Raw genomic sequence first — 229,307 nt, forward strand, 5'->3', positions numbered from 1 at the left:
AACATGTCAGCCCCTCAAAGCCCTGGCCATCTGCGCGGCCTCTTCAATGACGTCGATATCCAGCCCGGTTTCGTATCCCAGCCGCTGCAAATGTGCCGCAACGTCCTCGGTGGCCACGTTTCCGGCCGCACCCGGTGCGTAGGGGCAACCGCCCAACCCGCCCACGGCCGCGTCGAACACCCGCACGCCCAGCGCCAATGCCGCATCGATGTTGTCGATCGCGCGCCCGTTGGTGTCATGGAAATGCCCCGCCAGCCGCGTCACCGGAACCCTTTCGCGCACCGCCAGAAGCATATGCGCGACCTTGTCCGGAGTTCCCTGCCCAATCGTGTCGCCCAGCGAAACCTCGTAACAGCCCAGCGCAAAAAGCCGATCAGCAACCTCAGCCACTTTTTCCGGCGGCGTCGGACCGTCGTATGGGCAATCCGTCACGCATGAGACATAGCCACGAACCGGCAGGTCGATATGGCGCGCCGCCTCCAGAATCGGCGTGAACCGCTCGATCGACTCGGCGATGGAGGCATTGATATTGGCTTTCGAGAATCCTTCGGAGGCCGAGGCGAACACGGCAATCTCGTCCGCCTTGGCCGCCAGCGCGTCACCATAGCCATGCATGTTCGGCGTCAGCGCGGCATAGCGCACCCCATCCACTCGGGTGATTCCGCCCAGCACCTGAGCCGATCCCGCCATCTGCGGCACCCATTTCGGGGACACGAAGCTTGCAACTTCGATCCGGCGAAACCCCGCACGGCTGAGACAGTCGATCAAGGCGATCTTGTCCGCGACCGGTATTTCGCGCTTTTCGTTTTGCAGCCCGTCGCGCGGCCCGACCTCGTAGATTTCGACCAGCTCACCCATGTCCGCCCCTCTTCTGGATTGTTGTCGTTTCAAGCAAAGATCGTCTGACCTTGGCACGCCGCGTTGCGCGGGTACAGGTCAAGCTTCTTCCTCCAACCTCACCAGGGCAGCCCCGGCTTCGACCTGCGAACCATCCTCGACCAGCACTTCGGCAACGATCCCGTCCCGCGCCGCAAGCAGCGAATGCTCCATCTTCATCGCTTCCAAAATGGCCAGACGATCGCCTTTCTGCACGGTTTGTCCCGCTGTGGCAAAGACGGCCTTGACCAGACCGGGCATAGGCGCCTCGATCACATTGGTGTCGCCGGTCGCGCTGGCATCCCGGTCCAGCGGGTCGATGACGTCGAAGCTCTGACCGTAATCGGTGAAAACCGTCAGGGTCCCGTTATGTGCGGCAACGCGAGGCATCGGCGCGCCGTTCAACTTCCAGCGCCCGGCGGTGCGTTCCGCAACGACGCAGTTTTTGCCAATCTGCCAGACTTGGCGATCCGGCCCGTCGACCTGCACGTCCAGATCCAGCACGTCGTCACGACGGGACAATTGCACGGCGCGATGCAGCGGCGCCCACAGCGAAAACCCGGTTTCCGGATCGACATCCACCAGGTCCAGTGCCGTCATCGCCGCCGCAACCGCGGTAACATCCGACGGCTCGGCTTCCTGTACCAACGTTTCAAGGTCCCGCCCGATCAGACCCGTATCGACATCGCCCGAGGCAAATCCTTTGTGACGCGTCAACGCACCGAGAAAAGCCAGATTGGTAACGGTACCCGCAACTTCAGTCTGTTGCAGCACCCGGTTCAACGTCTCAAGTGCAACGGCACGTGTCGAACCATGCACCACCACCTTGGCGATCATGGGGTCGTACCACGGGCTGATCGTGTCCCCGGCGCGAACGCCGCTATCGGCGCGACAATTGGCTGGGAAAACCAGATGAGTCAGCGTTCCCGTCGCGGGCAGGAACCCTTTCGGAACGTCCTCGGCGTAAAGCCGGGCCTCAAACGCATGGCCCGAGATCGCAAGATCATCCTGCTTCTTGGGAAGGCTCTCGCCTGCGGCCACGCGAAGCTGCCACTCGACCAGATCGATCCCCGTGATGGCCTCTGTCACCGGGTGCTCCACCTGAAGGCGCGTGTTCATTTCCATGAACCAGAACCTGTCGGGGCGCAGCCCGTCAGAGGCATCGACGATGAACTCGACCGTGCCCGCGCCCTTATAGCCGATCGCCTCGGCGGCGCGCACGCCGGCCTGACCCATGGCCTCGCGCATCTCAGACGTCATGCCCGGGGCGGGGGCTTCTTCGATCACCTTCTGATGGCGGCGCTGCAACGAGCAGTCGCGTTCGAACAGATGCACGGCATGAGTACCATCGCCGAACACCTGCACTTCGATATGGCGGGGTTTGGCCACGAATTTTTCGACCAGTACGGCATCATTGCCGAAGGCGGTCCGGGCCTCGCCCCGCGCGCTGTCGAGCGCGGTCGCGAAATCCTCAGGGCGTTCAACAAGGCGCATCCCCTTGCCGCCGCCGCCCGCAACGGCCTTGATCAGAACCGGATAGCCGATCGCATCCGCCGCACCGGCCAGATGCTCGGGGTCCTGATTGTCGCCGTGATAGCCGGGTACGACCGGAACGCCGGCCTTCTCCATCAGAACCTTGGCCGCGTCCTTGAGGCCCATCTTGCGGATCGCATCCGCCGAAGGGCCGATGAACGTGAGCCCCGCCGCCTGCACGGCATCCACGAAATCGGGGTTCTCGGACAGAAAGCCATACCCCGGATGGATCGCCTGTGCACCGGTATCCAGCGCGGCCTGAATGATGACGTCGCCCTTCAGATAACTGTCCGCCGGGGCGGGGCCGCCAATATGAACCGCCTCGTCCGCCATTTGTACATGCTTTGCCGCCGCGTCCGCATCGGAATAGACAGCAACGCAGGACACGCCCATCTTCTGAGCTGTCTCCATCACCCGGCAGGCGATCTCGCCCCGGTTGGCAATCAGGATTTTGTTGAACATGTCTTTCACCCTTCCACTGCCAGATCTTCGACGAGACGGAACCGTTCGCACACGAGTTTCATCTCAGGATCAAAGCCGCCGTTTCGTTGGAAATAACGGCGATGATCTTCCCGCCATCCTTCAAGCGTTTCATTCTCACCTTCAGCCAAAGCGAATTCCTCGGTCACATCACAATAGCGCTGGATCGAGACACCGACGGTTTCAATGACCAAAGCCGGTGTGTCATCCCAGTTCAGCGCAATATCGCGTCGACCGGGCTTCGGCATTTCAGGGCTGCCGTCCGGATAGTTGCCGAGCGCATCGCAGGTCGCTGTTTTACGGCCAGAACGGACCAAAGCCAGAAGCTCTGCACTCAGCACCGGGTTGTCGCCGAATTTGAAGGTTTGCGCACCTGGATAGCGGGCCATAAGGTCTTTCAAAGTCACGCTCATTTTACATCCTGAACACGCCGAAGCGTGTCTCCTCGATCGGAGCGTTCAGCGCGGCGTTCAACGACAGCGCCAGCACGTCGCGGCTTTTGCGCGGGTCGATGATGCCGTCATCCCACAGTCGCGCCGAGGCATAGAGCGGATGCGACTGTTCCTCGAACATTTCCAGCGTCGGGCGTTTGAACTCGGCCTCTTCTTCGGCGGACCACGTGCCGCCCTGCCGTTCTATCCCGTCGCGTTTGACGGTGGCCAGAACGCCAGCGGCCTGCTCTCCACCCATCACCGAAATCCGCGAGTTCGGCCAGGTCCACAGGAATCGCGGCTGATAGGCGCGACCGGCCATGCCATAGTTTCCGGCCCCGAACGAGCCGCCGACCAGCATGGTGATCTTGGGCACCGAGGTCGTCGCCACCGCCGTCACCATCTTGGCCCCGTGCCGCGCAATACCTTCGTTTTCGTATTTCCTGCCGACCATGAACCCGGTGATGTTTTGCAGGAACACAAGCGGGATTTTGCGTTGCGAACACAGCTCGACGAAATGGGCACCCTTCTGCGCCGCCTCGGAAAACAGCACGCCGTTGTTGGCGATGATCCCAACCGGGCAGCCTTTGACATGGGCAAACCCCGTGACCAGCGTTTCGCCGAAGCGCGGTTTGAATTCGTCGAACCGAGACCCATCGACCAGACGCGCAATCACTTCACGGATGTCATAGGGCGTGCGCAGATCAGCAGGGACAACGCCCAGGATTTCCTCGGGGTCATAGGCCGGATCTTCGGGGCTGGCCCAGTCCACCGTCTGCGGCTTGCGGCGATTGAGTGACCCAACCGCCCGACGGGCCAGAGCCAGCGCGTGCGCATCATCCTCGGCCAGATAGTCGGCGACGCCGGACAGGCGCGTGTGCACATCGCCGCCGCCCAGATCTTCGGCGCTGACGACCTCGCCCGTCGCGGCCTTGACCAGAGGCGGGCCGGCCAGAAAGATCGTGCCCTGTTCCTTGACGATGATCGTCACATCGGACATCGCGGGCACATAAGCCCCACCGGCCGTGCAAGAGCCCATGACCACAGCGATCTGAGGGATACCCTTCGCGCTCATCCGCGCTTGGTTATAGAAGATGCGGCCAAAGTGATCGCGGTCGGGAAAGACCTCATCCTGATTGGGCAGGTTCGCGCCACCGCTGTCGACCAGATAGATGCAGGGCAGATGGTTTTCCTCGGCGATCTCCTGCGCGCGGAGGTGTTTCTTGACCGTCATCGGATAGTAGGTGCCGCCCTTCACGGTGGCGTCGTTACACACCACCATGACCTCACGCCCCTGCACCCGGCCAATCCCCGCGATGACGCCGGCACAAGGCGCGGCATCGCCATACATCCCATGCGCCGCCGTCGCCCCGACTTCGAGGAACGGAGACCCCGGATCCAGCAGGTTCGCCACCCGCCGCCGGGGCAACATCTTGCCACGGGATTCATGCCGCGCGCGGGATTTCTCGCCACCGCCCATGCGGGCGGCTTCGGCAGCCGCAGAGATTTGCGCCAGCGCGTCGAGATGGGCGGTGCGGTTTTGTTTGAAGCCCTCGGAGGCGGGCAAAGCTTTGGATGTGAGTTTCATTCTTCGTCTGATCCTCTAGGCGCATTTGACAATCGTTCAAGATCTCTGGCGGCGCTCCATCGCACTATGATATTGAAAGTTTCACACATAAATTCTGTCATTTGAGAACAGTCTGGATCGAATTCGTCATTTCTGAATTTCTCCAAACGACGCGGGTAAGACCATTTCTCAAAGCCGCTCAAACCTGCCACTTGATCAGGCAAGCCCTCTGCGATTTCTTTGGTTTTTGCCAGAAGATGAGCGTTCAATTTCTCAATACAAACGCGCCTTTCCACGGGCGGATGTCCAAGTTCGCAGTAGTCATATGCCGAAGACATACATCGAGTATCCATTTCGTTAGCTATGAGGGTGCCGGACAGCGCTGTGCAACCGTCAAACCAAGTAGGGACATCCAGCGTTTCTATCGTTTCCTCAGCAGCTAGCGGAGCGGTAGCACCAAAGGTCAATACACACAGTGTCAGCAGTCGCTTCATTCATGTACCTCCCCCGCCGCCCGCACCTTCAATTCCTTCCGGATCACCTTCCCCGTCACCGTCATCGGCAGCTCCTCCAGAAACGCCACCTCGCGCGGATAGGAATACTGCGCCAGACGGTCCTTGACCCACTCCTGCAACTCGGCACCCGTGGCCTCGGCCCCCGGTTTCAACACCACATAAGCTTTCACGATCTCGGTCCGCAGCTTGTCAGGCTTGCCGACCACGCCAACCGTCGCCACCGCCGGATGGGTCAGCAGGCAGTCCTCAATCTCGGCCGGGCCGATCCGGTATCCGGCGGAGGTAATCACGTCATCATCCCGACCGACAAAGCGCAGATAGTCGCCCTCCCACACGCCGCGGTCTCCGGTGATCAGCCAGTCGCCCCGGAACTTCTCGGCCGTCGCTTGCGGATTGTTCCAGTATTCCAGCAGCATCGAAGCCGAACCGCGCCGGATGGCGACATCGCCTTCCTCGCTGGTCGGGTTGCCGTTGTCGTCGATCACTGCAACCTCATGCCCCGGCACCGGTTTCCCAATGCATCCGGGTTGAACGGGGAAATCCTCGGCGCAGGAGGATACGACCATGTTGCATTCGGTCTGACCGTAGAATTCGTTGATCGTCAGACCAAACGCACATTGGCCCCAGGCCAGCATCTCGGCCCCCAGCGGCTCGCCGCCGGACGCCACCGAGCGCAGCCCGGGGATCGCCTGATCCGAAGCCTTGAGCATCCGCAGCGCTGTTGGTGGGAAGAAGACATTCCGCACCCCGCCCCGCGCAATGATCTCGGCGCAGGCTTCGGGAGAGAACTTCTCAAGCCGTGCCGCGACAACCGGGATGCCCAGCGCAAGGCCAGGCATCAGCACATCGAACAACCCACCGATCCACGCCCAATCCGCCGGGGTCCACAGGCAGTCTCCGTCGCGCAGGTGATTGTGGCTGATCGAGACGCCCGGAAAATGCCCGGTCAGAACCCGGTGCCCGTGCAGTGCGCCTTTCGGGCTGCCGGTTGTACCAGAGGTGTAGATCAATACGGCAGGATCCTCGGGCCCGGTCGCGGCATAGGGCAGCGCAGGACCCGCCACGCCAATTTCGGATGCGATCAGAGGTTCAGCCAGATCGCCCAGCAAATCCACCCCTTCGGCATCGGTCAGCACAATCTGAACGCCTGCATCGCCCGCCCGCGATCGCAGCGCATCCTGCTTGAACAACTTGAACAAGGGCACCGAAATCGCGCCGATCTTCCAGATCGCCAAATGAGCTGCCGCACACCAGGGAGACTGGCTCAGCAGCACTCCGACCCGATCACCGGGCTGGACGCGGGCCAGCAGGGCGCGGGCGATCCCATCAGCCATCTGTGCCAGTTGCCCATAGGTTATCAGCCGCCGCCCTGATCCGGTCAGATCAACAAGCGCCACCTGTTCACCCGGATGGTTCAGACATTGCTGCGCCATGTTCAGCCGGTCCGGTATGTCCCAGCCTCGTCCTGAGCGCAAACCCGGTATGCGCTCAGCGTGCAGCAACGCGAATTCCCCTTGTTTTTCTGATGCTTCGCGACCTGACCTTGGGCGGACACATCACGCAAACTTGATGCAGATCAGAGTGGCCGGACACCGCCTTTGCAAAACCAAGAGCATCAACATAACCAAAGGCAAGAATATGACAAAGAAACTCGCCGCTTTGACACTGTCTACCGCGTTGGTCGCACTGGCGGCTCCGGCTTTGGCCCAGTCGCAAGGGGATTGGACGCTGGGTATCGGTGTTGGCTATCTGGATCCGAAATCCGACAACGGTACGCTGGCCGGTGCGGCAGCGACGATCGACGCGGACACCCGCCCGATCTTCACTGCTGAATACTTTATTCGCGACAACCTGGGTATCGAGCTTCTGGCAGCGACCCCGTTCAAACACACCGTTTCCCTTGGCGGTACGGACGCGGCCACGGTCAAGCACCTGCCGCCCACCCTGTCGCTGAACTATCACTTCCCGACCAACAGCGCCTGGAAACCCTATGTCGGCGCCGGTCTCAACTATACGATCTTCTTCGACGAGCAATCGCCCCTGGGCAATATCAAGGTCGATGACTCCTTCGGCGTCTCGTTGCAGGCCGGTCTGGATTACATGGTCACCGACAACGGGGCGATCCGCCTGAACGTGCGCTGGTTCGACATTGACTCGGACGTCTCGCTCAACGGCGCCCCCATCGGCACCGCGGAAATCGATCCCTGGCTGGTCGGTGTTTCCTACGTCCATCGGTTCTGATCCCGTTTCCAAAACGCCCTGCGGTTTCCTCGTCCGCAGGGCGTTCTTTCTTTCAGAGCATTTCATTCATCATTTCGCGGCCGATCAGCATCCGGCGAATCTCGCTGGTGCCTGCGCCGATTTCCATCAACTTGGCATCCCGGAAAATCCGGCTGACCGGCGCATCCGACAGGAAGCCCGCCCCGCCCAGCGCCTGAACCGCCTGATGGGCCTGAACCATCGCCTGTTCCGACGCGTAAAGGCAGCACGCCGCCGCATCCTGCCGGGTCACGTCACCGCGGTCACAGGCTTTGGCGACTTCATAGACATAGGCCCGCGCCGAGTTCATCGCGGTGTACATGTCGGCAATCTTGCCCTGCATCAACTGAAAGCTACCGATGGGTTTGCCGAACTGCTTGCGCTCGGCCACATAAGGCATCACTTCGTCCAGACAGGCGGCCATGATGCCGGTCCCGATGCCTGCCAGTACGACACGTTCATAATCCAGCCCGGACATGAGCACGGCAACACCCTTGCCCTCTTCGCCCAACACGTTCTCGAACGGCACCTCGACGTCTTCAAAGATAAGCTCAGCCGTGTTCGACCCGCGCATACCCAACTTGTCGAAATGGGGCGAGGTCGAAAAACCCTTCATCTCTTTTTCGATCAGGAATGCGGTAATGCCCTTCGATCCGGCATCGGGGTCCGTCTTGGCATAAACCACCAGAGTATCCGCGTCCGGCCCGTTGGTGATCCAGTATTTATTGCCGTTCAAGCGGTAATGATCGTTCCGCTTTTCGGCGCGCAGTTTCATCGACACCACATCCGAGCCGGCCGAGGGCTCTGACATGGCCAGCGCCCCTACATGCTCACCGGAAACCAGGCGCGGCAGGTATTTCTGCTTCTGCTCTTCATTGCCGTTCAACTTGATCTGGTTCACGCACAGGTTGGAATGCGCCCCGTATGACAAGGAAACCGAGGCCGACGCACGCGCAACCTCTTCCACGGCGATCGTATGCGCCAGATAAGACATGCCTGCACCGCCGTACTCTTCCGGCACGGTGACACCCAACAGACCAAGCTCTCCCATTTCTTTCCACAGCTCGTTCGGAAAGGCATTCGTGGCGTCGATCTCGGCCGCCATCGGCTTGACACGCTCCTGCGCCCAGCGATGCACCATCTCGCGCAGGGCATTCACATCCTCACCCAGATCAAACTTCATCGTGGCCATGAACATCTGCGTCTTCCCTCCGCTTTAATGAACAAGTGTTCAATAAATCTCTAGCAGCGAATCTGCTGCCGGTCAATCTTTGTGACAGCGCGTCCGAAACGGAAAACGCCGCCCGAAAAGGGCGGCGTTTCAAAAGATCGAGCGTGCGCCGCAGGCGCACTCCGCTTGGTCAAGACTGATAAACCGCGCTCACTTCGGCCCGGATGATCCGTGCGATCAATCGACAATCCTCCAGGGAAAACGTCAAAGGCACGCGCATATCCATCACGCCGGCCAGAACGCGGTCACTTTCCGGCATCCGCTCGCTGTCGAAATACCGCCAACTGTCATAGCGCGACGTGAAACCTGTCGGTTCGGCACCGCCGAACCACTTCAGCTCAACCCCACGCGCCGCGCAACGGCTGATGACTTCGGCTATCCGTTCAGGCGACCAATCCAGCAGCAGGAACTGGATCGAAGACCCAACATAGGTTTCCGCCTCGGGCCGCTCGACAATCGTCAGACCCGGAGTGCCGCGCAACCCGGTTTCGATCTCGCGATAACGTTCGTTCCACCGGGCCACCTGTCGGTCAAGATCCCGCAATTGCGGGCGCAGGATCGCCGCGCGCAAATTGTCCATCCGGCCCGAGACGTTGGGCGTGGTATATTTGATCCGTTCGAACACGTCCGGCCCCGGCGCCGCAAGATGGCGTTCATACAACATGTAGGATCCCGACAACATCGTGGCCTTGGCCGCCAGTTCCTCGTCATCGGTGACCAGCAAGCCCCCTTCGCCGGAATTGACATGCTTGTAGGTCTGACAGGAATAACACCCGATCGCGCCCTGCCGCCCCGACAACTGACCGCGCCAGGCTGCACCCATCGTGTGTGCGCAATCCTCGATCACGATCACCCCGGCTGCGTCACACATCTGCATCAGCCGGTCCATGTCACACAGATGTCCGCGCATATGGCTGAGCATCAACACACGCGCCTGATCCAGCTTGGCCTCAAGATCATCCAGATCAATGGTCAGGTCTTCCGTCACTCCGACAAAAATTGCCCGCCCTCCGACCGAGGCAATCGACCCCGGGACCGGCGCCAGCGTAAACGCATTTGTCAAAACCGGGTCACCGGGCTGCACGCCAACCGCACGCAGGGCCGTGGCCAGAGCGTAACCGCCAGACGAAACCGCCAGACAGTATTTTGCCCCCATCTGCGCCGCAAATTCCTGCTCCAGCAGGGCTGTTTCCCCCAACTCTCCGGGGACGACATTGTAACGATGCAGACGCCCATGGCGCAGAACGGCCAATGCCGCTTCGATTGCATCTTCCGGAAGGGGTTCCTGCTGCGTAAAGCTGCCAGAGAATATGTCGGTCATGATCTTGTTCTGAGGCTCCGAAAGGGTCCGGTCAAGGTTTCAGGCTGCCGCACCGATCAGATCAGGCACGAGGCCGGGCAAATCATCAAAATGGTGCAGCAGGGCGTCGGGTTCCAAAGCCGCCATGTCATCCCCCGATGGCCCGAAGGTAACCAGCACGGAAGGAACGCCCGCCGCCCTGGCGGTGTTGCGGTCGGTATCCGAATCTCCGACCAGCACGCACCAGTCCGGATCGCCCCCGGCTCGACGCGCAGCTTCCCGCAGCGGCGCCGGGTCCGGTTTGCGTACCGGCAGCGTATCGGCCCCGACCAAAGATGCAAAACGGTCCCGCACCCCCATGCGCGTCAGCAACAATTCGGCCAGATGTTCCGGTTTGTTCGTGCAAATGCCCACACCGTAACCCGCGTCACTCAGCATCTCGACCGCCTGTAGTGCACCGGGGTAGAAACTGGTGTGGGTGTCGATGTCCCGAGCATAAGCTTCAAGCAGAACCGGATAGTAGGCCTGGACCGTATCCTCGTCATAGGCCCCGACACGTTTCAACCCGTGGGTCAGCATCATGCGTCCGCCTCGCAGCGCTATACCTGAATCTGCACCGTGGACCAGGACATCCCCGTGCCCCATCTCGCGGAAACAATGGTTCGCGGCAGCCAGCAAATCGCCGGATGTATCCGCCAAAGTACCATCCAGATCGAAGATGACGGTGCGCATTTCGCCCCCTTGCTCGGCAGGTTTTCGCCGTGTCCTGTTTCAATCGGCAATCTTGTTTGATGGCCGAACGGCTTGCGCCTTTGACCTCAGCGGATAAAACGGACGGCAACAAAACACAAAGAGAAAACGATTTCATGAGCAATGCCCTTGTCATCCTTGCCGCCGGAAAAGGCACCAGGATGAATTCGGATCTTCCCAAAGTCCTGCATCCCATCGCTCAGGTTCCGATGCTGATCCATGCGATGCGCGCCGGATCTGTCCTGTCGCCCGAACGTACTGTGATCGTTACCGGCCACGGGTCCGAAGCTGTGGCAAAGGCCGCAATGGCCGAGGATGAAGATGTGCAAATCGCCGTTCAGGAAGACCAGTTGGGTACGGCCCATGCGGTCGCCCAGGCCCGGAACGCATTGAACGGCTTCGATGGCGATGTGGTTGTTCTTTACGGCGACACCCCGTTCTTGCAGCCCGACACGCTGGAAAGGATGATCGAGGCGCGGTCCGGGAATGACTTGGTCATTCTTGGCTTTGAAGCGGTCGACCCTGCCCGTTATGGCCGGCTGGTCATGAATGGCGATGTGCTGGAACGCATTGTCGAGTTCAAAGATGCGTCAGATGAAGAACGATCCATAACTTTCTGCAATTCAGGGCTTTTGGCCTGCAATGCGCAGTTGCTGTTTTCGTTGATCGACGAGGTCGGAAACGACAACGCTGCGGGCGAGTACTATCTGACCGACGTGGTTGAAATTGCGCGCCGCCGTGGGCTGAACGTGACCGCTGTCGCGTGCGACGAGGCGCAGACGCTGGGCGTGAACTCTCGCGCTGATCTGGCCGCCGCAGATGCCGTGTTTCAGGCGCGCGCGCGAGCTGAGCTTCTTGACCTGGGCGTCACATTGATGGCCCCAGAGACGGTGTACCTGGCTGCGGATACGGTGGTCGGGCGCGATACGGTGATCGAACCGAATGTGGTGTTCGGACCGGGCGTCACGGTTGAAAGCGGCTCGATGATCCGGGCCTTTTCGCATCTTGAGGGCTGCCATGTCAGCCGGGGCGCTGTCGTCGGCCCCTACGCGCGCCTGCGCCCCGGCGCCGAACTCGCTGAAAACACGCGGGTCGGCAATTTCGTCGAGATCAAGAATGCCGAAATCGCCGAAGGCGCGAAGGTCAATCACCTCAGCTATATCGGAGACGCTTCGGTTGGCGCTGCGACCAACATCGGCGCAGGGACGATCACCTGCAACTATGACGGCGTGATGAAGCATAAAACCACGATTGGTGCGAACGTCTTTGTCGGCTCGAACACCATGCTGGTGGCCCCGGTCACTGTGGGCGACGGCGCGATGACCGCGACGGGCACCGTCGTGACCAGGGATGTGGACCCCGAGGCATTGGCCGTGGCCCGCGCCAAGCAGGAAAACAAGCCCGGATATGCGCGTAAATTGTTTGACATGTTGAAGGCGAAGAAGGCTCGCCGCGATAAAAAGGCCTGAGATATGTGTGGAATAGTAGGTGTTTTGGGGCAGCACGAGGCCGCCCCCATTCTGGTAGAAGCCCTGAAACGGCTGGAATATCGCGGCTATGACAGCGCCGGGATTGCAACCGTCAACGACGGCGCATTGGGCCGGCGGCGCGCGGTTGGCAAGCTGGTCAATCTCAGCGACCTTCTGGTGCATGATCCTCTTCCCGGAAAATCCGGCATTGGCCACACCCGCTGGGCCACACATGGTGCCCCATCGGTCAACAATGCACATCCGCACAAGGCGGGTCCTGTGGCCGTCGTTCATAACGGCATCGTCGAAAACTATCGCGACCTGAGGGCCGAACTGGCCGAACATGGTGTTGATTTCCAGACCGAAACCGACACGGAAACGGTTGCCCTCATGACGGAACACCACCTGAACTCGGGCCTGTCCCCGGTTGAGGCCGCGTTCAGGACGATCGACCAGTTGGAAGGCGCGTTTGCACTGGCCTTTCTGTTCGACGGAGAGGACGACCTGATCGTGGCGGCCCGCAAGGGATCACCACTGGCCATCGGCCATGGGGATGGTGAGATGTATGTGGGCTCTGACGCCATCGCCCTGGCCCCGCTGACCAACCAGATCACATATCTGGAAGAAGGCGACCGCGCGGTTCTGACCCGGACGTCACTTGAAATCCGCAACGAGGCCGGTGAGTTGGCAAACCGGGAAAAGCGCAAGATCAAACTGGATCACGCACGCGCGGACAAGGGCGAGCACAAGCATTTCATGGCCAAGGAAATCGCTGAACAGCCCATTGTCGTGGCAGAGGCGATCCGGTCCTACCTGCCCACGGGCGGCGACCGCGTGGTCCTGCCGGACACGGATCTGGATTTCAGCAAACTGGACCGTCTGACCATGGTGGCCTGCGGCACCGCGTTTTACGCTTGCCTGACCGCGAAATACTGGTTCGAGCAACTGGCGAAGATGCCCGTTGAAGTCGATATCGCCAGCGAGTTCCGCTATCGCGAACCGCCGATCACCGACCGAACACTGGCGCTGTTCGTCAGCCAGTCGGGCGAAACCGCCGACACGCTGGCCGCGTTGCGCTATTGCGAGGGCAAGGCAGACAAGATCGTTTCGGTCGTCAACGTGCCCGAAAGCTCGATTGCACGGGAAAGCGATATCGCCTTGCCGATCCATGCCGGTGTCGAAATCGGTGTCGCCTCGACCAAGGCCTTCACCTGCCAGTTGAGCGTGCTGCTGATGCTGGCGCTCAAGGCTGCCGCAGACCGGGGCACGCTGACGGATGAGGACATCGCCGATCATGCCGCCGCGCTGCGTGGGTTGCCGACCGTGCTGAACGCGGCACTCGATCAGAACCGGGCGATCCGCAAGGCCGCCCAACGCCTGTCCGAGGCGCGCGACGTCCTGTTTCTGGGCCGTGGTCTGATGTATCCGCTGGCAATGGAAGGCGCGCTGAAGCTGAAGGAAATCAGCTATATCCACGCTGAAGGATACGCGTCGGGAGAGTTGAAACACGGCCCCATCGCCCTGATCGACAAGCATATGCCTGTGGTCGTCATGGCCCCGCGTGACACGGTTTTCGACAAGACCGTCTCGAACATGCAGGAAGTGATGGCGCGCAAGGGCAAAGTGATCCTTGTCTCTGATGATGATGGCATTGACGAGGCCGGCGACGGTGTCTGGAGCAGCATCCGCATGCCACATGTTCACACCAGCCTTGCACCGATCCTCTACTCGATTCCCGCGCAATTGCTGGCCTATCACACGGCTGTTGCCAAGGGCACGGATGTGGATCAGCCGCGCAATCTGGCAAAGTCGGTCACGGTGGAGTGATTTATGGCCAAGCAGTTCCCGCAGCTTAATGAAGCGCATCAAAGGTTCATCGAAGACCAGCATATGTTCTTCGTCGGCACCGCCGGGGCCGAAGGTCGGGTCAATATTTCCCCCAAGGGAATGGATTCGCTGCGGGTACTGGGGCCGAACCGCATCGTCTGGATGAACCTGACCGGCAGTGGCAATGAAACGGCGGGGCATCTTTTGCAGGTCAACAGGATGACGCTGATGTGGTGTTCCTTCACCACACGTCCGATGATCCTGCGCACCTATGGCACGGCACGTTGCCTGCATGTCGGGGATGATGGATGGAACGACCTTGCCGGCCTGTTCCCAAATCACCGAAGCGCACGGCAAATCTATGACCAGTCGATCGACATGGTGCAGACCTCTTGCGGCTATGCCGTGCCTTTCATGGAATTCCAATCCGACCGCGACACGATGCAGAAATGGGTGGATGGAAAATCAGACGAGGAAATCCGTACCTACTGGGTGGAAAGGAACGGCCAAACGATTGATGGAAAGCCAACCGGCGTACCAAAGTGAGCCCGATGCTGAGTGGATATCTCGATCAAATCAAAGCGCATGGTGACCCCGAGCGGGCGACCCAGATGGCCAGTTACCACAAGGCGGATCGCATCTATCTGGGCGTCGCGAACCCGGTTCTCAACGACCTGACCAAGGCGTGGCGGAAAGAACTGGACGTGCCGGCGCGGGTCGAATTGGCGGACGGGCTATGGCAAAGCAACATCCACGAGGGGCGACTTGCTGCATCCAAACTCTTGACTCAGGCACGCATCCGACCGGATGCGGCGGTTTGGAATTTGCTTCAAAGCTGGCTGCCGGAATTCGATGCCTGGGCCGTTGCGGATCACGCGTGCATGGCGATGCAAAAGCGACTTTCAGCAGATCCTGACCGACTGGATCAGGTAGAGCATTGGACCCGGTCCGATCACATGTGGACCCGGCGCGCAGCCTTGGTCGCAACCCTGCCCTGGACCAAACAGAACCACCCCAAGCCTGACGACCTGCGCCGCCGTGACCGCATCCTTGGCTGGGCTGCCGGATATGTTCCGGACCGCAACTGGTTCATTCAGAAATCCATCGCCTGGTGGCTCCGCGAACTGTCCAAACATGACCCGGAACGCGTGATCGCCTTTCTGAAACAGCACGGTGATGCCATGAAGCCATTTGCCCGCCGCGAGGCAGGCAAATACCTGAAAAATCAGTCCATATAGACCTCAAGCTCGACAAGTTCGTCGAGGGGCACCAGCAGGGCCCTCATGGCGTCCAGAGACAAGCGACTGCCGCTGCTGTCCGGACCGGAAACCGGGACCAATGTGATATAGGCCTGCGCCCCGGTTCGCGGCACGACGACACGCGCCGTAACTTCGCTGTCCACCAGCGGAGTCTGCATCCAGCGCCCCGGAGAGGTCGGATCCCCGAGCCCGGCGATGGTGGTTTTCGCCCCAACCCAGTTCGGGCGCGCGGAAACCGGTTCGGGTTGCAGAACCTCTTCGGCAACTGCGGTGCCAGTTTCCGCGTCAGGCACCGTCTGGACGGGCGTGTCGCCCCCGCCGAACACTCGGTCAGTCGTTGACTGCACGGCGTCGCATCCGGCCGTCATTGCGCATGTCAAAACAAGTATTTTCTTCATGCCGGAAACCTACAGCCCCGCGCCCACCTGTTCCAGCGCAAAGCACAGTTCGCCCTTGTCGCGGCCATGTTCCAGCTTTACCTATTACATCATGACAGCTCCGCTTATCGACCCGTTTGCCCGCGCCATCACGTATCTCCGCGTCTCCGTCACGGACCGCTGCGACTTCCGCTGCGTGTATTGCATGTCCGAGAACATGACCTTTCTGCCCAAAAAAGACCTGCTGACATTGGAGGAACTGGACCGGATGTGTTCGACCTTCGTCAGGATGGGGGTCGAAAAGCTGCGCATTACGGGTGGTGAGCCGTTGGTGCGTCGCAACATCATGACTTTCTTCAACTCGATGACACGCCACCTGGACAGCGGTGCATTGAAGGAACTGACGCTGACAACCAATGGGTCGCAACTGCACCGATTTTCCGATGATCTGTATGCGGCCGGTGTGCGCCGGGTGAATGTCTCGCTGGACACTCTGGATGATGACAAGTTCGCCAAGGTCACACGCTGGGGGCGCCTGAAACAGGTTTTGAACGGAATTGACGCCGCGCAAAAGGCTGGACTGCGGATCAAGATCAACGCCGTCGCCCTGAAAGGGTTCAATGAACCCGAACTTCCGAAAATCACGGAATGGTGCGCCCAGCGGGATATGGATCTGACCTGGATCGAAGTCATGCCGATGGGTGATATCGGCAACGAAGACCGCCTGGATCAGTACTGGTCGCTCAAAGACGTGCGGAAAGAATACGAAAACCACTATTCGGTCACCGATCTCGCCGAACGCAGCGGTGGCCCGGCCCGTTACGTGCGGCTCGAGGAAACCGGCCAGAAAATAGGCTTCATAACGCCGCTGTCGCACAATTTCTGTGAAAGCTGCAACAGGGTCCGGCTGACCTGCACGGGCGAACTTTACATGTGCCTGGGTCAGGAAGACATGGCCGACCTGCGCGGCGCCCTGCGCGATCATCCCGATACCGAACAGCCGCTTGAAGACGCGATCCGGTCCGCCATAAATCTCAAGCCCAAAGGGCATGACTTCGACTATTCCCGCCAAGCCGTCGATGGCCGGATGAGCCGTCACATGAGTCACACAGGCGGCTGATATGCCGGATCACGACAGCCGCCCCACGGCGTTGTACCATGCGTACTGCGCCCTCACGTCTCTTGCCGCGCCCCTGGTATGGCGGGTCGTGCGGAACAAGCTGCGGGCAGCAAACGTACCTGTCAAGCGACAACAAGAACGCCTTGGCCATGCCAGCCTGCCCAGGCCAAATGGGCGTTTGATCTGGTTCCATGCCGCCAGCGTCGGCGAAAGCCTTTCGGTCCTCAGCCTGATCAGACGGCTCGCAGACCGCCTGCCCGAAGCCGAGTTTCTGATCACCTCCGGCACCCCGACCTCAGCGGCTTTGATCGAAAAACGCCTGCCGCCCCGCACACGGCATCAATACCCGCCGCTTGACACGGCAGGTCCGGTCCGACGCTTTCTGAACCATTGGCAACCAGAAGGCGGGGTTTTCGTCGAAAGCGAAATCTGGCCCCGATTGATCGTCGAAAGCGCCAAACGGGGCATTCAGCTGGCCCTTCTGAATGCACGACTGTCGGACAAGTCTGTTGCCGGTTGGAAAAAACGCCCCGAAACGGCGCGGTTCATTCTGAACAAATTCAACTTGTTCCTGACGCAGAACGACAAAACCGCAGCCAACCTGACAGCCATGGGTGCCCCTGCCGGCCGCGTCCGGCCCGGCACCAATCTCAAGGCCATGTCAGACCCCCTTCCCATAGACCACGGCACGCTGGATGACATCGGTTCTCAGATTTCTGGCAGACCTGTGTGGATCGCCAGTTCAACCCATGCCGGTGAAGAGGAAACCGTTCTGGCCGCGCACCAATCACTTCTGGAACGCTGGCCCGATCTGCTGCTGTTGCTGATCCCGCGCCACCCCGAGCGACGCGGCGATATCGCCAAACTACTGGAAGCCTCCGATCTCAACGCCGCGTTCCGATCCGAAACTTCCCCTATCAAAACCGAAACCCAGGTATATGTCGCAGATACATTGGGCGAGACCGGCACATGGTACGCGCTGTGTCCCATCGTGTTCCTGGGCGGCTCCCTGAAAGACATCGGCGGTCACAACCCATTCGAACCGGCACAGGCCGGAGCCGCCGTGATTACCGGCCCCGGATACTTCAATTTTGCAGAAACATTCGCACCGCTGATCAAAACCGGTGGCGCCATCGAGGTTCGAACCGAAAAGGATCTCTCTGCGGCGGTCGAGCATTGGCTTTCAGACGACCAAGCCCTGACCCAGGCCCGCAACGCCGCCCAATCCTGCGTCAAGACCCAAAGCAACGCGCTGGACTCCGTCGTGGAAACACTGTGCAGCTCGCTCAACCTGACTTGAAAGTGCAGGATCCCTCTTCATCTGGCCGAAAATACCCCGGGGGTGTGGGGGCAGAGCCCCCACTCGTCCGATCAGGCCGCCGGCATCCGCTGCTCAACGATCTCTGCCCACCAGCTGCAACCGGCGGGAATCGCCTCATCGTTGAAGTTGTACTCCGGGTGGTGAACCATGGCCGTATCGCCGTTACCCACTAGAATATAGGCCCCGGGACGTTCCTCCAGCATGAAGGCAAAGTCCTCGCCTCCCATGACCAAAGGCGCATCGTCGCAATCGCCGGATACCGACCGGGCAACAGCTGCGGCGAACTCGGTCTGTTCTTCACTGTTCACCATCACCGGGTACCCGCGGATGTAGGTCACGTTTGCCGTGCCTCCGAACGTGGCCGCGATTCCATTGCAGATCTCATTGATCCGCTTTTCGGCCAGATCCCGCATGTCCTTGCTCATGGTGCGTACGGTTCCTTTGATCTGAACGGTTTGCGGGATCACGTTGAACGCTTTCGACGAGGTCTCGAACGACGTCACCGACACCACGACCTGATCGATCGGATCGGCATTGCGCGAGGAAATGGTCTGAAGCGCCAACACCGCCTGCGCAGCCAGAACCGTGGTATCCACTGTTTCATGCGGCTTGGCCGCATGACCACCTCGCCCTTCAAAAGTGATGTCGAACTGATCGGTTGCGGCAAAGAAGGAACCGGGACGGATGGCGAACTTGCCCACAGGTTGTCCCGGCCAGTTGTGCATGCCGTAGACTTCCTGAATATTCCAGCGGTCCATCATGCCATCTTCACACATTTCACGACCACCGCCGCCGCCCTCTTCGGCAGGCTGGAAGATCACAACGACCGTGCCATCGAAGTTTCGGGTTTCCGACAGGTATTTCGCAGCACCCAAAAGCATCGCCGTGTGGCCATCATGGCCGCAGGCATGCATCGCGCCCGGTGTTTTCGAGGCATAGTCCAATCCCGTCGCCTCATGAATCGGCAACGCGTCCATATCCGCCCGCAGACCGATCACCTTGCCGCTGCTGTCCGATTTGCCCTTGATCACGCCAACAACGCCGGTGCGCCCGATGCCGGTGACGACCTCATCGCAACCGAACTCCTGCAATTTCTCGGCCACCATTGCGCTGGTGCGGTGCGTTTCGAACAGGATTTCCGGGTTTTCGTGCAGATCCCGTCGCCAGGCGGTGATCTCATCCTGCAACTCGGCAAAGCGGTTTTTGACTGGCATGTCTTCTCTCTCCTAATTCAGTTCAAGCCGCCGGCATTCGGCGCTCGACCATTTCTGCAAACCATGAGCATCCGATCGGGATGATCTCGTCGTTGAAGTTGTATTCAGGGTGGTGCAACCCGGCGCTGTCACCGTTGCCCAGAACGATGAAGGCTCCGGGCCGTTCCTCCAGCATGAACGAGAAATCCTCACCCCCCATGACCATCGGCGCCTCGATGCAGCTGCCCCCGACCGAAACCGCGGCTTCTGCCGCATATCCCGTTTGAGTTTCGGCGTTGATCGTCACCGGAACGCCACGCGTGTAATTGACGTTCACGGAACCACCGAATGTTCCAGCAATCCCTTCGGCGACCTCTTTGAGGCGCTGTTCGATCAGATCACGCATCTGGTTGGAATGGGTCCGGACCGTGCCGCGTATCCGCGCCGATTGCGGGATCACGTTGAACGCTGTCGAAGACGTCTCAACGGACGTCACCGACAGCACGGCTTGCAGGATCGGATCCGCATTGCGCGACACGATCGTTTGAAATGCCACGATCATTTGCGACAGCATCACCGTCGTATCGACCGTCTCATGGGGTTTCGCAGCGTGACCTCCGCGCCCTTCAAGATGGATGTCAAATTCGTCCGCCGCAGCCAGCAATGGGCCCGAACGGATCGCGAACTGCCCGGTGGGCAGGCCCGGTACGTTGTGCATCGCATAGACTTCCTGAATGCCGAACCGATCCATCAGACCGTCCTTGCACATGGCCTCGGCACCATTCCCGCCCTCTTCGGCGGGCTGAAAGATAACGATTGCGGTGCCATCGAAATTGCGCGTCTCAGACAGGTATTTTGCCGCTCCCAAAACCATGGCGGTATGCCCGTCATGCCCGCAGGCATGCATCGCGCCAGGTGTCTTCGAGGCATAGTCCAGCCCGGTCTGTTCCTGCATCGGCAGGGCATCCATGTCGGCACGCAGGCCAATCACGCGGCCCTGCGTGTCGCTTTTGCCGCGAATGACCCCGACCACTCCGGTGCGACCGATGCCTGTCACGACCTCATCACAGCCGAATTCCTTCAGCTTTTCCGCCACCAGCGCGCTGGTGCGGTGCGTGTCGTACAGAATTTCCGGGTGTTGGTGAATGTCACGCCGCCAGCCTGTGATCTCTTCGTGCATCTCTGCAAGGCGGTTCTTGATCGGCATGGCACTCTCCCTGATTTATGCGACCGGCAATCGTCGTTCCACAATCTCGGCAAACCAACTGCAACCGGCGGGAATCGCGTCGTCGTCAAAGTTGTATTCCGGGTGATGGCACATGGCCGTGTCCCCGTTCCCGATAAAGATGTAAGCTCCGGGCCGTTCTTCAAGCATGTAGGCAAAATCTTCCGAGGGCATGATCGGATCAGTGCCGTCGTTGACCCTGCCCGCCACAGCCTCGGCCGCCTCGGCAGCGTACGCCGTCTCAGCCTCGGAGTTGACCGTAACCGGATAGCCGGGCGTCCAGACGACATCCGCCTTTGCGCCGAAGGCCGAGGCCGTATCCTCGGCGATCCTGCGCACGCGCTCTTCTGCAATCGCGCGGTATTCTGGGTCGAGTGTCCGGACGGTCCCCTGCAAACGGACGGTATGCGCGATCACGTTCGACGCGACGCTGTCCGTTTCGAACGTGCCCACAGTCAGCACCACGCGTTTGATCGGATCGACGTTGCGCGACACGACGGATTGCAACGACACAACGATATGCGAGGCTACCAGCGTGGTGTCTACCGCGTCATGCGGTGCAGCCGCGTGTCCGCCCTTGCCGGTGATCGTGATCTCGAATTCATCAGATGAGGCCAGCAATGCGCCGGGTCGGATCGCGAATTCGCCCACCGGCAAGCCCGGCATGTTGTGCATGCCATAGACCTCATCAATGCCCCAGCGGTCCATCAGACCATCCTGACACATGGCCAAGCCACCCGCGCCGCCTTCTTCTGCCGGCTGGAAAATCAGAACCACGGTGCCATCGAAGTTTCGCGTTTCGGCCAAGTACTGGGCGGCCCCAAGCAGCATCGAGGTATGCCCGTCATGCCCGCAGGCGTGCATCTTGCCCGAAACGGTCGACGCATAATCCAACCCCGTCGCCTCTTCGATCGGCAATGCGTCCATATCTGCACGAAGTCCGATCACGCGCCCGGTCGTATCCTGCCGCCCCCGGATAACGGCCACGACACCGGTCTTGCCAATTCCCGGAGTGATCTCATCAACACCAAACTCCTTGAGGCGCTCGACAACGAAAGCAGCGGTTTCGTGCACGTCATACATCAATTCAGGATGCGCATGCAGATGGCGGCGCCACGCGGCAATATCGCCGTGCATTTCCGCAAGTCTGTTTTTGACAGGCATCTCAAGACCTTCCTCTGAACAATTGATGCTGTGTTGAATGCTACTCTGCGCCGAGCTTTTCAACCAGTCGTTGCATAAACTTGTGCCCCGCATCGAACTGCGCGATTGATATAAACTCGTTCGGCTGATGCGCCTGCGCGATATCGCCGGGACCGCAGATCACGGCTGAATACCCGGCCTCCTGAAACTGCCCCGCCTCGGTCCCGTAGCTGACAACGTGGCTTGCGTTGTCCCCGGTCAGGGCGCGCACCAAAGCTTCGGCTTCTCCGTCCTGTTCAGGCACCAGCCCCGGGATCGCGAAATGCTCAGACAGTTCGATACGCGCATCGGGGTGAACGGCCTGCATACGTGCTTCGACCTGGCGAACCTGTTCGATATAGGCCTCGCGCCATTCAGCCTGCGTTTCGTCCGGCACCGTGCGGAAATCCATCATGAACTTGCAGTCTTTGGCAGTGATGTTGTGGGCTGTCCCGCCTTCGATCATGCCGACATGACAGGTGGTCCACGGCGGGTCAAAAACAGCCGCGATTTCGCTCGGCTCAGCGGCCATGCTCTCGGCATTTCTATGATTTGCCCAATCGATCAAAGGCGCCGCCGCCATGATCGCATTCACGCCGGTATGCATGATCGAGCTGTGCACTTCGAACCCGACAATATGTGTATCAATGCCGAACCCGCCCTTGTGCCCCGTCACCGCCTGCATCATCGACGGCTCACCCACGATCACTGCCGATCCCTTGGGCAAAACCTGTTGAATTGCCTCAATCATGGGCGGCGCACCGGTGCATCCGACCTCTTCGTCAAAACTGAGCGCAAGTTGCAGCGGCCGCTTTATTTCAGCGTAATGCGCTTCGACCAGGGCCCAGATCGCCAGGGCGTCAAACCCCTTCATGTCGCAGGTGCCGCGACCGAAGTATTTGCCGTCCTTCTCGGTCACCGTGAAAGGATCGGTATCCCACGGCTGACCGTCCACCGGCACGACATCCGTGTGGCCAGATAAAACCACCGCGCCTTCTTCCAGCGGACCCACATGCGCAAAGATCGCGGCCTTGTGCGGTTGATCCGGGTCCGGCCACCGATGGGGCGCGATTCCATGACCTTGCAGGTATTCCTCGACCCAATCCACCAGCGGCAGATTGGTGTCGCGGCTTACGGTCGGAAATGAGATCAGCTTTGTCATGATCTCAAGCGGCGTCAGGCGTTTCGCCATTGGGGTCAATACCCGCTGTCGGTGGTCAGGATGAAGTGCCCTGCCTCAACCTCTCGATATTGCGAAGGTTCCGGCGTGTAGTCAGTGGGATGAATCGGAGATGGGATCGGTTTGAAATTCAGATCCTTTTCCGATTTCCGCTTGTTCGGGTCCGCGATCGGAACCGCCTTCATCAGCGCCTGTGTATAGGGATGCTGCGGGTTCTCGAACACCCGCGCCCGGGGCCCAAGTTCGACAATACGACCCAGATACATGACCCCGACATAATGGCTGACCCTTTCAACCACGGCCATATCGTGACTGATGAACAGATAAGACAGGCCCAGTTCGGACTGCAATTCCATCATCAGGTTCAGAACCTGCGCTTGCACCGACACGTCGAGGGCCGAGACCGCCTCATCCGCGATGATCAGCTTGGGGTTCAGGGCCAGAGCCCGCGCGATGGCAATCCGTTGCCGCTGACCGCCCGACATTTCATGCGGGAACCGACGCATGAAGCTGCGCGGCAATTGCACCTTGTCGAACAATTGTGCCACGCGGTCCTGAAGCTCGGATCCCGACGCCACGCCATAGTTGCGCATCGGCTCGGCCACCTGATCGACCAGCTGCATCTGCGGGTTCAGCGATGCGAACGGGTCCTGGAAAATCATCTGCATGTCCAGCCGCGCCTTGCGCAAACCAGATGGGTCAAGCTTCATGATGTCGACACCGTCCAGATCAATCTCGCCCGCCAGAGGCTCAACCAGCCGCAGGATCGAACGCCCCGCCGAAGACTTGCCGCACCCGGATTCGCCGACAAGGCTGAGCGTCTGACCTTTGTTCAGTGTGAACGAGACATCCTCGACCGCATGAACGTTCGAGATCGTGCGCCGCAAAAGCCCGCCCTTGACCGGGAACCGGGTCGTCAGGTTCTTGACGGTCAGCAGAACCTCTTCCGTACCCGGAATTGGTGCAATATTCTGCCCTTCGACCCCCAGCAGCTTCATCGGCTCGGGCGCAGATTTCCCCTGCATCTCGCCCAGTTTCGGCACTGCGGCCAGCAACGCCTTGGTATAGTCGTGCTGCGGGTTTTCAAAGATTTCCTTGACGGTGCCTTCTTCGACCTTGTTGCCGCGGTACATGACAACCACACGGTCAGCCATCTGTGCAACCACGGCCATATCGTGGGTGATGAACATCACCGCAGTTCCGGTTTCCCGCTTGAGGCGGTCCATCAAGGCCAGGATCTCGGCCTGAATGGTCACGTCCAGCGCTGTGGTGGGTTCGTCGGCGATCAACAGGCGCGGCTCGCAGGCCATCGCCATCGCAATGACGACGCGTTGGCGCATCCCGCCCGACAACTCGTGAGGATATTGTTTCAGACGCCGCTCAGGTTCAGGTATGCGAACCTGGCGCAACAATTCAAGCGCCCGCGCTTCTGCCTGCGCTTTCGTCATGTCCTTGTGGATACGCAGACCTTCGGTCAACTGGCGACCCACGGTGAAAACGGGGTTCAGCGCGGTCATCGGCTCTTGAAAGATCATCCCGATCTCGTTGCCGCGAATCTGCTTCATCAGATCCTGATCGGCCTTGGCCAGGTCCATTTTTTCGCCATCGCGACGATCAAACAGCAGTTCGCCGCCCGCGATTTCGCCGCCACCGAACTCGACCAGGCGCATCAAGGACAACGATGAAACCGACTTCCCCGAGCCCGATTCGCCAACGATACAAACGGTTTCGCCTGGCTTGACCTCGAACGAGACGTCCTCAACACCAACAACGGGACCGTCCTTTGTCTGAAACTCCACCCGCAGTTTTTTGATTTGAGCAATAGGCTGATCCAGCACGTGCGCGCTCCCTTGACGACGTTGTTCTTGTTCTGAATGCCGAACGCTACGGCGGGCCACCGGGAAAAGTCAAACCCATTACACATTTTCGCGACGGCACCACTTGCATTTTTCTCAAGTTCTGTTTCGATACCCAACGTAACCGCCTTGGGGAGGCAGCGCCGACGGAAACCGTTAGCGCTATTATCACGAATGATCAAAACCTTACCCCGAAGCGGCAACGCCAAACCCGCAGGCCTTGCGGAGATAATCGAGACACGAACGTGTCCAATTCGGGAGTGACTTATGAAAATCAAAACCCTTTTGCTAGGTGCGATCGCAAGCACGGCAATGGCCCCGATGGCCTTTGCCGAGCGCGGTTCGGACGGCAATGTCAGCATCATCTATTGGCAGGCCCCGTCGATCCTGAACCCGTTCCTGTCCGGCGGCACGAAAGACGTGGAATCAGCCTCGCTGGTGATCGAGCCGCTTGCCCGCTACGACCAGGACGGCAACATGGTGCCATATCTGGCGTCTGAAATCCCGACCGTGGAAAATGGCGGTGTCAGCGAAGATCTGACGTCGATCACATGGAAAATCGCGCCGGGAATCAAATGGTCGGACGGCACTCCGTTCACCGCTGCTGACGTGAAGTTCACCGCCGATTACTGCATGCACCCGGAAGGTGGCTGCGCGCAGGTGACCAAGTTCGAAGGCGTCACCTCGGTCGAGGCTGTTGATGACCTGACCGTCAAAGTCACTTTCGACGCACCGACCCCCTTCCCCTATGGTCCGTTCGTCGGCGGTGAAAGCCCGATCATTCAGGCCGCACAGTTCGCCGATTGCCTTGGTGCGAAAGCACCTGAATGCACCGACCAGAACTTCAACCCGATCGGCACCGGCCCCTTTGTCGTCACCGAGTTCAAACCGAACGACGTGATTACATTCAAAGCCAACGACAATTATCGTGACCCGGCCAAACCGGCCTTTGCGACCGTGACCTTCAAGGGCGGCGGTGACGCGACAGCTGCTGGTCGTGCCGTCATGGAAACCGGTGAGTTTGATTATGCCTGGAACCTGCAACTGGCTCCGGAAGTGATCGCACAGATGCAGGAAGGCGGCAAAGGTACGCCGGTTGCAGGCTTCGGCCCGCTGGTCGAGCGCATCATGCTGAACCAGACCAACCCGTCGCCCGAGCTGCCGGAAGGCGAGCGTTCGACGGCCAAGCACCCGCACCCGTTCCTGAAGGATCCGGCCGTTTACAAAGCCATGTCGATGGCCATCGACCGTCCGCTGCTGGTGGAAATCGGCTATGGTCAGGCTGGTAAAGTGACCTGCAACTGGGTTCCGGCCCCTGCCGCATTCAACTCGACCTCGATGACCTGCGACACGCAAGATATCGAAGGCGCCAAGAAACTGCTGGATGATGCCGGCATCGTCGACACCGATGGCGACGGCGTCCGCGAGAAGGACGGCGTTCCGCTGAAGATCGTCTATCAGACCTCGACCAACGCCGTCCGCCAGGACTTCCAGGCGCTGATCAAGGAATGGTGGAGCCAGATCGGCATTGAAACCGAACTGCGCAACATCAACGCATCGGTCTTCTTCGGTGGTGACCCGGGCTCGCCCGATACGTTCCAGAAGTTCTATGCCGACGTTGAAATGTACGCCAACACCTTCAACGGCACCGACCCGCAATCCTATCTGGGCAACGGCCTGTGCGACAAGGCACCGCGCCCCGAGACGCAGTGGCAGGGCGAGAACATCAGCCGCTTCTGCAACGAAGAGTTCGACAAGCTGCACGCTCAGCTGGCTGAAACCGCGGGTCTTGAGCAACGTGCCGAGATCGCGAAAAAGCTGAACGACATCATGGTTGAAAACGGTGGCATGATCCCGCTGGTTCACCGTGGTCGTCTGTCGGCGCACGCAAACACCCTGGGTGGCGTTGTCCTGAACGTTTGGGACAGCGAGCTGTGGAACATTGCGGACTGGTACCGCAAGACCGGTTCCTAAGCACTGACCTTGCAAAACCGCGCCCCGATCGTTATCGGGGCGCGGTCATTTGCATCCCACCCCAACAAGAAGACGCATATAAAGGCGCCTCTTAATGCTTAATTTCACAATCAGACGACTGGTGCTGGCCGTTCCAACGCTGCTGTTCATCAGCCTCGTCATCTTCCTGCTCCTCGAACTCGCACCCGGCGATCCGATGGCGCAGGTTCCGCTCACCGTTCCCCCCGAAGTCAAGGAAAAGATGCGCGAGGCGCTTGGCCTTGGCCAGCCGATGCATATCCGGTTCTGGAAGTGGATCGTGCAGTTCTTCTGGATCGAACCGCAGGTCCTGATCGACTCGATGTTCGGTACAACCTTTTCCGAAGGCGACCTGCGCGTGATATCCTGGCAGACCCGCTCGCCCGTCATGGACATCGTTGTTCAGCGTATCCCGCAGACTCTGTGGGTTGTCGGCACCGCCTATGTGGTCGCCATCCTGATCGCCCTGCCCATCGGCATCTATTCGGCCTATCGTCAGTATTCCTGGTTCGACCAGATGGGCACCTTCGTGTCGATGGTCGGCTTCTCGGTCCCTCCGTTTTTCTCGGGCGTTCTGGTGATCGTGATTTTCTCGGTCCAACTGGGCTGGTTCCCGTCGATCTATGACACCACGCATGTGGTCAACAGCTGGGACAGCTTCGTCGTGCAGCTGAAGCAGATGATCATGCCGGTCATGGTGCTGGCGTTGCAGATCACTGCGCAGCTCAGCCGATTCATGCGCGCCTCGATGCTGGACAATCTCAATCAGGATTACGTCCGCACCGCCCGCGCCAAGGGGCTCAGCGAATACACCGTGGTCATGGTCCACGTCCTGAGGAACTCGATGATCCCGGTGGTCACGGTCATTGCACTGGGTATCCCGGCCATCTTCGGCGGCGCCATCATCACCGAGCAGGTTTTCAAGGTGAATGGTATCGGTCAGTTGCTGATCGGGGCCATCCAGGCCAATGACCTGCCGATGGTGCAAACCCTGACCTTCATCTTTGCCGTGCTGATCGTGCTGTTCAACCTGATCGCCGACGTCCTGTATGGCATTCTGGACCCGAGGATTCGCTATGACTGATCACGACAAATCAGACACGCTGATCCCCGACGAAGGTCTGGCCCCGGCATCCACCGCGCTGCCAACCGCTGATGTGATGGAGGAACTCACGACCCCGCCACGCAGCCAATGGCGCGATGTGTGGGATCAGTTCAAGACGCACAAGGGCGCAATGATCGGGGCGATCCTGTTCATCTTCATCGTAGCGGGCGTGTATCTGGGCCCCTATCTCTGGGGCATTGATCCGACGCAGATCGATATCCGGGCCCGCAATCAGGGGCCAAGCTGGGCGCATCCGTTCGGCACCGACCAACTGGGCCGGGATATTCTGGCCCGCATGATGTCGGGCGGTCAAACCTCGGTATCGGTGGGCATCACCGCGATGCTGCTGGCACTGTTTCTGGGATCGTTCATCGGCGTTCTGGCCGGGTTCTTCAAACGGCTGGATGGTCCGCTTATGCGTCTGACAGACCTGTTTCTGGCCCTGCCTCTGCTGCCCTTGTTGCTGGTCATGATGCTGCTGTTCCGCGAGCCCCTGTCGGCCGCGTTCGGGCTGGAGCGCGGGATCTTCATCCTGATCGTCTGCGCCATCGGCATCACCTCGTGGATGCCCACGGCGCGGATCGTACGGGGTGACGTGCTGGCCATCAAAGAGCGTGAATTCGTATTGGCAGCCCGGTCCATCGGCACCAGCAACACTCAGATCATCACGCGGCATATCCTGCCGAACGTGTTGTCTCCGATCATGGTATCGGCGACGCTGGGCATTGCCACGGCCATCATCACCGAAAGCGCGTTGTCGTTCCTGGGTCTGGGCTTTCCGCCCGACTTCCCGACATGGGGTCGCCTGCTGTTCGACGGTGTCGATTACCTACAGCAATACCCCGAGCGTGTGTTCTGGCCGGGTCTGGCAATCTCGCTGACCGTTCTCAGCGTCAACTATCTGGGTGACGGTCTGCGCGACGCGCTGGATCCGCGCATCCGCGGTCGTTGAACTAAACCGAGCCGGCGCGCTTCAGCGCGCCGGCCAACAGCACGATCAGAACGGCCAATGGCAGCAGTACGGCAAAAGCCAGACGCAGGCCGAACAACTCCGCCAGAAGACCGATCAACGGCGGACCGATCAACAGCCCCCCATACCCCAATGTCGCTACACTTGCGATGGCTTGCCCCGGTGGCACATTCGGATCGCTGGCCGCCCGGCTGAATGCCAGCGGCATGATCACGGCATAGCCAATTCCCATCAAGGCAAACCCAAGCAACGCTGTCAAAGGCGTCGCCGCAGAAACCACCGTAAAAACACCAAACGCGGCGCAAATACCGCCGAACCGGGCCGTAACAACCGGGCCGAACCGGGTGATAACAACGGCACCGGCAAGTCGAAACGCCACCATGGTCACTGAAAATACCGCATAGCCCAGGGCAGCGACGCTTTCGGTCGCCCCCGTGATGTCACGCAGATATATCGCGCTCCAGTCCGCGACGGCCCCTTCGCCCAATGCTCCGCACAAGGCGGCTATGCCAACCAGTATCAGCGCGCCGGATGGCAAGGCGAAAACCGTACCCTGAGGCCCTTTGGATCGGCGCGAGCTCCAGCTTACCCAGGATGACGCAAGCGCAAGGCCGACAACCACGCCGCCCGCCAGCAGGAAATGCACAAGAACCGTCAGCCCCATCTGAACCGCAACATACCCGCTGAGCGCGCCAAGACCGGCGCCAAGGCTCCACATTGCGTGGAACGAGGACATTACGGGTTTGTCATATGCCTGCTCTACCTCGGCGGCCCATGCATTCATCGCAACATCCATCGATCCGTGGAAGGCGCCAAAGACAAACAGGAACACTGCCAACCCCCAAAGCCCATCAGCCAGGGCAAGCAAGATCAGCGACCCAGTGTACAGAACTGCAATGATCCGGGTGATTGCAACAGCACCGAAACGATCCGTCAGCCGCCCGGTTATCGGGAAAGAGCAGACAGCCCCCGCAGCCATGAACAACAGGCCGAATCCAAGCGCCTCATGGGACAGTTCCAACCTGTCACGTATGGCGGGAATGCGTGACGCCCAGATTCCGAACAGGGCGCCATTTAGAATGAACATGGCAGCGACAGCGCGCCATGCTGCAACTACGCTTATCATATGACTCCCTCGCTCTGCGTGCCAAGTGCCCGTGTTCTACAGGCCAGACGAAACCTGGCAATTGCCGCTCAACCGAGCCGTTTGCGGATGCGTCGGACCGCGTACCACACCGCGACGACAACCGGGATCGTAACCGCCGCCGTCAGCATGCCCTTGCTGATGCCAGAGGCCGTCAACGGATACAAAAGATAGCTGACCAGCGAAACCGCATAATAGCTGATGGCAACCACGGAAAGCCCCTCGACCGTGTGTTGCAACCGCAATGCCAGATCGGCCCGACGATCCATGCTTTCCAGCAACGCCTGGTTTTGCGCGCTGCGTTCCACATCCACCCTTGTCCGCAGCAACTCACCGGCGCGGATCGCCCGGTCCGACAAGGCCTGAAGGCGGCGTTCCGTGGATTTCACGGTGCGGATTGCAGGGTCATAGCGGCGCATCATGAAATCGGCGAAATTCTGTCCGCCTTCGAAACGTTCTTCTCGCAACACTTCGATTCGCTGGTTGACGATGGCCTCATACGCCCCGGTGGCACCGAACCGGAAAGAACATCGGGCCGACAGTGTTTCGAGCTCGATCGACGTTGCCAGCAAATCCTGCAACAGCACGTCAGGTTGCGCCGAGTTGTCGGTCATCTGCCCCATCAACCGGGTGAGTTGCCCATCCAGTTCCCCGATACGCGGCATCAGTTGCTTGACACGCGCGAAACCCAGCATCGACATCGCCTTGTACGTTTCGATTTCGCACAGGCGCTGAATAATGCGTCCCGTCCGGCGCCGTCCGGTGCCCTCGGCCACGAACAAGGCAAAGCGCATGTGACCTGCCGGATCGATACGAAAATCACTGGCACAAATGGCGGCATCGTCCAATACTCTGGCCACGGCCAGGCTTTCCGGCTCGAACCAATCCAGCAGCTTTGACTTTACCACATCGTCACTTTCGCGTTCAACGACGCGCACCATCGCCGACGTTACCCTTTGCCCCGGGCTGGCCATCAGCCAATCAGGCGGAAAGACTTCAAAGTCGGCCGGGTTGAACGCACGATCACTCACGTTCTGAGCGATCGCGGTGTAGGTCACGAATTCGGTATGCTGCTCCCACTTCAACCAGTGGCGACCAATCTGACCCGCGTAATGTGTTGCATCAGGCTGAGGATGCTGCGCGCCGTGGCGGTCCAGCAGGTCGATCAAATGAGCCAAATCCTCACGACGATCACGAGCGACCGCAGCCTCTGGTTTCTTGATCGCCAGAAAGACCACAGTACAGGGCATTGACGCGACCGGGAACGGTCGAGCATGCAATTCATTGGCCAGCGCATAGCGAAGGGGATGGTCATCTATCGGTGTCATTCAGGGCTCCGCCTCGTCACGCGCACTATACGCCACATGGACGATACATCAATTCTCTTTTTATTTCATATACTTACAGGGATACAGCGGTATACAACACCGCTATCTCATTGATTTGGCTGCCACAGCTCGATGGGGTTGCCTTCGGGGTCAAGGATGCGGGCAAATTTTCCAACTTCGCTGTCCCAGTCAGGATTGGTTTCCACCTTGATTCCAGCCTGCTCAAGCTGCGCCGTCAGCGCGGCCAGATCATCGACACGAAAATTGATCATCCACTGCTGATCGGCCCGTCCGAAATACTCGGTGTCCTCAGCGAATGGCGCAAAGACCGTATAGCCTTCACGCTGCTTCCAGGGCACGGGGTCATAGTGATTGACGCCCAAGTGCTTCTCATACCAGGCGCTCAACGCCTTTGGGTCGCGGGCGCGAAAGAACACACCGCCGATACCGTTCACCTTCTCCATCTTCGACCTCCTGCCATCTTTGTCGGCACCCCAGACTACCACACTCCGCCTGCTTCATCTGGCTGGAAATATCCTGGGGGTTTGGGGGCAACGCCCCCATGCACATTCACAAAGAAAAGGGCGCCCAAAGGCGCCCTTTGCAATCTGATCCAACGCGACGATCAATCGATCATCGGCAGCAGCTTGTCCAGTGACTCCTTGGCGTCGCCGTAGAACATCCGGGTGTTCTCTTTGAAGAACAAAGGATTCTCGATACCCGAGTACCCGGTGCCCTGACCACGTTTCGAGACGAACACCTGCTTGGCTTTCCAGCATTCCAGAACCGGCATGCCGGCGATGGGGCTGTTGGGGTCTTCCTGCGCCGCAGGGTTCACGATGTCGTTTGAACCGATGACGATGGCCACATCGGTGTCCGGAAAGTCATCGTTGATCTCATCCATTTCCAGAACGATATCATACGGCACCTTCGCTTCGGCCAGCAAAACGTTCATATGGCCCGGCAAGCGGCCCGCAACGGGGTGAATAGCGAAACGAACATTCTTGCCCTTGGCCCGCAGCTTGCGCACCAGTTCGGAAACCGATTGCTGCGCCTGTGCCACGGCCATGCCATAGCCCGGGATGATGATCACGCTGTCCGCGTCGTTCAGGGCCGCGGCCACACCGTCGGCCTCGATGGCGATCTGCTCGCCTTCAACGGCCATCTGTTCACCCTGAGGTCCGCCAAAGCCGCCCAGGATCACGCTGACAAAGTGGCGGTTCATCGCCTTGCACATGATGTAGGACAGGATCGCACCCGACGAGCCCACCAGCGCACCAACCACGATCAGCAGGTCGTTGCCCAGCGAAAAACCGATCGCCGCGGCTGCCCAACCCGAGTAGCTGTTCAGCATCGACACAACCACCGGCATGTCGGCGCCTCCGATGCCCATGATCAGGTGATAGCCGATGAACAAAGCCGCCAGCGTCATCAGGATCAGCGGAAACAGGCCCCCTGTCGAAGTGTACCAGATCAGGCAGATCAGCGAGAGACCCGCCGCCGCCGCATTCAGTGCGTGGCCACCGGGCAGCTTTGTCGCTGCCGAGGTCACCTTGCCCGCCAGCTTACCGTAGGCGACGACCGACCCGGTAAAGGTGATCGCACCGATGAAGATGCCCAGGAACAGTTCCACGTGCAGGATAGCCAGCTCAGCCGGGGTTTTCTTGGCAATCAGCTTGGCAAAAGACCCCAGATCGGACAGGTCCGCCTGGCTGGCGCTGTCAGCAATGGCCATGACCTGCGCCACGTTGCCGATCTCGAAATGCGCGTTGAAACCGACGAACACGGCCGCAAGACCGACCAGCGAGTGCATCGCCGCAACAAGCTGCGGCATCTCGGTCATCTGCACGCGCTGTGCAACATACTGGCCGATGAAACCACCGCCCGCGATCAGCAGCAGTGACAGCAACCACAGGCCCGAACCCGGGCCGACCAGCGTGGCGAAAACCGCCAGCGCCATGCCGACGATGCCATACCAGACCGCGCGCTTGGCACTTTCCTGGTTCGACAGACCGCCGAGCGAAAGGATGAAAAGGACAGCCGCAACAACATAGGCGGCAGTGGTGAAGCCATAATCCATGTGCCCGGCCTCCTTAAGATTTCTGGAACATGGCGAGCATGCGCCGGGTTACGAGGAAACCGCCGAAGATATTGATCCCGGCCATGAAGACGGACAGTGCCGCCAGCAGAATGACCAGGAACGACCCCGACCCGATCTGCATCAAAGCCCCGACGATGATGATCGACGAGATCGCGTTGGTGATCGCCATCAGCGGAGTGTGCAGGCTGTGCGCGACGTTCCAGATCACCTGGAAGCCCACAAAGATGGCCAGCACGAAGACGATGAAGTGCTGCATGAAACTGGCCGGAGCGATCAGCCCCACCAGCAGCATGAGCGCGCCACCGACACCCAGCAGGGTGAACTGCTGCTTGGTCTGCGCCTTAAAGGCCGCAATCTCCTGCGCCTTCTTCTCTTCCGGGGTCAGTTCCTTGACCTCGGGCTTCTTCTGCGCCGCGATCGCCTGCACCTTGGGTGGCGGCGGCGGGAAGGTGATCTCACCCTCATAGGTCACGGTCGCGCCACGGATCACGTCATCTTCCATGTCGTGATTGATCTGGCCGTCCTTGTTGGGTGTCAGGTCCGTCATCATGTGACGAATGTTGGTGGCGTACAAAGACGAAGACTGCGCCGCCATCCGGCTGGGGAAGTCGGTATAGCCGATGATGGTCACGCCATTGGGCGTCACGACCTTTTCGTCCGGCACGGTACCTTCGACGTTCCCGCCGCGCTCTGCCGCAAGATCAACGATGACCGAGCCCGGCTTCATTGCCTTGACCATATCTTCCAGCCACAGCTTTGGCGCCGGGCGGTTGGGGATCAGGGCCGTGGTGATGACGATGTCCATTTCCGGGGCCAGTTCGCGGAACTTGGCCAACTGCGCATTGCGGAACTCTTCTGACTGGACCGACGCATACCCACCGGTGGCCGCTCCATCCTGCTGTTCTTCTTCGAAATCCAGATAGACGAACTCCGCCCCCATCGATTCGACCTGCTCGGCCACCTCGGGGCGCACGTCGAACGCATAGGTGATTGCACCCAGCGAGGTCGACGTCCCGATCGCGGCAAGTCCGGCAACACCGGCCCCGACGATCAGAACCTTTGCAGGCGGCACTTTACCGGCCGCAGTCACCTGACCGGTGAAGAATCGGCCAAAGTTGTTGCCGGCTTCGATCACCGCGCGATAGCCGGCAATATTGGCCATCGACGACAATGCGTCCATCTTCTGCGCGCGTGAAATACGCGGCACCATTTCCATGGCGATCACGTTTGCGCCCTTGGACTTGGCAAGTTCCATTCCTTCTTCGTTTCCGGCAGGATTGAAGAAGGAAATCAACGTCTTGCCCTTGGTCAGACGTTTCAGCTCAGTCTCGGTCGGGATACGAACCTTGGCGATGATATCTGCGGTCTTCCACAGCGATGCTGCGGTCTTGACAACCTCAACGCCCACAGCCTCATACGCCGCGTCCGAAAAACCGGCAGCAGCACCTGCGCCTTTTTCGATCAGGCACTCATAGCCCAGTTTTTGCAGTTGCACGGCCGAATCCGGAGTCATCGCGACCCGGTTTTCGCCGTCCAATATTTCCTTTGGCGTGCCTATCTTCACTGGCAGTCCCCCTAATTCTTAATCTGTCTGAGCGGGTGATCGGTATTCTTTGTTAAGCAAAGATGTATCCTGCGCAACATTATTTCGCAAGCGCAGCATTCCTGACGTGATGTCATTGCAGAATTCACCCTAGATCCAGCGCCGTGTCTTGCGTTCATAACGCGCGAAGTCGGCGCGAAAGGTTCGACGCAGGCGATCTTCTTCCGGCAGGATGAACCGACGCTCCAACACCCAGACGAAGACTGGCACAAGAACCAGGGACAATACGGCGTCAAAACGAAGAATAAGACCTGCAAGGATCAGAACGTCGCCCACATAGATCGGATTGCGACTGCGCTTGTAGATGCCGGATTGCACCATCGACGATGGTGTTTCATGAGGAACAACAGTTGTCTTGTGACGGCGGAATTCGACCACCGCCAGGACAGCCATCAGGATTCCACCTCCGATCAACAGCCCGCTCAGAAGGTCCGTCAAACCGCCCTCAAGCGACAGGCCGAATTTCAGATACTTGCCCTGCAACCAGGCAAGCGCAGCAAAAGCAATCAGCCAAACCGGCGGCACGTCTATCCAGCGCATGCAGAGCCCTCATTGAGTGACGACAAGATCGAGTACATGTCGCATCTGAGCGATGTCCTACCGCTTTTGGGTCAAAATGGCAAAAGACCAGTATGTCGCATCGCATGGACTCACATTTGAGGATCGACTACCTCAAAAGCAATCACCGACGTTCACACAAGTTAGCGAGCCCTCATGACTGATTTTGCAGCAACCAAAGCCATGTTCGACCTGCCCGAGGGCGTCATCTATCTGGATGGCAATTCTCTGGGCCCGCTGCCGAAATCGGCAGGCGCGCGAGTACAAAGGATGCTGACCGAAGAATGGGGCCAGATGCTGATCACCGGATGGAACAAGGCAGGTTGGATGGGCCTGCCCACCGGGCTTGGTGACCGGATTGGCCGCCTGATCGGAGCAGAGCCCGGCAGCGTGGTGACCGGCGACACCTTGTCGATCAAGGTCTATCAGGCCCTGGCCTCGGCCCTTGAACTGAATCCGGATCGCAAAGTGGTTCTGTCGGATAACGGCAACTTTCCTTCGGACCTGTACATGGCGGATGGCCTTTTGCGGTCACTCGGCGACGACTACGAATTGCGGATTGTCGATCCCGAAGCCGTGGCCGACGCAATCACCGAAGAGGTCGCCGTTCTTATGCTGACCGAGGTGGATTACCGCTCGGGCCGGATGCACGACATGAGGGCGCTGACCGAACTGGCGCATGCCGCCGGTGTAGTGACGGTATGGGATCTGGCCCATTCCGCAGGGGCCATCCCCGTAGACCTTTCAGGGTGCAACGCCGATTTCGCGGTCGGGTGTACGTACAAATACCTCAACGGGGGACCCGGCGCACCGGCCTTCATCTATGTCGCACCCAGATTGGCAGACAATACACGCCCTGCCCTGTCCGGTTGGCTGGGGCACGAAGCACCCTTTGCCTTCGATCTCGACTACCGCCCCGGCAGCGGCATTGAGCGGATGCGGGTGGGAACGCCGCCCATCATCCAGATGACGGCCTTGTCGGCCGCCATGGACATCTGGGATTTGGCGGACATGACCGACGTCCGCGCCAAATCTGTTGAACTGACCGAGCTTTTCATAGAACGCGTCGAGGCAACCTGCCCGGATCTGCAACTGGCCAGCCCCCGTGATCCGCGGCAGCGTGGCAGTCAGATCTCGTTCCGTTTCAAGGAAGGCTATGCCGCCATGCAGGCCCTGATCGCCCGCGGCGTGATCGGAGATTTTCGTGCACCCGACATCATGCGGTTCGGCTTTACACCTTTGTATATCGACGAAGGCGATGTTGAACGCGCGGTCGGGATTATGGCCGATATCATGCAGAACCGCCTGTGGGACGCGCCCGAATACAAGATCCGTCAGCGCGTTACCTGACTTCGAGTCCGGCGCCGAAAAGGGCTGCGACCTGTGCGACCTGCCGTTCATAGACCTCGGCGCCGGCACCAATCAGCTTCAGCCCCTTGAGCGTGGCCGTGATCGTCCGACCGGTCTCTGCCGCGTCAGCCAGCAGGCGAACCCGGCCCGCCTTTTCCTGTTGCACCAGCCAGTCCGCATAAAGCGCGGCCAGCTTGGCCTCGCCCGCCGCGATGATTTCCGCAGACAGGGACTTTGTGTTGTCGAGTATCTCAAGCCCGTGGGGCGAGGCCAGAATTTTTGCCATCCCCTCGGTCTGCGCCTGAATCGCGCGGCTCAGAACCTCGGGCACCGAACCCTGGGTGGCCAGCGCTTCGGCCACCGCAACGCTCTTTTCGGCATAGTACAGCTCGGTCAGTTTGCTGACGATCGCCTCTTTGTTCTTGTAATGCAGATACACCGCCGGCCGAGACATCCCCGCGCCGCGCGCGATGTCGTCCATCGAGGTCTTTCGGTATCCATAAGTGGAAAACGCCTGAAACGCCGAGTTCAGGATCGCCTGTTGCCGTGAGCCGTCACCATTGTCTTTCATATCCGAAGCCCTGACATTTTTTGTCCAATTTGTCAATTGACACCCTGACACTCTTACGCAATTATGTCAGAAACCAGCCACAGCAACAAGAGGTGCGCCATGGCGACGACCTTGAAGATCAACGGCAAGCAATACCAGGTGGACTTGCCAGATGACGTCCCCCTGCTTTGGGCTCTGCGGGATGAGGTCGGCCTGACCGGCACCAAGTTCGGCTGCGGCGTGGCCGCATGCGGGGCCTGCACCGTGCACATCGATGGTGAGGCCGTGCGCTCGTGCCAGGTGACGCTGTCGGATGTCTGGGGTGACGTGACCACGATCGAAGGGCTCGGCTCACCGGACGCGCTGGCCACGATCCAACAGGCCTGGATCGAACATCAGGTCGCGCAGTGCGGATACTGCCAGTCGGGCCAGATCATGCAGGCCGCTGCATTGCTGGCGGAAAACCCGGACCCCACTGACGCAGACATCGACGAAGCGATGCAGGGCAACCTGTGCCGCTGCGGCACCTATCCTCTTATCCGCGCAGCAATCCATGACGCGGCATCCAAGTTGAAGGAGGCGTAAGCAATGGCTTCCGTTGGAAAAATCCTCCGCCGTACGTTCCTGATCGGCTCTGCCGCGATCGTTGGCGGCGTGGCCTTTGGCACCTATTACGTTACCCGACCCGCGGCCAACCCCTTGAAGCCCGGTGAAGGCGAGGCGGCACTGAACCCGTTTGTGCTGATTGACCAGAATGGCGTCACCTTGTTTGCGCCCCGCGCGGAAATGGGCCAGGGCGTCCGAACCACATGGGCCGCGCTGATCGCCGAGGAACTGGATGTCGATCTGGATCAGATCACCGTTCTGCATGGTCCCGCTGCGGCGGCCTATTACAACTCGGCCCTTGTGGGCGAAGGGTTGCCGAACAAGGGGTACGATATCTCGAATTTCCAGCACAATCTGGGCGAGGCACTCGGGGTACTGGGCAAAACGCTCAGCCTGCAAGTCACGGGTGGCTCGACCTCGATGAAAGATGGGTTCGACCGGATGCGGCAAGCCGGTGCTTCGGCCCGTGAAACACTCAAACGCGCTGCCGCAGACCGGTTGGGTGTCGACCCCTCGGATCTGAAAACGGCGTCGGGCCATGTCATTGCCCCCAACGGCGACAAGATCGCCTATTCAATGCTTGCAGAGGATGCCGCCGGGCTGGAACCCGTTGAGGTGCCATTGCGAGACCCGTCTGAATGGCGCTATCTGGGCCAAAGCCAACCGCGTCTCGACATGGTGGGCAAGGCGACGGGCACTGCTGAATTCGGCGTCGATGTCCGCCTGCCCGGTATGAAATTCGCCAGCGTCCGAATGAATCCCAAACTGGGCGGCGCGATGAACGGCTTTGACGACAGCGCCGCAAGAACCATGCCCGGGGTTGAGAAGATCGTCGATCTGGGCACAGGCGTGGCCGTGATCGCAAGCAACACATGGTTGGCCAATCAGGCAGTCGAGGCCATTGATGTCGATTGGGGCGACGCGCCTTATCCGCCGGATACCGAGGGCATCTTTGCCAGGATCGCCGAGGCGTTTGACGAGGCACCGAACTCGACCATGCGCGACGACGGCGATGTCAGCGCAAGCCCGGAAAACGCAACGGAAATCACCGCCGAATATCGCGTGCCTTATCTGGCCCATGCAACGATGGAGCCAATGAATGCCACCGCGCTCTATACGGGAAATGCGTTGGAACTGTGGTGCGGCAACCAGGCCCCGACTCTGATCCAGTTCCGCGTCGCCAACACCGCCGGTCTGGAAACCGAAGCCGTCCAAATCCACACCACCTATCTGGGTGGCGGGTTTGGGCGCCGGGGCGAACTGGATTTCGGCGAAATCGCCACCAAGGTTGCCATGGCCATGCCCGGCACGCCGGTTCAGACAACCTGGAGCCGTGAAGAGGACATGCGTCACGACTATTTCCGCCCCGGCGCCATCGCCCGGATGCGCGGCGCGGTTCAGGACGGCAAGGCCGTGGTCATTGACGGCAAGGTCGCGGCCCAATCTCCGACCCAACAGGCGGTCGAGCGCTACACCGGGTTCCCCGGCGGCGGACCCGACAAAGTGCTGGTCGAAGGTTTCTTCAACCAGCCCTACGCGGTACCGAATTACCGCATGAGCGGCCACATTGCCGATTTGGCTGTCCCGGTGGGGTTCTGGCGCTCGGTCGGCAACAGCCACAACGGCTTTTTTCATGAGACATTCATGGATGAGATGGCACATGCCGCAGGCCGTGACCCGCTGGAGTTCCGGCTGGATCTGATGAAGACCGAACACGCGCCGTCGGCGGGATGTCTGGAAGCGGTGAAGGAAATGTCAGGCTGGACGGGTCAGACGCCCGAAGGCGTCGGCCGGGGCGTGGCCTTCACATACAGTTTCGGCACCCCGGTGGCTCAGGTCATCGAAGTGGTCGACGAAGACGGCGACATCCGCATCAGCAAGGCCTGGATTGCCTGCGACATGGGGCTGGCGCTGGACCCGGAAAACGTCAAGGCGCAGATGTTCGGCGGCATGATGTACGGCCTGTCCGCCGCATGTTTCGGCGAGATCACCTTTGCGGACGGCGAAGTCGAGCAGTTCAACTTCCCCGACTATGACGCGATGCGGATGCACACAGCCCCGCAGGTCGAGGTGCGCGTTTTGGAAACCAATCGGCATATGGGCGGTGCGGGCGAACCCGGAACACCGCCTTCGATGCCGGCGCTCGGCAATGCGCTTTTCGACCTGACGGGCAAGCGCGCACGTTCCCTTCCGCTGATCAATCAGTTCAACCTGCTGGTCTGATCGCACGGCACCGGCCCGATTTTCCCCCTCGTCGGGCCGGTGTAATTCAGGCAGATTTTTGAACTGCCTGATGAACCGTTCCGGCGGCCCATCCACGCACCGCATCGCCGAAGGCTTCGAACAGGGGGCGCGAGACCGGGTCATTGATCGCGTCCCATTCCGGATGCCATTGAACCGACAGGGTAAAGCCGGGCGCATCCTTGATATAGATCGCCTCGGGCGTCCCGTCCGGTGCATGGCCGTCAATGACAACGCGATGCCCAATCGTTTTGATGCCCTGACCGTGCAAGGTGTTGGTCATGACCTCGGTTGCGCCGAACAGCTTGTGGAAAACACCGCCGTTTTCCAGTGTCACCACATGACGCAGAGCAAACTTTTCTTCCAGGGTTCCATCGGGTGGCATCCGGTGGTTCATCCGCCCCGGCAGATCGCGTATCTCGGGATAAAGCGTTCCGCCCATGGCAACGTTGACTTCCTGAAACCCCCGGCAGATGCCCAAAAACGGCTGCCCCCTTTCTACGCAGGCGCGAACCAGCGGCAGAGTTATGGCGTCTCGAGCTCGGTCGAATTCGCCATGTGCATCGGTTGCAGGTTCCCCGTATTCTTCCGGGTGCACGTTCGGGCGACCGCCCGTCAGCAGAAAGCCGTCGCAGACCTTCAGCAACTCATCTACCGAAACGTAACGCGGATCTGCGGGTATCAACAAGGGAAGACATCCTGACACGTTGGCCACGGCATCCGAATTCATCGTTCCCCCAGCATGTGTGGGGTATTGGTCGTTCATGAGATACGAGTTGCCGATGATACCGACGACAGGCCGAGACATTCCGCTTTCCCTGCTGTTGTTGTGCCTGTCAAGGAAGCTAGCGGCAGCGGTTTTAACGTGCAAGAATACACGCCCTGCATGAAAGCGCAGGGACGTGTTCGAAGACGCACTGTACGTTCTGATCCGCCCTGTTTAATTGGAAACGTTTTCCAAGAAGCCGCCAAGCGGGGGCATAATTTCCCCGCCCAGCTGGAAAAACGTATCAATACAACGCTCTTATCAAATCTCACCGATCAGGCCGGCCGCCTCGATCCCCGCTATTGCGGCCAGCGCATCATTGTCAGATGTGTCGCCGGTAACCCCGACGGCGCCGATCACGGCCCCCTTGCGATCACGCAACAGCACGCCACCCGGAACCGGCACGACCTGACCACCATAGACGCCATTCACTGAGGCCATGAAGTAGGCCTGCGCTTCGGCGCGCTGCATCTGCGCGGTGCCCGCCATTCCCAGCATGACCGACCCATAGGCCTTGCCCTGCGCAATCCCGAACCGGCCCGGTGCAGCACCATCCTCGCGCTCGAACGCGATGACATGCCCACCGGCATCCAAAACCACGACTGAGAGCGGCTTCAACTCCATCTCTCGGCCCTTCTCCAGGGTTTTGCGGATGATGGTGCGGGCTTTGCGTAGGGAAACTGACATCTGATGATCCTCTTCTCGGATTGGAGTTCGAAAAAGCCCGCAAACGATTGGTCTGTGGGCTTTTGCCGGGGTTATCTTTGGCTGGCTTTCAACTCCAGCCGGCGCGCGTGCAGGACCGGCTCGGTATAGCCCGAGGGCTGAACCCGGCCCTTGAACACCAGATCGCAGGCCGCCTGAAAGGCGATGCCGTCAAATCCCGGAGCCATAGGGGTGTAATTCGGATCGTTTTCATTCTGGCGATCCACGACGGCGGCCATCTTTTGCAGAGCGGCCATGACCTGGGCGTCATCCACGATGCTGTGATGCAGCCAGTTGGCCAGCGCCTGTGACGAAATCCGGCAGGTCGCGCGGTCTTCCATCAGGCCGACATCGTTGATGTCGGGCACCTTGGAGCAGCCCACGCCCTGATCGACCCAACGCACGACATAACCCAGAATACCCTGCGCATTGTTTTCAAGTTCACGCGTGATTTCTTCGTCGCTCAGGTTGCGTCCAGCCAGCAAAGGGATGGTCAACAGATCCCTCAAAGTGCCCCGCGCACCGCCTGCGGCCAGCTCGTCCTGACGGGCCAGCACATCGACCTTGTGGTAATGCGTAGCGTGCAGGGTCGCGGCCGTGGGTGACGGCACCCAGGCGCATGTCGCTCCGGCCATCGGGTGGCCGATCTTGGTCTCAAGCATTTCGCCCATGCGATCCGGCATGGCCCACATGCCCTTGCCGATCTGTGCCTTGCCCTTCAGGCCACAGGCCAGCCCGATATCGACGTTGCGATCTTCATAGGCCGCAATCCATGGCGTATTTTTCATGTCGCCCTTGGGCAGCATCGGACCCGCCTCCATCGAGGTGTGTATTTCGTCTCCGGTCCGGTCCAGAAACCCCGTGTTGATAAAGGCGACCCGTGATTTTGCGGCGCGAATGCACTCTTTGAGGTTGACCGAGGTGCGTCGTTCTTCATCCATGATGCCCAGTTTCACGGTATTGCGCGGCAGGCCCAGAATGTCTTCGACCATGTCGAAAATCTCGACCGAGAACGCGACTTCCTCGGGCCCGTGCATCTTGGGTTTCACCACATAGACAGAGCCTTCCACAGAATTGCCCCCGTCTCGCTTCAGGTCGTGCATGGCGATCAGGGTGGTACACAGAGCATCCATCAAACCTTCGCCGATCTCGCGCCCTTCTGCGTCAAGTACGGCCGGGTTGGTCATCAGGTGGCCCACGTTCCGCACAAGCATCAAGGACCGGCCTTTCAGCCTGGCCTTATCACCCGACGGAGTGGTAAAGCTCAGGTCCTCGGCCAATTTTCGAGTGAACGTGGCGCCGCCCTTGGTGACCTCTTCGGTCAGGTCGCCTTTCATGAGGCCCAGCCAGTTGCCATACGCCACAACCTTGTCGGCAGCATCGACGCAGGCAACCGAGTCTTCACAATCCATGATGGTGGACAGCGCGGATTCCAGCCGGACATCTGCAACGCCTGCGGGGTCGGTCGCGCCTATGTTGCTTGTGGGGTCGATCATGATCTGGATGTGCAGACCGTTGTTTTTCAACAGCACAAAGTCGGGCTTGTCCGCCGCGCCGCCGAACCCGGCAAATTGAGCGGGATCGCCCAGCGCAGGGGTCAAAGCACCGTCGGTGACGCTCAATTCGGTGACATCCGCCCATGATCCAGACGCCAGAGGCACAGCATCATCCAGAAACGCTTTGGCCCATGCGATCACCCGCGCGCCGCGCGCCGCGTCATAGCCACTGCTTGCCGGCAGATCCCCCATTGCATCCGTTCCGTAAAGCGCATCATACAGGCTGCCCCAGCGCGCGTTGGCCGCGTTCAGGGCAAAGCGTGCGTTGGTAATCGGAACAACCAGTTGCGGGCCCGGGATCAGGGCGATTTCGGGGTCGACATTGGCCGTTTCAATCTGGAACTCGTCGCCTTCTTCGACCAGATACCCGATCTCTTTCAGGAAAGCCTCATATTCAGCGGCATCGGTGTTCTGCCCTTTTCGGGACATGTGCCACCCATCGATGCGGCTTTGGATCTCGGCCCGTTTGGCCAGCAGCGCGCGGTTTTTCGGCCCCAATTCGTTCACCATCCGCGCCATGCCGGCCCAGAACCTCTGCGAAGAGACGCCCGTTCCCGGCAGCGCCTGCGTCTCGATGAACTCAGCCAAAACCGGATCGATCTGCAATCCGCTTAGGGTCTGTCTGTCCGTCATATTCCTGCTCTCCCGCGATTGTGCGCCATTGTATGCATTGTGACTTAGGCGGAAAGTTTCCGATAGGCAACTTTCTACCCGGCATTTGTGGTATTCGCTTCGGCTTGAAGCTGTTTCAAAAACCTCAAGGCAATGGCAGGGCCGGTTGCAGCGCCCGAACGAAGCCCCTAACGTCGCGCCAGTCCCGAACAGATACGAGGCCCAAGATGCGCGACGCTGCCCCCACCACGATCTACCTGAAAGACTACACACCGTTTGGCTATCTGGTGGACAGCGTGAACCTGACCTTTGATCTGGCCGCGCACGCCACGCGCGTCACCTCGCGCATTGCGTTCCGGCCCAATCCTGACGCCACTGACCGCACATTCTTTCTGCACGGGGAAGAACTAAAATTGATCCGCGCCGCCATTGACGGGGCCGAGATCACACCAGACGTGACCGACAAGGGGCTAACCGCGGATGTCCCCGACGCGCCGTTCCTGTGGGAAGCCGAGGTTGAAATCGACCCCGGCAACAACACAGCGCTGGAAGGTCTGTACATGTCAAACGGCATGTACTGCACCCAGTGCGAGGCCGAGGGGTTCCGCAAGATCACCTTCTATCCCGACCGGCCGGACGTGATGTCCACCTTTACCGTGCGCATCAATGGCGACTTGCCGGTTCTGCTGTCGAACGGCAACCCATCGGGCAAGGGTGAAGGATGGGCGGAATGGGTCGATCCATGGCCCAAGCCCGCCTATCTGTTCGCCCTGGTCGCCGGAGACCTGATCGCACATCCCGGTCAGTTCACCACCAAGTCAGGTCGCAACGTCGATCTGAACCTCTGGGTCCGTCCCGGAGACGAGGGGAAATGCGCTTTCGGAATGGAGGCGTTGAAGAAGTCGATGAAGTGGGACGAGGACGTCTATGGCCGTGAATACGATCTGGATGTCTTCAACATCGTGGCCGTCGATGACTTCAACATGGGCGCGATGGAGAACAAGGGGCTGAACATCTTCAACTCGTCCGCCGTTCTGGCCAGCCCGGAAACTTCGACCGACGCCAATTTCGAACGGATCGAGGCGATCATCGCGCATGAGTATTTTCACAACTGGACCGGCAACCGCATCACCTGCCGCGACTGGTTCCAACTGTGCCTCAAGGAAGGTCTGACAGTATTCCGGGATGCGCAGTTTACCTCGGACATGCGCTCGGCCCCGGTGAAACGCATCCACGACGCGATAGACCTGCGTGCCCGGCAGTTCCCCGAGGACAACGGTCCGTTGTCGCATCCTGTGCGCCCCGAAAGCTTTCAGGAAATCAACAACTTCTACACCGCCACTGTCTATGAGAAGGGCGCCGAGGTCATCGGCATGCTGAAACGGTTGGTCGGGGATGCGGCCTATGCCAAGGCGCTTGATCTGTATTTTGAACGCCATGACGGTCAGGCCTGCACGATCGAGGACTGGCTGAAGGTTTTCGAAGACACCACTGGACGCGATCTGACACAATTCAAACGATGGTACAGCCAGTCGGGCACACCGCGCGTCAGGGTTAAGGAAGACTGGGCCGACGGCACCTATACACTTACGCTGAAACAGCGAACCGACCCCACGCCGGGACAGGATCAGAAACTGCCGCAGGTCATCCCGGTTGCAGTTGGCCTGCTTGGGCCCAACGGCGATGAGGTTCGCGCGACCGAAGTGCTGGAACTGACACAGGCCGAACAGAGCTTCGAATTCACCGGCCTGGCGGCGAAACCCACGCCCTCGATCCTGCGCGATTTCTCGGCACCTGTTATTCTGGAGCATGACCAGTCGAACGCAGAACGTGCATTTCTTCTGGCGCATGACACGGACCCGTTCAACCGATGGCAGGCAGGGCGAGATCTGGCGCAAGACACTTTGATGCGGATGATCCTTCAGGATGCGGCACCGGATACAGATTACCTTGACGGAGTGTTGGCCGTGCTGCGCAATGATGAACTGGACCCGGCCTATCGTGCGTTGATGCTGGGATTGCCGACACAGTCGGAATTGGCAGCGGCCCTGCATGACCGCGGTCACACGCCCGACCCTATGGCGATCTGGGCCGCGGTGGAAACGCTGCGGCAGGCAACGGCCCAGAACGTGCAGGATTTGCTGCCCCGCCTGCACAGTGAGGCCTTTGTGGACGGCCCCTACAGCCCGGACGCCGAGCAGTCCGGTAAACGGGCACTTGGCAGCGCTGCGCTGGCATTGACCTCTCGTCTGGATGGTGGGGCGATGGCGGCTGAGGTGTACGACACAGCCGACAACATGACATTGCAACTGACTGCGCTGTCTTGCCTTTTACGCGCCCGCAAGGGTGAGGCGCAGCTGGACGCATTCTACGAACAGTGGAAGCATGACCGGCTGGTCATGGACAAATGGTTCGGCCTGCAAGTCGCGATGGCAGCACCCGAGGCGACACCCGCGATTGCCACGACCCTGACCGAGCATTCGGATTTCAACTGGAAAAACCCGAACAGGTTCCGCGCCGTCATGGGGGCCCTGGCGATGAACCACGCAGGATTCCACCAGCCGGATGGCGCCGGATACGCCCTGCTTGCAGACTGGCTGATCCGTCTGGACCCGGTGAACCCACAGACCACTGCGCGTATGTGCTCGGCGTTTCAGACCTGGAAACGGTATGATCCGGATCGTCAGGCCCTGATGCGTGCGCAGCTTTCCCGCATCGCGGAAACACCGAACCTGTCGCGGGACACGACCGAAATGGTGTCCCGCATCCTCGGCGCATGACGCCTTACAGCTTTGCCCGCAGCAACCGGAGTTTGAGAACGCTGGCCATCCTGGCCGGTGTTTATGCGGCGTTGCTGGCGCTGGTGGTCCTGTATGACGCGGCCTGGTGGATCGCTGGGCTGCTGTCCCTGGCCACCCTGCCCGCACTTTGGGACGTGGTTCAGAACACCCGCGCGGGCATGCAATTGGATCAGGATGCACTGAGCTGGTTCACGGGGAACCGGCAGGCAGAGGTCGCGCTGCGCGACATCGACCATTTCCGCTTTGACACCCGTTGGGATTTCTCGGTTCGAGTGTCGATCGTTCTGCATTCCGGCAAACGAATCTGTCTGCCGGATGAGTCGCTTCCGCCGCATCGGGATTTGGAAACCCTTCTAAACCAAGCCGGAATTCGCGTGGAACGGCATCATTTCACCGTTTTCTGAAACACTGGACCATTGAAGGGTGAATTGGACACTAAAAAGGAAAATTATTCGGCAATTTACTTGATTTGAACCCGATATCCCGCCAGACTTCGGTGTCAGTTATCAGTTTTTTCAGTTTTGAGTTTCGCCATGTTTCGGTCGCTAAGGGCACTGTTCGCCCCATCTACAGCCAGTCCTACAAATGCTTCAGCAGACCTGTGCGCGACAAAATCCGCGCTTGCGGCAGCCTTGCCCGAGCAGGGTCAGCTCAATATTCCCGTTGCAAGATCCGACCGCGATGATCTGATCGGACATTCCACGATCGAACATGGCCGCTACCTCGCCCGGCAGGACCGGTGGGCAGAGCTGTCGCAGGAAATGCGCGTGGCCGATCAGGGTCGCGCCGCTGTTTCAGATGGTATGCCGGTTGCCGATCTGTTGGCGTTCGGCGCCAGATCTGACGTGGTTCTGGCCGCTGAACATGCGCTTTCGGATGGCAAGGCCATCTCGGATTACGACTTGTTGGGGGGCATCTCAGAACTTGAAGGCGAGATGGCGGACAACCCCGATGATCCAATGATCGCCACCGTCGTATCCCTTGCCCATATCGATCTGGCATGGGCTTGGCGCGGCACGGCCTCGGACGCGACGCTGCCACCCTTGCACCGGTCACGCTGCGCCGCTCATTTCGACCGTGCCGCAGCGATACTGCCCAAGTGCAGGAAAAACGCCCCCGACAGCCCCCTGATTGCTGCGGCCGGATGTGCGCTACTGGCTGGTCAACGCAAATCCAACGCGCGGGTGTCTGACGAATATGAACGCCTGATCACGCTGGATCCACGCAATCAACGCCACATGCGCGCGATGGGCAGCCACCTTCTGCCCCGCTGGTTCGGCAGCTACGAAGAGCTGGAGCTGCAAGCCTTGCGCACGGCCGCCAGGACACAGGATATCTGGGGCGCGGGCGGATACACATGGGTTCAGTTCGACGCCATCGCATTGGACGAAGAGGCCTGTGCCCGCGTCGATATCGAGTATTTCCTTGAAGGTCTGCGTGATATCGTGCGCCTGCGGCCCGATCAGCAGATGATCAACATGCTGTCATCCTACTGCGCGATCACCGTCCAGAACGGATTTGGCCTGAACGATCAGGCCGACCTTGTCCGGTCTCAGATGCGCGACACGGCAAACTGGCTTATCCGCGATCATCTGACGGAATTGCACCCCTTGATCTGGGCGCATGCGGCCAACGGCTTCAACAATTCTGTCCGCATAAACTCGCCCGAGCGATTTGCTGCGCGCGGTCAGCGCGATGCCTTGCGCGCCATCTCGGATCTGTTCCGGGAAGAATTGCGCAGCGGTATGGATGTGACGTTCACACCTTCGGGCCTGCGGTTTTCCCAGAACTGAACACGACAGGATTCCCCCTTGCCCCTAGGCCCCGCCGGGCCTAATACGCAGGCTTAGACTTCTGCGGAAATGAGGCGCGACATGCTCGACCTGACATACGAAATGCCCACACCCAAAACCATTGCCGGGGCCAAGCACGATTGGGAACTGGTGATCGGGATGGAGGTGCACGCTCAGGTCTCGTCCAATGCCAAGCTGTTTTCCGGCGCGTCGACCCAATTCGGGGCCGAGCCGAACTCGAACGTGGCCTTCGTGGATGCGGCGATGCCGGGTATGCTGCCTGTGATCAACGAATATTGTGTGGAACAGGCCGTGCGCACGGGTCTGGGCCTGAAGGCGGATATCAATCTGAAATCGGCCTTTGACCGCAAGAATTACTTCTACCCCGACCTTCCGCAAGGGTATCAGATCTCCCAGCTGTATCACCCGATCGTGGGTGAAGGCGAAGTACTGGTCGAGATGGGTGACGGCACCGCACGCATGGTGCGGATCGAGCGTATCCACATGGAACAGGACGCGGGCAAATCGATCCACGACATGGACCCGCATATGTCCTTCGTCGACCTGAACCGCACCGGCGTCTGCCTGATGGAGATCGTCAGCCGCCCTGACATCCGCGGGCCGGAAGAGGCCGCGGCCTATATCGCCAAGCTGCGCCAGATCATGCGTTACCTGGGCACCTGCGACGGTAACATGCAAAACGGCAACCTGCGCGCGGACGTGAACGTCTCGATCTGTTTGCCCGGCGCCTATGAGAAGTATCAGGAAACACAGGATTTTTCGCATCTCGGCACGCGCTGCGAGATCAAGAACATGAACTCGATGCGCTTTATCCAGCAGGCGATCGAGGTCGAAGCCCGCCGTCAGATCGCCATCGTCGAGGCCGGCGGCGAGGTCGAGCAGGAAACGCGCCTGTACGACCCGGACAAGGGCGAAACCCGTTCCATGCGGTCCAAGGAAGAAGCGCATGATTATCGCTATTTCCCCGACCCTGACCTGCTGCCGTTGGAGGTCGAGCAGGCCTGGGTCGATGACATTGCCGCCAGGCTGCCGGAACTTCCCGACGACAAAAAGGCGCGTTTCATCAAAGACTTCGGCCTGACCGATTACGATGCTTCGGTGCTGACCGCCGAGGTTGAATCCGCCGCCTATTTCGAGGAAGTGGCCAAGGGCCGCAACGGAAAACTGGCCGCGAACTGGGTCATCAACGAACTGTTCGGTCGGCTGAAGAAAGAAGACCACGACATCACCGATTCACCCGTGTCACCGGCACAATTGGGCGGGATCATCGACCTAATCTCGTCGGATGCGATCTCGGGCAAGATTGCCAAGGATCTGTTCGAAATCGTTTACACAGAAGGCGGTGATCCGGCGCAGATCGTTGAAGATCGTGGCATGAAACAGGTGACCGACACCGGCGCGATCGAGGCCGCTTTGGACGAAATCATCGCCGCCAACCCGGCACAGGTCGAGAAGGCCAAAGTCAACCCGAAGCTGGCCGGCTGGTTCGTGGGTCAGGTCATGAAAGCCACCGGCGGCAAGGCCAACCCGAAAGCCGTCAACGAACTGGTCAGCAAGAAGCTGGGGTCGTAAACCTTTCGTTTTGTACAAGCCTGCCGGCCGTCTTTGGCGGGTTTGTACAATCCGGTTTCTCACGAAATCTTAAGACTTGGGGTCAAGCCATCGGCTTGACTTCCCGCTGTTCGCGCCCTTTCCTCCGTCACCGAGAGGTGAGGTATAATGCAAAGCAGATTTGATCAGGAACTCGAAGACCGGCTGGTGCGTTACACCGCCATCGACAGTCAAAGTGACGAGACATCCCCATCGACCCCGAGCACTCAGATCCAGTTCGACATGCTGAACCTGTTGCGCGATGAACTGAACCAGATTGGCGCGCAGGATGTCGAGATGACGGGCGACAGTGTTGTCGTCGCCACCATTCCCGGAACGGCACCGGGACCGACCGTGGGCTTTCTGGCCCATGTCGATACGGCCCCTCAGTTCAACGCGACCGGCGTCAAGCCACGGGTGGTCAAGGGGTATAACGGTGGCGACATCACCTTTCCCGACAACCCGGATCTGGTTCTTTCCCCGGAAGACCATCCCTATCTGGCCGAAAAGATCGGCCATGACCTGATCACCGCATCGGGCACAACCCTGCTGGGCGCGGATGACAAGGCCGGTGTGTCGATTCTGATGACGATGGCGCGGCACCTGATCGAAAATCAGGACATTCCACATGGCCCGATCCGCATTGCGTTCACACCGGATGAAGAGATCGGCCGGGGCGTCACGGAACAGCTGCCCAAGGATCTGGGCGTGGATTTTGCCTATACGCTGGATGGGCAGCAGGCGGGTGAGATCGAGTATGAAAGTTTCTCGGCCGACCGCGCCGTGATCCGGATCGAGGGTGTTTCGATCCATCCCGGCCTGGCCAAGGAAAAGATGGTGAATGCCACGCATCTGGCGGCGAAGATCGTGCAGACGTTGCCTCAGGCCACCATGACGCCCGAAACCACGGACGGGCGCGAAGGCTTCATCCATGTCACTGACATGAACGGCGGATCATCCGAGATGGAGATCAAGCTGATCCTGCGTGATTTCGAGATGGACGGGCTGGAAGCGCAACGAAACATCGTGCGACAGGTCTGCGCCGCCGTGCAGGCCACCGAACCGCGCGCGACCATCAGCTGCGACATCAGCCACCAGTACCGCAACATGCGGTATTGGCTGGAAAACGACATGACTCCGGTCGAGCTGGCGCGGGATGCGTGTCGCGAGTTGGGGATTGAACCGCTGTCGGTACCGATCAGGGGCGGCACGGACGGATCGCGCCTGACCGAATTCGGCACCCCCTGCCCCAACATCTTCACCGGGATGCAGTGCGTTCACGGCCCGTTGGAATGGATTTCAGTGCAGGACATGGCGCTGGCGACGGAACTGTGCCTGTCGGTTGTGGCTAAGGCGGCACAGACCGAAGCGAATGGTCAGGGCTGAAATCCGCCGGATGGGCAAGGGCCCTTTCACCCGGGGGGCAGCGTGTTAAGTTGGCGCGGAAACGCATTTAGGAACAGTAGATGAAGCGCTACGAATACAAGGTCATCCCCGCCCCGCAAAAAGGTGTCAAAGCCAAAGGCGTGAAAACGGCCGAGGGCCGCTTTGCCGTCTCGGTCGAGCAACTGCTGAATCAGATGGGTCAGGATGGCTGGGAATACCAGCGGGCCGAATTGCTGCCCAGCGAGGAACGCACGGGCCTGACCGGATCGACCACGAACTGGCGCAATGTTCTGGTGTTCCGCCGCGTGGTGGAAGAAGAAGTCGATGCCTCGTGGGTCGGCGCAATACCTGAGATGGATGACACCCCGCTGGCCCAGCCGGTTCCGGGCCCCGACGAGGTGCAGGCGCCGAAACCAATTGCCGCAGAGCCGGACGAGCCACCTTTGTCGCTGAAGCGGTCTGATGACGCCGCTGATGAAAGTGGCCCTTCAAAAACATAGGCTTGGGGGCTGGTACGAACGACGGACCGAATGCAATCGACCTGTGGTCTTGTGCAGAACGTCCGTTTTCTCTCTGACGTATCGCGGGTCAATCCGGGTACGGCCCGTGTCCTCATAACGGTATTGGCAGGCAATAAGGGCTACACCCTCGGGAAATCTGTGGCATGTTAGCCGGGTATTCTGGAGGGACATCGAAATGGCTATTCGACAGACACAAGGGCGGACACGCCTGTATGACAGCATTCTCGACACGGTCGGTGACACGCCCTGCATTCGGGTCAATCGGATCGCGCCAGAGCATGTGACCGTCTATGTGAAATTCGAGGCCTTCAACCCGGCAGGCTCGGTCAAGGACAGGTTGGCGCTGAACATCATCGAGGCCGCGGAACGTGACGGGCGGCTGAAACCCGGACAAACCGTTGTCGAAGCGACATCCGGCAACACCGGGATCGGGCTGGCCATGGTGTGCGCGGCCAAGGGATATCCACTGGTCGTGACGATGGCCGAAAGCTTCTCGGTCGAGCGGCGAAAGCTGATGCGGTTTCTGGGTGCGAAGGTTGTTCTGACCCCGAAGGCGCAAAAAGGGTTCGGCATGTATACCAAAGCCAAGGAACTGGCCGAGGAAAACGGATGGTTCCTTGCCAGCCAGTTTGAGACCTCTGCCAATGCCGATATTCACGAGAACACGACGGCGCGGGAAATTCTTGCCGATTTCGAAGGCGAACGGCTGGATTATTGGGTGACAGGCTACGGGACCGGTGGCACCGTTTCGGGTGTTTCGCGGGTATTGCGGAAAGAGCGGCCCGACACCAGGATCATCCTGACCGAACCGGCCAATGCAGCCATCGTGTCATCGGGTTACGTCAATACGCGCAACGCTGACCATCAGCCGACCGAAAGCCACCCCAGTTTCGAACCTCATCCGATTCAAGGCTGGACACCGGATTTCATCCCGTGGGTCCTTCAGGAAGCCATCGACAATTCCTATTATGATGAGCTGATCCCCATTTCAGGACCCGAAGGGATAGAATGGTCGCGCAGGCTTGCCTCGGAGGAAGGGATTTTCACTGGGATTTCGGGTGGATCGACCTTTGCGGTGGCCATGAAGTTGGCGGAATCCGCACCGGCAGGCTCTGTCATGCTGGTCATGTTGCCGGACACGGGCGAGCGTTACTTGTCGACCCCCCTGTTCGAGGGAATCGAAGAGGGCATGACGGAGGAAGAATATTCCATCTCGGCATCGACGCCGTCCGCACAGATGAAGGCGGACTGACACGCAAAGATCTTCAGACGCCGATATCCAGGGCCAGCGCATGGATGCGCGGCACGATGTCGCCCAACGCCTTGTGCACGGCGCGGTGGCGGGCGACGCGGGATTTGCCTTCGAATGCACTGGCGCGGATGCGGACATTGAAGTGACTTTCACCGCCTTCCTGATAGCCCGCATGGCCCCGGTGGCTTTCGCTGTCGTCGATCACTTCCAGCTCGCGCGGATCAAAGGCGGCTTGCAGGCGGGTTCGGATTTCGTCGGTCACGCTCATTTTTTCGCTCAGCGGCAAAAATATTGCCGCACCCCTCTTCTACTTTCGGCTGCTTAGATTAAACTGCTGCCTCCGAGTCGAAAAGACGCGTTCTTGAGGATTAGAGCATGGCGAAATCAGACCCCTTCGGATTCGATATGTCCGTTTCCAGCGCCAAGAAGAAGAATCCGCGGGGTCGTCGAGGCATGTCAGGTGCGTCCGAAACCTCTGTCAGGGTGTGTGATCACGAGGGATGTGACGAGCCGGGCAAGTTCCGTGCGCCGAAGGCACCGGATGTCCTGGATGATTATTTCTGGTTCTGCCAGCAACACGTGCGGGAATATAACCAGAAGTGGAACTTCTTTGACGGCACCACCGAGGCCGAGTTGAACGCGCAGCGATCGAAAGACAAGGTTTGGGAGCGCGAGACCAAGCCGATGGGCGACCCCGAAGCGCGCGCCTGGGCCCGTTTGGGGATCGAGGATCCGCATCAGGTGCTCGGCGCCAACAGCACGCAGAACAAGGGCCGCAACACGGGCAGCGGACGCCGCCTGCCGCCGACCGAACGCCGTGCGATCGAGATTCTCGAGGCCAAGGACAGCTGGACCAAGGCCGAGGTTCGCAAAGCGTACAAGAAGCTGATCAAAGTGCTGCATCCGGACATGAACGGCGGCGACCGCTCGCAGGAAGAGCAGTTGCAGGAAGTTGTCTGGGCCTGGGATCAGATCAAGGACAGCCGGAACTTCAAGTAAGGGTCACGGCTTTGCCTGCTTTACCTTCGCGGTGCGCCCTGCCTGAATGGTTGGGTGCCGCGGATGACACAAGCTGAAAAAACTGTGCGATTTCCGTATGGAAACCTGTTTCAATCCCCGCGAAAGTGGTGGAAGATTTGGGACAGGAATTTCCAGGGATCAGTTTCGTTGCGCACATCCATTTGCCTGTTGCTCGTCTCGGTAAGCGGACTCATCGTCGCCAGTTTCATTCCGACCGATGCGGATTGGCTGTTCCTTCTGGCGCTGATTTGCGTGATGGCCAGCGCCATCCTGTTCATACGGGCCTGGTTCAGCTGGCGCAGAGCCAACACATGGATCATCGTGGATGGCTCGAACGTCATGCACTGGAAAGACGGCACCCCGGATCTGGACACGTTGAAGAAGGTCCTTGAGACTTTGAAGCAGGCCGGATTCAAACCGGGCGTCATGTTCGATGCGAATGTCGGGTACAAGGTCGAAGGTGATTATATGGACGACCGGATGCTGAGCCGCGCCCTGGGCCTACGATCCGGGCAGGTCATGGTGGCCCCCAAAGGAACACCCGCCGACCCGCTGATCTTGCAGGCGGCGCGGGACAGCCAGGCGCGCATCGTCACAAATGACCGGTTTCGGGATTGGGCGGACGAGTATCCGGATGTGTTGAACGCGGATCGCCTCGTGAAAGGCGGCTTTCAAAAGGGTGAACTTTGGTTCTCACTCTGAGGCGGGATCGGTCCACCTGTCCGGAAAACACTGCTTGGTACGCCTGTCCGGTGTACAGATAGGGCCAGTTTGCAAGAAAAACATGCGCACCTTTGGACGTGTTCCTCTTTCCCTTGCCCTTGCCTGCAATATGTTGCACCACACACGGGTTCATACCCGGTGAACGGGCCAAAGGATAAGGACTAGGCGCATGGCTGACGGATCGATCGATATCAACGCAAAACCTACCGAGGATATCTCGGTCCGTGACGTGTTCGGCATTGACAGCGACATGGCGGTGAAGGGTTTTGCCGAAGCGACAGACCGTGTGCCCGCCATCGACCCGACCTACAAGTTCGACCCGGAAACCACGCTGGCGATTCTGGCGGGCTTTTCCCATAACCGCCGCGTCATGATCCAAGGCTATCACGGCACCGGCAAATCGACCCATATCGAACAGGTCGCCGCCCGTCTGAACTGGCCCGCCGTTCGTGTGAACCTGGACAGCCATATCAGCCGGATCGACCTGATCGGCAAGGATGCGATCAAGCTGCGCGACGGCAAGCAGGTGACCGAGTTCCACGAAGGCATCCTGCCCTGGGCGCTGCGCAACCCCGTGGCCATCGTGTTCGACGAATATGATGCGGGCCGCGCCGACGTGATGTTCGTCATCCAGCGTGTGCTGGAGCATGACGGCAAGCTGACCCTGCTGGACCAGAACGAGATCATCACCCCGAACCCGAATTTCCGCCTGTTTGCCACCGCCAACACGGTCGGTCTGGGCGACACCACGGGCCTGTATCACGGCACGCAGCAGATCAACCAGGCGCAGATGGACCGCTGGTCGCTGGTCTCGACGCTGAACTACCTGAGCCACGACGCCGAGACGATGATCGTTCTGTCGAAGGCGCCGCATTACAACACCGCCGAGGGCCGCAAGACCGTCAGCCAGATGGTCACGGTCGCCGACCTGACCCGAACCGCCTTCATGAATGGCGATCTGTCCACCGTCATGAGCCCGCGGACCGTGATCAACTGGGCCCAGAACGCCGAGATCTTCCGCAACGTGGGCTATGCGTTCCGCCTGTCCTTCCTCAACAAATGCGATGAGCTGGAGCGTCAGACCGTGGCCGAATTCTATCAGCGCTGCTTCGATGAGGAGTTGCCTGAGAGCGCCGCGAGCGCAAGCTTGGGGTAAGCACCCGAATTGCGCCCGTTCCGGGCGCAATGCCTCCGGCGGGGATATTTTTGGCCAGATGAAGTCGGATCCGTTACAGTTTTCAACGCCGGGCAGGTCATTTTGATGAGGGCTTAAGGACATGGCACAGAAGAACGACAACCCTGCTGATCCGTTCAAGAAGGCCCTGGCCGAAGCAACCAAGGTCATGGCCGATGATCCCGAGCTGTCGGTGACTTATACGGTCGACCCTTCGGGCATGTCGGGCGAGTCGATGCGGCTGCCACAGGTCTCGCGCCGGATGACGCGCGAAGAAGTGCTGTTGGCGCGTGGCACGGCGGATGCCTTGGCGTTGCAGCGCAAGTATCATGACGACGCGACCCATGCGCGCTATGCGCCACCGGGTGATATGGCGCGGGATCTGTACGAAGCGATGGAGACCGCCCGCTGCGAAGCGATGGGCGCGCGGGACATGCCGGGCACCGCCAGCAATATTGACGTCAAGATCGGGCATGAAGCGATCCGGCGGGGCTATGATCAGTGCAAGCAACCCGCCGATGCACCTCTGTCGATTGCAGCAGGGTACCTGATCCGACATCTGGCCACCGGGCGTGATCTGCCCTCTGCCGCTGATAATATCATGAACCTGTGGCGTGGGTTCATCGAAGAGCAAGCTGGCGGAACGCTGGAAAATCTGGACGAAATCCTCTCGGACCAGGCGGAGTTTGCCAAATTCGCCCGTCAGGTGATCAAGGATCTTGGATATGGCGACCAGCTTGGGGAAGACCCGGACGAGCTGGACGACGAACAGGAAGACCAGGCCGAGGAAGACGCGGAGGAACAGCCCGATCCCGACAGCACCGGTCAGGATGATCAGGACGAACAGGACGCGGACGCAACACCTGAGCAGACGCAGGAGGAGCAGCAGGATCAGTCTCAGGCCCAGGTCTCGATGGACGAAATGGCCGAAGACGAGATGGGCGACGAGGCTGAGATGCCGGATGGCGAGGCGCCGCTGGAGCCGCCTGCCCCGCCGCCCGCATCCGAAGCGGATCCGGATTACAAGGTCTATCTGGACACCCATGACGAAGAGATCGCCGCCGAGGATCTGGCGGAACCGGCCGAGCTGGAACGTCTGCGGGCCTATCTGGATCAGCAGCTGGAGCCCTTGAAAGGGGCGGTATCGCGTCTGGCCAACAAGCTGCAACGCCGCTTGCAGGCGCAGCAGAACCGCAGCTGGGAGTTCGACCGCGAGGAAGGCATTCTGGACGCGGGCCGATTGGCACGTGTGGTCGCGAACCCCACCACTCCGCTGAGTTTCAAGGTCGAAAAGGACACCGAGTTCCGCGACACGGTGGTGACGCTGCTGCTGGACAATTCGGGGTCGATGCGGGGTCGTCCGATTTCGATCGCGGCCATTTGCGCGGATGTTCTGGCGCGGACGCTGGAGCGGTGCAACGTAAAGGTCGAAATTCTGGGCTTTACCACGCGGGCGTGGAAAGGCGGTCAGGCACGTGAGGCATGGCTGAACGATGGCCGCCCGCAGCAGCCGGGCCGTCTGAACGACCTGCGCCACATCATCTACAAGGGCGCGGACGCCCCTTGGCGTCGTGCGCGGCCCAATCTGGGGCTGATGATGAAAGAGGGCCTGCTGAAGGAAAACATCGATGGTGAAGCCCTGGAATGGGCACATCGCCGGATGCTGGCACGGCGCGAACAACGCAAGATCCTGATGGTGATCTCGGACGGTGCGCCGGTCGATGATTCGACGCTGAGCGTGAACCCGGCCAACTATCTGGAAAAACACCTGCGCGACGTGATCGCGATGGTCGAAAAACGCAAGATGGTCGAACTTTTGGCCATCGGGATCGGCCATGACGTGACCCGGTATTATGACCGGGCGGTGACTATTACCGATGTAGAGCAACTGGCCGGCGCGATGACCGAACAACTGGCGGCTCTGTTTGACAGTGACCCGCGGGCGCGGGCGCGGGTCATGGGGATGAGAAAGGCCGGCTGAGGCTGATCTTCTGCCCGGCGGGCGCATTTCCCCGAGGGCGAAGTGTTTTTCGTTGCTGATCATCGGCTTGTTCAGGCGGGGTGTTCCCGTCTGGACATTTTTTGAAATGCGCCTCAGGGTCACGCTCAAATGATGTGAATGAGGCCGCCCATGTTCCAATCCTTCGAAGTGACCGCCCGCCCGGAACAGGGGCCACCGCGGCTGGCCGCCTTGCGCGAACAGATGGTGCAAGAAGGGCTGGACGGGTTTCTGATCCCGCGGGCGGATGCGCATCAGGGAGAGTATGTCGCGGCGCGCGATGAACGTCTGGCTTGGCTGACCGGGTTCACGGGCTCGGCCGGGTTTTGCGCCGCCCTGCGCGACGTGGCCGGAGTTTTCATCGACGGGCGGTATCGCACCCAGGTCAAGGCACAAGTTGCCGCAGATTTCACCCCGGTCCCCTGGCCCGAGGTAAGCCTGAGCGCCTGGCTGAAACAGCAATTGCCCAACGGCGGCAAGATCGGATTTGACCCGTGGCTGCATGCGGCGGGGCAGATTTCCGGCACATTGAGTGATCTGGAAGGATCGGGCATCGAACTGGTGAGATGCGAAAACCTTGTGGACCGGATCTGGGCCGATCAACCCGCACCGCCGATGAACCCGGTCAAGGCGCATCCGATCGAATTTGCCGGGGAAGGTGCGGACAGCAAGATCGCCCGTCTGGCCGAAGACCTTCGACGGGCCGGGCACAAGGCAGCGGTGATCACCCTGCCGGATTCCATCATGTGGCTGTTGAATATCCGTGGGTCGGATATCGCCTATAACCCGGTGGCCCACGGCTTTGCCATTCTTCAAGCAGGTGGTCAGGTCGATCTGTTCATGGCGGCAGAGAAACTGGCCGGGGTACGGGATCATCTGGGCTCTCAGGTGACCTTGCGCGCTGTGGGCGATTTTCTGGATGCGGTTGCGGCTCTGGCCGGTCCGGTGCAGGTGGATGCCGCTTCGGTACCTCAGATCGTGGCCGATGCGCTGGGTGACGCGATGACGGATGGCGGCGATCCCTGCGCCCTGCCCAAAGCCTGCAAGAATGAGGCTGAAATCGCAGGCAGCGCCGAGGCGCATTTGCGCGATGCGGTGGCGGTCATCGAAACGTTATGCTGGCTGGACCAGCAAGCCCCGGGCAGCGTGACCGAAACACAGGTTGTCACCCGGCTGGAAGAAAACCGGCGCAAGGACAATGCGCTTCAGGACATCTCGTTCGATACCATTGCAGGCACGGGTCCGAACGGCGCGATCATGCATTACCACGTGACGGAAGAGACCGACAGCCGCCTGGAACACGGCCATATTCTGGTGCTGGACAGTGGCGGGCAGTATCTGGACGGCACCACCGACATCACCCGAACCATCGCCATCGGTGACGTCGGAACCGAGGAAAAAACCTGCTTCACCCGGGTGCTGAAGGGCATGATTGCCATGTCGATGCTGCGCTGGCCTGCCGGCCTTGCCGGGCGGGATATCGAATGTGTGGCCCGCGTGCCGCTGTGGTCCGCGGGACAGGATTTCAACCATGGGGTCGGACATGGGGTCGGCGCCTATCTGAGCGTGCATGAAGGGCCGCAGCGGCTGTCGAAAGTCAGCCATGTACCGCTGCAACCCGGCATGATCCTGTCAAACGAACCCGGGTATTATCGGGAAGGCGCATTTGGCATCCGCATCGAGAACCTTGTGGTGGTCAAAGAGGCGCCCGCCCTGCCCTCTGGCGACGCCGAACGCGCAATGTTGAACTGGCGTACCCTGACCTTTGTGCCGATTGACCGCAGGCTGATCATGGTCGATATGTTGACGACCGACGAACGCGACTGGCTGAATGCCTATCACCGCGACGTTGCGGAAAAAATCCGCCCAAGGCTGGGACATGACGCGCAACTGTGGTTGGATGCCGCAACTGCTCCGGTCTGACACTGGTCTGTTACATAGAACAGGCAGAGGGGTGGCCCTGATACGACGACGGAAGGAAATGGAATGGCTGAGATCACGATCCGGAAAGCGCCGGGCAAATGGACTGTCCGCTCGGGCGGTGCGATCCTGGGCGAAACGAACAACGCGCTGGAACTGCTTGAAGGCGACAAGGATCCCGTGATCTATTTTCCGCGCAACGATATTGCGATGGCGTTTCTGGATCGGACCGACAAGGTGACCCACTGCCCCGGCAAGGGCGACGCGACGCATTTTTCCATCGTCAACAAGTCATCCGTGACCGCCAATGCGGTCTGGAGCTATGAGGATCCGATTCAGGCGGTGGCCGAGATCAGGGACCATCTGGCATTTTATCCGGTCGAGTCGGTAAAGGTGGAGCAGATTTAACGCCAGCCCCAGCGCCCACCTCACGCAGCTGTGGCATGCACGTGAGCGGTATTTGCGGCACACTTGTTCCGGGGTAACACCGGAGGCTTCCATGGCGATGTCACGTCGCGGTTTTGCTGGGATGATCGGGGCTGGTGCAATGGCACCCGACGCGCTTTGGGCGCAGCAGGATCCGGTTCTGGAGGCGTTGCGCAGCACGCTGAACGGGCGTCGGACCGCGTTTGAGGCGCAGATGGCGTATCTGAAGGACCGCGGCCAGCCGGATGTTGTGGCCGGGTTGCTGACCGCGATGCGCTATGCCGACAGGCGGCGGGATGAGATTGTCGAGGTGATGGAGGCCCTGACCGGGCAGCGTCATGGCAACGACTGGTTCGCGTGGATGCTGTGGCAGGAACGAAACCCGCAGATTGTCCCTCATCCTTCGCTGATCCCGTTCAAGCGCGAAGTTCTGTTGGGGATCGACCCGAATTTCGATCTGTTCCTGCGGTCTGAGTATCTGCAACGCGGCAGGATGAAGATCCGCCTGGAAGAGATCGCCTGGGGCGGTGTGTACAAGGATGGCATTCCGTCGCTGGACAACCCAACCCTGATCTCGGCTTCGAATGCGGGGTATCTGAAGGGCGATGATCTGGTGTTCGGCGTCGCCATCAACGGCGATGAGCGCGCCTATCCCCTGCGGATCATGGGATGGCACGAGATGTTCAACGAGGTGATCGGAGGCGTGCCCGTGGCGCTGGCCTATTGCACGCTTTGCGGGTCGGGCATCCTGTTTGAAACTCAGGTGGCGGGGCGGCGAAAGCCGTTCATTTTCGGGTCGTCAGGTTTCCTCTATCGCTCGAACAAGCTGATGTTTGACCGCGAAACGCATTCGCTGTGGAACCAGTATACCGGCAAGTCTGTGGTCGGGCCTTTGGCCAACAGCGGCATCACGTTGAAACAGCGCCCGGTTGTGATCACGACATGGGACAGCTGGAGAACCTCGCATCCCAAAACCCGTGTTCTGTCGCTGAACACCGGGCATCGGCGCAATTACGGATCAGGGGTGGTTTATCGCGACTATTTCGCCTCGAGCGAGCTGATGTTCCCGGCCACTGTGGATCAGTCCCGGCATCGGCAGAAGGATTACATCTTTGCCGTGCGCCAGTTTGGTGCCGCCCGCGCCTGGCCTCTGGATGTGTTCAAGGGCAAACCGGTGATCAACGATGCAATCGGTCGGACACCTCTGGTTCTGATTGGCGATCCCAAAGAGCGCAGCGTGCGGGCCTATGAACGAAAATCTCATGTGTTCCGGGCGACGCAAGACGGATTGCAGGATAGCGCGGGGAATGGTTGGACCGTCACGGAAGAGGCTTTGATCGGGCCGGATGGCACGCGTTTGCCTCGGGTCGCCGGGCATATATCGTACTGGTTTGCGTGGGACAATTACATGGGCGACGCAGCCAGCGTGTATGGTGAGTGAAACTCAGGAATGCTCTTCGGCAGCCGTGGCCGCAAGCGCCCTGTTATACGCCTTGAGAGCATCGACGTGATAGAGCGCGCCAACCGGTGTTTCGGATCCGTCTTTTTCCAGAATGATAACCGGAATGCAGGGGATGTCGTCACGATCAAAGTAGGGCATGGCGGCTTCCAGCGTGGCGCTGGCCTGAATGCACAGGCCCTGGTCGATCAGCCCCTGTGCCTCTTCCTTCGTGATCGACCGCGGATCCCCAAGCGGGCGCATCACGGCCCCGGCGCGAAGCATTGCCAGCAGATACGCCTGCGGCCCCGCAGCCAGGTGGACATCGCGTCGTTCCAGCTGGGTCAGGAAGAACGACCTGTCCACCAGGCGCGAGGCCAGCGCAGTGGACATGGACACACTGACCATAACCGCAAGACCGATCTGCCAGTCGCCGGTCAGTTCAAAAACGATCAGAGTGGTCGAGATGGGCGCCCCAAGCACCGCCGCAGCCACGGCACCCATACCGGCAAAGGCATAAAGCGTGTGCGTGCCCGACACATCCGGCAGCAACCCGGTGGCGATAAGCCCGAAGGCCAGCCCGGTCAGCGCGCCGACCATCAGAGAAGGCGAGAAAACACCGCCACCCATGCGCCCGCCCATGGTAATCGCCACCGCAACCGTTTTGGTCACCGCAAACAGGATGGCCGTGGTCAGCACCAGATCACCGGTCAGGGCGCGAATCGTCGTCTCGTACCCCACGCCGATGATATGCGGAAACCAGATCGCCATCAGCCCCAGCATCGCCCCGGACACCGCAGGGCGCAGCCAGCCCGGAATTGACAGACGGTTCTGGATATGGCTGCCGATATCCTCGGCAAAGAAGATCGACCGCATCAGCAGCAACGCGACAAGTCCGCAGATCAGGCCCAAGATCAGGAAGGCCGGAAGTTCGACATAGAATTGCAGCGATCCCGGCGTCTCGAGCGTGAACTCGGTAACGTCGCCATATTCCAGCCGGTTGATCACCGTTCCCGCGACCGAGGCGATGACGATGGGTGCAAAGGCGTGAACGGCGAAGTGGCGCAGCACGACCTCGAGCGCGAACAATGCCCCGGCAATGGGGGCGTTGAAGCTGGCCGACACGGCCGCAGCGACGGCGCAGCCCAGCAGGTCACGGCCCGTGATCCCATCCGCATGTATGCGGTTGCTGACCCATGTGGAGATGACCCCGGCCATATGCACCACCGGGCCTTCGCGCCCCGTTGACCCGCCCGAACTGAGCGTGATCAGCGAGGCGAAAAACGACGCGATGCCCGCCTTGACCTCGACCCGCCCGTCAGTGATGGCCGAACCTTCGATCACGTCGGCAACCGACCGGACGCGGCCGTCATTGGTGAACCGGTTCAGGATCACACCGACGATCAAACCGCCGATGATGGGAATGATCAGAACCATGAACCAAGGCAGTTTCTCGGCGTGGCTGTGCAGCAGCAGGATGTCATCGGTATCGTAAAGATAGGCCTGCAACGCACGGATCGCCTTGCGGAAGCCAAGCGCCATGAAACCCGCCGCGATCCCTATGGCCAGCGCGATGAACCAGAACTGGATCTGGCTTGGCCCCCGGCGCAGCATGACCCGCCACGCATCCTTGATCGCGGCCAGAGCCTGATTGAACTGGTTGCGCAGAACGGTGCGGGTCGATTGGGTCATTGGCCCTCGGGGATCATCACTTAACCCTTAGTAAGCCACGGAGCGTCCATATAAAAGTGAGATAGCGACAGTGTGAGCACCAATTCACGCCATCTCCCCATCAGGCCTGCAACAAAGCCCGGGCGGCGGCACGGGCTTCTTCGGTGATGGTATCGCCGGCCACCATGCGCGCGATCTCGTCCACCCGATCCGGTTCGGCCAGAGGAATGACGGTGGACAGGGTTTGCCCGTTGGTGACCTGTTTCTGCACCCGCCAGTGATGCGCCGCCCGTGCGGCGACTTGCGGGGAATGGGTGACAACCAGAACCTGCCCGCCCTGCGCCAGCGACGCCAGCCTGCGCCCGACCGCATCAGCGGTTGCCCCACCGACACCGCGATCGATCTCGTCAAAGATCATCGTCCGGGCACCGTCGTCGCCAGACAGGCAGACCTTGAGGGCCAGCAGGAAGCGGCTGAGTTCACCCCCCGAGGCGATCTTGTTCAACGGCCCCGCCGGCGCACCGGGGTTGGTGGCCACGGTAAAGGCCACCGCGTCGGTGCCCTCGGGGCCGGGTTCAGCCGGGGTAATTTCGGTCTGAAACACGGCACGTTCCATCTTGAGCGGGGCCAGTTCCGCCATGACGGCCGCGTCAAGCCGCCCGGCGGCCGCCTTGCGCGCGGCGCTGAGGTCGGCGGCGGCGGCGTCATAGGCCTGTTGCGCCGCTTCTACGGCTGCTCGCCTGTCTTCCAGGTCGGCATCTCCTGCCTCCAACCGGTTCAACCGGTCACGCAGAGTGTCGGCAAACGAACCCAGATCATCCGGGGCCACGTCATGTTTGCGGGCCTGCGCCCGGATGGCAAACAGGCGTTCCTCGGCCTGTTCCAATTCTGCCGGATTGAAGTCCAGCGCCTGAAGGCAGGCATTCACGCCATCCTGCGCCTCGCCCAATTCGATCATCGCGCGCCCGAGCGCTGCTATCGGTTCTTCCAACTGGCCGCCCGCATTGTCCGAGACGCCTTCCAGCCAGCGGATGGCGTCGGACATGGCCCCTTCCGCCCCGTCCCCGGACAACAGGGCAAAGGCTCGCGCAACATCGTCGCGAATCCGCTCGGCCCCTTGCATCATGCGGCGGCGGGCATCCAGTTCGGCATCCTCACCGGGTTGCGGGTCAAGCTGGTCAAGCTCGGCGACCGCGTGGCGCAGGAATTCTTCCTCGCTGCGGACGGCAGCCAGAGCGGCCTCGGTCTCGGCCAGCGCCTTGCGGGTACGGGACATCGCGGCCCAGGCGGTTCGCACGTTTGTCAGCTGCTCCGAGACCTGTGCAAATTCGTCCAGCATCGCCCGATGACCACGCGGATTCAGCAAACCGCGGTCATCATGCTGTCCGTGCAGTTCTATCAGGGTCTCGGACAGCGCCCGCAGCACCTCACCCGAGCACCGGCGATCATTGACCCAGGCGGTCTTGCGCCCCTCGGCAGTATTTACCCGGCGCAGGATCAGTTCTTGCCCCCCCGGCAAACCGGCTTCGGCCAAAACCGCATGTGCGGGATGATCGGCAGAAAGCTCGAACTCGGCGACGACCTCACCCTGCGCGGCACCCTGCCGCACCAGTTCGGCCCGACCGCGCCAGCCAAGCACGAAGCCCAGTGAGTCCAATAAAATCGATTTGCCCGCACCGGTTTCGCCGGTCAAGGCGTTCAAGCCCGGCTGAAAGCCCAGTTCCAGCCGGTCGATGATCAGCATATCGCGGATATCAAGGGCGCGCAGCATGAGGTCTTCAGCGTCCCGGACCCGAGGCCATCGCGATTACAACCATTCACCTTTGATGGTCTGACGATAAATCGTGCTGAGCCAGTTGTTACCGCGGCTCTTGAGATCAAGCCCGCGAGAGGTCAACAGTTTGTACGCATCGTCATACCATTCCGAGGACTGGTAGTTGTAACCAAGAATGGCACCTGCGGTCTGCGCCTCGTCCAGCAGGCCAAGCGACAGATAGGCCTCGACCAGACGATACAGTGCCTCTGCGGTGTGGGATGTGGTCTGAAAGTCTTCGACCACAACACGGAACCGGTTGATGGCTGCGATATAGTGATCCTGACGCAGGTAATAGCGCCCGATCTCCATTTCCTTGCCCGCCAGATGGTCGAAGGCCAGATCGAATTTCAGAACCGCCGATGTGGCGTATTCGCTGTCTGGATAGACCTCGATCACGGTCCGCAGAGATTGCAGCGCCTGGAAGGTCAGGCCCTGGTCGCGCCCGACTTCGTCAATCTGGTCGTAATAGCTGAGCGCCAGCAGATACTGCGCATAAGCCGCATCTTCATCCGTCGGATAGAAGTCGATATAACGCTGCGCCGCCGCGCGGCTTTCTTCGTAATTCTGGTCCGAATGGAACGAAAACGCCTGCATGATCAGCGCACGCTTGGCCCAGTCGGAATACGGATACAGACGTTCGACTTCCGAGAAATACCACGCCGCGTCGTCCGAGCGATTCTGCGACAGTTCGTATTCACCACGGGTATATATCTGTTCCGGCGTAAACCCTTCCAGGTTCTGTTCACGGTCCGCGCCCTTGCGACCAAAAAGGCCGCCGGCGTTGCCGCATGCCGTCAAAACTGCTGCCAGAAGAATCGCACCCGCGAATCTGACTGCCGCTTTGCTGCCAACCATACCGCCCATCCTTGTCGTCTTGCTTAATGGGGTTTGCCCCGATTTGAGCCATGGTCTAGCACAGAAAATTCCGGTGCAAAACGCCTTATGCGACTTCTGGTGCAAATGTCGTCAGAGTTGATCTGATCAGGCCACTTCGGGGATTTCGTTGACGACAAGCCCCTGCCCCGGCAGGCGCGCGGCCTGTTCAGGCGTGCACAGTACCGGACGCACGGCGCCCGGCGTTTCGAACAGGTTGCGCAGCAATGTGTTGGTCAGCGAATGACCCGACTTGTTTCCGGTGAAGTGACCCAAGATCGGCCCACCAGCCAGATAGAGATCACCCAGGGCGTCCAGCATCTTGTGGCGCACCGCCTCGTCGACCCGGCGGAAACCGCCCGGTGTCAGAACTTCGACGCCCTGAACGACCACGGCATTTTCAAGCGTGCCACCCAAAGCCAACCCGTTTCGGCGCATCGCCTCGACATCCGTGCGACGGCAGAACGTGCGACAATCGCTGAGTTCGCGCGCGAAGGAACCATTGCGCATGTCCAGCGTCTTGCTCTGGCTGCCGATGGCACTGTCTTCGAAATCGATGTGGAAGTCGATGATCAGCCCGTCAGCGGGTGCTATGCTGGCGCTGGCCCCTTCACGGGATGCGGTGACGGTTTTCAGAACCTCATAGGCCAATACCGGGCTGGCCTGACGGCGCACGCCCCTGGCCATGATGCCACGCACGAAGTCAATCGAGGACCCGTCCATGATCGGAACTTCGGGACCGTCGATCTCGATGAGCGCGTTGTGCACGCCACACCCGGCAAGAGCAGCCATGATATGTTCGACGGTAGAAACCGAAACGCCGGCATCATTCACCAGTCGCGTACAAAGCGGGGTCCGTTCGACCACATGGTAGAGCGCCGGAATCATCGCATCGCCCAGTTGAATATCCGTCCGCTTGAACCAGATGCCGTGACCCGCTGCCGCCGGTTTCAGGACCATGGTCGCCGGCTTGCCGCTGTGCAGCCCGACGCCTGTAAACGTGACCGGAGATTTGAGCGTATGTTGCAAAATGGGCCTCGGTGAGTGGTGTCCAGCCTGCATGGGCCGTGTTGGACACCCAGTTAAGGAAGCCCGCGTCAAGGCTCAACTCACTCTTTGCAACCGATTGAAACATGTATGTAACAGATCGGCAAAACCCTGCTTACATGCCTGCAACATACTGTTAATAAACGATTAAGGGCCGCCAAATGGCAGCCCCTTGAGTGGATTTTGTTACCGCGATCAGTTGGCTTGACGGCGCAGGAAGGCCGGAATTTCGATACGGTCCTGATCCGGATCGGCCTCCTCCTGAATCGGCGCGGTAGCCTCGGACTGTCGCAAAACGGGCTGCTGCCGCGGCGGTTGGGCCGGTGTATCCGAGGCATGACCGGTCATCCGATCGATCAGACGATTGAAGCCGAAACGCGACCGCTCCTCGGGTTCCGGCTGCGAAACCGCTTCGGGTTGGCGGGGCGCTGCCGGACGCTGCTGCGCCGACGGAACCTTCTGCACAGCGGCCTGCAAACGCTGCAATGCTTCGGGCGACGGGGTGCCGGCAGCATGTCCGCGCGGCGCCACGAATGCCTCGGGCGCTGGCTCAACATGCTCGGGCTGCGGTTCGAACTCGGCCACACGCGGCTGATAAGCGGGTGGCGGCAAGCCGTCATCGTCACGCTCGTCGCGCGGCTGGAATTGCGGTTGCGCCGGCTCTTCAGCGGCTTCGAACAGCGAAGGTTCGCGGTTTTCTTCCGGCTGCGGGGCGGGCTCTGCTGCGTCGGCAACTACCCGGGTTTCTTCCTGAATATGCTCTTCAGCCGAAACCGTGCGGGTCAGCGGTTCTGACATCGAACGGCGCGCGACCGGGACTTCGGTCGTTTTTTCGCTGGCGTCGATGCCGGTCGCGACAACCGACACGCGCATTCCGCCTTCCATGGCGGTATCCAGCGTCGAGCCGACGATGATATTGGCCTCGGGGTCCACTTCCTCGCGGATGCGGTTTGCGGCTTCGTCCAGTTCGAACAGGGTCAGGTCGTGCGACCCGGTGATGTTGATCAGCACGCCCTTGGCGCCCTTGAGGCTGATTTCGTCCAACAGCGGGTTTGCAATAGCCTTCTCCGCCGCCTGGATGGCGCGGTCTTCACCTGTTGCCTCGCCGGTACCCATCATCGCCTTGCCCATCTCGTCCATCACGGCGCGAACGTCGGCAAAGTCGAGGTTGATCAGGCCGGGGCGCACCATCAGGTCGGTCACGCCTTTGACGCCCTGATACAGAACGTCGTCAGCCATCGAGAACGCCTCGGTAAAGGTGGTCTTTTCATTGGCCAGGCGGAACAGGTTCTGGTTCGGGATGATGATCAGCGTGTCGACAACCTGCTGCAATGCCTCAACGCCGTCTTCGGCCTGACGCATCCGCTTGGCGCCTTCGAACTGGAAGGGCTTGGTGACGACACCGACGGTCAGAACACCCAACTCACGAGCGGCCTGCGCAATGATCGGAGCGGCGCCCGTTCCGGTACCGCCGCCCATACCGGCGGTGATGAAGCACATATGCGCGCCGGCAAGGTGGTCCACGATCTGTTCGATGCTTTCCTCGGCGGCGGCCGCGCCGACGGTCGGGCGGGCCCCTGCCCCCAGACCTTCGGTGACCTTCACGCCCAGTTGCACCCGCGCCGAAGACTGGCTTTGTTGCAGCGCCTGCGCGTCGGTGTTGGCGACCACGAAATCAACGCCGTCCAACTGCTTTTCAATCATGTTGTTGACGGCGTTCCCGCCTGCACCGCCAACGCCAAATACTGTAATCCGAGGCTTCAGTTCGTCGTGCCCGGGCATCGAAAGATTCAATGTCATGCTCTGTCCGCCTGTATTTATGTCCCGCCAAAGCGGTGTTTTTCTTACCTATCCTTGGTCGATTCTAGCGGCCTGATGCCAAAAGGTCACGTCAAAAATCGCGTTTTCCCACAAAATATGGAGGAAATAAGGCAGAAACCGGCGGCATTTCGCAGGTCATGCCAGATATAGCGGAAACAACGGCGACCATCACTAGACAACCGGCATGAACGCGAGGACACATTCGTTCATCGCGCTCTGATCAACTGTCATCTACACTGCGGAAAACTGCTCAGGTCCTGCCGCGAGGCCTCTTTCGGGCCTTGTGGATATCTTGAGGGATAAATCGACATGCTGCAACCGGTTTCTTTAGCTGAGCGGAGCACCTGGGCAGTTCAGGCCGCGCTCGGTCATGGAGCGCACTTCCTGGATTTCCCCATCGACGAAAGAGGCAAGCCGCACCAAAAGGCGGCCTTCGTGCAAAAACGGCCACCAGCAGACCGGAATGCCGTCCGGATCATTGTCGTACAGAAAACACAACTGACCGTTAGGCGTCGTGATCTGCCCGTAGACACAGCCCTGCCCCTCTTCGCGCCAAACCGAGACACTTCGGTTCAGGAACTGTTCCGTTCCGACCAGACCGCCGCTGCGAATTTCATAGAACGTGAGGGTTTTGCCGACAGCCGCATCCAGAAACGCCTCGGGCGTGATCATGGTCTGGGCCGATGCCCAGCACGGCAGCAGGGCCGCGCCCAGCGCAACCCCGCGCAGGTGCCTACCAATTGTCACGGAACCACCGCACGGCGCGCTTGAACGGGCGCGCGGCGTAGGTGTCGACCGGGATTTCAAAATCCCACCATTCGTCCTGTGGATGGGCCGCAAACAGGCTGAGGCCGACAGCGGATGAAAACCCGGGCCCGGTGGCTGACTGTGGCAGCCCATGCACGCGCAAGGGACGGCCAAGGCGCACGCGCTGGCCCAGAATGCGGGTGGCCAGCCCGTCCAGCCCCATGATCTGGCTGCCACCGCCGGTCAGTACGATCTGCTGGCTTGGCATATGTTCAAACCCGGCGGCGTCAAGCCGGACGCGGACCTCTTCAAGAATTTCCTCGACACGCGGGCGCATGATGCCGATCAGCTCGGCGCGGCTGACGGTGCGGCGGTCGTGCTCCCAGTCGCCGGTGTCACCACCGATATCAATCATATCCCTGTCGTCGGCGCCGGTGGCATGAACGCCACCATTGAATGTCTTGATCCGTTCCGCCACGGCGGCAGGCACACCCAGACCCATCGAGATATCGGCGGTCACGTGATCGCCGCCCATGCGCACGCAATCGGCATAGATCATGTGCTTCTTCATGAAGATCGAAACGCTTGTGGTGCCGCCGCCCATGTCGATACAGGCCGCGCCCAGTTCCTGCTCGTCTTCGACCAGAGCCGAGATGCCCGAGACATAGGCCGAGTTGGCAATACCCGCGAGTTCAAGATCGCAGCGCTTGATACAGCGCACGATGTTCTGGATCGCTGACGAATCCACGGTCAGCATATGCATGTCGACCGCAAGGCTCTGACCCATCTGCCCGCGCGGGTCGATCAGGCCCGAACGGTTGTCGAGCGCGAAATTCACCGGTTGAGCGTGCAGCACTTCGCGCCCGTCGCCATAATCCGGCACGTCGCAGGCGTTCAGAACGCGGCCCACTTCGGCCTCGGTCACGATCTGACCGTCCAGATCGACTTGTGCATCCAACCCGTAAGAGCGCGGGTTCGCACCCGAGAAACAGGCGATCACATGGTCGACGCGGATATCGGCCATCTTCTGTGCGGCCTGAAGCGCGGTGCGGATGGCACGCTCGGTTTCCTGCATGGCGGTGACTTCGCCGAACTGGACGCCCCGCGACCGGGTGGTCGCGGCGCCGATGACGCGAAAGCCCGTCTGCCCCGCCATGGAGCCGATGGTGTTGTCTTCGCTCAGCCGACCTGTTCCGTCAAAGCGCAGCACAAGACAGGCGATTTTCGAACTGCCCACATCCAGAATCGCAATCACACCGCGTTGCAAAGCCTGCCGCCGCATCTGACGCATGGCGCGTTGGGACTGATAAAGATCGGTCATCATGGTCGTTACTGCCCGTTACTCACTGTCACTTTTGTGTTCCACCAGTCTTCGCTGGCGGCTTTGGTCATTCGGATGGTCGGACGCTGCCCGAGGCGCATGTCGACCACGGCCACGTCACGTTCCAGAAGGTCCTGCACCTCGTTCACGGCAAGCACGCGTTCCAGCGCCCGCACCGGCCGTTCGGTCGGCAGCATGATGCGCTGACCACGGTCCAGCACCAGATCCCAGCGTCGCTCTCCCACGCGCACCAAGCCGCGCACGCGATTGCCCAGGCTGCGCGAGGTCTGAAGAAGTTCCAGCGCTTCACCCACGTGATCGTTGGCGCCCGCCCCCGCGATCAGCGGCAGATCGGCGTGGTCCTTGCGAGAAGTGGCTTCCTTGACATGCGCGCCTGTCTCATCGAGCAGTTCGAGCCCGTCATGCGTTCGCCAGACAATTACTGGCTGACGCTCGACGACATCGACTTGCAGGATGCCTCCGGGGCGGATTCTGACGGTTGCGGATTTTACCGGGTCCAGCCCGGTTATCGTGTCGCGGATCTGTTCAACATCCAGATCCCAGGAACTGATCGGGAAATCCAGTGGCACAATTTCGCGGATATCCTCGGACAGGCCGGTTCCCGCCCCATCGATGGCCATCAGGTTGACCATGAATTCGGGGCGCTCCTGAATCGAAGTGCGCACATCGGCGATGTAAGCGGCCAGTGCGTCGCGACGGTCCTGCGAGGCAAAGAAGATGCCAACTGCGGCAGCGATGGCGCAGATCGGCAGGCCGACCTTGACACCAAGGCGAATGCCAGGTGTCAGCATCCAACGCTGGAGCCGGTAGCTGAGGCGCGACGGCGCCGGGTCGCTGCGACGGGCCGTGCGGGAAAACACCCGCGCGCCACGCAGGCGCAGAAGCGGTTCGGCCTCGTGCGATTCAGTGTCGGCCGAAGCGAAATCCGCATCCGGCCCTGCAACAGGTTTGGTTCGATGGATTTCCAACGCGCGGCTGGCGGTCAGCGGTCGCATGAGGCGTCCTCCACCATCCAGGCGCAAAGCTGGCCGAATGTCATGTCCAGATGGGCGGCCTGCTCCGGGGCCAGAGATGTGGGCGTCATGCCGGGCTGGGTGTTCGTCTCAAGCAGGAACAGCCCATCGGCACCCAAGCGGTCATCCCAGCGGAAATCGGTGCGGCTGACGCCTCTGCACCCCAAGGCAACATGCGCGCGCACGGCATAATCCATGCAGCGATCAAAGATGTCCGGTGGCACATCGGCAGGCAGAACGTGCCATGACCCGCCGGGTTTGTATTTGGCATCGTAGTCATACCAACCGCCATCGGTCATGATCTCGGTCACGGTCAGGGCGCGGTCGCCCATCACCGTTACGGTCAGTTCGCGCCCCGCGACATATTTCTCGACCATGATCTGATCAGGCATGTCTTCGGACAGCTGCGGCGGGCCATTGGCATTTTCGTGGACGATGTAAATCCCGACGCTGGAGCCTTCGTTGTTTGGCTTGGCCACATAGGGCGGCTCCATCACGTGGGCTTCGACCACCTCAAGCCTGGGAACGATCACGCTTGGAACGACAGGCAGACCTTCGGCCTGATAGACGTCCTTGCTGCGTTGTTTGTCCATTGCCAGCGCCGAGGCCAACACCCCGGAATGCGTGTAGGGAATGCGCATCCATTCCAGCAGGCCCTGCACACAGCCATCTTCGCCCCAGCGGCCATGCAGGGCGTTGAAAACCACATCCGGCTTGATGTCCGCAAGGCGCGCGCAGAGGTCGGGACCTGCGTCCAGTTCGACCACTTCAAAGCCTTCTCCCACAAGGGCGGCTGCGCATTCGCGCCCAGAGCTGAGAGACACCTCGCGTTCCGCCGAGGGGCCACCCATCAATACCGCCACTTTGGGGTTTGTCCTGCTCGACATACCCAACGTGTGCCTCAATGTCCCCGGACCTTATATGGTGGTCCGTACTGCGTTTATGCCTTTGATCCGTCGCCTGATTTTGCCTGTTTTGGTCTGACGGTCCGGGCTTTATTCTTTCAGCGGATCTCCGACCCGCATGATTTCCCACTCTAGCGTGATGCCGCTTGTTTCGTAAACCTTTTTTCGCACCTCTTCGCCAAGGCCTTCGAGGTCGGCAGCGGTGGCTGAACCGGTATTGATCAGGAAATTCGAGTGTTTCGGGCTCATCTGCGCGCCGCCAAGCGTCGCACCGCGCATCCCCGCATCGTCGATCACCTTCCACGCCTTGAGATCATGCACGTCATCCGCCTGTCCGGTCGAGGAAAACCCGGCTGGATTGCGGAAGGTCGACCCCGCGCTGCGGTCCTTGGTGGGCTGGGTTTCGTCGCGTTTTTTCAACTGTGCCGCCATCCGGGCATGGAGGTCTTGGGGATTGCCCGAAGGGCCCTCGAACACAGCCGAAATCAGCACCGCGCCTTCCGGCAGGTCCGTCTGGCGATAGCGAAAGTTCAAGTCTTCGGGCGTCAGGTCCACAAGATCCCCTTGCCGGGTGACAATGGTGGCCTTGCGCAACACGTCCGCCGTGTAACTGCCATAACAGCCCGCATTCATGCACACCGCACCGCCGATCGAGCCGGGAATGGTACGCAGAAAGGTCAGGTCTACGCCCGCGTCAGCCGCCTTGCGCGCCACATGCGCATCCAGCGCCGCAGCTCCTGCGGTGACAGTGTTGCCCTCGACCGAGATCGTGTTGAACCCGCGCCCCAGCCGGATCACCACGGCCCGCAGACCCCCATCCCGAACAATCAGGTTCGAACCGACACCGATCGGAAAGATCGGGGTTTCTGCGGGCAGCTCCCGCAGGAACGCTTGCAGGTCTTCGATATCGGCAGGCTGGAACAGGTAATCGGCCGGGCCGCCAACGCGAAGCCAAGTGAGGTCAGAGAGAGGCCGCGCGCGAGACAGGCGGCCTTTCGGAACGGGAAACGTTGTCATGCGTCAGCACGCACCGCCAGGCTGCGTCCGCCCACACCGCCCATGATCGCGGCGAACAGAAAGGGAAGAACGCCGGCGGTCAGCCAGACCAGCGGGCCGAACGCCTGTTCTTCTTCGCCGGTTCCGATACCGGCCAGCACCACGATCAACGCCAAGCCGACGGCCGAGGCCAGACCGATCAGCCATAACAGGCCGCGCAGGCCCAACCAGCGGCCCGCCGTGAAACCGGCAGTGGCCCCGAGAAGGAAGGAAAGAAGCGGCAGATAGGCAAATGTAGCGACCGACGCCATGGCGGATCTCCTGAAACTGGCCGGTTATTTGTCAGCCGCCTTCATGCCCTGCATTTTCGTCTTTGTCCAACGGGTCAGATAAATGACGGGCCAGCGCAGCACGGACATCCCCATGGCCAGCACCAGCAAGCCGATCCACGGGCCGTTCTGATAGGTGACATACCCCAGAATCGGAATGCCCACGGCGATCAGGATATAGGCGCGCGTCCAATGGTTGTCTTTGCTCGGGATCATTGCCAGCAGATTCGCGGAAACGCCCCACAGACCGGCAAGGGCGATGGACCAGTTCATTCCATGACCTCCCCTCGCACCCATTTCCGCCAATAGAACCGGATCGGGTTGCGGAACATCGAAACGAAACCGCCAAAGGCAAAAACGGACCAGAACCAACCGTGGTCATAACCCAGCCAGACGATCAGAACCGGAGCGCAGATCAGCAGGGTCACGCCCGGCGGAAACTGCATTCGCATCGGCAAGAACGCCACGATCGTGGCGCAGATCACCCAAAGGGCGGCAAGGATCATCGAATAGTCCACTTGTCCCCTCCGAGGGTATGCGACGGTTGCGGGCAGGTTACCACACTTTCAGGTTGTGCGCCAAACAGAAGGGGCGTCAAACAGCTTGTTTTCGTTGCAGTCTCTCGGGCAGGCCGTTGGCCCAGGCGCTGATCGTGCCAGCCCCGAGACAGACAACCATATCGCCCGGGCGGGCCTGTTCCAGCACGAGCCGTTCCAGATCGGCCTCGTCCAGCAGCGCGCGGGCGTGGCGGTGGCCGTGACGGATCAGGCCCTGCACCAGATCATCCCGCGATGCGCCTTCGATCGGGTCTTCGCCGGCGGCAAAAATGTCGGCAATGGCCACGACATCGGCGTCGTTGAAACAGGTGCAGAAATCGTCGAACAGGTTGGACAGGCGCGAATAGCGGTGCGGTTGGTGCACGGCGATCACGCGGCCTTCGGTCGCCTGGCGCGCGGCTTTCAGAACAGCGGCAATTTCGACCGGGTGGTGGCCGTAATCGTCGATGATGGTGACGCCGTCGACTTCTCCGACCTTGGTGAAGCGACGGTTGACGCCACCGAAATTGGCCAGCGCGTCGCGGATTTCCGAGGCTTTCATGCCCAGATGGCGGGCAACGGCCACGGCGGACAGCGCGTTCGAGACATTATGGTCTCCGGGCATCGGCAGGGTGCAGCCTTCGATCACCTTGTCTTCGTATTGCAGGTGGATATCAAAATGCGCGACACCGCCCTTGTAGGTCAGGTTCTCGGCCCGCACGTCGGCCTGCGCGTTGAAGCCATAAGTGCGCACGCGGCGGTCGGTGATGCGGCCCACCAGAGCCTGCACCTCGGCATGGTCGGTGCAGCACACGGCCAGCCCGTAGAAGGGGATGTTCGAGACGAATTCATGGAAGCCCGCGCGCAGCTTGTCGAAATCGCCCCAATGCTCCATATGCTCGGGGTCGATATTGGTGACGATGGCGATGGTCGCGGGCAGGCGGTTGAACGAGCCGTCGGATTCGTCGGCCTCGACCACCATCCATTCGCCCTGCCCCATCCGGGCGTTCGAGCCGTAGGCATGGATGATGCCGCCATTGATCACGGTCGGGTCGAAATCCCCTGCCACCATCAGTTCGGCCATCATGGTGGTCGTGGTGGTCTTGCCGTGGGTCCCGGCAATGGCGATGTTGGATTTCAGCCGCATCAGTTCGGCCAGCATGTCAGCCCGGCGGACAACAGGCAGGCCCTGTGCCCGCGCTTCGTCCAGTTCCGGATTGCCCGGTTTGATCGCGGTCGAAACAACCACAACGGCCGCGTTTTCAAGGTTTTCGGCGCGTTGACCGACAAAGATCTCGGCCCCCAGACTTGCCAGCCGATCCGTGATCTTCGATGCCTTGAGGTCCGAACCCTGCACCCGGTACCCCAGATTGAGCAGCACCTCGGCGATACCTGACATCCCGATCCCGCCGATCCCCACAAAGTGAATCGGCCCTACGTCCTGCGGCAGTTTGGTTGCTGAGTTCATGTGGTCTCCTTCTGCGCCAATTGCTCGACGAGGGCCGTCAGACGCTCGGTGGCGTCAGGTGCCCCGACGGACAAGGCGGCATGGGCCATTTTCTGTGCGGCTTCGGGGTTCGTGAGAACCGTGGTGATTTGCTGTGTCAGCGCAGGAACGTCAAGTGCCTTTTCCGGGATCATGATGGCCCCGCCCGCCTGTACCAACCCACGTGCGTTCGCCGTCTGATGATCTCCGGCGGCGGCGGCAAAGGGGATCAGGATCGACGGGCGCCCGATGACCGAGATATCGGCAACGCTGGACGCGCCAGACCGTGAGATCACCAGCTGGGCATCCGACATGCGACGGGGGACATCATCGAAGAAGGGCTGCACATCGGCGCGGATGCCGTGTTCGTTGTAGAAGGCTGTGACGCGCTCGCCGTCCTCGTCCCGCGCCTGATGCGAGACGCGGATGTGATTGCGGATGTCTTCGGGCAGTGCGGCGATGGCTCCGGGCACAACATCGCTGAGGATGCGGGCGCCTTGCGACCCGCCCATGACAAGGACCGACATCGGGTAATCACCGGGCGGAATGTAACCGGCTGCGGCGCGGTCCAGAACGGCGGACCGGACCGGGTTGCCAGTGTGGATGCCATGTGCGCCTTCGGGCAGATCCGTGGGCCAGACACCGCAGGCCACCTGCGCGACGCGGGTGGCGAACACCTGGTTCACACGCCCCAGCACCCCGTTCTGTTCGTGGATCATGCGCGGGACTTTGAGCATGGTCGCCGCGCTCAGCGCCGGGATCGAAGGATACCCGCCGAAGCCGACAACAACATCGGGCTTGTCCCGCATCATCTGGAATACCATGCCAGCCACGCCGCCGGCGATCTTGGGGCCGGCCATGGCCTTGGCCGCCAGACCGCCACGCGCGAAAGTGGCCGAGGACGCCTCGACAATCTCGGTCGAATGCGGGAAACCTCCGGTATAACGGGCGCCGCGCGGATCGGTAGACAGCCGCACACGCCAGCCCTTGTTCAGCATCGCCTCGGCCAGCGCCTGAGCGGGGAACATGTGGCCCCCGGTCCCACCAGCCGCAATCAACAGGTATGGTGTCCCCATTATCCTCGTCCGCGCAGAATATCGCCAAGTTCGCCCTGTGGGCGGTTACGGGTGAAGGCCAGCAGCATTCCGACCGCAATACCGCCTGCAATCAGCGATGAGCCGCCATAGCTGACAAAAGGCAGCGTCATCCCCTTCGCGGGCAGCAGACGTACCGCAACACCCATGTTGATCATCGCCTGCACGCCGAACATGCACGCCAGACCGGTGCCCGCCAGACGGATGAACATGTCGCGTTCCCGCATCAGGCGCAGCAGCGAGCGTACCACGATCAACGAATAAAGCGCGATGATGATGAGCACCAGAATCAGACCGTATTCCTCGGCCGCGACGGCAATGATGAAATCGGTATGCGCATCCGGCAGAGACCATTTCACCTGCCCCTCACCCACACCGACACCGAACAAACCACCTTCACGAATGGCGTTGGTGGCATAGCCCAGCTGCGTGGTCGGATCGACCTCTTGATTCAGAAAGCCATCGATACGACGGGCAAAATGTTCAGAATTGGAATAGGCGAACATACCGCCCAGAACAACAAACCCGGCCATTCCGACCAGCAGCAGCATCGGCGCCCCGGCGACAAAGTACATCACCCCCCAGCCGAACAGGATCAGGCAGGCCTGGCCGAAATCAGGCTGCATCACCAGCATGCCGACTATCGCCATGCACAGGGCAAACGACCAGATCCGCCCCGGCGGGCCGTTTATCTCTTGTGAGGCAGCCAGCAGCCATGCAGCGACGACGACGAAGCCGGGTTTCAGAAACTCGGACGGTTGAAGCGAGGCAAACCCCAGCGAGTACCAGCGCACCGCGCCCTTGCCAAAATCAGTTCCGAACACGGGCAGGAAAACCAGCGCCACGAATGCCCCCAGAAAGCCCAGCACCGCCAGCCGCCGCACCAGCGTCGGCGACATCATCGAGGTCAGCAGCATCGCAATCAGCGCCAATCCGCCGAAGATGGCCTGACGTTCGACATAATGGAACGGATCGAACCCGTTTCGCCCGGCCAGCGGAGGCGAAGACGCCAGCCCCAGCAACAGACCGATGGCAAACAGGATCAGAACGCAGGACATCGTCCAGCGATCGATTGTACGCCACCATTTCGGTAGAATCGGTTCGCCGCGCTGGTCCTGGACCGCGCCATACACCATCTCAGTCATGAGATACCGCCACTCTCTGCCTCGTCAACGCCCCGTTTTCGGGGTCTGTTTGAGACTTTACAGGGATTTTTGTTTTTGGGCTAGCAGAATGAAGCAATAAGGCAGAAATCAACCTGCCATGCCCAAGGTGTCCCCCTTCTGCATCTGGCTGACCTTTGATATCGCAATGTCAGCCGCGCCACTTGGTCGAGCGGCGTGTGATGAAACCTACAAGGCGTTGCACATTGCGCTAACCTTTGATCGGATACCGGTCGGGCTCTTCAAAAACATCGATGACACGAGATCCCGCCTTGATGGTCCCTCCGTGCTCCACTCCGCTTGGGATCGAGTAGCTGTCGCCGGGGCGGTAGATGCGTGTCTGGCCACCGATCGTGAGTTCAATTTCCCCCTCGACCACTGTCCCCCATTGGGCACCATGCGAATGCAGGGGAAGCTCCATGTCCTTGAGGAAAGTGAAGAAAGCGACCAGCCCTGCATCTGATCGAATGACGGCCGTCTGCACCACGTCTTCAGGAAAAGGCACATCCAGTTTTGGAAATGACGAAATAAATTCGGGAAACTGCATTGGAAATTCCTTTTGTCAGCTTGTTTTGTCAAAGCCTCTTTGCGTTAAAGCCGCAGCATGACAGCGCGCTGAACATCTGGCAATCGGCATGTCGGTTGACCTCAAATCCGGGAATGCGCGGGCAGTGCGTCTCATGCACTACTTCGGCATGAGGCCTTGCCATCCCGATTAATCCACGCCATCCCCCGCCCATGACCTACGACACAATCATCCTTGGGGCCGGGGCTGCCGGCATGATGTGTGCGGCCCATTGCGGCGGGCGCGTGCTGGTGATTGATCACGCCAGGGCACCCGGCGAGAAAATCCGCATCTCGGGTGGCGGGCGCTGCAATTTCACCAACATGCATGCCGCGCCGGGCAATTTCCTGTCGCAGAACCCGCATTTCTGCAAATCCGCCCTTGCACGGTACACGCAATGGGATTTCGTCGATCTGGTCGGACGTCACAACATCGCCTGGCATGAAAAAACCCTGGGCCAGCTGTTCTGCGATGGCTCTTCGAAACAGATCATCCGGATGTTGCTGGATGAAATGAGCGGTGCAGGAGCAGAGCTATGGGTTCAAACCTCGCTGCGTGATCTGCGCAAGACCGAAAGCGGCTTTGCACTGGAGGTGGAGCGTGACGGGCAAAGGCAGCATCTGACCTGCACCAATCTGGTGCTGGCAACGGGCGGGAAATCGATTCCCAAGATGGGCGCTACCGGGCTGGCCTATGACATCGCGCGCCAGTTCGGGTTGCGGATGACCGAGACGCGGGCGGCGCTGGTGCCGTTCACCTTCTCGGACGGGCGGTTCAAGGACCTGTCCGGTGTTTCACTGCCCGTGCGACTGTCGAATGATCGCGCCAGCTTCGACGAGGCGCTGCTGTTCACCCATCGCGGCCTCAGCGGACCGTCAGTGTTGCAATTGTCGTCTTACTGGCGCGAAGGTGAGCCGATCCGGGTGAACCTGATCGCCGATCTGCCTCTGCTTGATCTGTTGCGCACACAGCGGCAAAGCGCAGGGCGCAAGGCGCTGACCACTGAACTGGCGCGGCATCTGCCGGCCCGGCTGGTCGATCACCTGTGCCGGATCATTCCGATGTCCGGGAAGCTGGCGGATCAGTCGGACGCGAAACTGGCCGAACTGACCGCGGCCTTGTCCGCGTGGCAACTGGTGCCGTCGGGAACCGAAGGGTATCGCACCGCCGAAGTCACCTTGGGCGGGATCGACACGGATGACTTGTCCTCGAAAACGATGGAGGCCAGGGATGTCCCCGGCCTCTATGCGATTGGTGAAGCGGTGGATGTCACCGGCTGGTTGGGCGGCTACAACTTCCAGTGGGCATGGTCGTCAGGCCATGCCGCAGGTGTTGCAATTGCCGCAGGGCGTTAGCCTACGACGTTGTACCCGCGCCCACGCATGCAGTTGCGCACGATCACTTCCTTGTTCTGGTTTTTGTTGATGACGTCTGCGCCAGCACCTACCAGGGCACCTGCCACAGCCGCGCGACCAAGATTGTCGCTGCTGTCCTGAACGATCCCGGTAACGGCCGCGGCACCCGCTGCGCCAATTGCCGCGTTCCCTGCGGTAGAGCCATCAACGCTGCTCTGCGATGCCGCCAGTTGTTGGCATTGTTGCAGGTCCACGTTGTAGTTCGGACCGACCGGGCCGTCGACAATGGGCTGATAGTTGGCACCCGTATTGGTACAGGCCCCCGCAACAAGAATGGCAGGCAGGATCAGAGAAAGTCTACGAAATGGCATAGTCATAACCTCGTGTTGAATCTGGAGGCAGGCAAAACCAATAGTGATGCCGCGTCAAGCTGATAGCATCCAAGCTTGGCCCAGCCGGCGATCTATTGCAAATGGCTATTCCGTCAGCCTGAGCCTGACTTGCGCTGCAAAGTCATCGCCGCGCTGTTCGAAATTGTCATATTGGTCGAAACTGGCGGCGGCCGGTGCCAACAGCACCGTTTCACCGGCCTCGGCATCCTCCATGGCTTGTGCCACGGCGGCCTCCATCGTGGTGCAGACCTGCGCGTCTGCTTCAAGCTGCATCGCAAAACCGGCCGCTTCGCGTCCGATCACATACGCCTTGATGACCTCGCCCGTCGCCGTGTTCAGGGCTGATATGCCGCCCTCTTTCTCAAGACCGCCGCAAATCCATCGGATTTTTTTGAACGCGGTCAATGCCTTCACGGCGCTGTCGACATTGGTCGCCTTGGAGTCGTTGACGTAGGTAACCCCATCGGCCTCGGCGATGATCTGGCTGCGATGCGGCAGACCCGGATAGGAATGCAGCGCATCCTCGATCACGCGCGGGGCAAGGCCCAGCGACCGGCAGGCGGCGTAGGCCGCGCAGGCATTCTGGTGATTATGCGCACCGGGCAGGCCCTTGATGGCGCGCAGGTCGATAGACCCCGCCTGCCGCCCCTTGCGGTATTCCGACAGGAACCCTTTGCGCGCAAAGACCTGCCAGCCCGGCCCGGTCAGCTTCCGCGCCACCGAGACACGGATCACCCGGTCATCCGATGGCCCTTCGGCCAGTTGCCCGGCCAAAAACGCACCTTCGGTTTCGTCGACGCCAATGATCGCGCGGTCGGGGCCGCCTTCGGAAAAGAGGCGCCGTTTGGCCGCGAAATATCCACCCATGCCGCCGTGGCGGTCCAGATGATCGGGCGACAGGTTGGTGAACACCGCCACATCGGGGGTCAGAGCGCGGGCCAGTTCCGTCTGATAGCTGGAAAGCTCCAGCACCACGACCGAACCATCTCCGCCCGGATCGATATCCAGAACACCGCGCCCGATATTGCCCGCCAACTGCGCCTCGCGCCCGGCCTCGGTCAGAATGTGGTGGATCAACGCCGCCGTGGTCGATTTCCCGTTCGATCCCGTCACCGCAATCACGCGCGGCGGCGTGTCGTAACCGTTCCATTCCGCCCCCGCGAAGGAGCGGAAGAACAGGCCGATGTCATTGTCCACAGGCACGCCTGCATCCAGGGCTGCCGCCACCACGGGGTTCGGTTCAGGATAGAGATGCGGAATGCCCGGTGAGACGATCAGCGAGGCAATGTCGTCAAATGCCCCATGCTTGCGCAGGTCGGCGCAAAAGAAGCCCTCGCCTTCGGCGGTTTCACGGGCGGCCGGGTTGTCATCCCAGCACACTGGCTCGGCCCCGCCCGCACTCAGGGCGCGCGCAGTGGCCAAGCCGGATCGGCCCAGCCCCAGAACAGCTACTCTCTGTCCTGTAAAGCCTTTGACCGGGATCATTTGTTAGTCACCGAAGTACCTGACGAGTACGATTGCTATGGAAATAATAGTAAACACTACTACCGCGAGCGACCTCCACCCCATGTAGTTCACGAATTGCAGCTCTAAGCTCTTGCCTTTGCTCAAAACTTTCAGACCGGAATCATAAGTATAGGCAAGGCTCAAAAGAAACCCGGAAAAACAAATAAAAGCGCCAAACGCACAAGCCGCACCATACAAAGAAAAGGCAAATTTTTCAGCAAACCAAAGCGTTGCTATGCCGAACCCCAGCATTCCCCCAAATCCTCGAGCGAAATTTGCAACTCGGCCTGAGTTTGTGCTCGAGTCTGTGAAGTCAAAATGCATCGTTTGTATTCCTTTATCTTACCTTCAGCGTCGCCAGACCGATCATCGCCAGGATCAGCGAGATGATCCAGAAGCGGATCACGATGGTCGGCTCGGCCCAGCCTTTTTTCTCATAGTGGTGATGGATCGGGGCCATCAGGAAGACCCTCTTGCCCGTGCGTTTGAAATAGAGGACCTGAATGATCACGCTCAGCGCCTCGACCACGAACAGGCCGCCGACCACGGCCAGAACCAGCTCGTGCTTGGTGGCCACGGCGATGGCACCCAATGCGCCGCCCAGGGCCAGCGAGCCGGTGTCGCCCATGAACACTGCCGCCGGGGGGGCGTTGTACCAGAGAAACCCGAGGCCGGCTCCGAACAGCGCGGAGGTGAAGATGAAGATCTCACCGGTACCGGGGACGTAATGCACATCGAGATATTCGGTGAAGTCGACCCGACCCACCGCATAGGCGATCACGCCCAGGGTCGAGGCCGCGATCATCGCCGGCATGATGGCCAGCCCGTCCAGACCGTCGGTCAGGTTCACCGCATTGGCGGCCCCCACGATCACGACAATCGCAAAGGGGATATAGAAGATGCCCAGATTGACCAGCGTGTCCTTGAAGACGGGTACGGCCAGTTGGTTCTGCAAGGCTTCGGGATGGTGCAAGGTCGCCCAAAGCGAGGCCAGCACGGCGATGATCACGCCCAACGCCAGACGCATCCGGCCCGAAACCCCTTGCGTGTTCTGTTTTGAAACCTTGGCATAGTCGTCCGCAAACCCGATGGCCGCATATGACAAGGTCACAAAAAGAACCATCCAGACATAAGGGTTGTCCAACCGCGCCCAGACAAGGGTTGACGTGACCAGAGCGCCGACAATCAGCAACCCGCCCATCGTAGGTGTGCCTGCCTTGGAAAAATGCCCTTCGGGGCCGTCGTCACGGATTGGCTGGCCCTTGCCCTGTTTCTTGCGCAGCACGTTGATCAGGGGTTTTCCGAAGATGAACCCAAAGATCAGCGCAGTCATGAAGGCACCGCCTGCACGGAAGGTGATATACCGGAAGAGGTTCCAGAAATCCCCTCCGTCCGACAGAGCGGTCAACCAGTACAGCATGACAATACCTTTCTCACACGAGGCGCGCGGGCAAGTTCACCCGTCAAGCGCGCCCCCTTGCCCCATTTTGCGCAGACCGTCAACAATCGCGGCCAACGCCATGCTGAGCGAGCCCTTGGCGAGCACCGTGTCGCCATCCCGGATCAACGCAGGCAGATGTTCGGCCATTTCGGCGCTGGTTGCGAACCAGAGTCCACGTTTCTTTTCTGGCAGCGCGTGGTGCATCGCCTGCATCAACGGCCCGATGCAATGAACCTGATCCACATGCGCCATCGCCTTGATATCTGCCATGGCGGCATGCATGGCCTCTTCCTGGGCGCCCAGTTCCTTCATGTCACCCAGAAACGCTATGCGGCGGGTGCCTTTGGAGGCGGCCAAGACATCCAGCGCAGCCTCCATCGAGGTCGGGTTGGCGTTGTAGCTGTCATCCAAAAGCTCGATCTGCCCACCCCCTGACAATGGCAAGCTTTCACGTACCCCGCGCCCCTTGACGGGTGACCACGCAGGCAGGCCCGCGATGGCCTGATCCAGATCGACCCCCAATTCGACGCAGGCCGCCAAAGCGCCAAGCGCGTTCATCGCGAAATGCGTGCCGGCGGAGTTCACCTTGAATTGGATCACCTGATCACCGACCAGTGCCCTGGCCTTCACTGCGTTGGACTCGGGTCGAACATCGGTCAGCCGGTAATCCGCCGCGCTGCGCCCAAAATCGACAATCCCTGCCCCCTGCTCCAGCGCGGTTTGGCGCAGGATGTCCGCGTGGTCGATATCTGCGTTGACGATCGCGGCCCCGCCGGGTTCGAGCCCTTCGAAGATCGCCGCTTTTTCATGGGCAATGCCGGCCACCGACTCGAAGGCTTCCAGATGCACCGCCGCCACGGTCGTCACCAGCGCCACATGCGGGCGGGCCTGTTTGGCCAGCGGGGCAATTTCACCGGGGTGATTCATGCCGATCTCGATCACCGCAAATTCGGTGTCGCGGGGCATCCGCGCAAGGGTCAGGGGCACGCCCCAATGGTTGTTGTAACTGGCGACGCTGGCGTGGGTTTTCCCTTGCGTTTCCAGGATTGTCGCCAGCATCTCCTTGGTCGACGTTTTACCCACGCTGCCCGTCACGCCGACCACGCGCGCATCCGTTCGGGCCCGTGCCGCCTGCCCCAACGCTTCAAGACCTGCCTGTACGTCCTGGACGATCAGCAGAGGAGCCCCGTCTGGTACATCGTCCGGAACACGGGAAACCAGCGCGGCACCAGCCCCTTTTTCCAACGCCTGAGCTACGAAATCATGCCCGTCCCGCGCCGCTTTCAGCGCCACGAACAGATCGCCGGGCTGAAGGGTGCGGGTGTCGATGGAGACACCATTTGCCGCCCAGTCGGTCGTCGCCTGACCGCCCGTCGCTTTGGCCGCATCGGATGCTGTCCAGAGCGTCATGCGACCCTCCCGTCCAGTGCTGCCACGGAAATGCTGGCCTGTTCCACATCGTCGAAGGGCAGAACCTGATCCCCCACGATCTGTCCGGATTCATGGCCCTTTCCGGCAATCAGCAGAGCGTCGCCCGGTTGCAGCGCATCGATGCCGCGCAGGATGGCCTCGGCGCGATCGCCGACTTCGGTCACGCTGGCGTCGCCGGCGGCCTCTGAAGCGCCCGCCATCACGGCCGCACGGATGACAGCAGGATCTTCGCTGCGCGGGTTGTCGTCGGTGACAAAGACCACATCTGCGTGGTTGGCTGCCGCCTTGCCCATCAACGGGCGCTTGGTGGCGTCGCGATCCCCGCCCGCGCCAACAATGGCAATCAGACGGCCCATCACATGCGGGCGCAGCGCCTTGAGTGCTGTGGCGACAGCGTCAGGCGTGTGGGCATAATCCACGAACACCGTCGCGCCATTGTCACGCGTGGCGGCCAGTTGCATCCGCCCGCGAACCGTCGTCAGGTGGGGCAGAGTTTCAAAAACGCGTTCGGGGCCGTCCCCGGCTGCGATCACCAGCCCACAGGCCAGCAGGATGTTTTCGGCCTGAAACCCGCCGATCAGGTTCAGGCGGGTCTGGAACGTTCGGCCCTGCCACGCAAAGCGCAGGTCTTGCCCCGTGGCGTCGAACCGTTGGTTGATCATGCACAGGTCAGCATCGCCCAGCCCGACCGTCAGCACCGACTGACCACGTGCCTCGGCAATCCGCCTGATCTGAGCCCCTTTAGGGTCGCTCAGGTTGACGACAGCTGTTCCGTCCTGCGGCAAAACCCGGTCGAACAGACCAGCCTTTGCGTTGAAATAAGCCTCGAAGGTTTCGTGGTAATCCAGATGATCCTGCGTGAAGTTCGAGAAGCCGGCGGCGGTCAGATGAACGCCATCAAGACGGCGCTGTTCAAGGCCGTGGGACGACGCCTCCATTGCGGCATGGGTCACGCCGTTCTCGGCCGCCTCGGCCAGACAGCGGTGCAAGGTGATCGGCTCGGGCGTGGTATGGGCCAGCGGCGCTGTCCAGGCACCCTCGACCCCGGTGGTGCCGAGGTTGATGGCGGCATGGCCAAGCTCGGTCCAGATCTGCTGGACAAAGGTGGAAACAGACGTTTTGCCATTCGTTCCCGTGACGGCCACGATGGTTTGCGGCTGCGCCCCGAACCACAGCGCCGCGGCACCGGCCAGCGCCTGACGCGGGTCTTCCACCACGACCAGCGCTGCGTCCGAGGCTGCCAGTTCGGCCTCGGCGATCTCTGCCCCTTTGGCATCGGTCAGAATCGCAGCGGCCCCCATGCGCAGGGCAAACTGGATGAACTCTCCGCCATGAACGCGGGAACCGGGCAGCGCGGCAAACAGAAAGCCGTCTTTCACCTCGCGGCTGTCAACGGCCAGACCAGTGATATCCGGGTTTGCGCCCTCTCTTGCGGTCAGGGCCAGCTGGCTGAGTTTCTTCGTCCTTGTGCCCATGACCCACCTCTTGCCGGACAGCCTAGTTTGAGGTCAGCGTTATAGCAGCGCCCGCCTCAGGCTCAAGCCGGGGACGTAGCCCCAACAACGGTGCGACGCGACCGATGAGTTCGGCGGCAACAGGCACCGCAGTCCAACCGGCCGTGCGGCGCTTTTCACCGTAGGCCACGATCGAAGGTTCGTCCAACGTGACGATCAGAACGTATTGCGGGTCATAGGCCGGGAAGATCGTCGCAAAGGTGGCAATGACCTTGTCGTCGTAATACCCGCCGCGCGGTTTGGGCTTGTCGGCCGTACCGGTCTTGCCCGCCACGTCATAGCCCTTGACCTCGGCGAAACTGGCGGTGCCGTCCGTTACCACCTTGCGCAGCATTTTCTGCGCCTGACGTGCGGTGTCCTGTGACATGACACGAGGCCCGTATTGCGTGCCGTTCTGGCGCAGGATGGTCGGGCTGACGTAATGCCCGCCATTGGCAATCGCAGCATATCCGGCGGCCAGATGCATCGGACTGGTCGACAGGCCATGACCATAGGAAATTGTCACGGTGCTGAGCTCGCCCCATTTCTTCGGCTTCAGCGGCACGCCGCCCTTGGCCTCGACAATCTCGAATGGGGTCGGATCGAACATGCCAAGCGCGTCCAGAAACTCCTGCTGCCGTTTGGCCCCGATTTGCAAGGCCAGACGCCCCGTGCCACGGTTCGAGCTGTGGACGATCACATCCGCCACGCTGATCTTGCCATAGTTCTTGCCGTTGAATTCGCCTATGGGAAAGCGGCCGATCTTCATCGGCCCGGACGTATCGATGATGGTGTTCGAATTCACCAATCCAAGTTCAACGGCCTGGGCCGCGGTGAAAATCTTGAAAACGGACCCCAGTTCGTACACGCCTTGCACATAACGGTTGAACAGCGGGCTGTCCGAGGGGTCAAAGCCCGAGGTCGGCGGGCGCGGACGGTCATTCGGATCAAAAGAAGGCAGCGAAGCAGCTGAAATGACCTCGCCCGTATGCGCGTTCATCAGAACGGCCGAGGCCCCCTTGGCGTTCATGATCTTCATGCCGCCATCGAGAACCTGTTCAACCGCGGCCTGAATGGTCAGGTCCAGCGACAGTTGCAGCGGCTTGTTGCCGTTGGCCGGATCGCGCAGATAATCGTCGAACTGCTTTTCCACACCGGCCACGCCGATCACTTCGGCGGCGCTGACGCCTTCACGCCCAAAACCGGCCCCGCCCAGGATATGAGCGGCCAGCCGCCCGTTGGGGTAAAGCCGCATTTCTCGCGGGCCGAACAGGATGCCGGGATCACCGATGTCGTGCACGGCCTGCTTCTGCTCGGGCGAAATGCGTTTCTTGATCCACAGGAATTTGCGGTTGCCGGTGAAGTCCTTGATCAGCCGCTCTTTGTCCAGATCAGGAAAAATCGCTACCAACTGGTCTGCGGCGGCAACGGGGTCGATCATCAAAGGGGGCTGTGCGTAAACGGAATAGGTGTCCAGATTGGTGGCCAGTATGCGCCCTTCGCGATCGACGATGTTGGCGCGCTGCATGGCAATCGCTGCTCCCGGCGCGCTGGCCAGAGGCTCTTGTGCTTCCGAGGTCGCCAACATGCCCATGCGGACACCGACAACTGAAAATGCGCAGAAGAAGAACAGACCAAGCACCAGCAGACGCCCTTCGGCGCGGGCGCGGGCGCGATCTTTCATCTCTTCGTGGCGCTTGCGGATGTTTTCACGCTCGATTGCCTTGGGGTTTTCGCCTCGGGCGCGGGCATCAAGGATTCGGGCCAGGGGGCGCAGAGGGGTGCGTGTCATGGAATCTGCACCTCGCCCAAAGCCTGAATATCGGTGATGGCCTGCAATTCAATCGGATCAACGACAGGCAGGTCCGGGTCTTCGGCATAGGCGATCTGATCCGCGCGTCCGAACTGCTCGGCCCGCAACGGCAGCAGGCCAAGGCGTTCAAAGTTCAGGTCGGCCAGTTCGCGCAGCCTGTCCGGGCGGTTCAGATAAGCCCATTCCGCGTTCAGAACGGCCAGCCGCACCTGTGCCATTCCGATCTCGCGCTGCAAAGACTGCGTTTCCTTGACCACTTGTTGGGTTCGGTAGTTTTCCTGATAGGCCCACAAAGCAAGGCCGAATACGGACAGAGCAGTCAACACATACAAAACACTCTTCATCTTGCCCTTCCCCCCAGTTGCGGCATCCCGATGGCCCGCGATTCGATTTCCCCCGCCGGAGCATCGGTTCGTATCGCCACGCGCAGTTTGGCTGACCGTGCACGCGGGTTTTCCCGCAACTCCTGTTCGTCAGGACCCACCGCCTTGCGGGTCTTCAACGTGAACTGAGGCTGTTCCTGTTCAATCTCGGGTGCATAGCGGTTCGCACGCCCCGTCTTTCCCGCGCGGGACTGGAAAAACCGTTTCACCATCCGGTCTTCGATGGAATGGAACGTGACGACAGCCAATTGCCCGCCGGGTTTCAATGCACGTTCAGCGGCCATCAATCCCTGAAACAGCTCTTCATATTCTGCATTCACGGCGATCCGCAGCCCTTGAAAGCTGCGCGTGGCCGGGTGGGATTGCCCCGGTTTCGGACGTGGCAGGCAGGATTCGATGATCTCGGCCAGACGCAGGGTCGTGGTAATCGGCTCTTCCGCGCGCGCTTTGACAATCGCCCTGGCAATCCGGCGGCTGGCGCGTTCTTCACCATAATGGAACAGGATGTCGGCCAATTGCGCCTCGGTCGCGGTATTGACCAGATCGGCAGCGCTTTCGCCATCCTGGCTCATGCGCATGTCCAAAGGGCCATCCTTCATGAAGGAAAATCCACGGTCGGCCTGGTCCAGTTGCATCGAGGAAACGCCAAGGTCAAGCACAACGCCGTCCAGATCCTGCGCATATTCATCCATACGAGAGAACACGCCGGGCTGCATCACCAGCCGGTCGCCATACGCGCCCGCCCAGTCTGACGCCATCTCAAAAGCCAGCGGATCGCGATCAACACCGATCACCTTGTCGGCCCCGGCGTCCAGCAATCCGCGGGTGTACCCGCCTGCGCCGAAGGTGCCGTCCAGCCAGACGCCCGTGACCGGCGCCACCGCCGCCAGGAGCGGGCGCAGCAAGACAGGGATGTGAGGCGCGTCCGGTTGTGGGTGATCCGCGGCCGCCATGCCGTCACCCGCCCTCGACTTCATCGAGGAATTGCAGCGGGTCAACATCGTCGCCAAGGCCGTCGAGCCATTCCTCGGTCGCCGCCAGTTCCTCGGATTCGTAGGTCTCGGGCTTCCAGATCTGAAAAGTATCCCCGGCGGCGATAAAAAACGCCTCGCCCTCAAGACCGATCTTCTTGCGCAGCTTTGCCGGCAGGACCAGCCGCCCGGTTTCATCGACATTGGTCGGGAAGGACTGCCCGTGGAACAGGCGCTGCAACATCTTGCGCTTCATCGAGCCGCGTGGCAGCGCGTCAATCTTGGCATCGACCTCGTCGATCGCCTCCATCGTGTAGCATTCCAGGTATTTGCGGCGATGATCCCCGTAGACGATCACAAGCTCTGGATTGTCGCCGGGCTGCCAGTTGGAATCGGAGGCTTCAAGCACACGGCGAAACGAGGCCGGGATCGACACCCTGCCTTTCGCATCCACCTTATGGTGGCTTTCACCTCTGAACCTGCGCGCCAAGACGACTGTCCCTTTCGCTTGCGCCCCACTTGAAATTCGCGTTCCCCCCGGATGAAAAACGGCGGGTTGATCTGCTGCCACTGATCAACCCGCCGCATTGACCCGCTGTGCGGGATGTCCAGCTGCACGCGCCACCTGGGGGGATGTCTGCTCGCCCGCGCGCCGGATCTCTTGATTGATGAAAGCGAGATGCCTGTATGAAACCTGATTATTTTTGGTCGGGGTCGTTTGGTGCCCCTGCTGCCTCGTCCTCATCGGATGCATTAGGGATGCCATGGGAATTCATGGAAATCAACAGGAATTTTGCCAACCGTATTCCCTGAATCACCCTGGGGATACAATATCACCATGAAATTTGAGCACAACAACACTAACTGTAGGAGTCACTGTTACAACACCCCCTAGATTTAGATAATATGAAGCTGAAAATTTTTTCCCATGATTTCCCGAAAAAACTGGATGATTAGCATTCAGGATGGAAAAACCCGGCATCCATGGGCGGCGATCTTGCAGAATCATTCGCATTTCGCGCGCAATTCCGGCGGGACATCCCCTCGACAACCACATTAGCCCATGAAGTCCCGTGGCATTCGGGCAGTACACTCCGCGACCTGCGAGACCGGCAAATCGTGCACCAGGGAATAGCTGAACCGCCGCGCCTTGCCTGGCGCTTCGGTCACACGCACGTCTTGAGTGGTTTTGTTGCGCACAAATTCCAGCCAACACCGCTCAATTAAAAGGCAAGCCGTCGGAAGGCCATGTTTCCGCCGTCACCCGTGACCCAAGGGAAGGCCCAATGATTCAAGGCGCATTTCGAGTTGAAGGAAAAAACTGAACCAATCTATGCGCTTGCTGCATAGCAGCATTGACGATGCGACCTATTGTGCAATCGCAGCATTTGCCTATTTTCAACCTCAAGCAAGGGCCGAGCGTTATCGGCAAAGCAAATGAATACGGATGATGAGCATGGCAGTCGCAAGCACATATACAGCCTCGAAGAGCGCATCGGCGTTCGGGATCGCAACTTTGATCGAAAACGCAAAGGCGCGTTTTGCCCGCTATCGTATGTATCGCCAGACCGTCAATGAGCTGGCAGGGCTGTCGGACCGTGAACTGGCCGATCTGGGCCTGCATCGGTCCATGATCCGTCGGGTGGCCATGCAGGCCGCCAACGATCACATCGCGCAATAAGCGCGCCACGAATACCGAGATCAGGCCCTTCCTCCTCCCTTAGGGTCTGTTATCAGCGGCAACGTCTCTCCTCCTCCCTGACGTTGCCGCACCTTATACCGGCCTCAACCCGCCGGATCCTGATACATCGAGGCTCTCCTCCTCCCTGCCTTGATGTTGAAAGCGCGCGGCGACGTCCTCCTCCTCCCTGACGTCGCCGCGTCTTCCTCATACCGGGTTCAAACCCGGGTTCGAATACATCGGGGCTCTCCTCCTCCCTGCTCTGATGTTGACAAGACGGCGGTTCCCCTTCCTCCTCCCTGGGAACCGCCGTTTTTTTCGACACCAGTGCAAGATGGCCCGCTGATTTCTGATCCCAAGGAAACGATAGCCGCCTGTTTCATCGCGCAGATCGACACCCACGACCCGGATGGGTAACAGGATGATCCGGCGGGTTTGATGCGGAACTTCGACCGCCACAAGGGCCGACTGCTCACGGTCTCATCGAAACCGGTCGAACGGATCGAAGGCGATTGGCCCAAAGGTGGCATTGTGCTGATGGAGCTTACGGACCTTGCCACGGCGAAAGCCAGGAAAGACGACCCCGACTACATCGGGCTGGCGAGAATCCGGCAAGCTACCGCCTCGACCAATCTGGTTCTGGTCGAAGGGATATGACGCCTCAGAACGGGACGTCATCCTTGTTGGTCAGAAAACGCGAGACCACTTTCTTTGTGCCGGCCTTGTCGAATTCGACCTCGACCTTGTCGCCCTCGATCCCGACAACCGCGCCATAGCCGAATTTCTGGTGGAACACCCGTTCCCCCAGCGTGAAACTGGCCACGGCGGTCGCGTCGATCACCGTGTTGCGGGATTCGCGCGGCTGAGACATACCGTATTGCCCCTGGCGCGCCTGCATCCGCCTCCAGCCCGGCGAGTTGTAGACATTCGCTTCGGCCGCGCGGGTCTCGATACCGGCCGACATCTGACTGTTGCCGTGCAGCCCGGCCCCTGGCAAAACCTCAACGTGATCTTCCGGCAATTCGTCGATGAACCGGGACGGCATCGAGTTCTGCCACTGCCCGAACACCCGCCGGTTGGCGGCAAAGGAAATGGTACACACCTCCTCGGCACGAGTGATGCCGACATAGGCCAGACGGCGTTCTTCCTCGAGGCCCTTGAGCCCGGATTCGTCCATCGACCGTTGCGAGGGGAACAGACCGTCCTCCCACCCCGGCAGGAAGACCGCGGGAAACTCAAGCCCTTTGGCTGCGTGCAGCGTCATGATCGAGACCTTGGGCCCACCGCTGTCCTGTTCGTTGTCCATCACCAGACTGACATGTTCGAGGAACCCTTGCAGGTTTTCGAAATTGTCCAGCTGATTGACCAGTTCCTTGAGGTTTTCAAGGCGCCCCGGCGCTTCGGGCGTCTTGTCGTTCTGCCAATGGGCGGTATAGCCGGATTCGTCGAGAATGATCTGCGCAAGTTCGATATGCGTATGCTCGGGTGCGCCGAATCGCATGGGCGAACCGTCATCGATCACCGAATCGTCGTCCACCTCGATCCGCGGCCCACGCGTCATCGCATTCCAACGCGCCAGACCGTCGATCAGTTCGCGCAGCGCCTTGCCGCCCTTGCCCTTGATCAACCCGTTATCGACGGCAATCCGAGCCCCTTCGACCAGTGACACCCCATTTTCGCGCGCGGTCATCTGGATGGTTTGCTGCGCCTTGTCGCCAAGGCCGCGCTTGGGGGTGTTCACGATCCGCTCGAAGGCCAGATCATCCTCGGGGGAAACCACCAGCCGGAAATAGGCCATGGCATCGCGGATCTCCATCCGTTCATAGAATCGCGGGCCGCCGATCACCTTGTAGGGCAAACCAATGGTCAGAAACCTGTCTTCGAAGGCGCGCATCTGGTGGCTGGCGCGGACAAGGATAGCCATCTCATCAAGGTTCATAGGGCGAATACCACGCGTACCGCCCTGCATCGCGTCAATCTCCTCGCCGATCCAGCGGGCCTCTTCTTCACCATCCCAATGGCCGATCAGATTGACCTTGTGGCCTTCCTCGGCATCGGTCCAAAGCTCCTTGCCCAGACGATTTTCATTGCCGCGGATGACGTTCGAGGCGGCGGCCAGAATATGAGGGGTCGAGCGATAGTTCTGTTCCAACCGCACCACATACGCGCCGGGGAAATCCTTTTCGAACCGCAGGATGTTGCCCACTTCGGCACCGCGCCAGCCATAGATCGACTGGTCGTCATCGCCGACGCAACAGATGTTCTTGTGCCCACCCGCCAGCAGCCGCAGCCACAGGTACTGGGCGATGTTGGTGTCCTGGTATTCGTCCACCAGGATATAGCGGAACCAGCGCTGGTATTGCTCCAGAACATCCTGATGGGTCTGGAAGATCGTAACCATGTGCAGAAGCAGATCGCCGAAATCCACCGCATTCAACTCTCGCAGGCGGGTCTGGTATTGGGCATATAGCTCAATGCCCTTGTTGTCATAGGCCCCGGCATCGGCGGCTGGCACCTTGTCGGGTGTCAGCGCACGGTTCTTCCAATCGTCGATGACTCCCAGCAACATCCGCGCAGGCCAGCGTTTGTCGTCGATATTTGCGGCCTGCACCAACTGCTTGAGCAGGCGCAGCTGGTCGTCGGTATCCAGTATGGTGAAGTTCGACTTCAGATCGACCAGCTCTGCATGCCGGCGCAGCAGTTTGACGCAGATCGAATGAAAGGTGCCCAGCCACGGCATCCCCTCGGCGGGCTGTCCCAGCAGGCGGCCAACCCGTTCCTTCATCTCGCGTGCGGCCTTGTTGGTGAACGTGACCGACAGAATTTCGTTCGGGCGTGCGCGCGCGGTGTTGAGAAGATGCGCAATACGGGTGGTCAACGCCTTGGTCTTGCCGGTGCCGGCACCGGCCAGCATCAGAACCGGTCCATCCAGCCGCTCGACCGCGTCCCGTTGTGCCGGGTTCAGCTCATCCAGATAGGGCGAAGGGCGCACGGCCATGGCCCGCGCCGACAGCGAAGCGCCCTCGAAGGCGTCCATTTCGTCAAAACTGCTCATGGCCCCAAACTACGCTGGAAAAGCGCGAAGGGAAAGGGTTTGTTCACGGCTTGTTCGCAGACTTTTCGCACTTCTTTTTATGTTCAATTCTAAACAAACACGCCACCGCCCTGCACCCCCGTTAACTCTCTGTAAAACCCTGACTGGGATGCTTGGCCGTGTGTTGTGGGAGCGGACATATGAAACAAGCGAAACTGACAGGTCAGTCCTCGAGGCTTAAAATGATAGGCGTAGCCCTGATGCTGCTCGTGCTGACGGCAGCAGCGGGCTGGGGGATCTATGCCGTCCCGGCGCCAGTGGTTGATCGCATGCTGGAAACAGACCTGCGAAAAACCGCGATGCGGATGAGCCGCCAGGTCGAAAGCCATCTGAACGATCTTGAACAGGCATTCCGTTTCCACACATTGAGCGAGCATGACGAGGAGTTTCTGGAGTTACTGCCCGAAACCACAGACATTTACCGCTTCAAGCTGTTTGATGCGTCGGGGCAAGTGTTCTGGTCGACCCGTGCAAGCGACGTCGGGTTCGTGAATGAGAAACCCTATTTCCAGTCGATCGTCGCCGCCGGGGGCCTTTATTACAAACACGAAGAGAAGCCGATTACCGAAGTCGGCTCCTTTGTTGTCGACAATTCCTGGGATTCGGAACTGAGCAGCCGCCATGTGGCCGAGGTCTACACGCCGATCATCAAGGATGCGACGTTCCTGGGCGCGATCGAGTTCTATTCCGACATAACCGACCTGCGGAACCTGTTCATCACGCGCGTTCGCCTGTCGCTTGCGCTGCTCAGCGGGATAGCCCTGCTGGCGCTGACGACAGTTATCCTGATTGTTCATCGCACCAACCGTCGACAGGTTCGCGATCTGCGCAAACGGGCCGTAAAAGAGCGGGAACTGATGGACGAACAGCTGCGCCTGGCCCGCGAGGTCCGCCTGCTGGGTGAATTGAACGAATGGCTGCAATCAAGCCGGTCACTGGATGAACTGTTCGACATGGTGTCCCGCTTCATGACCCATATCCTGCCAGAGGCCGACGGCAGCGTGTATGTCTACTCAAACTCACGCGACGTGCTGGATGGCTGCGCCAGCTGGAACGGTGGAACTCATAAATCCCACATTCATCCCGAAGGATGCTGGGGATTGCGGCGCGGCCGAACCTACGAGTTCGGCGCATCCGAGATTGATTTTGTATGCGAACACGCCGAACCGCATGACGGGCGGCCCTATTTCTGCTTTCCCATTCTGGCCCATGGGGAAACCGTTGGTCTTTTGCATCTGCGGGCACTTGAGGGGCGCGAAGACTGTTTCAACAAGAGCCGCAAGCTGGCCCAATTATGCGCCGAACAGATCAGTATGGCGATCGCCAATGTCCGCATGCGGGATCAGCTGCACGACCAATCGGTACGAGACCCGCTGACCGGGCTGTTCAATCGCCGCCATATGACCGAGATGCTGCGCAAGTCCATCAGCCGCAGCCAGCAGACGGGCGCCGCACTAAGCCTGATCGCGGTGGACGTGGATCACTTCAAGAAGTTCAACGATACTCATGGGCATGATGCGGGCGACATGGTGTTGCGCGCCGTCGGCGCCGCCTTGGAGCAAGGGTGCGACCGGGACGAAGTCGCCTGCCGCATCGGTGGCGAGGAGTTCATGCTGATCCTGCCTGACAACAGCCCCGAAGATGCCATGACCCGCGCCGAACAACTGCGCCAGGCGGTTGAAGCCGTTACCGTACGATATGGCGAGAAGGCCTTGCCGCGCATTACGATATCGGTTGGGGTCGCACATTACCCGGCCCACGGCGCCATGCCGCAGGACCTGATGCGCGCAGCCGACGACGCGCTTTATGTCGCCAAGGACAAGGGGCGCAACCAAGTGTATGTTGCAAGCGGCACCGGGAACCAGATTAAAAAAACGCCACCTGAAAACCGGCAACCACCTAAGGATGCAGCTTAAAAAACTTGCCGAATCGCATGGCAGGTCGGATCAATCTGCATGGACTTGCACAGCACCTATCCCGGCATACCGGATCTGAAACACCGTGCGCGCCGTCGCCTGCCGCATTTCGTGTGGGAGTATATCGACAGTGGAACCGGGATTGAGACGACACTGCACCGGAACCGCCAGGCCCTGGATGGTGTGCGCCTCTGCCCCTCGATCCTGCATGGCGAGCTGGACTTTGATACGTCAAAGACGTTTCTCGACGCTTCGTATCCGCTGCCCTTCGGAATCGCGCCGATCGGCATGTCCGGGCTGGTCTGGCCCCGCGCCGAACAGCTGCTTGCCAGCGCGGCCGCAAAGGCGGGTATTCCCTATACTCTGTCGACAGTAGCCAGCCAAAGCCCCGAAGACATGGCACCGCATATTGGGGACAATGCCTGGTTCCAGCTTTACCCGCCCCGAGATCCGGATATTCGAAAGGACCTTCTGAACCGGGTCCGCAAGGCCGGGTTCAAAACCCTGGTCCTCACCGCGGATGTTCCCGTCGCATCGCGCAGGGAAAGGCAGACACGATCGGGCCTGCGGCAACCCCCAAAGCTGACCCCGCGCATTCTGGCGCAGATCGCCCAAAGACCCGCCTGGGCCATCGGCATGCTGCGCAACGGCGTGCCGCACATGCGAACGCTGGACAAATATATCGAAAACCCCGGAGATCTGCCGCCCACGGCTCATATCGGTTACCTGCTTCGAACCTCGCCGGATCTGGACTATGTCAAATGGCTGCGCGACCACTGGGACGGTCCGCTTGTCCTGAAGGGTGTCCTGCGCCCGGAGGATACGAGCCGGCTGGAACAAGTTGGCGTCGACGCCTTGTGGGTGTCGAATCATGGCGGTCGTCAGTTTGATGCGGCCCCGGCCAGCATTGAGGTTCTGCCCTCTGTCCGGGATGCGACCCGCCTGCCCCTGATCTTCGACAGTGGCGTCGAAGGTGGCCTGGATATCTTGAGGGCCATGTCACTGGGCGCAGACTTCGTGATGCTTGGGCGGGCTTTTTTGTATGGTCTCGCGGCACTTGGCGTGCAGGGGCCTGCACATGTCATCGAGATTCTCAGGCAGGACCTGCATGCAAATATGGGCCAGATGGGCCTGGCAAGCCTGTGTCAGATTGAGAGTTAACGTTAAACATTTGATGCTGCGGCGCAGCAAAAGTATAAGGGCGCTGCGATCATAGGGCGTTTGCGAGCGATAACATGCCGGTTCTACCCAGAAGAACGGATATACCTGCGCGTATTCTCCGCCCAAAAAGACGCCCATACACAAAAGACCGGGACCTATCATGACAGACTTCAACAAGATCCTGATCGCCAACCGCGGCGAGATTGCCATCCGCGTCATGCGCGCAGCAAACGAGATGGGAAAACGAACCGTCGCCGTTTACGCTGAAGAAGACAAACTGGGCCTGCACCGGTTCAAGGCGGACGAGGCATATCAGATCGGTGAAGGCATGGGGCCGGTGGCCGCGTATCTTTCGATCGACGAGATCATCCGTGTCGCCAAGCAATGTGGTGCCGACGCGATCCACCCGGGCTATGGCCTGCTGTCCGAGAACCCGGATTTCGTCGATGCCTGCGTCAAGAACGGCATCACCTTCATCGGCCCCAAGGCGGAAACCATGCGCGCGCTTGGCGACAAGGCCAGCGCGCGGCGCGTAGCCATCGAAGCAGGTGTTCCGGTCATTCCTGCCACCGAAGTTCTGGGCGATGACATGGACGCGATCCGCAAGGAGGCCGCCGAAATCGGCTATCCGCTGATGCTCAAGGCGTCCTGGGGCGGCGGCGGGCGCGGGATGCGCCCGATCCAGTCGGAAGACGAGCTGGAAGAGAAAGTGCTGGAAGGCCGTCGCGAGGCCGAAGCCGCCTTTGGCAATGGCGAGGGTTATCTGGAAAAGATGATCATACGTGCGCGCCACGTCGAGGTGCAGATCCTGGGCGACAAACACGGTGAGATCTATCACCTCTATGAACGCGACTGCTCGGTCCAGCGCCGGAACCAGAAGGTCGTGGAACGCGCCCCTGCCCCGTATCTGAGCGACGAACAGCGCGCCGAGATCTGTGAACTGGGCCGCCGTATCTGCGCTCATGTGAACTATGAATGCGCCGGCACGGTCGAGTTCCTGATGGATATGGACACCGGCAAGTTCTATTTCATCGAGGTGAATCCTCGTGTGCAGGTGGAACACACCGTCACCGAAGAAGTCACCGGCATCGACATCGTGCAGGCGCAGATCCTGATCGCCGAGGGCAAACCTCTGGCAGAGGCGACCGGCGCTGCAAGCCAGGCAGACGTACAACTGAACGGCCACGCGTTGCAGACCCGGATCACGACGGAAGACCCGCAGAACAACTTCATCCCCGACTATGGCCGCATCACCGCCTATCGCTCGGCCACCGGTATGGGCATTCGTCTGGATGGCGGCACGGCCTATGCGGGTGGTGTGATCACACGGTATTATGACTCGCTGCTGACCAAGGTTACCGCCTGGGCCCCGACGCCCGAAAAAGCGATCAGCCGGATGGACCGTGCTTTGCGAGAATTCCGAATTCGTGGTGTCAGCACCAATATCGATTTCGTCATCAACCTGCTCAAGCATCCGACCTTTTTGTCGAACGAATACACCACCAAGTTCATCGACACCACGCCCGAGCTGTTCACCTTCAAGAAGCGGCGCGACCGGGGCACCAAGGTTTTGACCTATATCGCGGACATCACCGTGAACGGGCATCCCGAAACCAAGGACCGCCCGCGCCCGCGCGCCGACCTGAAGGAGGCCAGGCCTCCGGCGCTGAAGGCCGAACCGCAGATGGGTACCCGCAACCTGCTCGAGCAGAAGGGCCCGCAGGCGGTGGCCGACTGGATGAAGGCGCAGCGCCAACTGCTGATCACTGACACCACCATGCGCGACGGGCACCAGTCTCTGCTGGCGACGCGGATGCGCTCGATCGACATGATCAAGGTGGCGCCGACCTATGCGGCGAACCTGCCGCAGTTGTTCTCGGTCGAATGCTGGGGCGGCGCGACATTCGACGTCGCCTACCGTTTCTTGCAGGAATGCCCGTGGCAGCGCCTGCGGGACCTGCGCGAGGCGATGCCGAACCTGATGACCCAGATGCTGCTGCGCGGCGCAAACGGCGTGGGATATACGAACTACCCTGACAACGTGGTGCAGGAATTCGTGCGTCAGGCGGCGACAGGAATTGACGTGTTCCGCGTCTTCGACTCGCTGAACTGGGTCGAGAACATGCGCGTGGCGATGGATGCGGTCGTCGAAAGCGGCAAAATTTGTGAAGGTACCGTCTGCTACACCGGCGATATTCTTGACCCGGATCGTGCCAAGTACGACCTGAAATACTATGTCGGCATGGCGAAAGAACTGCGCGACGCCGGCGCGCATATTCTGGGCCTGAAGGACATGGCGGGCCTGCTGAAGCCGGCTGCGGCCAAGATCCTGATCCGCGCGCTGAAAGAAGAGGTCGGGCTGCCGATACACTTCCACACCCATGACACCGCCGGTATTGCCAGCGCGACCATTCTGGCCGCGTCCGAGGCGGGCGTGGATGCTGTTGACTGCGCGATGGATAGCTTCTCGGGCAACACCAGCCAGGCAACACTGGGTACGGTGGTCGAGGCGCTGCGCCACACAGACCGCGACACCGGGCTGGACATCAAGGCCATCCGTGAAATCAGCGATTACTTCGAGGCTGTGCGTGGCCAGTATGCGGCCTTCGAATCCAGCCTTCAGGCCCCGGCGTCCGAAGTTTACCTGCACGAGATGCCCGGCGGTCAGTTCACCAACCTCAAGGCGCAGGCGCGCAGCCTGGGCCTGGAAGAGCGCTGGCACGAAGTGGCACAGATGTATGCCGACGTGAACCAGATGTTCGGTGACATCGTCAAGGTCACGCCGTCTTCCAAGGTCGTTGGCGACATGGCGTTGATGATGGTCAGCCAGAACTTGACCCGTGAACAGGTCGAGGATCCGAATACCGATGTGGCCTTCCCCGATTCGGTCGTGGACATGATGCGCGGCAATCTGGGTCAGCCTCCGGGCGGTTTCCCCGAGACCATCATCAAGAAGGTGCTGAAAGACGAGGTGCCCAACACCCAACGACCCGGCAAGGATGTGCCCCCGGTCGATCTTGAAGCCACCCGCGCCGAGCTGTCCAAGCAGCTGGAAGGCAAAGAGGTCGATGACGAGGATCTGAACGGATACCTGATGTATCCCAAGGTGTTCCTGGACTACATGGGTCGCCACCGGGTCTACGGTCCGGTCCGCACCCTGCCAACGCGCACCTTCTTCTACGGCATGGAGCCGGGCGAGGAGATCACCGCGGAAATCGACCCCGGCAAGACGCTGGAAATCCGCTGTCAGGCCATTGGCGAAACGGATGAAAAGGGCGAGGTCAAAGTGTTCTTTGAACTCAACGGTCAACCGCGCGTGATCCGGGTTCCGAACCGGTTGGTCACCTCGACCACGCAGGCGCGGCCCAAGGCCGAGGTCGGCAACCCGGATCATGTCGGTGCGCCGATGCCAGGTGTTGTTGCCACTGTCGCCGTAACAGCGGGCCAGCAGGTCAAGGAAGGCGACATGCTGCTGACCATCGAGGCGATGAAGATGGAAACCGGCATCCACGCCGAGCGCGATGCGACCGTCAAGGCCGTTCATGTGCAGCCCGGCGGCCAGATTGACGCAAAGGACCTTCTGATCGAGCTGGAATAAGCTGCCGAACCGATTACAGTTCAAAGGGCCGCGCGGGAAACCACGCGGCCCTTTTTCTATGCCGGAGCGGAGACACACCATGCTTGCTATCACCCCGATCTATGCGGCCCTGATCGCTATTCATTATGTGGCACTCAGCGTCAAAGTGATCCTTCAGCGCCGCAGCGACAAAATCTCGGTCGGGGATGGGGGCAGCAAATTGATGATCAAGGCGATACGGACACATTCCAATTGCGCCGAATACGCCCCTATCGCCCTTTTGCTGATCGCCATGGTGGAATTACAGGGCGCCGGAGGGTTGCTTGTGCATATACTGGGTTTGATGTTGCTGGCCGGGCGTCTGCTGCACGCTTACGGATTCGGGCGCACGCCCCAGATCGTCATCCTGCGGCAGGCTGGAATGAGCCTGACGTTCCTGGCCATTCTGGTTGCGGCCATCGCCAACCTGATTCTGGCGCTGTAGGACAGCTGGCGGGTGCTATCCCGTCAGGTCCGTCGTCATCACATGGGGCGCTTTCAACAAAACGGGCGTGATCCGATTGTGTTCGTGATCGTCCGATTCCGGCATCACGGCGACCAGCAAGATCATCGCGGCCAGCGCCATTATCTTCATGTCTGCAACGGATATCATGAAAGCCCCTCTGCCTGTGTCCTTTTTTGATCCGTGTTTGAGATTGAACGGGCCGGATGCCGGGTTCCGTCGAAATACTTTTTTCTCATTTTTGTGTTTTTCCGCTTGCAGCCCCGCGTGGGAATTTATAAATCCCTCCTCACTCAACGGCGCGGGCGTAGCTCAGGGGTAGAGCATAACCTTGCCAAGGTTAGGGTCGGGCGTTCGAATCGCCTCGCCCGCTCCATTGAGAGGTCTTCGGACCACATATGTATCTGATGCGGGCGTAGCTCAGGGGTAGAGCATAACCTTGCCAAGGTTAGGGTCGGGCGTTCGAATCGCCTCGCCCGCTCCAGATACAGAACTCTCCATACATGCTGGTTCTTCACAAGACATTGCGTCATTCTGGTTGCATCGCCCAACGCAGGATTCACCCATGTCTGATTACGTCATCCGCCCACTCACCGTTGACGAGGTGCAAAAGGCCGTCGATTGGGCCGGGCGCGAAGGGTGGAACCCGGGGTATCACGATGCTCGTTGCTTCCACGGCACGGATACCCGCGGGTTTCTCGGCGGGTTCCTGGATGGCGAGATGATCGCTTCCATTTCGGTCGTTCAGTATGATGACGCCTTTGCGTTCCTTGGGTTCTACATCGTTCGGCCCGAGTTTCGCGGATCGGGCCACGGGCTGAAAATCTGGCGGCACGCCTTGGAAAACTGCAATGCGGACAACATCGGTCTGGATGGTGTCGTCGAGCAGCAGGATAACTACCGCAAGTCCGGTTTTACCTTTGCCTATAACAACTACCGCTTTGGCGGGACAAAACGCGGGATTCTGGCCGCGCTCGGGGCGCAACCGGCTGCGCGGGTTGAGGAGTTGCACAGCCTCTCGGACGATCTAGCCGCCTATGACCGGCAGATGTTCCCTGCCCCGCGCGACATCTTCCTGCGCGATTGGCTGAGCGCGCCCAGCCACGCCTCGCGCGTGATTGCCGAGAATGGCGTAATCCGGGGCTATGCGACCCTGCGGCCCTGTCAAAGCGGATACAAGATCGGGCCGTTGTTTGCGGACGACGCCGAGATTGCGCAAGCCCTGCTGGCCTCGGTATTGGACGCCATCCCCGACGATCACGCCACGCATGACGTGTTCATCGACATGCCGCGGCCCAACGCCGCCGCCTTTGCGCTGGCGGATGCGCTGGGTCTTGAGAAGGTGTTTGAAACGGCCCGGATGTATTCCGACCACACGCCGGATATCGATCTGGATCGTGTCTTTGGCGTCACCACATTCGAACTGGGTTAAAACGCCTTGAACGTCATTGTGGTCAGCGAGCGTTCGATATTGGGAATCACCAGCAGGTGTTCGTTGATGAAATGGCCCACATCCTCGGTTTCGGGGATATAGAGCTTGAGCAGCAGGTCATATTCACCGCTGGTGGAATACAGTTCGGAGTGGATTTCGCGCAGGGCGATTTCCTCGGCGACCTTGTAGGTGGTGCCGGGCTTGCAGCGGATCTGGATGAAAACGCAGGTGGACATGGTTTGACCCTATCGGTTCGTGTTGTTGGCAAGCTGACACGGGGCCAAGCCGGGTGCAATCCCCTGCAACAGTTTGCAGCGATCGCAACGCATGGTCTGGAAAACCACGACCATCCCCGTCTATAAGCGCGCCTGTAGCAAAAGGAATTCGCCCATGCGCAGCGCAAAGATCAGCCGCCAGACTGCCGAAACCGAAATCTCGGTAGAGATCAATCTGGATGGCGCCGGTACATATGACAACCAGACCGGAGTTGGCTTCTTTGATCACATGCTGGATCAACTGGCGCGCCATTCCCTGATCGACATGACGATCCGCGCCAAGGGCGATTACCACATTGATGATCACCACACGGTCGAAGATACCGGCATCGCGCTGGGGCAGGCTTTGACGCAGGCCCTGGGCGACAAGAAAGGTATCCGGCGGTACGGAGAATGCCACCTGCCCATGGATGACGCTCAGGTGCGCTGTGCGCTGGACCTGTCGGGCCGCCCCTATCTGATCTGGAATGTGGACCTGCCGACGCAGAAGATCGGTGCATTCGACACAGAACTTGTGCGCGAGTTCTTTCAGGCGCTCAGCACCCATGGCGGCATCACGCTGCATATCGACCAGTTGCACGGTTTCAACAGCCACCACATCGCCGAGGCCGCATTCAAGGCCGTCGCGCGCGCGCTGCGTGACGCCGTCGAAACCGATCCGCGCAAGGCGGACGCGATTCCGTCGACCAAAGGCGCGTTGTAAATGCTGACCGCCATTATCGACTACGAAAGCGGCAACCTGCACTCGGCGGAAAAAGCGTTTCAGCGCATGGCGCAGGAGGTCGGCGCGGGCGAGGTTGTCGTCACCTCGGACGCGGATGTTGTGGCGCGCGCGGATCGCTTGGTTCTGCCCGGCGACGGGGCGTTTCCGGCATGCGCTGCCGAATTGCGTGGTCACAAGGGTATCTATGACGCGATGGTCGAGGCGGTCGAACAGAAAGGCCGCCCGTTTCTGGGCATCTGTGTGGGCATGCAGTTGATGGCAACCAAGGGCCATGAATACAGCGAAACGGATGGTCTGGACTGGATTGCCGGCGATGTCGTCAGAATCGAGCCGTCAGACACATCGCTGAAAGTGCCGCATATGGGCTGGAACGATCTTGTTCTGGACAGCGATCACCCGGTGTTCAACGGGGTGAAATCCGGCGATCACACCTATTTCGTGCATTCTTACCACTTCCGGGTATCCGACCCGGCACAGCGATTGGCTTATGTGGATTACGGGCAGGAGGTCACGGCCGTCATTGGCCGCGACACGATGGTTGGAATGCAGTTTCACCCCGAGAAAAGTCAGGACGTTGGCCTGCGCATGCTGGGAAACTTCCTGACCTGGAAACCCTGAACCCTACTGAACACGCGTCCAGGTTTGTCCGCGGCAGATCAGACCGCCCGCCACACACCCTTTGACGGTCAGTTTGTTCTGGCCGTCCAGCGACATTTTCGAGTTGTATGTCTTGTCCCGGTCCGGTGCCCAGATCTTGCCGCTGTCATAGCTTCCGCCACCCTCGGGCACCATGTCCCAGATGATCTGCTTGCCAAGGTTTTCATATTCCAGCTGCTCGTTGCCATCCGCATCAAACGCGCTGTCGATGGTTCCGCAGATCGCACTGCCGCATGCGGAAATCGTCACGTGCAGATAGCCGCCGGTATCACCCGGTGCGGTCTTCCACAGACCGTCGACGGGATCCGCAGCCATTGCGCTGGTCGCAAGAAGCATCAAACCCGCTGCAAAAGTAAATCTCTTCATGATTGTCTCCCTGTTTTGCGAGCAGTCTGACCCGGCAACCAGCTGCGGGCAAGAATGACCCAGCGTCGCGTTGCATCCCCTGCCCCGGCTGTGCGATATCCCGCGCGTGCAACACAGATATAGGGCCGCCCGACATGATCCTCTACCCCGCCATCGACCTCAAAGACGGCAATGCCGTGCGCCTGCTGCGTGGTGAAATGGACAAAGCCACCGTGTTCAACGAAGACCCCGCCGCGCAGGCGCGCGCTTTTGTCGAGGCCGGGTGCGAGTGGCTGCATCTGGTCGATCTGAACGGCGCCTTTGCAGGTGAGCCGGTCAACGCCGCCCCGGTCGAAGCGATTCTGAAAACCTGCGACGTGCCCGCGCAATTGGGCGGTGGCATCCGTGACATGGCCACCATCGAAACCTGGATCGAAAAGGGTCTGGCGCGGGTTATTCTGGGCACGGTCGCGGTCGAGAACCCCGATCTGGTGCGCGAAGCGGCCAAAGCCTTTCCCGGCAAGGTCGCCGTGGGCATCGACGCGCGCAACGGTCTGGTTGCCACCAAGGGTTGGGCCGAAGAAACCAATGTTCAGGTAACCGATCTGGCCCGCAGCTTCGAAGACGCGGGCGTGGCCGCGATCATCTACACCGACATCAACCGGGACGGCGCGATGCAGGGCCCCAATGTCGAGGCCACCGCAGAGCTTGCCAAAGCGGTTGAAATACCGGTCATCGCATCTGGCGGCGTTTCCTCGATCGCCGATCTGATCGCCCTGCGCGATTGTGGCGCAGCCCTGAACGGTGCCATTTCCGGACGTGCGCTTTATGATGGGGCGATTGATCTGAAAGAGGCTCTGACGACGCTCAGAGAATAGTTCAATGTTCCATTCGCCGGTAAAGCGTTCCGATCTGTCCGCGCAAAGCCTGCTGCACGAACGGTACAAAACCGGCGACTTTCTGGACTGCTTCAGCGTCGAATCCGATCTTCCACCGCGCCGGGCCGCGGAAATCATCACCGCGTTCCCCGGATGGGCGATGGCGTTGCTTCGGCTGCGCGGTCTGCTGGTAACACCCTTTGACCTCAGTACGACCGGCCCGGATGCTGACGACAAGTTGGGTATTTTCCCGGTTGAACATGATGACAGGACCGAGGTGATCGCAGGATTCAACGATCGCCACCTGGATTTCCGGGTTTCCGTCCTGTCGGAAAACGGTCGCATCTCGCTGGCCACGTGGGTCCGTCGCCATAACCTTGGCGGGCGCCTGTACCTTGCAGCGATCCTGCCGTTTCACATCCTGATCGCGCGAAACGCGCTTGCGCGTGTGAAAAGCGCAAGCGCAGATCCAAAACGGTCTTAACCCGCGGCGGCAGCGGTCAACTTGGCGAGCGCACCGCGCATCTTCTCGATGACTGGTGACTTTTCGACGTCATCCAACTCGTCCATCGTTTCCTTGGGGTCTTCATAGGCCAACCAGACCTGACCGTTCTCATCCTCGTACGCCTGCACTTTGAGCGGCAGGAACAACCCTGCACGCGGATCGATCTGCATGGCCGGCGTGCCCAGCGCAGGATTGCCGAAAATCAGCACTTGATTGGCCGGGATGGGCGTACCGACCTTTTCCGCCCCGGCCGCGTGGTCGATGCGGGCGAAGACGGTGGCCCCTGCGTTGCCAACAGCCGCTTCCAGCGCATCCAGCGCTTCGGCTACGGATTTGTTCGTTTGAACTTTGATGATGTCGTCAGCCATGGCGGCCAAAGCCCCTCCGAACGAAAGAATTGAAGCAAGTATCAAGCTACGCATATCGGTTTTCCTTCTGTAATATTCACCCCAATTCTCACAGGTTTTGGAATTCTGACAATCACAAGTCTGGCATCAGCAAAGCCTTGCCTGAATTGGAGATGCTCATTTTACCCTTATTTTTGCGAACAATCCGACCAGAAGCCAAACATTTTACTGCGTTGAGCCATAATTCGGGCGGAATCCCCGCTTAATTCCTTCGTCAAACACAACAACCCGGGTGGTACACGTGAGTATTTCCAACCTAGACGTTCCCAACACGTCCAGATTCAGATCAGCAACCATTGCGATCTTCTGCGCGGCGATTTTCACGAGCGCCAGTCTGCTTTTCTTTGTCCAGCCGCTTTTTGCCAAGCTGGTTCTTCCCAAGATCGGCGGTGCGCCGGCGGTCTGGACGACCGCAATGCTGTTTTTTCAAGTGGTGCTGATACTCGGGTATGTTTATGCGCATCTGTTGACCAAATTTCTGCCCTTGCGCTGGCAGATCATCACCCATTTTGCATTCTGGGTCGCAGCGCTGACTTTCCTGCCGCTGTCCACCAGCGAAAGCTGGAGCTATGACGCCTCGACCTCGACCGCGCTGCAAACACTTGGCCTGTTCGCCGTAGGTGTGGGTGTACCTTTTGCGGTATTGTCGGCAAATGCGCCCCTGTTGCAGGCTTGGTACGCCAAGTCGGGCGGGCCTTCGGCGGATGATCCGTATTTCCTTTACAGCGCCAGTAATGTCGGATCTTTGCTGGCGTTGTTGGCTTTCCCCTTGGTTGCAGACCCATTTTTTGGCGCCGCTGAGATCAGCCGCGTTTGGCTGATCGGCTTCGTGCTGTTCGGGGCGCTCTTGCTGGGCAGTGGCATGATCGCCCTGCGGGGATCACGTCACACAGAGGCCTCGGTGCAAACAGCACTCAAGGCCAGTTTCCCCACCCTGCGGCAGATCGCTATCTGGGTGTTCGTCGCCTTCATCCCCTCTTCCTTGATGCTGTCCTTCACAACGCGGGTCAGCACGGACCTTGGTGCTCTCCCGCTGATCTGGGTCGTTCCGCTGGCGGTCTACATCCTGTCCTTCATCATTGCCTTCGCCAAATGGAAACACCTGACGCTTGACGCCTTGAACCTGCCCATGCTGGCGGCGCTGGCGGCGGGTGTCGTACTGGTGTCCAAAGTGGTCAGCGAACATGACGCGCCGGTGGTTATCCTGCTCTATGTCCCGGTGTTGTTCGTCATCGCTCTTTTTGCGCACCGCCTGCTTTACGACATGCGTCCGTCAGCCGAGCAGTTGACCGTGTTCTACATCGCCCTTTCGGTGGGCGGAGCGATTGGCGGGCTGTTCAACTCGATCGTTGCGCCAATTGCCTTCACACGTGAGTTGGAGGCGCCAATCACCATGATCCTGGCCGGAGGATTGTTCCTTGTCCGCGCGCCGGGATTTGCCCTTCGCCACGTCATCATGGGCATTGCGGCAAGTGTTTTCATCCTCGTCATCGCGGGTGCGACACGGGGCGTCGCGGCCCTGAGTGCGGACATCCCGCGCGCAGGCGCCCTGTTCGTGCTGATATTTGCGGTGCTGTACCTGTTCCGGGCACAGGCCATGCGTATCCCGGTGGTTCTTGCCGTCGTTCTGCTGCCTGCATTTGCAGTAAAGAACAATCCGGTGTTCGAAGATCGCAGCTTTTTCGGCGTGCATTCGGTGTATTCAAGTGAGGGCTACCGCGTCTACAAGAACGGCACCACGGTGCATGGCTGGCAACGCGAGTCCGAATATGGCACTCGGCCAACACCGCTGTCCTATTATCACCCCGAAGGACCAATGGCGCAGGTCATCACGTCGGACTTCGGCAAACAATCCAGCAGCATCGGAATTGTCGGTCTGGGAACAGGGGCGCTGGCCTGTTACCGGCAGCCTTCGCAAAACTGGGACTTCTTCGAGATCGACGCGACCGTTGACCAGATCGCACGCGACCCTTCGCTGTTCACCTATCTGTCGGAATGCACACCCGATTCCGAAACCCATCTGGGTGATGCCCGGATCGTTCTGAAACAAAAGCCATTTGCCTTCGACATCCTGGTCTTGGATGCTTACAGCTCGGACGCGATTCCGCTTCACCTGATCACACGCGAGGCGGTAGAGATGTACACGAGCCGCCTGACAGACGATGGGGTTCTGGTGTTCCACATCACGAACCGGTTCTACGATCTGGTCCAGCCTTTGGCCCGAATTGCCGACAGTTTGAACCTGACAGCTGCGCATCAAAGGCTGGCCGTGGGCGAAGAGCAGGTTGAAACCGGAGCCGCCACCAGCAGCGTTGTGATCCTGAGCCCGGACAAATCCCGAATTGAGAGTTTTGTGCAGGACGGAAACTGGCAAGTCGTTGAAACCGACGGTGCGCAGCCCTGGACCGATGACAAGGCAAACTTGCTCTCGGCGCTGAAACTGCTGAAGAACCGGGATCACTGAAGCTGGACACCCGCGCTGCCCATGGCCGGTGCGATCCGGGCCATGGGCGTCAAAACGTCTGTGGCATCAGCGGCGCTTTGTCGGTAAAGGTCCGGCAAAGAAGGACGATCAGATGCTGAAGACCCGGATCATTCCCTGCCTTGATGTTGCCGATGGCCGCGTGGTCAAAGGCGTGAATTTCGTCGGTCTGCGCGATGCCGGCGATCCCGTGGAATCGGCCAAGGCGTATGACGCCGCAGGCGCGGACGAGATCTGTTTTCTGGACATCCACGCCACCCACGAAAACCGCGGCACCATGTTCGACGTGGTACAGCGCACGGCCGAGCAGTGCTTTGTACCTCTGACAGTCGGCGGCGGCGTTCGGACCAAAGATGATGTACGCGCCCTGTTGCTGGCAGGGGCAGACAAGGTCAGCTTCAACTCGGCTGCCGTTGCCAATCCCGACGTGATCGCGGAATCGGCAGATCAATTCGGCAGCCAGTGCATCGTCTGCGCCATCGACGCCAAGACGGTCAGTCCCGGCAAGTGGGAGATTTTCACCCATGGCGGACGCAAGCCCACGGGCATTGACGCGGTAGAATTCGCAAAAACCGTTGTCGCCAAAGGCGCCGGAGAAATCCTGCTGACCTCGATGGATCGCGACGGCACCAAAGCTGGTTTCAACCTGCCCCTGACCCGTGCGATTTCCGATGCTGTGGACGTGCCCGTGATCGCAAGCGGCGGTGTCGGCAATCTGGACCATCTTGTCGAAGGCGTCACCGAAGGCGGCGCGAGTGCGGTGCTTGCTGCCTCGATCTTCCATTTCGGCGAATACACGATCCGCGAAGCCAAAGAGCATATGGCCGCCGCTGGCATTCCGATGAGGCTGACATGAGTATTCTACACGACCTTGCTGCCACGATCGAGGCACGTAAAGGGGCGGATCCCGATTCAAGCTGGACAGCCAAGCTGCTTGCAAAGGGTCCCGAGAAATGCGCCGAGAAATTTGGTGAAGAAGCCATCGAAGCCATCATCGAAGCCACGAAGGGCGATCAGGCCAAGCTGACCGCCGAAGCCGCAGACGTGCTGTACCACCTGCTGGTCATGCTGGCTGCGCGAGACGTGGCGCTGGAAGATGTCCTGGCCGAGCTTGCGCGCCGTCAGGGCATCAGCGGAATTGCCGAAAAAGCCGCCCGCCCCAAAGGGTAACGGCCGGGTTCCGCGCCGCCGCAACGGCCGCTATACTCGGGCGTCAGAATGACAGGCCGAGGGCGCGACATGATCCGAGTTTTGATGCTTGTGGCAACGCTTGCCACCGTTGCGGCATGTGCGGCGCCTCCCCCCTCGACCGGGGGTGAAGTACAACGCCTGACAGCCGAAATTCAGCGGCTTGGCCCGGATATCGATCCTGAAGAGGCCCGCCGGGCGGCGCAAGTCGCCTATTCCTATACCGCGCAGCTGGTGGACGAATACCAGATCACCGATCCGCCGCTGATCCACAATGCAAAGGTCAACAAGGGATTGCGCCCGCGTGGTCTGTGCTGGCATTGGGCCGAGGATATCGAGCGTCGCCTGAAACAGGAAAACTTCCAGACGCTGGAATTGCACCGCGCCATCGCCAACGCCGACAATCCGCTGAGGATCGACCACAGCACGGCGATTATCAGTCGCAAGGGAGAGTCGTTGTATGAGGGCGTCGTGCTGGACCCCTGGCGCTATGGCGGGGTGTTGTTCTGGGCACCACTTGTCGAGGATACCCGTTATGAGTGGGTGCCACGTGACGTCGTGCTGGAAAAACGACGAAAGGAACAGGTGGCCCGCCTGAAACCATATCAGCCAGCAACGCCCTAAAGCTTGGACGAGATGATCCCGGTGGAAAACCCGCCCATGCGCAGCTCGCCAAACAGGCGCTGATATTCGATCTTCGGACAGCGGTTCATCACCACGTCAACACCGCGGGCCTCGGCCTTGGCTGCCGCATCGGGGTGTTCAACCCCGATCTGCATCCAGATCGTGCCGAGCGTCGGGAATGCATCCAACGCTTCGTCCACAATGGGCGGCACGGATTCGGACCGCCGGAAGATGTCTACCATGTCCACGGGTTCGGATATTTCCGAAAGGCTGCCTCGTACCGTCTGGCCAAACAGGTCTTTCCCGGCATGGCCCGGATTGACCGGGATCACGTTGAACCCTTTCAACGAAAGGTAGCGGGCGACGTAATAGCTGGGTCGCACCGGGTTCATGGACACCCCGACAACGGCAACGGTCTTGGTGCGTTGCAGAATGGTTCTCAGGTGCTGATCGGAATAGTCTGACATGCCCTATCCTTAGCAGGGTTCCAAAAAGAAAAAAGCGCCCAAGAAGTCTTGGGCGCCAGTTGTTGGAACGAGGGACAGTGAAATGACCCGCGGCAGTTCCATTCCGCGGTCACTGTGACATTTAGGCATATATTTGGGAAAAAAAAGAGGAGCGGCGCATTTTTGTGATGACTCTTCACGATTGCCTGATTCCCGATCATTCCTGATAGAGGAGTGCCGGCCAGTTTTGTTCAGCCATCTCAATGTATTCTGCCTGATCCCGCTGCCAGACTTCTTCGATTTCGATCGAGTGCGTCAGGTACAGACGACCATCCACAACTTTCCAGGCCTTGGGGTCTGCACTCTTCAGAACGCCCATCGCCATCGCATATGAACAATACCCGCCGAACTGCGGCGCGAAAGCACGGGGGTTGCTTTCGAAAAGTTCGCGATTCTCCTGCGAGGTGAAATGCCACCGCGCTCCTTTCCACATCACGGAATTCTCGGGCATGCCCATGATGGGCGTAGAACTGTCGAAAAAGGATACGGCATCATACCCGGCCAACGCCACCCCTTCGGTGGTGTAGTACACGGGCCTTTCCTGCGCATACGTGGCAGGCGCCAGAAAAAAAGCGCACAGCGCGCCAAGTGTGGAACGTCGGGTCAGCATTGTCATGTCAGAATCTGAATTCATTGGGGTATGAAGATGCAATTTTTTGCTGCATGCGGAACCCCTGTTGACGTGGATGTGAACGCTCTTCACCCAAATTCGTTCAATCAAAGATATCTTCGATCACATCCAAGGCTTCATCGAATACGCGCGAGAACATGCTCTTTTTCTTCTTTTTTCGCTTGGCCTTCCGCGGAGGGGTGTGAGAAACCGCAGATCGCACCGTTTTGGAAGGCGCGGCCTTCCGCTTGGGCAGCATCTTCAGATCATGCAGAGGTGCGCCACAACTGGAACAGCTCAGCTCGTGCCGCTCCTTGCCCCTCAGGACCAACGCTGCCCGGGTCCCGCAATAGCAGCAGGTCGCGATTTTTGATGGACCGGGAATAGCGCTCTCCTTTTTTGTCAGGGCCGGGATGCATATAGGGCGATTGCCGCCGCATTTGAGACATTCAGCGATCCGAATCCCCCGGCTGCGTCAATTTTCACCAATTGATCCACGGTTTCCTTCGTCTTTTGGCGCAATCCCGGGCCTTCCGCCCCAAGAACAAGTGCGACGGGGCGGTCCCGACCGTCGCTCAGCGCGCCTTCGATCGTCACGTCTGCTTCTCCGTCCAGCCCAAGGACCAGAAATCCCATATTCTGTAGTTCAACAATTGTGTCGGCAAGGTTGCGCATCCGCAGGTAAGGTTGACGCTCCAGCGCGCCGCTGGCGGTTTTTGCCAGTGCCCCGGTCTCGGGCGCGGAATGGTGGCGCGTGCCAATCACGGCACTGGCACCCAGAACCTCGGCCGAACGCAGAATCGCACCGACATTGTGCGGGTCCGTGACGCGGTCCAGAAGAATGACGCGCGGGTTTTCCCGACCGATGCAGTTTTCGGCCAGACCGCCCCAGTCCAGTGGTTTCACCTCCAGCGCGGCCCCCTGGTGCACCGAGCCTGCATCAATGGGCGCCGTAAACTTGCGCGGATCAGCCATCTCGGGCTCGATACCAGAGAATTCAATCGCTTCCGCCAGTTTATCCCGCGCATTGCGCGTTACGATCAGGCGCAGTTTCTGCCGATTTGGGTTCATCAAGGCGTCGCGAACCGCATGCAGACCGAACAGCCAAACGGTTTCAGCAGCCGCGGCCTTGCGCGCCTGTTCCTTCTCAACGACCCATTTGGGTTTCTTCATTTTTCAGGCCTCCGGGCCAAGAGTTCGGTTTCCTGCGCCAAAGCGAAATTTTCCTGTTGACGCTCCTTTGGTGCGCTAGTAATCACGCCTCCACGTCAGGTGCAACGCCTGACAGTGGGCGACAGGCCGCAAGGTGTGGCAGGGGACTGTAACTCCCTCGCGGAGACGCACGCCTGGTTCGATTCCAGGGTCGCCCACCATCTTTCCAGCAGGTTTCAAAGATGGTCACAGCGCATTTTCAGCGCGTTCTCAATTGCACGTATTCGCGCAATGACGGCTGCAAAGACTCGTAAAAGTTGCGAAACCGGGCATCGCTCGCTAGTCTGTTCACGTAGTTGCGAGGGATTTGTTATGAGACTGCTTTTGGCGGCGCTTGCCGTTTGTGTCGCGGGCGCAGCGAATGCGCTGACCGTTACGTTCGATATTGATCTTGCGAACGACCAAACTGTTGGCCCCAATATAAATCAAGGCACAAGCCAAGGTTACACATTCAATTACGCGACGGTTTACAACTTCGGAAACTTCATAAACCTTCACGATGACAACGGGGTTCTTTCTACAACAATCAGGCCGGTTGATGGAAAAAGGTTCGCGGCGCATACCGTAGACTTGGTCGGGTGGTCCCTAGCATACACAACTGGATCCGGCCCCGCGCCTACTTTTGGGACTTCAGCTTATTACCAATGGCTGACAGGAGGCCCTGCCGCTTTTCCGACACTGACTTTTTCCGGGTTGAGGAATGGTGCGGTCGTGGCAAGCCAAACCTTCGCACCTATGGCGTTAAGCACAGTTGGCCTCAACGGCGCGTTCTCAGCAATTGATGCGTTGCAGATCACATTTAACAGCCCGGCACCGACCTGGGGCATTTATCCTACCACACCAAACACTGCTTGGTGTAGCCAATGGTGCGGTGAATTTCATGTGGACAATCTTGTTGTCGCACCGGTCCCCCTGCCCGCAAGCGGGCTGCTTTTGTTCGGGGCCGTTCTGGGCCTGTTCGGGTACCGCAGGCTTAAGGCTTCCTAGTTCCACCCAGCATCAAAAATCGGCGCTGATTGTTTGTCAGCGCCGTTTTTTGTTTCTTAACCAAGAGTTTGGAAGGTTCTATTCCGCCGCCGGGCGCAGTTCCGAGACCTTGTTGAACCACGCCTCGATTGCATCCAGATCCGCCGGCAGGGCTTCCGCCTCGCCATCCGCGAAGGTCTGGAATTTCTCTTCGTTCAAACCGTTCACGCCGACCAGAACCGGGATATCCATCGCCAGTGCTTCGCCGATCACGGGGCGGAACCCCCGTCCATCGGATTCATGCTTGCCGAACTTGTTGATGATCAGCAGCTGTGGCGCATCCTCAAGCGAGGCGGTCACATATCCCACCGCCTGTTCCAGCGCTGCGGGGTCCAGACGGCAGCCGCGTGACTGGGTGCCCAGCGACTGCGAAATGCGGATGGTTTCACCGTCGGGCAGCACGCGCAAGTCCATATCGCATTTGCTGCTGTCGGCACATTCCGTGTTCGTTTGCACGACACCGGCCAGTTTCGCGCCGGACGCCAGCAGACGTTCCGCAACGGCGCTCAGCAGGCGGTCTGTCGCGCCGCGATCGGTGGTGGTGACATAGGCCAGATGCATCTTGGACCTCTTGTAATTCGTTTGTGACGTTTCAAATAGCACGCAAGGCACCGCCCGGCCACTCCCTCGTTCACGGAAGCGGGGACAGGCCAATCACAGGAGCGTGCAGGTGAAGCATAACCGCATAGGCGGCAAGCGCGGCCAGCCACACCCCGGGACGTGGCCAGGGGCGCGGTGCGCGCAGTGAAAACCGCGCCGTGTTGCGGGACAAGCGGACCCATTCAAAGCCCATTTCCCGCGACTTGCGGCGGTCGACAAGGGCCATACCCATGGCCGCGAAACCGGCAAACAGGCCGAACAGAATCACATGTGACAGGCTGCCATTGGCCAGCAGATGTGCCACCGCCCACAGCATCAGCGCGGCAAGGATCGGGTGTCGGGTGGTGCGCAGGATACCGGGCCGCTCTGGGTCAAAGGGCCGATTGCCCAGCCCTCCGAAAGAGAACGGGTTCTGAATGATCAGCCCCGCGACAGCCAGCCAGCAGACCACCGGCATGATCAGAACCGGCGCCCAGCGCAAAACCGCGAATGGCGGGATGACCTCGACATAAGGAGCGTTTGCAGCGGCCATGATCAACCACGCCAGGACGGCCAGCGACAGAACCGAATAAGCGGTGAAATACCCCCGGCGTCCGAGTGTATCGATCAGCCGTCCGCGTATGGCGGGCCGAACGGGAATCGCGTGGCTGAGAAGGAAGGTGATGAGTGCTGCAAGGAATAGGACCCAACCGGTCATGGTGATCTCCGCGTTATTGGGATCGGTCTAGATCAGGATGGCGGTGGTATCCTTGTCCGAAATCAAGTCAAGCACAGGGGCGGGGGCACCGCCCCTGTGCTGTGTTACAACCCGAGCGCCGCGCGGCGTTCTTCGGCAAACCCCTGCACGATCCTGTCGGCAATCAGCGCCAGAATCGCCATCGCGGCCCCGGCCGAAATGCCAAGGCCCACATCCGCCTGACCCAGCGCCAGATAGATCGACTGGCCCAGACCGGTGGTGCCGATCAGGGCGGCGATCACCAGCATCGCAAAGGCATAGAGGATGGTCTGGTTCAGTCCCAGCAGGATCGTGGGCGCGGCATAAGGCGCGCGCACGTCGCGCATGATCTGCCACTCGGTCGCACCGCTTGAAATCGCGGCCTCCATCATCTCGTCCGGCGTGTTGACCAGCCCGTGCCGCGTGTAGCGGATCATGGGCACGATCGCATAGGCACAGATTGCCAGAAAGGCCGAGAACTCGCCGATCTGGAACACCATGAGGACCGGGATCAGGAACACGAACAGAGGGATTGTCTGCAACATGTCGCAGATCGGACGGACCACTTTCCAGACCGGTTCCCAGACCGCGCTGGCAAGGCCGATCAGGCCGCCGACCACGGCACAGGAAAACACCGCCGCACCGCTGAGGTAGAGCGACAAGAGCGCCCTCTCCCACAGGCCCGAAACGAGGATGGTGCAAAGCAGCCCCACGCACAGCGCCGCCAGGCGCCAGCCCCCCGCGACCCAGCCCAGAGCAGCGGCGCCGGTCAGGACAAAGGGCCACGGCAGGTTGGCAATGCCGGTTTCCAGCATCCCGATCAGGATCAGGACGATCAGACCTCCTGTCAGCCGGCCACGCCATGCCATCAACAGCGCGATCCCGGCACCTGCGGCGAACAGACCAAAGCTCATGCCCGGCGTCCACTGGAAACCCCAGGTAAAGGGCAGAACAGCCTGATCCAGACCGATCCGCAAAGGCAGCAGCACATAGAACAGTGAATTGTTCTTGAGCGCATCCAACCACGGGCCATTGGCCTGAGTGAACGCGGTCAGGCCGCTGTCCACGGCCTCGGCCATCGGATCCAGCAAGGTCAGTTCGGATGGGTTCGGCAGCCAGGCCCAGAAGGCGGCGGTGAAGACCACGGCGAAACCCAACATCGCCCAGACAACCCGGCTGTCATAACGTTTGCGCTCGGTCGCCAGGGTGCCGCTCATGCGATCTATGACGACGGCAAAGACCACGATGACCAGACCCGCCATCAGAGATTCCCCGAACTGCGCCTTGCGCATGGTCAGCAGGACCTCCCAGCCGATGTCGTTGAACCCACCGATGACGGCGGCGATGATCACCATCGACAGCGCCGCCATCAGGCACTGGTTCACGCCCACCATGATCTGCGTCGCAGCCGCCGGGATTTCCACCTGGAACAGTTGCTGAAACCGGGTGCCACCAGACATGATGGCGGCCTCTTTGATCTCGGGCTCGACCCGCTCCAACCCCAGCATCACATTGCGCGCCATGGGCGGCGCTGCATAGATGGCCGAGGCGATCAGACCGACGACGGGGCCAAAGCCAAAGAGCAACAACAGGGGCGTGAGATATGCGAAGGTCGGCACGGTCTGCATCACATCCAGAACGGCCTGAACGAAGGATTTCACCCGCGGCACCTCATTGGCGAGGATGCCGATGCCACCACCCAATATCAACGCCACCGGAACGGATACCGCGACCAAGGCCAGCGTGTTCATGCTCTCAGCCCAGTAGCCTGACGCCAACACAAAGCTGAGGCCCAAAAAGCCCAGCGCCGCCATGGGCAAGCCGCCCAGATACCAGCCCAGCGCGGTCACGATCCCGATCAGGATGGGCCATGGTGTGTTGCCAAGCACGAAATTCGCCCAGTTCATCGGATAGGTCATCATATCCGAGAACAACCGCATCGCTGGTTTGATCAGGTTCAGAAACCAGTCCAGAAACGCGCCCACCCATTGGGTTGCGGGCAATTCCCACGCGGCGGGCCATTTGACCAGCCATGGGGCGATGCCCTCCAGAGCAAGGCAGACCGCACCGACGACAACCGTGATCAGGGCGGCCTTGGCACCGGCCGTCAACTGCGCGCTGCGTTGCGTCGGAAAGTCAGTCAAGGCGGTCATGTTTCATCCACCTGAAGTGCGGCAGCCAGATCAGACGGGTGCACCGTGCCGACGACATTGCCATCGGCATCCCGCACCGGCACGGGTTCATACAACTCCATGCAATGGGCCAGGGCTGCGTCCAGTGTCATCGACGTGGTCAGGCCGGGATCATCCGGGCCACATTCTGCCTCGCTCCGCATGACCGAGGCGACCTTGGCATGCTGGCCCTTGGCGACATCCTTGGAAAACTCGCGCACATAGTCATCAACGGGTCGCAGGACGATATCCGTGGGCGTGCCGATCTGTACGATCTTGCCGTCCCGCATGATGGCGATGCGGTCAGCAAGCTTCAGCGCTTCCTGAATATCGTGAGTGATGAAGACGATCGACTTCTTCAGGGTCGCCTGTATGCGCAGGAATTCGTCCTGCAACTGGCGACGGATCAGCGGATCAAGCGCAGAAAACGGCTCGTCCAGAAACCAGATATCGGGGTTCACGGCCAAAGATCGCGCAATCCCCACGCGCTGACGCTGACCACCTGACAGTTGCCGGGGGAAGCTGTCTTCGCGCCCTTCCAGGCCGACCAGCGAGATCACTTCCTGCGCGCGGTCCAGCCGTTCCTTTTTGCCGACGCCCTGAACGCGCAGAGGATATGCGACATTTTCAGCAACGGTCATGTGGGGGAACAGGCCGAAATGCTGGAACACCATGCCCAGTTTTTTTCGGCGCAGCTCGGTCAGGGCCTTTTTCGAGGCGCCTATGACATTCTCGCCATCGACCCGAATTTCACCGCCGGTGCCGGGCAACAGTTGCGAGATACAGCGGATCAGAGTGGATTTACCCGAGCCCGACAGGCCCATGATGACGAACAACTCGCCTTCCTTGACCTCGAAATTGGCGTCCTGAACGGCGGGGATATACCCGCTTTCCCGCAGGTCGGCGGCGGCTTTTTCGGCGTCGTTCCCTGACCGAGACAGCGCGTCGGTCAGGGCTTTGTCAGCGCCGGGGCCAAAGACCTGCCAGAGATTCCGGCAGGCGATGGCTGGCATGTTCGCGTCAGTCACTTACGTGCGCTCACTGGATTGCTGCGTCTACGACCGGACGCCACTTGCCTTCGTTCTCGGCCATCCAGGCGGCGACGACTTCTTCGACCTTTCCGCCGTCAACATCGATCGCGCCCATCATCGGCTGCTGGTCTTCGACCGCCAGTTGATAGTTGGACAGGATTTCATAGGCGGCGGGCCATTTCTCTTCCATACCGCTCCAGCCGGCTTTGAAGATGCGCGATGGCGAAAAGTCGCAATCGTTCACCGCGTTCGGGTTCGGACCCCACGCCGGATCATTAAAGCATGCCTCTTCACCTGCGGGCAGTTCAACGAACTGCACGTCATAGGCAGACATCGCCCAGTGGGGCTGCCAGAATGTGATCAACAGTGGCGACTTGCGCTCGGTCGAAGCCCGAAGTTCGGCGATCAAGGCACCTTCGGAACCGGCGGGAACAGCCTTGAACGGCAGCTCAAGGCCCGCCATGCGATCCGCGCCAGGTGTGCCCCAGTCGGCCGGATAATCGACCAGACGGCCACCGGGCAGAGTTTCCGCCGTGGCGAACACCTGCGCGCAGTCTTTCAGCGCTTCCCACGCAGGCAAGCCAGGGCACAGATCAGCGACATGCGCCGGGTATGCGATACCTTCCTTGGCATCCAGGCCAAGATCGCCGATTTCGACAACAGTGCCTTCCTCGATCTTCTTGGCATATTCATCCGACACGTTGGACGACCAGATTTCCAGCGTCGCGTCGATGTCTCCATCGGCCAGAGCCTGAAACTGGTTCATCATGCCGGCGGTCACATACTCCACTTTGTAACCGGCTGCCTTGAGCATCTCACCCGCCACATGCGTGGTCACGTGCTGACCAGTCCATTCGTTGATCGCCAGTTTGATCGGCTCGTCCACGGCGCCCATGTCCGCCGCATGCGCCGCGCCAGCAACGGTTAGGGCCATAAGGCTTACACTCAGTTTTTTCATGGATTTTCTCCCTGTCTTATTTGTTTTGCCCACCCCGGCGAGGTTTTTCCCACCGGTATCTTTGTCTGATGACAATACCATGTCGCAACATGCACAAATTCAGTCGGAAAAGGAAAGTGATCAGTTTGTAACGGCGCAGTTTTCTTTCCGCCAAACCGTTGATGTTTCCCCGCAGACGCCGCAAAGGCCCCTGCCCGACCCGTCATTATCCCTAGCCCCGGGCCCGGAATATTGACTGACGAGTCAATCACAAACCGTTTTAAGCCCGTTTGTCGAGGATTTCTTTGACAGTTCACAGTTTTTTCTTGTTCGGGCCGAGTTTCAATTCCGGTCGGGTGAGTTTCAAACACTCAAAATTCTCATTGCAAAAGGAAGGCAAAACAAAACACTCTCCACATGACAGCTTTGAGGTTGGGTCTATGCGTTCATTTGAAGAGATCTTTGATATTGCCGCCTCTCGCCACGGTGGGGTCGAAGCCTTTGAAGCACAGCTGACCAAGCCCAAAAGCCACGAAGAACTGGCGGCGATGCCCGAGGACCGGTGGCTATCGATCATCACGAAATGCGTCTTTCAGGCCGGTTTCAACTGGAAGGTCATCGAAAACAAATGGGAAGGATTCGAAGCCGCCTTTGACGGTTTCGATGTGGGCCGATGTGCGTTCATGGATGATGAAAAGTTCGATTCCCTGCTGCAAGACACACGCATTGTCCGCAATGGAACCAAGATCGCAGCAGTGCGGGACAACGCGGCGTTCCTTTTGGAACTGCGCGACGAAGGCGGCGCAGGCCAGGTTCTGGGGGGCTGGCCCTCGGATGACTATGTCAGCCTTCTTGCCATGCTGGCCAAACGCGGATCCCGTCTTGGCGGGGCTTCGGCGCAATATGCGATGCGCTTTGCGGGGCGCGACAGTTTCATTCTGTCGCGGGACGTGACCGCCCGTCTGATCGCCGAAGGCGTGATCGACAAGCCCGCCACGTCGAAAAAAGCCATGGCGGCGGTGCAACGGGCCTTCAATTCCTGGATGGATCAATCCGGCCGGTCTTTGACGGAAATCAGCCGCGTTCTGGCCATGAGCCTGTGAAAACGGTTTGCGGATTGCAGGCAGCGGACTAGGATTCACCTCATGGTTCTGCGCGTATTCCTGTGTGCTCTTTTGTTGCTGCCCTCCTGCGGTCGTCAATTGACAAAGCAAGAGCGTGATTTTGCGGATGCCATTCAGGGCGAAACCCTGAACCTTGACAGCGTGCGATTGGTCCAAGGTGCGCCGGTTGCCAATGTGACGTATTTCCGCGAGGAGCGCCCACGTCTGGCCTGCCGCGAGCGTATCCTTCCTCCGGTGGAACCCGGGTTGGTGACAGGCAGGCCAGCAGCCGTGGCCCTGTTCAACAAGGTCTACTTTGCGCGCGACTGGTATCTGGAAGACTATATGTCCGATTTCCCGGATCAGATGAACCTGGTGGCCGCGATGCTGCTGGCCCATGAACTGACGCATGTCTGGCAGTGGCAGAATCGCCGGACTACCGGTTACCACCCGTTGCGAGCAGCGGCGGAACATGGTGGGCGCAGCGACCCGTATCTTTTTGACCTCGAAACCTCGCCGGACTTCCTGTCCTACGGGTTTGAACAGCAGGGCGCCATCGTCGAGGAATACGTTTGCTGCCGTGCGCTGGACCCTCAGGCCACCCGAACCAAACGGCTGCACACGATGCTGAGCGCGCATTTTGATCTGTCCCCGCTTCCGCAAAAAGGGCGAGAGCGCGCAATCCTGCTTCCCTGGAGCGAGGCCGAGATCGACGGAATTTGCAGCGGAACCTAGTTCTGCTGAAGGGTCTCCAGATAGGCCACCAGATCCACGATGGGCTGGCTCGTCAGAATTGGCTGCCCCTGCGGCGTTTTCATGGATGTGTCCTGCCCGTCAAAATAAGGACCATAAACCGGCATCGGGCTACCATGGCTGATCAACGGGTCCCGACCATCAATGCGGGCGACAACGCGGGCAGTCGGGAACACGCCTTCCTCGTTGGACAAAGCGGTCAGATCGCTTGGTTGAACCACCAGCACGGCCGCCATCGGACCCTGCCCCATTGCATCGATCCCATGGCAGGTCGCGCAATGGTGCATATATAGTTCTTCTCCGGTCTTCGCGTCCTGAGCCCAGGCGGCCTGCGAGGCAGCAGCCGAAACCCCAAGAACCAGCACACTGATTGTTGCCTTGAACATCGTATCCTCCTGCCTGGATTGGCATTTGCAGGGTTGCCCGATGGCCGTCATGGCGCAATGATCCAGATCAACGAAAAAGGTACAGAGGGTTCGGGCAATGACACAATACGCCGCCATCATGCTGGCCGCCGGATTTGGAATTCCGATCCTGGCCGCGCTTAACGCGGCGCTGGGCAAAGTCATCGGGTCGCCAACTGCGGCAGCTGTTGTGCTGTTTGCCATCGCCTTCGTCGCCTCGGCGTTGGTCATGGCGCTGTTTCCCGGATTTGCGGCCTTGTCCAAGATTGCCAATGCGCCGAAACACCTGTTGCTTGCAGGTGTCCTGATTGCTTTCTATGTCCTGTCGATCACCCATGTCGCACCGCATTTCGGGGTGGGCAATGCCGTGTTCTTTGTGCTGCTCGGGCAATTGATCAGCGCTGCGGCCATCGACCATTTCGGCCTGTTCGGCGCACAGGTCGAACCGCTTACGCTCATGCGGACGGGCGGGATCGCCGTCATGGCCATTGGTGTTGCGATCACTCAACTGGCCTGAGCACTCCGCCCTCAAGCCGGACCATCCGGTCCATGCGCGCCGCCAGGTCAAGATTGTGCGTTGCGATCAACGCCGACAACCCTTCGTCCCGCACCAGCTTCATCAATGTATCAAAAACCTGATCCGAGGTTTCGGGGTCCAGATTGCCCGTCGGTTCATCCGCCAACAAAACACGGGGCGCATTGGCCAAGGCCCGGCAGAATGCCACCCGTTGTTGTTCCCCGCCAGAGAGCGCTGCGGGGCGGTGGCTGGCGCGTGCGGCGACGCCGACACGGTCCAGCAGGTCCAGCGCCCGGGCCTGTGCGGCCTTGTCCGACACACCATTGGCCAGTTGCGGCAGGGTGATGTTTTCCAATGCCGTGAATTCCGGCAGCAAATGGTGGAATTGATACACGAACCCGACATCCTGCCGACGCAATGCGGTTCTGGTCCGGTCGCCCTTGCCCGATACATTCTGCCCGCCGATTTCGACGGTTCCTTCGTCGGGCATGTCCAGCAGACCGGCGATATGCAGAAGCGTTGATTTACCTGCCCCAGAGGGCGCAACCATGGCTACGGCCTCACCCGCGCGCAGATCCAGATCAACTCCGCGCAAGACCTGCACTTCGCCCGGCTTGCCTTTCAGATAGGTCTTGGTCAGACCCTTCAGACGCAATGTGACATCATTCATAGCGCAACGCCTCGACCGGGTTCAGCCGCGCCGCTCGACGGGCGGGAAAATAGGTGACGACAAAGGACAGGCCAAGCGACAGGCCGATGGCCTTGAGCACATCGCTCAGGTGCAGCTCGGCGGGTAAAGCATAGATGCCCCGGATCGACGGATCCCAGACGCCACCGCCCATCACGTAATTCACGAACGAAAAGATCGGATCGATATAGATCGCAAAAAGGCACCCCAGGATGACTCCCAAAGCCGTTCCGATCAGGCCGGTAAAAGCGCCGCAGATGAAAAACACACGCAGCACCGACCCTTCGCTCAGACCGATGGTGCGCAGGATGCCGATATCGCGGCCCTTGTTCTTGACCAGCATGATCAGGCCCGAGACGATATTCATCGCGGCGATCAGAACGAGGATCGAGAGGATGATGAACATCACGTTGTCTTCGACTTCCAATGCCCGCAGGAATCCACCGGATGCATCCTGCCAGGTCCAGATCTGGCTGCGCTCGCCCGATGCTTCGAGAATGGAAATCAGGATCGGGCCCAGTTCCTCGGGCTTTTCCACCATCACTTCGATCTCATCCGCCACACCTTCGCGATTGAAAAAACTCTGCGCCTGCGAAAACGGCATGTAGACACGCGTTCGGTCGATGTCATAGCGCCCCGCCGAGAACACATAGACAACGCGATAGGCATTCACGCGGGGCGACGTACCGAAGGCGGTTTTTACCCCGTTGGGCGAGGTCAACTTGACGACGTCCCCCACGGTGGCGCCTATGCTACGCGCCACGCCTGACCCAATTGCAATGACATCCTGACCCGTCTGAAATTCTGACAAGTCCCCCACAGCCTGCTCTGCCTGGGCTATACCCGGCAGATCAAGCAGATCGTCGGGTCGCATTCCAAACACTTCAACGCCGCTGCTGCGGTCGCGGTTGGTGATCAGCACCTGCCCCTTCACCAAAGGAGCCGCGCGTTGAACACCGGGCACTTGTGCGATACGGGCCGCGCGCTCTTCGTAGTCGGCGATCGTGCGATCCACCCGCCCCTGGGCATCGATCTCGCCTGACGAATAGACCGTCACATGCGCGTTTGCGCCCAGAATGGTGCCGACGAATTCGGAACGGAAGCCGGACCGGACCGACAATGTCGCGATCAGGGCAAACACTGCCAGTGTGATCCCGATCAGGGAAATCCAGGTCATCACACTGACGCCACCCTCGACCCTGCGGGCCCGCAGATAACGCCATGCGATTTTCCATTCAAAAGGGGCAAAGGGCGGGGGTGTCTTGGCCATACATGCTCCGGGGTGTTCGTGTTCGCGGGGACAGTTTCGGCATTTCACCCGATGGTCAAGCCGGTTGTCCCTCTGACCCGACTCCTCAGCCTGAATGAGCCGAATCAACTCGGTGCGCAACTGGAACGATTGAGCCAATCGGATGACTTCGGAAGCAGGCGTTACACCATGAGTTGTGAAGCGCATCACAGACAAACTGATATTGTTTCATGTATGAAGTTAATCATCGCGCTTTGTGAACTCCTGAATCGAAAAAGCAACAATGGGCGCGAAATTTTATTACTCTTTTTGATTATTTTCAGAAACTTTGTCACCCTACTTGTGGGGGAACACATTTAAGGAGCGGGGGTCGCTCAATGAATTTTCAAATCTCAACCAACGGTGCGGGGGTAATTCCGTCCCGCCAAGCATCAACAGAACTGGATTGTGAAACAGCGGCGCTGCTGCGTGCGGCCATTCGGCCAATCTTTGCCAGCGCGGCAAGCTGGGGCAATCTGACGGATATTCTGAAAGACAAAGGGTACCGTCTGGTTTTCCGGCAAGGGCGTCTGTGTATCACGGATCGAACCACGGACGCGCGGGTTTGCGGGTTGCGGTTTCTGGGCCTTGAGTTTCGCGAACTGGTCAACCGGCTGGGTCGTCCGATCGTGGTGGCACGGGGCGACGGGGCCAACGGCGACATCCTGGCAACGCGCCCGACGGCAGACCAAGACTGACGTCTCAACCAATCGAATTGGTCAGATCACATCTGGTGGCCAAAGCAATCGCATGGCCACCTTGGTGAAACGGATCTGTGTTGCGTGACACCAAAACCCGTCACCGGTGACGGTGCTCAGGCAATCTGCTGGTAGATTTCAGCAACTTTGGTAACGGCCGCCTCGGGGCTCAGTTCCTCGCTATCGCCGGTCCGGCGGCAGGTCAGTTCAACAACGCCATTCTTCAGACCGCGCGGGCCGACCGTGATCCGCCAGGGCAGACCAATCAGATCCATGGTCGCAAACTTGCCCCCTGCCCGTTCATTGCGGTCATCATAAAGCGGCTCCAGCCCCAAGGCCGTCAGAGCGTTATAGATTTTGTCGCAGGCGGCATCCGCTTCTTCATCACCCTGCTTCAGGTTCACGATGCCGCAATGGAACGGGGTCACGCCCTCGGGCCAGATGATGCCTTTGTCGTCATGGCTGGCTTCGATGATCGCGCCGACCAGACGGCTGACACCGATCCCGTGGCTGCCCATATGCACCGGAACCGGTTTTCCATCCGGGCCCTGCACGGTCGCACCCAGCGGCTCGGAATACTTCGTGCCGAAGTAGAAGATCTGCCCAACTTCGATACCACGCGCCACGCGGCGGCGTTCTTCGGGGATCTGATTGAACAGCGCCTCGTCATGCGTTTCATCCGTGCGCGCGTATTTCGAGGTGAACTCTTCCAGAATGGCCTGACATTGTTCGCGGCTGTCATAGTCAATCTCACGATCACCAAAGGTCAGGTCGGTAACGGCGCTGTCATAGAAGACCTCGGATTCACCAGTGTCAGCCAGCACGAGGAACTCATGGGTGTCATCGCCGCCGATGGGCCCGGAATCCGCGCGCATCGGGATCGCCTGAAGGCCCATACGTTCATAGGTGCGCAGATAGCTGACAAGATGGCGGTTATAGGCGTGCAGCGCGTCTTCCTTGGTGAGGTCGAAGTTGTAGCCGTCCTTCATATAGAACTCGCGGCCCCGCATCACGCCGAAACGCGGGCGGATTTCGTCGCGGAACTTCCACTGGATCTGATAGAGGGTCAGCGGCAGGTCTTTGTAGCTGTTCACGTGGCCACGGAAGATATCGGTCACCAGTTCTTCGGCTGTGGGTGTGAACAGCATGTCACGGTCATGCCGGTCCTTCATCCGCAGCATCTCCTGACCATAATCATCATAGCGTCCGGATTCACGCCACAAATCCGCCGACTGGATGATGGGCATCTGAATCGCGATGTGACCCGCCCGCGCCTGTTCTTCGTGGACGATGTTTTCCAGCTTGCGCAGCACTTTGAAGCCCAGCGGCAGCCAGGAATAAATCCCGGCAGAGGCCTGCTTGATCATCCCGGCACGCAGCATCAGCCGATGGCTGACGATCTGGGCCTCGGACGGGTTTTCCTTGAGAACGGGCAGAAAGTAACGGCTGAGGCGCATGGGTTAACCTTCAAAGGTAAATTTCGACTTCAAAGGTGATTATGTCAAACCACCGCCGGGGGCAATCGGGCATTGGTGTTTTTGCGACTTCGCGTCAGTCGGTTTTTTGATTGACCCTGCAATCGGGAATTCCAATTGTGGCGCAAACTCAAAACCCATGAGGCCTTGATGCAGACCATTCAGGAACCCGCCCGCAGCATTCCCGTTGTCCACTCTACAGACGTGCTGGTCGTCGGGTCCGGTCCTGCCGGTTTGGCCGCAGCACTGGCCGCAGCGCGGACAGGTGTGGACGTCTCGCTGGTTGACCGGTTCGGGTGCATGGGCGGCAACATCACCGCCGTCGGCGTCGAAGGATTCGCCTGGTACCGGCACGAGCAAACCGTCGAGGCCGGCGGCATCGGGATGGAATTCGAAACCCGCGCCAAAGAGATGGGCGCGGCGGTGCCCGAAAGCCAGTCGCTCAGTTATGAACTGGACAGCGAAGGGTTCAAGCTGGTGGCGGACAAGCTGGTCGAAGAGGCGGGTGTTCACCCGATGCTGCACCGGCAATTCGTCGCCCCCGTCATGGAAGGGGACCGGATCATCGGCATCATCACCGAATCCAAGGCCGGGCGCGAGGCGATACTGGCCAAGGTGGTAATCGATGCAACCGGCGACGCCGATGTGGCCCATCGCGCGGGGGCCCCGACGCATAAAACGCCACGGGAGGACATGATGGCCGCCTCTGTCATGTTCCACCTGGCCGGAGTGGACAAGCGCGCCTTTATCGAGGGCGTCAAGGCCGACCCGCAGACCTACAAGGACTGGGGCGGCGGCGGTGAGTGGAATATCGAAACCAGCGGCAAAGAGGACGACATGTTCTCACCCTTCGTGCACAAGCCCTTCCAGCAGGCGATTGATGAAGGTCTGATCCCGCCGCATCTGAACACCATCGCCGGCACCTGGGGCGCGATGCATGACACGGGCGAACTGACCTACATGAACCTCATTCACCTGGCCGGGATCGACGGGACCGACCCCGACAGCCTGACGCGCGGTGAAATCGAAGGTCGGCGCCAGTCAATGTTGGCCATCGAAGCCCTGCGCCGGTTCATGCCCGGCTGCGCGAACGCTCGGCTGCGGAATTTCGGTATGACCATCGGTATTCGCGACACCCGCAAAATCGATGCGGTATACAACATGACCGAAAACGACGCCCGCCATCAGGGCCGGTTCGAGGATACGATCGGCATCTACCCCGAATTCATCGACGGGTATGCCATCCTGATCCTGCCGACCACGGGGCGGTACATGCAGGTTCCGTACCGCTCGATGCTGCCCAGGGGCGTCAGGGGCCTGCTGGTCGCGGGGCGGTCACACGGTGCCGACCGGGTGGCCCATGCCGCCACGCGCAACATGGCCTGCTGCGCCGTCATGGGTCAGGGCGCGGGCGTTGCAGCCGCGATGTCGCTGAAAAGCAATCAGGACCTGGATCAATTGAACCTGGCACCTGTTCACACGGAACTAGAGCGTCAGGGGGTCAGGATTCACTGATGGACAGAATTCCGACAATAGACATCTCGCCGCTGTCCGATCCTGGCAGCGCAGCCTTTGATGCAACGGTACAAAGCATTATTGAGGCCTGCACGGGGATCGGGTTTCTGTCCATCACCGGAACAGGTGTGTCCCAGCAGACGGTGGATCAGGTCCGTCAGACCACACGAGAGATCTTTGCCATCAATGAAGCCCGCAAATGGGATCAGGCCATCACACGCGAGAATTATCGCGGTTATATCCCGATGGGTTTTTTCACACCCAACGATGGATCCGGCAGGGCCGACAAATACGAGGGTTACAAGCTGCACCACGAGGTTGCCGCCACCGACCCCGTGCGCGCCGAGTGTGCCCTGTACGGCCCGAACCTGTGGCCCGCTGAAGTCCCCGAGGCAAAAGAGGTCATCCTGGATTATTGGCGTCAATTGGATCAGGTCACTGATGTGTTGTTGGGCGCATTGGAATCCGGCCTGGGCTTGACCTCTGGCATTTTGCGCGACGCGTTCCGAAACCCGATGACCAATATGACATTGCTGCACTATCCCCCGCAGGCTGCGGATGAAGCGGGTTATGGCATCCATCCGCACAAGGATACGGACGCACTGACCATCATCGCGCCCGATCCGGTGGGCGGGCTCGAGGTGCAGACCCGCAGCGGCAAGTGGATTTCACCAGACTGCCCACTCGGCGGTTTTGTGGTGAATATCGGCGACATGCTGGAACTGTGGTCAGGCGGGCGGTTGAAGTCCACGCCACACCGGGTGGTGAACAGATCGGGCAAGGAACGGTACTCGTTCCCCTATTTCGCCGTACCCCGCCATGACGTCATTGTTGAGCCATTGTTGCCCGCCCTGCCCGGCTTTGACCGCCCAGCGGTTCATTGTGGTCACTGGTCGGCGGAAATCTGGCGCACCAACTGGCCTGATGAAACCGCAGAAGAAGACACCCCGGAACTGGGGACCTTGTACGATTGATACCGGCAAAGCCCTTCCCAATGAAGCGCTTGCATCATGGGCTTTGATGCGCCAAGAACGCCTGCAAGGGCCTGAACAAGGGGATTGCCATGGCTTTGCCGGTAAAGGATCAGCTGAGATACTGGGGCATCGTCGCTGCGGTTTTTGTTTTGATCCTCTGGGCCTTGGGGGATGTCCTGCTGCCCTTCGTCATTGGCGGAGCAATTGCGTATTTTCTTGATCCCGTTGCGGATCGACTGGAGCGGTTGGGCCTGTCGCGCGTCGCAGCCACAGCCATCATCACCGTCATCGGCGTTCTGGGATTTATGTTGGCGGTCCTGATGGTCGTACCTGCCCTGATTACCCAGTTGCTGGATCTGATCGACGTTCTGCCCGATCTGTTCAAGCAATTGCGCGGGTTCATTGAAAAACAGTTCCCGTCGCTGCTGGACCGGGAATCAAATACTCATCAGATGCTGGTATCCTTCGGCGACATGCTGAAATCCAAAACCGGGGATGTCCTGCAAACGGTTCTCGCGTCGCTTGGATCTGCGATCAACATCGTCGTCTTGCTGGTGATCGTACCCGTCGTGGCTGTTTACCTGCTGCTGGACTGGGATCGCATGATCGCTCGCATCGGAGAACTCCTGCCGCGTGACCATGCCCCCACCATCAGGCGGCTGGCCGGTGAGATTGACGCCGTGCTGGCCTCTTTCGTGCGCGGGATGGGGACGGTCTGCCTGATCCTTGGCACCTATTATGCGGTTGCCCTGATGCTTGCCGGTCTGCAATTTGGCCTGATTGTGGGTTTCATTGCGGGATTGGTCACGTTCATCCCTTACCTGGGCGCCCTGATCGGTGGTTCGCTGGCGATCGGGCTGGCGCTGTTTCAGTTCTGGGGTGATTGGGCGCATATCGGGCTGATCGCGGGCATCTTTGCCATCGGACAGGTCACCGAGGGGAATTTCCTGACACCCAAGCTGGTGGGCAACTCTGTCGGGCTGCACCCGGTCTGGCTGCTGCTGGCCCTGTCTGTCTTTGGGGCTTTGTTCGGCTTTGTCGGTATGCTGATCGCCGTGCCCGTGGCCGCCGCATTGGGCGTGCTGGCCCGATTTGCCACATCGCTGTACCTGGACAGCCGACTTTATACCGGTCTTGAAGGTCAGGATCAGGAAACCGAGTAAATGCCCCGACAACTCAGCTTTGATCTGCCCGCCAAGACTGCGCTCGGGCGTGAGGATTTCTTTGTGTCGCCTGCCAATGCTTTGGCTGTGGCGATGATCTCGGCCACATCCTGGCCGGGAAACAAGCTTGTACTGACTGGCCCGGCTGGCGCAGGCAAAACCCATCTGGCGCATGTCTGGGCTGCGGAAACCGGCGGACGCATCATTCAGGCCGCCGACTTGCGGTATGACGACGTCCCGGATCTGGCACGCAGGCCAATTGCCGTCGAAGACGTGCCCATGATCGCCAACGATATCGACCAGCAGAAAACGCTGTTTCACCTGCACAATCTGGTTCTGGCCGAAGGGCACGCCTTGTTGATGACAGGTCGGCTGGCCCCGAAGTTCTGGGAATTGCCACTGGCGGACCTGCAAAGCCGGGTCGAAGGTGCCCATCACGTGGCGCTGGACCCGCCCGACGATGCATTGCTGGGCGCGGTTCTGGCCAAACTGTTCGTAGATCGGCAGCTGAACCCCGGCCCCGAGGTAATCGCCTATCTCGTCAAACACATGGATCGGCGATTTGAAACTGCGGCCGACGTGGTGGCGCAACTGGATCAATTGGCCCTTATGGAAAAGCGCGACATCACCCGCACTTTGGCCGTGCGGGTTCTGAACATGAGCCCGGATGAGATCGAGACGGGTGATTGACCCGCACCCGCCAATTTCGCATCCTCACACAGCATTACCTGGAAGACACATGGATCAGACCGCAGCAACCGACATCCCTGACTGGGGACCTTTCGGAAAGCCACTGTTCGACGAGCCTGGAACCCGGGCTTTGTCGCGTGTCGGCGTTGTCGATGTCGGATCCAACTCGGTCCGGATGGTCATCTTTGACGGTGCGGCCCGATCACCGGCCTATTTCTACAATGAAAAGGTCATGTGCGAATTGGGCGCGGGCCTGTCCGAGACCGGGCGGCTGAATCCGCGTGGGCGCGAACGGGCACTGGCGGCGCTGCGACGGTTTCAGAATCTGGCGGTTGATCTGGAATTGCCGGGCCTGCATGTCGTGGCCACGGCTGCTGTGCGCGAGGCAAAGGACGGACCGGATTTCTGCGATCAGGTGAAGGCGGAAACCGGGCTGCACGTGGAAGTCATCACCGGGGAAGAAGAAGCCCGTTTTTCAGCTCAGGGTGTGCTGCTGGGATGGCCCGGCGCCTATGGCCTGATCTGCGACATCGGCGGGTCTTCGATGGAGCTGGCCGAGATCGGGGACGGTCAGGTGGGCCGCCGCCTGACCTCGGCGCTCGGGCCACTGAAACTGCGCGATATCAAGGGCGGACGGCGTGCACGCAAGGCTCATATCAAAAGTACGATGGAAAAGCTGCGCGATGAGATGGGTCCGCAGCGAGATCGTCTGTTCCTGGTTGGCGGCAGCTGGCGGGCCTTTGCCCGGCTGGACATGCTGCGGCGCGGCTATCCGCTGAACGTGCTGCATGAATACCGGATGACGACAAAACAGGTTCGTGAAACGATCAAGTTCATTGAAAAGAACGATCATGAAAAACTGCGCAGCCAGGCCGGTGTATCCAGCTCGCGCATGTCGCTCATCCCTTACGCAATGGACGTTCTGGCCCGGCTGATACGAACGTTCAAACCCAAGGACATCGCCATTTCCAGCTATGGGATCCGTGAAGGATTGCTGTATGAACAGATGTCGCAGGAGTTGCGCGACCGGGACCCGTTGATCGAAGCAAGCCTTTTTGCCGAATCCAAGGATGCCCGCCTGCCCGGATTTGGCCGCAACCTCTATGATTTCGTGATGCCGCTGTTCAAATCAGCGCCCCCCAGCAGCGTTCGGCTGATCAAGGCTGCGTGCCTGCTGCACGATGTCAGCTGGCGTGCTCATCCCGATTACCGGGCCGAAGTCTGTTTCGACAACGTCACCCGCGCCAATCTGGGTGGTCTGAAGCACTCCGAACGTGTCTTTATCGGGCTGGCCTTGCAGCACCGGTATCGCAACAAACGCGAGGGCAACCGCTTTGCGCCCTTGTATGATCTGCTGGACGAAAAAGGCCAGAAAGAGGCCGAGATTCTGGGCAAGGCGATGCGCTTTGGCGCGATGCTGTGGATGCACAATGACGCCAATATGGGTCGCCTGAAATTCTATCCCAAAAAGCGCGAGCTGGAGCTGTACCTGCCCGAAGCAGCGGCCCCCCTGTTCAGCGAAGTTGCCGAAGCGCGCCTGAATTCTCTGGCAAACGCCCTGAAATCCGAAACGCGCGTGATCATCAGGGGCTGACCATCGATCCGATCAGATATCAGTTGCGCCTTCGGGCAACGCTTCTTCTTCGTTTTCAGGCTCTGGCGGTCCCTCGGCCTGTTTCCTGCGGATGATGATGTCACCATTGGGCAAGATCTCGGGCGCTTCATAAGCGCTCCAGTCCTTGATCTCGGCCCCCAGCTCGGCCAGTGCCGGGCCCATTTCACGCAAGAACGACTGCATCGCCGGGCCAAACTCATCCGCGAGGCCCAGCAGCTCATCCAGCGCCGGTTCCATTTCCTTGCGCAGACCTTCGAAGAACAGCTCGGCCCCCTGCTCCATCAGGGATTTGCTGTTGTCCTCCTGCGACATGGCGGGTGCGGCAATGCCAGCCGTGATCATGCTGATCAGCAAAACGTGTTTCATACCTGATATATAGTCCCCCTGCCGCAGGCGTGAAAGGTCACAGGTCGATGTCCAGCGTGACCGGGAAATGATCCGACGCCGTCAACAGCGCCTGTCGCAGGTCCGGTGCGGACCAGCAGAACGCGTCGCGAAACGGATGCCAAATACGCCAGGCCGGACGGTAGGCACGCAGATCCTGGGTAATCAGTATATAATCCAGAAGAGCCTCGAGAAACCTGCCTTCTTCCGGACGGGCAAAGCGGGCCGTGGAAGGTATCGATCCGGGCCGAAAACCATGAGCCGTCACCGCGTGCGGATCGAACAAACCCGCTTGCAGCAAAATCTCGACCGAAGACCGGCCGAACAGGTGTTCGAACTCATCCAGCCCGGGGCCATCGTTCAGGTCTCCCAGCAAAATGACAGGTTCTTGGTTTGCAACGTGCATCTCGACCCGCCTTGCCAGCCAGACCGCCTGTGCCAATTGCTTGCGGCGGTTGGCAATCGAGATACGGATCGCCTCATCCCGCGACCCAGCCCCATGCGGAGCCTTTGATTTCAAATGAGCTCCGATCAGCCGGACCTCGCGGCCCGATTGCGTGGTCACCGCCAATTCCATCGGTGGTTTGGAAAACCGCACAACATCCTCGGTCGCATCTATATCCAGGTCGATTCTGAACTCGCCATCAAACCGGGGGGCCAAGGGGTCGTCGATGTCACCCCTGGGATCATGGCGCGCGGTAAGAACGGTCCTGTCGTAAAGCAGCGCCAGCTCCTGATGGGTGTCGTTGGCAAACCCCATCACCGCGTCAGAGGTGCGCAGATCAAAAGCCTCGGCAAAGGTTTGCAGGGCCCGCACCGTATTCTGGCGTTTGCCGGTGTTCGGAGCCTCGACGATCAATACCGCGTCTGCGTCAATCGCGGTCAGCACTTTTGCAATCGCCTCGACCTGCTGCGCCTTGGTGACGTCATGCCGCCCGGACCAGGTGTCATCGACAATCAGATTGTCTTTTTGATCAAAAAGATTGGCGAACCATTCGATATTGTAGGTCGCCAGCCGCATCCTGTCAGGCCCGCGCGCCGTTGATCTCATCCCAGGCGCGATTGATGTCGATCATCTTTTTCTCGGCCAGTCTGATCGCCTCTTCCGGAACACCGCGCGCCATCATGGCGTCCGGGTGCGTTTCGCGGACCAGTTGTCGCCAGACTTTGCGGATATCGGGCAATGGCATGTCCTGCGGCACACCCAGAACCGTGTAAGGATCTTTTGGCGCATCCGGAACAAATCGCGCCCGCAATGCTTTGAATTGAGCGTCGGTCTGCCCGAAGATCTTGCTCACTTCTTCCAAGAACGCGTTCTCATTGGGGTGGTAGAACCCATCGGCCATGGCGATGTGAAACAGCCCTTCCATCAGGTCGCAAAGCGTGGTGCTGTCTTCGGCAAACATCCGGGCGATCTTGCGGGCATAGTCCTGATACCCCGCCACATCCGTGCGGGCCATGTTGAAGACCCGCGCGGCACCTTCCTCGTCTTCACGCGCGATCTGGAACACATCGCGGAAGGCCGTAACCTCGTCTCGTGTCACCTGACCGTCTGCCTTGGCCATTTTTGCACCCAGCGCAATCACTGCAATCGTGAAAGCCACCGAACGTTCCGGGGGCGAACGCAGCTTTTCAAAAACTGCGGTCAGGCTTTCGCCTTGGGCCAGCGCACTGAGCGCTTCGGATATGCGGGTCCAGATCGACATGGGCATAGACTAGCGTCACAATCCGGGACTGTCAGGTGCGACAGATCACTCAGGCGAAAGAATTTTCTGCATCAGCACAAGATCCAGCCGTTGGCCCCATTTGAACCCTACTTCGGGCATGCGACCAACCTGCGAAAAGCCCAGCGCCGCGTGGAACGCCACAGCACCCGGATTGGCCGAGGAGATGCCTGCGACCAGCACATGCACCCTGTCGGTTCGTGCGGCCTGCTCCAGCGCGCGCATCAAAGCACGCCCAACGCCCTTTCCGCGCGCGTTCGGTGACAGCTGGATCGAATGTTCGCGCGTCTGCGCATATCCGGGCCCCGCACGAAACGGGGCATGGGTGGCAAAACCAACAACTTGCCCATCAAGTTCGGCGACCAGAAATCCGGTGCCCCGCGCCGCGATGTCCTCGGTGATTTGCGTCGTGCTGCGCTCATCGGTCGTGAACGTGATCAGGGACTCGCCAATGATCGCATTGGTGATCCTGGCGATTGCGGGCGCATCAGCCCCCACGGCCGGGCGAATGATCATTCCAGCACCCGGACCCCATGGGGCGTCTCGAATTCAGCCCTGAGCGCGGCCGGACCGGTGTCGAACACCACATATTCCAATGCACCCAGATGTCTGGCCAGCGTCAATGCATCCGGGTGGTACACAACCAAACGCCGCAGCCGACAGGCGCTGTCTTGCAGCATGTCGGCCGGGTGAAGGTCGCCCTGCCATTCGATAAGTGCGGGAAACAGGTTGTCGAACGGCAAGCGCCCGGTTGGCGGAACCGCCATGCGCCATCGTAACGCCCCCCGGGTCAGGTCGATCGGTTGCCCGACACCATCGGGAAACACGGAAAGCGAGGCTTCGATATCGTCGACCCTGCAAATCCAGTTGGTCAGACGCGGGCTGCCCTCGAAGCGGTCCAGATCGAACCATCGCGTTCTGCCCGGAGTTTGCGCCTGCGGGTCGATCGCGATCGCCTCCAGATAGAGACCGTCCCTGAGGCCAAGCAATTTGTTGTATGTCCCGAACGTCTCGTGCTTGCCGCCGGGTTGCAGCGCAACGCCAAGCGCTTGTTCGATATGGGCAGTTGCGTCTTCCAGCGTTTCACCCGCGACGGCCAGATGATCCAGTAACATGCGCCACCTCCTGCAAGTATTACGGCCAGATCCTTGCGGATCTGGCCGTATGTTTTCGCCAAAGAGGCGCAATCGCAAGATGTTTCGAAGAAAACCTGACCTTCGTCAACCGCGCGCTTCGCGGATCAGGCGCAGGATGTCCTGAGCGGCCTCGGGAATGTTGGTGCCCGGGCCAAAGATGGCCTTGACCCCATGATCATAAAGGAACTGGTAATCCTGCTGCGGGATCACCCCGCCGCAGATCACGATGATGTCCTCGGCCCCGGCCTTTTTCAGCTCTTCCACCAGTTGCGGGGCCAATGTCTTGTGCCCTGCCGCCTGCGAGGAAATGCCGACCACATGCACGTCATTGTCCACCGCGTCCTGCGCGGCTTCGGCCGGTGTCTGGAACAAGGGGCCCACGTCCACGTCGAACCCGATATCGGCAAAGGCGGTTGCAATGACCTTGGCCCCACGGTCATGACCGTCCTGCCCCATCTTGACCACCAGCAGACGGGGGCGGCGGCCTTCGGCGTCGGCGAATTCCTCGATGGATTTCTGGATCGCGGCAAAGCCTTCGTCACCCTCATAGGCCGCCCCATAAACGCCGGCCAGGGTTTTCACTTCGGCGCGGTGGCGGCCGAATTCCTTTTCCATTGCCATGCTGATCTCTCCTACGGATGCGCGGGCACGGGCGGCCTCGACCGCAGCGGCCAGCAGGTTTCCGCCCTCTTGGGCAGCCTTGGTCAAAGCGTCCAGCGCCTGTTGGCAGGCAGCCTCGTCACGGGTCGCACGGATGCGTTCCAAACGCGCGACCTGGGCCTCGCGTACGGCCACGTTGTCGACGTCCAGAATGTCGATCGGGTCTTCCTGTTCCTTGCGATACTTGTTGACCCCGACGATCACCTCTTCGCCCCGGTCGATCATGGCCTGGCGGCGCGCGGCGCTTTCCTCGATGCGCAGCTTGGGCATGCCGCTGGCCACGGCCTTGGTCATGCCGCCCATTTCCTCGACCTCTTCCATCAGGGCCCAGGCTTTCTCGATCAGTTCATTGGTCAGGCTTTCGACGTAATAGGACCCCGCCAGCGGATCGACCACATCGGTCACGCCGGTCTCTTCCTGCAACACCAGCTGCGTGTTCCGGGCGATACGCGCCGAAAAGTCGGTGGGCAGCGCGATCGCCTCGTCCAGAGCGTTTGTGTGAAGCGACTGTGTGCCGCCCAAAACCGCGCTCATCGCCTCATAGGCGGTGCGGATCACGTTGTTGTAGGGGTCCTGTTCCTGCAAGCTGACACCTGACGTCTGGCAGTGGGTGCGCAGCATTTTGGACCGTTCGGATTTCGCGCCGAACTCGGTCATGACCCGGTGCCACAGCGTGCGCGCGGCGCGCAGTTTGGCGATCTCCATGAAAAAGTTCATGCCGATGGCAAAGAAGAACGACAGCCGGCCTGCGAACTTGTCCACGTCCATCCCGGCCTGTGTCGCGGCCCGAACGTATTCGCGCCCGTCAGCCAGGGTATAGGCCAGCTCCTGCACCAGGTTCGCGCCGGCCTCTTGCATGTGATAGCCCGAGATCGAGATCGAGTTGAACTTGGGCATCTCGTTCGAGGTATATTCGATGATGTCCGAGATGATCCGCATCGAAGGTTCCGGCGGGTAGATATAGGTGTTGCGCACCATGAATTCCTTCAGAATGTCGTTCTGAATGGTGCCGGACAGGACGGATTTGTCATGACCCTGTTCTTCACCCGCAACGATGAAGTTCGCCAGGATCGGGATCACCGCGCCGTTCATGGTCATCGAGACCGAGACCTTATCGAGCGGGATGCCATCGAACAGGATCTTCATGTCTTCGACACTGTCGATGGCCACGCCAGCCTTACCAACGTCACCAACCACGCGGGGATGGTCGCTGTCATAGCCGCGGTGGGTGGCCAGATCGAAGGCGACCGAAACACCCTGCTGGCCCGCCGCCAGGTTGCGGCGATAGAAGGCGTTGGATTCTTCGGCGGTCGAAAAGCCCGCGTACTGACGGATCGTCCAGGGACGGCCCGCATACATCGTGGCCTTCACACCGCGTGTAAACGGACCAAAGCCCGGCAGCGAACCCATATGCGGCAAACCGGCGGTGTCTTCCTGCGTATAGAGCGGTTTGACCGCGATGCCCTCCAGCGTCTCTTTGGTCAGGTCGTCCAGCGGACGTCCGCGCAGCTCTTTCTCGGCCAGCGCTTTCCAATCCTTGGTGTCGGTCATTTCGGTTTCCTCTTGTCAATTCGGATGGCGGCAGTCGAAAGCTTCCGCATTGAGGTCTTGCGCTTGGCCGTTTCATTCAGGCGCAAGCGCGACATTTTGAGTGTTTGGTACAAATCGTCGGTCGCAATCGGTGGCACAGAGGCTATATTCGAAGGAACAGGAGGCCACATGACACGCACGCTTGCCTTTGTTTTTTCGACACTAATCCCGCTGTCCGTCTGGGCGGCGGATGGCACGGCGACGACGGAAGACAGTTTTGTCCGCCCGGTAGGTGACAGCGAACTCAGCGATTTTCTCTGGGTCAGCCGCCCGATCGTGGTCTTTGCCGACACGCCGGCGGACCCGCGGTTCCAGCAACAGATCGACATGTTGCTCGAAGGTGAAGCCGCAATGCGTGAGCGTGACGTGGTGGTTCTGACCGATACCGATCCATCGGCGCGGTCGCCGATCCGGTCACAGCTGCGCCCGCGTGGGTTCCAGATGGTATTCGTCGACAAGGACGGCGTGGTCAAACTGCGCAAACCTTCTCCGTGGAGCGTGCGCGAGATTGGCCGGTCCATCGACAAGACACCCCTGCGCGAACGCGAAATCCGCGAACGGCGCGAAGGCGGCTGAACGCTTTCGCCAGCCCGAAAGACCCCGGCACGGAATGCCGGAGGCTTTGACTGGTATGGCAAAAGCGCAGTCATGATCACTCGAACTCGATGATCACTTCGTCCACGGCGAGGCTGTCGCCGGGGCCTGCATTGATCTTGGCAACGGTGCCCTTCCTCTCGGCGCGCAGGATGTTTTCCATCTTCATCGCCTCGATGGTGCACAGCGCCTGGCCTTCCTGCACCTCTTGCCCCACTTCGACGTCGATCTTCACGACCAGGCCGGGCATCGGGCACAGCAGCATTTTCGAAGTGTCCGGCGGCAGTTTTTCAGGCATCAGACGCGCCAGTTCGGCCTGGCGCGGAGTGCGTATCTGCACCTTGAGATCCGCGCCGCGGTTACGGATGCGGAACCCGCCCGAGATCTTGCCCACCTTCATGACCAGCGGCGCGTCATCGACCGTCATGACAGCAAGCTGATCGCCCGGAGTCCAATCACCCGTCACCCGCATTTCCTGACCGTCGTCAAACCTGATCGTGGCCCCATCCTGATCCGCGTCAACCTTGACAGGCCACTGGATCTCGCGCCCGAAGGAGACGACCCAATCGGTGCCGACCTTGCGTTCGTGATTGTCCATCCGGCCCGACACGCGGGTCCGGCGAATTTCAGCGACGCGATGCATGGCCGCGCAGGACGCCGCAATCCGGCGCAGGTCTGCCTCGGCCAGTTCGACGCCCTCGAACCCGTCGGGGTATTCCTCGGCGATGAAGGCCGTGGTCATATCGCCGCTGATGAATTTCGGATGATCCATCACGGCGGACAGGAACGGCAGGTTGTGGCCAATGCCTTCAACCTCGAAACTGTCCAGCGCCACGCGCATCGCCTCGATCGCCTGATCACGGGTCGGAGCCCAGGTACACAGTTTGGCAATCATCGGGTCGTAATACATGCTGATCTCACCGCCTTCATAGACGCCGGTATCATTTCGAACGGCAACATCGCCTTCGGGCGCATCCCCCTGCCATTTGCCGTTGGCCAGCATCGGTCCGGCTGCCGTCTCCTGAGGCGGGCGATACCGGGTCAGACGGCCAATCGAGGGCAGGAAGCCGCGATACGGATCCTCGGCGTACAGGCGGTTTTCGATCGCCCATCCGGTCAGAGACACGTCGTCCTGCGTGATCGACAGCTTTTCACCCGCTGCCACGCGGATCATCTGTTCGACCAGATCAACACCTGTGATCAGTTCGGTAACAGGGTGTTCCACCTGCAAGCGGGTGTTCATTTCAAGGAAATAGAAGTTCTTTTCACCGTCAACGATGAACTCGACTGTGCCTGCGCTGGAATAGCCCACGGCCTTGGCCAGCGCCACGGCCTGTTCCCCCATGGCCTTGCGCGTCGCTTCGTCCAGAAACGGCGACGGCGCCTCTTCCACGACTTTCTGGTTGCGGCGCTGGATCGAGCATTCGCGCTCGCCCAGGTAGATACCGTTTCCATGACTGTCGCAAAGAACCTGAATTTCGATGTGACGCGGTTGGGTCACAAATTTCTCGATGAAGATCCGGTCATCCCCGAACGAGCTTGCTGCTTCGTTCTTTGACGACTGGAAGCCCTCGCGCGCTTCGTCATCATTCCACGCGATCCGCATGCCCTTGCCACCGCCCCCGGCGCTGGCCTTGATCATGACAGGATAGCCGATCTGGTTCGAGATTTTGACCGCCTCTTCCGCGTCTTCGATCAGCCCCATGTATCCGGGAACTGTCGACACGTTTGCTTCCTGAGCGATTTTCTTCGAGGTAATCTTGTCGCCCATCGCCTCGATCGCGCCTTTCGGAGGACCGACAAACGCCACGCCTTCGGCTTCCAGCGCCTCGGCAAACTTGGCGTTTTCGGACAGGAAGCCATAACCGGGATGGACCGCCTGCGCGCCGCTCTGGCGGATGGCGTCCATGACCTTGTCGATCACGATGTAAGACTGGTTTGCAGGTGGCGGGCCGATATGAATGGCTTCGTCCGCCATCGACACATGCAGCGCGTTCTTGTCCGCGTCCGAGAAAATGGCGACGGTGCCGATACCCATCTTGCGGGCGGTCTTGATAACCCGGCAGGCGATCTCGCCCCGGTTGGCGATCAGGATCTTATTGAACATGGAACGTCCTTTGGCTTGGTGTTCTGGAAACGCAAAACGCCGCCGCAGGGAACAATCCCCACGACGGCGTGATGCGCGATGACGGGCGGGACGACATGCGCCCCGCAAAATATGCGTTAGTTACAGGTGTTCTGCGTTTTGCAGTACAGCACGTTGCCCGCCGCGCCGACGGCTGCGCCAAACAACGGGTCCGCGTTGAGGACCGCCGCCCCCACTGCCCCGGCACCTCCGCCGAGGATTGCCTGTTCGCCCGTGGTGTCTCCGCAGGCGGCCAGACCCGCGCAGGTCGCCGCAGCAAGGATGAAGCGTGAGAATCGCATTGTATCTGCCCTTTTTGGTTTCTTGGTTCTTTTGGGGTCAGATGCGCGAAACACGCCCTGTTATTCAATATCAACGGGTGCGCAGGCGAATTTTGTGCGGGATTTTGCCTTTTTTTGTCCAATACAGGCAAAAAGAAAAACGCGGACAGGACTATGTGGGGAACACAAGCCTGCCCGCGCAAGGAAGGGGTACGGAATAGTAGGTGCATGTGCGGCGCAGGCAAAGTAGAGCCGCACGGCCTATCCAGTTTGCACAGCACAATATTGCCAGCAAACACAGGATTGTTTCCGATCGGGATTTCGGCTGGAATCTGCCCACACCGGGAAATGCCGCGCAACTTCGCGCCGATACCGGTTCGGTACTTCTCGGGCGTTTGAGGCCGCTTTGCCGTCACAGTTTCGTGACAGATCAAGCTGCTTTCCGCGCGTTTCGCGGTTGCAGCATCACGACCTTCTGCCAGCGACGGGCATACAGAACCGCCTTGCGCCAATGCGTTGTCCAAGCGGCTCAAGACGTCGTGTTTAAGCGCAATGGAAAACACACATTTTCTTGAAAAATCAACGCCTTCACTTCCCACTTTCGTGATTTCCCAAGGTTTGAACCTCGTGAAACGGTCCGTGTGCACACTCGCACTCAAAGGAATACCCACATGACGAAGACTAGAAAAAAGGCACTCCTGCTTGCTGCCTCCACGCTCAGTGTGACCGGCACGCTTGGCTTTGCTCAGGATGCCCAAACCCAAGCCGAGCTTGACGCCTTGCGCGCCCGGGTCGAGGCGCTGGAATCTGGCAGGAACAGCCCCGCCAACGGAGACTTCCGCATCGGCAACACCGTTCTGGATGTTTATGGCTACGTGAAGGCCGACTTCTTCTACGACTTCGATTTCGATCAGGGGGATACGGCGTTCGTGAATGTCATCGGGGAACCCTCGGCTGCGACCGATGGCACATTTGGTGCCACCGTCCGCCAATCGCGGATCGGTCTGCGCACCACCACCCCAAGCGGCATCGGCGATATCGGCGGGCAACTGGAACTTGATCTGTTTGGTTCGGGCGGAACAGCCGAATTGCGTGTACGCCACGCCAATATCACCATCGGTGACAACTGGCTTATCGGTCAGACCTGGACCAACTTCATGCCGCTGGACACCTACCCGACCTCGGTGGAATTCAACGGCCCCGTTGGCATTCCTTTCGCACGGGTTCCGCAGGTTCGCTATACCAACTCTTTCGGAACGAACACGTCCTTCGCCGTTTCGATCGAAGAGAATGTCGGCGGTTCGAATTCGGATGATCCGGTTTTGACCGCATCCGCCGAATACAATGACGGGACATATGTCGCGCGTGTGTCCGGCCTTTATGGCAAGGCGCAATCCGGCAATATCGAAGTTGATCAAACCGGGTTCACGATATCCGGCTCGGTTCGCCCGTGGCAGGGCGGCCTGTTCCAGGTCAACTATGTGAACGGCGAGGCACTCGGCCCGTACCTGATCGGCCTTGGTGATCCCATCGTGAATGGCCAGGCCAACGACGTGGATGGCTACACCATCGAATTCCGGCAGGATCTGAGCCCGAAATGGAATGTTGGCATTGCATACGGCAAAGAAGACTATGACCTGCCGACCTCGACCGGAACCCTGTCGTTTACCGAGCTGGAAACGATCCACGTCAACGCATTTTACAAGGCAACCGAGGATCTGACACTCAGCGCCGAGTACATCTATGGCGAACGGAACGACGCGCCGACCGGCAGAAGCTTTGACGGAAGCCGCGTTCAGCTCGCCGCTCAGTTGAACTTCTGATTCCGCACACGGACCCTGCCCGGATTCGGGCAGGGTCATCCCGAAACCGGTCCTGAAGGGCTGATATGCGGCGGCTTTGATCACGATCAGCCTGTCCCGTCGATTACGTCGGGAAAGGACGCACGTGCGGCGTCCACATCGATCACCAGCATCGCGTCATAGCTGGCCGGATCAAATGGGTCTTCCGCCGGAATGACTTCGCGCCCGAAAAGCCAGCTGAGCCGTCCGGCATCCAGATTGCCCCGCTCGAACGGCTGATCGCCGAAATGAGCCCAAAGGGCCTCCATGAAGGCGGCATCGGCACGTTTGTCCGCCGGTTTGCGATCCCGGAACCGTTCCCGCCGCGTAAGCGGTGTGACGCCTTTGGGATTGGCGCGCCGAATTGTGAACTGATAATCGGTGCCTGAAAGACGCCCCGGGAACCCGCGATGTTTCAGCATGGCGACACTCCACAGCTTTTTGTCGCAGACAATAATAGTTCGAACCCGAACCTGGATGGGATCATGTTGCGCACCTCCAAAGCCGCACCGTTGGTCTGAGATGCTTTGACGTCATGAATGCGTAAGTTCATGGTCAAAGCCCCTCCCAGATACACCGGGACTGCTCCAGCCGGTAGGCTTCAAAATACTGTGTCGCGTCCGGCGCGGTGTCGCCGAATTCCACCGGGCGATCAGACAGGGAAATGACCACTCTTGATGGCTGCAATTCGTGCTGAGCCACGTAGGGAACGGCAAGAATATGGCACAGATGCTCCATATCCTTCGACGCCACGTCATAGCCGATCCGTCCCACTGATGCTCCGATCTTCGGGGCGACAAATCGAAAGCGCACCCAAAGCTCACCGGGGTTGTTGTCCAGCAGGACATCGCTCAGATGCACCGGCTGACCGGACGGCACCGGCAAAGAGCTATCTGTCTGGGCAAAAACGGAAGTGCCGAGCGCGCACAACACCAGACATATGGCACGATCCCGGACCCACCGAAGGCAGGCTCCTCCTTCCGGGATCGCGCGCGCAGTGCTTTTGGCCTGCGCGGTTCTATGTCTGACGGGTCGGATCATTCAACCATTTGTCGCTTTTTGTCAATTCCGCCGCAATTTTGAGCATTTTTCGCTCAGAATCGGACTGCCAGTGCCAACAACCGGGGCGAACAAAGCCGCCCCGAATGGATCAAAGCGGAATATTGTCGTGCTTTTTCCATGGGTTCTTAAGCTTCTTGCCGCGCAAACTGGCAAAGGCCCTGGACACGCGCCGGCGGGTCGAATGCGGCATGATCACCTCGTCGACGAACCCGCGTTCGGCGGCGACAAAGGGGTTTGCAAACCGATCTTCGTAATCGGCGACATGCTGTGCGGTCTTTTCCGCATCATGCAGATCTGCCCGGTGAATGATCTCGGTTGCGCCCTTGGCACCCATCACCGCGATTTCGGCGGTCGGCCAGGCATAGTTGAAATCGCCGCGCAGGTGTTTGGACGCCATAACCACATAGGCACCGCCATACGCCTTGCGCGTGATCACCGTGACCTTGGGCACGGTCGCCTCACCATATGCATAAAGCAGCTTTGCGCCGTGCTTGATCACACCGCTGTATTCCTGCTGTGTGCCCGGCAGAAAGCCCGGAACATCGACAAGCGTCAGGATCGGAATTTCGAAACAGTCGCAGAACCGCACGAACCGCGCCGCCTTGCGCGAACTGTCGATGTCCAGACATCCCGCCAAGACCATCGGCTGGTTTGCCACCACACCTACGGTCTGACCTTCCAGCCGGATAAAGCCGGTGATGATATTCTTGGCGAAATCTTCCTGAATTTCGTAGAAATCACCCTCATCGGCTATTTTGGTGATGAGTTCCTTCATGTCGTAGGGCGTATTCGGATTGTCCGGAACCAGAGTGTCCAGCGAATCCTCGATCCGGTGCGGGTCATCAAAGAACGGACGCACCGGAGGTTTCTCGCGGTTGTTGAGCGGCAGGAAATCCACCAGACGGCGCACTTCTGCCAATGCTTCCACATCGTTTTCGAACGCCGCATCGGCGACCGAGGATTTCCTGGTGTGGGTCGAGGCACCACCCAGTTCTTCGGCCGTTACAACCTCGTTGGTGACCGTTTTGACAACGTCGGGGCCCGTCACGAACATGTATGACGTGTCTTTGACCATAAAAATGAAGTCAGTCATCGCGGGGCTGTAAACCGCACCGCCGGCGCATGGGCCCATGATTACGCTGATCTGCGGAACCACACCCGAGGCCGTGATGTTGCGCTGAAACACTTCGGCATAACCCGCCAGAGATGCCACACCTTCCTGGATTCGCGCACCGCCCGAGTCGTTGATTCCGACAATCGGTGCACCGTTTTGCACCGCCATATCCATGATCTTGCAGATTTTCTGGGCATGCGTCTCGGACAGTGATCCACCAAAGACCGTAAAGTCCTGGCTGAACACATAGACCATGCGTCCGTTGATGGTGCCCCAACCCGTGACAACGCCATCACCCGCAGGTTTTTGTTTTTCCATTCCGAATTCGGTGCAACGATGACTGACGAACATGTCGAATTCTTCAAAGCTGCCCTCATCCAGCAGCAACTCGATCCGCTCTCGCGCCGTCAGCTTTCCGCGCGCATGCTGGGCATCGATCCGCCTCTGCCCGCCGCCCAGTCGTGCGTCGTTGCGGCGGTTTTCCAACTCGGAAAGGATGTCTTTCATGACGATTATCCCCTGTAAAATTTGCCGGGACCCTACCCCTTTGCGCCTCTCATCCAAAGCTCTTTTCGGCAAATTTGCAAATATTCAGCAACAACAATCTGGATAACTGTAAACTTGCAAAGTCTCTCGTTGAGATAACTGGATGGCTGGCAATCCAGAATTCCATGACTATACATGTGAACCATGCAGTTCAGCTCTCGCGCGGTTCGCCGCACACCACCCACATTGGCGACACTTGTATTGCTCGCGGGCTTGTCTGCGCTGAGCATGAACCTGTTTCTGCCGAGCCTGCCGAACATGGCAGCGTATTTCGGCGCCGATTACAAGGTCATGCAGTTGTCGATCGCGTTGTATCTTCTGGTCAATGCCGTTCTGCAAATCCTGATCGGGCCGCTCGCAGACAAGGCTGGTCGCAGGCCTGTTCTGCTGTGGGGGATCGGCTTGTTCCTTTTGGCCACGCTTGGATGCATCTATGCGCCCAACGTTGAAATCTTTCTGGCGTTCAGAATGTGCCAGGCGGTCGTGGTTGTCGGCATGGTCCTCAGCCGGGCTGCGGTAAGGGATATGTACGATCAGGACCAGGCGGCATCGATGATCGGATACGTGACAATGGGTATGGCCGTGGTCCCGATGATCGGCCCGGCGATCGGCGGGCTGCTGGAGGAAAGCTTTGGCTGGAAGGCGAACTTCTGGCTGCCTTTCGCCGTGGGCGCCTTGACGCTTGCCCTGACCTTCGCGGATTTTGGCGAAACGTCAGCCAAAAGCGGCAAGACCCTTGTTCAGCAATTCAAGGAATATCCTGAACTTCTGACCTCGCCACGGTTCTGGGGCTATTCGCTGTCCTGCGCGTTGTCTTCGGGCACGTTCTTTGCCTATCTCGGTGGTGCGCCCTTTATCGGAACCGAACTGTTCGGTCTAAGCGCGGCACAGGTCGGCATATATTTCGGCGCCCCCGCCGTCGGCTATTTTGTTGGCAACTTTCTGAGCGGTCGCTTTTCCATGCAGATTGGAATCAACCGGATGGTGCTGTGGGGCAGCCTGCTGAACGCCTTGGGCGTTGTGCTTTCGGCATCCTTGTTCCTCACAGGTCTGGGCACCGCCCTCAGCTTTTTCAGCTTGATGACCTTTGTGGGCGTCGGAAACGGCATGGCCATTCCCAATGCCACCTCCGGCGCTCTATCTGTTCGTCCGCATCTGGCGGCAACCGCCTCGGGGTTGAGCGGAGCGATCATGCTGGGGGGCGGCGCCGGGCTAAGTGCATTGGCAGGCACCCTGCTGACCCGGGAAACCGGCGCCATGCCCTTGCTCTGGCTGATGCTCACATCCGCAGTTCTGGCGATTTTCGCAATTGGATCCGTCATTCGGCGAGAGCGGCAATTGGGGCTGTAACGACTTGCCCCGAAAACTTTGCAAAGTTAATCTTCCAAAAAAGAAAACTTGCAAAGGCACCTCATGGCCACCCAAAAGCTCTATGCCGGCGCGAAACTGCGTGAAATGCGCACGCGACTGACCCTGACACAACGCGAATTCGCTGCGAAACTGGGTGTTTCGCTCCCATACCTGAACCAGATGGAGAACAACAACAGGCCGATTTCGACCACGGTTGTGTTGGCTCTGGCGCAAGAATTCGGCATGGATGTCACCGAGCTCAGCACCGGCGACAGTGAGCGACTGGTGTCGGATATGCGCGAGGCTCTGGCCGACCCGGTTTTTGCGGATATTCTGCCGCCACTTGCCGATTTACGCCTGACGGCATCAAACGCCCCGGCATTGGCCCGCGCATTTATCGAGCTGCACAAAACCTACCGGCAAACACATGAACGCCTCGCCTCTCTGGACGAAGCCCTGGGGCGAGAAGACGCCCGAATGCAGGCCAGCCCCTGGGAAGAGGTGCGAGACTTCTTCCATTATTGCGACAACTATATCGACGCCGTGGACCGGGCGGCAGAGCTGTTCGCCAATCGCGCGGAAAGCCCGGGCAGTATCCGGCAGGCCGCTTTGAACAGCCTGACTGAGCGTGGCATTCAGGTGATGTTCTCTGACATCGCCCCTTTGCGTACCTATGACGCCGAAAGCAAAATCCTGCGCCTTTCCTCCCGCTCGACTCCGCAAACGCAAGTGTTTCAACTGCTGTTGCAAGTGGCATTGATCAGTCAGGACAAACTGCTGGAAGCGACACTGGATTTTGCCAAGTTCCAAAGCGACGAGGCGCGGTCCATCGCCAAGATCGGCCTTGCCAATTACTTCGCCGGCGCGTCCTTGATGCCCTATTCCGCATTTCTGACCGCCGCTCAGGAAGAGCGCCACGACCTGGAGCTGCTCAGCAACCGGTTCGGCGCATCGATCGAGCAGGTTGCGCATAGACTGTCGACTCTGCAACGCCCCGGCGCAAAAGGTATCCCGTTCTTTTTTGTCCGCGTGGATCAGGCCGGGACGATCACGAAACGGCACTCGGCCACGCGCCTGCAATTTGCGCGGTTCGGTGGCGCCTGCCCCCTTTGGAACGTGCATCGGGCCTTTGAAACGCCGGGCCATTTCCTGAGGCAACTGGCAGAAACGCCGGATGGTGTGCGTTACATCTCGCTGGCTCGGGATGTGTCGAAATCAGGCGGCTCATTCGGCGCACCGGTCAGGCGGTACGCAATTGCGCTGGGGTGCGAGGTGCGCCATGCCCCGGCGCTCGTGTATGCCGACAACCTCGACATAAACAACGCCAGCGCCTACGAGCCCATCGGCATTTCCTGCCGCATCTGCGAGCGCCAAAACTGCCACCAGCGTTCGGTCCCGCCGCTGGAACGCCGCCTCAGCATCGATACCCATACGCGCGGCACCCTGCCATACGAAGTCACCTGATGTCCCATGGCCGAAACTCTACCGGGAGAGCCCCGACCCGGGCCGGGGCAGCGAGTGCCCCGGCACTGGCGTTCAGGCCTTGGACAAAATCGCCCAGATTTCGTCTTTCAGCGCTGCCCGCTTCTTGCGCAAATCAACTTCGGCCAGCTCTTCCATGGGTTCGACGTTGGTTTCAGCCCGATGCACAACGCGATTGACCTCGTGATACTCATCAGCCAGACGGGCAAAATGCGCGTCCGTTTGCTTGAGCTGGCTCATCAGTTCAACCTTGTCCGGAAACTCTTCGGCCAGTTCATGCGGGGTGTGGGACATGTCTGTTCGCTCCTTCATATGTCGTTGCATATCAGTGGTAGAAGCGTGACGCGGCGCCCTCTTTGACGCGGATCAATTTCATACAGGAAAAATTCAGAATTCAGCGCCGCGCAGCACGCCAACCCGCAGCACGTGCTTCGGCAGCAGAGCAGAACCATCGCTCGCCCCTGGCTGCACTGATCCGGGTCTTGGCATAGTACCTCTGGCCCGGTTCGTGAAAGATCCTTTCGCCCTTTGACGAAACATTTCCTTTGATCAGGCATGTTTCAGAGGATTTCGGCTTCTTGCGCGCCCTGTGCACCCAAGGCACCTGAATCTGTGTCTTGTGCAATCCCCTGTTTCCAATCCTCGCGACCCGCTCGGCACCTGCGTACGCGTCCGAATATTTGCGGTACGCAAAGGCCAAGCCCTGCTCTACAATCCGGGCAGCGACATCTTCGCGTTCCACGCTGCACCGGGCAACGATGCGACCGTAGCGATCCCGATCCACCGGGACACAAGTGGTCATCCGTCCCTGAAACTGGTTCTGAACCATATGAGTGACCCACGCCCCGCACGGCCAGTTTGATCCGTCGGAATCCTGACAGGTCTGATCCAGTTCGGGCGCATCGATACCGTGCAGCCGCACCCGGACACCGCCGACATGCCAGGTATCCGCATCAACGACGTCAACCCGACCTGTAAACTGTTCTGCGGCATGAGCCAGACCCGGCACCAGAAGAACAAAAATGAAACAAATCCTTAACATGCCCCCGATATGCGCGGTATTTCACGCACATTCAACCGGGGGCCGTTTGGATAGGTTAACGCTGAGCGGTCGCCCAGTTGGGGTGAATCCACGGACGATCATTGGCCTTCGGCAACGGATCCCTGCCCAAAAGCGAATCCGACACTTTTTCGCCCACCATGATCGACGGCGCATTCAGGTTGCCGTTGGTAATCTGCGGAAAGATGGAACTGTCCGCAACGCGCAACCCGTCCACGCCGATGACACGGCCTTCGGGGTCGACCACAGCGTTCTTGTCATCCGCGCGCCCCATCCGGCAGGTGCCGCAGGGGTGATAGGCGCTTTCCGCATGTTCCGCGATAAAGGCGTTCAGTTCTTCATCCGTTTGAACCGCGGCACCGGGCTGGATTTCTTTGCCCGCAAAGGGCTTGAAGGCGGCTTGTCCAAAGATTTCGCGGGTCAGTCGGATACAGGTGCGGAAATCCTCCCAATCCTTTTCATGGCTCATGTAGTTGAACTTGATCACCGGCGCGTCTGCGGCTTGGGCCGAGCGCAATGTGACCGCCCCGCGTGACGGCGACCGCATCGGGCCGACATGCGCCTGAAACCCGTGCCCCTCGGCAGCGGCCTGCCCATCATAGCGAACCGCAATCGGCAGGAAGTGGTATTGAATGTCGGGGTATTCCACGCCCGGTTTCGACCGGATGAACGCCGCGCTTTCGAACTGATTCGATGCGCCCAATCCCGTTTTGGTAAACAGCCATTGCGCCCCGATCAGGCCCTTGCTGACCAGGTTCCAGTGCTTGTAGAGCGTGATCGGTTGCAGCGACGCCTGTTGAATGTACAGCTCCAGATGGTCCTGTAGGTTGGCACCAACCCCCGGGCGATCCGCCACGACGTCGATCCCATGCTCGGCCAGATGCGCTGCTGGGCCGATACCGGACAACATCAGCAGCTTGGGCGAATTGATCGACGATGCCGCCAGAACGACTTCGCGCCGGGCCCTGATGACTTCTTTCCTGCCGCCACGGATCAGTTCGACCCCAATGGCGCGACCGTCTTCCATGACAACCCGAGACGCAAGACCGCGCACGATATCGCAATTGTCGCGCTTGAGCGCGGGTTTCAGATAGGCATTCGCCGCAGACCAGCGCCGCCCCTTCCAGACGGTCTGCTCCATCGGGCCAAAGCCTTCCTGCTTTTCACCGTTGTAGTCACCCGTGACTTCGTAACCGGCCTGCTGACCTGCGTCCACAAAGGCCTGAAACAACGGGTTTTCGCGCGGGCCGCGCGACACGTGCAACGGACCGTCAGTGCCACGCCAAGCCGGATCGCCCCCATGGCCGCCGTCGTGCCAGGTCTCCATCCGTTTGTAATAAGGTAAAACATCCGCGTAAGACCAACCGTCAGCCCCCATCTCGGCCCAGGTGTCGAAATCGCGCGCGTGGCCGCGAACATAGACCATGCCATTGATCGAGGACGACCCGCCGATCACCTTGCCGCGCGGACAGGCCAGGCGACGGTTGTTCAGGTGCGGCTCGGGCTCGGACCGATACCCCCAGTCATAGCGCGACATGTTCATCGGATAGCTCAGCGCCGCCGGCATCTGAATGAACGGCCCCATATCGGTGCCGCCGTGTTCGATCACCAGAACCGAGGCTCCGGCCTCGCTCAGACGATATGCCATTGCGCAGCCTGCGGACCCTGCGCCGACGATGACAAAATCTGCTTCCATTTCCACAACTCCTGCCCCACCGAGAAGGTTGGATGCCTCCGGCGGGAGTATTTTCGAAAAGATGAAGAGGTTATTCGCCGCGCGGGAACCGGGCGTTTTCCTCGACGATGTTGAGATCCATGTGATTGCGCATGTAGCGTTCCGACGCTTTTTGCAGCGGCTGATAATCCCACGGGTAGTAGCCGCCCTGCCGCAGCGCTTCGTACACAACCCAGCGCCGCGCCTGGCTGGCGCGGACATCGGCGTCGAAGCGATCCAGATCCCAACGGGCCTCGGATTTGGCACGCAGTGTTTGCAGCGTACCTGCGTGTTCGGGGCTGTCGGCCAGGTTGTTCAGTTCTTGCGGGTCGGCTTCAAGGTCAAACAACTGATCGGGGTCCAATGCGCAGCGATTGTATTTCCACTTGCCATATCGCAATGAGACCAATGGCGCGTAGGATGCCTCGGCCGCGTATTCCATGGCCACCGGTGCGGTTCGTTCTTCGCCCAGCGCCAATGGCACGAGGTTTTCGCCATCGGTCCACGGGGCGATCTCGGCCATGTCCACACCCGCCAGCGCCCCCAGCGTCGGGGTCACGTCGATGGTCGAAACCGGGGTGTCGATGCGGCCCGTCGGCAGGTTCGGCGCCGAGATCATAAGCGGCACACGCGCCGAGCCTTCGTAGAAGTTCATCTTGAACCACAAGCCGCGTTCGCCCAGCATGTCGCCGTGATCCGAAACGAACAGGATGATCGCCTCTTGCCGGGTCGTTTCCAGCACTTCGAGGATTTCGCCGATCTTGTCGTCCAGATAAGTGATATTGGCGAAATAGGCGCGGCGCGATTTGCGGATATCTTCTTGGGTGATGTCGAAACTGCGCCAGTCATTGGCATCAAAAATCCGCTGAGCATGCGGGTCCTGATTGTCATAGCCGATATCAGAAACTTCGGGCAGAAGATGCTCGCAATCCTCATACAGATCCCAGTACTTGCGACGGGCTACGTATGGGTCATGCGGATGGGTGAAGCTGACGGTCACACACCATGGGCGGTCATCCTTGCCGCGTGCCAGATCATAAAGCTTGGCTTTGGCGTTGTAGGCGACCTCGTCGTCATATTCCATCTGGTTGGAAATCTCGGCAACGCCCGCGCCGGTTACGGACCCCATGTTGTGATACCACCAGTCGATGCGTTCACCCGGCTTGCGGTAATCCGGGGTCCAGCCGAAATCGGCCGGATAGATGTCGGTGGTCAGGCGGTCTTCGAACCCGTGCAACTGATCGGGGCCGACGAAATGCATCTTGCCGGACAGGCAGGTGTAATAGCCCGCGCGGCGCAGGTGATGTGCGTATGTGGGGATGTCGCTGCGGAACTCGGCCGCGTTGTCATAGACCCCTGTGCGCGACGGCAATTGACCGGACATGAAGCTGGCCCGCCCGGGCGCACACAAGGGCGACGCCGTGTAGGCATTGGCAAACCGGGTTGACCGTTCCGCCAGTTTCTTCAGGTTCGGAGCGTGAAGCCAGTCAGCGGGACCATCTGGAAAGAGAGTCCCGTTCAACTGATCCACCATCAGGATCAGAATGTTCGGTTTTGTCATTTTTCAGCCTCGAGCAGAGTGTCGAGCACACGCATCGCGTGGCTCACGGCCAGTTGCGGTTCTTCGGGAGCGCTGAGTGCGGCGCGGATGTACAGACCATCAATCAGGGCAACCATATTCTCGGCCGCCTCTTTAGGGTCGGCCAACTTGTGCCGCAGGGCGTGGGTCAGATTGGATTTGATGCGGGCCTGGTAGATCTGCCACAGGCGCAGGGCGTCATCATTGGTCTGAGCCAGTACATAAAAGGTCATCCAGGCCGCAATCACATCAGGTGTGAAACAAGAGGGCGCAAAACACGCCCTGACGATCGCCTGCGCCCTGTCGTCCGGCGCGGCTGCTTTCAACTCGCCTCGCGCCTCTTTGCCGAAGTCCGACAGGATCTGCCGCATGGCAGCCAGAAAGATCTGATCCTTGCCGCCGAAATAGTGGTGCGCAAGCGCGCTGGACATGCCCGCACGCTTGGCAATCTGGCTGACGGTTACATCAAGGGATTTCTTCACGCCCAATTCAGCGATTGTCGCACGAACAATCGCATCCCGGCGGATTGGCTCCATTCCGACTTTTGGCATCGTTCTCCCCTTGAGCAGGCGTCACGGGACCACGCTAGGGGGTTTTTATTGACTCGTCAATTAATGAAAAATCGGGGAGCGTTGTCGTTACAGCTTCGGCGCAATACTCGGAGGCGTCAAGTCCCGGCGGTTCAACACGAATTCGCGCCATGAGATAAAGCTTACGGCGGCAAGGATCAGCGTGCCGCCCGCGACAACCCACACGTCAACGCTTTCATGGAACACTGCGGCGCCCAGGATCGTGGCCCATATCAGCTGAAGAAACGTCACCGGCTGCGTGACGGCCACTGGCGCCGCCTGAAGTGCCAAGGTCATGAAGTAGTGCCCGGCTGTCGCAAAGCTGGCCACCAGAAAAAGAACCCCGAGATCCCGCAGGCTTGGCTGCGTCCAGACGGCGACCGCAAATGGTATCAGGGCTATGGTCACCCAGATCGACAAATGCGCCACGACGACGGATGGCGGTACATCACGCACCAGAATCTTGGCCAATAAATACGACCCCCCAAGTGTCAGGGCCGTTCCCAGCATGGCCAGATGGCCTGATGACACGTCGCGAAAACCGGGCCGCAGGATGATCAGGACGCCAACCAGAGCGACCAGAATGGCTGCAATCCGGCGAAAGGCCAGTTTTTCACCCAGAAACAGGGCCGCCCCCAGGGTGACGTAAACCGGCGTCATGTAATTCATGGCGGTGACCTCGGCCAATGGTATCTGTGTCATGGCAAAGAACCAGAGCATGACCGCAACCGCATGCACGACCCCTCGCAGGCCGAACAGCGTCAGCAGGCGGGGTGTCAGATGTGTCGACATGATCGACCGCATGGCTGGCAAAAGAAACACCAAACCCAGCACATACCGCAGGAAGGCGGCCTGGATGGAATTCATCGATGTGCCCAACGACTTCACCAGCGCGGTCATCACGACAAAGGACAAGCCGGCGGCGAACATCCAGAACATGCCGGCAAGCGGGCGGGACGATACGGTGGATGAAGTCATGTTCAAGGTTGAACACCGAAACCCGGCCGGGAACAACCCTTCACATGATAACAAGTTTCAGTGCGATACCCAGCATGACGATGCCAATCCCGGCATCCAGCACCCGCCACGCCCGGGGGCGCGCAAAAACCGGGGAAAGGATACCCGCGCCGTAACCAAGCGAAAAGAAGAACACAAAGCTAGATGTCATCGCGCCAAGGGCGAAACCCAGCCGGTCGTCATATTGGGCCGAGATCGAGCCGATCAGCACGACCGTATCCAGATACACATGCGGATTCAGCCAGGTGAACGCGAATACCGTCAGCAGCGCAGCATTGAGGCTGGTTCGCTTTCCATTGCCGATTTCCATCACCGAACCTCCCAGCCAGGATGACCGCAGACTGCGCAAGCCATACCAGATCAGGAATGCCGCCCCACCGTATCGCATCACGGTTTCGAACCAGGGTGCGGCCTGTGCCAGAGTGCCAAAACCTGCCACGCCTGCTCCGATCAGGATGGCATCAGACACCGCACAGGTCAGGCACAGAAAAAACACATGCTCGCGCCGCAAGCCCTGCCTCAGGATAAAGGCGTTCTGCGCCCCGATGGCGAGGATCAGGCTGAAACCCAGCGCAAAACCGGCGATCACGGATGTAGGCATGATATCTCCTGCGTTGTCACTGCGTTGACTAATGGCCGCGATACGATCTATCAAATTAAAGATGTTTCCCTCAGTTAAGTTTTGCTAATGCTGCTGGACCCTCACCAACTGGCCGCCTTGTCCGCCATTCTGCGCCATGGCAGTTTTGATGCAGCGGCGGCGGAGCTGGCCGTGACCCCTTCGGCGATATCCCAGCGGATAAAGGCGCTGGAGGATCGGGTGGGCGCCTCGCTCATCCATCGGGGAACCCCTTGCACCGGAACGCCCGCCGGGCAGCGCATCGCGCGCTACGCCGAAGATGTCGGGCTGCTGGAATCACAACTGGCCCGTGAATTGGCGCTGGTACAAGAACCCGGGTCCGCGCGGGTTCGCATTGCGGTTCCCGCCGACATTCTGGCGACCTGGTTCATTGACGCGATGGCGCGTGTGCCCGACATGCTGTTCGACCTTGTGATCGACGATCAGGACCATTCGGCAGATTGGCTGAGGCGCGGTGAGGTCAGCGCCGCCGTCACCGTCGGCGGACAAACCATAAGCGGTTGTGACGCGCTTGAACTGGGCGTGTTGAGGTATCTGCCCACCGCCAGCCCGGACTTTATCAATGCGTGGTTCAAGGACGGCGTGACCGAGGAGACGCTCAGCAAAGCGCCTTGCCTTGTCTTCAACCGGAAAGACGGCCTGCAAAAAGCGTGGATCGCTCGTCACACCGGCAACCGTCTTTCACCGCCTTCCCACTTCCTGCCGTCTTCGCAAGGGTTCGTTGATGCCGCGATCGCGGGAATTGGCTGGGGTATGAACCCGGCAGCCCTTGTGCAAGACGCCATGGCGCGTGGACAGTTGCGCCCGATCGTTCCCGATGCGCCACTGGACGTCGCGCTCAGCTGGCAGGTCGGGCGTGTTCTTGCGCCAGCGCTCAAACCTCTTACACAGGCAGTCCAGCATGCTGCGCAACGGGTTTTGCTCCCGTCACAACGCAAATAGTCAGACTCATTCGATCGGAGGAACCAATGTTCTCACGCGACGCCCTCAGTTATGACCCCATTCCCTTGCCCGACCGATGCGAGATCAGTGATGCGGACATGCAGGGCGCGGCTGTGGCTTTTTTTGAAAAAATGCGACGGCGTCATACCGTTCGGGATTTCACCACGCGCCCGGTGGCCCGCGATGTGATCGAAACCTGCCTGCGCACCGCGGGAACAGCGCCGTCAGGTGCAAACCATCAACCCTGGCACTTTGCTGCCATATCGGACCCAAAGCTGAAACTGCGCATCCGCGAGGAAGCCGAAGAAGAAGAGCGCCGGTTCTATGCGGGAGGGGCGGGCGATGAATGGATCAAGGCACTGGAACCCATCGGGACCAATGCGGTCAAAGAGCACCTGACCACCGCCCCGTGGCTGATCGTGGTCTTTGCCCAACGCTGGGGGCAATTCGAAGACGGGACGCGGTACAAGAATTACTACGTGCCAGAAAGTGTGAACATTGCCACCGGCTTTCTGTTGGCCGCGCTACATCACGCCGGTCTCAGCACCCTGACCCATACCCCGAACCCGATGCGGTTTCTGAACGACGCGCTGGACCGACCCGCATCCGAGAAACCGACAATGATCATCGCAGTTGGTCATCCCTCGGACACCGCGACCGTACCTTCTGTGGCAAAGCTGAAGAAGCCTTTGGAAGAGATTTCCTCGTTCTTCTGAGCGGACCTGCATTAGTTCTGAGGCCGGGGGGAATCTTCCCGGTCGGGCGACATCGTCAGGTAGCACGTCACGCAAGCCATCAGACTGGCCGCGACTATGAACGCGACCGCCAAGGCAACCTCATGCATATGGGCGACTGCGGCCAGCGCGGCCGAAAGCAGCACCGCCAACAATCGAGTAAACGATTTGATAGCTGCGGATCCCTGAACGCGTTGCTCCTTGGGCGCGACGTCCAGGAAATAGAGCTTGCGCGCGCTGCTGATCCCGGTCACCGCGACGGTGACGACGAACAGCGCGATCGCATGCAGGTGCACATCGTGATCGATACCCATGTAGTGGAATGCCAGCAGAACACCTCCGGTAGCGGCCACCATGAGTGTCCCGACCACCATGACGGCACGATGAGATTTCATGTTCACGACCTGCCACAACGGCCCCGAAACAAGATAGCCCGAAGCGGATGAAACAATCATCGCGGTCAGACCCTTGGCCGAGCCATGATGCGCCTCTGCCGCTATCAGCGCGAAGAACGGGACGGATAGCGACACAGCCACCAAGGGTATACGCATAACCATGTAACGCCGAAACCAGGTGTATTCGAACATGCCAAGGATACCCCGGGCATTGGCCGTGAACGACAGCTTGGGTTTGCTTCCAGTCTTTTTTGCCGGTTCCGCAGAGCGGGCATTCTCGGTCATTGCCAGCATCAACAGCCCTGAAAGCATGAAAAACGCAACCGATACGCCGATCATGGTTGAATGGCGTGAAAAAGGTGGGTTTTCCTTGGTGATCTGATGCACCAGCAGGGCCAGACCGATGGCACACAGGCCCCCGCCCCCAAGTTGCAGGTAATGCATGACCATGCGCGAACGCGAGTGGACATGATCGCCCAACAGATCGGTGAACATCAGGTTCTGAACTTCATCCACCAGACCGATCACGAAGAAGACCGCCACGAAAACCACTGCGATCAACGGAACGACCCCGGTCGCGGCGGCCACCATCGCCAGAACAAGACAGGCGCCGATAACGGCTTCGGTCAGAGCGATGGCGCGCTTCTTTTGCGATTTCGCCGCTATGGGTTGCGCCAGAAAAAAGTCGGAAATCATACTTCCAACCATCCGCACCGAAACCAGCGCGCCCGCCACGAACATCGGCAATTCGAATGACACGGCCAGAAACGGCAATACCACCGATGGGCTGCCCAAAGTCCATGCAACCTGAGACACGATACTCTGCCCCGCAAGAACCGGCACGTTTCGCTTGGTCTTATCAGAGGTCACATCCGTCATGGATCTTTCGGTGGCATCGTCCCAGAACTTCCGAGTTGTACCAGCCTAAGCGTTTCGAAGGTTTCAGCCAACACCTCTTCGAAACTGCCCGAAAACGAAAAAACCCGGCGGTCGAGCCGGGTTTCGCCATCAAGTTCCGCAACAGCTCAGAGCTGTGCCATCACCTCATCCGAGGCTTCGAAATTGGTCGTGACACGCTGTACGTCGTCATCGTCTTCCAGCGCATCCACCAGCTTCATCAGCTTTTGCATGTCTTCCAGACCCAGCTCGGTCGTGGTGGTCGGTTTCCAGACCAACTTGGTGGATTCAGATTCACCCAGCGCAGCCTCCAACGCGTTCGAAACGTCGTTCAGATCCGTATCCGCACACCAGATGATGTGGCCATCCTCTGAACTTTCGACATCTTCCGCGCCAGCCTCGATGGCGGCTTCGAAAATGGTGTCTGCGTCACCTGCCGTCGCCGGATAAATCACTTCGCCCTTGCGTTCGAACATGAACCCGACCGAGCCCGTTTCGCCCAGATTGCCACCGTTCTTGGAAAAGGTCGAACGCACGGTCGACGCAGTGCGATTGCGGTTGTCCGTCATGGTTTCAACGATCACGGCCACGCCGTTGGGGCCATAGCCCTCATAGCGGATTTCTTCGTAATCGTCGCCTTCACCGGCAGTGGACTTTTTGATCGCGCGGTCAATCACATCCTTGGGAACCGAGTTCGACTTGGCCTCTTTCACGGCCAGACGCAAGCGCGGGTTCTTTTCAGGATCGGGGTCGCCCATCTTGGCGGCAACGGTGATCTCTTTCGACAGTTTGGAAAACAGTTTGGACCGCGCGGCGTCCTGACGCCCCTTGCGGTGCTGGATGTTGGCCCATTTTGAGTGGCCTGCCATAATGCGTCCTCGTCATCGTGATTGCGTGTTCGGCGCTCATATAGACGTTTGCAGGGGGCAGGATCAAGAGAGCGGCTTGCGACGGCTTCACCGGCTAGTATGGTGACGGCATGACAACAGACCAGATCATTCTTTTTGCGCTTTTCATCACCGTCTTCGGAATGCTGCTATGGGGCCGGTTTCGATACGACCTTGTGGCCTTTGCCGCACTGATGATCGGCGTCGTGCTGGGCGTCGTGCCCGTGGATGGCGCCTTTGCCGGGTTCGGCCATCCGGCGACTATCATCGTGGCGCTGGTTTTAGTGGTTTCTGCCGGTTTGGTCCGATCCGGCGCAGTGTTCCTGATCACCCGCACGCTGGTTGATGCCTCGCGGGGCCTGGGCGCGCATATCGCCCTGATGGGTGGGATCGGCGCGGTTCTGTCGGCCTTCATGAACAACGTAGCGGCGCTGGCGCTGCTGATGCCCGTGGACATTCAGACCGCACGCAAAGCAGGCCGGTCTGTGGGCCTGTCGCTGATGCCGCTGAGCTTTGCCACGATTCTCGGCGGGATGGCCACGCTGATCGGGACCCCCCCGAACATCATCATCGCCTCGATCCGGGCCGAAACACTGGGCGAGCCGTTTCACATGTTCGATTTTGCCCCGGTTGGTGGGCTGGCCGCGATCGCCGGCCTTGCCTTTGTTGCACTGGTAGGGTGGCGCCTGATTCCCAATCGCGGGCCGCAGGCTGAAACATCGGAAACGTTGGCCGAGTATATCGCCGAGCTGACCGTTCCACCGAAATCCGCCCATATCGGCAAACGGGTCAGCGAGCTTTATGAGGCGGCCGAGAAATCGGACGTGGCCATCATCGGTTTGATCCGGGATGGCAAGCGTCGCTATGGCCGGTCGGCGCACGCCGTTTTGCAGGAAGGTGACGCGCTGGTTCTGGAAGCCCGACCCGAAGCGCTGGACGAGTTCCGTGCCGCGCTCAACCTGGATTTCTCGGACACGCGCCGGCAGGAATTGCTGACGGCTGAGGGGGACGGGCTGGAAGTGATCGAAGTCGTCGTGCCGGAAAGCGCGCGCATCACAGGTCGCACGGCACAAGGGCTTGGGCTGGCCTGGCGGCAAAGCACCGTTCTGATGGGCATCTCACGCCAGGGGCGCAGGATCACCGAACAGGTCCGCAAGACCGAGGTGGAACCGGGCGATATCCTGCTGCTGCTCTGCCCCCGCGACCGCGCTGCGGATGTTACGGAATGGCTGGGTTGCCTGCCCCTTGCCGGACGCGGGCTGAACGTTACGGCTAACGACAAGGCATGGCTGGCCATCGGCCTGTTCGCCGCCGCTGTCTTGGCCGCAAGTTTCGGGTTGATCTATCTTCCCATTGCTTTGGGGCTGGTGGTGATTGCTTATGTGCTGACCAAGATCATGCCGATCACCGACATTTACAATCACATCGAATGGCCGGTGGTCGTACTGCTGGGGTCTATGATCCCTCTGGGCAGTGCTTTGGAGACCTCGGGCGGAACCGAACTGATCGCAAACGCCCTGATCCAGCTGACCGATGGTCTGCCCGCCTGGGCCATTCTGACCGTACTGATGGTCGTCACGATGACTTTGTCGGACGTGTTGAACAACACCGCCACCGCCATTGTCGCCGCGCCGGTCGGGATACAAATGGCACGCACGCTCGAGGTGTCACCCGACCCGTTTCTGATGACCGTGGCCGTTGCGGCCTCGGCTGCGTTCCTGACCCCCATCGGGCACAAGAACAACACGCTGGTTCTGGGCCCCGGCGGCTATCGTTTCGGGGATTACTGGCGCATGGGATTGCCCTTGGAGATGCTGATCATCGCCGTTTCTATTCCCGCCATTCTTGTGTTCTGGCCTCTGTGATGGGTAAAGGCTGCGCATGAAACCCTTTTTGATCCTGCAACTGCGCCCCGAAACCGATGCATCCGATGCCGAATACGCCTCGATCCTGAACCGGAGCGGGTTGTCTCCTGAACAGACACGTCGCATCCGTCTGGATTGCGAAAACCTGCCCGGCGAGATGGATGTCACAGACTACGCCGGTGTCATCGTGGGCGGCGGACCTGGATGCGTCAGTGACGACCCGGCGACCAAATCCCCGCTGGATGCCCGGATCGAGGCGACGATCATGGGGTTGATGCCGCAGATCATCGCACAGGATAACCCGTTCATGGGCTGCTGCTATGGCCTTGGCATTCTGGCGGCGCATCTGGGTGGCGACGTCAGCAAGGCCCGATATGGCGAACCCGTCGGACCATCCACGTGCCACCTGACCCCGGAAGGCCAGCAGGACCCGTTGACCGCAGGGTTGGAACCCACCTTCGACGCATTCGTTGGTCACAAGGAAGCGGTTCAGGCGCTGCCCGAGGGTTGCGTTCACCTTGTCACGTCAGACCCCTGCCCGTTCCAGATGATCCGCTGGGGGCAGAACGTATATGCCACGCAGTTCCACCCCGAGGCCGATGCCAGGGATTTTGAACAGCGCATCAATATCTACAGGAACCACGGCTATTTCCCGCCTGAAGACGCGCAAAAACTGATCGACCGCTGCCATTCGGCCGATGTCACACAACCCGGCGAGATCCTGCGCCGGTTCGTCCGGCGATACGAGTGACCCAACGGCGCGGTTGCCTGCGCCTTGCCCCCTCGCTTAGGCTGATCTGACGCAACTTTGGGAGGAGTTGTCCTTGGATCTGCTCATTAACGTCGGTCTGCCGGTTTCACTGGCCGTTATCATGCTGTCTCTGGGCATCGGGCTGGAGGTGGCAGACTTCCGCCGTGTCCTGAGCCGACGACGCGCCTTTGCCATCGGGGCGGCAAGTCAGGTTGTTCTATTGCCGGTGGCGGCCTTTGTGACGGTCAAATTTTTTGCTTTGCCACCTGAGATCGCCGTTGGTTTCATGCTGCTCAGTTTTTGCCCGGGCGGCGTAACCAGCAATATCCTGTCAAAGCTCGCCAAGGCCGATGTCGCGCTTTCAGTCAGCCTGACCGCTGTGATCAGCCTTCTGTCGATGGTGACCGTGCCGATACTGGCCGCCTGGTCGATCGCGCATTTCATGGGCGACGAAGCCCCCGAGGTTTCGATCACCGGGCTGGCTGTTGCATTGTTTTTGATAACAACGCTGCCCGTGGCAATCGGGGTCGGAGTTCGCAACTTTGCAACAGGGTTTGCAAACCGTGTCGAGCCGGGGTTGTCGGCGCTCGCGACCGTTTTGTTCGTGCTGATCATTGCCGCGGCTCTGGCCGGGAACTGGCAATTGTTCGTCGACAATCTCGGCATCATGGGCGCAGGCTTGATTTCTTTGAATATCGCCCTGCTGTTCATCGGATTGGGGCTGGCGCGGATAACAAACCTGTCCTGGAATGAGTGCAAGACGATCTCGATCGAAACCGGAATTCAAAATTCCACGCTGGGCATTACACTGGCGGCGCTGATCACGAATACCGAAAGCGGGTTCAGCCCGCTGGCCCTGCCCTCGGCGGTATATGGTATTACGATGTACGCCGTGGTTCTGCCGTTTCTTGTCTGGTTCCGCAGGCGCTGAAAGGACCGTTATGACAAACAACACTGCTGATGCGATCGTTGTCGGGGCTGGTCTGGCCGGATTGGCCGCCGCTGCCGAACTGGGCGACCGAGGCAAGAAGGTAATCATACTCGATCAGGAACCAGAAGGTTTTCTGGGCGGTCAGGCCTTCTGGAGCCTGGGTGGCCTGTTCATGGTCGACACGCCGGAACAACGCCGCATGGGGATCCGCGACAGCCACGATCTGGCGCTGCGCGACTGGATGGGCAGCGCGCAGTTCGACCGCGAAGAAGATACCTGGCCCCGCAAATGGGCCGAAGCCTATATCGAGTTCGCCGCCGGTGAAATGCGCCCCTGGCTGCATGGCATGGGGCTGCGCTGGTTTCCGGTCGTGGGCTGGGCCGAGCGCGGCGGGTCCTACGCAAACGGGCACGGCAATTCCGTCCCGCGCTTTCACATCACATGGGGCACCGGACCCGGCGTGCTGGAACACTTCATCCGCCGGGTCCGCGACCATGTCAGTGCCGGCCTGATCCAGCTGAAATACCGCCATCAGGTCAGCCACATCATCATGCAGAACGGCGAGGCCAAGGGCGTCTCGGGCGAGGTGCTGGCCGATGACGCGGCCCCGCGCGGCGGCAAGACCAACCGCGACGAGGTGGGCGAGTTCGAGGTCTATGCCCCGTCGGTCATCGTGACCTCGGGCGGGATAGGTGGCAATTTCGAGATGGTGCGCCAGAACTGGCCCCGCGACCGTCTGGGCGAACCGCCCAAGGACATGGTGGCGGGTGTGCCCTTCCATGTGGACGGTCGGATGATCGCCATCAGCGAAAAGGCCGGCGGCCATGTCATCAACGGCGACCGTATGTGGCATTACACCGAAGGCGTGCGCAACTGGGATCCGATCTGGCCCGCCCATGGCATTCGCATTCTGCCCGGCCCCAGCTCGATGTGGTTCGACGCGCGCGGAAACCGGTTGCAGCCCCCCTGCCTGCCCGGGTTCGATACGCTGGGGACACTGCGCGAAATCCTGAACACCGGGTATGAATACAGTTGGTTCGTTCTGACTCAGAAGGTGATCAAGAAGGAATTCGCCCTGTCCGGGTCTGAACAGAACCCGGACTTCACGTCAGGCAGCTGGAAAGAGGTTATTCGTCAACGCATACTGTCCGGGTCCAAAGCGACCGCCCCGGTCGAGGCATTCAAGGAGAAGGGCGAGGATTTTGTTGTTGCCAACACGCTGACCGAGCTGGTCAACGGAATGAACCATTTGGGTGGGGGGCTGATAGACGAGGCCCATTTGCGTGCCCAGATCGAGGCGCGGGATTCTCAGGTCGACAATCCGTTCTCAAAAGATGCGCAGATGATGGCGATCCTGGCGGCGCGCAACTATCGCGGCGACAAGCTGATCCGCACCGCCAAGCCACACAAGTTCCTGGACCCCAAGAATGGCCCGCTGATCGCGGTCAAGCTGCACGTGCTGACCCGCAAGACACTGGGCGGTTTGCAGACCAATCTGGACAGTCAGATGATCGGCGCCGACGGTCAGGTGGTGCCCGGCCTGTTCGCAGCCGGTGAAGTCGCCGGGTTCGGTGGCGGTGGTTATCACGGTTACAACGCGCTGGAAGGGACCTTTCTGGGTGGCTGCATCTTTTCGGGTCGCAACGCAGGGCGATCGAGGGCCGTCGCCTGACAACCCTGCCCTTTTACTTGCGCTCCAGTTTGATCACCGGCTCACCCTGAGCATCCAGCAAGGCCAGCGCGTTGCCTTGCATCGCGAAGGTCGTGACAGTTTGCATCGCTTTCAGAAACTGCCGCTCGACCTCGTCCAGCGGGGGTGGGCACGCCATGAGCGTTGCAGCCATATTGTCCGGGAACGCGATCCGATTGGCAGAAATCTCGGCCTGGCCACTGAACCTGTTACAGCCACCACTACCTGAAAACGCTCCGCCCTGCCCGAAAGCAAGCTCAGGACGTTTCTCTGTCTCGACAGGCGCACCATTGAGGCCCGAAGCGACCCATTCGGTGTTTTCCAGCATCCCGGCACCTTGGTTTTGCACCTGTATCATCAGCAGGTCAGCTGAATTCTCGGCCCCATCTGTCAGAACCGGGTAGACGGTATCGGTGGTGAACAACAGGTTTTGCCCCTGCATGACCGAAGCACGCACGGCATATCTGCGCCCGTCCTGGATCAACGCATCATCATAGGTCAGTTCAAACTGTGCCGGCACACCGGTCAGGGCATATCTCTGCGCGGCAAGTGTTTCGGCCGGCGCATCCGCCAATGAGATATCCTGAAGCTCGACGAACAAGGTCGTGTCGGGCGGAAGCGCAATACGCTCTCGGTAGGTTGCGGTTCCTTCGACGGTTCCAGCAAGCGATGTGCCGCTCAAAACGGTGGCGAAGGCAACCGCAGGAAACGTGGTGCGGACAAGTGTCAGCATGGCAGTACCCTTCAAGTATCAGTTCTACAAAAGATTGCTGTTCATCCGACATTTACAAGTACGCCGCGAGCAAAGCGGCAAATCTGTGCCGATGTCATAACGGCCAGATCAACGGGATCAGCAGGGACGCCAACAATCCGACCGTCAGGTTCAGCGGCACGCCCACTTTCATGAAGTCGGTGAACCTGTAGCCTCCGGGACCATAGACCATCATGTTCGTCTGGTATCCGATCGGTGTTGCAAACGATGCCGAGGCCGCCACCATGACCGCGACGACCAGCGGACGCGGATCTATTCCGACAGCCTGCGCCAGACCGATGGCGATCGGGGTGACGACAACCGCAACGGCGTTGTTGGAGACCAGTTCAGTCAGCACCGAGGTCAGCAGATAAATCGCCCAGATAATCAGGAATGGCGGCAAGGCACTGAGCCCCGGCGCAACGGCCTCGACGATCAGGGAAACCGCGCCCGAGCTGTCCAGCGCAGCCCCTATGCCCAGCATCGCGAAGATCAACGCCAACAGACGCCCTTCAACAAAGGAAAACGCCTCATCCGCGTCGATACAGCGGGTCAACAGAACCACGGCGCAGGCCACAATCGACAACAACAGGATGGGCGCAATGCCCAGCGCGGCGAGGGCGACAATCCCTACAAGAGCACCAATCGCAATGGGTGCATGGCTTCGACGGAATGCTCGAGCCGATGGTTGTGTGACGTCCACCATGTCCATATCAGCCGCCAGCCGCTGGATATCCGCCGGGGCACCTTCCAAAAGCAACGTATCCCCAACCCTGACCACCAAATCATCCAACTGACGGCCGATATTCTGGTTGCGACGGTGCACCGCCAGCACGTAAACGCCATAGCGACGCCGAAGCCGCATCATCCCAAGGGTCCGCCCCACCAGACGGCATCCGGGCGTGATCAACACCTCAACCGTCTTGGTTTCGACGGCGGATACCTGATCCACGCGTTTGAGTTCCCGGTTGCGCTGAAGGCTCAGAAGTTCGGTCATCTCGGTGCGTAAAACCACCCGGTCGCCGACCTTCAGTTCGACGCCTTTCAAGTTGCGCCGCAACGACTCATCCCCCCGGATGACATCGATCAGACGCACGCCGGGGCGTTTGAACAACTGCACGCCGGTCACTTCGCGCCCGATCAGGTTGCTGTCCGGCGGAATGACGGCCTCGGTAAAGAACTTCATCTTGGACCGGTCACTGAGCAGCGACGCCATGCTGTCCCGCTCGGGCAACAGTTTGGGCGCGATGAAGCGCAAATAGATCATGCCGTAGATCACCAGCGCGATCCCCAGCGGCGTGACTTCGAAAATCGTAAAGGGTTTCATCCCCTGCGCGCGGGCCACACCATCCACCAGCAGGTTGGTGGACGTGCCGATCAATGTCAGCGTGCCGCCCAGAATGGCCGCATAACTCAGCGGAATCAGCAATTTGGACGCGGGAACATTCAGGGTGCGGGCAATTTGCACAAAGACCGGTATCATCACCACGACCACTGGCGTATTCGACACCACCGCCGAGGCCAGCACGACAAACCCCATGAGCAAAGCGATAGCAATACGCGGGTTTACCTGAGCCTGCTTCTGCGCGGTCGAGGTGAACGAGTCCAGGGCTCCGGTCCGCACCAAGGCCCCCATGATGATGAACATCGCGGCAATCGTCCAGGGTGCCGGGTTGGACAGAACCGCAAGCGCGCTTTGATAGGGCAGGATGCCGGTTACAAGCATCAGTGAGACACCGCCAATCGCCACGACTTCGGTCGGATAAACCTCGCGCAGGAACATGATGAACATGCCCGCAACGATGACCAGCGCCAGAACTGCGCTTCCTGTGTCTGTCAGTGAAAGGAAATTCATTCGTGGTATTCTGTCCGAACCCCGGCCCAAGCGCCTGATGACATGCAGTTTCACGCATTGCGCCCGACAGAGCAAGCCTGACGATGACTATTCGGGTCCGGCTTGTTCCAGACGCCCGCCGACGCGCACCATGCGCACGGATTTGGCCTGTCCGTCACGATCATCGGTTTCCACGAACACGCCGCTCAGTGTGGCCTCGCCATTTGCGGGGGTAAAGCGCGCCTTGGGCATACCGGTGATGAACCGTCGCATCGGCTCTTGCTTGTCCATGCCGATGACCGAATCGTAGTCTCCGCACATGCCTGCATCAGTCAGATACCCGGTGCCACCCGGCAGAATCAGCGAATCCGCGGTTGGCACATGGGTATGCGTTCCCACCACAAGGCTGGCGCGCTTGTCACAGTAATGCCCCATCGCCATCTTCTCGGACGTCGCTTCGCAATGCATGTCCACGATGATTGCTTGCGCCTGACCTCCCCTGGGATGGGATTTCAGGATCGGCTCAATGGCTGAGAACGGATCGTCGAACGGACGCTTCATAAAGACCTGACCCAGCACCTGAACCACCAGAACCTTGCGCCCACCCGGCGCCGTGAACAACCGATGACCCCGCCCCGGCGCGCCTTTGGCGAAGTTCACGGGTCGTATGATGCGCTGTTCCTTCTCGATGAATTGCAGCATGTCTTTCTGGTCGAACGCATGATCGCCCAGCGTCAGGCAATCTGCCCCGGCGTCGAGCAAGAGCCTGGCGTGATCTCCGCTCAACCCCATGCCGTTCGACGCGTTTTCGCCATTGACCACAACAAAATCCAGCCGCCATTCGTCGCGCAGGCGCGGCAAATGCTGTTGAACGGCAGCGCGGCCCGCGCGCCCCATGACATCGCCAAGAAACAGAATCCTCATGATCCGGGTCGTAGGGGCTGTACAGGGCAATAACAAGGCGGAAGCGTGAAATTAACGGCAGACTTGGGGGTTGAAATCAAATTCTGCCGTGGCAATGTTTCGATACGTCTTTTGAATACAGAAGGAATTCTTCGTGAAGTCGTCAATTGTTCTGACCGGCTGCCTTTTGGCGGTAACTGCTGCCGCGGCCGAAGGCACCAAGACATCCATGCCCAACCCCGCCGCGACCTTCTGCATTGAAAACGACGGGACCTACCAGCTTCGTAAAAACGAAGACGGCAGTGTCTATGGCATCTGCATCCTGAAAGACGGCACCGAGGTGGATGCCTGGGATTTCTTGCGCAGCCACTTCGAGCAATAGCAGCTAGAAGGTCAACACGCGGCTTTCCGTGACAACCATGTCCAGTGGTTGGTCAGTCGGCTCGAGCGGCAGATCCGCAGTCTCTTGCGCGTCAAAAGCAAAGCCAATGGCAAGCGTCGGGCGTTTGGCGCGCAAGCCTTCCAGCGTTCGGTCATAAAACCCGCCGCCATACCCCAAGCGGCCACCATTTGCATCGAAGGCGACCAGCGGCACGATCAGGATTTCGGGGTCGAAATAGTCATCCACCTGGGGCACTTTTGCACCGAACGGGCCATCCTTGAGCACACCGTCCGGCGTCCAGCGAGAGAATTTCAGCGGCTGACCGGCTGCCTGAATGACAGGCACCCCCACCGGGCCATAAGCCGATGCCTCGGCCATCGCAGGCACCGGGTCGATCTCGGTCCGGATCGGCATGTAACCTGACAGGGGAACGCCGCGATGACCTGCCAGAACCTCGGACAAGCGCCCGGCTGCGCCCGGCAAGCGGGCATCAAACGCGGTCTTGCGGCGGGCAAACGCCGCTTTGCGCGCTGCGGCTTTGATTTCGGTCAGATCGGTCACAGGAGCACCACGCTGGCAAGCCCAAGAAATATGAAGAAACCCATGACATCCGTCGTGGTTGTCACAAAGGTTCCCGATGCCAGCGCCGGGTCGATGCCCAAGCGGTCCAGCACGACTGGTACTACCGTACCTGCAAAGCCTGCGATGATCATGTTCACGACCAAGGCCGACCCAATCACGACACCCAGCAGCGGGGAATCGAACCACAGCATCCCCACGGTCCCCAGCACGATTGCAAAGCAGAGCCCATTCAGCATCCCCACCAGCAGTTCCCGGCGAATAACGCGCAGCACGTTTGCATTGGTCAGGTCGCGCGTCGCCAACGCGCGCACCGTAACGGTGAGCGACTGTGTTCCAGCATTGCCGCCCATCGACGCGACGATCGGCATCAGGATGGCCAGCGCGACCAGTTGATCAATCGCCGCCTCGAATTGCGAAATCACCAAAGAGGCACAGATCGCCGTGCACAGGTTCACCGCCAGCCAGGGCAACCTTCGCCGGCTGGTTGCCGCCACGCTGTCGGACAACGAGCTTTCGTCGCCGACACCGGCAAGACGCAGGATGTCTTCTTCATGCTCTTCATCCAGAACGACCATCGCGTCATCAATGGTGATGACACCGACCAAACGGCCATCCGCATCCACCACCGGGGCCGAGATCAGGTGATACTGGTTGAAGGCATAAGCCACGTCTTCCTCATCCTGATCGACAGGGATGATGTGAAACTCCTCCTCTGCCAGATCAAGCAGCGGCACGTCACGCCGCGCCGCCATCAGCTTGCCCAACGTCACCTGCGCCACAGGTTTCAGGCGCGGATCGACCAGAACGACGTGATAGAACTGCTCGGGCAAATCGTCATTGGCGCGCATGAAATCAATGGCTTGGCCAACGGTCCAATGCTCGGGCGCCATGACCACTTCACGCTGCATGAGGCGACCCGCCGAGTTCTCGGGGTAGGACAGGGCCTGCTCGGCTGCGATCCGTTCGGAATCCTCCAGCGCGTCCAGAATGGTTTCCTGCTGCGGTTCCTCAAGGTCTTCAAGCAGGTCAACGACATCGTCGCTTTCCATCTCGCGCACGGCATCGGCCAGAACATCCGGGTTCAGGACCGAGATCACCTCTTCACGAACCGATTCATCCAGTTCAGACAGGATGTCGCCGTCAAACTCTTTGTCGTACAGGCGAATCAGGCGCGACCGGTCAAACGGATTGATCTGTTCAAGAAGGTCGGCAATGTCGGCCGAGTGCAGCGGCTCCATCAACTCAACCAGCTTGTCGCGGTCGTCTATATCCACCGCGTACAGGATTGCCGCTACTGCCTTGGGATCCAACGCATAGGCGTCTTCATCCCGGGGCTGATCGTGTCCGGCTTCGTCTCTGCCTGTCGTCATGCTCTGCCCCTTTTTTACGATTTGCTCTTAAATAGAAGAAGCAGCTACCGGAAAACAATGACAATGCGCCGATTTACCCACTTCTTTCGTCCGCCTATGCTGGTGTGCGGTTCCAAACAGGCGGAGAACAGGGAAAATGGCGCAAAAGACGCTTTTGAAAGGGCGTGTTCTGAGTTTCACAGGCTCACCCTTCGACGGAGAGCCGACCGAGGCGACCCGGTTGGACGAAGCGGTCGTGATCGAACACGGGCGAATTACCGAGATCGGCACCATCGACGCGCTGAGAAAAGCCCATCCTGACGCAGTCACGAAGGATCACGGATCGCGCTTGATCATGGCTGGGTTCGTCGACCCGCATGTGCATTATCCACAGACGGCGATGATCGCCAGCTGGGGCAAGCGGCTAATCGACTGGCTGAACACCTACACCTTCCCGGAAGAGATGAAGTTCGGCGATTTCGACTATGCGGCCGAGATCGCCAACCGGTATCTGGACCTGACGACCGCCCACGGCACCACGACCATGTGCAGTTTTTGCACGATTCACCCTGAAAGCGTGGATGCCTTTTTCACCGCGGCGCAACAGCGTGGGCAGCGTGTGGTCGCCGGCAAGACCTGCATGGACCGTAACGCGCCCGAAGGTCTGCGCGACACCGCGCAGACGGCTTATGACCAGTCCGCCGCACTGCTTGAGAAATGGCACCGCGTCGATCGCCTGTCCTATGCGATCACACCACGCTTTTCGCCAACCTCGACCCCGGAACAGCTTGAGGCCATGGGCGCGCTTTGGGCCGAACATCCCCATTGTCTCATGCAAACCCATCTGAGCGAGCAAACGGATGAAATCGAATGGGTCCGGTCCCTGTTCCCTGATGCAAGGGATTATCTGGACACCTACGAGAAATTTGGCCTGTTGGGCCAGAACGGCCTGTATGGCCATGTCATCCACCTGGAAGACCGGGAACGGGATCGGCTGCGCGAGGTCGATGCCTCTTTGATTCATTGCCCCACGTCGAACACGTTCATCGGATCGGGACTGTTTGACATGAACGGGCTGATCCATGATGGCCACCGGATCGGTCTGGCCACGGATACCGGCGGCGGGTCCAGCTTTTCGATGCTGCGCACCATGGCCGCCGCCTATGAGATCGGCCAATTGCGCGGCCGCCCTCTGCACCCGGCGCAATTGCTGTGGTTGGGCACGGTCGGATCGGCCCGGAGCCTGCGAATGGACGACTGCATCGGAAACATCACTCCGGGGATGGAGGCGGATCTGGTCGTGATCGACCTCGCCTCGACCCCCGCCATCGCCCAGCGCGAGGCCCATGCAGAAGACGTTTGGGAAGCGATCTTCCCGACGATCATGATGGGCGATGATCGGGCCGTGGCAGAGGTCTGGATCGGCGGGCGGCAGGCGGCTTAAGCCTGCAACGCCCGGGCCAGCGTGTTCTGACGCTCGATCACGCGGGGCAGATCAATGGTCGTTATGTGCCCGTCACGTACGATCTGGCGGCCTTCGACGAACAGGTGTTTCACAGACATCGGCCCCGCCAGAAGCAGAGCCGCCGGATCCCAACTGCCCGCGCTTTCGATGCCGCGGGTATCCCACACCGCAATATCGGCACGTTTTCCGGGCATCAGCCGTCCACAATCGGGACGTCCCAACACATCCGCCCCGCCGCGCGTCGCGATCTCAAGCGCTTCGCGGACCGACATGGCATCCGCACCATTGGCGACCCGCTGCAACAACATGGCCTGGCGCGCCTCAAGCATGAGGTTGCCATTGTCATTGCTGGCCGATCCATCCGCGCCGAGGCCGACCTTGACACCCGCATCGCGCATCGCCCGCACCGGCGCGATACCCGATCCGAGACGACAATTTGAACAGGGGCAATGGGCCACGCCTGTTTCCGAGCGCGAGAACAGATCAATCTCGGCCCCGTCCAGCTTGACGCAATGGGCGTGCCAGACATCCGGGCCGGTCCAGCCCAATTCCTCGGCATATTGCCCCGGGCGGCAGCCGAATTGCGCCTGCGAATAGGCAATATCCTCATCATTCTCGGCCAGATGGGTATGCAGCATTACGCCCTTGTCCCGCGCCAGCAACGCCGCATCGCGCATCAGGTCCCGGCTGACGGAAAACGGTGAACACGGGGCAAGGCCAACGCGGCACATCGAACCCTCCGACGGGTCGTGAAACGCATCAACAACCCGGATCATGTCGTCCAGAATAGCGGCTTCCTTTTCCACCAGATGGTCCGGCGGTAGGCCCCCGTCGCTCTCGCCGATGCTCATCGCGCCGCGTGTCGGATGAAACCGCATCCCCAACTCGGATGCGGCAGCGATCGTATCCTCAAGCCGCGCACCGTTGGGATAGAGGTAAAGGTGATCGGAACTGAGCGTGCACCCCGACAGCGCCAGTTCCGCCAAACCGATCTGGGCCGAGGTGAACATTTCCTCCGGCCCGAAACGCGACCAGATCGGGTAGAGCGTTTGCAGCCACCCAAACAGCAACGCATCCTGTCCGCCCGGCACCGCCCGTGTCAGAGTTTGATAAAGATGGTGGTGGGTATTCACCAGGCCGGGCGTCACCACACAGCCTGAAACATCATGCACCTCACCCTGTGTTTCCAATCCCCGCCCGATCCGGGCAATCTGCCCGTCGCGGACCAGAATATCAGCCTTGGACAATTCCTGCCGGGACTCGTCCATCGTCAGGATCAGATCAGCATTCTTGAGTAGGGTTTCCGTCATTTCGCGCTCCTGCATCTGCCCGTCTCATGCAAGAAGTGCGTCGGCCGGTGGAAAACGGGCGCAAGAACCGGCCATCCCCGGTGTAGTTGCCTTTGATGCGCCGGGCAACAGGATTCAGAATTGGCGGAGTATCTCAAGCGCTGCGGCGTGCAGGTCAGCGTTGGCCGCAGCCAGGGCCCGACCGCCTTGATGCGCGGGGCCGCCCTGCCAATCAGTCACGACACCGCCAGCCGCCTGAATAACGGCAATCGGCGCTTGAATATCATAGGAATTCAAGCCCGCCTCGATCACCAAATCCGCCTGCCCGGCAGCCAGAAGCGCATAGGCATAGCAATCCATTCCATAGCGCGTCAGCTGTACCTGATCGGACACGGCCTGAAACCCTGCGCGGTCCTGCGGGGTTCCAACCTCGGGGAAAGTGGTAAACAAAGTCGCCTGATCCAGCGCCCTGGTATCGCGCGTTCGAATTCTTCTGCTGCCCTGCGGACCGGTCATGTGAGCACCGGAAGACGATCCGACAAAGCGCTCTCCGATATACGGCTGATCGATTACACCCATAAAAGGCCCGTCCTGATCACTCAGCGCAATCAAAACACCCCAGGTTGGCGTGCCGCTGATAAACCCACGGGTGCCATCGATGGGGTCCAGTACCCAGGTACGGCCACTGGTGCCCGTATGCGCGCCGAACTCCTCGCCCAGCACACCGTCATCCGGGCACCGCCGCGCCAGAACGTCCCGCATCGCCTGTTCAGCGGCGCGGTCAGCCACGGTGACCGGGTCGAACCCGTCGGTCAGTTTGTTGGCGGTTTCCAGATTTGTTTGACGAAAAAAGGGGAGTATGGCCTCACGCGCAGCCTCGGCCATTTCTTCGGCAATTTCGATATCGCTCAGTGTCGTCGGTTGCATGGCCCCGAGGTGCGGGCAATCCGCGACAAAGTCAAGTCAGTCAGGCAACGTCGCTGAGAACCCGCGCCAGTTCGAACAGGCGGCGACGCTGGTTTTCCGGAATCGCATAGTAAGAGCGCACCAGATCCAGAGCTTCTTTGTCACCCATCAGGTCAGCAGGGACGGATTTCTTGTCCGCATCGCTTTTCTGGGCTTCTTCCAGACCTTCGAAGAAAAAGCTGACCGGAACATCCAGCGCCTCGGCGATGTCCCACAGGCGGGATGCGCTGATTCGGTTGGCACCGGTCTCATATTTCTGGATTTGCTGAAACTTGATACCAACTTGCTGCGCCAACTGCTGCTGGGTCATCCCAATCAGCCAGCGGCGATGCCGAACGCGCTTGCCCACATGGACATCGACGTGATGAGTCATTGGTATTCTCCTATACTACACAAACATCTGCACGGGATTTTGCGACGTCCGATATCGCAGTTTTAGAGAGCTCCCCTTAACCGCTCCCTAATACGGACTGTACCGCCCCCCGTTTACAGCACTGACTGCATATAATGCCGGTTTTGAGATTTTTTTCAAGCTGGTTGAGTCGAACACCCCTGACAGGGATTTGTGGTTGTATTACCTCAAGCCTTTACAGAAACGTATTCCTGCAACTGAATCCGCCTTCAAAATAGGGCCTTTTTGCGCCCGCGCAGCAAACGGATTGACTTTTCTGGCGGCACACGCGCCTATGTCGCAAATTCTTGAGGAACGATATGCGGGCCTATTGCATTCCATACGACGGGGCGTCTGCCCAGCTTTGTGACGTGAAAACACCCGAGCCGGGCGAAGGTCAGGTGCGGGTCGCCATAAAAGCGTGCGGCCTGAACTTCGCCGATCTGCTGATGCAGACGGGCGCGTATCAGGACACGCCACCTGCCCCATTCACTTTGGGCATGGAGATCGCCGGCGTCGTGGATACAGTCGGTCCCGGCGTTTCGACGCTGAGGCCGGGCGACCGGATCGCGGTCTATTCAGGTCAGGGCGGGTTGGCAGAATACGGCGTGTTCGACGCGGACCGTGCGATCGTGCTGCCGGACGGCACCGGCTTCGAAGACGCCGCCGCCATCCAGATCGCATATGCCACCAGTCACATGGCCCTTGAACACAGGGCACGCCTGCAACCGGGTGAAACCCTTCTGGTCACCGGCGCAGCGGGAGGCGTCGGCCTGACCGCCGTCGAAATCGGCAAACTCATGGGCGCCACGGTCATCGCGCAGGCACGCGGCGAGAACAAGCTTGCCGTTGCCCGTGCCGCTGGTGCCGATCATCTGATCGATGCTTCCGAAGACTTGCGGGAACGGGTCAAATCGCTGGGCGGCGCGGATGTCGTCTATGACGTCATCGGCGGGGATGTGTTCAAGGCCGCTTTCCGCGCGACCAATCCCGAAGGGCGTTTGCTGCCCATCGGATTCGCCGGGGGCGACATCCCGCAGATTCCGGCCAATCATCTCCTGGTCAAAAACCTAACCGTGATCGGGGTGTATATCGGCGGTTATCTGAAGTTCCGCCCCGAAGCTGTGCGCAACAGTTTTGAAACCCTGTTCAAATGGCATTCAGAGGGCAGGATAAAACCGCATATCAGTCACGTCCTGCCACTTGAAGACGTCGCGCAGGGAATGCAGTTGCTGAAAGAGCGAAAATCGACGGGCAAGATCGTGATCACGCCCTGATCGCGATCACCCAACCACCGCCCGCAACTGCGTACCGCCCAGCAATCTGAAGTTCTGACGCACCAATTGTGCCAGAGCTTCGACAACCGCATCCCGGCCCGGTTCCCCACCGTATAGATTGATCATATGCGCAGGCAAATCCGGCAGAGCCCCACCCGAGTCGATCTGTTCAAGATGTGCGGCCTCGGTTCCGTCCAGCATTGCGTGTACGGCAAGATCGGCACTGACCGTGGCTTCTATTGTCCGGTCGTTTTCGGTTTCCACTGACAGTTCCCACGGTACTCCGGCGGCATCCAGTGCCGAAATGACCTGCGGTCTGAACAAGCAGCGCCGTCCAAGCGCCAGAGGCAAGGGACGTTTGCGCCATGCAGATCCGCCCGGCGCACCGATCCAGCGCAACGGCAGCTCTGCGATGGTCTCTGCGCCATCGGCCGAAGACGGTTCGGTCGTCAGGATCACATCACATTCGCCCCGCTTGTACATGTCTTTCAATTGCAGTGAATAGGACGACACCAACTGCACCCTGACACGGGGAAAATCGGCGTTGAACCGTTGCAGGACCCGAGGGATCGCGGGGTAGACGATGTCATGGGGAACGCCCAGAACCACTTCGCCTTCAAAGGCCTGGTCGGTGAGTTTCGAGATTACCTCGTCATTCAGGGCAATCATGCGGCGCGCGTAGGCCAGCAGCTGCTCACCGGATGCGGTCAGGGCAATTGTTCTGCCGCTTCGGTCCAGCAACTCCAGGCCCAGCAGCTCCTCCAGCCGTTTCAGCTGCATGGACACCGCAGACTGCGTCAGGTGCAGAAATCCGGCAGCGCGGGTCACACCGCCCTGATCCGCCACCGCCACAAAGGATCGCAGGGTTGTAATGTCCAAATTCCGCATCTTCACGATTCCTTATGCGTTCCATCAAAAATATTCGTTTTCAAAATATGTCACACGCACCCATATCAATCAAGGAAATTGATAACAGCCAGCAAAACCATCGAGAATACAGAAAGGACAAGTTATGACGCAACTCGCAATCCATAATCCCTGCAAACCGGCCAAACGTTCTTTGGTGTCCCTGATCTCTCAAGCGTTCGAACTGTCCAGACAGCGGCGAAAGCTGGCACAGCTGGATGCCGCCATGCTGGACGATATCGGTCTGACCCGCGAGGAAGCAACCTCAGAAGCAGAACGCTTCTTCTGGGATGCACCTCAATTCTGGAAAAGGTGACTGTGACTCTCATATTTTTATGGCGATGGGCGACGTCGAGTCGCCTGTTGGCATTTTTGTTGCGTGTTTTAGTCGGTTTTCCCGCGGAATCTCTTGAAACACAGCCCCTTGTTGCCGATATTTAGATGGAAAACCGCCCCGCTCTGCCGGGGCGCTCTAACTTGACGACTAGGGAGACCCTTTGATGGCACAATTCGACACGATCCGGACGGCATCCGGCGCGCGCGCCGCCGAGATTGATCAGGGCCTGCGCGCCCACATGAACAAAGTCTACGGCACAATGTCCGTCGGCATGCTGATCACTGCACTGGCGGCATGGGCTATTGCCGGTCTGGCAGTAACCAGCGATCCAAGCAACGCGGTCGCACAGATCGGCGCAGATCGCTATCTGACCAGCCTGGGTGGCGCGCTGTTCCTGTCGCCGCTGAAATGGGTGGTCATGTTTGCGCCGCTGGCCTTTATCCTATTTGGCTGGGGTGCCCTGATGCGCCGCGGCTCAGCCGCGACAGTTCAGCTTGGCTTCTTCGTCTTTGCCGCGGTGATGGGCATCTCGATGAGCTCGATCTTCATGATCTTCACGCCCTACTCGATTACCCAGACCTTCCTGGTGACGGCAATCGCCTTTGCTGGCCTCAGCCTTTATGGCTATACCACAAAGCGAAACCTCAGCGGAATGGGCACCTTCTTCATGATGGGTGTGATTGGTCTGCTGGTTGCAATGATCATCAACCTGTTTCTGCAATCCGGCGTGATGATGCTGGCCATCTCGGCGATTGGCATCCTGATCTTTGCCGGTCTGACCGCGTTCTACACGCAGGACATCAAGAACACATACGTCGCCCATGCTGCGCATGGCGATCAGGAATGGCTGGACAAAGCGGCCTTTGACGGCGCGCTGAGCCTGTACATCTCGTTCCTGAACATGTTCCAGTTCCTGCTGATGTTCATGGGCCAGCAGGAATAGCCCTTGTTGACACCTGAATTGGTTTGGGGCCGGTCATTGACCGGCCCTTTTCTTTGCGCGCCGGACTTCTTTTGCCCGGAAATGAAAAGCCCCGCCTGACAAGGCGGGGCTTTCTGTTTCCGAAGCGTTTATGTGTTCAGCTACAGTTCAGCGGAATGGCAAAGCCCGAGCTCTTCTCGGATGTTCCCTTGCGGAAAACACCGCCAGCCGGCAGACAGCCGGTGAAACGCTCTGTTTCTTCCGCAAAGCCCACACCGATCGAATTGTCGACTTTCACACTGTTGGAATGCGTGCGCAGCACACCAAACAAAGTGCCGTTCACACTGACGGTGCTGAGGAACAGGTTCGTGTCGCTCCCTTGCAATTGCACCGCAGTGTCCGGCGTCTGGCCGCCGTTGTCGATTGCAACCGATGCGACCTTGGAAGGATCCACCTCATCACTCAAAAGCGTGACTGTCCGCAGTTCCGCCAGTTCTGCCGGAACGTTGGTCGCATCTGGCAAAAAGGCTACGGCTCCGGGTACGTCCGAAATCGTGCGTGGTTCGCCATCGATTCCAGTAAACCCGACACCTTCGCGGTTAAACGGGTCTTCACAGGCCGCTAGGGTTAGAACGGCAATTGTGGATAACAAGATTTTTTTCATGGCGGTCAACATTTTGTGGCGGTTTGCTGAAGCGTACTTGCAGGTTCCCACAAAAAGCAAGCCGCAGGGGATGCGATTGTCCCAAACGCTGATGCGCCACTGCAACGGACTGCCCAGGCCTGCCACCCGCCGAAATCAGGAAACCGGAACTGAAAAAGGGCTCTGTGCACCAGAGCCCTTTTTCGGAATTTCCAAATGGAATGGCAGATTACTTGATCTTGCCTTCCTTGTACTCGACATGCTTGCGAACGACCGGGTCGTATTTACGAATGGTCATTTTCTCGGTCATGGTGCGCGCGTTCTTCTTGGTCACGTAGAAGTGGCCCGTGCCCGCGGTCGAGTTCAGACGGATCTTGATTGTCGTCGGCTTCGCCATGGTTATCTCCTGCGTCCGAAAAGGCAGGGGCCTTTCGGTTGAATTCCTATGAGCGTGCGCTTTTACGCGCTGCACCGGCCATGTCAAGGCCAATCGGATGATACCGGCTCAGGAATCTGGTGCAGGTTCACCCGGGCAGGGTTGGCGCACCCATATAGGTGTGAATCTGGTCTCTTTCCGCGTCCGAAAGACCCAACGCGGTGGACAACTGCCGCAGATAGGACGCCTCGCGCGCGTTGTCCAGACGGATCGCAGCCAGGGATGTCGCATAGATCTGCGTCTTGAGCGGCGCACCAGAATCAGCCGCCAATCCCATGACGTCAATCGGTGCGTTCAGCTGCTCTTGCACGAATGCGCGCTCTTCCTCGCTGACGTCATCGCCCAATTCACCCAGAATGATTTCCTTTTCCTGCTCATCCAGTTCGCCATCCGCCTTGGCAGCTTGGATCATCGCCCGAAGCATCAGCTTCGCCTGCTCTTCCATCGCCGCACCCGCAGGCGTGCCGCCGAACACGGTTTCCATCATGTCACCCGTGTGTTGATTGGCCGTCTTGGCCGCCCCCTGCATGGCATTCAACAATCCACCCAATCCGGCAGCCCCGGCTGTGCTGCCGCCGATGCCCATCTTGCTCATCATGTCCTGCAAGCCTGACGCGCCACCGGGCAGACCAAACTGTTCTGCCATTTTGCCCAGCTGATCCGCGCCGAAACCACCGCCGGCGCCTTGCATCTTGTCTTGCAGCCCAGCCATGCCGCCCATCTTCTGGTATTTTTCCATGCCCTTGGCCGCAGCAAAACCAATGGCAACGGACGCCAGCGTTTTCATAAAGCTCATAATCAACCTCCCATATCTTCAAATTGGTTCCAAAAGCCTAACAGCCGAATGCAATCCCGAATACTGCGCTCAACCCCAGCGCGACTGACGTGCACCATAACACCTGAAGAAGGCGTGTTATCCGGCATCATGTTTGTGCATATCACGAATTCGTGATAAGTTCGCCCATCCAAGAAGCCGAATTCAGGCTCGAAGGCCGAGGCAGCGTGAATGGGGGCAACCTGCAACGAGCAGAGTTGTTCCACGCGACTTTTCTTGGGGGCTATCATGACAGAATGGGCTATTCAGGCCGAAGAACTGGCCAATTGCAATTGCAATTTCGGTTGCCCGTGTCAGTTCAGCGTACTTCCGTCTCATGGAAACTGCGAGGCGGTTGTCGTTTTCGACATTCAAAGCGGTCACTACGGTGACATTGATCTGGGCGGGCTTCGGGCGGCAGGGGTCTATCATTGGCCGGGACCAATTCATGAAGGCAACGGTCAGATGCAGCTGATCATTGATGAAAGCGCAAAGGCTGACCAGCGGGCCGCGTTGCAAGCGATCATGACCGGTCAGGACACGGATGAAATGGCTACGTTCTGGTATGTCTTCAGCGCCATGGCGCCTTTGAAACATGAAACGCTGTTTGTTCCGATCGAGCTGGATTGGAACCGCGAAGAGCGCAGCGGATACGCCAAGGTTGCCGGGGTTTTCGATGTCGTGGTCAATCCGATCCCTCATATCGTCTCGGGCGCACCTCACCGCGCGTCGATACAATTGCCGAATGGCTTTGAATACCGCCATGCCGAGGCGGCATCGGGCAGTGCGACGACAACAGGCGGTCAGATCAGCCTGACCTTTGACGCGACGCACGCTCATCTGGCGCATCTGAACATCTCGGGCCATGGCGTCTTGGGCGCTTAGGCAGAGAACCCCCATGGCCAAACAGAACGCATCGCCCCGGGGCCGGACGGTTGAGCGGTTGCTGAGACAGGACAACGCGATTGTTCTGGGAAGCGTCCTTCTGATCATCCTCGGTGCAACCTGGTACACGATAGCCGGCGTCGGGATGAACATGTCCGCGGTCGAGATGACCCGGATGGCCGGCCCGGTCGGAGACCCCATGCAAATGGGCCCGGCAGCAGCGTGGAGCGCAAGCTATGCTTTGCTGATCTTTCTGATGTGGTGGGTCATGATGATCGCCATGATGACCCCGAGCGCTGCGCCTGCCGTTCTTCTGTTCATCGCGGTCAAGCGGACAGGGCCCGAAAAGCATCGGACGGTTGCGTTCAGCCTGTGGTTTTTATCCGGCTATCTGGTGGTCTGGGGGGCGCTCAGCCTGATTGCAACCGCATTGCAATGGGGGTTGGAACATGTCGGGCTGTCCGACGGGCGGATGATGACGATCAGCTCGGGCGTCTTCGCAGGAAGTATTCTGCTGGCGGCTGGCGCCTATCAGTTTTCAGGTTTGAAAAACGCATGCCTGCGCCACTGTCAAAGCCCCGCACGTTTCCTGGCCGATCACAACCGGCCCGGAACATTCGGTGCATTCCGAACCGGTATCCTGCACGGCACGTATTGTCTGGGATGCTGCTGGGCACTGATGTTGCTGCTGTTCGTCGGTGGGATCATGAATCTCTACTGGATTGTCGGAATTGCCGCCTATGTCGCGCTGGAAAAACTCCTGCCCGGGGCCCGGTGGCTTGTGCCGGTGACAGGTTCTGCGCTGATCGGCGCTGGCCTTTGGTTCATCACGGCGCCGTTGTTTTCTGGCACCTGATTTTCGACGGCCCCGGGGTCGGCTGACTTGAAGACCCAAAAACGATTTGATGTAACAGGAGGTATCCATGCCCATTTTCATTACTTACGCATCTTACTCGCAAGCCGGTGTCAAAGGCATGTTGCAAAAGCCCGAGAACCGCACCGGTCCGGTGAAGGCTCTGCTGGAAAAAGTAGGTGGCAGGTTGCTGTCCTTCTACATGACAACCGGCAGCAACGACGTGGTCGTGATCAGCGAAGCCCCTGATGGCACAGACGCCGTGGCCGTTGGCATGGCCGTCGCCGCATCGGGTGCAGTGACGAACATTGAAACCGTTCGCGCCTGGACCGCGGACGAGTTCACGTCGATAACCGAAAAGGCGGCGGCGCTGACCGGCTCCTACACGCCGCCCGGAGGATAGGAGGATACGCGCGGAGGACCTGTAAGCCGGATCTTGTTCCGGGGTTGCCCCCTTCGATGACCATTCCTCTAGGCCGTGCATTGCTGCATGGCTCAAGCTGCCAACCCGGTCCCTCTCGGCCAAGACGCGCTTAGCGGCGGTATCGGCTTGCGCCGACCGGCCCGCGCGGGGACCCTATTTGGCATTGCTCCCGGTGGGGCTTGCCGTGCCGCCGCTGTTGCCAGCGGCGCGGTGGGCTCTTACCCCACCGTTTCACCCTTACCCTTGACCGAAGTCGCAGGCGGTCTGATTTCTGTGGCGCTTTCCGTCGGGTTACCCCGCCCGGGCGTTACCCGGCACCGTTGTCTTGTGGAGTCCGGACTTTCCTCTCGGGCCTTGCGACCCCAGCGGCCATCCGGCCCTCCGCGCTTGGGCTGGGTAGGCTCTGCGCCCGGCATCGTCAAGAGTGGAAAGGGGTTAAGGGGCCAGCCCCTTCTTGGCCTGCGGCCAATTCAACCCCGGGATATTTTCGGCCAGATGAAGTGCGGATCAGGAGTGCCGGATCAACGGGGCGAGGTCGGCTTGCTGCAATGGCCCCCTGCCCCATGGGCGGTATCGAAGACGGACGGCATGCAACAGAGTTTCATTGTCTACATCAGCGCTGAAACCGGCGGCTTGAGCCAGATTTCGGAACTGGCCCTCTGATGCAGTTGGCAGACCAGCGGCATTTCCGCGGGGCGCGGCCAGCAAATTGCGCTCGAGCCGCGACCAGTCAAATCGCGGACCGGGGTCAAATTTGCGCCCGGGCGCCATGTCCGAATGGCCGATAACACCGTTTGGCAAGATGGCCCAACGGTGCATTATCTGGCGCAACAGCTGTTCCAGCCGGTGCATCTGGGGTTCCGGGAACGCATGCTTGCCGGTGTTGTCCAACTCGATGCCAATGGAACGAGAGTTGATGTCGGTCTGACCGTGCCATTCTCCGGCACCCGCATGCCAAGCGCGGTGCTCTTCACGCACCATCTGCCACAGCGTGCCATCATTGCCGATCAGGTAGTGGGCCGAGACCTCGGCCTTTGGGTCGCACAGACGATCCAGAGCCGCCTGCGCGCTGTCCATCGCCGTGTAGTGGATCACGATCAAAGACGGCGTCAGACCACCCCGGCGTTCGCCGAAATTTGGCGACGGATGCCAGATCGGGCTCAGGGCGTCAGTTGCTGACGGCACTGCGGAACGGGCTTGGGTCCCAGCCACATGCATAGCCGTCACCATCCGGGTCCAGACCTTTGCGATCACGCTGGGGGCCGCCATTGGACAGAAACTCGATCTGAGCCTGATCGGGGGATGGGAATTGCGCGCAGTTCCTCTGAGCCTTGGCCTGAAGGTTGAAGCCCGAGCGGCTGTAGAGTTGGGTGCCGACGGGATTGGACGTGCTCAACGCGTATTGCACGATGTTTGTCTGGCCGCTCGCCGTACGCTCGGGCACTGCCGTAGGGGCCACGATTTCGTAGGTCTGGCGGTTCTGCTCGATCCGGGCGGCGTCGGATTCGATGCTGCGGCGTTCGGACACGGCAGAAAAATCCTGTTCATCCGAAATCGCACCAGTGTTCGCCACCGGAACCGCCGTAGCAGCGGCTGGGTCTTGGCCAGATGTGCTGGCCAATGCCGCCGCGGCCTGGTTGGCGATATCCGCGTTTTCACCCGTCGCAACAGTCGCCGCAACCGGGGCGCCCAGCGGTTGTTGTGACACATCGACCGGAGCCAGCAGAGGGTTGCCGACCGCACCCTGACCTGCCAGTTGAGATTCTCGCTGCGCCTGGTATTCAGGCGTGTTGAAACCTGTGCTGGTCAGCGGCGCGACATCTGTGCATGCAGCTGCCAGTGCAAGAGCGGGCACCAAAAGCAAAACGCGCATTGTTTGGCTCCGTGTCTAGTGCTTCAGTTGCCCGAGGCTTACCACCATTTCCCGGGCTTGGCCACAAAACCGGCCGCATTTTCCAGCGCATAGGCGGTGTTGAGCAGATCGCCTTCTTCCCAAGGACGCCCGATCAGTTGCAATCCCAGCGGAAGGCCTTGTGTGTCCAGCCCTGCGGGGACCGAGATACCGGGCAAACCGGCCAGGTTCACAGTCACTGTAAAGACGTCGTTCAAATACATTTGAACTGGATCTGCTTCGGTCATTTCGCCCAGACCGAAGGCTGCCGATGGGGTTGCCGGGGTCAGGATGGCGTCGACCCCGGCCGCGAACACGTCTTCGAAGTCTTTCTTGATCAGCGTGCGCACCTTGCGGGCACGGTTGTAATAGGCGTCGTAGAAACCAGCCGACAGAACATAGGTACCGACCATGACCCGGCGCTGCACTTCGTGACCAAAGCCCTCGGCGCGGGTCTTTTCATACATCTCGGTGATGCCATCCCCCTGCGCCAACTGCGCACGATGCCCATAGCGGACACCGTCATAGCGGGCGAGGTTCGAAGACGCCTCGGCCGGGGCGATCACATAGTAGGCAGGCAGCGCATACTTGGTGTGCGGCAGCGAGATATCGACGATCTCGGCCCCCGCATCCTTCAGCATCGCGGCACCGTCGGCCCAGAGCTTTTCGATCTCGGCGGGCATGCCGTCCATGCGGTATTCCTTGGGGATACCGATCTTCTTGCCCTTGATGTCTCCGGTCAGCATCGCTTCGAAATTCGGGACGGCCAGGTCCGCACTGGTCGAATCCTTGGCGTCATGACCGCACATGGTTTCCAGCATGATCGCGGCGTCGCGGACATTCTTGGTCATCGGCCCGGCCTGATCCAGCGAGGATGCAAAGGCAACAATGCCCCAACGAGAGCAGCGACCATAAGTCGGCTTGATGCCGGTGATGCCGACAAAAGCCGCGGGCTGGCGGATGGAACCGCCGGTATCGGTGCCCGTTGCCGCAAGGCACAGATCGGCAGCAACGGCCGCCGCCGACCCGCCGGACGAGCCACCCGGCGTCAGCTGCGTATCATCGTTGCCACGACGCCAAGGGCTGACGGCATTGCCATAGACCGATGTTTCGTTGGACGACCCCATGGCGAATTCGTCCATGTTCAGCTTGCCCAGCATAACGGCACCTGCGTCAGCCAGTTGCTGTGAAACAGTGGATTCGTATTCCGGCTTGAATCCTTCAAGAATGCCCGACGCGGCTTGCGACGGCACGCCCTTGGTGCAGAACAGGTCCTTGATGCCGATCGGCAGGCCACACATTGACGGAGCGTCGCCACCTTTGATCCGTTCATCCGCCGCCTTGGCGCGTTCCATCGCGATCTCAGGCGTCTTGTGGACGAATGCGTTCAGCGCATCTGCTTCATCAATGGCTTTCAGGCAGGCGTCTGTCAGCTCAACAGAAGTGACGTCGCCGGCTCGCAATGCGTCGCGGGCCTCGGCCAGGCCCATTTTGTTCAGATCGCTCATGTCTTACTCCACCACTTTGGGGACTGCGAAGAACCCTTCGCGGGCGTCGGGGGCGTTGGCCAGAATCTTGTCCTGCTGATTGCCATCGGTGACTTCGTCCTGACGACGCTTGAGGCGCATGGGTGTGACCGAGACCATCGGCTCGACACCTTCCACATCCACTTCGTTCAGCTGTTCGATGAACCCCAGGATGGTGTTGAACTCGGATGCCAGCGCCGGCAGCGCGTCATCCTCGACCTTGATCCGGGCCAGTTTGGCCACTTTGGCGGCGGTGCTTTGGTCAATCGACATCGGCTTCCCTCATCTACGTTAGGGGGCGTTTACCCGTCTGTAGCGACAGTCGCAAGACCGGGGTGCCATGGGCAGGTGCGAGTTTGGAATTCCCTCCACTTCTGCGGCCATTCAAAACTGAATGGCCGGTATGCAAAAAAGTAAACCGAATAGTTCATTATCAATCTTGAAAACTGAACTGTACTGTTCATTTTATTTATGCGACATAACGCAAACCGGAGAAAAAACATGAAACCCCTGATAACAGCCGCAGTCTTGTCCGCCACGATTTTGGCCGCACCGGCCATGGCTTTGGGTATCGACACAAGCAACCTGACACGCACGTTGACCTTCCCGTCCCCTATCGCGGAACCGGTCACACAGGATCAGGTTAAACCTGCCAAGTAAAGCGCAGGTCCCGGCCGGGTCAGATATCCCCTCTCTGACCCGGCCGTTTTTCATTTTCGAGGATGCACATCCCAGGGCAAGCCGTTAGCATGACGTCGAATACAGAACAGAACTGCGCCGAGGTTTCGTAGTTCAGGCAAGCCAGTGGAGCAGATGATGAGCGCGCAAAAACAAGCGGTTCTGGACGCAATCGACGCAGCCAATGCAAATGACCCCAACCAAGACGATGGCCGCCCTGCGGCACTGCTGTATGGCGAACGCATGAGTGCCGAGTTGGACCGCCTGTTTCCGGACGCTTCTGACGCCCTTCAGATCGCCGCGCGCGGGCAGCATGTGGAACGTTGGAGACTTGCCCGCAGTGAATATCCCGAAGGCCGGGCTGGATACCTGTCATGGCGCAAGGCGCAGGGCGAACACCATGCCGACGTGGTCATGGGGTTGATGACCCGTGAAGGTTATAACGCGGAACAGGTCGAGGCCGCAGGGCGCATGTTGCGAAAAAAGGGCATCAAGCGCGACGCAGAGGTGCAGGCGCTGGAAGACGTGATCTGCTTTGTATTCCTGAAATGGTATTTCCAGCCCTTTGCCGCGAAACACTCGGCCGAGAAAATCCAGAGCATCGTTGAAAAAACGGCTCGCAAGATGTCGCCCGAAGGCCGCGCTCGGGTGTTGAGCGAATTTGATCTGCCCGATCATCTGGCGGCAGCCTTTCAGAACTAGGATCGGACCAGGGCGGTTTCGTTGACCTCCTTGTCACGAAGCTCGGAGGACACACGCGATCCCTCCGCGCCTCAAGACGCCGGGCCTTTGCCAAAACGGCCCCTGACAAGAGCCGCGCGATACACTTCGATCATCCAACCCAGCATGATGGCATTCAGGATATGCCACATGAAATGCGTCCCCATCGGCCATTGCCTGCAAATTGGCAGATCGACCGCCCGGAAAGTGATCGATAGAATCAGGATCAGAGCCCCAAGCGTCATCCCTCTGGCCAAGTTCGGATCATTGCCCCGCAGCAGGAACGCGTAGATCAGGATCAACAAAGGGACCGGCGCATAAGCCGCCGACCCACCAATCCCCGGCACAAGCTGGAACAGGGGCGCGACGGCCGCCGCATAGGGAAGAAACAGAAGCGTACCGCAGATCGCCAATCCAGACGACATGCGACAGATGTCGCGGTTCACCGCATATATATAGACCAATATGAACAGCAGGATCGGCACCACATCCGCCAAGGCCGCCCAAACCCGGGCATGGGTGTGAAACAGATAGCTTCCGATCCCGATCATGGCCAAAATCACGACCAGACCCTTGGCAAACGGCATGTCCTGATCGCGCACGCGCCGCCACATGATCCATGCGGCTATCAGAAAAGCAGCGTTCGTGATCGCATTGATCGGCTCGGCCCAATAGTCCGGCAACACGCGTTCACAATAGCCATCAATTTCTCGAATCCAGTCCATGGAATTTTACATAGCCGATGCTAGGCTGCTGCCAAGAGACCTTATGGGAGGAAAACCGGAATGAACATTATCTGGCTGGGCCATGGCAGTTTTCGCATTGAAACGCAGGGGCAGGTTCTGTTGATCGACCCGTGGCTGACCGGCAACCCGGTCTTGCCGGAAGATCATCATGATGCAGCGCTGGATGGTGCGAGTCATATCCTTCTGACCCACACGCATTTCGACCATGTGGTTGACATTCTGCCGCTGGCCAAACACCTGAAAATCCCCGTTGTCGGACAGTATGACCTGATGGGATACTGGAGCGAAGCGGAAGGCATCGAGACCATCGGTTTCAACAAAGGCGGCACCGTCGATCTGAACGGCGTCAAGGTGACAATGGTTCCGGCCTCTCACAGTTCGACTTTTTCAACACCAGATGGTCTGCGCACCGGCGGCAGCGAGGTCGGCTTCATGATCGCGGCCGAGGGGCGTATGCTCTATGTTTCGGGCGATACCGACATCATGGCGGACATGGATTGGATGGGGGATTACTACAAGCCCGATATCGGCATCCTTTCAGCCGGCGGGCATTTCACCATGGATATGAAAGCCGCCGCCTATGCCGCGAAACGGTACTTCGACTTCAAGACGGTCATCCCATGCCACTACAGGACGTTCCCCATTCTGGAACAATCCGCACGGGCATTGATCGACGGATTGCCGGGGGTCGATGTGATCGAACCTGAGGTCATGAAAGCCATCACCGTCTGACGACAGCGCAGCGCGTCAACCCGGCGCGTCTTTGCGGCGCGCTTCGAAGAAGGCCTTCAAAAGCGCGGCGGCCTCTTCGCCTGCAATCCCGTCATAGACCTCGGGCACGTGATGCGCCTGTGCATGTGAAAACACGCGCGCGCCATGCGCCACGCCCCCGGATTTGGGGTCTGCCGCACCGTAATAGATCCGCCGGATACGCGCGGCGGCCAAGGCTGCGGCGCACATCGCGCAAGGCTCCAGCGTGACGTAGAGATCATGATCCGGCAGCCGTTCAGAGCCCGCCTGCGCACAGGCTGCTCGCAAGGCCATGATTTCCGCATGGGCCGTGGGATCATTCAACTCGCGCGTCCGGTTTCCGGCCGCGGCCACGACCGTTCCGTCCGGACCAACGACAACAGCCCCCACGGGCACCTCCCCCCTGTCGGCAGCCGCTCGCGCCTCGGACAGGGCCTGTTGCATATGCGATTTGAACACCATGCCCCTGACTGCATCAGAAACCCGCCTTTCGCAAGCGCGCGGGATGCGGTATGGCCCTGACATGAACAAGACCCCACCCCCCGGCGATCGGATCGCCAAAGTCCTGGCCCGCGCTGGCGTAGCGTCGCGGCGCGAGGCGGAACGCATGATCGATGCAGGCCGCGTGGCAGTGAATGGCAAGACCATCGACAGCCCAGCCCTGAACGTGACGGCGAAAGACAAGATCGCAGTCGACGGCAAGCCGGTCTCGGAACCGGAACCGTCGCGTCTCTGGCTGTATCACAAGCCCGCCGGGTTGGTGACGACGACCAGCGACGAAAAAGGACGAGAGACAATTTTCGACAAGCTGCCCGACGACATGCCACGGGTGATGAGCGTCGGTCGGCTGGACCTGAATTCCGAAGGATTGCTGCTGTTGACCAACGATGGCGGCATCAAGCGCAAGCTGGAACTGCCCTCGACCGGCTGGTTGCGGAAGTACCGCGTACGGGTGAACGGTCGCCCGAAGGACGAAGATTTCGAACCGCTGCGCAAGGGGCTGGTAATCGAGGGAGAACGGTTCCAGCCAATGACCGTCTCATTGGATCGCCAGCAGGGCGCAAATGCCTGGCTGACGATCGGTTTGCGCGAAGGCAAGAACCGCGAAATCCGCCGCGCGATGGAAGATATCGGTTTTACAGTGAACCGTCTGTTGCGCGTGTCCTACGGCCCCTTCCAGCTTGGGACGTTGAAACAGGGCGAGGTCGAAGAAGTCCGTCGCCGGGTCATGCGCGACCAGCTGGGTCTGGACGCCGAGGACAAACCCGACAACGCGCCCAAACGCCCGTCACGGCCACAAAGAAAACGGCCTCGGATCGGCAAGAATCCCCGCAAGTGATGCGGGTTCGGCAACCTTCCCCCTAGCGCTAAGCCCGCGTATCCCCTAAATTTTCAGTGAAAGCTGCTATTTGGGGGGCGTGATGTCCGGAAGCGGAGTGCAAAAACTGGCCTACGCTGTGCTGTTGGTGCTGTTGTTTGGCGTCTGCACTGGTTTGCTCGGAGGTCTTTAAGCCATGGCAAAGCGGTTCGGCGGCAAATACAGCCCACAGGGAGATGAATCGGAAAACGCCCCACTGCCGAGGGGTCAGTTTGACGGCGCACGGGTCGAGCCCGCTGGCGCACGTGCGAATATTCTGTTTCTACCCGCCATTCCTTTGGTGTTTCTGTCCCTGAACGACGGCGCGATTGGTATGACACTGGGGCTGGTCGCCGCTGGTTTTCTGACGGCGGCCGCATTCTTGCTGCGAGAAGGTCTGAGAGCTGAGGCCGCGTACAATGCCCGCAAAACCGCCCGACGCCCTGCTTTTCCGCGGAAGATATTTGCCAGTGTTCTCACCGGCCTTGGTGCTGGCCTTGCGTCTTACAGGTCCGAGTTTCTGGACGCTGAAGCGGCAGCGCAGGTTAGTCTGTTGGCCCCCGTGCTGTTTGGTGTTGCAGCGACCGTTCTGCATTCTGTCTCATTCGGGCTTGATCCGATGAAGAACAAGGGCATGGAGGGAGTCGACACCTTTCAGCAAGACCGCGTGGCGCGCGTGGTCGATGATGCCGAGAAACACTTGTCGGAAATGACGGATGCCATAAAACGCGCGGGCGATCGACGTATCGAAGCCCGGGTCGAGCGATTTCAGGACACCGCACGTGACCTGTTCCGCACGGTCGAGGAAGACCCACGCGATCTGGCTGGTGCCAGAAAATACCTGACCGTTTATCTACAGGGCGCGCGTGATGCGACTGTCAAATTTGCCGATATCTACGCGCGCACCCGCGACGCGCAGGCACTGGCCGACTATTCCGCCCTGCTGGACGATCTGGAACAGAATTTTGCCGCGCGTACGCGGAAAATGTTATTGGATGACCGCAGTGATCTGACGGTCGAAATCGACGTGCTGCGTGAAAGATTGCAGCGCGAAGGCGTCCGGCTGGACTGACCGGCCATATTTGAGCGAGGAACATCCCCATGTCCGATGAGATCAAGAAAAAGGCGGTACAGGCCGAAACTCTGGTACAGGAAGTCACCGCAGTTGCCCTGCCCGAACCACAGGCCGAGGTCGTGTCGCTGGAGGAAGCCGACGAACCCGTCAGCGCCGAAATCCGCAAGCGGATGAATGAAATCGACATGGACAACACCAATTCGATCGTCGCGTTCGGCTCGTCCGCGCAGGCCGAGTTGCAGGAGATCAGCCAGGCCATGCTTGCGGATGTGCGCAACAAGGATGTCGGCCCGGCCGGTGACAGCCTGCGCAACATCGTAACCACGATACGCGGGTTCTCGGTCAGTGAACTAGACGTGCGCCGCGAGCGCAGCTGGTGGGAAAAACTGTTGGGCAGGGCTGCACCATTTGCGAAATTCACCGCCCAGTACGAAGAGGTTCAGGACCAGATAGACCGCATAACCGACGATCTACTGGGGCATGAGCATACGCTGCTCAAGGATATCAAGTCTTTGGACCTGCTGTATGAAAAGACCTTGGATTTCTATGATGAACTGGCGTTGTACATCGCTGCGGGCGAAGAGAAGCTGACCGAGCTGGACAGCCACGACATCCCTGAAAAGGAGGCCGAAGTTCAGGCCGCTCCGGAAGACCAGCAAGTGATGAAGGCGCAGGAACTGCGTGACATGCGCGCGGCGCGGGACGACCTTGAACGCCGGGTTCATGACCTGAAACTGACACGACAGGTCACGATGCAGTCCCTGCCGTCGATCCGCTTGGTTCAGGAAAACGACAAATCGCTGGTCACCAAGATCAACTCGACACTGGTGAACACCGTCCCGCTTTGGGAAACGCAACTGGCCCAGGCGGTTACGATCCAGCGCAGCGCCGAAGCCGCCGCCGCGGTGCGGGATGCCAATGACCTGACCAACGAGCTTTTGACCTCGAACGCAGCCAACCTGCGTGAATCGAACAAGATGATCCGCGAAGAAATGGAGCGCGGTGTGTTCGACATCGAAGCAGTCAAGCAGGCCAATGCCGACCTGATTGGCACCATCAACGAAAGCCTTGCGATTGCGGACGAAGGCAAGGCCAAACGCGCCGCAGCCGAAGCCGAGTTGCAGAAGATGGAAAAGGAACTGCGCGACACTTTGGCGTCTGCCAAGGCACGGCGCGACGGAACTGGCGACACTGCCGGTACGGCGGTACCCGGTTAAGGGCGGGATCGGCGTGCGGGCCTTCGGTTACTTGAAAGGAACCTTGGGGATGGTATCGCTCTTGGCCTTGGCCAATTGCGACGAGACCCTGACGTCATCCGTTGTTCCACAACCTCGCCCGACACCCGCACCCGAGGCAGCCAATGCTTATGTGCCGCCATCTGCCGCAAGTCAGGATCTGGCGCGCTTTTATCGACGGGTTGAACGGGACCTGCTGGTGCGGGGGCTTTTACGCACCGATGGGGGCGGCCCCGACACCCCCTATGATGCCGACGATCTGGCGCGGAATTTCGAAGCGATCGCGTTCTACAGCGAATATCCGACGCAAAGCGTCGCGGCTGGCTCGCGTCAGACGGACGGGCAACTCAGCCGATGGTCCGGCTCTGTCCGGATACAGACCGAGTTCGGCCCCTCCGTGCTTCCTTCTGCACGGCAGCAAGATGCAGATCAGGTTCGGTCCTTTGCCACCCGTCTGGCCAGATTGACCGATCATCCGGTTTCCGTCGTCTCCCGCAACGCCAATTTCCATGTCTTTTTTGCAGGCAAGGATGACAGCGCCTATGTCGTATCCCGCCTGAAACAGCTGATCCCGAATATCAGTCAGGATTCGCTGAACCTGGTGGCCAATCCACGCGCCAATTTCGACTGTCTGGTGTTTGCGTCGGCTACGACCTCATCACCACACAGATACGTACGTGCCGTTTCCCTTATCCGGGCCGAATTGACGGATCTGGGCCGCCAAAGCTGCATTCACGAAGAAATTGCTCAGGGTCTTGGCCTGTCCAATGACAGCCCGGCAGCGCGACCTTCGATTTTCAACGATGATGACGAATTTGCCCTGCTGACCAGTCACGACGAAAAGCTGCTGACGATGTTGTATGATCCGCGATTGCAGCCCGGCATAGACGTTGATGAAGCACGACCCATTGTACGAATAATCGCACATGAATTGATGGGGCAGCCGCTCTGACCCCGATGACAGGAGAACCCAGATGGGAATTTTCGATTTTCTGACCGGAGAATTCATTGATGTCATTCATTGGGTGGACGACACCCGTGACACGATGGTCTGGCGGTTCGAACGCGAAGGCCACGAGATCAAGTATGGCGCCAAGCTGACCGTGCGCGAAGGTCAGGCGGCGGTATTCGTACACGAAGGCCAACTGGCGGATGTGTTTACGCCGGGCCTTTATATGCTCGAAACCAACAACATGCCGATCATGACGACGCTGCAACATTGGGATCACGGGTTCCAGTCGCCCTTCAAGTCCGAGATCTATTTCGTCAACACCACCCGGTTCAACGACCTGAAATGGGGCACCAAGAACCCGATCATGCTGCGCGACCCGGAATTCGGCCCGACCCGGATCCGCGCCTATGGCACTTATACGGTACGTGTGAAAGACCCGGCCAAGTTCCTGATCGAGATCGTGGGCACCGATGGTGAATTCACCATGGACGAGATCAGCTTTCAGATCCGCAACATCATCGTGCAGGAATTCAGCCGGGTCATTGCAGGCTCGGGCATTCCGGTTCTGGACATGGCCGCCAACACCGCCGATCTGGGCAAGCTGATCGCGGCCGAGGTCTCACCCGTGCTGGACGGATACGGGCTGGAGATGCCTGAATTCTACATCGAGAACATCTCGCTGCCGCCGGCGGTCGAGGCAGCGCTGGACAAGCGCACCTCGATGGGGCTAGCGGGGGATCTGGGCAAGTTTACGCAGTATTCCGCAGCCGAGGCGATGACGGCGGCCGCCAGCAACCCAAACGGCGGTGGCGGCATGGGCGCTGGCCTTGGTATGGGAATGGGCATGGCGATGGCGAACCAGATGTCGAACATGGCAGCGGGTCGGCCGTCAGGCCCGTGGGGCGCGCCCGCGCCCGCTGCCCCGCAACCGTCTGCGCATGTCGCCCCGCCGCCCCCGCCGCCGGTCGAGCATGTGTGGCACATCGCGGTGGACGGACAGACCAGCGGCCCGTTCTCGAAGGCCAAGATGGGCCGCATGGCCAGCGACGGCGAGATCACGCGCGACACCTACGTGTGGACGCCCGGTCAGGACGGCTGGAAGAAGGCGGGCGAGGTGCAGGAACTGGCGCAACTGTTCACCATTCTGCCGCCGCCCCCGCCCGGCGCATGAGGGCACCGCATGGCCGGCCTTGGAAAACGCTCGAAAAAGGGCAGGCGCAAGACGCGTCCCGACCCGCATTTCGTCTGCCCTTGCTGCGACTATGTCACCCTTTCGGAACGCGGAAAGTACCTGATCTGCCCGATCTGTTTCTGGGAGGACGAGGACATCCATTATGACACGAACCCACGCGAGCCCTCGGCGGCCAATCACGGCCTGACGCTGGCCGAGGGGCGAAAAAATTTCAGGACGATCGGGGCCTGCGAAGCCGAAATGCTGCCGCATGTCCTGCCCGAGGAAGACCGCGCGGACTATCTCTACTTCCCTCTCAAGGACTGAGCGCCTCATGACTCATGCCCCTGCCCCATCACCTGATTTTGCGGAACACCGTTTTCCGTGTGACCAGTGCGGCGCGGACTATCGGTTCGACCCGAAATCCGGCACGCTGACCTGCGATCACTGCGGCCATTCCGAACCGATCGGGGCTGGCCCCTGGGGCGGCGCCAGCCTGCGCGAGTTGGATTTCGACGCGGCCATCGCCGACCGCTTGCCCGACAGTGAAATCGAAGAGACACGGGTTCTGTCCTGCCCGAACTGTGCGGCGCAGGTTGAATTCGACCCCAACACCCATGCTGCGGAATGCCCGTTCTGCGCCACTCCGGTCGTGACGGACACCGGGGTGAACCGGCATATCAAACCGAAGGGTGTTCTGCCTTTTGCTCTGGATGAACGCTCGGCCCACAGGGCGATGAGCGATTGGCTGGGGCGGCTGTGGTTCGCGCCGAACGGGCTCAAGGACTATGCCCGCAAGGGCCGCAGGATGCAGGGCATCTATGTGCCCTACTGGACCTTTGATGCCGACACGAAATCGGCCTATCGCGGAGAGCGCGGCACGGTCTACTATGAAACCCGCACCGTCATGCGGGATGGCAAACGGGTGCAACAACAGGTGCCCAAGGTCCGCTGGACGCCCAAGTCCGGCCGGGTGGCCCGGTTCTTTGACGACGTGCTGGTTTTGGCTTCAAGGTCTCTGCCCAAGGCTTACACGGATGCTCTGGAGCCTTGGGATCTCCCGGCTCTGGAACCCTACCAGCCAGAATACCTCGCCGGTTTTCGGGCCGAGGCCTATACGGTTGAACTGAAAGAGGGATATGCCGAGGCCCGCGCACATATGGCCCGCGTGATCGAGCGTGATGTACGTTTTGATATTGGGGGCGACAGGCAACGTATCCATGCGGTGGACACTGATGTGCGCGATGTCACGTTGAAACATATCCTGCTGCCGGTCTGGTTGGCGGCCTATAAGTATCGCGGCCAGACCTATCGTTTCGTGGTGAACGGCCGGACCGGTCGGGTTCAGGGAGAGCGCCCCTGGTCGGCAATAAAGATCACGATCGCCGTTGTACTTGGCCTGCTGGTTGCCGCAGGTGTCGGATATTTGATGGCAACAGGACAGCAATAACAGCCTCTTGTACAATTTACACCGCAGCGTCATCCTCAGGCCTGCAACGTTGAGAAGAGGTCCACGTGTCGATTGCCGAATTGAATGCCTTGCTGGACAAACGTCATTCCTGCCGCGCCTTTCTTCCGGACCCGGTACCGCAAGACCAGATCGCGCAGATCGTGACCAGCGCGTCCCGGGTGCCAAGCTGGTGCAACGCGCAACCTTGGCAACTGGTCATCACCAGCGGAGACGAAACCGACAGGTTCCGCGACGCGATGTCAAACGAGGCGGAAAACGGCACGACGGCCCCGGATCTTCCATTTCCCACGTCTTACTCCGGCGAGTATCAAGACCGCCGCCGGACGTGCGGCTGGGCACTCTACAGCGCGGTTGGCGTAGAACGGGGGGACCGCGAAGGGTCGGCGCAGCAAATGATGCAGAACTTTGCCCTGTTTGGCGCACCACATTGTGCCATCATCTCAAGCCCGGCAGAGCTTGGACCTTATGGTGCAATGGATTGCGGCGGCTTTGTCACGGCTTTCGCGCTCGCCGCTCAGGCTTTGGGCGTGGCAACCATCCCACAAGCGGCATTGGCCGCATACAGCCCTTTTTTGCATCAGTATTTTCAGATCCCCGATGATCGTTTGATCCTGTGCGCAATTTCCTTTGGCTATTCGGATACGGATCATCCTGCAAACAGCTTCCGCACGGAACGTGCGGCATTGGGTGACTTTGTGGACTGGCGCGGCTAAACCGTCGCTCAGGCAGGCTCAACATCTCGGGGGAGGAACCAAGTGCGCGCATTGCTGCAAAGAGTGACACAGGCCAAAGTGTCGGTCGGAAGCACCGTCATCGGCACAACCGGCCCTGGGCTCATGATTCTGGTCTGCGCCATGCAGGGCGACAGCAAGGCACAGGCAGAAAAACTGGCCGAGAAAACTGCAAAACTGCGGATTTTCAAGGACGACGCCGGCAAGATGAACCGCTCGCTTCTGGATGTTGAAGGCTCTGCTCTGGTGGTCAGCCAGTTCACACTGGCGGCGGACACCTCCAGCGGCAATCGCCCCGGATTTTCAAACGCGGCCCCGCCCAAGCTGGGAGAGCAGTTGTACAAGGTCTTCGCCGAGCACCTTGCCGCGCAGGGCGTCGCGGTGGAGACCGGACAGTTCGGCGCAGACATGGCGGTAGAACTTGTAAATGACGGGCCGGTCACGATCTGGGTGGAGAATTGATGGATATTGAGAAGCAAGCCGTCACGTTGTGGCAGGTCGGTGTTGAGGCCGTCGGCGGGTACGAGGCCACCCTGGCCGCCTTGCCTGATGTCCCGAAACCCGACCGTATTCTGGCCGTGGGCAAACCCGCCGCAGCCATGGCGCGGGCTGCGCTGGAACATTTCGGCGCCATCCCAACGCTTGTGGTCACCAAAGACGACCATGGTCGCGACCTGCCGGGCGGGGTCGAGGTGATCGAAGCGTCGCACCCCGTTCCGGACGACCGCAGTCTTGCGGGCGGGCGGGCGCTGCGCCTCGCCATGGAACAGATGGGGCCCGGATCACATGTGCTGCTGCTGGTCTCGGGCGGCGCGTCATCCCTGGCCGAGGACCTGCTTCCCGGAACATCGCTTGATGACCTCGGGGCGTTGAACCGCGAACTGCTGTCGAAAGGGCTGGATATCCGCGCGATGAATGCCCAGCGTCGCAAGCTGTCGCGTATCAAGGGCGGCGGTCTGCTGTCCCATTTCGCCGGAGACCGCGCCACTGTTCTGGCGATCTCGGACGTGCCCGGAGACGATCTGAACGTCATCGGCTCGGGAATCGGAGCATTGCCCGACAACCATTCCTTTGCGGCCACCACCCGGATCGTTGCTTCGAACGCGCATGCACGCAATGCCGCTGCCAAAGCAGCGGAAAAAATGGGGCTGAGGGTTTTGACCAATGATGAGGCCCTGCACGACGACTATTTGAAAGTCGCGGCGCGTCTTGGGCCCATGCTGCGAGGAATGGAAAAGGGCGTGATGATCTTTGGCGGAGAACCGACCGTGGTTTTGCCTGATCACCCGGGGCGTGGCGGCAGAAATCAGGCCCTTGCGCTTGCCTTGGCCAAAGAGATTTCAGGCCAGACGGATCTTGCGGTGGTCGTGGGCGGCACCGACGGCACGGACGGTCCGACAAATGCGGCGGGTGGAATCATAACAGGCGCAACCTGGGGTGATGGCGCAGATCTTGCACTTCTAAAAGCCGACAGCGGGTCTTTCCTGGAAAAAGCCAATGCTTTGCTGACAACAGGGCCAACCGGCACCAATGTCATGGACCTGGTTGTCGCGATACGTGGATGATTTGACGCTTATCATGCTGCTTTGGCCCGCAATCGACCGGAAACTACCCGGAAATGCAGAATGCACCTGAACACCCACTCAGCAATTGCCGCACACCGGACAAGAAAGAGAGGGCTTCGGCCTTCGGTATTTAAGAGAAATAACCTTGCCCGGTCCGCGGAAATAAGCCAACGTTGACTCATGCGTCAACAAAAAGCCCCCCAAGGGGCTGGAACCACTCAATAGGGAGAACACTCATATGAACGAACAAATCACGTATATGGCCGGTCAGGTCACAGCCGGGAAGATGACTCGCCGCGAATTCATGGGGAAAGCTGCGGCTCTGGGCGTTTCGGCTGCCGTGGCCAGCACGATGTTCGCGGACGCAGCACGCGCGGCAGGCCCGAAAAAGGGCGGTGACCTGAAATTTGGCCTTCAGGGTGGCGAATCCACGAACTCGCTGGATCCCGCGACCTATGCCAGCTCGGTTCCGTTCCAGAACGGCAAGCAATTCGGCGACCAGCTTGTAGAAGTTGCCCCCGATGGGTCCATCGAACCGCGCCTGGCGGAAAGCGTCGAAGGCAGCGCGGACGCCAAGGTCTGGACCTTCAAACTGCGTCAGGGTGTCGAATTCCACAACGGCAAGACCATGACCAGCGAGGACGTGCTGAAGACCATGCAGCGCCACTCGAACGAAGACTCCAAGTCTGGTGCTCTGGGCATCATGAAGGGCATCGAGTCAATGAAAGCCGACGGCGACAACTTCCAGGTTACGCTGTCCGAGCCGAACGCGGACCTTCCGTATCTGATGGCCGACTACCACCTGATCATTCAGCCCGATGGCGGCATGGACAATCCAGGGGCAGGTATCGGAACCGGACCGTACAAGGTGGAAGTGGACGAACCCGGTGTGCGCCACTTGTTCACAAAGTACGAGAACCACTGGAACTCTGATTTCGGCAACTTCGACAGTGTTGAAGTCGTGGTTATCAATGACGCGACCGCGCGTACCGCTGCACTGCAATCGGGTCAGGTCCACGCCATCAACCGTGTTGAACCAAAGGTCGCGGACCTGCTGGGGCGCGCACCCAATCTGACCGTGCATTCGACCGCTGGCCGTGGCCACTATGTCTTTATCATGCACTGCGATACCGCACCGTTCGACAACAACGAACTGCGCACGGCCCTGAAATATGCCATCAATCGTACCGAACTCGTAGACAAGGTTCTGCGCGGCTATGGCTCGATCGGGAATGACATGCCGATCAACGCAGCCTATCCTCTGTTTGATGAGACCATCGAACAGCGCGAGTTCAGCGTGGAAAAAGCCGCCGAGCACTACAAGAAGTCCGGTCATGACGGTTCGCCGATTATCCTTCGTGTTGCAGACGGTGCCTTCCCGGGTGCCGTGGATGCCGCAGCCCTGTTCCAACAGACAGCGACCCAGGCCGGAATCCCGCTGGAAATCAAGCGCGAGCCGAATGATGGCTACTGGTCCGAGGTTTGGAACGTGCAGCCCTTCTGTGCCTCTTACTGGGGCGGTCGTCCGGTGCAGGACCAGATGTATTCGACCGCGTATCTGTCGACGGCGGACTGGAATGACACACGGTTCAAAGTTCAGGCATTTGACGACCTGCTGTTCGCGGCTCGTGCAGAACTGGATGCCGAAAAACGCAAGAAGATCTACAGCCAGATGGGCCGCATGGTCCGCGATGAAGGCGGCCTGATCTGCCCGATGTTCAATGATTTTGTCGAAGGTGTCAGCAACCAGCTGGATGGTTGGGAAAGCGACCCGACGCAGGAGATGATGAACGGCAACATGTCCCGCAAAATGTGGTTCGTCTGATACGGGCATCGGATAATGCATCCTATCATAAAACTGGTTTCCCAGCGCCTCGCGCTGGGAATTCTATTGCTGTTCGGCGCTTCGGCCTTGATTTTTGGCCTGACCGAAGCTCTTCCCGGAGACGCCGCGCAAGCCGTCCTGGGGCAGTCCGCAACCCCCGAGGCCTTGGCCAACCTTCGCGAAGAAATGGGCCTGGATCGCCCGGCCCTGACCCGTTATTTTGAATGGCTGGGCGGCATCGTTCAGGGCGACCTTGGCCAATCGCTGACCAACAAGCTTGATATTGCCGAGAGCATCGGAAAACGCCTCGGGAACACGTTGTTCCTGGCTTGTGTTGCGGCAATCGTATCCGTCCCGCTTGCGATTTTCCTTGGGCTACTGGCCGTCCGGTACCGCAATCGCTGGCCCGACAAACTGATTTCCGCCGTCACGCTGACAACGGTTTCTATCCCCGAGTTCCTGATCGGCTACGTCGTGATCTACTACATCTCGGTCAAACTGGGATGGTTTTCCTCGCTTGCGATGATCAACGACTCGATGTCGTTCTGGCAAAAGCTGAACGCGATTGCGCTGCCTGCCTTCGTTCTGACATTGGTGGTCCTGGCGCAGATGATGCGGATGACCCGCGCTGCAATTCTGAACCTCATGCAATCAGCCTATATCGAAACGGCCGAACTCAAGGGCCTGAGCACGTTTCAGGTCATCGCGCGGCATGCCTTTCCCAACGCAATCTCACCCATCGTGAACGTTGTCATGCTGAACCTCGCCTACCTCGTTGTTGGCGTCGTCGTGGTCGAAGTCGTGTTCGTCTATCCCGGCATGGGGCAGTACCTTGTGGACGCCGTGACCAAACGTGACGTGCCGGTCGTTCTGGCCTGCGGCGTGGTGTTCGCGGCTGTCTACATCGGCCTGAACATGGTCGCGGATATCGTCTCAATCCTTGCAAACCCAAGACTGAGGCATCCGAAATGAAGAACATTCCTATTTCGGCTCTGATTGGCCTCATGTTCACCGGCGCCTATTTCTTCGTGGCAATCGCAGCCCCGTTGATCGCGCCTTACGGGATGGCGGAAGTGGTCGGCGATGTATGGGAACCGGCCAGCGCCGAGCACCTGCTGGGCACCGACAACATCGGCCGTGACCTGCTGACCCGCATGATCTATGGCGGGCGCACGACGATCTTCATTGCCGCCGCCGCGACATTGCTCAGCTTCTTGACCGGTACATCGCTTGGTCTTCTGGCCGCCGTTCTGGGCGGTTGGGCGGATCAGGCGCTCAGCCGGACGGTCGATCTGATCATGTCCATCCCTACGCTGATCCTTGCGCTGGTCATTCTGGCCATCGTTCCGGTCACCGTTCCGATCCTGATCCTTGTCATGGGTCTTCTGGATGCGACACGCCCCTATCGCCTGTCGCGGTCCGTCGCCGTGGACATCAACGTGATGGATTATGTCGAAGCCGCGAAACTGCGTGGTGAGGGGCGGACCTGGATCATCTTCCGGGAAATCCTGCCGAACGCATTGTCACCGCTGGTGGCCGAGTTCGGCCTGCGGTTCATTTTCATGGTGCTGTTTATCTCTACCCTGTCCTTCCTGGGTCTCGGCGTTCAACCGCCGCTGGCCGACTGGGGTGGCATCGTGAAGGAAAACAAGGACGGCATCGTCTATGGCATTGGCGCGGCCCTGTACCCCGCCGTGGCCATCGCGACGCTCGCAATCTCGGTCAACCTTGTGGCTGACTGGATCCTGAACCGAACCACATCGCTGAAAGGAGGTCGGGGATGAGTGATACCCTTCTCAAGGTCCGTGACCTCAAGATCGGCGCGACCGTTTACCCACCGGGTGAGAAACCCCATGACATCGAAATCGTGCACGGGGTCAGCTTTGACCTGGAGCGCGGCAAGGTACTGGGTCTGATCGGTGAATCCGGCGCAGGGAAATCCACCATCGGTCTTGCCTCGATGGCCTATGGCCGGGGTGGCGTCGAAATCACCGGCGGCGAGGTCTGGGTCAACGGGCGCGACATCCTGAAATCATCGCATAGCGATATTCGGAATCTGCGCGGGGGCGAGGTTGCCTATGTCTCGCAATCCGCGGCCGCGTCGTTCAACCCGGCCAAGAGGATCATGGATCAGGTTGTCGAAGCGGCTGTCGAGCACAAGAAGTTTTCTCGCAAAGAAGCTGAAGGCCGCGCGCGTGAGCTGTTCGCAAAGCTGGGCTTGCCTGACCCTGACAACATCGGCAGCCGCTATCCGCACCAGGTCTCGGGCGGTCAGTTGCAGCGTTGCATGACTGCGCTGGCACTGTGTCCTGAACCCGATCTGGTGGTGTTCGACGAACCCACCACGGCGCTGGATGTGACCACCCAGATCGATGTTCTGATGGCAATCAAGGATGCCATACGCGATACCGGCGTTGCTGCTTTGTACATCACGCATGATCTGGCGGTCGTTGCGCAGGTCAGCGACGATATCATGGTTTTGCGGATGGGTGACACAGTCGAATACGGCAGCACCGACCAGATCATCAACAACCCGCAGGAAGAATACACGCAGGCTTTGGTCTCGGTGCGTTCGATCGAGCACGAAGAAAAGCAGCCCACACCGGAACCGCTGCTTACCGTTGACGGGATCACCGCGCGCTACAAGGGGCTGAACTTCGACGTGCTGCACAACGTCAATGTCGAGCTTCATCCGGGGCAGACGCTGGCGGTCGTGGGCGAATCCGGCTCGGGCAAATCCACGCTGGCCCGGGTGATCACCGGCCTGTTGCCGCCGCGCGATGGCGAGATCCGTTTTGCCGGTCGCACGCTGTCGCCGGACCTTGCGGGGCGGTCTCGCGAGGATCTGCGCGAGTTGCAGATGATCTATCAGATGGCAGACGTGGCAATGAACCCACGCCAGACCGTCGGCACCATCATCGGCCGCCCGTTGGAGTTCTATTTCAACATGCGCGGCGCTGAGAAGCGCAAACGGATCATCGAGTTGTTGGATGAGATCGAGCTGGGCGAAAAATTCATCGACCGCTATCCTGCGGAACTGTCCGGAGGTCAGAAACAGCGTGTCTGTATCGCCCGGTCACTGGCAGCCAAGCCCAAGTTGATCATCTGTGACGAGGTCACTTCGGCACTGGATCCGCTGGTGGCGGACGGCATCCTCAAGCTGCTGCTGGACCTGCAAAAGATCGAGGATGTGGCCTATCTGTTCATCACCCACGATCTGGCGACGGTCCGCGCGATCAGCGACAGCATCGCGGTGATGTATCAGGGTCGCGTGGCCCGTTACGGCTCGAAGAGTCAGGTGCTGAGCCCGCCCTTCGACGATTATACCGACCTGCTGCTCAGTTCGGTGCCTGAAATGCATCTGGGCTGGCTGGAAGAGGTCGTCGCCCATCGCAAGATGGAAAGCGCCGGCAACTGATCCGGTTCGTGACATTTCGATGAAGGTTTGAATCCCGGCACCTTGTTTGAAGACAGGTGTCGGGATTTTGCTATTGGGGGCGCAAAGTGGCAGCCGATGGGCGTCGAATCTCTTAGGGTCGCCGGAACGCAATGTCTCTCAAAGGGCCTCGACATGGACCGCAAGCTTCTCCTCATCATTCTGGACGGTGTCCCCTATCGCAATTTTCGCCGCCTGTTCGGCAATCTCGAAGGCTGGGTCGACAGTGGTGAAGCACGGCTTTGGAAACTGCGTGCCGTGCTGCCTTCGACATCGGCCAGTTGCTATGCGTCGATCCACACGGGCGTGACACCGCAAGAACATGGCTGCACCGGGAATGGAAACGTCTTCCGGCTGAGCCACAAGGACGTGTTCAGTCAGGTGCGTGAAGCCGGTGGTGTGACCGGGGCGGTGACACACAGCTATTGGTCGCAGTTCTTCAACCGTCACCCCTTCGACTACGTCCGCGACATCGAATACGACGAGCCCGAAAGCGCGACGATCAACCATGGCCGTTTTCACAGCATGACGGGCTATGGCAAAGCCAACCAGATGACGCCATCCGATGTCGATCTGTATGCCACTCTGACCAACCTGTGCCTGCGTTTCGGGCTGGACTATGGCATTCTGCACACCTGCACGCTGGATAGTATGGGCCACCGTTTTTTCCACGATTGTGAAGAAATGGATCACGCCTGCTTTGTTGCCGACGAAATGCTTGCGCCTTTCATCCCCCGCTGGCGCCAGTTGGGATATGAAGTGATCGTCACCGCGGATCATGGCCAAGACGAGCGCGGCCACCACGGTGGGCGCGGCCCGCTGCAACAGGAAACGGCGCTGTACTATTTCGGTGACGCAGAAGGGCCAGACGCCGAGACCGTCATAAGCCAGTTGCAATTGGCCCCGACCATCCTGAGCCGAATGGGTGCCCCCATCGCAGAGACAATGAAGGCGGAACCGTTTCTGCGGTAATGGTCATGCGGCTTCGGGGCCGCTTATGCGGCCTTCGCCGCCACCACTGTCGCAAATACCTGGTATCCGTAAAGCGACCCGTTTCGAGCACGTCTTTCGTGCTCGGCCACAAGCCCCGCTGCCAGTTCTTTTCCGATATCACCTCGCTCGTACATTTGCTTGGTGGTCAGGTCGACCCAAGGCAACATCTGCTCGGGTGTCGAGACAACTCTGCTTTGCACGTCAAAGTGTTTCACGGATAGTCCGGCATCGGAAATCATTGACCTGAGTTTTGCGACGACAAAAGGATCGGTTACAAACTCGCGGACGAACTCTTTTGCGCAGATATCCAGTGGATCATTCGGAAAAGAGCTGAACGTCGCTTTGGAAAAATCAGCGTCACACACAATCAACAGACCATCAGGCTTCAGCACTCTGAAAGCCTCGGCAATCAGAGATTCGGGATCTTCCACATGCGTGAGCACCGTGTGCATGATAACCGCATCGACGGTTTCATCTTCCAAAGGCAGCGCGGCACCGTCCGCCACTTTAAACGTCAGGTTCGAATACTCTTTGGCCCGATCGTTGGCTTCCGAGACAAACCCTTTCGAAGGTTCGAAACCTATGACGTTCGCCGGGTGGCAGTGTGATGCGATACGACGTGTGACGGCGCCTGCACCGGCCCCAACCTCAACAACCGTTGATGCATCCGTGACGTTCAGATGACCCAGATAGGCGGCAACGATCCGTTCCATGGTCGGGTCCGCTTGCCGTTGGTCCATTGAATCCGCAAACAACTTGATGAATTCAGGCCCGGCGGCATCAACGTTCTGGAAGGGGTCGGTCATAAGGTAATATCTCCTCGGAGAATTTGAGTGAGCGTACCACAGCCAGCCGCTTTTCGGCATACAGGCCCCAAAAAGGACCAGAGCCTTCAAATCACTGCATCAGTCGTAGGACCAGATCCCCTGCCCCAGCGCTTCTATCGCAACCGAAATACGTTCAAAACTGTCAGCCGCACGTTTCACCGAGGTTCTCGCGCGCAGATACCCGTGCACAAGACCGAATTCATTGATCCAGTGGGCCTGCCCGCCCGCCGCATTGATCCGACTGCAATAAACCTGCCCGTCGTCACGCAGCGGATCGCAATCAGCCGTTACAACCACGGTCGGCGGCAGGTTTGAAAAGTCACTGTCCTGCAACGGCGCATAGGTCGGATCGCCCTGGGGCGGATCGCCCGCGCATCGGACGGTTTCATAAAACTTGATTTCATCCAACGTCAGCAAGGGGGCCTGGGCATGTTCCTGGTAGGACCCCCGGGTGCGGTCCCCACCGAGGCCCGGATAGATCAGCACCTGCCCCAGGATTCCGTCCAAACGCCCGCGCGCGTAGTGGGATACCGCAGCAGCCAGATTTCCACCGGCGCTGTCACCGGCCAAAATCAATGGGTCTCCGAATTTGGTTGCGGCCCAGTTCGCTGCCGCCCAACAGTCATCAAACTGTGCCGGGTGCACATGTTCAGGACACAGCCGGTAATCGACGGCGACGACCCGGTACCCGGTTTGGGCGCATAATTCAGCGCAAACATCGTCGTGACTTTCCAGACCACCAACAACGAAACCGCCACCATGAAAATAGATGACGGTTCGGGTTGGTTGCCCGGCAGAGTAAATTCGAACCGGAACACCATCAGCGGTCCGGTCTTCTGTTTCCACCCCAGCCGGGCGTGGTTGGCGAAAGTCCTGACACATGGTGTCATAGACACGGCGCTGATCCTCGATCGACAGATCGACCGCGTCATCGGGATAGCTTTCTGCCGTGCGACGTATGAACGCCCAGGTTTCTTCGTCGATCAGGCGTTCATAGTCCATTGTCCCTCCGGCTTATTCAGACCACTCCCATGGCCGGGTGTATACCCCCAGCACTTTTGCAACATCGTCTTCCGAAGATCCGTTCGCGTCAAGCTGCGCGACAAGGCCGCGCTTCTTGTCATCGATGACAGAAACAACCCGCGCCGCCAATCCTGCATCCTCAAGGGCGCCGTTGTAGATACGAGTGATGGCCTGTTTCCGAAGATCAGGCTTGAACACCTTGCCAACCGCCGTTTTGGGCAGCTCATCCAGAATGGTCATGTGCTTTGGCTGCGCCGCGCGTTCATGCACGTGAATCTTGCAGTAATCCATCAGTTCTTTTTCTGTGACCGACGCGCCCTCGACCAGTTCGACAAAGGCGCAGGGAACTTCACCGGAATGTGCGTCCGGCTGGCCGATGGCACCGGCAAAAGCAACGGCGTCATGGCCCAGCAAAGCCTCTTCGATCTCGGCAGGGTCGATGTTGTGACCGCCACGAATGATCAGGTCCTTCGCGCGACCGGTGATCCACAGATACCCATCTTCGTCGAAGCGCCCCAGATCGCCCGTGCGCAGGTACTTGTCAAAGTGATACAGGTTAACGTTCTTGTCGGCCTCGGTATAGGTATTGCCCGCATAGACACCCGGGTTCGAGATGCAGATCTCACCGATTTGATCAGTGTCGCACTCGGTCGGTCCATCTGGCCCATCCTGCAAGATCTTGACGTCTGTATAGGGGAAGGGAATACCGATGGATCCGATCTTTTTCTCACCATCTACCGGGTTGCACGAGACCAGACACGTGGCCTCTGTCAGACCATACCCTTCGACAATGGTGACGCCGGTTGCTTCTTCAAACCGGCGGAACAGCTCCACCGGCAACGGGGCCGAACCCGAGAAGGCCGTTTTTACGCTTGAGATATCGGCATCGACCGGGCGCTGCATCTTGGCTGAAATCGCAGTTGGCACGGTGATGATGAAGCTCACCTTCCAACGCTCGATCAGCTTCCAGAAATTGTCGAACACCCCGTCGCCGCGATATCCCTGTGGCGTCGGGAAAACCACATGGGCACCGGAGGATACGGCCGCCATCACAATCACATGCACCGCGAAAACGTGGAACATGGGCAGCGGGCACATGATGACGTCGTTTTCGTCAAACAGAAGCGTGCTTCCCAACCAGCCGTTGTAGATCAGGCCGGAATACTTGTGCTGCGCCACCTTCGGCATACCCGTGGTACCGCCGGTATGAAAATAACAGGCGACACGATCTTCTTTGCTGTCTTCAAACGTCAGCGTCGTCGGCTGCTTGGCCAGTTCCGTGTGGAAGTTCTTGTAATCCGCATGGGCCAGCTTTTCCTTGTCGCCCATCTTGGGGCGCAGGAACGGCACCAGCCATGATTTGGGTGGGGTCAGATACCGGTTCAGATCAATTTCCAGAATGGTATTGACCTTGGGTGCGTGGCGCACCGCCTCTTCGACCTTCTGCGCGACATCTGTTTTCGGGAAGGATTTCAGCGTCACCACGACCTTGGCGCCGGTCTCGCGTAGGATCGCTGCGATCTGTTCCGGTTCAAGCAGGGGGTTGATCGGGTTCACGATCCCCGCAACCGCGCCGCCCATCATCGTGACCAGTGTCTCGTTGCAGTTGGGCAGCACATAGGCGACCACGTCTTTTTCACCCACACCCAGCGAGCGGAACAGGTTCGCCGCCTGATTGACCTGGCCCAGAAGTTGCGACCAGGTCAGCGTTTCGGCCTTGTCCTTCGGGCCCGAGAACAGTTGGAAGCTCATGGCTTTGTGGTTGGGGAACTTCCCTGCGGTGCGCGACAAAAGCTGATGGAAGGTGACGGGCAAATCCCGATCCTCCCACGGCATTTCCTGTTCCATGCGCTTCTTGTCTTCCAAACCCACAAAGGCCATGTGGTTCCTCCCGTATTATTCTCCCGCGTTTTGCGCGGGCTTGTTATGCGCAACCAAGATGGAAGCAAAACGAACCTCGCGCAAGCGAGGCCTTAGCCTTCAAAGGGAGTAAAATGTAGAATGACGCTACGGCGAATGTGCAAGTGCCGGAGCGTCACTCTTATTCTGCGGCGACACCATCGGTGAACTGCAACCGTGCAAGGCGTGCATACAGCCCGTCCTGAGACACCAGATCCTCGTGGCGGCCTTGTGCCACGATGCGGCCTTCCTCCAGCACAACGATGCGGTCGGCTTTCTTTACGGTTGCCAATCTGTGCGCGACGATCAGGGTCGTGCGCCCGGCACGCATCTTGTCCACCGCGCCCTGCACTGCGCGTTCACTTTCCGCATCCAGCGCCGAAGTCGCCTCGTCCAGCAGCAGAACCGGCGCGTCGCGCAGGATTGCACGGGCAATGGCAATACGCTGCTTCTGCCCGCCGGACAGCATGACACCGCGTTCGCCGACAAAGCTGTCATATCCTTGGGGCAAGGCCGCGATAAAGTCATGCGCGGCAGCGGCCCGGGCGGCGGCCTCGACTTCTGCATCCGAGGCGTCCAGACGGCCAAAGCGGATGTTTTCCCGAGCGGATGCAGCAAAGATCACAGGGTCCTGGGGCACCAAAGCCATGTGGCGGCGAAAGTCTGACCGGTCGAGGTCGCGCAGATCAAGACCGTCCAGCGTCACGCGGCCCGAGTTTGGATCATAGAAGCGCTGGATCAGTTGAATCACGGTTGTTTTTCCCGCCCCCGATGGCCCGACGAATGCGACCGTCTCGCCGGGTTTCACCAAAAGCGAGAGATGATCCAGTGCAATCGTATCGGGGCGCGCCGGATAGCGGAAGCTGACGTCTTCAAACCGGATTTCGCCCTGAACGTCTTTGGGCAGCGCTTTGGGATTGGCGGGGTCAGTGACAGTATCTTCTGCATGAAGCAGCTCGACCAGACGTTCGGTGGCACCTGCGGCGCGCTGAAGTTCGCTCCAGATTTCGGACAGGGCCGCGACCGAGCCCGCCATGATGATCGAATAGATGACGAACTGGATCAGAACGCCTTCGGTCATCACGCCATTTCGCACGTCGTTGGCACCCATCCACAGAACACCAACGATACCCGAGAAAACCAGGAAGATCACGATCACCGTCAGAACCGCGCGGGTCTGTATGCGGCGCAGCGACACGCGGTAGGATGTCTCGATCATCTCACTGAACTGCTGGCGGCTGGCCTGTTCATGAGAAAAAGCCTGAACGGTCTGCACCGCGCTCAATGCCTCACCGGCGTTGCCGGACGAGGCCGCGATCCAGTCCTGATTCTCGCGGCTGATCACGCGCAGGCGGCGGCCAAGTACGAGGATAGGCACGATGACCACCGGGATCAGCAACAATACCAGCCCGGTCAGCTTGGCGGATGTCAGCAGCATCAGAACCAGCCCGCCGACGAACAACAGTATGTTTCTCAGGGCAATGGACACTGACGAGCCGAGGACCGATTGGATCAGCGTCGTATCGGTGGTGATCCGGCTTAGCACCTCTCCGGTCATGATGCGTTCGTAGAATTCCGGGCTCATGCCGATGACCCGATCAAACACCGCCTTGCGGATATCGGCCACCACCCGTTCGCCCAGACGGGTCACAAGCGCGTATCTGATACCGGTGCCCACGGCCAGAACAGCGGCAATGCCGAGCGCGGCCAGAAAATACCAATCCAGAAGCTCTCCATCCTGAATGCGGAAATTGTCGACGACGCGCCGTACTGCCAGTGGCAACGTCAGGGTCATGCTCGCCGTCAGAATCAACGCCAGCGTCGCGCCGATCATCAGGAACTTGTAGGGTTTCATGAACGGCCAAAGCGAGGCCAGAACCCCAATCTTCTTTGAACGCGCGCGTTCCTCGGAGGCTCCGGGCGCGGCGGTATGCGTTGGCTTGCTGGCGGCTTGTCTTGCCATGTCTGGCCCTTGTGTCCTGATCGGTACTGAGTGACCGCTTTCTTGGAGGTACAGTCAAGTATGGTCAAGCATCACAACCACAATCGGCAGGTCGAAAGGGCCATTTGACGCAGAATTTCAGGGAAGGAGTGGAGCGGGTAGACGGAATCGAACCGACATAGCCTGCTTGGAAGGCAGGGGCTTTACCATTAAGCTATACCCGCAAATGGTCTGCGCTGGTTAAGTCATGCTTTCGGGATCGTCAAGCCGGAAGTGGCAAATTTAGTGGCGCTATTTTTCCGATACTGCCCGGCCCGACACCGGCCCGTCAGTCCTGATTGCGAAATATCCGGGTCGAGGAAAAGAACCGCTCCAGTTCTTCGATCCGTTCCTTGCTTTCTTCCCATCGTGCCTCCTGCACTTCTGCAATCAGCGTTTCCGAGATCAACTGCAATGCAATGGTCGAATCCCAACTGGATGGTGCCTCGACCAATGCGTGGAAAGAATAATTGGCGGTCTTTCCGATCGGTGACCCCCATTGATCCGTAAACAGCACAACGGTGACGCCCCGGCCCGAGGCAACCTGTGCCAGCTTCTCCAGATGCGCCTCGTAACGGCGGATGTCGAAAATCACCAGAACGGATGATTCATCCATATCCAGCAGGTATTGCGGCCAGACATTCGCCGAATTGCCCAGCATCGTCACATTGGGCCGGATGATCTGCATGTGATTGAACAGGTAATCCGCGTTTGACCGGGTGATGCGGCCGCCAACGACGTAAAGATGGCGCTCTGTCTCGGCCAAAAGATGCGCAACGGTATCGAACATCTCTTTGTCCAGACGTTCCAGCGTGTGGCGCATGTTGGTCCATACCGCTTGCGCAAAGCGCGTTGTCGGATGTTCCGCCTCATCATCCACAACCCAGGCGTCCCGTTTCGAGATCGGCTTTTTTATCTGCGCCGCAACCTCTTCGCGCAGCGCATCCTGCAAGTCGGGGAACCCGTCAAACCCAAGCTTGCGCGCCATGCGAATGACGGTCGGGGTCGAAACCTGCGCCGCGGCGGCCAGCTTGGTGATCGATTGCAAACCGGCCATCGGATAATCCTGCAACAGGACCGAGGCCAACTGACGTTCAGACCGTGTCAGATCGTCCAGTTCATCCTGAATCCGCTGTTTGACAAGTTTGGCAACGGTGGCCATTAGCACTCTCGTTTCTTAAATTTGTTACAGGATATGTTTGTTTGTAACTTTGTCTACAGAAATTTTCTTGACAGGTAAGAACTTGCTGTAACAAATGCTACTTATGCTTCACGAGACCGAGTCATCATTGCTTCAGCCGGCAGAGGCTCCGGCTGCCTGTGTGCTAAATGCGCACGGTCGTGCACCTGCTGTTCTGATCTGCGAACATGCAAGCCGGTTTATTCCTGAGGCTCTTGACGGATTAGGTCTGGATGAGGCAGCCGCATCCTCTCATGCCGCGTGGGACATCGGCGCGTTGGATCTGTCAGTGGAACTGATGGGCGCACTGGATGCGCCGCTGGTCCATTCGCGCGTCAGCCGCCTTGTCTATGATTGCAACCGCCCGCCCGATCGTGAAGACGCCACGCCGCAGGTCAGCGAAGTGTTTTCCGTTCCCGGAAATATGAACCTGACAGGCGCTCAACGTGCACAAAGGGTGCGCGATGTGTATGAACCGTTCAAACAGCTGGTTTCGACGACTTTGGATGCACGACCGGAACCACCAGTTGTTTTCACAATCCACAGCTTCACGCCCGTCTATAAGGGGCACCCCCGAACGGTTGAGCTGGGCATTCTTCATGACGAAGACGACCGCGCCGCACAACTGATGCTGCGGCACGCAGATGGCTCGGGGTTGCGCGTGGCATTGAACGAGCCCTACTCGGCCACGGATGGCGTCACACACACGTTGCGCGAACACGCGGTCAGGCGCGGGCTTCCGAATGTGATGATCGAAGTCCGGAATGATCTGATCGACTCGCCAGAAGGTGTAAACCGCGTTGCAGGATTGCTGACGCCAATTCTGCAATCGGTCATCACCGCGTTTTCGCACGCCGAGGCGAAACCATGAGAGCAGAGGTATCGGGATGAAATTCATGCGGGGATATGTAGCGGTCATTGACCGCACGAACCGCTGGATCGGACGCTTCGTCATGTACGGCATCTTCGTCATGATGGGCATCCTGCTCTGGTCCTCGATTTCGAAAACCTTCTTCCTGCCGTCGTTATGGACACTGGAAATGGCCCAGTTCGCAATGGTCGCCTATTACATTCTGGGCGGCCCTTATTCGATCCAGATGGGGTCCAACGTCCGCATGGACCTGCTGTATGGCGAATGGTCCGACCGTCGTCGGGCATGGACGGATGCGATCACCGTCTTTTTCCTGATCATCTATCTGGGCGTGATGATCTATGGCGGCTACGACTCGCTGAGCTATTCGCTGCAATATGGTGAACGCAGCCCGACCGCGTGGCGTCCCTATCTGTGGCCAATCAAGGTCATCATGGTCGTGGGTCTGTTCCTGATGCTGCTTCAGGCCATCTCGGAACTCTTCAAAGATATTTTGCGCCTCAAGGGCGATGACATCCCGCGCGAGGTGATCTGATGTCTTACGAACTGATCGCCATCCTGATGTTTTCGACCATGATGCTGATGCTGCTGACCGGACAGCGCGTATTCGGCGCGATTGGTTTTGTTGCCGTGATGGCCGCCCTGTTCCTGTGGGGGGATCGTGGCGGATATGACATCGGCTTTTCAGCTGCCATGAAGCTGATGAAATGGTACCCGCTGCTGACGCTGCCGATGTTCATTTTCATGGGTTACGTACTGGCCGAGTCCAAAATCGCAGACGATCTGTACAAGATGTTCCACGTTTGGATGGGCGGCCTGAACGGCGGTCTCGCGATTGGCACGATTGGTCTCATGGTACTGATTTCGGCCATGAACGGGTTGAGTGTCGCAGGCATGGCCATTGGCGCGACCATTGCGCTGCCTGAGCTGCTGAAACGTGGCTATGACAAGAAGATGGTGACCGGGGTGATACAAGCCGGATCATCACTGGGCATCCTCGTGCCACCCTCCGTCGTGCTGGTTCTTTACGCGATGATCGCGCGCCAGCCGGTTGGGCAGCTGTGGCTTGCCGGGCTGCTTCCCGGACTGATGATGGCCGCAATGTTCATCCTGTATATCGTGATCCGCTGCCGCATCAACCCGGCCCTGGGGCCTGCTCTGTCAGCAGCGGAACGCGACGTATCAATGGCAGAAAAAATGCGCCTGCTGCGCGCGGGCCTTCTGCCTTTGGGTATTTTCGCCGCGATGATGGTGCCCTTCGTCAACGGCTGGACCTCACTGGTCGAAAGCTCGGCCATCGGTGCCTTGACCGCGTTCGCCGCAGCCATCCTCAAGGGACGCATGACACGTGAGGTTTTCGAGACGTCTGTGCGGTCAACGCTGGGCATCACCTGTATGTTCATGTGGATCATCCTGGCTGCGCTTGCCTTTGGCGCTGTATTCGACGGGTTGGGTGCCGTTCGGGCAATCGAGAACCTGTTTACCGAACGTCTGGGCCTGAACCCGTGGGTGATCCTGATCTTGATGCAGCTCAGCTTTATTCTGATGGGCACGTTTCTGGACGACACGGCCATGCTGGTGATCGTCGCGCCTTTGTACGTGCCACTCGTGGGGGCAATGGGATTCGACCTGATCTGGTATGGGGTTCTGTACACGATCACGACCCAGATCGCCTATATGACACCGCCCTTCGGTTACAACCTGTTCCTGATGCGTGCGATGGCGCCGCCAGAGATTTCGCTGCGCGACATCTACGGGTCAATCCTGCCCTTCGTGATGGTGATGACGCTGGCGCTGGCGATCATCATGACATTCCCGCAGATCGCGCTGTGGCTGCCTGAATACATCTACAACAAATGATCCCGGATCAAACCGGGGCTTCGCGGGCAATCCCCGCACAATCGAAACTGACCAACGGAGAGAGAGAATGACGAACAGACGTACATTTCTGAAAGGTGCTGCGGCCGCTCCCGCCGCTGCTCTGGCGACGCCTGCACTGGCGCAATCGACCATCAGATGGCGGATGCAGACCTATGCCGGCCCGGCGTTGGCCGAACACGTGATCGACCCGGCCATCAAGATGTTCAACACGATCGCCGGCGACCGGATGCAGATCGAGCTGTTCTATGCCGACCAGCTGGTTCCCACGGGCGAGCTGTTCCGCGCCATGCAGCGCGGCACGATTGATGCCGTTCAGTCGGATGATGACTCGATGGCGTCACCCACCGAGGTCACCGTGTTCGGCGGCTATTTCCCCTTTGCCTCGCGCTATTCGCTGGACGTGCCGGTTCTGTTCAACCAGTACGGGCTGAACGAGATCTGGGACGAGGAATACTCGAAAGTCGGTGTGAAACACATCTCGGCCGGTGCCTGGGATCCGTGCCACTTTGCAACGAAGGACCCGATCAACAGCCTGGCGGACCTTCAGGGCAAACGTGTGTTTACCTTCCCGACCGCGGGCCGCTTCCTGTCTCAGTTCGGCGTTGTGCCGGTCACCCTGCCCTGGGAAGACATCGAAGTCGCGGTTCAAACCGGCGAGCTGGACGGCATCGCGTGGTCCGGCATCACCGAAGACTACACTGTCGGCTGGGCGGATGTGACCAATTACTTCCTGACCAACAACATCTCGGGCGCCTGGGCCGGTTCGTTCTTTGCCAACATGGATCGCTGGAACGAGCTGCCCAAAGATTTGCAGACCCTGTTCCGCGTTTGCACCGATCAGTCACACTATTATCGTCAGTGGTGGTACTGGGGCGGCGAAGCCAGCCTGCGCGTCAACGGAGACAAGATGCAGCTGACGTCGATCCCGGACGAAGAATGGGCAACCGTCGAAGCCGCGGCCGTTGCCTTCTGGGACGAGATCGCAGCCGAATCTGAAACCAAGGCGAAGGTTGTTGAAATCTTCAAACAGTACAACGCCGACATGCTCAAGGCTGGACGGCCGTACCGCTACGGCTAAGAATTGGCCAGGCGACCCGCCCCTTGCATGGGGCGGGTCAAACAGGACGAATGGCCGATGATGGATTTCGGCAAAGACAAAGGTGGCACATGCTCACGTTCGAACATCTGAAAACGCAGGTATCCGAAGGTTCGGTTGATACGGTTTTGGTCTGCATGGTGGACATGCAGGGCCGGTTGATGGGCAAACGCTTTCACGCGGGCCATTTCGTGGCAGGCGCATGGGAAGAGACCCATTGCTGCAACTACCTGCTGGCCACCGATCTGGAGATGGCAACACCTGATGGCTATGCCTCGACCAGTTGGGAACGGGGCTATGGCGATTATGTCATGAAACCGGACCTCAGCACCCTGCGCCCGGTGCCGTGGCTTGAGGGCACGGCGATGGTGATGTGTGATGTGCTGGATCATCACACCCATGAGGAAGTGCCGCACGCGCCGCGTTCAATCCTGAAAAAGCAGGTCAACCGTTTGAAAGCCATGGGCTATGACGCCATGACGGCGACCGAGCTTGAGTTTTTCCTGTTCGAGAAAAGCTTTGACCAGATCCGCAAGGAAGGGTTCCGCGATCTGGAGCCGATCTCGGGCTATAACGAAGACTATCACATCCTTCAGACCACCAAGGAAGAACATGTGATGCGCCCGATCCGCAACCATCTGTGGGATGCGGGTATTCCGGTTGAGAACTCCAAAGGTGAGGCCGAGACCGGACAGGAAGAGCTTAACATCAAATACGCACCCGCGATGGAAACAGCCGAGTATCACTCGATCGCCAAGAACGCTGTGAAAGAGATCGCATGGCAACATGGTCATGCGGCGACCTTCCTGCCGAAATGGCATCACGATAAGGTGGGCAGTTCGTCCCATGTGCACCAGTCACTGTGGGCGGATGGACAGCCTGCCTTCTATGACGCTGGGGATGATTTGGGCATGTCGGCGCTGATGAAAAGCTATATGGCCGGTTTGCTGAAATATGCCCCTGATTATACCTATTTCATGGCGCCCTACATCAACAGTTACAAACGCTTCATGAAAGGTACCTTCGCGCCAACGCGGATCATCTGGTCCGTGGACAACCGCACTGCCGGGTTCCGCCTGTGCGGTGACGGCACCAAGGCCGTACGTGTCGAGTGCCGGATTCCGGGCTCAGATATGAACCCCTATCTGGCGATGGCCGGCATGCTGGCGGCAGGGATCGCGGGCATCGAGGAAGGGCTGGATCTGCAACCGCCGACCAAGGGCGACGTTTATCAGGGTGAGACTGCCATGATCCCGGGCAACCTTCGTGCGGCGCGGGATGCGCTGCATGGTTCGGTCATGTTGCGGGCGGCCATGGGAGATGACGTCGTCGACCACTATACCCGTGCCGCGGAGGTCGAGATCGAGGAATTCGAACGCGTGGTCACGGATTGGGAAATCGCCCGCGGGTTCGAGCGGGCGTGAAGTCGGGTCGTGCTGGGGGCTCTGCCCCCAGACCCCCGGGATATTTTTGGCCAGATGAAGCAGGGTTCCTGTTTCTTTCGGAAATGGAGTAAAAATGGGGCAGATATTGAAATGTGTCTCGCCGATCGACGGATCGGTTTTTGCCGAACGTGAAGTGTTGTCGCGAGAGGCCGCTTTCGGGGCCGCGGCCCGCGCTCGGGCTGCTCAGGCGGACTGGGCGGCCCGTCCGTTGCAGGAGCGGATTGATCTTGTGATGGCTGGCGTGGCCGCCGTTGGCGCCATGAACGATGAGATCGTGCCCGAACTGGCCCATATGATGGGTCGCCCGGTGCGTTATGGTGGTGAATTCGGTGGGTTCAACGAACGCGCAAGCCACATGGCGAAGATTGCAGAGACGTCTCTGGCAGATATCGCCGTGGGCGAGGATGCGACGTTTAAGCGTTATATCAAGCGCATCCCGCATGGGGTGGTCTTTGTGGTGGCACCCTGGAACTATCCTTACATGACGGCGATCAACACGGTCGCACCGGCGCTTATCGCGGGCAACACGGTCGTCCTGAAACACGCGACACAGACCTTGCTGGTGGGCGAGCGCATGGCAAAGGCGTTCCATTCGGCAGGAGTGCCCGAGGACGTGTTCCAGAATGTGTTCCTGAGCCATGACGTGACCAACGATCTGATCGCGGGCAATGCCTTTGATTTCGTGAACTTCACCGGATCAGTCGGCGGCGGTCAGGCGATGGAACGTGCCGCGGCCGGCACGTTTACCGGCGTCGGCACTGAACTGGGGGGCAAGGACCCCGGCTATGTCATGGACGACGCCGATCTGGATGCGGCGGTCGAGACGCTGATCGACGGGGCCATGTTCAACTCGGGCCAGTGCTGTTGCGGGATCGAGCGGATCTATGTCCACGAAAGCCTCTATGACGACTTTGTCACCAAGGCAGTGGGCATCGTGCAGGGCTACAAGCTGGGCAACCCGCTGGACGCCGAGACAACGATTGGCCCGATGGCCAATGTGCGGTTTGCCGATGAGGTGCGAGCCCAGATCGCCGAGGCGGTTGCATCCGGCGCGGTCGCGCATATCGACACCTTCGCAGAAGACGATGGCGGCGCGTATCTGACACCGCAAATCCTGACCAATGTCACCCATGACATGCGCGTGATGCGGGACGAAAGCTTTGGGCCAGTGGTGGGCATCATGAAAGTGTCATCCGACGAAGAGGCCATCGCATTGATGAATGACAGTGAGTTTGGCCTGACTGCCAGCCTGTGGACCCGCGATGTGGATCGTGCGGTGCGGGTGGGTGACCGGATTGAAACGGGCACTGTGTTCATGAACCGCGCCGACTATCTGGACCCTGGCCTGTGCTGGACGGGCTGCAAGAATACCGGGCGTGGCGGCGGTCTGTCCGTGATTGGATATCACAACCTGACACGTCCCAAATCCTACCACCTCAAAAAGGTAACGGGCTAAGGACGACGGCCTGCTTCGGACCCACCCCCTCGCCGAAGCAGGCCTTTTTTTGCAAAGGAAACCTGACATGACACTTGTTGGAAACTGGTCCTATCCGACCGCCATCAAATTCGGAGCCGGGCGCATCAGGGAATTGCCCGAAGCCTGCGCCGCCGCCGGAATGAAGAAACCCTTGCTGGTCACGGACAAGGGGCTGGCCGATCTGCCCATCACCAGCGCGACACTGGATATCATGGAGGCCGCCGGTTTGGGCCGCGGGGTGTTCAGCGATGTGGACCCCAACCCGAATGAGAAGAACCTGGAAGCCGGCGTTGCGGCCTATAACGCAGGTGGCCATGATGGGGTGATCGCCTTTGGCGGCGGCTCGGGGCTGGATCTGGGCAAGATGGTCGCCTTCATGGCCGGTCAGACGCGCCCGGTTTGGGATTTCGAGGATATCGGCGACTGGTGGACGCGAGCCGACGCCGACGTTATCGCGCCAATCATTGCCGTTCCGACCACCGCAGGGACAGGATCGGAAGTGGGCCGCGCGAGCGTCATCACCAATTCCGAGACCCATGCCAAGAAGATCATATTTCATCCCAAGGTTCTGCCGACCGTGGTGATTTGCGACCCGGATCTGACCGTCGGAATGCCCAGGTTCATCACGGCAGGAACAGGCCTGGACGCCTTTGCGCATTGCGTCGAAGCCTTCTCGAGCCCGCATTATCACCCGATGAGCCAGGGCATCGCGCTGGAAGGGATGCGGCTGGTGAAGGAGTACTTGCCGCGCGCTTATGCTGACGGCACCGATATCGAGGCCCGCGCCCAAATGATGAGCGCCGCTGCCATGGGTGCAACGGCTTTCCAGAAGGGTCTTGGCGCGATCCATGCGTTGAGCCACCCAATTGGTGCAGTATTCAACACCCATCACGGCACCACGAACGCGGTCTGCATGCCCGCTGTGCTGGACTTCAACGCCCCCGCCATTGCAGACCGGTTCCAGCAAGCCGCGGCATATCTGGGCATCGACGGCGGCTTCGATGGTTTCCGCGCCTTCGTGCAGGATTTCAACGACAGCCTTGGCATCCCCCGCACTCTGTCCGACCTAGGTGTGACCGAGGCTTCAATCCCAGAGCTTGTCGACGGCGCGATCATCGATCCTTCATGCGGTGGAAATCCGATTGAGTTGACGAAAGACAACCTGACTCAGCTGTTCAAAGCAGCGCTGTAAGAAACCAAAGGGCCCGGCGAAACTTGCCGGGCCCTTCGCGTTCGGATTGCCAAGATCAGATCAATGCCCGGTCAAAACCAGAGTGTTCACCGGCATCAGGATCAAACGCAGGCGCAGACCCGCTGCATGCACCACGCCGATCGTGTCGACCACGTGCAGGAAGGCCGCCTCCCAAAAGCCCAGATCTTCGTGCTCCAACCGCTCGTGATTGTCTGTGTAGACATTGGCCAGACAATTGCTGCCCGGTGGAATGTCATCGGCCATACCTTTGTACAGCGGCTCCATATAAACCAGAATCGAGCCCGGATTATTGTTGGTCTGCACATCCCGCAATTCATCCGATGGACGGATCTGGCCGGAAGGAATGACATCCTGCACCTCGACCACCACGGTGGGGATCACGGTGAATGGCTTGGTCATGCAGCCCAATTCGCCAATCATGCCCGGCTTGATCACCTGGGCAGACAGCTGGCTGAAAGCGGCCTGAAAGCGGTCATGTCCGGTGTGCGATGGCACTAGAACACCAGCAGGGCGCAACAGCGGGCTTACGTAATCACCGACCTGAAGGCCGAACTGTTCGACCCGCCCCGTGACGCCCGCTATGATTACGGTTTTGTCCAATTCGGTCTGCGCAGCATCCAGTTGCGCAATGGCACTTGCCAGCTGCGCGGGGATCAGTTCTTCAATCTGCTGCTCAACCGCAGCACGTTTGGATTCCGCTGCAAGAACCTGGGCCTCTCGCTGGGCAACAAGGTTTTCCAGCCTCTCAATCTCGGCCAGCCTTACCGCGCTTGACCCCTCATCTCGCAGGGTTGTGTTGCGCTCAAGATCCTCCAGAGACTGGGCAAGCGCTGCCTTGGCACCTGCAATTCCAGCTTCGGCCTCGGCCAAATCGGTTTCCGCAACCTTAAGTGAGGCCTGCACCTGTGCAATCTGCGCATTTGCCGCCTGAACCTGTGCAGTCTGGCTGAAGTCCTCGATCCGGAAAATCGGTTGCCCAGCGGTTACCAGTTCGTTGTTCTTGACGAAAACCTCGGAAACACGGCCACCCAATTGCGGCAGAATGGTCACTGTTCGGAAATAGGATGCCGCGGTTTTACTGGCCGGATGAAAATAGAACAGCGTGGTGATCACGGTCAGCGCCAGAATGGCACAGGTGGTCAAACCCCAACGCAATTCGTACCACATGGTAAACAAGGTAATCTCGTGACCGATCCGCTTACCCTGAACGAACCGGCGGAACAGATAGTCGGGCAGCACAGTTACCAGGGCGCAGAGCATGGTCTCGATCATGTGGTGTGCTCCTGCGTATCGCTGGCTTCGGACTCCGGCGATGCCGGTACCGTTGTTTCAGGCACTGTCTGCGGAACAGGAGACGGACCAAGAGAACGAATGGCATCGGCAATATTTCTAAGCGGGGTGGCAAAATCCGGAAACTGGAACCCCGCGACCAGAATGGCGGCAATCCAGAAAAGCCCATTATGTGTGAACAGTGCCAGCAGCGCCAGAATACCCACCAATTGGAATTGCGGGTGATTGTTTTCGTGGGCCATTTTTTCAGGAACCGAATGAAGTGTCAGGTATCCGACACCGATCAACACCACCAGAACGACGAAAAAAACGACCATGGCGGAGAAAAGGTAATCGCTTCCGTCAGCTGCGACAACGTATCCGGGAATATGCCCCGTGGCCATTGGATGAAGGTCTGCTGCGGTCACCTTACCCTCCTGTTTATTTTGATACTTCTTTGACCGGGTTGAAGCACGATTTCAAGGCTGCTTATAGTCTGAAAACCCAAACGCGTGGCGAATAAGGAGCATTAGGGTCAGCATGGAGTTCAAGAAACCCATTGCATATCCGTTTCGAACGGATCGCAAGTCATGATTGATTTCCTAGTCATCGGCGGCGGAATCGCCGGGCTGAGCGCCGGTGCGCGCCTGTCGCAACACGGAACTGTGGTGGTTCTCGAAGCCGAAGACGCCCTGGGCTATCACGCATCGGGCCGGTCGGCGGCGTTGTTCGAAAAAAGCTATGGGCCTCCCTCGGTCGTCGCCCTGAACAAAGCGGGGGCTGCCTTTCTTCATACGCAGAATGGCGGTTACCTGACACCGCGCGGATTGATGCTGGTCGGAGCAATTGTCCAGCCCGACGTTTTCGAAGCCGATCGCGCCGATCTGAACGTGGTGAAGATACCGATGGATCAGGCGATATCGCGAGTTCCGATCCTGAACCCGGACAAGGTCGGGTTTGCAGCCATCAGCGAAGCGGCCTTTGACATCGATACAGATCGCCTGTTGCAGGATTTCGCCCGGACCATCCGGCAAAACGGAGGAACGGTTTCGACGAAAAGCAAAGTCACCGGCATTCGAAAAGAAAAGCACTGGGTGGTCGAGGCCAATGAGATCTTTGAAGCCCGCATTCTGGTCAACGCAGCCGGTGCCTGGGTGGATGAGGTTGCGCAGCTTGCAGGGCTGCCCGGTATCGGCATCATACCCCGTCGTCGGTCAATGGCGCGTCTGCCCGCCCCCGGAGGGCATGACGTTTCTGTCTGGCCGATGATGCTGGGCGCTGGCGAAACATGGTACGCCAAACCGGATGCGGGCAAGCTTCTGGTCTCACCCTCCGAAGCCGATCCGGTTCCGCCGCAGGATGCCTATGCAGATGATATGGTGCTGGCAGAGGGGCTGGCGCGGTATGAAGAGCTGATGACCGAACCTGTCACAAGGGTGGAAACGAATTGGGCAGGTTTGCGCAGTTTTGCCCCGGATGGGACCTTGGTGCTTGGGCGCGACCCGCTGGACCCTTCGTTTGTCTGGTGTGGCGGTCAGGGCGGGTATGGCTTTCAAACCTCACCAGCGGCCTCGCAACTGTTGAGCGATCTTGTTGTTGGAAACACGCCAGAGTTGGAACCTGACATAGTAGGCATGTTGACCCCTGACAGGCTGAAACGATGATCAAACGCAGCCTCCCCTCTTCTGCAAGCGTCGCCAATGCGTCTGAAGATGGCAAGCTGGTGGCCCCGGCAGCATCCCGGAACACGGACGCCCTGTGTGCACTGCTGCAAGTATGGGGCCCGTCCCGGGGCCAGGCATTGGAAATCGCAAGCGGAACTGGTCAGCATGTCAGGACCTTCGCCGAAGCGCTGCCCGGGCTGACGTGGCAGCCTTCGGAAGTTGACCCAGAGCGGCGCGTGAGTATCGACGCCTATACCCGAAACCTGCCAAATGTCACGCCGGTCGCAGAACTGGATGCAACGATATCAGGCTGGCACAGGCGGTTTGACGGCCAGGATCTGATCGTTTTGATAAACTTGATTCACTTGATCAGTTGGCAGGAAACCAGAACCCTCGTTTCGGAAGTCGCCCAATCCCTGTCACCAAAGGGGCGGTTCATCTTGTACGGCCCGTTCAAACGCTCGGGCCTACTCACCAGTGACGGGGATGTTCGCTTTCATGAGGCTTTGTTTCAACAAGACCCCGAAATCGGTTACAAAAACGACGAGGACATTCTGGACCTGTTCAAAAACGTTGGCCTGCACGCGTTGGCACCGGTCGAAATGCCTGCCAACAATCTTGCATTCATTGCCGAGCGCCCTGACGTCTGATCGAGATCAAAGTCAAACAGCTGCACCCCTCTTCATATTCCAGTTGAAAAATATGAAGAAGGGCACTCAGCAATGGCATGGCAAGAAAAACTCTCGGCGACACGAAAGAGTTTGCGAAATCTGAACGGATCCATCCCCGATACCACGCGCGCATTCGGAGCGCTTGGCAAAGCCGTCAAAGAGGGCGGGACGCTCGACTACAAGACGAAGGAACTCATTGCGTTGGGCATGTCGATCAGCCTGCGCTGCGAACCCTGCATCACCCTGCATACCGAAGCTTTGATCAAGGCCGGTGCGACACGGGAAGAAGTGTCCGACGTGTTGGCCATGGCGATCCAGATGGGCGGTGGCCCAGCCATGATGTACGCGGCCAAGGCGCTGGAATGCTTCGACGAACTCTCAGCATGACAAAAAGAAAAGGCCCCGAAGGTTTCCGGGGCCTTTCTTCGATCAACCGTCCTTGCGGATGGTTTCGTTTTTCGGGTCGTAGGGGCTGTCGCAGGTCACGACCGCATCCCACAGCTTGTCCTGCATCTTGACCTTCAGTTTTGTGCCTTCGACTGCCAGTTCGGGCTTTACATAACCCATGCCGATGGACTTCTCGAAGGCCACGGAATACCCGCCCGAGGTCAATCGACCAACACGCTCGCCTTCCGGTGTGTACAGTGCCTCGCGGCCCCATGGGTCGGCATCCTCCGGGCCGTCGATCAGCAGGGTACAGCATTTCACGCGCACGCCGGTCTCTTCCAGCTTGGCCTTGCCGTAGAAGTCTTTCGACAAGTCGACAAAGCGCGGCAGGTCGGCTTCCAGCGGGGTGGCGTCGCGGCCCAGTTCGGTGCCGAAGGCGCGATAGGATTTCTCCTGCCGCAGCCAGTTCTGGGCGCGGGCACCGACCAGTTTCATGCCGTGCTTCTCACCGGCTTTTTCAAGCAGGTCGAACAGGTAGTTCTGCATCTCGATCGGGTGGTGCAACTCCCAGCCCAGTTCGCCGGTATAGGCCACGCGGATCGCGTTGACCGGGCACATGCCCAGTTCGATCTGACGGGCCGACAGCCACGGGAAGCGCTTGTTGGACAGCGCGGTTTCAGGCTCGGCGTCCTTGATGACCTCTTTCAGAACGTCGCGCGATTTCGGCCCGGCGATGGCAAAGACGCCCCATTGGGTGGTCACGTCCTGGATTTCGATGTAACCGAACTCGTCCATCTTGTCCTCGGCCGCCTTGCGCAGGTAATCGGCGTCGTACTCCGTCCAGGCTCCGGCAGAGACGAGGTAATAGTTGTTCTCGCCATTGCGGACGATGGTGTATTCGGTACGGGTGGTGCCGTGCGAGGTCAGCGCATAGGTCAGGTTGATGCGACCGACCTTGGGCAGCTTGTTGCAGGTGAACCAATCCAGGAACTGGGTGGCACCTGGGCCTTTGACGACATGCTTGGTGAAGGCCGATGCGTCGATCAGGCCAACGCCTTCGCGGATCGCCTTGGCTTCTTCGACGGCATATTGCCACCAGCCGCCACGACGGAACGACCGGCTTTCCTTGTCGAAGTTCTCGGGCGCATTGACAGGGCCGAAATAGTTCGGACGTTCCCAGCCGTTGACCCAGCCGAATTGTGCACCACGTGCTTTCTGACGGTCGTATGCCGGAACGGTCCGCAGCGGGCGGCAGGCTTCACGCTCTTCGTCGGGGTGGTGCAGGATGTAGACGTGCTCATAGCACTCTTCGTTCTTGCGCGCCGCGAACTCGGTGGTCATCCAATTGCTGGAATAGCGTTTGGGGTCCAGCGAGGCCATATCGATCTCGGCTTCGCCATCGACCATCATCTGCGCCAGATAATAGCCGGTGCCGCCTGCTGCGGTAATGCCAAAGCTGAAACCTTCGGCCAGCCACATATTGCGCAGGCCCGGCGCAGGCCCAACCAGCGGGTTGCCGTCAGGCGTATAACAGATCGGGCCGTTGAAATCGTCTTTCAGGCCGGATTCAGCACAGGACGGCACACGCTCGGCCATGGCCATGTACTGATCCGCAATCCGGTCCAGATCCAGCGGGAACAGATCCGCGCGGAAGCTGTCCGGCACACCGTGTTCAAACCGTGCGGGGGCGCCATGCTCATAGATGCCCAGAATCCAGCCGCCGCGTTCTTCACGGGCGTAGGATTCATTGTCCGCGTCGCGCACGACGGGGTGTTCGGGGTTGCCCGCTTCACGCCATTTGACCAACTCTGGGTCTTTGTCCATGACGATGAACGTATGCTCGACCGGGATCGCCGGCATCTTGATGCCCAGCATCTTGGCGGTGCGCTGTGCGTGGTTGCCCGATGCAGTGACGACATGTTCGGCAGTGATCACAACCTTTTCGTCGCTTTCGACAAGATTGCCGCCTTTTTCCACCATCTTGGTGCAAGTGACTTCCCAATGGGTTCCGTTCCAGTGGAAGGCATCCGCCTGCATCTTGCGCACGATCTCGACACCACGCTGACGGGCCCCCTTGGCCATCGCCTGCGTCACGTCCGCCGGGTTAATGTAGCCGTCCTCGGTGTGGTAGATCGCGCCTTTCAGATCCGATGTCTCGATCAGCGGCCAACGCTCCTTGATCTGCTCGGGCGTCAGCCACTCATAGGCAACATCGCAGGTTTCGGCGGTGGACGCGTAGAGCATGTACTCGTCCATGCGCTCCTGCGTCTGTGCCATGCGCAGGTTGCCGACGACGGCAAAACCCGCATTCAGTCCGGTTTCTTCTTCCAGCGTCTTGTAGAAATCGACCGAATACTTGTGGATGTGAGTTGTCGCATAGGACATGTTGAACAATGGCAGCAGACCAGCCGCGTGCCACGTGGACCCGGACGTCAACTCGTCCCGTTCGATCAACATCACATCATCCCAGCCCGCTTTGGCCAGATGATAGGCAATCGAGGTCCCAACGGCGCCGCCGCCAACGACCAGTGCTTTGACTTGGGTTTTCATAACCGGGCGTCTCCCCTTGAAATCAGTTGACACCATATGGCGCACTTGAAGGGGATCGCGCGACATTCATCCGACCAGTGATATGAAAAAAACGACCCGATCATCGAATGCGGGCCGCAGATCGGTCATGAAACCCGTGATCTCAACCGCTGGAGCGACAGCGCTTGCTTGTCCCGATCGTGGTGCAGACGAGTTTCTTAGTCTCCTCTGCCGGTGTCTTCGCCGCAGGTTCCTCTGGCTGTACAGGTTGAGCCTTTGCATCAAGCCGACTGTCCGAAATCCCGACACGCGCGGATACCGAGGCAACATAACCTTTGAGGCCCAGCCCGGTCTCGGATGCCTTGGCCTGCTGATAATAATCCAGCCCAGCAACGACAACTCCACAGACTGCTGCAAACCCTGCCAGATATTTTGCGCTCATGTCGACCACCTGTTCTCAATCGAGGATGTGAAACCAGAACATGTGGACGATTTGAAGGCGCAATGCGGGCCAGAACGCGAAAACCGCTAGGATTGGCCCGCCAAAACCTTGCCGGGATTCATGATATTTTCGGGGTCCAGAGCGGCCTTGATCGCCGCCATATACTGCGTGGCAACGCCCAGTTCCTTGATGAGGTAAGGCATTTTGCCCTGACCGATTCCGTGTTCACCTGTACAGGTGCCTTCCATTGAAATTGCCAGATCATTCAACCAGCCGACAAACTCTTCGGCTTTGGCAACTTCTTCGGTATTTTCCATGTCGATCAATAGAAGCGAGTGGAAGTTCCCATCCCCCACATGCCCGACCATTGGCGCGAGCAAACCAAGATCGGATGCCTTCTGTTGGGTGCTGGTCACACATTCCGCCAGACGCGAGATCGGCACGCAGACATCCGTTGAAATACCGCGCGCGCTGGGGCGCAGTTGCAGGCACGCCCAATACATATCATGGCGCGCCTGCCAAAGCTTGTTCCGTTCTTCGGTGGTCGAGGTCGCAGCAAAATCCGTGCCGCCGAACTCCTCGGCGATCTGACCAAAGGTTTCAGCCTGTTCCGCTGCACCGCTTTCAGAGCCATGGAATTCAAGCAGCAACAATGGCGTTTCCGGCAGGCATAGCCCGGAATAGGCGTTTGCCGCCTGAACCGACATTTCATCCAGCAACTCTATTCGGGCGACCGGAATGCCATACTGAATGGTCATCATCACAGCCCGACACGCTGCATCGACCGATGGAAAAGAACACCTGGCCGAGCTGATCGCTTCGGGGATACCCTGCAACCGCAGAGTCAGCTCGGTGATGATCCCCAACGTACCTTCCGCCCCAATCAGAAGGCGTGCCAGATCATACCCGGCCGATGATTTCTTGGCCCTGTGACCGGTACGGATGATCTGGCCGTCCGGCATGACCGCCTCGAGGCTGAGAACGTTGTCCCGCATCGTTCCGTATCGCACCGCATTGGTGCCTGACGCGCGGGTCGCGGCCATACCGCCCAGCGAGGCATTCGCCCCCGGGTCAATCGGAAAGAACAACCCCTGATCCCGCAAATGGGTGTTCAGCGCCTCTCGCGTGACGCCGGGCTGCACGACGCAATCCAGATCTTCGGCGTGGACAGCCAGCACCTTGTCCATCTGCATCAGATCGACCGAGATCCCCCCCGCTGGCGCATTCACATGCCCTTCCAGCGACGTTCCAGTGCCGAATGGGATCACCGGCACCCTGTGCGCGGCACAGGTTTTGACGATTTCCGAAACCTCCTGCGATGTATGCGGGAAAACCACAGCATCCGGGCTCTGGTTTTCGATCCAGGTCGTGGTGTGCCCGTGCTGTTCCCGGATTGCGGCACCCGTTTGCAGCCTGTCGCCAAAGCGTTGTTTCAGAACGCCTATGGCGGTTTCGATACCTGTTTCATTCCGAGGCAAAGCGGTCGCCTGCACCATCGTCATCCTCCCTTGCCGCAGCACATCGCGGGCCTTTCAGTCTATGACTAATTGGCCCACCAAGTGCGGGCAATCCCCACAAATACCGAGGGTCTATTCGCCCAGCGCGATACCTTCGCGACGGGGGTCAGCGCCACCGCTCAGCCCTTCGCCGATTTCGATGGCGTGAAGGCCAGATGTCAGGTCACGCGGGTTTACCTCGAACCCAAACTGAGTCAGCCCGTCGGAAAAGCCTTCGGCAGAGGTCCCGGCCTCGACATCATACGTCCCGAAACGATTGACGAGATGCGGCAGCGACACGGCTTGTTGCACATCCATGCCCCAGTCGGCCCAGGCGATGATCGATTTGGCCACATAGCCGATGATCCGACTGCCGCCCGGAGAACCAATGGCCAAAACCGGTGTGCCATCCTGCATCACGATGGTTGGGCTCATGGAGGAACGCGGGCGTTTTCCGGGCTCCAGCCGGTTGGCGATCGGCACGCCGTTACTGTGGGTCTTGAACGAAAAATCCGTCATTTCGTTGTTCAGAAGGAACCCGTTTGTCATCAGGCGTGAACCAAAGCCGTTCTCGATGGTCGTGGTCATCGACAGCACGTTGCCATAGCCGTCGACGATCGAGATATGCGAGGTCGAAGGCAATTCCAGCGACACGTCATCCGCCCAGTTCAGCGCGTGATCGAATTCTGGTTGCCCCGGTCCGACCTCTGCCAGCGCGCCTTCAGTGTTCAGCAATTCAGCACGTTGCGACAGGTAGGCCGGATCAACCAGCCCCTTGGTCGGCATCGGTACGAAATCGCTGTCGGCCATGTAGCGGCCCCGGTCCGCAAAGGCGAGGCGCGAAGCGTCTCCGATCAGCCGCCAAGCCTCGGCGCTTTCCGGCCCCATGGCCGCCAGATCATGGCTGTTCAGCATCCCCAGAATTTGCCCCACGGTCAGTGCACCCGACGACGGCGGGCCCATGCCGCAGACTTCATAGGCGCGGTATTCTGCGCAAACCGGCTCGCGCTCGATCACCTGATACAGCGCAAGATCCGCACCGGACAGAACACCGGGATTGCCCGAAGCGTTGCGAACCGTGCGCACGATATCCGCGGCAATCTCACCGCCGTAGAATCCGGCCGCCCCGTCACTGGCCAGCACACGCAATGTTTCGGCATAAGCCGGGTTCATCAGGCGCTGCCCCTGTTGCAGCGGTGCGCCCCCCGGCAGAAAATACGCGGCCGTTTCCGGAAAGCGCGACAAACGCTCGGCATCTTTTTCGACAAGGCTGGCCAGACGCGGGGACACCAGAAAGCCTTCATCCGCCAACCTTATTCCATCGGCAAACAAACC

Annotated in this window: 220 protein-coding genes, 4 tRNA genes and 1 other RNA gene (2 of these 225 cut by a window edge); 102 read left to right on the top strand and 123 right to left on the bottom strand. The window is 59.6% G+C overall.

Features of this window, described 5'->3' with window-relative positions:
• The 7 genes from NOR97_RS10370 to NOR97_RS10400 form a co-directional block, all read right to left on the bottom strand.
• Nucleotides 1-5, bottom strand: partial view of a crotonase/enoyl-CoA hydratase family protein gene (locus NOR97_RS10370; protein ID WP_171167310.1) — the beginning only. 778 nt of this gene lie to the left of the window's left edge; only the first 5 of its 783 coding nucleotides appear in the window; it begins with the start codon at nt 3-5; its stop codon lies off the left edge, out of view.
• Between the two features lies 1 nt (nt 6).
• Nucleotides 7-858 (bottom strand): hydroxymethylglutaryl-CoA lyase, encoded by an 852-nt coding sequence (locus NOR97_RS10375; protein WP_170343776.1) that lies wholly within the window; start codon nt 856-858, stop codon nt 7-9.
• 78 nt (nt 859-936) lie between these two features.
• Nucleotides 937-2,871: an acetyl/propionyl/methylcrotonyl-CoA carboxylase subunit alpha gene (locus NOR97_RS10380; RefSeq protein ID WP_257599042.1), complete on the bottom strand. Its 1,935-nt coding sequence runs from the start codon at nt 2,869-2,871 to the stop codon at nt 937-939.
• Nucleotides 2,872-2,876: 5 nt separating this feature from the next.
• Nucleotides 2,877-3,302 carry an ASCH domain-containing protein gene (locus NOR97_RS10385; protein ID WP_170343774.1) on the bottom strand — a complete coding sequence of 142 codons (426 nt, stop codon included), beginning with the start codon at nt 3,300-3,302 and terminating at the stop codon, nt 2,877-2,879.
• A gap of 1 nt (nt 3,303) precedes the next feature.
• The gene (locus tag NOR97_RS10390) at nt 3,304-4,908 is read right to left on the bottom strand and encodes a carboxyl transferase domain-containing protein (protein WP_257599043.1); all 1,605 of its coding nucleotides are present in this window, start codon (nt 4,906-4,908) and stop codon (nt 3,304-3,306) included.
• Nucleotides 4,905-5,381, bottom strand: a complete 477-nt coding sequence (locus NOR97_RS10395) for a hypothetical protein (protein ID WP_257599044.1) — start codon at nt 5,379-5,381, stop codon at nt 4,905-4,907. The genes NOR97_RS10390 and NOR97_RS10395 overlap by 4 nt, the downstream gene beginning before the upstream one ends.
• Nucleotides 5,378-6,835 (bottom strand): AMP-binding protein, encoded by a 1,458-nt coding sequence (locus NOR97_RS10400; protein WP_306976054.1) that lies wholly within the window; start codon nt 6,833-6,835, stop codon nt 5,378-5,380. Before NOR97_RS10400 ends, NOR97_RS10395 begins: the two co-directional genes overlap by 4 nt.
• A gap of 205 nt (nt 6,836-7,040) precedes the next feature.
• On the opposite strand from NOR97_RS10400, the gene NOR97_RS10405 reads away from it, so the two are divergent.
• The gene (locus NOR97_RS10405) at nt 7,041-7,643 is read left to right on the top strand and encodes an OmpW family protein (protein WP_257599046.1); all 603 of its coding nucleotides are present in this window, start codon (nt 7,041-7,043) and stop codon (nt 7,641-7,643) included.
• Nucleotides 7,644-7,695: 52 nt separating this feature from the next.
• On the opposite strand, the gene NOR97_RS10410 is transcribed toward NOR97_RS10405, so the two are convergent.
• The 3 genes from NOR97_RS10410 to NOR97_RS10420 form a co-directional block, all read right to left on the bottom strand.
• Complete coding sequence (locus NOR97_RS10410; RefSeq protein ID WP_170343769.1) at nt 7,696-8,859, bottom strand: isovaleryl-CoA dehydrogenase; 1,164 nt, start codon at nt 8,857-8,859, stop codon at nt 7,696-7,698.
• 163 nt (nt 8,860-9,022) lie between these two features.
• Entirely contained in the window at nt 9,023-10,213 is a 1,191-nt protein-coding gene (locus NOR97_RS10415) for a DegT/DnrJ/EryC1/StrS aminotransferase family protein (protein ID WP_257599047.1), read from the bottom strand.
• A 39-nt stretch (nt 10,214-10,252) separates the two neighbouring features.
• Nucleotides 10,253-10,924 carry an HAD-IA family hydrolase gene (locus tag NOR97_RS10420; RefSeq protein ID WP_257599048.1) on the bottom strand — a complete coding sequence of 224 codons (672 nt, stop codon included), beginning with the start codon at nt 10,922-10,924 and terminating at the stop codon, nt 10,253-10,255.
• Between the two features lie 134 nt (nt 10,925-11,058).
• On the opposite strand from NOR97_RS10420, the gene glmU reads away from it, so the two are divergent.
• From glmU to NOR97_RS10440, 4 genes are read left to right on the top strand one after another with little or no spacing between them, the layout of a single operon-like run.
• Entirely contained in the window at nt 11,059-12,411 is a 1,353-nt protein-coding gene (glmU, locus tag NOR97_RS10425) for a bifunctional UDP-N-acetylglucosamine diphosphorylase/glucosamine-1-phosphate N-acetyltransferase GlmU (RefSeq protein WP_257599049.1), read from the top strand.
• Between the two features lie 3 nt (nt 12,412-12,414).
• Nucleotides 12,415-14,238, top strand: coding sequence for a glutamine--fructose-6-phosphate transaminase (isomerizing) (glmS, locus tag NOR97_RS10430; RefSeq protein ID WP_170343765.1), 1,824 nt, complete (start codon nt 12,415-12,417; stop codon nt 14,236-14,238).
• Between the two features lie 3 nt (nt 14,239-14,241).
• On the top strand, nt 14,242-14,784 hold the full coding sequence (locus tag NOR97_RS10435; RefSeq protein ID WP_257599050.1) for a pyridoxamine 5'-phosphate oxidase family protein: 543 nt from the start codon (nt 14,242-14,244) through the stop codon (nt 14,782-14,784).
• A gap of 5 nt (nt 14,785-14,789) precedes the next feature.
• On the top strand, nt 14,790-15,476 hold the full coding sequence (locus NOR97_RS10440; protein ID WP_257599051.1) for a DNA alkylation repair protein: 687 nt from the start codon (nt 14,790-14,792) through the stop codon (nt 15,474-15,476).
• On the opposite strand, the gene NOR97_RS10445 is transcribed toward NOR97_RS10440, so the two are convergent.
• The gene (locus tag NOR97_RS10445) at nt 15,464-15,895 is read right to left on the bottom strand and encodes a hypothetical protein (RefSeq protein WP_257599052.1); all 432 of its coding nucleotides are present in this window, start codon (nt 15,893-15,895) and stop codon (nt 15,464-15,466) included. The genes NOR97_RS10440 and NOR97_RS10445 overlap by 13 nt on opposite strands.
• A gap of 91 nt (nt 15,896-15,986) precedes the next feature.
• Here NOR97_RS10445 and moaA point away from each other — a divergent pair, with 91 nt between their 5' ends.
• Together moaA and NOR97_RS10455 are read left to right on the top strand one after the other, a co-directional pair.
• Complete coding sequence (moaA, locus tag NOR97_RS10450) at nt 15,987-16,994, top strand: GTP 3',8-cyclase MoaA (protein ID WP_171631101.1); 1,008 nt, start codon at nt 15,987-15,989, stop codon at nt 16,992-16,994.
• Nucleotide 16,995: 1 nt separating this feature from the next.
• The gene (locus NOR97_RS10455) at nt 16,996-18,294 is read left to right on the top strand and encodes a 3-deoxy-D-manno-octulosonic acid transferase (protein ID WP_257599053.1); all 1,299 of its coding nucleotides are present in this window, start codon (nt 16,996-16,998) and stop codon (nt 18,292-18,294) included.
• Nucleotides 18,295-18,365: 71 nt separating this feature from the next.
• On the opposite strand, the gene NOR97_RS10460 is transcribed toward NOR97_RS10455, so the two are convergent.
• Genes NOR97_RS10460 through NOR97_RS10480 form a run of 5 tightly spaced genes read right to left on the bottom strand, consistent with a single transcriptional unit; the run spans nt 18,366 to nt 24,933 of the window.
• Nucleotides 18,366-19,529, bottom strand: a complete 1,164-nt coding sequence (locus tag NOR97_RS10460; protein ID WP_170343760.1) for a M20 aminoacylase family protein — start codon at nt 19,527-19,529, stop codon at nt 18,366-18,368.
• Nucleotides 19,530-19,551: 22 nt separating this feature from the next.
• On the bottom strand, nt 19,552-20,715 hold the full coding sequence (locus tag NOR97_RS10465; RefSeq protein ID WP_257599054.1) for a M20 aminoacylase family protein: 1,164 nt from the start codon (nt 20,713-20,715) through the stop codon (nt 19,552-19,554).
• Between the two features lie 15 nt (nt 20,716-20,730).
• A complete protein-coding gene (locus NOR97_RS10470) occupies nt 20,731-21,897 on the bottom strand; it encodes a M20 aminoacylase family protein (RefSeq protein WP_257599055.1) in 1,167 nt (388 codons plus the stop codon).
• 40 nt (nt 21,898-21,937) lie between these two features.
• Nucleotides 21,938-23,107, bottom strand: coding sequence for an acetylornithine deacetylase (gene argE / locus NOR97_RS10475; RefSeq protein WP_257599056.1), 1,170 nt, complete (start codon nt 23,105-23,107; stop codon nt 21,938-21,940).
• 5 nt (nt 23,108-23,112) lie between these two features.
• On the bottom strand, nt 23,113-24,933 hold the full coding sequence (locus NOR97_RS10480) for an ABC transporter ATP-binding protein (protein WP_170343756.1): 1,821 nt from the start codon (nt 24,931-24,933) through the stop codon (nt 23,113-23,115).
• 285 nt (nt 24,934-25,218) lie between these two features.
• Here NOR97_RS10480 and NOR97_RS10485 point away from each other — a divergent pair, with 285 nt between their 5' ends.
• The 3 genes from NOR97_RS10485 (at nt 25,219) to NOR97_RS10495 (ending at nt 29,000) form a co-directional block, all read left to right on the top strand.
• Nucleotides 25,219-26,925, top strand: coding sequence for a peptide ABC transporter substrate-binding protein (locus tag NOR97_RS10485; protein WP_257599057.1), 1,707 nt, complete (start codon nt 25,219-25,221; stop codon nt 26,923-26,925).
• Between the two features lie 94 nt (nt 26,926-27,019).
• Nucleotides 27,020-28,027 (top strand): ABC transporter permease, encoded by a 1,008-nt coding sequence (locus tag NOR97_RS10490; protein ID WP_170343754.1) that lies wholly within the window; start codon nt 27,020-27,022, stop codon nt 28,025-28,027.
• Nucleotides 28,020-29,000 carry an ABC transporter permease gene (locus tag NOR97_RS10495; protein WP_257599058.1) on the top strand — a complete coding sequence of 327 codons (981 nt, stop codon included), beginning with the start codon at nt 28,020-28,022 and terminating at the stop codon, nt 28,998-29,000. Before NOR97_RS10490 ends, NOR97_RS10495 begins: the two co-directional genes overlap by 8 nt.
• A gap of 1 nt (nt 29,001) precedes the next feature.
• Here the strand turns inward: NOR97_RS10495 and NOR97_RS10500 are convergent, their stop codons facing one another.
• The 6 genes from NOR97_RS10500 to NOR97_RS10525 form a co-directional block, all read right to left on the bottom strand.
• Nucleotides 29,002-30,144, bottom strand: a complete 1,143-nt coding sequence (locus tag NOR97_RS10500) for an MFS transporter (RefSeq protein WP_170343752.1) — start codon at nt 30,142-30,144, stop codon at nt 29,002-29,004.
• Between the two features lie 68 nt (nt 30,145-30,212).
• Complete coding sequence (locus tag NOR97_RS10505) at nt 30,213-31,490, bottom strand: DUF3422 family protein (RefSeq protein ID WP_170343751.1); 1,278 nt, start codon at nt 31,488-31,490, stop codon at nt 30,213-30,215.
• Nucleotides 31,491-31,597: 107 nt separating this feature from the next.
• Nucleotides 31,598-31,954: a VOC family protein gene (locus NOR97_RS10510; protein WP_170343750.1), complete on the bottom strand. Its 357-nt coding sequence runs from the start codon at nt 31,952-31,954 to the stop codon at nt 31,598-31,600.
• Nucleotides 31,955-32,115: 161 nt separating this feature from the next.
• Nucleotides 32,116-33,570, bottom strand: coding sequence for an NAD(P)(+) transhydrogenase (Re/Si-specific) subunit beta (locus NOR97_RS10515; RefSeq protein ID WP_152458621.1), 1,455 nt, complete (start codon nt 33,568-33,570; stop codon nt 32,116-32,118).
• A gap of 13 nt (nt 33,571-33,583) precedes the next feature.
• Nucleotides 33,584-35,155: a Re/Si-specific NAD(P)(+) transhydrogenase subunit alpha gene (locus NOR97_RS10520; RefSeq protein ID WP_257599059.1), complete on the bottom strand. Its 1,572-nt coding sequence runs from the start codon at nt 35,153-35,155 to the stop codon at nt 33,584-33,586.
• 129 nt (nt 35,156-35,284) lie between these two features.
• Entirely contained in the window at nt 35,285-35,734 is a 450-nt protein-coding gene (locus tag NOR97_RS10525) for an isoprenylcysteine carboxylmethyltransferase family protein (protein WP_257599060.1), read from the bottom strand.
• Between the two features lie 174 nt (nt 35,735-35,908).
• Between NOR97_RS10525 and kynU the strand changes: the two genes are divergently transcribed.
• Nucleotides 35,909-37,102 (top strand): kynureninase, encoded by a 1,194-nt coding sequence (gene kynU, locus NOR97_RS10530; RefSeq protein WP_257599061.1) that lies wholly within the window; start codon nt 35,909-35,911, stop codon nt 37,100-37,102.
• Here kynU and NOR97_RS10535 read toward each other — a convergent pair.
• Nucleotides 37,095-37,673 carry a TetR/AcrR family transcriptional regulator gene (locus NOR97_RS10535; protein WP_170343746.1) on the bottom strand — a complete coding sequence of 193 codons (579 nt, stop codon included), beginning with the start codon at nt 37,671-37,673 and terminating at the stop codon, nt 37,095-37,097. The genes kynU and NOR97_RS10535 overlap by 8 nt on opposite strands.
• Before the next feature lie 99 nt (nt 37,674-37,772).
• Here NOR97_RS10535 and NOR97_RS10540 point away from each other — a divergent pair, with 99 nt between their 5' ends.
• Nucleotides 37,773-38,237: a (2Fe-2S)-binding protein gene (locus NOR97_RS10540; RefSeq protein ID WP_170343745.1), complete on the top strand. Its 465-nt coding sequence runs from the start codon at nt 37,773-37,775 to the stop codon at nt 38,235-38,237.
• 3 nt (nt 38,238-38,240) lie between these two features.
• On the top strand, nt 38,241-40,481 hold the full coding sequence (locus tag NOR97_RS10545; RefSeq protein WP_257599062.1) for a xanthine dehydrogenase family protein molybdopterin-binding subunit: 2,241 nt from the start codon (nt 38,241-38,243) through the stop codon (nt 40,479-40,481).
• Between the two features lie 46 nt (nt 40,482-40,527).
• Here the strand turns inward: NOR97_RS10545 and NOR97_RS10550 are convergent, their stop codons facing one another.
• From NOR97_RS10550 to NOR97_RS10560, 3 genes are all read right to left on the bottom strand, one after another.
• On the bottom strand, nt 40,528-41,307 hold the full coding sequence (locus NOR97_RS10550) for a gamma-glutamyl-gamma-aminobutyrate hydrolase family protein (RefSeq protein ID WP_257599063.1): 780 nt from the start codon (nt 41,305-41,307) through the stop codon (nt 40,528-40,530).
• Nucleotides 41,308-41,526: 219 nt separating this feature from the next.
• Nucleotides 41,527-41,952, bottom strand: a complete 426-nt coding sequence (locus NOR97_RS10555; protein WP_170343742.1) for a heme-binding protein — start codon at nt 41,950-41,952, stop codon at nt 41,527-41,529.
• A 71-nt stretch (nt 41,953-42,023) separates the two neighbouring features.
• Entirely contained in the window at nt 42,024-44,159 is a 2,136-nt protein-coding gene (locus tag NOR97_RS10560) for a malate synthase G (RefSeq protein ID WP_257599064.1), read from the bottom strand.
• A gap of 206 nt (nt 44,160-44,365) precedes the next feature.
• On the opposite strand from NOR97_RS10560, the gene pepN reads away from it, so the two are divergent.
• From pepN to NOR97_RS10595, 7 genes are all read left to right on the top strand, one after another.
• Nucleotides 44,366-46,918 carry an aminopeptidase N gene (pepN, locus tag NOR97_RS10565; RefSeq protein ID WP_257599065.1) on the top strand — a complete coding sequence of 851 codons (2,553 nt, stop codon included), beginning with the start codon at nt 44,366-44,368 and terminating at the stop codon, nt 46,916-46,918.
• Nucleotides 46,915-47,343 (top strand): hypothetical protein, encoded by a 429-nt coding sequence (locus NOR97_RS10570; protein WP_257599066.1) that lies wholly within the window; start codon nt 46,915-46,917, stop codon nt 47,341-47,343. Before pepN ends, NOR97_RS10570 begins: the two co-directional genes overlap by 4 nt.
• A gap of 129 nt (nt 47,344-47,472) precedes the next feature.
• On the top strand, nt 47,473-48,732 hold the full coding sequence (locus tag NOR97_RS10575; protein ID WP_257599067.1) for a hypothetical protein: 1,260 nt from the start codon (nt 47,473-47,475) through the stop codon (nt 48,730-48,732).
• Nucleotides 48,733-48,813: 81 nt separating this feature from the next.
• On the top strand, nt 48,814-50,325 hold the full coding sequence (gene gatB, locus NOR97_RS10580; RefSeq protein ID WP_257599068.1) for an Asp-tRNA(Asn)/Glu-tRNA(Gln) amidotransferase subunit GatB: 1,512 nt from the start codon (nt 48,814-48,816) through the stop codon (nt 50,323-50,325).
• Between the two features lie 147 nt (nt 50,326-50,472).
• A complete protein-coding gene (pepT, locus tag NOR97_RS10585) occupies nt 50,473-51,729 on the top strand; it encodes a peptidase T (RefSeq protein ID WP_257599069.1) in 1,257 nt (418 codons plus the stop codon).
• A gap of 80 nt (nt 51,730-51,809) precedes the next feature.
• On the top strand, nt 51,810-52,229 hold the full coding sequence (locus tag NOR97_RS10590) for a DUF4177 domain-containing protein (protein WP_257599070.1): 420 nt from the start codon (nt 51,810-51,812) through the stop codon (nt 52,227-52,229).
• A gap of 196 nt (nt 52,230-52,425) precedes the next feature.
• Nucleotides 52,426-53,502, top strand: coding sequence for a PLP-dependent cysteine synthase family protein (locus NOR97_RS10595; protein ID WP_257599071.1), 1,077 nt, complete (start codon nt 52,426-52,428; stop codon nt 53,500-53,502).
• A gap of 13 nt (nt 53,503-53,515) precedes the next feature.
• Here the strand turns inward: NOR97_RS10595 and NOR97_RS10600 are convergent, their stop codons facing one another.
• Nucleotides 53,516-53,770, bottom strand: a complete 255-nt coding sequence (locus NOR97_RS10600; protein WP_171167246.1) for a BolA family transcriptional regulator — start codon at nt 53,768-53,770, stop codon at nt 53,516-53,518.
• A gap of 107 nt (nt 53,771-53,877) precedes the next feature.
• Here NOR97_RS10600 and NOR97_RS10605 point away from each other — a divergent pair, with 107 nt between their 5' ends.
• From NOR97_RS10605 to NOR97_RS10635, 7 genes are all read left to right on the top strand, one after another.
• Complete coding sequence (locus tag NOR97_RS10605) at nt 53,878-54,501, top strand: J domain-containing protein (RefSeq protein WP_170343733.1); 624 nt, start codon at nt 53,878-53,880, stop codon at nt 54,499-54,501.
• A 168-nt stretch (nt 54,502-54,669) separates the two neighbouring features.
• Complete coding sequence (locus NOR97_RS10610) at nt 54,670-55,224, top strand: hypothetical protein (protein WP_254439952.1); 555 nt, start codon at nt 54,670-54,672, stop codon at nt 55,222-55,224.
• A gap of 190 nt (nt 55,225-55,414) precedes the next feature.
• On the top strand, nt 55,415-56,401 hold the full coding sequence (gene cobS / locus NOR97_RS10615; protein WP_209832541.1) for a cobaltochelatase subunit CobS: 987 nt from the start codon (nt 55,415-55,417) through the stop codon (nt 56,399-56,401).
• A gap of 121 nt (nt 56,402-56,522) precedes the next feature.
• On the top strand, nt 56,523-58,400 hold the full coding sequence (cobT, locus tag NOR97_RS10620) for a cobaltochelatase subunit CobT (RefSeq protein WP_170343730.1): 1,878 nt from the start codon (nt 56,523-56,525) through the stop codon (nt 58,398-58,400).
• A 150-nt stretch (nt 58,401-58,550) separates the two neighbouring features.
• Nucleotides 58,551-60,341 (top strand): aminopeptidase P family protein, encoded by a 1,791-nt coding sequence (locus NOR97_RS10625; RefSeq protein WP_257599072.1) that lies wholly within the window; start codon nt 58,551-58,553, stop codon nt 60,339-60,341.
• 63 nt (nt 60,342-60,404) lie between these two features.
• Nucleotides 60,405-60,746: a DUF427 domain-containing protein gene (locus NOR97_RS10630; RefSeq protein ID WP_257599073.1), complete on the top strand. Its 342-nt coding sequence runs from the start codon at nt 60,405-60,407 to the stop codon at nt 60,744-60,746.
• A gap of 91 nt (nt 60,747-60,837) precedes the next feature.
• Entirely contained in the window at nt 60,838-62,205 is a 1,368-nt protein-coding gene (locus tag NOR97_RS10635; RefSeq protein WP_257599074.1) for a DUF3179 domain-containing protein, read from the top strand.
• A gap of 3 nt (nt 62,206-62,208) precedes the next feature.
• Here NOR97_RS10635 and NOR97_RS10640 read toward each other — a convergent pair whose 3' ends face one another.
• The 17 genes from NOR97_RS10640 to NOR97_RS10720 all read right to left on the bottom strand — a co-directional run bounded on the left by NOR97_RS10640 (nt 62,209) and on the right by NOR97_RS10720 (nt 79,588).
• Nucleotides 62,209-63,894 (bottom strand): chloride channel protein, encoded by a 1,686-nt coding sequence (locus NOR97_RS10640; protein ID WP_170343726.1) that lies wholly within the window; start codon nt 63,892-63,894, stop codon nt 62,209-62,211.
• Nucleotides 63,895-63,994: 100 nt separating this feature from the next.
• Entirely contained in the window at nt 63,995-65,644 is a 1,650-nt protein-coding gene (gene recN / locus NOR97_RS10645) for a DNA repair protein RecN (RefSeq protein ID WP_257599075.1), read from the bottom strand.
• A 36-nt stretch (nt 65,645-65,680) separates the two neighbouring features.
• Nucleotides 65,681-66,544 (bottom strand): outer membrane protein assembly factor BamD, encoded by an 864-nt coding sequence (locus NOR97_RS10650; RefSeq protein ID WP_170343724.1) that lies wholly within the window; start codon nt 66,542-66,544, stop codon nt 65,681-65,683.
• A 126-nt stretch (nt 66,545-66,670) separates the two neighbouring features.
• Nucleotides 66,671-67,591, bottom strand: a complete 921-nt coding sequence (gene lpxC, locus NOR97_RS10655) for a UDP-3-O-acyl-N-acetylglucosamine deacetylase (RefSeq protein ID WP_170343723.1) — start codon at nt 67,589-67,591, stop codon at nt 66,671-66,673.
• 213 nt (nt 67,592-67,804) lie between these two features.
• Nucleotides 67,805-69,409, bottom strand: coding sequence for a cell division protein FtsZ (ftsZ, locus tag NOR97_RS10660; protein WP_257599076.1), 1,605 nt, complete (start codon nt 69,407-69,409; stop codon nt 67,805-67,807).
• A 348-nt stretch (nt 69,410-69,757) separates the two neighbouring features.
• Entirely contained in the window at nt 69,758-70,177 is a 420-nt protein-coding gene (locus tag NOR97_RS10665; RefSeq protein ID WP_257599077.1) for a hypothetical protein, read from the bottom strand.
• Entirely contained in the window at nt 70,164-71,498 is a 1,335-nt protein-coding gene (ftsA, locus tag NOR97_RS10670) for a cell division protein FtsA (protein ID WP_170344711.1), read from the bottom strand. The genes NOR97_RS10665 and ftsA overlap by 14 nt, the downstream gene beginning before the upstream one ends.
• An 8-nt stretch (nt 71,499-71,506) precedes the next feature.
• Nucleotides 71,507-72,514 (bottom strand): cell division protein FtsQ/DivIB, encoded by a 1,008-nt coding sequence (locus NOR97_RS10675; RefSeq protein ID WP_257599078.1) that lies wholly within the window; start codon nt 72,512-72,514, stop codon nt 71,507-71,509.
• Nucleotides 72,502-73,425 (bottom strand): D-alanine--D-alanine ligase, encoded by a 924-nt coding sequence (locus NOR97_RS10680; RefSeq protein WP_257599079.1) that lies wholly within the window; start codon nt 73,423-73,425, stop codon nt 72,502-72,504. The genes NOR97_RS10675 and NOR97_RS10680 overlap by 13 nt, the downstream gene beginning before the upstream one ends.
• Before the next feature lie 102 nt (nt 73,426-73,527).
• Nucleotides 73,528-74,454: a UDP-N-acetylmuramate dehydrogenase gene (murB, locus tag NOR97_RS10685; RefSeq protein WP_257599080.1), complete on the bottom strand. Its 927-nt coding sequence runs from the start codon at nt 74,452-74,454 to the stop codon at nt 73,528-73,530.
• Nucleotides 74,451-74,744 (bottom strand): hypothetical protein, encoded by a 294-nt coding sequence (locus NOR97_RS10690; RefSeq protein WP_257599081.1) that lies wholly within the window; start codon nt 74,742-74,744, stop codon nt 74,451-74,453. The genes murB and NOR97_RS10690 overlap by 4 nt, the downstream gene beginning before the upstream one ends.
• A gap of 24 nt (nt 74,745-74,768) precedes the next feature.
• The gene (locus tag NOR97_RS10695) at nt 74,769-75,035 is read right to left on the bottom strand and encodes a DUF2484 family protein (protein ID WP_170343716.1); all 267 of its coding nucleotides are present in this window, start codon (nt 75,033-75,035) and stop codon (nt 74,769-74,771) included.
• Entirely contained in the window at nt 75,032-75,280 is a 249-nt protein-coding gene (locus NOR97_RS10700) for a DUF2484 family protein (RefSeq protein ID WP_170343715.1), read from the bottom strand. Before NOR97_RS10700 ends, NOR97_RS10695 begins: the two co-directional genes overlap by 4 nt.
• A 76-nt stretch (nt 75,281-75,356) precedes the next feature.
• Nucleotides 75,357-76,766 carry a UDP-N-acetylmuramate--L-alanine ligase gene (gene murC, locus NOR97_RS10705; RefSeq protein ID WP_257599082.1) on the bottom strand — a complete coding sequence of 470 codons (1,410 nt, stop codon included), beginning with the start codon at nt 76,764-76,766 and terminating at the stop codon, nt 75,357-75,359.
• Nucleotides 76,763-77,860, bottom strand: coding sequence for a UDP-N-acetylglucosamine--N-acetylmuramyl-(pentapeptide) pyrophosphoryl-undecaprenol N-acetylglucosamine transferase (locus tag NOR97_RS10710; protein ID WP_257599083.1), 1,098 nt, complete (start codon nt 77,858-77,860; stop codon nt 76,763-76,765). Before NOR97_RS10710 ends, murC begins: the two co-directional genes overlap by 4 nt.
• Nucleotides 77,860-79,023, bottom strand: a complete 1,164-nt coding sequence (gene ftsW, locus NOR97_RS10715; RefSeq protein ID WP_170343712.1) for a putative lipid II flippase FtsW — start codon at nt 79,021-79,023, stop codon at nt 77,860-77,862. Before ftsW ends, NOR97_RS10710 begins: the two co-directional genes overlap by 1 nt.
• Nucleotides 79,024-79,252: 229 nt before the next feature.
• The gene (locus tag NOR97_RS10720; protein WP_170343711.1) at nt 79,253-79,588 is read right to left on the bottom strand and encodes a cupin domain-containing protein; all 336 of its coding nucleotides are present in this window, start codon (nt 79,586-79,588) and stop codon (nt 79,253-79,255) included.
• Nucleotides 79,589-79,779: 191 nt separating this feature from the next.
• On the opposite strand from NOR97_RS10720, the gene NOR97_RS10725 reads away from it, so the two are divergent.
• Nucleotides 79,780-80,961, top strand: a complete 1,182-nt coding sequence (locus tag NOR97_RS10725; protein ID WP_257599084.1) for an NAD(P)/FAD-dependent oxidoreductase — start codon at nt 79,780-79,782, stop codon at nt 80,959-80,961.
• Here the strand turns inward: NOR97_RS10725 and NOR97_RS10730 are convergent.
• The 10 genes from NOR97_RS10730 to mraZ form a co-directional block, all read right to left on the bottom strand.
• Nucleotides 80,958-81,332, bottom strand: a complete 375-nt coding sequence (locus tag NOR97_RS10730) for a glycine zipper family protein (RefSeq protein WP_245217959.1) — start codon at nt 81,330-81,332, stop codon at nt 80,958-80,960. The two genes, NOR97_RS10725 and NOR97_RS10730, sit on opposite strands and share 4 nt — an antisense overlap.
• Nucleotides 81,333-81,437: 105 nt before the next feature.
• On the bottom strand, nt 81,438-82,838 hold the full coding sequence (gene murD, locus NOR97_RS10735; RefSeq protein WP_257599085.1) for a UDP-N-acetylmuramoyl-L-alanine--D-glutamate ligase: 1,401 nt from the start codon (nt 82,836-82,838) through the stop codon (nt 81,438-81,440).
• 3 nt (nt 82,839-82,841) lie between these two features.
• A complete protein-coding gene (locus NOR97_RS10740) occupies nt 82,842-83,111 on the bottom strand; it encodes a hypothetical protein (RefSeq protein WP_257599086.1) in 270 nt (89 codons plus the stop codon).
• Between the two features lie 85 nt (nt 83,112-83,196).
• On the bottom strand, nt 83,197-84,279 hold the full coding sequence (gene mraY / locus NOR97_RS10745) for a phospho-N-acetylmuramoyl-pentapeptide-transferase (protein WP_152458667.1): 1,083 nt from the start codon (nt 84,277-84,279) through the stop codon (nt 83,197-83,199).
• 36 nt (nt 84,280-84,315) lie between these two features.
• Complete coding sequence (gene murF, locus NOR97_RS10750; protein WP_257599087.1) at nt 84,316-85,710, bottom strand: UDP-N-acetylmuramoyl-tripeptide--D-alanyl-D-alanine ligase; 1,395 nt, start codon at nt 85,708-85,710, stop codon at nt 84,316-84,318.
• Complete coding sequence (locus NOR97_RS10755) at nt 85,707-87,206, bottom strand: UDP-N-acetylmuramoyl-L-alanyl-D-glutamate--2,6-diaminopimelate ligase (RefSeq protein WP_257599088.1); 1,500 nt, start codon at nt 87,204-87,206, stop codon at nt 85,707-85,709. The genes murF and NOR97_RS10755 overlap by 4 nt, the downstream gene beginning before the upstream one ends.
• 22 nt (nt 87,207-87,228) lie before the next feature.
• On the bottom strand, nt 87,229-89,016 hold the full coding sequence (locus NOR97_RS10760) for a penicillin-binding protein 2 (RefSeq protein ID WP_257599089.1): 1,788 nt from the start codon (nt 89,014-89,016) through the stop codon (nt 87,229-87,231).
• A complete protein-coding gene (locus tag NOR97_RS10765) occupies nt 89,013-89,381 on the bottom strand; it encodes a cell division protein FtsL (protein WP_152458671.1) in 369 nt (122 codons plus the stop codon). The genes NOR97_RS10760 and NOR97_RS10765 overlap by 4 nt, the downstream gene beginning before the upstream one ends.
• Nucleotides 89,378-90,373, bottom strand: coding sequence for a 16S rRNA (cytosine(1402)-N(4))-methyltransferase RsmH (gene rsmH / locus NOR97_RS10770; protein WP_257600865.1), 996 nt, complete (start codon nt 90,371-90,373; stop codon nt 89,378-89,380). The genes NOR97_RS10765 and rsmH overlap by 4 nt, the downstream gene beginning before the upstream one ends.
• A 4-nt stretch (nt 90,374-90,377) precedes the next feature.
• The gene (gene mraZ, locus NOR97_RS10775; RefSeq protein ID WP_257599090.1) at nt 90,378-90,881 is read right to left on the bottom strand and encodes a division/cell wall cluster transcriptional repressor MraZ; all 504 of its coding nucleotides are present in this window, start codon (nt 90,879-90,881) and stop codon (nt 90,378-90,380) included.
• Between the two features lie 966 nt (nt 90,882-91,847).
• On the opposite strand from mraZ, the gene NOR97_RS10780 reads away from it, so the two are divergent.
• Both NOR97_RS10780 and NOR97_RS10785 read left to right on the top strand, forming a co-directional pair.
• Nucleotides 91,848-92,072, top strand: a complete 225-nt coding sequence (locus NOR97_RS10780; RefSeq protein WP_257599091.1) for a DUF1127 domain-containing protein — start codon at nt 91,848-91,850, stop codon at nt 92,070-92,072.
• A gap of 438 nt (nt 92,073-92,510) precedes the next feature.
• Nucleotides 92,511-92,729 (top strand): DUF1330 domain-containing protein, encoded by a 219-nt coding sequence (locus NOR97_RS10785; RefSeq protein WP_257599092.1) that lies wholly within the window; start codon nt 92,511-92,513, stop codon nt 92,727-92,729.
• Between the two features lie 4 nt (nt 92,730-92,733).
• On the opposite strand, the gene NOR97_RS10790 is transcribed toward NOR97_RS10785, so the two are convergent.
• On the bottom strand, nt 92,734-95,127 hold the full coding sequence (locus NOR97_RS10790) for an ATP-dependent helicase (RefSeq protein WP_257599093.1): 2,394 nt from the start codon (nt 95,125-95,127) through the stop codon (nt 92,734-92,736).
• Nucleotides 95,128-95,306: 179 nt separating this feature from the next.
• On the opposite strand from NOR97_RS10790, the gene NOR97_RS10795 reads away from it, so the two are divergent.
• The 4 genes from NOR97_RS10795 (at nt 95,307) to NOR97_RS10810 (ending at nt 102,304) form a co-directional block, all read left to right on the top strand.
• Nucleotides 95,307-97,082, top strand: a complete 1,776-nt coding sequence (locus tag NOR97_RS10795) for a diguanylate cyclase (RefSeq protein ID WP_374041580.1) — start codon at nt 95,307-95,309, stop codon at nt 97,080-97,082.
• 39 nt (nt 97,083-97,121) lie between these two features.
• Nucleotides 97,122-98,243 carry an alpha-hydroxy acid oxidase gene (locus tag NOR97_RS10800; protein ID WP_257599095.1) on the top strand — a complete coding sequence of 374 codons (1,122 nt, stop codon included), beginning with the start codon at nt 97,122-97,124 and terminating at the stop codon, nt 98,241-98,243.
• Between the two features lie 160 nt (nt 98,244-98,403).
• The gene (locus NOR97_RS10805) at nt 98,404-101,841 is read left to right on the top strand and encodes a pyruvate carboxylase (protein ID WP_170343697.1); all 3,438 of its coding nucleotides are present in this window, start codon (nt 98,404-98,406) and stop codon (nt 101,839-101,841) included.
• Between the two features lie 79 nt (nt 101,842-101,920).
• On the top strand, nt 101,921-102,304 hold the full coding sequence (locus NOR97_RS10810) for an MAPEG family protein (RefSeq protein ID WP_257599096.1): 384 nt from the start codon (nt 101,921-101,923) through the stop codon (nt 102,302-102,304).
• Nucleotides 102,305-102,319: 15 nt separating this feature from the next.
• Here the strand turns inward: NOR97_RS10810 and NOR97_RS10815 are convergent, their stop codons facing one another.
• Nucleotides 102,320-102,472 carry a hypothetical protein gene (locus NOR97_RS10815; protein ID WP_170343696.1) on the bottom strand — a complete coding sequence of 51 codons (153 nt, stop codon included), beginning with the start codon at nt 102,470-102,472 and terminating at the stop codon, nt 102,320-102,322.
• A gap of 151 nt (nt 102,473-102,623) precedes the next feature.
• On the opposite strand from NOR97_RS10815, the gene NOR97_RS10820 reads away from it, so the two are divergent.
• The 3 genes from NOR97_RS10820 to NOR97_RS10830 all read left to right on the top strand — a co-directional run bounded on the left by NOR97_RS10820 (nt 102,624) and on the right by NOR97_RS10830 (nt 103,754).
• A tRNA-Gly gene (locus NOR97_RS10820) sits at nt 102,624-102,698 on the top strand.
• 33 nt (nt 102,699-102,731) lie between these two features.
• Nucleotides 102,732-102,806, top strand: a tRNA-Gly gene (locus NOR97_RS10825).
• A gap of 81 nt (nt 102,807-102,887) precedes the next feature.
• Nucleotides 102,888-103,754 carry a GNAT family N-acetyltransferase gene (locus tag NOR97_RS10830; protein ID WP_257599097.1) on the top strand — a complete coding sequence of 289 codons (867 nt, stop codon included), beginning with the start codon at nt 102,888-102,890 and terminating at the stop codon, nt 103,752-103,754.
• Here NOR97_RS10830 and NOR97_RS10835 read toward each other — a convergent pair.
• On the bottom strand, nt 103,751-103,990 hold the full coding sequence (locus NOR97_RS10835; protein WP_050602861.1) for an Lrp/AsnC family transcriptional regulator: 240 nt from the start codon (nt 103,988-103,990) through the stop codon (nt 103,751-103,753). The genes NOR97_RS10830 and NOR97_RS10835 overlap by 4 nt on opposite strands.
• A 154-nt stretch (nt 103,991-104,144) precedes the next feature.
• Between NOR97_RS10835 and hisB the strand changes: the two genes are divergently transcribed.
• Entirely contained in the window at nt 104,145-104,732 is a 588-nt protein-coding gene (gene hisB / locus NOR97_RS10840) for an imidazoleglycerol-phosphate dehydratase HisB (protein ID WP_170343694.1), read from the top strand.
• Complete coding sequence (gene hisH, locus NOR97_RS10845) at nt 104,733-105,371, top strand: imidazole glycerol phosphate synthase subunit HisH (RefSeq protein WP_170343693.1); 639 nt, start codon at nt 104,733-104,735, stop codon at nt 105,369-105,371. It abuts the gene before it with no gap.
• A gap of 3 nt (nt 105,372-105,374) precedes the next feature.
• Here the strand turns inward: hisH and NOR97_RS10850 are convergent, their stop codons facing one another.
• Nucleotides 105,375-105,776 (bottom strand): DUF2147 domain-containing protein, encoded by a 402-nt coding sequence (locus NOR97_RS10850; protein ID WP_170343692.1) that lies wholly within the window; start codon nt 105,774-105,776, stop codon nt 105,375-105,377.
• A gap of 134 nt (nt 105,777-105,910) precedes the next feature.
• Between NOR97_RS10850 and hisA the strand changes: the two genes are divergently transcribed.
• On the top strand, nt 105,911-106,633 hold the full coding sequence (hisA, locus tag NOR97_RS10855; RefSeq protein WP_170343691.1) for a 1-(5-phosphoribosyl)-5-[(5-phosphoribosylamino)methylideneamino]imidazole-4-carboxamide isomerase: 723 nt from the start codon (nt 105,911-105,913) through the stop codon (nt 106,631-106,633).
• Nucleotides 106,634-106,637: 4 nt separating this feature from the next.
• Nucleotides 106,638-107,117, top strand: a complete 480-nt coding sequence (locus NOR97_RS10860) for a DUF2867 domain-containing protein (protein WP_257599098.1) — start codon at nt 106,638-106,640, stop codon at nt 107,115-107,117.
• Here NOR97_RS10860 and NOR97_RS10865 read toward each other — a convergent pair.
• On the bottom strand, nt 107,114-107,560 hold the full coding sequence (locus NOR97_RS10865) for a DUF302 domain-containing protein (RefSeq protein WP_254439951.1): 447 nt from the start codon (nt 107,558-107,560) through the stop codon (nt 107,114-107,116). The genes NOR97_RS10860 and NOR97_RS10865 overlap by 4 nt on opposite strands.
• A 226-nt stretch (nt 107,561-107,786) precedes the next feature.
• Between NOR97_RS10865 and NOR97_RS10870 the strand changes: the two genes are divergently transcribed.
• The 4 genes from NOR97_RS10870 (at nt 107,787) to NOR97_RS10885 (ending at nt 111,839) form a co-directional block, all read left to right on the top strand.
• On the top strand, nt 107,787-110,009 hold the full coding sequence (locus NOR97_RS10870; RefSeq protein ID WP_257599099.1) for a fused MFS/spermidine synthase: 2,223 nt from the start codon (nt 107,787-107,789) through the stop codon (nt 110,007-110,009).
• A 112-nt stretch (nt 110,010-110,121) separates the two neighbouring features.
• Nucleotides 110,122-110,883: an imidazole glycerol phosphate synthase subunit HisF gene (gene hisF, locus NOR97_RS10875; protein ID WP_117872606.1), complete on the top strand. Its 762-nt coding sequence runs from the start codon at nt 110,122-110,124 to the stop codon at nt 110,881-110,883.
• Nucleotides 110,880-111,197, top strand: a complete 318-nt coding sequence (locus NOR97_RS10880) for a phosphoribosyl-ATP diphosphatase (protein ID WP_170343689.1) — start codon at nt 110,880-110,882, stop codon at nt 111,195-111,197. Before hisF ends, NOR97_RS10880 begins: the two co-directional genes overlap by 4 nt.
• 69 nt (nt 111,198-111,266) lie before the next feature.
• Nucleotides 111,267-111,839: a hypothetical protein gene (locus tag NOR97_RS10885; RefSeq protein ID WP_257599100.1), complete on the top strand. Its 573-nt coding sequence runs from the start codon at nt 111,267-111,269 to the stop codon at nt 111,837-111,839.
• Here NOR97_RS10885 and NOR97_RS10890 read toward each other — a convergent pair.
• The 4 genes from NOR97_RS10890 to rlmB all read right to left on the bottom strand — a co-directional run bounded on the left by NOR97_RS10890 (nt 111,836) and on the right by rlmB (nt 114,128).
• Entirely contained in the window at nt 111,836-112,306 is a 471-nt protein-coding gene (locus NOR97_RS10890; protein WP_257599101.1) for a CoA-binding protein, read from the bottom strand. The genes NOR97_RS10885 and NOR97_RS10890 overlap by 4 nt on opposite strands.
• A 196-nt stretch (nt 112,307-112,502) precedes the next feature.
• The gene (locus NOR97_RS10895) at nt 112,503-112,961 is read right to left on the bottom strand and encodes a YHS domain-containing (seleno)protein (protein ID WP_257599102.1); all 459 of its coding nucleotides are present in this window, start codon (nt 112,959-112,961) and stop codon (nt 112,503-112,505) included.
• 97 nt (nt 112,962-113,058) lie between these two features.
• Nucleotides 113,059-113,340, bottom strand: coding sequence for a hypothetical protein (locus tag NOR97_RS21215; RefSeq protein WP_257600867.1), 282 nt, complete (start codon nt 113,338-113,340; stop codon nt 113,059-113,061).
• Nucleotides 113,341-113,357: 17 nt separating this feature from the next.
• A complete protein-coding gene (rlmB, locus tag NOR97_RS10905) occupies nt 113,358-114,128 on the bottom strand; it encodes a 23S rRNA (guanosine(2251)-2'-O)-methyltransferase RlmB (RefSeq protein ID WP_170343685.1) in 771 nt (256 codons plus the stop codon).
• Between the two features lie 116 nt (nt 114,129-114,244).
• On the opposite strand from rlmB, the gene NOR97_RS10910 reads away from it, so the two are divergent.
• Together NOR97_RS10910 and NOR97_RS10915 are read left to right on the top strand one after the other, a co-directional pair.
• Nucleotides 114,245-114,328 (top strand) — tRNA-Tyr (locus NOR97_RS10910).
• A gap of 151 nt (nt 114,329-114,479) precedes the next feature.
• Nucleotides 114,480-115,154: a hypothetical protein gene (locus NOR97_RS10915; protein WP_257599103.1), complete on the top strand. Its 675-nt coding sequence runs from the start codon at nt 114,480-114,482 to the stop codon at nt 115,152-115,154.
• Between the two features lie 78 nt (nt 115,155-115,232).
• Here NOR97_RS10915 and NOR97_RS10920 read toward each other — a convergent pair whose 3' ends face one another.
• The 5 genes from NOR97_RS10920 to NOR97_RS10940 all read right to left on the bottom strand — a co-directional run bounded on the left by NOR97_RS10920 (nt 115,233) and on the right by NOR97_RS10940 (nt 120,668).
• Nucleotides 115,233-115,754, bottom strand: a complete 522-nt coding sequence (locus NOR97_RS10920; RefSeq protein WP_257599104.1) for a DUF2478 domain-containing protein — start codon at nt 115,752-115,754, stop codon at nt 115,233-115,235.
• Nucleotides 115,755-115,824: 70 nt separating this feature from the next.
• A complete protein-coding gene (locus tag NOR97_RS10925) occupies nt 115,825-116,490 on the bottom strand; it encodes an NnrU family protein (protein ID WP_257599105.1) in 666 nt (221 codons plus the stop codon).
• Nucleotides 116,491-116,594: 104 nt separating this feature from the next.
• The gene (locus NOR97_RS10930) at nt 116,595-118,661 is read right to left on the bottom strand and encodes a proline/glycine betaine ABC transporter permease (protein ID WP_257599106.1); all 2,067 of its coding nucleotides are present in this window, start codon (nt 118,659-118,661) and stop codon (nt 116,595-116,597) included.
• Nucleotides 118,658-119,707 (bottom strand): glycine betaine/L-proline ABC transporter ATP-binding protein, encoded by a 1,050-nt coding sequence (locus tag NOR97_RS10935; protein ID WP_257599107.1) that lies wholly within the window; start codon nt 119,705-119,707, stop codon nt 118,658-118,660. The genes NOR97_RS10930 and NOR97_RS10935 overlap by 4 nt, the downstream gene beginning before the upstream one ends.
• Before the next feature lie 10 nt (nt 119,708-119,717).
• Nucleotides 119,718-120,668, bottom strand: a complete 951-nt coding sequence (locus NOR97_RS10940; RefSeq protein ID WP_170343679.1) for an ABC transporter substrate-binding protein — start codon at nt 120,666-120,668, stop codon at nt 119,718-119,720.
• Nucleotides 120,669-121,087: 419 nt separating this feature from the next.
• Between NOR97_RS10940 and NOR97_RS10945 the strand changes: the two genes are divergently transcribed.
• Both NOR97_RS10945 and NOR97_RS10950 read left to right on the top strand, forming a co-directional pair.
• The gene (locus NOR97_RS10945; RefSeq protein WP_257599108.1) at nt 121,088-121,750 is read left to right on the top strand and encodes a DNA-3-methyladenine glycosylase I; all 663 of its coding nucleotides are present in this window, start codon (nt 121,088-121,090) and stop codon (nt 121,748-121,750) included.
• 42 nt (nt 121,751-121,792) lie between these two features.
• Complete coding sequence (locus NOR97_RS10950; RefSeq protein WP_257599109.1) at nt 121,793-122,485, top strand: hypothetical protein; 693 nt, start codon at nt 121,793-121,795, stop codon at nt 122,483-122,485.
• On the opposite strand, the gene NOR97_RS10955 is transcribed toward NOR97_RS10950, so the two are convergent.
• Nucleotides 122,482-122,889: a cytochrome c gene (locus tag NOR97_RS10955; protein ID WP_257599110.1), complete on the bottom strand. Its 408-nt coding sequence runs from the start codon at nt 122,887-122,889 to the stop codon at nt 122,482-122,484. The genes NOR97_RS10950 and NOR97_RS10955 overlap by 4 nt on opposite strands.
• A gap of 97 nt (nt 122,890-122,986) precedes the next feature.
• Between NOR97_RS10955 and NOR97_RS10960 the strand changes: the two genes are divergently transcribed.
• A complete protein-coding gene (locus tag NOR97_RS10960) occupies nt 122,987-123,424 on the top strand; it encodes a DMT family transporter (RefSeq protein ID WP_257599111.1) in 438 nt (145 codons plus the stop codon).
• Here NOR97_RS10960 and NOR97_RS10965 read toward each other — a convergent pair.
• On the bottom strand, nt 123,408-124,094 hold the full coding sequence (locus NOR97_RS10965) for an ABC transporter ATP-binding protein (protein WP_257599112.1): 687 nt from the start codon (nt 124,092-124,094) through the stop codon (nt 123,408-123,410). The genes NOR97_RS10960 and NOR97_RS10965 overlap by 17 nt on opposite strands.
• Nucleotides 124,087-125,382, bottom strand: a complete 1,296-nt coding sequence (locus NOR97_RS10970; RefSeq protein ID WP_257599113.1) for a lipoprotein-releasing ABC transporter permease subunit — start codon at nt 125,380-125,382, stop codon at nt 124,087-124,089. Before NOR97_RS10970 ends, NOR97_RS10965 begins: the two co-directional genes overlap by 8 nt.
• Nucleotides 125,383-125,738: 356 nt before the next feature.
• Between NOR97_RS10970 and NOR97_RS10975 the strand changes: the two genes are divergently transcribed.
• Nucleotides 125,739-126,098, top strand: coding sequence for a hypothetical protein (locus tag NOR97_RS10975; RefSeq protein ID WP_170343672.1), 360 nt, complete (start codon nt 125,739-125,741; stop codon nt 126,096-126,098).
• A 116-nt stretch (nt 126,099-126,214) separates the two neighbouring features.
• Here NOR97_RS10975 and proS read toward each other — a convergent pair whose 3' ends face one another.
• Nucleotides 126,215-127,555, bottom strand: a complete 1,341-nt coding sequence (gene proS, locus NOR97_RS10980) for a proline--tRNA ligase (RefSeq protein ID WP_170343671.1) — start codon at nt 127,553-127,555, stop codon at nt 126,215-126,217.
• Between the two features lie 168 nt (nt 127,556-127,723).
• Between proS and NOR97_RS10985 the strand changes: the two genes are divergently transcribed.
• The 5 genes from NOR97_RS10985 (at nt 127,724) to NOR97_RS11005 (ending at nt 133,509) form a co-directional block, all read left to right on the top strand.
• Nucleotides 127,724-129,088: an FAD-dependent oxidoreductase gene (locus NOR97_RS10985; protein ID WP_257599114.1), complete on the top strand. Its 1,365-nt coding sequence runs from the start codon at nt 127,724-127,726 to the stop codon at nt 129,086-129,088.
• Nucleotides 129,088-130,062 carry an isopenicillin N synthase family oxygenase gene (locus NOR97_RS10990; RefSeq protein WP_257599115.1) on the top strand — a complete coding sequence of 325 codons (975 nt, stop codon included), beginning with the start codon at nt 129,088-129,090 and terminating at the stop codon, nt 130,060-130,062. Before NOR97_RS10985 ends, NOR97_RS10990 begins: the two co-directional genes overlap by 1 nt.
• A gap of 89 nt (nt 130,063-130,151) precedes the next feature.
• A complete protein-coding gene (locus tag NOR97_RS10995; RefSeq protein WP_170343668.1) occupies nt 130,152-131,225 on the top strand; it encodes an AI-2E family transporter in 1,074 nt (357 codons plus the stop codon).
• Nucleotides 131,226-131,915 (top strand): DnaA ATPase domain-containing protein, encoded by a 690-nt coding sequence (locus NOR97_RS11000; protein ID WP_257599116.1) that lies wholly within the window; start codon nt 131,226-131,228, stop codon nt 131,913-131,915.
• Nucleotides 131,916-131,964: 49 nt separating this feature from the next.
• Entirely contained in the window at nt 131,965-133,509 is a 1,545-nt protein-coding gene (locus NOR97_RS11005; protein WP_170343666.1) for a Ppx/GppA family phosphatase, read from the top strand.
• A gap of 12 nt (nt 133,510-133,521) precedes the next feature.
• On the opposite strand, the gene NOR97_RS11010 is transcribed toward NOR97_RS11005, so the two are convergent.
• The 6 genes from NOR97_RS11010 to scpA form a co-directional block, all read right to left on the bottom strand.
• Nucleotides 133,522-133,896, bottom strand: a complete 375-nt coding sequence (locus tag NOR97_RS11010; RefSeq protein ID WP_170343665.1) for a hypothetical protein — start codon at nt 133,894-133,896, stop codon at nt 133,522-133,524.
• 37 nt (nt 133,897-133,933) lie between these two features.
• Complete coding sequence (locus tag NOR97_RS11015) at nt 133,934-134,935, bottom strand: endonuclease/exonuclease/phosphatase family protein (RefSeq protein ID WP_257599117.1); 1,002 nt, start codon at nt 134,933-134,935, stop codon at nt 133,934-133,936.
• Nucleotides 134,936-134,939: 4 nt separating this feature from the next.
• The gene (locus NOR97_RS11020; protein WP_170343663.1) at nt 134,940-135,620 is read right to left on the bottom strand and encodes a molecular chaperone DjiA; all 681 of its coding nucleotides are present in this window, start codon (nt 135,618-135,620) and stop codon (nt 134,940-134,942) included.
• Nucleotides 135,621-135,665: 45 nt separating this feature from the next.
• The gene (locus NOR97_RS11025; RefSeq protein WP_257599118.1) at nt 135,666-136,154 is read right to left on the bottom strand and encodes a GNAT family N-acetyltransferase; all 489 of its coding nucleotides are present in this window, start codon (nt 136,152-136,154) and stop codon (nt 135,666-135,668) included.
• The gene (locus NOR97_RS11030; protein WP_170343661.1) at nt 136,151-136,753 is read right to left on the bottom strand and encodes a VOC family protein; all 603 of its coding nucleotides are present in this window, start codon (nt 136,751-136,753) and stop codon (nt 136,151-136,153) included. Before NOR97_RS11030 ends, NOR97_RS11025 begins: the two co-directional genes overlap by 4 nt.
• Nucleotides 136,754-136,858: 105 nt before the next feature.
• Complete coding sequence (gene scpA, locus NOR97_RS11035; protein ID WP_257599119.1) at nt 136,859-138,985, bottom strand: methylmalonyl-CoA mutase; 2,127 nt, start codon at nt 138,983-138,985, stop codon at nt 136,859-136,861.
• A gap of 168 nt (nt 138,986-139,153) precedes the next feature.
• Between scpA and NOR97_RS11040 the strand changes: the two genes are divergently transcribed.
• Nucleotides 139,154-139,600: a DUF4174 domain-containing protein gene (locus tag NOR97_RS11040; RefSeq protein ID WP_170343659.1), complete on the top strand. Its 447-nt coding sequence runs from the start codon at nt 139,154-139,156 to the stop codon at nt 139,598-139,600.
• Between the two features lie 76 nt (nt 139,601-139,676).
• On the opposite strand, the gene NOR97_RS11045 is transcribed toward NOR97_RS11040, so the two are convergent.
• Both NOR97_RS11045 and NOR97_RS11050 read right to left on the bottom strand, forming a co-directional pair.
• Nucleotides 139,677-141,725, bottom strand: a complete 2,049-nt coding sequence (locus NOR97_RS11045) for an acetyl/propionyl/methylcrotonyl-CoA carboxylase subunit alpha (RefSeq protein WP_257599120.1) — start codon at nt 141,723-141,725, stop codon at nt 139,677-139,679.
• Between the two features lie 116 nt (nt 141,726-141,841).
• The gene (locus NOR97_RS11050) at nt 141,842-142,045 is read right to left on the bottom strand and encodes a hypothetical protein (RefSeq protein ID WP_170343657.1); all 204 of its coding nucleotides are present in this window, start codon (nt 142,043-142,045) and stop codon (nt 141,842-141,844) included.
• Between the two features lie 650 nt (nt 142,046-142,695).
• Here NOR97_RS11050 and NOR97_RS11055 point away from each other — a divergent pair.
• Nucleotides 142,696-143,847: a DcaP family trimeric outer membrane transporter gene (locus NOR97_RS11055; RefSeq protein ID WP_257599121.1), complete on the top strand. Its 1,152-nt coding sequence runs from the start codon at nt 142,696-142,698 to the stop codon at nt 143,845-143,847.
• 86 nt (nt 143,848-143,933) lie between these two features.
• On the opposite strand, the gene NOR97_RS11060 is transcribed toward NOR97_RS11055, so the two are convergent.
• The 3 genes from NOR97_RS11060 to NOR97_RS11070 all read right to left on the bottom strand — a co-directional run bounded on the left by NOR97_RS11060 (nt 143,934) and on the right by NOR97_RS11070 (nt 146,548).
• Nucleotides 143,934-144,287, bottom strand: coding sequence for a hypothetical protein (locus NOR97_RS11060; protein WP_257599122.1), 354 nt, complete (start codon nt 144,285-144,287; stop codon nt 143,934-143,936).
• A 133-nt stretch (nt 144,288-144,420) separates the two neighbouring features.
• The gene (locus NOR97_RS11065; RefSeq protein ID WP_257599123.1) at nt 144,421-144,906 is read right to left on the bottom strand and encodes a DUF6497 family protein; all 486 of its coding nucleotides are present in this window, start codon (nt 144,904-144,906) and stop codon (nt 144,421-144,423) included.
• A 109-nt stretch (nt 144,907-145,015) separates the two neighbouring features.
• Nucleotides 145,016-146,548 carry an acyl-CoA carboxylase subunit beta gene (locus NOR97_RS11070; protein ID WP_170343653.1) on the bottom strand — a complete coding sequence of 511 codons (1,533 nt, stop codon included), beginning with the start codon at nt 146,546-146,548 and terminating at the stop codon, nt 145,016-145,018.
• A 183-nt stretch (nt 146,549-146,731) separates the two neighbouring features.
• Here NOR97_RS11070 and NOR97_RS11075 point away from each other — a divergent pair, with 183 nt between their 5' ends.
• Both NOR97_RS11075 and NOR97_RS11080 read left to right on the top strand, forming a co-directional pair.
• On the top strand, nt 146,732-147,937 hold the full coding sequence (locus tag NOR97_RS11075; RefSeq protein ID WP_257599124.1) for a multidrug effflux MFS transporter: 1,206 nt from the start codon (nt 146,732-146,734) through the stop codon (nt 147,935-147,937).
• A 63-nt stretch (nt 147,938-148,000) separates the two neighbouring features.
• On the top strand, nt 148,001-149,401 hold the full coding sequence (locus NOR97_RS11080; RefSeq protein WP_170343651.1) for a short-chain fatty acyl-CoA regulator family protein: 1,401 nt from the start codon (nt 148,001-148,003) through the stop codon (nt 149,399-149,401).
• A gap of 72 nt (nt 149,402-149,473) precedes the next feature.
• On the opposite strand, the gene NOR97_RS11085 is transcribed toward NOR97_RS11080, so the two are convergent.
• The 7 genes from NOR97_RS11085 to NOR97_RS11115 all read right to left on the bottom strand — a co-directional run bounded on the left by NOR97_RS11085 (nt 149,474) and on the right by NOR97_RS11115 (nt 155,959).
• Nucleotides 149,474-149,713, bottom strand: coding sequence for a YdcH family protein (locus tag NOR97_RS11085; protein WP_170343650.1), 240 nt, complete (start codon nt 149,711-149,713; stop codon nt 149,474-149,476).
• A 100-nt stretch (nt 149,714-149,813) separates the two neighbouring features.
• Nucleotides 149,814-150,461: a thermonuclease family protein gene (locus NOR97_RS11090; protein WP_170343649.1), complete on the bottom strand. Its 648-nt coding sequence runs from the start codon at nt 150,459-150,461 to the stop codon at nt 149,814-149,816.
• A 55-nt stretch (nt 150,462-150,516) separates the two neighbouring features.
• A complete protein-coding gene (gene betA, locus NOR97_RS11095; protein WP_257599125.1) occupies nt 150,517-152,175 on the bottom strand; it encodes a choline dehydrogenase in 1,659 nt (552 codons plus the stop codon).
• Between the two features lie 70 nt (nt 152,176-152,245).
• On the bottom strand, nt 152,246-153,754 hold the full coding sequence (gene betC / locus NOR97_RS11100) for a choline-sulfatase (protein ID WP_257599126.1): 1,509 nt from the start codon (nt 153,752-153,754) through the stop codon (nt 152,246-152,248).
• Entirely contained in the window at nt 153,751-154,323 is a 573-nt protein-coding gene (betI, locus tag NOR97_RS11105; protein ID WP_257599127.1) for a choline-responsive transcriptional repressor BetI, read from the bottom strand. Before betI ends, betC begins: the two co-directional genes overlap by 4 nt.
• Before the next feature lie 87 nt (nt 154,324-154,410).
• The gene (locus NOR97_RS11110; protein ID WP_257600869.1) at nt 154,411-155,319 is read right to left on the bottom strand and encodes a DMT family transporter; all 909 of its coding nucleotides are present in this window, start codon (nt 155,317-155,319) and stop codon (nt 154,411-154,413) included.
• A 40-nt stretch (nt 155,320-155,359) separates the two neighbouring features.
• Nucleotides 155,360-155,959 carry a LysE/ArgO family amino acid transporter gene (locus tag NOR97_RS11115; protein ID WP_257599128.1) on the bottom strand — a complete coding sequence of 200 codons (600 nt, stop codon included), beginning with the start codon at nt 155,957-155,959 and terminating at the stop codon, nt 155,360-155,362.
• 87 nt (nt 155,960-156,046) lie between these two features.
• Between NOR97_RS11115 and NOR97_RS11120 the strand changes: the two genes are divergently transcribed.
• A complete protein-coding gene (locus NOR97_RS11120; RefSeq protein WP_257599129.1) occupies nt 156,047-156,940 on the top strand; it encodes a LysR family transcriptional regulator ArgP in 894 nt (297 codons plus the stop codon).
• Between the two features lie 26 nt (nt 156,941-156,966).
• The gene (locus NOR97_RS11125; RefSeq protein WP_170343643.1) at nt 156,967-157,656 is read left to right on the top strand and encodes a nitroreductase family protein; all 690 of its coding nucleotides are present in this window, start codon (nt 156,967-156,969) and stop codon (nt 157,654-157,656) included.
• Between the two features lie 11 nt (nt 157,657-157,667).
• On the opposite strand, the gene NOR97_RS11130 is transcribed toward NOR97_RS11125, so the two are convergent.
• Together NOR97_RS11130 and NOR97_RS11135 are read right to left on the bottom strand one after the other, a co-directional pair.
• Nucleotides 157,668-158,948: an MFS transporter gene (locus NOR97_RS11130; protein ID WP_170343642.1), complete on the bottom strand. Its 1,281-nt coding sequence runs from the start codon at nt 158,946-158,948 to the stop codon at nt 157,668-157,670.
• A gap of 146 nt (nt 158,949-159,094) precedes the next feature.
• A complete protein-coding gene (locus NOR97_RS11135) occupies nt 159,095-159,835 on the bottom strand; it encodes a YebC/PmpR family DNA-binding transcriptional regulator (RefSeq protein WP_170343641.1) in 741 nt (246 codons plus the stop codon).
• A 110-nt stretch (nt 159,836-159,945) separates the two neighbouring features.
• Between NOR97_RS11135 and NOR97_RS11140 the strand changes: the two genes are divergently transcribed.
• From NOR97_RS11140 to NOR97_RS11155, 4 genes are all read left to right on the top strand, one after another.
• Nucleotides 159,946-161,718, top strand: a complete 1,773-nt coding sequence (locus tag NOR97_RS11140; RefSeq protein ID WP_257599130.1) for an SLC13 family permease — start codon at nt 159,946-159,948, stop codon at nt 161,716-161,718.
• Between the two features lie 16 nt (nt 161,719-161,734).
• A complete protein-coding gene (locus tag NOR97_RS11145; protein ID WP_257599131.1) occupies nt 161,735-162,469 on the top strand; it encodes a glutamine amidotransferase in 735 nt (244 codons plus the stop codon).
• Between the two features lie 73 nt (nt 162,470-162,542).
• Entirely contained in the window at nt 162,543-163,400 is an 858-nt protein-coding gene (locus tag NOR97_RS11150; protein WP_170343638.1) for a bile acid:sodium symporter family protein, read from the top strand.
• Nucleotides 163,401-163,410: 10 nt separating this feature from the next.
• Nucleotides 163,411-165,072 (top strand): FAD-binding dehydrogenase, encoded by a 1,662-nt coding sequence (locus NOR97_RS11155; RefSeq protein WP_170343637.1) that lies wholly within the window; start codon nt 163,411-163,413, stop codon nt 165,070-165,072.
• A 13-nt stretch (nt 165,073-165,085) separates the two neighbouring features.
• Here the strand turns inward: NOR97_RS11155 and NOR97_RS11160 are convergent, their stop codons facing one another.
• From NOR97_RS11160 to NOR97_RS11170, 3 genes are all read right to left on the bottom strand, one after another.
• Entirely contained in the window at nt 165,086-165,823 is a 738-nt protein-coding gene (locus NOR97_RS11160) for a YbaY family lipoprotein (protein WP_257599132.1), read from the bottom strand.
• A gap of 94 nt (nt 165,824-165,917) precedes the next feature.
• Nucleotides 165,918-167,696 carry an SLC13 family permease gene (locus tag NOR97_RS11165; protein ID WP_257599133.1) on the bottom strand — a complete coding sequence of 593 codons (1,779 nt, stop codon included), beginning with the start codon at nt 167,694-167,696 and terminating at the stop codon, nt 165,918-165,920.
• Nucleotides 167,697-167,783: 87 nt separating this feature from the next.
• Nucleotides 167,784-168,599, bottom strand: coding sequence for a TIGR00282 family metallophosphoesterase (locus tag NOR97_RS11170; RefSeq protein WP_257599134.1), 816 nt, complete (start codon nt 168,597-168,599; stop codon nt 167,784-167,786).
• Nucleotides 168,600-168,732: 133 nt separating this feature from the next.
• Here NOR97_RS11170 and NOR97_RS11175 point away from each other — a divergent pair, with 133 nt between their 5' ends.
• A complete protein-coding gene (locus NOR97_RS11175; RefSeq protein WP_257599135.1) occupies nt 168,733-168,960 on the top strand; it encodes a DUF333 domain-containing protein in 228 nt (75 codons plus the stop codon).
• 3 nt (nt 168,961-168,963) lie between these two features.
• Here NOR97_RS11175 and NOR97_RS11180 read toward each other — a convergent pair whose 3' ends face one another.
• Together NOR97_RS11180 and mgtE are read right to left on the bottom strand one after the other, a co-directional pair.
• Nucleotides 168,964-169,521 (bottom strand): 5-formyltetrahydrofolate cyclo-ligase, encoded by a 558-nt coding sequence (locus NOR97_RS11180; RefSeq protein ID WP_170343633.1) that lies wholly within the window; start codon nt 169,519-169,521, stop codon nt 168,964-168,966.
• Complete coding sequence (mgtE, locus tag NOR97_RS11185) at nt 169,518-170,912, bottom strand: magnesium transporter (protein WP_257599136.1); 1,395 nt, start codon at nt 170,910-170,912, stop codon at nt 169,518-169,520. The genes NOR97_RS11180 and mgtE overlap by 4 nt, the downstream gene beginning before the upstream one ends.
• Nucleotides 170,913-171,048: 136 nt before the next feature.
• On the opposite strand from mgtE, the gene guaD reads away from it, so the two are divergent.
• A complete protein-coding gene (gene guaD / locus NOR97_RS11190) occupies nt 171,049-172,335 on the top strand; it encodes a guanine deaminase (protein ID WP_257599137.1) in 1,287 nt (428 codons plus the stop codon).
• Here guaD and NOR97_RS11195 read toward each other — a convergent pair.
• The 3 genes from NOR97_RS11195 to NOR97_RS11205 all read right to left on the bottom strand — a co-directional run bounded on the left by NOR97_RS11195 (nt 172,332) and on the right by NOR97_RS11205 (nt 174,984).
• Nucleotides 172,332-173,666 (bottom strand): 8-oxoguanine deaminase, encoded by a 1,335-nt coding sequence (locus NOR97_RS11195; protein WP_257599138.1) that lies wholly within the window; start codon nt 173,664-173,666, stop codon nt 172,332-172,334. The two genes, guaD and NOR97_RS11195, sit on opposite strands and share 4 nt — an antisense overlap.
• A 114-nt stretch (nt 173,667-173,780) precedes the next feature.
• Nucleotides 173,781-174,572, bottom strand: coding sequence for a histidinol-phosphatase (gene hisN, locus NOR97_RS11200; protein WP_257599139.1), 792 nt, complete (start codon nt 174,570-174,572; stop codon nt 173,781-173,783).
• Nucleotides 174,573-174,612: 40 nt separating this feature from the next.
• Entirely contained in the window at nt 174,613-174,984 is a 372-nt protein-coding gene (locus tag NOR97_RS11205; protein ID WP_170343628.1) for a helix-turn-helix domain-containing protein, read from the bottom strand.
• A 338-nt stretch (nt 174,985-175,322) separates the two neighbouring features.
• On the opposite strand from NOR97_RS11205, the gene NOR97_RS11210 reads away from it, so the two are divergent.
• Entirely contained in the window at nt 175,323-176,279 is a 957-nt protein-coding gene (locus NOR97_RS11210) for an NADPH:quinone oxidoreductase family protein (protein ID WP_257599140.1), read from the top strand.
• A gap of 6 nt (nt 176,280-176,285) precedes the next feature.
• Here NOR97_RS11210 and NOR97_RS11215 read toward each other — a convergent pair whose 3' ends face one another.
• Nucleotides 176,286-177,167, bottom strand: a complete 882-nt coding sequence (locus NOR97_RS11215) for a LysR family transcriptional regulator (RefSeq protein ID WP_170343626.1) — start codon at nt 177,165-177,167, stop codon at nt 176,286-176,288.
• A gap of 124 nt (nt 177,168-177,291) precedes the next feature.
• Between NOR97_RS11215 and NOR97_RS11220 the strand changes: the two genes are divergently transcribed.
• Both NOR97_RS11220 and NOR97_RS11225 read left to right on the top strand, forming a co-directional pair.
• Entirely contained in the window at nt 177,292-177,501 is a 210-nt protein-coding gene (locus tag NOR97_RS11220) for a DUF1127 domain-containing protein (RefSeq protein WP_170343625.1), read from the top strand.
• Nucleotides 177,502-177,685: 184 nt separating this feature from the next.
• Nucleotides 177,686-178,465, top strand: a complete 780-nt coding sequence (locus NOR97_RS11225; RefSeq protein ID WP_170343624.1) for a Bax inhibitor-1/YccA family protein — start codon at nt 177,686-177,688, stop codon at nt 178,463-178,465.
• Between the two features lie 136 nt (nt 178,466-178,601).
• On the opposite strand, the gene NOR97_RS11230 is transcribed toward NOR97_RS11225, so the two are convergent.
• The 3 genes from NOR97_RS11230 to NOR97_RS11240 form a co-directional block, all read right to left on the bottom strand.
• A complete protein-coding gene (locus NOR97_RS11230; RefSeq protein ID WP_257599141.1) occupies nt 178,602-179,108 on the bottom strand; it encodes a hypothetical protein in 507 nt (168 codons plus the stop codon).
• Nucleotides 179,109-179,316: 208 nt separating this feature from the next.
• Nucleotides 179,317-179,484, bottom strand: coding sequence for a 50S ribosomal protein L33 (gene rpmG, locus NOR97_RS11235; RefSeq protein ID WP_037309480.1), 168 nt, complete (start codon nt 179,482-179,484; stop codon nt 179,317-179,319).
• A 127-nt stretch (nt 179,485-179,611) separates the two neighbouring features.
• A complete protein-coding gene (locus NOR97_RS11240) occupies nt 179,612-180,319 on the bottom strand; it encodes a tellurite resistance TerB family protein (protein ID WP_257599142.1) in 708 nt (235 codons plus the stop codon).
• Between the two features lie 267 nt (nt 180,320-180,586).
• Between NOR97_RS11240 and NOR97_RS11245 the strand changes: the two genes are divergently transcribed.
• The 3 genes from NOR97_RS11245 (at nt 180,587) to NOR97_RS11255 (ending at nt 182,478) form a co-directional block, all read left to right on the top strand.
• Nucleotides 180,587-181,222 (top strand): DUF1326 domain-containing protein, encoded by a 636-nt coding sequence (locus NOR97_RS11245; protein ID WP_170343621.1) that lies wholly within the window; start codon nt 180,587-180,589, stop codon nt 181,220-181,222.
• 13 nt (nt 181,223-181,235) lie between these two features.
• On the top strand, nt 181,236-182,078 hold the full coding sequence (locus NOR97_RS11250; RefSeq protein ID WP_170343620.1) for a DUF2182 domain-containing protein: 843 nt from the start codon (nt 181,236-181,238) through the stop codon (nt 182,076-182,078).
• 67 nt (nt 182,079-182,145) lie between these two features.
• Nucleotides 182,146-182,478: a GYD domain-containing protein gene (locus NOR97_RS11255; protein ID WP_152458759.1), complete on the top strand. Its 333-nt coding sequence runs from the start codon at nt 182,146-182,148 to the stop codon at nt 182,476-182,478.
• A gap of 6 nt (nt 182,479-182,484) precedes the next feature.
• Here NOR97_RS11255 and rnpB read toward each other — a convergent pair.
• From rnpB to gatC, 5 genes are all read right to left on the bottom strand, one after another.
• An RNA gene (gene rnpB, locus NOR97_RS11260) (RNase P RNA component class A) lies at nt 182,485-182,884 on the bottom strand.
• A gap of 122 nt (nt 182,885-183,006) precedes the next feature.
• The gene (locus NOR97_RS11265) at nt 183,007-183,717 is read right to left on the bottom strand and encodes an N-acetylmuramoyl-L-alanine amidase (protein WP_257600870.1); all 711 of its coding nucleotides are present in this window, start codon (nt 183,715-183,717) and stop codon (nt 183,007-183,009) included.
• Nucleotides 183,668-184,372 carry a hypothetical protein gene (locus NOR97_RS11270; RefSeq protein ID WP_257599143.1) on the bottom strand — a complete coding sequence of 235 codons (705 nt, stop codon included), beginning with the start codon at nt 184,370-184,372 and terminating at the stop codon, nt 183,668-183,670. The genes NOR97_RS11265 and NOR97_RS11270 overlap by 50 nt, the downstream gene beginning before the upstream one ends.
• Before the next feature lie 38 nt (nt 184,373-184,410).
• Nucleotides 184,411-185,898, bottom strand: a complete 1,488-nt coding sequence (gene gatA, locus NOR97_RS11275) for an Asp-tRNA(Asn)/Glu-tRNA(Gln) amidotransferase subunit GatA (RefSeq protein WP_257599144.1) — start codon at nt 185,896-185,898, stop codon at nt 184,411-184,413.
• A 3-nt stretch (nt 185,899-185,901) separates the two neighbouring features.
• Complete coding sequence (gene gatC, locus NOR97_RS11280; RefSeq protein ID WP_117868236.1) at nt 185,902-186,189, bottom strand: Asp-tRNA(Asn)/Glu-tRNA(Gln) amidotransferase subunit GatC; 288 nt, start codon at nt 186,187-186,189, stop codon at nt 185,902-185,904.
• 228 nt (nt 186,190-186,417) lie between these two features.
• Here gatC and NOR97_RS11285 point away from each other — a divergent pair, with 228 nt between their 5' ends.
• Both NOR97_RS11285 and NOR97_RS11290 read left to right on the top strand, forming a co-directional pair.
• Nucleotides 186,418-186,576 carry a hypothetical protein gene (locus tag NOR97_RS11285; protein WP_170343617.1) on the top strand — a complete coding sequence of 53 codons (159 nt, stop codon included), beginning with the start codon at nt 186,418-186,420 and terminating at the stop codon, nt 186,574-186,576.
• A 156-nt stretch (nt 186,577-186,732) separates the two neighbouring features.
• Nucleotides 186,733-187,296, top strand: coding sequence for a DUF4202 domain-containing protein (locus tag NOR97_RS11290; protein ID WP_257599145.1), 564 nt, complete (start codon nt 186,733-186,735; stop codon nt 187,294-187,296).
• A 71-nt stretch (nt 187,297-187,367) separates the two neighbouring features.
• Here NOR97_RS11290 and NOR97_RS11295 read toward each other — a convergent pair whose 3' ends face one another.
• Nucleotides 187,368-188,039 (bottom strand): ceramidase, encoded by a 672-nt coding sequence (locus NOR97_RS11295; RefSeq protein WP_257599146.1) that lies wholly within the window; start codon nt 188,037-188,039, stop codon nt 187,368-187,370.
• A gap of 60 nt (nt 188,040-188,099) precedes the next feature.
• Between NOR97_RS11295 and NOR97_RS11300 the strand changes: the two genes are divergently transcribed.
• A complete protein-coding gene (locus NOR97_RS11300) occupies nt 188,100-188,792 on the top strand; it encodes a metal-dependent hydrolase (RefSeq protein ID WP_257599147.1) in 693 nt (230 codons plus the stop codon).
• A gap of 15 nt (nt 188,793-188,807) precedes the next feature.
• On the opposite strand, the gene NOR97_RS11305 is transcribed toward NOR97_RS11300, so the two are convergent.
• Nucleotides 188,808-189,272: a nucleoside deaminase gene (locus tag NOR97_RS11305; RefSeq protein WP_170343613.1), complete on the bottom strand. Its 465-nt coding sequence runs from the start codon at nt 189,270-189,272 to the stop codon at nt 188,808-188,810.
• Between NOR97_RS11305 and NOR97_RS11310 the strand changes: the two genes are divergently transcribed.
• From NOR97_RS11310 to NOR97_RS11380, 15 genes are all read left to right on the top strand, one after another.
• Complete coding sequence (locus NOR97_RS11310) at nt 189,271-190,149, top strand: pseudouridine synthase (protein WP_257599148.1); 879 nt, start codon at nt 189,271-189,273, stop codon at nt 190,147-190,149. The two genes, NOR97_RS11305 and NOR97_RS11310, sit on opposite strands and share 2 nt — an antisense overlap.
• Before the next feature lie 175 nt (nt 190,150-190,324).
• Complete coding sequence (locus NOR97_RS11315) at nt 190,325-191,239, top strand: 5-bromo-4-chloroindolyl phosphate hydrolysis family protein (protein ID WP_257599149.1); 915 nt, start codon at nt 190,325-190,327, stop codon at nt 191,237-191,239.
• A gap of 29 nt (nt 191,240-191,268) precedes the next feature.
• On the top strand, nt 191,269-192,459 hold the full coding sequence (locus NOR97_RS11320) for a toxic anion resistance protein (RefSeq protein ID WP_170343610.1): 1,191 nt from the start codon (nt 191,269-191,271) through the stop codon (nt 192,457-192,459).
• 49 nt (nt 192,460-192,508) lie between these two features.
• Entirely contained in the window at nt 192,509-193,429 is a 921-nt protein-coding gene (locus tag NOR97_RS11325) for a DUF2927 domain-containing protein (protein ID WP_170343609.1), read from the top strand.
• A gap of 22 nt (nt 193,430-193,451) precedes the next feature.
• Nucleotides 193,452-194,600: an SPFH domain-containing protein gene (locus NOR97_RS11330; protein WP_170343608.1), complete on the top strand. Its 1,149-nt coding sequence runs from the start codon at nt 193,452-193,454 to the stop codon at nt 194,598-194,600.
• 9 nt (nt 194,601-194,609) lie between these two features.
• Nucleotides 194,610-194,927 (top strand): CPCC family cysteine-rich protein, encoded by a 318-nt coding sequence (locus NOR97_RS11335; RefSeq protein WP_257599150.1) that lies wholly within the window; start codon nt 194,610-194,612, stop codon nt 194,925-194,927.
• A 7-nt stretch (nt 194,928-194,934) separates the two neighbouring features.
• Nucleotides 194,935-196,050 (top strand): TFIIB-type zinc finger domain-containing protein, encoded by a 1,116-nt coding sequence (locus NOR97_RS11340; protein ID WP_257599151.1) that lies wholly within the window; start codon nt 194,935-194,937, stop codon nt 196,048-196,050.
• Nucleotides 196,051-196,115: 65 nt separating this feature from the next.
• Nucleotides 196,116-196,784, top strand: coding sequence for a nitroreductase (locus NOR97_RS11345; RefSeq protein ID WP_257599152.1), 669 nt, complete (start codon nt 196,116-196,118; stop codon nt 196,782-196,784).
• A 42-nt stretch (nt 196,785-196,826) separates the two neighbouring features.
• Complete coding sequence (gene dtd, locus NOR97_RS11350; protein WP_257599153.1) at nt 196,827-197,264, top strand: D-aminoacyl-tRNA deacylase; 438 nt, start codon at nt 196,827-196,829, stop codon at nt 197,262-197,264.
• Nucleotides 197,264-198,367, top strand: a complete 1,104-nt coding sequence (locus NOR97_RS11355; RefSeq protein WP_257599154.1) for a DUF4147 domain-containing protein — start codon at nt 197,264-197,266, stop codon at nt 198,365-198,367. Before dtd ends, NOR97_RS11355 begins: the two co-directional genes overlap by 1 nt.
• Nucleotides 198,368-198,605: 238 nt before the next feature.
• On the top strand, nt 198,606-200,192 hold the full coding sequence (locus NOR97_RS11360) for an ABC transporter substrate-binding protein (RefSeq protein ID WP_257599155.1): 1,587 nt from the start codon (nt 198,606-198,608) through the stop codon (nt 200,190-200,192).
• A gap of 15 nt (nt 200,193-200,207) precedes the next feature.
• Nucleotides 200,208-201,164, top strand: a complete 957-nt coding sequence (locus tag NOR97_RS11365) for an ABC transporter permease (RefSeq protein ID WP_170343601.1) — start codon at nt 200,208-200,210, stop codon at nt 201,162-201,164.
• Nucleotides 201,161-201,976, top strand: coding sequence for an ABC transporter permease (locus NOR97_RS11370; RefSeq protein ID WP_171329524.1), 816 nt, complete (start codon nt 201,161-201,163; stop codon nt 201,974-201,976). Before NOR97_RS11365 ends, NOR97_RS11370 begins: the two co-directional genes overlap by 4 nt.
• Complete coding sequence (locus tag NOR97_RS11375) at nt 201,973-203,610, top strand: ABC transporter ATP-binding protein (protein WP_170343599.1); 1,638 nt, start codon at nt 201,973-201,975, stop codon at nt 203,608-203,610. Before NOR97_RS11370 ends, NOR97_RS11375 begins: the two co-directional genes overlap by 4 nt.
• A gap of 153 nt (nt 203,611-203,763) precedes the next feature.
• Nucleotides 203,764-204,600 (top strand): alkaline phosphatase family protein, encoded by an 837-nt coding sequence (locus NOR97_RS11380; protein WP_257599156.1) that lies wholly within the window; start codon nt 203,764-203,766, stop codon nt 204,598-204,600.
• Between the two features lie 23 nt (nt 204,601-204,623).
• On the opposite strand, the gene NOR97_RS11385 is transcribed toward NOR97_RS11380, so the two are convergent.
• The 6 genes from NOR97_RS11385 to NOR97_RS11410 form a co-directional block, all read right to left on the bottom strand.
• Complete coding sequence (locus NOR97_RS11385) at nt 204,624-205,427, bottom strand: methyltransferase domain-containing protein (protein ID WP_257599157.1); 804 nt, start codon at nt 205,425-205,427, stop codon at nt 204,624-204,626.
• Between the two features lie 99 nt (nt 205,428-205,526).
• The gene (locus NOR97_RS11390) at nt 205,527-206,450 is read right to left on the bottom strand and encodes an alpha/beta hydrolase (RefSeq protein ID WP_257599158.1); all 924 of its coding nucleotides are present in this window, start codon (nt 206,448-206,450) and stop codon (nt 205,527-205,529) included.
• A gap of 12 nt (nt 206,451-206,462) precedes the next feature.
• On the bottom strand, nt 206,463-208,352 hold the full coding sequence (locus tag NOR97_RS11395; protein WP_257599159.1) for an acyl-CoA synthetase: 1,890 nt from the start codon (nt 208,350-208,352) through the stop codon (nt 206,463-206,465).
• A gap of 160 nt (nt 208,353-208,512) precedes the next feature.
• Complete coding sequence (locus NOR97_RS11400) at nt 208,513-210,333, bottom strand: ABC transporter transmembrane domain-containing protein (protein ID WP_257599160.1); 1,821 nt, start codon at nt 210,331-210,333, stop codon at nt 208,513-208,515.
• Between the two features lie 129 nt (nt 210,334-210,462).
• Nucleotides 210,463-210,536: transfer RNA gene (locus NOR97_RS11405), tRNA-Gly, on the bottom strand.
• A gap of 104 nt (nt 210,537-210,640) precedes the next feature.
• Nucleotides 210,641-211,513, bottom strand: coding sequence for a MurR/RpiR family transcriptional regulator (locus tag NOR97_RS11410; RefSeq protein WP_170343593.1), 873 nt, complete (start codon nt 211,511-211,513; stop codon nt 210,641-210,643).
• Nucleotides 211,514-211,673: 160 nt separating this feature from the next.
• Here NOR97_RS11410 and NOR97_RS11415 point away from each other — a divergent pair, with 160 nt between their 5' ends.
• The 7 genes from NOR97_RS11415 (at nt 211,674) to NOR97_RS11445 (ending at nt 219,493) form a co-directional block, all read left to right on the top strand.
• Nucleotides 211,674-212,402, top strand: coding sequence for an N-formylglutamate amidohydrolase (locus NOR97_RS11415; RefSeq protein ID WP_257599161.1), 729 nt, complete (start codon nt 211,674-211,676; stop codon nt 212,400-212,402).
• A 16-nt stretch (nt 212,403-212,418) separates the two neighbouring features.
• Complete coding sequence (locus NOR97_RS11420; RefSeq protein ID WP_257599162.1) at nt 212,419-212,937, top strand: TRAP transporter small permease subunit; 519 nt, start codon at nt 212,419-212,421, stop codon at nt 212,935-212,937.
• On the top strand, nt 212,937-214,262 hold the full coding sequence (locus tag NOR97_RS11425) for a TRAP transporter large permease subunit (protein WP_257599163.1): 1,326 nt from the start codon (nt 212,937-212,939) through the stop codon (nt 214,260-214,262). The genes NOR97_RS11420 and NOR97_RS11425 overlap by 1 nt, the downstream gene beginning before the upstream one ends.
• 67 nt (nt 214,263-214,329) lie before the next feature.
• Nucleotides 214,330-215,361 carry a TRAP transporter substrate-binding protein gene (locus NOR97_RS11430; protein ID WP_257599164.1) on the top strand — a complete coding sequence of 344 codons (1,032 nt, stop codon included), beginning with the start codon at nt 214,330-214,332 and terminating at the stop codon, nt 215,359-215,361.
• Between the two features lie 89 nt (nt 215,362-215,450).
• Nucleotides 215,451-216,803 carry a glutamine synthetase family protein gene (locus NOR97_RS11435; protein WP_170343588.1) on the top strand — a complete coding sequence of 451 codons (1,353 nt, stop codon included), beginning with the start codon at nt 215,451-215,453 and terminating at the stop codon, nt 216,801-216,803.
• Nucleotides 216,804-216,897: 94 nt separating this feature from the next.
• Nucleotides 216,898-218,280 (top strand): aldehyde dehydrogenase family protein, encoded by a 1,383-nt coding sequence (locus NOR97_RS11440; RefSeq protein ID WP_257599165.1) that lies wholly within the window; start codon nt 216,898-216,900, stop codon nt 218,278-218,280.
• Between the two features lie 67 nt (nt 218,281-218,347).
• Nucleotides 218,348-219,493, top strand: a complete 1,146-nt coding sequence (locus NOR97_RS11445; protein ID WP_257599166.1) for an iron-containing alcohol dehydrogenase — start codon at nt 218,348-218,350, stop codon at nt 219,491-219,493.
• 60 nt (nt 219,494-219,553) lie between these two features.
• On the opposite strand, the gene NOR97_RS11450 is transcribed toward NOR97_RS11445, so the two are convergent.
• Both NOR97_RS11450 and NOR97_RS11455 read right to left on the bottom strand, forming a co-directional pair.
• Nucleotides 219,554-220,786, bottom strand: coding sequence for an HlyD family secretion protein (locus tag NOR97_RS11450; protein ID WP_170343585.1), 1,233 nt, complete (start codon nt 220,784-220,786; stop codon nt 219,554-219,556).
• Nucleotides 220,783-221,211, bottom strand: a complete 429-nt coding sequence (locus NOR97_RS11455) for a hypothetical protein (RefSeq protein WP_257599167.1) — start codon at nt 221,209-221,211, stop codon at nt 220,783-220,785. Before NOR97_RS11455 ends, NOR97_RS11450 begins: the two co-directional genes overlap by 4 nt.
• Before the next feature lie 162 nt (nt 221,212-221,373).
• On the opposite strand from NOR97_RS11455, the gene NOR97_RS11460 reads away from it, so the two are divergent.
• From NOR97_RS11460 to NOR97_RS11470, 3 genes are all read left to right on the top strand, one after another.
• The gene (locus NOR97_RS11460) at nt 221,374-222,447 is read left to right on the top strand and encodes an FAD-binding oxidoreductase (RefSeq protein ID WP_257599168.1); all 1,074 of its coding nucleotides are present in this window, start codon (nt 221,374-221,376) and stop codon (nt 222,445-222,447) included.
• Nucleotides 222,444-223,097, top strand: a complete 654-nt coding sequence (locus NOR97_RS11465) for a class I SAM-dependent methyltransferase (RefSeq protein WP_257599169.1) — start codon at nt 222,444-222,446, stop codon at nt 223,095-223,097. The genes NOR97_RS11460 and NOR97_RS11465 overlap by 4 nt, the downstream gene beginning before the upstream one ends.
• 72 nt (nt 223,098-223,169) lie before the next feature.
• Nucleotides 223,170-223,505, top strand: coding sequence for a carboxymuconolactone decarboxylase family protein (locus NOR97_RS11470; RefSeq protein WP_170343582.1), 336 nt, complete (start codon nt 223,170-223,172; stop codon nt 223,503-223,505).
• A gap of 42 nt (nt 223,506-223,547) precedes the next feature.
• Here the strand turns inward: NOR97_RS11470 and NOR97_RS11475 are convergent, their stop codons facing one another.
• The 4 genes from NOR97_RS11475 to ggt form a co-directional block, all read right to left on the bottom strand.
• Entirely contained in the window at nt 223,548-226,055 is a 2,508-nt protein-coding gene (locus NOR97_RS11475; RefSeq protein ID WP_257599170.1) for an FAD-dependent oxidoreductase, read from the bottom strand.
• Nucleotides 226,056-226,197: 142 nt separating this feature from the next.
• The gene (locus NOR97_RS11480) at nt 226,198-226,476 is read right to left on the bottom strand and encodes a hypothetical protein (protein WP_170343580.1); all 279 of its coding nucleotides are present in this window, start codon (nt 226,474-226,476) and stop codon (nt 226,198-226,200) included.
• Between the two features lie 86 nt (nt 226,477-226,562).
• Nucleotides 226,563-227,972, bottom strand: a complete 1,410-nt coding sequence (locus NOR97_RS11485; protein WP_257599171.1) for an FAD-binding oxidoreductase — start codon at nt 227,970-227,972, stop codon at nt 226,563-226,565.
• A 93-nt stretch (nt 227,973-228,065) separates the two neighbouring features.
• Nucleotides 228,066-229,307: the 3' portion of a gamma-glutamyltransferase gene (ggt, locus tag NOR97_RS11490; protein ID WP_257599172.1), read on the bottom strand. It continues 546 nt past the right edge of the window; 1,242 of the gene's 1,788 nt are visible here — the last part of the coding sequence; the start codon falls outside the window, past its right edge; the stop codon is at nt 228,066-228,068.

This window comes from Ruegeria sp. YS9, from assembly GCF_024628725.1.
GTDB lineage: Bacteria > Pseudomonadota > Alphaproteobacteria > Rhodobacterales > Rhodobacteraceae > Ruegeria > Ruegeria atlantica_C.

Coding starts and splice junctions, on each gene's coding strand:
- murC (WP_257599082.1), bottom strand. CDS start 76,766: ATGAACTCAGCAACCAAACTGCCGCAGGACGTAGGGCCGATTCACTTT.
- NOR97_RS10405 (WP_257599046.1), top strand. CDS start 7,041: ATGACAAAGAAACTCGCCGCTTTGACACTGTCTACCGCGTTGGTCGCA.
- NOR97_RS11255 (WP_152458759.1), top strand. CDS start 182,146: ATGCCCATTTTCATTACTTACGCATCTTACTCGCAAGCCGGTGTCAAA.
- gatC (WP_117868236.1), bottom strand. CDS start 186,189: ATGTCGATTGACCAAAGCACCGCCGCCAAAGTGGCCAAACTGGCCCGG.
- NOR97_RS10950 (WP_257599109.1), top strand. CDS start 121,793: ATGGTTCTGCGCGTATTCCTGTGTGCTCTTTTGTTGCTGCCCTCCTGC.
- NOR97_RS10805 (WP_170343697.1), top strand. CDS start 98,404: ATGACAGACTTCAACAAGATCCTGATCGCCAACCGCGGCGAGATTGCC.
- NOR97_RS10630 (WP_257599073.1), top strand. CDS start 60,405: ATGGCTGAGATCACGATCCGGAAAGCGCCGGGCAAATGGACTGTCCGC.
- NOR97_RS11465 (WP_257599169.1), top strand. CDS start 222,444: ATGATCAAACGCAGCCTCCCCTCTTCTGCAAGCGTCGCCAATGCGTCT.
- murB (WP_257599080.1), bottom strand. CDS start 74,454: ATGACAACGTTTCCCGTTCCGAAAGGCCGCCTGTCTCGCGCGCGGCCT.
- NOR97_RS11470 (WP_170343582.1), top strand. CDS start 223,170: ATGGCATGGCAAGAAAAACTCTCGGCGACACGAAAGAGTTTGCGAAAT.
- pepN (WP_257599065.1), top strand. CDS start 44,366: ATGCGCGACGCTGCCCCCACCACGATCTACCTGAAAGACTACACACCG.
- NOR97_RS11045 (WP_257599120.1), bottom strand. CDS start 141,725: ATGTTCAATAAGATCCTGATCGCCAACCGGGGCGAGATCGCCTGCCGG.
- NOR97_RS10945 (WP_257599108.1), top strand. CDS start 121,088: ATGCGTTCATTTGAAGAGATCTTTGATATTGCCGCCTCTCGCCACGGT.
- NOR97_RS11480 (WP_170343580.1), bottom strand. CDS start 226,476: ATGAGCGCAAAATATCTGGCAGGGTTTGCAGCAGTCTGTGGAGTTGTC.
- NOR97_RS11395 (WP_257599159.1), bottom strand. CDS start 208,352: ATGGCCTTTGTGGGTTTGGAAGACAAGAAGCGCATGGAACAGGAAATG.
- NOR97_RS11300 (WP_257599147.1), top strand. CDS start 188,100: ATGAACATTATCTGGCTGGGCCATGGCAGTTTTCGCATTGAAACGCAG.
- NOR97_RS11265 (WP_257600870.1), bottom strand. CDS start 183,717: ATGCATGTGGCTGGGACCCAAGCCCGTTCCGCAGTGCCGTCAGCAACT.
- kynU (WP_257599061.1), top strand. CDS start 35,909: ATGACTGATTTTGCAGCAACCAAAGCCATGTTCGACCTGCCCGAGGGC.
- NOR97_RS11245 (WP_170343621.1), top strand. CDS start 180,587: ATGACAGAATGGGCTATTCAGGCCGAAGAACTGGCCAATTGCAATTGC.
- NOR97_RS11110 (WP_257600869.1), bottom strand. CDS start 155,319: ATGACTTCATCCACCGTATCGTCCCGCCCGCTTGCCGGCATGTTCTGG.
- NOR97_RS10495 (WP_257599058.1), top strand. CDS start 28,020: ATGACTGATCACGACAAATCAGACACGCTGATCCCCGACGAAGGTCTG.
- NOR97_RS11005 (WP_170343666.1), top strand. CDS start 131,965: ATGGATCAGACCGCAGCAACCGACATCCCTGACTGGGGACCTTTCGGA.
- NOR97_RS10410 (WP_170343769.1), bottom strand. CDS start 8,859: ATGTTCATGGCCACGATGAAGTTTGATCTGGGTGAGGATGTGAATGCC.
- NOR97_RS11025 (WP_257599118.1), bottom strand. CDS start 136,154: ATGATCATTCGCCCGGCCGTGGGGGCTGATGCGCCCGCAATCGCCAGG.
- NOR97_RS11305 (WP_170343613.1), bottom strand. CDS start 189,272: ATGGTGTTCAAATCGCATATGCAACAGGCCCTGTCCGAGGCGCGAGCG.
- NOR97_RS10860 (WP_257599098.1), top strand. CDS start 106,638: ATGTTCCATTCGCCGGTAAAGCGTTCCGATCTGTCCGCGCAAAGCCTG.
- NOR97_RS11475 (WP_257599170.1), bottom strand. CDS start 226,055: ATGAAAACCCAAGTCAAAGCACTGGTCGTTGGCGGCGGCGCCGTTGGG.
- NOR97_RS10725 (WP_257599084.1), top strand. CDS start 79,780: ATGACCTACGACACAATCATCCTTGGGGCCGGGGCTGCCGGCATGATG.
- moaA (WP_171631101.1), top strand. CDS start 15,987: ATGACAGCTCCGCTTATCGACCCGTTTGCCCGCGCCATCACGTATCTC.
- NOR97_RS10555 (WP_170343742.1), bottom strand. CDS start 41,952: ATGTCAGTTTCCCTACGCAAAGCCCGCACCATCATCCGCAAAACCCTG.
- NOR97_RS10605 (WP_170343733.1), top strand. CDS start 53,878: ATGGCGAAATCAGACCCCTTCGGATTCGATATGTCCGTTTCCAGCGCC.
- NOR97_RS11250 (WP_170343620.1), top strand. CDS start 181,236: ATGGCCAAACAGAACGCATCGCCCCGGGGCCGGACGGTTGAGCGGTTG.
- NOR97_RS10545 (WP_257599062.1), top strand. CDS start 38,241: ATGGCTTCCGTTGGAAAAATCCTCCGCCGTACGTTCCTGATCGGCTCT.
- NOR97_RS11420 (WP_257599162.1), top strand. CDS start 212,419: ATGAAATTCATGCGGGGATATGTAGCGGTCATTGACCGCACGAACCGC.
- NOR97_RS10505 (WP_170343751.1), bottom strand. CDS start 31,490: ATGACACCGATAGATGACCATCCCCTTCGCTATGCGCTGGCCAATGAA.
- NOR97_RS10490 (WP_170343754.1), top strand. CDS start 27,020: ATGCTTAATTTCACAATCAGACGACTGGTGCTGGCCGTTCCAACGCTG.
- NOR97_RS10975 (WP_170343672.1), top strand. CDS start 125,739: ATGAATTTTCAAATCTCAACCAACGGTGCGGGGGTAATTCCGTCCCGC.
- NOR97_RS10560 (WP_257599064.1), bottom strand. CDS start 44,159: ATGACGGACAGACAGACCCTAAGCGGATTGCAGATCGATCCGGTTTTG.
- NOR97_RS11425 (WP_257599163.1), top strand. CDS start 212,937: ATGTCTTACGAACTGATCGCCATCCTGATGTTTTCGACCATGATGCTG.
- NOR97_RS10690 (WP_257599081.1), bottom strand. CDS start 74,744: ATGGCGTCGGTCGCTACATTTGCCTATCTGCCGCTTCTTTCCTTCCTT.
- NOR97_RS10850 (WP_170343692.1), bottom strand. CDS start 105,776: ATGAAGAGATTTACTTTTGCAGCGGGTTTGATGCTTCTTGCGACCAGC.
- NOR97_RS10995 (WP_170343668.1), top strand. CDS start 130,152: ATGGCTTTGCCGGTAAAGGATCAGCTGAGATACTGGGGCATCGTCGCT.
- NOR97_RS10955 (WP_257599110.1), bottom strand. CDS start 122,889: ATGTTCAAGGCAACAATCAGTGTGCTGGTTCTTGGGGTTTCGGCTGCT.
- NOR97_RS11375 (WP_170343599.1), top strand. CDS start 201,973: ATGAGTGATACCCTTCTCAAGGTCCGTGACCTCAAGATCGGCGCGACC.
- NOR97_RS11225 (WP_170343624.1), top strand. CDS start 177,686: ATGGCACAATTCGACACGATCCGGACGGCATCCGGCGCGCGCGCCGCC.
- NOR97_RS10740 (WP_257599086.1), bottom strand. CDS start 83,111: ATGCTGGGGTTCGGCATAGCAACGCTTTGGTTTGCTGAAAAATTTGCC.
- NOR97_RS10435 (WP_257599050.1), top strand. CDS start 14,242: ATGGCCAAGCAGTTCCCGCAGCTTAATGAAGCGCATCAAAGGTTCATC.
- NOR97_RS11270 (WP_257599143.1), bottom strand. CDS start 184,372: ATGCGCGTTTTGCTTTTGGTGCCCGCTCTTGCACTGGCAGCTGCATGC.
- pepT (WP_257599069.1), top strand. CDS start 50,473: ATGCAAAGCAGATTTGATCAGGAACTCGAAGACCGGCTGGTGCGTTAC.
- NOR97_RS11430 (WP_257599164.1), top strand. CDS start 214,330: ATGACGAACAGACGTACATTTCTGAAAGGTGCTGCGGCCGCTCCCGCC.
- NOR97_RS11170 (WP_257599134.1), bottom strand. CDS start 168,599: ATGAGGATTCTGTTTCTTGGCGATGTCATGGGGCGCGCGGGCCGCGCT.
- rpmG (WP_037309480.1), bottom strand. CDS start 179,484: ATGGCGAAGCCGACGACAATCAAGATCCGTCTGAACTCGACCGCGGGC.
- NOR97_RS11450 (WP_170343585.1), bottom strand. CDS start 220,786: ATGATCGAGACCATGCTCTGCGCCCTGGTAACTGTGCTGCCCGACTAT.
- NOR97_RS10445 (WP_257599052.1), bottom strand. CDS start 15,895: ATGAAGAAAATACTTGTTTTGACATGCGCAATGACGGCCGGATGCGAC.
- NOR97_RS10985 (WP_257599114.1), top strand. CDS start 127,724: ATGCAGACCATTCAGGAACCCGCCCGCAGCATTCCCGTTGTCCACTCT.
- NOR97_RS10455 (WP_257599053.1), top strand. CDS start 16,996: ATGCCGGATCACGACAGCCGCCCCACGGCGTTGTACCATGCGTACTGC.
- NOR97_RS11210 (WP_257599140.1), top strand. CDS start 175,323: ATGCGGGCCTATTGCATTCCATACGACGGGGCGTCTGCCCAGCTTTGT.
- NOR97_RS11285 (WP_170343617.1), top strand. CDS start 186,418: ATGAAACCCCTGATAACAGCCGCAGTCTTGTCCGCCACGATTTTGGCC.
- NOR97_RS10865 (WP_254439951.1), bottom strand. CDS start 107,560: ATGCGTAGCTTGATACTTGCTTCAATTCTTTCGTTCGGAGGGGCTTTG.
- NOR97_RS11195 (WP_257599138.1), bottom strand. CDS start 173,666: ATGACGGAAACCCTACTCAAGAATGCTGATCTGATCCTGACGATGGAC.
- NOR97_RS10415 (WP_257599047.1), bottom strand. CDS start 10,213: ATGACCGACATATTCTCTGGCAGCTTTACGCAGCAGGAACCCCTTCCG.
- NOR97_RS10760 (WP_257599089.1), bottom strand. CDS start 89,016: ATGACACGCACCCCTCTGCGCCCCCTGGCCCGAATCCTTGATGCCCGC.
- NOR97_RS11440 (WP_257599165.1), top strand. CDS start 216,898: ATGGGGCAGATATTGAAATGTGTCTCGCCGATCGACGGATCGGTTTTT.
- NOR97_RS10575 (WP_257599067.1), top strand. CDS start 47,473: ATGTTTCGGTCGCTAAGGGCACTGTTCGCCCCATCTACAGCCAGTCCT.
- NOR97_RS11355 (WP_257599154.1), top strand. CDS start 197,264: ATGGATATTGAGAAGCAAGCCGTCACGTTGTGGCAGGTCGGTGTTGAG.
- NOR97_RS10830 (WP_257599097.1), top strand. CDS start 102,888: ATGTCTGATTACGTCATCCGCCCACTCACCGTTGACGAGGTGCAAAAG.
- NOR97_RS11145 (WP_257599131.1), top strand. CDS start 161,735: ATGAAACCCTTTTTGATCCTGCAACTGCGCCCCGAAACCGATGCATCC.
- NOR97_RS10540 (WP_170343745.1), top strand. CDS start 37,773: ATGGCGACGACCTTGAAGATCAACGGCAAGCAATACCAGGTGGACTTG.
- NOR97_RS11380 (WP_257599156.1), top strand. CDS start 203,764: ATGGACCGCAAGCTTCTCCTCATCATTCTGGACGGTGTCCCCTATCGC.
- NOR97_RS11085 (WP_170343650.1), bottom strand. CDS start 149,713: ATGTCCCACACCCCGCATGAACTGGCCGAAGAGTTTCCGGACAAGGTT.
- NOR97_RS10380 (WP_257599042.1), bottom strand. CDS start 2,871: ATGTTCAACAAAATCCTGATTGCCAACCGGGGCGAGATCGCCTGCCGG.
- NOR97_RS11335 (WP_257599150.1), top strand. CDS start 194,610: ATGGCCGGCCTTGGAAAACGCTCGAAAAAGGGCAGGCGCAAGACGCGT.
- NOR97_RS11010 (WP_170343665.1), bottom strand. CDS start 133,896: ATGAAACACGTTTTGCTGATCAGCATGATCACGGCTGGCATTGCCGCA.
- NOR97_RS10650 (WP_170343724.1), bottom strand. CDS start 66,544: ATGGTTGGCAGCAAAGCGGCAGTCAGATTCGCGGGTGCGATTCTTCTG.
- NOR97_RS10940 (WP_170343679.1), bottom strand. CDS start 120,668: ATGAAAAAACTGAGTGTAAGCCTTATGGCCCTAACCGTTGCTGGCGCG.
- NOR97_RS11130 (WP_170343642.1), bottom strand. CDS start 158,948: ATGACGGATGTGACCTCTGATAAGACCAAGCGAAACGTGCCGGTTCTT.
- NOR97_RS10785 (WP_257599092.1), top strand. CDS start 92,511: ATGCGGAACTTCGACCGCCACAAGGGCCGACTGCTCACGGTCTCATCG.
- NOR97_RS10675 (WP_257599078.1), bottom strand. CDS start 72,514: ATGCGACCGCTGACCGCCAGCCGCGCGTTGGAAATCCATCGAACCAAA.
- NOR97_RS10635 (WP_257599074.1), top strand. CDS start 60,838: ATGGCGATGTCACGTCGCGGTTTTGCTGGGATGATCGGGGCTGGTGCA.
- NOR97_RS11310 (WP_257599148.1), top strand. CDS start 189,271: ATGCCCCTGACTGCATCAGAAACCCGCCTTTCGCAAGCGCGCGGGATG.
- NOR97_RS10440 (WP_257599051.1), top strand. CDS start 14,790: ATGCTGAGTGGATATCTCGATCAAATCAAAGCGCATGGTGACCCCGAG.
- gatA (WP_257599144.1), bottom strand. CDS start 185,898: ATGAGCGATCTGAACAAAATGGGCCTGGCCGAGGCCCGCGACGCATTG.
- hisA (WP_170343691.1), top strand. CDS start 105,911: ATGATCCTCTACCCCGCCATCGACCTCAAAGACGGCAATGCCGTGCGC.
- NOR97_RS11060 (WP_257599122.1), bottom strand. CDS start 144,287: ATGCTGAAACATCGCGGGTTCCCGGGGCGTCTTTCAGGCACCGATTAT.
- NOR97_RS11400 (WP_257599160.1), bottom strand. CDS start 210,333: ATGGCAAGACAAGCCGCCAGCAAGCCAACGCATACCGCCGCGCCCGGA.
- NOR97_RS11360 (WP_257599155.1), top strand. CDS start 198,606: ATGAACGAACAAATCACGTATATGGCCGGTCAGGTCACAGCCGGGAAG.
- NOR97_RS11385 (WP_257599157.1), bottom strand. CDS start 205,427: ATGACCGACCCCTTCCAGAACGTTGATGCCGCCGGGCCTGAATTCATC.
- NOR97_RS10570 (WP_257599066.1), top strand. CDS start 46,915: ATGACGCCTTACAGCTTTGCCCGCAGCAACCGGAGTTTGAGAACGCTG.
- NOR97_RS10400 (WP_306976054.1), bottom strand. CDS start 6,835: ATGGCGCAGCAATGTCTGAACCATCCGGGTGAACAGGTGGCGCTTGTT.
- argE (WP_257599056.1), bottom strand. CDS start 23,107: ATGGCGAAACGCCTGACGCCGCTTGAGATCATGACAAAGCTGATCTCA.
- cobT (WP_170343730.1), top strand. CDS start 56,523: ATGGCACAGAAGAACGACAACCCTGCTGATCCGTTCAAGAAGGCCCTG.
- NOR97_RS11320 (WP_170343610.1), top strand. CDS start 191,269: ATGTCCGATGAGATCAAGAAAAAGGCGGTACAGGCCGAAACTCTGGTA.
- NOR97_RS11055 (WP_257599121.1), top strand. CDS start 142,696: ATGACGAAGACTAGAAAAAAGGCACTCCTGCTTGCTGCCTCCACGCTC.
- NOR97_RS10890 (WP_257599101.1), bottom strand. CDS start 112,306: ATGTCAGACTATTCCGATCAGCACCTGAGAACCATTCTGCAACGCACC.
- NOR97_RS10815 (WP_170343696.1), bottom strand. CDS start 102,472: ATGATATCCGTTGCAGACATGAAGATAATGGCGCTGGCCGCGATGATC.
- NOR97_RS11160 (WP_257599132.1), bottom strand. CDS start 165,823: ATGCTGACACTTGTCCGCACCACGTTTCCTGCGGTTGCCTTCGCCACC.
- NOR97_RS11015 (WP_257599117.1), bottom strand. CDS start 134,935: ATGCGGCTGGCGACCTACAATATCGAATGGTTCGCCAATCTTTTTGAT.
- NOR97_RS11365 (WP_170343601.1), top strand. CDS start 200,208: ATGCATCCTATCATAAAACTGGTTTCCCAGCGCCTCGCGCTGGGAATT.
- NOR97_RS11050 (WP_170343657.1), bottom strand. CDS start 142,045: ATGCGATTCTCACGCTTCATCCTTGCTGCGGCGACCTGCGCGGGTCTG.
- NOR97_RS11090 (WP_170343649.1), bottom strand. CDS start 150,461: ATGTTAAGGATTTGTTTCATTTTTGTTCTTCTGGTGCCGGGTCTGGCT.
- NOR97_RS11390 (WP_257599158.1), bottom strand. CDS start 206,450: ATGGACTATGAACGCCTGATCGACGAAGAAACCTGGGCGTTCATACGT.
- NOR97_RS11445 (WP_257599166.1), top strand. CDS start 218,348: ATGACACTTGTTGGAAACTGGTCCTATCCGACCGCCATCAAATTCGGA.
- ftsA (WP_170344711.1), bottom strand. CDS start 71,498: ATGACCGATCTTTATCAGTCCCAACGCGCCATGCGTCAGATGCGGCGG.
- NOR97_RS11230 (WP_257599141.1), bottom strand. CDS start 179,108: ATGAAAAAAATCTTGTTATCCACAATTGCCGTTCTAACCCTAGCGGCC.
- NOR97_RS10960 (WP_257599111.1), top strand. CDS start 122,987: ATGACACAATACGCCGCCATCATGCTGGCCGCCGGATTTGGAATTCCG.
- hisN (WP_257599139.1), bottom strand. CDS start 174,572: ATGCAACCGACGACACTGAGCGATATCGAAATTGCCGAAGAAATGGCC.
- gatB (WP_257599068.1), top strand. CDS start 48,814: ATGCTCGACCTGACATACGAAATGCCCACACCCAAAACCATTGCCGGG.
- rlmB (WP_170343685.1), bottom strand. CDS start 114,128: ATGAAGAAACCCAAATGGGTCGTTGAGAAGGAACAGGCGCGCAAGGCC.
- NOR97_RS11215 (WP_170343626.1), bottom strand. CDS start 177,167: ATGCGGAATTTGGACATTACAACCCTGCGATCCTTTGTGGCGGTGGCG.
- NOR97_RS10800 (WP_257599095.1), top strand. CDS start 97,122: ATGGACTTGCACAGCACCTATCCCGGCATACCGGATCTGAAACACCGT.
- NOR97_RS10600 (WP_171167246.1), bottom strand. CDS start 53,770: ATGAGCGTGACCGACGAAATCCGAACCCGCCTGCAAGCCGCCTTTGAT.
- NOR97_RS11080 (WP_170343651.1), top strand. CDS start 148,001: ATGGCCACCCAAAAGCTCTATGCCGGCGCGAAACTGCGTGAAATGCGC.
- NOR97_RS11140 (WP_257599130.1), top strand. CDS start 159,946: ATGACAACAGACCAGATCATTCTTTTTGCGCTTTTCATCACCGTCTTC.
- NOR97_RS10730 (WP_245217959.1), bottom strand. CDS start 81,332: ATGCCATTTCGTAGACTTTCTCTGATCCTGCCTGCCATTCTTGTTGCG.
- NOR97_RS11220 (WP_170343625.1), top strand. CDS start 177,292: ATGACGCAACTCGCAATCCATAATCCCTGCAAACCGGCCAAACGTTCT.
- NOR97_RS11295 (WP_257599146.1), bottom strand. CDS start 188,039: ATGGACTGGATTCGAGAAATTGATGGCTATTGTGAACGCGTGTTGCCG.
- murF (WP_257599087.1), bottom strand. CDS start 85,710: ATGACGCTCTGGACAGCATCCGATGCGGCCAAAGCGACGGGCGGTCAG.
- NOR97_RS10420 (WP_257599048.1), bottom strand. CDS start 10,924: ATGCGCACCGTCATCTTCGATCTGGATGGTACTTTGGCGGATACATCC.
- mgtE (WP_257599136.1), bottom strand. CDS start 170,912: ATGACGACAGGCAGAGACGAAGCCGGACACGATCAGCCCCGGGATGAA.
- NOR97_RS10595 (WP_257599071.1), top strand. CDS start 52,426: ATGGCTATTCGACAGACACAAGGGCGGACACGCCTGTATGACAGCATT.
- NOR97_RS11315 (WP_257599149.1), top strand. CDS start 190,325: ATGGCAAAGCGGTTCGGCGGCAAATACAGCCCACAGGGAGATGAATCG.
- NOR97_RS10465 (WP_257599054.1), bottom strand. CDS start 20,715: ATGCCGATCAAGAACCGCCTTGCAGAGATGCACGAAGAGATCACAGGC.
- NOR97_RS11435 (WP_170343588.1), top strand. CDS start 215,451: ATGCTCACGTTCGAACATCTGAAAACGCAGGTATCCGAAGGTTCGGTT.
- glmU (WP_257599049.1), top strand. CDS start 11,059: ATGAGCAATGCCCTTGTCATCCTTGCCGCCGGAAAAGGCACCAGGATG.
- NOR97_RS10780 (WP_257599091.1), top strand. CDS start 91,848: ATGGCAGTCGCAAGCACATATACAGCCTCGAAGAGCGCATCGGCGTTC.
- NOR97_RS11165 (WP_257599133.1), bottom strand. CDS start 167,696: ATGAATTTCCTTTCACTGACAGACACAGGAAGCGCAGTTCTGGCGCTG.
- NOR97_RS11020 (WP_170343663.1), bottom strand. CDS start 135,620: ATGTCGATCTGGACCCGCATATCCGAAGCGCTCAGTGCGCTGGCCCAA.
- cobS (WP_209832541.1), top strand. CDS start 55,415: ATGGCTGACGGATCGATCGATATCAACGCAAAACCTACCGAGGATATC.
- NOR97_RS10550 (WP_257599063.1), bottom strand. CDS start 41,307: ATGTCTCGGCCTGTCGTCGGTATCATCGGCAACTCGTATCTCATGAAC.
- rsmH (WP_257600865.1), bottom strand. CDS start 90,373: ATGGCGGCCGCGGATCACCCACAACCGGACGCGCCTCACATCCCTGTC.
- glmS (WP_170343765.1), top strand. CDS start 12,415: ATGTGTGGAATAGTAGGTGTTTTGGGGCAGCACGAGGCCGCCCCCATT.
- NOR97_RS11125 (WP_170343643.1), top strand. CDS start 156,967: ATGTTCTCACGCGACGCCCTCAGTTATGACCCCATTCCCTTGCCCGAC.
- NOR97_RS11000 (WP_257599116.1), top strand. CDS start 131,226: ATGCCCCGACAACTCAGCTTTGATCTGCCCGCCAAGACTGCGCTCGGG.
- scpA (WP_257599119.1), bottom strand. CDS start 138,985: ATGACCGACACCAAGGATTGGAAAGCGCTGGCCGAGAAAGAGCTGCGC.
- NOR97_RS10385 (WP_170343774.1), bottom strand. CDS start 3,302: ATGAGCGTGACTTTGAAAGACCTTATGGCCCGCTATCCAGGTGCGCAA.
- NOR97_RS10920 (WP_257599104.1), bottom strand. CDS start 115,754: ATGCATCTGGCCTATGTCACCACCACCGATCGCGGCGCGACAGACCGC.
- NOR97_RS10470 (WP_257599055.1), bottom strand. CDS start 21,897: ATGCCTGTCAAAAACAGACTTGCGGAAATGCACGGCGATATTGCCGCG.
- murD (WP_257599085.1), bottom strand. CDS start 82,838: ATGATCCCGGTCAAAGGCTTTACAGGACAGAGAGTAGCTGTTCTGGGG.
- NOR97_RS10525 (WP_257599060.1), bottom strand. CDS start 35,734: ATGCGCTGGATAGACGTGCCGCCGGTTTGGCTGATTGCTTTTGCTGCG.
- NOR97_RS10500 (WP_170343752.1), bottom strand. CDS start 30,144: ATGATAAGCGTAGTTGCAGCATGGCGCGCTGTCGCTGCCATGTTCATT.
- NOR97_RS11410 (WP_170343593.1), bottom strand. CDS start 211,513: ATGGCCACCGTTGCCAAACTTGTCAAACAGCGGATTCAGGATGAACTG.
- NOR97_RS10790 (WP_257599093.1), bottom strand. CDS start 95,127: ATGAGCAGTTTTGACGAAATGGACGCCTTCGAGGGCGCTTCGCTGTCG.
- NOR97_RS10930 (WP_257599106.1), bottom strand. CDS start 118,661: ATGACCGCCTTGACTGACTTTCCGACGCAACGCAGCGCGCAGTTGACG.
- NOR97_RS11370 (WP_171329524.1), top strand. CDS start 201,161: ATGAAGAACATTCCTATTTCGGCTCTGATTGGCCTCATGTTCACCGGC.
- NOR97_RS10965 (WP_257599112.1), bottom strand. CDS start 124,094: ATGAATGATGTCACATTGCGTCTGAAGGGTCTGACCAAGACCTATCTG.
- NOR97_RS11485 (WP_257599171.1), bottom strand. CDS start 227,972: ATGGTGCAGGCGACCGCTTTGCCTCGGAATGAAACAGGTATCGAAACC.
- NOR97_RS11065 (WP_257599123.1), bottom strand. CDS start 144,906: ATGATCCGACCCGTCAGACATAGAACCGCGCAGGCCAAAAGCACTGCG.
- NOR97_RS10810 (WP_257599096.1), top strand. CDS start 101,921: ATGCTTGCTATCACCCCGATCTATGCGGCCCTGATCGCTATTCATTAT.
- NOR97_RS11290 (WP_257599145.1), top strand. CDS start 186,733: ATGAGCGCGCAAAAACAAGCGGTTCTGGACGCAATCGACGCAGCCAAT.
- NOR97_RS11325 (WP_170343609.1), top strand. CDS start 192,509: ATGGTATCGCTCTTGGCCTTGGCCAATTGCGACGAGACCCTGACGTCA.
- NOR97_RS10720 (WP_170343711.1), bottom strand. CDS start 79,588: ATGCAGTTTCCCGAATTTATTTCGTCATTTCCAAAACTGGATGTGCCT.
- NOR97_RS11070 (WP_170343653.1), bottom strand. CDS start 146,548: ATGAAAGACATCCTTTCCGAGTTGGAAAACCGCCGCAACGACGCACGA.
- NOR97_RS10590 (WP_257599070.1), top strand. CDS start 51,810: ATGAAGCGCTACGAATACAAGGTCATCCCCGCCCCGCAAAAAGGTGTC.
- NOR97_RS11240 (WP_257599142.1), bottom strand. CDS start 180,319: ATGAGCTTTATGAAAACGCTGGCGTCCGTTGCCATTGGTTTTGCTGCG.
- NOR97_RS11340 (WP_257599151.1), top strand. CDS start 194,935: ATGACTCATGCCCCTGCCCCATCACCTGATTTTGCGGAACACCGTTTT.
- NOR97_RS10485 (WP_257599057.1), top strand. CDS start 25,219: ATGAAAATCAAAACCCTTTTGCTAGGTGCGATCGCAAGCACGGCAATG.
- recN (WP_257599075.1), bottom strand. CDS start 65,644: ATGCTGCGCGCCCTTGATATCCGCGATATGCTGATCATCGACCGGCTG.
- NOR97_RS10835 (WP_050602861.1), bottom strand. CDS start 103,990: ATGTCCACCTGCGTTTTCATCCAGATCCGCTGCAAGCCCGGCACCACC.
- NOR97_RS11030 (WP_170343661.1), bottom strand. CDS start 136,753: ATGTTACTGGATCATCTGGCCGTCGCGGGTGAAACGCTGGAAGACGCA.
- NOR97_RS10925 (WP_257599105.1), bottom strand. CDS start 116,490: ATGACCGGTTGGGTCCTATTCCTTGCAGCACTCATCACCTTCCTTCTC.
- proS (WP_170343671.1), bottom strand. CDS start 127,555: ATGCGCCTCAGCCGTTACTTTCTGCCCGTTCTCAAGGAAAACCCGTCC.
- hisB (WP_170343694.1), top strand. CDS start 104,145: ATGCGCAGCGCAAAGATCAGCCGCCAGACTGCCGAAACCGAAATCTCG.
- ftsW (WP_170343712.1), bottom strand. CDS start 79,023: ATGACTGAGATGGTGTATGGCGCGGTCCAGGACCAGCGCGGCGAACCG.
- NOR97_RS11115 (WP_257599128.1), bottom strand. CDS start 155,959: ATGCCTACATCCGTGATCGCCGGTTTTGCGCTGGGTTTCAGCCTGATC.
- NOR97_RS10515 (WP_152458621.1), bottom strand. CDS start 33,570: ATGGATTATGGCTTCACCACTGCCGCCTATGTTGTTGCGGCTGTCCTT.
- betI (WP_257599127.1), bottom strand. CDS start 154,323: ATGCCAAAAGTCGGAATGGAGCCAATCCGCCGGGATGCGATTGTTCGT.
- NOR97_RS10970 (WP_257599113.1), bottom strand. CDS start 125,382: ATGGCCAAGACACCCCCGCCCTTTGCCCCTTTTGAATGGAAAATCGCA.
- guaD (WP_257599137.1), top strand. CDS start 171,049: ATGGCGCAAAAGACGCTTTTGAAAGGGCGTGTTCTGAGTTTCACAGGC.
- NOR97_RS10880 (WP_170343689.1), top strand. CDS start 110,880: ATGAGTATTCTACACGACCTTGCTGCCACGATCGAGGCACGTAAAGGG.
- NOR97_RS11040 (WP_170343659.1), top strand. CDS start 139,154: ATGACACGCACGCTTGCCTTTGTTTTTTCGACACTAATCCCGCTGTCC.
- NOR97_RS10990 (WP_257599115.1), top strand. CDS start 129,088: ATGGACAGAATTCCGACAATAGACATCTCGCCGCTGTCCGATCCTGGC.
- NOR97_RS11120 (WP_257599129.1), top strand. CDS start 156,047: ATGCTGCTGGACCCTCACCAACTGGCCGCCTTGTCCGCCATTCTGCGC.
- NOR97_RS11460 (WP_257599168.1), top strand. CDS start 221,374: ATGATTGATTTCCTAGTCATCGGCGGCGGAATCGCCGGGCTGAGCGCC.
- ftsZ (WP_257599076.1), bottom strand. CDS start 69,409: ATGACATTGAATCTTTCGATGCCCGGGCACGACGAACTGAAGCCTCGG.
- hisH (WP_170343693.1), top strand. CDS start 104,733: ATGCTGACCGCCATTATCGACTACGAAAGCGGCAACCTGCACTCGGCG.
- NOR97_RS10375 (WP_170343776.1), bottom strand. CDS start 858: ATGGGTGAGCTGGTCGAAATCTACGAGGTCGGGCCGCGCGACGGGCTG.
- NOR97_RS10755 (WP_257599088.1), bottom strand. CDS start 87,206: ATGGGCACAAGGACGAAGAAACTCAGCCAGCTGGCCCTGACCGCAAGA.
- NOR97_RS10765 (WP_152458671.1), bottom strand. CDS start 89,381: ATGAAGAGTGTTTTGTATGTGTTGACTGCTCTGTCCGTATTCGGCCTT.
- NOR97_RS10625 (WP_257599072.1), top strand. CDS start 58,551: ATGTTCCAATCCTTCGAAGTGACCGCCCGCCCGGAACAGGGGCCACCG.
- betC (WP_257599126.1), bottom strand. CDS start 153,754: ATGACAAAACCGAACATTCTGATCCTGATGGTGGATCAGTTGAACGGG.
- NOR97_RS11205 (WP_170343628.1), bottom strand. CDS start 174,984: ATGACTCATCACGTCGATGTCCATGTGGGCAAGCGCGTTCGGCATCGC.
- NOR97_RS11155 (WP_170343637.1), top strand. CDS start 163,411: ATGACAAACAACACTGCTGATGCGATCGTTGTCGGGGCTGGTCTGGCC.
- hisF (WP_117872606.1), top strand. CDS start 110,122: ATGCTGAAGACCCGGATCATTCCCTGCCTTGATGTTGCCGATGGCCGC.
- NOR97_RS10885 (WP_257599100.1), top strand. CDS start 111,267: ATGATCCGAGTTTTGATGCTTGTGGCAACGCTTGCCACCGTTGCGGCA.
- NOR97_RS10915 (WP_257599103.1), top strand. CDS start 114,480: ATGAGACTGCTTTTGGCGGCGCTTGCCGTTTGTGTCGCGGGCGCAGCG.
- betA (WP_257599125.1), bottom strand. CDS start 152,175: ATGGAAGCAGATTTTGTCATCGTCGGCGCAGGGTCCGCAGGCTGCGCA.
- NOR97_RS10395 (WP_257599044.1), bottom strand. CDS start 5,381: ATGAAGCGACTGCTGACACTGTGTGTATTGACCTTTGGTGCTACCGCT.
- NOR97_RS10695 (WP_170343716.1), bottom strand. CDS start 75,035: ATGAACTGGTCCATCGCCCTTGCCGGTCTGTGGGGCGTTTCCGCGAAT.
- NOR97_RS10895 (WP_257599102.1), bottom strand. CDS start 112,961: ATGACAATGCTGACCCGACGTTCCACACTTGGCGCGCTGTGCGCTTTT.
- NOR97_RS10535 (WP_170343746.1), bottom strand. CDS start 37,673: ATGAAAGACAATGGTGACGGCTCACGGCAACAGGCGATCCTGAACTCG.
- NOR97_RS10795 (WP_374041580.1), top strand. CDS start 95,307: ATGAAACAAGCGAAACTGACAGGTCAGTCCTCGAGGCTTAAAATGATA.
- NOR97_RS10710 (WP_257599083.1), bottom strand. CDS start 77,860: ATGGGGACACCATACCTGTTGATTGCGGCTGGTGGGACCGGGGGCCAC.
- NOR97_RS10390 (WP_257599043.1), bottom strand. CDS start 4,908: ATGAAACTCACATCCAAAGCTTTGCCCGCCTCCGAGGGCTTCAAACAA.
- NOR97_RS10460 (WP_170343760.1), bottom strand. CDS start 19,529: ATGCCAGTCAAAAACCGCTTTGCCGAGTTGCAGGATGAGATCACCGCC.
- NOR97_RS11330 (WP_170343608.1), top strand. CDS start 193,452: ATGGGAATTTTCGATTTTCTGACCGGAGAATTCATTGATGTCATTCAT.
- NOR97_RS11075 (WP_257599124.1), top strand. CDS start 146,732: ATGCAGTTCAGCTCTCGCGCGGTTCGCCGCACACCACCCACATTGGCG.
- mraY (WP_152458667.1), bottom strand. CDS start 84,279: ATGCTGTACTGGTTGACCGCTCTGTCGGACGGAGGGGATTTCTGGAAC.
- NOR97_RS10640 (WP_170343726.1), bottom strand. CDS start 63,894: ATGACCCAATCGACCCGCACCGTTCTGCGCAACCAGTTCAATCAGGCT.
- NOR97_RS11135 (WP_170343641.1), bottom strand. CDS start 159,835: ATGGCAGGCCACTCAAAATGGGCCAACATCCAGCACCGCAAGGGGCGT.
- NOR97_RS10510 (WP_170343750.1), bottom strand. CDS start 31,954: ATGGAGAAGGTGAACGGTATCGGCGGTGTGTTCTTTCGCGCCCGCGAC.